Source organism: Streptomyces sp. CRCS-T-1 (genome assembly GCF_024442335.1).
Lineage (GTDB): Bacteria > Actinomycetota > Actinomycetes > Streptomycetales > Streptomycetaceae > Streptomyces > Streptomyces koelreuteriae.
The window spans coordinates 7,946,651-8,176,080 of record NZ_CP101651.1 but is presented as its reverse complement, the minus strand read 5'-3'; the positions used below and the strand labels follow the sequence as shown (position 1 = coordinate 8,176,080).

At 71.7% G+C, this 229,430-nt stretch carries 194 protein-coding genes, 1 tRNA gene and 5 pseudogenes (2 of these 200 running past the window's edge); 98 read left to right on the top strand and 102 right to left on the bottom strand.

Annotated elements, in window-relative coordinates; genetic code table 11:
• Positions 1–1,939, top strand: partial view of an MMPL family transporter gene (locus NNW99_RS36955; RefSeq protein WP_215123646.1) — the 3' portion only. 212 nt of this gene lie to the left of the window's left edge; 1,939 of the gene's 2,151 nt are visible here — the last part of the coding sequence; the start codon falls outside the window, past its left edge; the stop codon is at positions 1,937–1,939.
• Between the two features lie 395 nt (positions 1,940–2,334).
• On the opposite strand, the gene NNW99_RS36950 is transcribed toward NNW99_RS36955, so the two are convergent.
• The 3 genes from NNW99_RS36950 to NNW99_RS36940 form a co-directional block, all read right to left on the bottom strand.
• Entirely contained in the window at positions 2,335–3,786 is a 1,452-nt protein-coding gene (locus NNW99_RS36950; protein WP_215123644.1) for a HAMP domain-containing sensor histidine kinase, read from the bottom strand.
• On the bottom strand, positions 3,783–4,475 hold the full coding sequence (locus NNW99_RS36945) for a response regulator transcription factor (RefSeq protein WP_285439961.1): 693 nt from the start codon (positions 4,473–4,475) through the stop codon (positions 3,783–3,785). The genes NNW99_RS36950 and NNW99_RS36945 overlap by 4 nt, the downstream gene beginning before the upstream one ends.
• A gap of 573 nt (positions 4,476–5,048) precedes the next feature.
• Positions 5,049–5,942: a LysR family transcriptional regulator gene (locus NNW99_RS36940; RefSeq protein WP_215123641.1), complete on the bottom strand. Its 894-nt coding sequence runs from the start codon at positions 5,940–5,942 to the stop codon at positions 5,049–5,051.
• Between the two features lie 139 nt (positions 5,943–6,081).
• On the opposite strand from NNW99_RS36940, the gene NNW99_RS36935 reads away from it, so the two are divergent.
• The 4 genes from NNW99_RS36935 to NNW99_RS36920 all read left to right on the top strand — a co-directional run bounded on the left by NNW99_RS36935 (position 6,082) and on the right by NNW99_RS36920 (position 9,158).
• Positions 6,082–6,900, top strand: coding sequence for a 3'(2'),5'-bisphosphate nucleotidase CysQ (locus NNW99_RS36935; RefSeq protein WP_215123639.1), 819 nt, complete (start codon positions 6,082–6,084; stop codon positions 6,898–6,900).
• Positions 6,901–6,941: 41 nt separating this feature from the next.
• Positions 6,942–7,538: an NADPH-dependent F420 reductase gene (locus tag NNW99_RS36930; RefSeq protein WP_215123637.1), complete on the top strand. Its 597-nt coding sequence runs from the start codon at positions 6,942–6,944 to the stop codon at positions 7,536–7,538.
• A gap of 208 nt (positions 7,539–7,746) precedes the next feature.
• Positions 7,747–8,522, top strand: a protein-coding gene (locus tag NNW99_RS36925) for an IS5 family transposase (protein ID WP_370869184.1) whose coding sequence is annotated in 2 segments (ribosomal slippage) — positions 7,747–8,035 and positions 8,035–8,522 — 777 coding nt in all. Because the reading frame shifts where the segments join, the coding sequence is not laid out codon by codon here.
• A 249-nt stretch (positions 8,523–8,771) separates the two neighbouring features.
• Positions 8,772–9,158: a hypothetical protein gene (locus NNW99_RS36920; RefSeq protein ID WP_215123635.1), complete on the top strand. Its 387-nt coding sequence runs from the start codon at positions 8,772–8,774 to the stop codon at positions 9,156–9,158.
• Positions 9,159–9,214: 56 nt separating this feature from the next.
• Here the strand turns inward: NNW99_RS36920 and istB are convergent.
• The 3 genes and pseudogenes from istB to NNW99_RS36905 all read right to left on the bottom strand — a co-directional run bounded on the left by istB (position 9,215) and on the right by NNW99_RS36905 (position 10,938).
• Positions 9,215–9,987 (bottom strand): annotated as a pseudogene (gene istB, locus NNW99_RS36915) (IS21-like element helper ATPase IstB).
• Entirely contained in the window at positions 9,984–10,667 is a 684-nt protein-coding gene (locus tag NNW99_RS36910; RefSeq protein ID WP_251058035.1) for an integrase core domain protein, read from the bottom strand. The pseudogene istB and the gene NNW99_RS36910 overlap by 4 nt, the downstream one beginning before the upstream one ends.
• 133 nt (positions 10,668–10,800) lie before the next feature.
• Positions 10,801–10,938, bottom strand: a complete 138-nt coding sequence (locus tag NNW99_RS36905) for a hypothetical protein (RefSeq protein WP_215123633.1) — start codon at positions 10,936–10,938, stop codon at positions 10,801–10,803.
• 649 nt (positions 10,939–11,587) lie between these two features.
• Between NNW99_RS36905 and dhaK the strand changes: the two genes are divergently transcribed.
• The 3 genes from dhaK to NNW99_RS36890 are packed head-to-tail and all read left to right on the top strand — an operon-like array spanning position 11,588 to position 13,630.
• On the top strand, positions 11,588–12,580 hold the full coding sequence (gene dhaK / locus NNW99_RS36900) for a dihydroxyacetone kinase subunit DhaK (protein ID WP_215123631.1): 993 nt from the start codon (positions 11,588–11,590) through the stop codon (positions 12,578–12,580).
• 47 nt (positions 12,581–12,627) lie between these two features.
• Positions 12,628–13,227, top strand: coding sequence for a dihydroxyacetone kinase subunit DhaL (gene dhaL, locus NNW99_RS36895; RefSeq protein ID WP_215123630.1), 600 nt, complete (start codon positions 12,628–12,630; stop codon positions 13,225–13,227).
• Positions 13,220–13,630 carry a PTS-dependent dihydroxyacetone kinase phosphotransferase subunit DhaM gene (locus NNW99_RS36890; protein ID WP_215123628.1) on the top strand — a complete coding sequence of 137 codons (411 nt, stop codon included), beginning with the start codon at positions 13,220–13,222 and terminating at the stop codon, positions 13,628–13,630. Before dhaL ends, NNW99_RS36890 begins: the two co-directional genes overlap by 8 nt.
• Positions 13,631–13,702: 72 nt before the next feature.
• Here the strand turns inward: NNW99_RS36890 and NNW99_RS36885 are convergent, their stop codons facing one another.
• Entirely contained in the window at positions 13,703–14,443 is a 741-nt protein-coding gene (locus NNW99_RS36885; protein ID WP_215123621.1) for a glycoside hydrolase family 75 protein, read from the bottom strand.
• Positions 14,444–14,855: 412 nt separating this feature from the next.
• Between NNW99_RS36885 and NNW99_RS36880 the strand changes: the two genes are divergently transcribed.
• Together NNW99_RS36880 and NNW99_RS36875 are read left to right on the top strand one after the other, a co-directional pair.
• Positions 14,856–15,857, top strand: coding sequence for a fibronectin type III domain-containing protein (locus NNW99_RS36880; RefSeq protein ID WP_215123619.1), 1,002 nt, complete (start codon positions 14,856–14,858; stop codon positions 15,855–15,857).
• Positions 15,858–16,149: 292 nt separating this feature from the next.
• Entirely contained in the window at positions 16,150–16,695 is a 546-nt protein-coding gene (locus NNW99_RS36875; RefSeq protein ID WP_215123617.1) for a hypothetical protein, read from the top strand.
• 72 nt (positions 16,696–16,767) lie between these two features.
• Here the strand turns inward: NNW99_RS36875 and NNW99_RS36870 are convergent, their stop codons facing one another.
• From NNW99_RS36870 to NNW99_RS36860, 3 genes are all read right to left on the bottom strand, one after another.
• Positions 16,768–17,328, bottom strand: a complete 561-nt coding sequence (locus NNW99_RS36870; protein WP_215123615.1) for a PadR family transcriptional regulator — start codon at positions 17,326–17,328, stop codon at positions 16,768–16,770.
• A gap of 32 nt (positions 17,329–17,360) precedes the next feature.
• Positions 17,361–19,376, bottom strand: a complete 2,016-nt coding sequence (locus NNW99_RS36865) for an NADPH-dependent 2,4-dienoyl-CoA reductase (RefSeq protein WP_215123613.1) — start codon at positions 19,374–19,376, stop codon at positions 17,361–17,363.
• Positions 19,377–19,486: 110 nt separating this feature from the next.
• Entirely contained in the window at positions 19,487–19,855 is a 369-nt protein-coding gene (locus NNW99_RS36860) for a hypothetical protein (protein ID WP_215123612.1), read from the bottom strand.
• A 240-nt stretch (positions 19,856–20,095) separates the two neighbouring features.
• Here NNW99_RS36860 and NNW99_RS36855 point away from each other — a divergent pair, with 240 nt between their 5' ends.
• Positions 20,096–22,192, top strand: coding sequence for a SpoIIE family protein phosphatase (locus tag NNW99_RS36855; protein WP_215123610.1), 2,097 nt, complete (start codon positions 20,096–20,098; stop codon positions 22,190–22,192).
• On the opposite strand, the gene NNW99_RS36850 is transcribed toward NNW99_RS36855, so the two are convergent.
• Positions 22,182–22,985 carry a putative protein N(5)-glutamine methyltransferase gene (locus NNW99_RS36850; protein WP_215123608.1) on the bottom strand — a complete coding sequence of 268 codons (804 nt, stop codon included), beginning with the start codon at positions 22,983–22,985 and terminating at the stop codon, positions 22,182–22,184. The genes NNW99_RS36855 and NNW99_RS36850 overlap by 11 nt on opposite strands.
• A 283-nt stretch (positions 22,986–23,268) precedes the next feature.
• Here NNW99_RS36850 and NNW99_RS36845 point away from each other — a divergent pair, with 283 nt between their 5' ends.
• From NNW99_RS36845 to NNW99_RS36815, 7 genes are all read left to right on the top strand, one after another.
• Positions 23,269–23,706: a MarR family winged helix-turn-helix transcriptional regulator gene (locus NNW99_RS36845; RefSeq protein WP_251058034.1), complete on the top strand. Its 438-nt coding sequence runs from the start codon at positions 23,269–23,271 to the stop codon at positions 23,704–23,706.
• 87 nt (positions 23,707–23,793) lie between these two features.
• Positions 23,794–24,399, top strand: a complete 606-nt coding sequence (locus tag NNW99_RS36840; RefSeq protein WP_215123606.1) for a sulfite oxidase-like oxidoreductase — start codon at positions 23,794–23,796, stop codon at positions 24,397–24,399.
• Positions 24,392–25,147, top strand: a complete 756-nt coding sequence (locus NNW99_RS36835) for a ferredoxin reductase (protein WP_215123605.1) — start codon at positions 24,392–24,394, stop codon at positions 25,145–25,147. Before NNW99_RS36840 ends, NNW99_RS36835 begins: the two co-directional genes overlap by 8 nt.
• Positions 25,148–25,325: 178 nt before the next feature.
• Positions 25,326–25,910, top strand: a complete 585-nt coding sequence (locus NNW99_RS36830; RefSeq protein WP_215123603.1) for a hypothetical protein — start codon at positions 25,326–25,328, stop codon at positions 25,908–25,910.
• A gap of 92 nt (positions 25,911–26,002) precedes the next feature.
• Positions 26,003–26,971 (top strand): acetylxylan esterase, encoded by a 969-nt coding sequence (locus NNW99_RS36825; RefSeq protein WP_215123601.1) that lies wholly within the window; start codon positions 26,003–26,005, stop codon positions 26,969–26,971.
• 112 nt (positions 26,972–27,083) lie between these two features.
• Complete coding sequence (locus tag NNW99_RS36820; protein ID WP_215123599.1) at positions 27,084–28,250, top strand: serine hydrolase domain-containing protein; 1,167 nt, start codon at positions 27,084–27,086, stop codon at positions 28,248–28,250.
• Positions 28,251–28,380: 130 nt separating this feature from the next.
• Positions 28,381–29,127 (top strand): GntR family transcriptional regulator, encoded by a 747-nt coding sequence (locus NNW99_RS36815; protein WP_215123598.1) that lies wholly within the window; start codon positions 28,381–28,383, stop codon positions 29,125–29,127.
• On the opposite strand, the gene NNW99_RS36810 is transcribed toward NNW99_RS36815, so the two are convergent.
• Together NNW99_RS36810 and NNW99_RS36805 are read right to left on the bottom strand one after the other, a co-directional pair.
• A complete protein-coding gene (locus NNW99_RS36810) occupies positions 29,124–29,849 on the bottom strand; it encodes a class I SAM-dependent methyltransferase (protein WP_215123596.1) in 726 nt (241 codons plus the stop codon). The two genes, NNW99_RS36815 and NNW99_RS36810, sit on opposite strands and share 4 nt — an antisense overlap.
• Before the next feature lie 4 nt (positions 29,850–29,853).
• Positions 29,854–30,417: a PadR family transcriptional regulator gene (locus tag NNW99_RS36805; RefSeq protein ID WP_215123594.1), complete on the bottom strand. Its 564-nt coding sequence runs from the start codon at positions 30,415–30,417 to the stop codon at positions 29,854–29,856.
• Between the two features lie 69 nt (positions 30,418–30,486).
• Here NNW99_RS36805 and NNW99_RS36800 point away from each other — a divergent pair, with 69 nt between their 5' ends.
• From NNW99_RS36800 to NNW99_RS36785, 4 genes and pseudogenes are all read left to right on the top strand, one after another.
• Positions 30,487–30,885 carry a nuclear transport factor 2 family protein gene (locus tag NNW99_RS36800; RefSeq protein ID WP_215123592.1) on the top strand — a complete coding sequence of 133 codons (399 nt, stop codon included), beginning with the start codon at positions 30,487–30,489 and terminating at the stop codon, positions 30,883–30,885.
• 25 nt (positions 30,886–30,910) lie between these two features.
• Entirely contained in the window at positions 30,911–31,738 is an 828-nt protein-coding gene (locus NNW99_RS36795; protein WP_215123590.1) for a class I SAM-dependent methyltransferase, read from the top strand.
• Between the two features lie 279 nt (positions 31,739–32,017).
• Positions 32,018–33,160: a transcription termination factor Rho gene (gene rho / locus NNW99_RS36790; protein WP_215123589.1), complete on the top strand. Its 1,143-nt coding sequence runs from the start codon at positions 32,018–32,020 to the stop codon at positions 33,158–33,160.
• Positions 33,161–33,277: 117 nt separating this feature from the next.
• Positions 33,278–34,162, top strand: a pseudogene (locus NNW99_RS36785) (D-alanyl-D-alanine carboxypeptidase family protein); the annotation flags it as partial.
• Between the two features lie 35 nt (positions 34,163–34,197).
• Here the strand turns inward: NNW99_RS36785 and NNW99_RS39260 are convergent.
• From NNW99_RS39260 to NNW99_RS36715, 14 genes are all read right to left on the bottom strand, one after another.
• The gene (locus NNW99_RS39260; protein ID WP_321170481.1) at positions 34,198–35,568 is read right to left on the bottom strand and encodes a glycosyltransferase 87 family protein; all 1,371 of its coding nucleotides are present in this window, start codon (positions 35,566–35,568) and stop codon (positions 34,198–34,200) included.
• Positions 35,565–36,959: a polyprenol phosphomannose-dependent alpha 1,6 mannosyltransferase MptB gene (mptB, locus tag NNW99_RS36775; protein WP_215123585.1), complete on the bottom strand. Its 1,395-nt coding sequence runs from the start codon at positions 36,957–36,959 to the stop codon at positions 35,565–35,567. The genes NNW99_RS39260 and mptB overlap by 4 nt, the downstream gene beginning before the upstream one ends.
• A 103-nt stretch (positions 36,960–37,062) precedes the next feature.
• The gene (locus tag NNW99_RS36770; RefSeq protein ID WP_215123583.1) at positions 37,063–37,995 is read right to left on the bottom strand and encodes a glutaminase; all 933 of its coding nucleotides are present in this window, start codon (positions 37,993–37,995) and stop codon (positions 37,063–37,065) included.
• 43 nt (positions 37,996–38,038) lie between these two features.
• Complete coding sequence (aspA, locus tag NNW99_RS36765; RefSeq protein WP_215123581.1) at positions 38,039–39,451, bottom strand: aspartate ammonia-lyase; 1,413 nt, start codon at positions 39,449–39,451, stop codon at positions 38,039–38,041.
• A gap of 123 nt (positions 39,452–39,574) precedes the next feature.
• The gene (locus NNW99_RS36760) at positions 39,575–40,591 is read right to left on the bottom strand and encodes an asparaginase (protein WP_215124589.1); all 1,017 of its coding nucleotides are present in this window, start codon (positions 40,589–40,591) and stop codon (positions 39,575–39,577) included.
• A gap of 32 nt (positions 40,592–40,623) precedes the next feature.
• On the bottom strand, positions 40,624–42,066 hold the full coding sequence (locus NNW99_RS36755) for an amino acid permease (protein ID WP_215123580.1): 1,443 nt from the start codon (positions 42,064–42,066) through the stop codon (positions 40,624–40,626).
• Positions 42,063–42,740 carry a FadR/GntR family transcriptional regulator gene (locus tag NNW99_RS36750; RefSeq protein ID WP_215123578.1) on the bottom strand — a complete coding sequence of 226 codons (678 nt, stop codon included), beginning with the start codon at positions 42,738–42,740 and terminating at the stop codon, positions 42,063–42,065. The genes NNW99_RS36755 and NNW99_RS36750 overlap by 4 nt, the downstream gene beginning before the upstream one ends.
• Before the next feature lie 185 nt (positions 42,741–42,925).
• Entirely contained in the window at positions 42,926–43,762 is an 837-nt protein-coding gene (locus tag NNW99_RS36745; RefSeq protein ID WP_215123577.1) for an undecaprenyl-diphosphate phosphatase, read from the bottom strand.
• 97 nt (positions 43,763–43,859) lie between these two features.
• Positions 43,860–44,207 carry a fluoride efflux transporter CrcB gene (crcB, locus tag NNW99_RS36740; RefSeq protein ID WP_215123575.1) on the bottom strand — a complete coding sequence of 116 codons (348 nt, stop codon included), beginning with the start codon at positions 44,205–44,207 and terminating at the stop codon, positions 43,860–43,862.
• The gene (crcB, locus tag NNW99_RS36735; protein ID WP_215123573.1) at positions 44,204–44,698 is read right to left on the bottom strand and encodes a fluoride efflux transporter CrcB; all 495 of its coding nucleotides are present in this window, start codon (positions 44,696–44,698) and stop codon (positions 44,204–44,206) included. The genes crcB (NNW99_RS36740) and crcB (NNW99_RS36735) overlap by 4 nt, the downstream gene beginning before the upstream one ends.
• A 185-nt stretch (positions 44,699–44,883) precedes the next feature.
• Entirely contained in the window at positions 44,884–45,843 is a 960-nt protein-coding gene (locus NNW99_RS36730; RefSeq protein WP_215123571.1) for an SMP-30/gluconolactonase/LRE family protein, read from the bottom strand.
• A 47-nt stretch (positions 45,844–45,890) separates the two neighbouring features.
• Positions 45,891–46,148, bottom strand: a complete 258-nt coding sequence (locus NNW99_RS36725; RefSeq protein WP_215123569.1) for a helix-turn-helix transcriptional regulator — start codon at positions 46,146–46,148, stop codon at positions 45,891–45,893.
• A gap of 167 nt (positions 46,149–46,315) precedes the next feature.
• On the bottom strand, positions 46,316–47,875 hold the full coding sequence (locus NNW99_RS36720; protein WP_215123567.1) for an arabinogalactan endo-1,4-beta-galactosidase: 1,560 nt from the start codon (positions 47,873–47,875) through the stop codon (positions 46,316–46,318).
• Positions 47,876–47,987: 112 nt separating this feature from the next.
• Positions 47,988–50,009: a beta-galactosidase gene (locus NNW99_RS36715; protein WP_215123566.1), complete on the bottom strand. Its 2,022-nt coding sequence runs from the start codon at positions 50,007–50,009 to the stop codon at positions 47,988–47,990.
• A gap of 184 nt (positions 50,010–50,193) precedes the next feature.
• Here NNW99_RS36715 and NNW99_RS36710 point away from each other — a divergent pair, with 184 nt between their 5' ends.
• The 5 genes from NNW99_RS36710 to NNW99_RS36690 all read left to right on the top strand — a co-directional run bounded on the left by NNW99_RS36710 (position 50,194) and on the right by NNW99_RS36690 (position 54,851).
• Positions 50,194–51,513 carry an ABC transporter substrate-binding protein gene (locus tag NNW99_RS36710; RefSeq protein WP_215123564.1) on the top strand — a complete coding sequence of 440 codons (1,320 nt, stop codon included), beginning with the start codon at positions 50,194–50,196 and terminating at the stop codon, positions 51,511–51,513.
• Positions 51,510–52,436 (top strand): carbohydrate ABC transporter permease, encoded by a 927-nt coding sequence (locus NNW99_RS36705; RefSeq protein ID WP_215123562.1) that lies wholly within the window; start codon positions 51,510–51,512, stop codon positions 52,434–52,436. The genes NNW99_RS36710 and NNW99_RS36705 overlap by 4 nt, the downstream gene beginning before the upstream one ends.
• Positions 52,433–53,341 carry a carbohydrate ABC transporter permease gene (locus tag NNW99_RS36700; RefSeq protein ID WP_215123560.1) on the top strand — a complete coding sequence of 303 codons (909 nt, stop codon included), beginning with the start codon at positions 52,433–52,435 and terminating at the stop codon, positions 53,339–53,341. Before NNW99_RS36705 ends, NNW99_RS36700 begins: the two co-directional genes overlap by 4 nt.
• Complete coding sequence (locus NNW99_RS36695; protein WP_215123558.1) at positions 53,338–54,369, top strand: LacI family DNA-binding transcriptional regulator; 1,032 nt, start codon at positions 53,338–53,340, stop codon at positions 54,367–54,369. Before NNW99_RS36700 ends, NNW99_RS36695 begins: the two co-directional genes overlap by 4 nt.
• Before the next feature lie 92 nt (positions 54,370–54,461).
• Positions 54,462–54,851 carry a MarR family winged helix-turn-helix transcriptional regulator gene (locus NNW99_RS36690; protein WP_215123556.1) on the top strand — a complete coding sequence of 130 codons (390 nt, stop codon included), beginning with the start codon at positions 54,462–54,464 and terminating at the stop codon, positions 54,849–54,851.
• Between the two features lie 33 nt (positions 54,852–54,884).
• On the opposite strand, the gene NNW99_RS36685 is transcribed toward NNW99_RS36690, so the two are convergent.
• From NNW99_RS36685 to NNW99_RS36675, 3 genes are all read right to left on the bottom strand, one after another.
• Entirely contained in the window at positions 54,885–55,286 is a 402-nt protein-coding gene (locus tag NNW99_RS36685) for an SseB family protein (protein WP_184595591.1), read from the bottom strand.
• Between the two features lie 106 nt (positions 55,287–55,392).
• Positions 55,393–55,863 carry a Type 1 glutamine amidotransferase-like domain-containing protein gene (locus tag NNW99_RS36680; protein ID WP_215123554.1) on the bottom strand — a complete coding sequence of 157 codons (471 nt, stop codon included), beginning with the start codon at positions 55,861–55,863 and terminating at the stop codon, positions 55,393–55,395.
• Positions 55,864–55,880: 17 nt separating this feature from the next.
• Complete coding sequence (locus tag NNW99_RS36675; RefSeq protein ID WP_215124588.1) at positions 55,881–56,540, bottom strand: 1,4-alpha-glucan branching protein; 660 nt, start codon at positions 56,538–56,540, stop codon at positions 55,881–55,883.
• A gap of 110 nt (positions 56,541–56,650) precedes the next feature.
• Between NNW99_RS36675 and NNW99_RS36670 the strand changes: the two genes are divergently transcribed.
• The 4 genes from NNW99_RS36670 to NNW99_RS36655 all read left to right on the top strand — a co-directional run bounded on the left by NNW99_RS36670 (position 56,651) and on the right by NNW99_RS36655 (position 63,190).
• On the top strand, positions 56,651–57,847 hold the full coding sequence (locus NNW99_RS36670; RefSeq protein ID WP_251058033.1) for a sugar MFS transporter: 1,197 nt from the start codon (positions 56,651–56,653) through the stop codon (positions 57,845–57,847).
• Positions 57,848–57,884: 37 nt separating this feature from the next.
• The gene (locus NNW99_RS36665; protein ID WP_215123552.1) at positions 57,885–59,651 is read left to right on the top strand and encodes a beta-galactosidase; all 1,767 of its coding nucleotides are present in this window, start codon (positions 57,885–57,887) and stop codon (positions 59,649–59,651) included.
• Positions 59,645–62,035, top strand: coding sequence for a beta-galactosidase (locus NNW99_RS36660; protein ID WP_215124586.1), 2,391 nt, complete (start codon positions 59,645–59,647; stop codon positions 62,033–62,035). Before NNW99_RS36665 ends, NNW99_RS36660 begins: the two co-directional genes overlap by 7 nt.
• A gap of 87 nt (positions 62,036–62,122) precedes the next feature.
• On the top strand, positions 62,123–63,190 hold the full coding sequence (locus tag NNW99_RS36655; protein WP_215123550.1) for a LacI family DNA-binding transcriptional regulator: 1,068 nt from the start codon (positions 62,123–62,125) through the stop codon (positions 63,188–63,190).
• A gap of 5 nt (positions 63,191–63,195) precedes the next feature.
• On the opposite strand, the gene NNW99_RS36650 is transcribed toward NNW99_RS36655, so the two are convergent.
• The 13 genes from NNW99_RS36650 to solA all read right to left on the bottom strand — a co-directional run bounded on the left by NNW99_RS36650 (position 63,196) and on the right by solA (position 78,387).
• Entirely contained in the window at positions 63,196–65,163 is a 1,968-nt protein-coding gene (locus tag NNW99_RS36650; protein WP_215123548.1) for a heavy metal translocating P-type ATPase, read from the bottom strand.
• 105 nt (positions 65,164–65,268) lie between these two features.
• Entirely contained in the window at positions 65,269–66,552 is a 1,284-nt protein-coding gene (locus NNW99_RS36645) for an FAD-binding oxidoreductase (protein WP_215123546.1), read from the bottom strand.
• Between the two features lie 29 nt (positions 66,553–66,581).
• Positions 66,582–67,247 (bottom strand): haloacid dehalogenase type II, encoded by a 666-nt coding sequence (locus NNW99_RS36640; protein WP_193478777.1) that lies wholly within the window; start codon positions 67,245–67,247, stop codon positions 66,582–66,584.
• Positions 67,248–67,292: 45 nt separating this feature from the next.
• On the bottom strand, positions 67,293–68,231 hold the full coding sequence (locus NNW99_RS36635) for an aldo/keto reductase (RefSeq protein ID WP_215123544.1): 939 nt from the start codon (positions 68,229–68,231) through the stop codon (positions 67,293–67,295).
• Positions 68,228–69,682: an aldehyde dehydrogenase gene (locus NNW99_RS36630; RefSeq protein WP_215123542.1), complete on the bottom strand. Its 1,455-nt coding sequence runs from the start codon at positions 69,680–69,682 to the stop codon at positions 68,228–68,230. Before NNW99_RS36630 ends, NNW99_RS36635 begins: the two co-directional genes overlap by 4 nt.
• The gene (locus NNW99_RS36625) at positions 69,679–70,632 is read right to left on the bottom strand and encodes a succinylglutamate desuccinylase/aspartoacylase family protein (RefSeq protein WP_215123540.1); all 954 of its coding nucleotides are present in this window, start codon (positions 70,630–70,632) and stop codon (positions 69,679–69,681) included. Before NNW99_RS36625 ends, NNW99_RS36630 begins: the two co-directional genes overlap by 4 nt.
• Before the next feature lie 34 nt (positions 70,633–70,666).
• Complete coding sequence (locus NNW99_RS36620) at positions 70,667–72,085, bottom strand: aminotransferase class III-fold pyridoxal phosphate-dependent enzyme (protein WP_215123538.1); 1,419 nt, start codon at positions 72,083–72,085, stop codon at positions 70,667–70,669.
• Positions 72,082–72,948, bottom strand: coding sequence for an ABC transporter permease (locus tag NNW99_RS36615; protein ID WP_215123536.1), 867 nt, complete (start codon positions 72,946–72,948; stop codon positions 72,082–72,084). The genes NNW99_RS36620 and NNW99_RS36615 overlap by 4 nt, the downstream gene beginning before the upstream one ends.
• A complete protein-coding gene (locus NNW99_RS36610) occupies positions 72,945–73,865 on the bottom strand; it encodes an ABC transporter permease (RefSeq protein ID WP_251058032.1) in 921 nt (306 codons plus the stop codon). Before NNW99_RS36610 ends, NNW99_RS36615 begins: the two co-directional genes overlap by 4 nt.
• A gap of 4 nt (positions 73,866–73,869) precedes the next feature.
• Complete coding sequence (locus tag NNW99_RS36605; RefSeq protein WP_215123534.1) at positions 73,870–75,009, bottom strand: ABC transporter ATP-binding protein; 1,140 nt, start codon at positions 75,007–75,009, stop codon at positions 73,870–73,872.
• Positions 75,002–76,129: an ABC transporter substrate-binding protein gene (locus NNW99_RS36600; RefSeq protein WP_251058031.1), complete on the bottom strand. Its 1,128-nt coding sequence runs from the start codon at positions 76,127–76,129 to the stop codon at positions 75,002–75,004. The genes NNW99_RS36605 and NNW99_RS36600 overlap by 8 nt, the downstream gene beginning before the upstream one ends.
• Positions 76,130–76,249: 120 nt before the next feature.
• The gene (locus NNW99_RS36595) at positions 76,250–77,248 is read right to left on the bottom strand and encodes a succinylglutamate desuccinylase/aspartoacylase family protein (protein WP_251058163.1); all 999 of its coding nucleotides are present in this window, start codon (positions 77,246–77,248) and stop codon (positions 76,250–76,252) included.
• A 5-nt stretch (positions 77,249–77,253) separates the two neighbouring features.
• Positions 77,254–78,387 carry an N-methyl-L-tryptophan oxidase gene (gene solA, locus NNW99_RS36590; protein WP_215123533.1) on the bottom strand — a complete coding sequence of 378 codons (1,134 nt, stop codon included), beginning with the start codon at positions 78,385–78,387 and terminating at the stop codon, positions 77,254–77,256.
• Between the two features lie 271 nt (positions 78,388–78,658).
• On the opposite strand from solA, the gene NNW99_RS36585 reads away from it, so the two are divergent.
• Positions 78,659–79,405 (top strand): IclR family transcriptional regulator, encoded by a 747-nt coding sequence (locus NNW99_RS36585; RefSeq protein ID WP_215124582.1) that lies wholly within the window; start codon positions 78,659–78,661, stop codon positions 79,403–79,405.
• A gap of 107 nt (positions 79,406–79,512) precedes the next feature.
• Here the strand turns inward: NNW99_RS36585 and NNW99_RS36580 are convergent, their stop codons facing one another.
• Genes NNW99_RS36580 through NNW99_RS36570 form a run of 3 tightly spaced genes read right to left on the bottom strand, consistent with a single transcriptional unit; the run spans position 79,513 to position 85,093 of the window.
• Positions 79,513–80,952: an NAD-dependent succinate-semialdehyde dehydrogenase gene (locus tag NNW99_RS36580; protein ID WP_215123531.1), complete on the bottom strand. Its 1,440-nt coding sequence runs from the start codon at positions 80,950–80,952 to the stop codon at positions 79,513–79,515.
• Positions 80,949–83,828, bottom strand: a complete 2,880-nt coding sequence (locus NNW99_RS36575) for an FAD-binding and (Fe-S)-binding domain-containing protein (protein ID WP_215123529.1) — start codon at positions 83,826–83,828, stop codon at positions 80,949–80,951. The genes NNW99_RS36580 and NNW99_RS36575 overlap by 4 nt, the downstream gene beginning before the upstream one ends.
• Positions 83,825–85,093: an aspartate aminotransferase family protein gene (locus tag NNW99_RS36570; protein ID WP_215123527.1), complete on the bottom strand. Its 1,269-nt coding sequence runs from the start codon at positions 85,091–85,093 to the stop codon at positions 83,825–83,827. Before NNW99_RS36570 ends, NNW99_RS36575 begins: the two co-directional genes overlap by 4 nt.
• Positions 85,094–85,331: 238 nt before the next feature.
• Between NNW99_RS36570 and NNW99_RS36565 the strand changes: the two genes are divergently transcribed.
• Both NNW99_RS36565 and NNW99_RS36560 read left to right on the top strand, forming a co-directional pair.
• The gene (locus NNW99_RS36565; RefSeq protein ID WP_251058030.1) at positions 85,332–86,933 is read left to right on the top strand and encodes a PucR family transcriptional regulator ligand-binding domain-containing protein; all 1,602 of its coding nucleotides are present in this window, start codon (positions 85,332–85,334) and stop codon (positions 86,931–86,933) included.
• Between the two features lie 80 nt (positions 86,934–87,013).
• The gene (locus tag NNW99_RS36560) at positions 87,014–87,316 is read left to right on the top strand and encodes a hypothetical protein (RefSeq protein ID WP_215123524.1); all 303 of its coding nucleotides are present in this window, start codon (positions 87,014–87,016) and stop codon (positions 87,314–87,316) included.
• Between the two features lie 33 nt (positions 87,317–87,349).
• Here the strand turns inward: NNW99_RS36560 and paaE are convergent, their stop codons facing one another.
• The 5 genes from paaE to paaA are packed head-to-tail and all read right to left on the bottom strand — an operon-like array spanning position 87,350 to position 91,091.
• Positions 87,350–88,465, bottom strand: coding sequence for a 1,2-phenylacetyl-CoA epoxidase subunit PaaE (gene paaE, locus NNW99_RS36555; protein ID WP_251058029.1), 1,116 nt, complete (start codon positions 88,463–88,465; stop codon positions 87,350–87,352).
• Positions 88,465–88,980 carry a 1,2-phenylacetyl-CoA epoxidase subunit PaaD gene (gene paaD, locus NNW99_RS36550; protein ID WP_215123522.1) on the bottom strand — a complete coding sequence of 172 codons (516 nt, stop codon included), beginning with the start codon at positions 88,978–88,980 and terminating at the stop codon, positions 88,465–88,467. Before paaD ends, paaE begins: the two co-directional genes overlap by 1 nt.
• On the bottom strand, positions 88,974–89,801 hold the full coding sequence (gene paaC, locus NNW99_RS36545; protein ID WP_215123520.1) for a 1,2-phenylacetyl-CoA epoxidase subunit PaaC: 828 nt from the start codon (positions 89,799–89,801) through the stop codon (positions 88,974–88,976). The genes paaD and paaC overlap by 7 nt, the downstream gene beginning before the upstream one ends.
• A gap of 10 nt (positions 89,802–89,811) precedes the next feature.
• Positions 89,812–90,108, bottom strand: coding sequence for a 1,2-phenylacetyl-CoA epoxidase subunit PaaB (gene paaB / locus NNW99_RS36540; RefSeq protein WP_215123518.1), 297 nt, complete (start codon positions 90,106–90,108; stop codon positions 89,812–89,814).
• Positions 90,105–91,091: a 1,2-phenylacetyl-CoA epoxidase subunit PaaA gene (paaA, locus tag NNW99_RS36535; RefSeq protein ID WP_215123516.1), complete on the bottom strand. Its 987-nt coding sequence runs from the start codon at positions 91,089–91,091 to the stop codon at positions 90,105–90,107. Before paaA ends, paaB begins: the two co-directional genes overlap by 4 nt.
• A gap of 198 nt (positions 91,092–91,289) precedes the next feature.
• Here paaA and paaI point away from each other — a divergent pair, with 198 nt between their 5' ends.
• Together paaI and paaK are read left to right on the top strand one after the other, a co-directional pair.
• On the top strand, positions 91,290–91,727 hold the full coding sequence (gene paaI, locus NNW99_RS36530; protein WP_215124580.1) for a hydroxyphenylacetyl-CoA thioesterase PaaI: 438 nt from the start codon (positions 91,290–91,292) through the stop codon (positions 91,725–91,727).
• Positions 91,724–93,025, top strand: coding sequence for a phenylacetate--CoA ligase PaaK (gene paaK, locus NNW99_RS36525; protein WP_215123514.1), 1,302 nt, complete (start codon positions 91,724–91,726; stop codon positions 93,023–93,025). Before paaI ends, paaK begins: the two co-directional genes overlap by 4 nt.
• A gap of 4 nt (positions 93,026–93,029) precedes the next feature.
• On the opposite strand, the gene NNW99_RS36520 is transcribed toward paaK, so the two are convergent.
• Positions 93,030–96,737: a helix-turn-helix domain-containing protein gene (locus NNW99_RS36520; RefSeq protein WP_215123512.1), complete on the bottom strand. Its 3,708-nt coding sequence runs from the start codon at positions 96,735–96,737 to the stop codon at positions 93,030–93,032.
• An 83-nt stretch (positions 96,738–96,820) separates the two neighbouring features.
• On the opposite strand from NNW99_RS36520, the gene NNW99_RS36515 reads away from it, so the two are divergent.
• Positions 96,821–98,083 (top strand): acyltransferase, encoded by a 1,263-nt coding sequence (locus NNW99_RS36515; RefSeq protein ID WP_215123510.1) that lies wholly within the window; start codon positions 96,821–96,823, stop codon positions 98,081–98,083.
• Here NNW99_RS36515 and NNW99_RS36510 read toward each other — a convergent pair.
• Together NNW99_RS36510 and NNW99_RS36505 are read right to left on the bottom strand one after the other, a co-directional pair.
• Positions 98,050–99,264 (bottom strand): PP2C family protein-serine/threonine phosphatase, encoded by a 1,215-nt coding sequence (locus NNW99_RS36510; RefSeq protein ID WP_215123508.1) that lies wholly within the window; start codon positions 99,262–99,264, stop codon positions 98,050–98,052. The genes NNW99_RS36515 and NNW99_RS36510 overlap by 34 nt on opposite strands.
• A gap of 115 nt (positions 99,265–99,379) precedes the next feature.
• Entirely contained in the window at positions 99,380–100,138 is a 759-nt protein-coding gene (locus NNW99_RS36505; RefSeq protein ID WP_215123506.1) for an IclR family transcriptional regulator, read from the bottom strand.
• Positions 100,139–100,374: 236 nt separating this feature from the next.
• Here NNW99_RS36505 and NNW99_RS36500 point away from each other — a divergent pair, with 236 nt between their 5' ends.
• The 6 genes from NNW99_RS36500 to NNW99_RS36475 are packed head-to-tail and all read left to right on the top strand — an operon-like array spanning position 100,375 to position 108,214.
• Entirely contained in the window at positions 100,375–101,958 is a 1,584-nt protein-coding gene (locus NNW99_RS36500) for an ABC transporter substrate-binding protein (protein ID WP_215123504.1), read from the top strand.
• A gap of 2 nt (positions 101,959–101,960) precedes the next feature.
• Positions 101,961–102,917, top strand: coding sequence for an ABC transporter permease (locus tag NNW99_RS36495; RefSeq protein ID WP_215123502.1), 957 nt, complete (start codon positions 101,961–101,963; stop codon positions 102,915–102,917).
• Positions 102,914–103,798, top strand: a complete 885-nt coding sequence (locus tag NNW99_RS36490) for an ABC transporter permease (RefSeq protein WP_215123500.1) — start codon at positions 102,914–102,916, stop codon at positions 103,796–103,798. Before NNW99_RS36495 ends, NNW99_RS36490 begins: the two co-directional genes overlap by 4 nt.
• A complete protein-coding gene (locus NNW99_RS36485) occupies positions 103,798–105,546 on the top strand; it encodes an ABC transporter ATP-binding protein (protein WP_215123498.1) in 1,749 nt (582 codons plus the stop codon). The genes NNW99_RS36490 and NNW99_RS36485 overlap by 1 nt, the downstream gene beginning before the upstream one ends.
• Positions 105,543–107,549, top strand: coding sequence for a CocE/NonD family hydrolase (locus NNW99_RS36480; RefSeq protein WP_215123496.1), 2,007 nt, complete (start codon positions 105,543–105,545; stop codon positions 107,547–107,549). The genes NNW99_RS36485 and NNW99_RS36480 overlap by 4 nt, the downstream gene beginning before the upstream one ends.
• Positions 107,516–108,214, top strand: coding sequence for a TetR/AcrR family transcriptional regulator (locus tag NNW99_RS36475; RefSeq protein WP_215123494.1), 699 nt, complete (start codon positions 107,516–107,518; stop codon positions 108,212–108,214). Before NNW99_RS36480 ends, NNW99_RS36475 begins: the two co-directional genes overlap by 34 nt.
• Here NNW99_RS36475 and NNW99_RS36470 read toward each other — a convergent pair.
• Entirely contained in the window at positions 108,177–109,802 is a 1,626-nt protein-coding gene (locus NNW99_RS36470) for a family 43 glycosylhydrolase (protein ID WP_215123492.1), read from the bottom strand. The two genes, NNW99_RS36475 and NNW99_RS36470, sit on opposite strands and share 38 nt — an antisense overlap.
• A gap of 209 nt (positions 109,803–110,011) precedes the next feature.
• Between NNW99_RS36470 and NNW99_RS36465 the strand changes: the two genes are divergently transcribed.
• From NNW99_RS36465 to hypE, 9 genes are all read left to right on the top strand, one after another.
• A complete protein-coding gene (locus tag NNW99_RS36465; RefSeq protein WP_215123490.1) occupies positions 110,012–113,272 on the top strand; it encodes a discoidin domain-containing protein in 3,261 nt (1,086 codons plus the stop codon).
• Positions 113,269–114,765, top strand: coding sequence for a family 43 glycosylhydrolase (locus NNW99_RS36460; RefSeq protein ID WP_215123488.1), 1,497 nt, complete (start codon positions 113,269–113,271; stop codon positions 114,763–114,765). The genes NNW99_RS36465 and NNW99_RS36460 overlap by 4 nt, the downstream gene beginning before the upstream one ends.
• 77 nt (positions 114,766–114,842) lie before the next feature.
• Positions 114,843–116,579 carry an enoyl-CoA hydratase-related protein gene (locus NNW99_RS36455; RefSeq protein ID WP_215123486.1) on the top strand — a complete coding sequence of 579 codons (1,737 nt, stop codon included), beginning with the start codon at positions 114,843–114,845 and terminating at the stop codon, positions 116,577–116,579.
• Positions 116,576–117,163, top strand: a complete 588-nt coding sequence (locus NNW99_RS36450; RefSeq protein ID WP_215123484.1) for a hydrogenase maturation protease — start codon at positions 116,576–116,578, stop codon at positions 117,161–117,163. The genes NNW99_RS36455 and NNW99_RS36450 overlap by 4 nt, the downstream gene beginning before the upstream one ends.
• 49 nt (positions 117,164–117,212) lie before the next feature.
• Positions 117,213–117,980 carry a hydrogenase nickel incorporation protein HypB gene (gene hypB / locus NNW99_RS36445; protein WP_215123482.1) on the top strand — a complete coding sequence of 256 codons (768 nt, stop codon included), beginning with the start codon at positions 117,213–117,215 and terminating at the stop codon, positions 117,978–117,980.
• The gene (gene hypF, locus NNW99_RS36440) at positions 117,977–120,301 is read left to right on the top strand and encodes a carbamoyltransferase HypF (RefSeq protein ID WP_215123480.1); all 2,325 of its coding nucleotides are present in this window, start codon (positions 117,977–117,979) and stop codon (positions 120,299–120,301) included. Before hypB ends, hypF begins: the two co-directional genes overlap by 4 nt.
• 3 nt (positions 120,302–120,304) lie before the next feature.
• Positions 120,305–120,586 (top strand): HypC/HybG/HupF family hydrogenase formation chaperone, encoded by a 282-nt coding sequence (locus NNW99_RS36435; protein WP_215123478.1) that lies wholly within the window; start codon positions 120,305–120,307, stop codon positions 120,584–120,586.
• Positions 120,583–121,725: a hydrogenase formation protein HypD gene (gene hypD, locus NNW99_RS36430; RefSeq protein ID WP_215123477.1), complete on the top strand. Its 1,143-nt coding sequence runs from the start codon at positions 120,583–120,585 to the stop codon at positions 121,723–121,725. The genes NNW99_RS36435 and hypD overlap by 4 nt, the downstream gene beginning before the upstream one ends.
• Entirely contained in the window at positions 121,718–122,788 is a 1,071-nt protein-coding gene (hypE, locus tag NNW99_RS36425; protein ID WP_285439960.1) for a hydrogenase expression/formation protein HypE, read from the top strand. The genes hypD and hypE overlap by 8 nt, the downstream gene beginning before the upstream one ends.
• 50 nt (positions 122,789–122,838) lie before the next feature.
• On the opposite strand, the gene hypA is transcribed toward hypE, so the two are convergent.
• From hypA to NNW99_RS36385, 8 genes are all read right to left on the bottom strand, one after another.
• Positions 122,839–123,195 (bottom strand): hydrogenase maturation nickel metallochaperone HypA, encoded by a 357-nt coding sequence (gene hypA / locus NNW99_RS36420; protein WP_215123475.1) that lies wholly within the window; start codon positions 123,193–123,195, stop codon positions 122,839–122,841.
• 7 nt (positions 123,196–123,202) lie between these two features.
• A complete protein-coding gene (locus NNW99_RS36415; RefSeq protein ID WP_215124632.1) occupies positions 123,203–123,400 on the bottom strand; it encodes a hypothetical protein in 198 nt (65 codons plus the stop codon).
• Between the two features lie 34 nt (positions 123,401–123,434).
• Positions 123,435–123,641 carry a hypothetical protein gene (locus NNW99_RS36410; RefSeq protein WP_215123473.1) on the bottom strand — a complete coding sequence of 69 codons (207 nt, stop codon included), beginning with the start codon at positions 123,639–123,641 and terminating at the stop codon, positions 123,435–123,437.
• A 42-nt stretch (positions 123,642–123,683) separates the two neighbouring features.
• Complete coding sequence (locus NNW99_RS36405; protein ID WP_215123472.1) at positions 123,684–124,280, bottom strand: DUF5947 family protein; 597 nt, start codon at positions 124,278–124,280, stop codon at positions 123,684–123,686.
• Complete coding sequence (locus NNW99_RS36400; protein ID WP_215123470.1) at positions 124,277–124,828, bottom strand: NifU family protein; 552 nt, start codon at positions 124,826–124,828, stop codon at positions 124,277–124,279. Before NNW99_RS36400 ends, NNW99_RS36405 begins: the two co-directional genes overlap by 4 nt.
• Positions 124,821–126,614: a nickel-dependent hydrogenase large subunit gene (locus tag NNW99_RS36395; RefSeq protein ID WP_215123468.1), complete on the bottom strand. Its 1,794-nt coding sequence runs from the start codon at positions 126,612–126,614 to the stop codon at positions 124,821–124,823. The genes NNW99_RS36400 and NNW99_RS36395 overlap by 8 nt, the downstream gene beginning before the upstream one ends.
• A gap of 61 nt (positions 126,615–126,675) precedes the next feature.
• On the bottom strand, positions 126,676–127,767 hold the full coding sequence (locus NNW99_RS36390) for a hydrogenase expression protein HypE (protein ID WP_215123466.1): 1,092 nt from the start codon (positions 127,765–127,767) through the stop codon (positions 126,676–126,678).
• 1 nt (position 127,768) lies between these two features.
• A complete protein-coding gene (locus NNW99_RS36385) occupies positions 127,769–129,373 on the bottom strand; it encodes a hypothetical protein (protein ID WP_215123464.1) in 1,605 nt (534 codons plus the stop codon).
• Positions 129,374–129,492: 119 nt separating this feature from the next.
• Here NNW99_RS36385 and NNW99_RS36380 point away from each other — a divergent pair, with 119 nt between their 5' ends.
• The gene (locus tag NNW99_RS36380; RefSeq protein ID WP_215123463.1) at positions 129,493–131,172 is read left to right on the top strand and encodes an NAD-dependent malic enzyme; all 1,680 of its coding nucleotides are present in this window, start codon (positions 129,493–129,495) and stop codon (positions 131,170–131,172) included.
• 70 nt (positions 131,173–131,242) lie between these two features.
• Positions 131,243–132,154, top strand: a complete 912-nt coding sequence (locus tag NNW99_RS36375; protein ID WP_215123461.1) for an RNA polymerase sigma-70 factor — start codon at positions 131,243–131,245, stop codon at positions 132,152–132,154.
• Positions 132,155–132,166: 12 nt separating this feature from the next.
• On the opposite strand, the gene NNW99_RS36370 is transcribed toward NNW99_RS36375, so the two are convergent.
• From NNW99_RS36370 to NNW99_RS36330, 9 genes are all read right to left on the bottom strand, one after another.
• Positions 132,167–132,904, bottom strand: coding sequence for an SDR family oxidoreductase (locus NNW99_RS36370; RefSeq protein WP_215123459.1), 738 nt, complete (start codon positions 132,902–132,904; stop codon positions 132,167–132,169).
• Positions 132,905–132,982: 78 nt separating this feature from the next.
• Positions 132,983–133,594, bottom strand: coding sequence for a TetR/AcrR family transcriptional regulator (locus NNW99_RS36365; RefSeq protein ID WP_215123458.1), 612 nt, complete (start codon positions 133,592–133,594; stop codon positions 132,983–132,985).
• A gap of 47 nt (positions 133,595–133,641) precedes the next feature.
• Positions 133,642–134,544, bottom strand: coding sequence for a 3-hydroxybutyryl-CoA dehydrogenase (locus NNW99_RS36360; RefSeq protein WP_215123456.1), 903 nt, complete (start codon positions 134,542–134,544; stop codon positions 133,642–133,644).
• Between the two features lie 34 nt (positions 134,545–134,578).
• The gene (locus NNW99_RS36355; RefSeq protein ID WP_215123454.1) at positions 134,579–135,751 is read right to left on the bottom strand and encodes an acyl-CoA dehydrogenase family protein; all 1,173 of its coding nucleotides are present in this window, start codon (positions 135,749–135,751) and stop codon (positions 134,579–134,581) included.
• 29 nt (positions 135,752–135,780) lie between these two features.
• Complete coding sequence (locus NNW99_RS36350; protein ID WP_215123452.1) at positions 135,781–136,953, bottom strand: acyl-CoA dehydrogenase family protein; 1,173 nt, start codon at positions 136,951–136,953, stop codon at positions 135,781–135,783.
• Between the two features lie 20 nt (positions 136,954–136,973).
• On the bottom strand, positions 136,974–139,028 hold the full coding sequence (locus NNW99_RS36345) for an acetate--CoA ligase family protein (protein ID WP_215123450.1): 2,055 nt from the start codon (positions 139,026–139,028) through the stop codon (positions 136,974–136,976).
• A gap of 1 nt (position 139,029) precedes the next feature.
• Positions 139,030–139,221 (bottom strand): ferredoxin, encoded by a 192-nt coding sequence (locus tag NNW99_RS36340; protein ID WP_215123448.1) that lies wholly within the window; start codon positions 139,219–139,221, stop codon positions 139,030–139,032.
• A 58-nt stretch (positions 139,222–139,279) separates the two neighbouring features.
• Entirely contained in the window at positions 139,280–140,503 is a 1,224-nt protein-coding gene (locus tag NNW99_RS36335) for an NADH-ubiquinone oxidoreductase-F iron-sulfur binding region domain-containing protein (RefSeq protein WP_215123447.1), read from the bottom strand.
• Complete coding sequence (locus tag NNW99_RS36330; protein WP_215123445.1) at positions 140,500–140,916, bottom strand: hypothetical protein; 417 nt, start codon at positions 140,914–140,916, stop codon at positions 140,500–140,502. The genes NNW99_RS36335 and NNW99_RS36330 overlap by 4 nt, the downstream gene beginning before the upstream one ends.
• Before the next feature lie 328 nt (positions 140,917–141,244).
• Between NNW99_RS36330 and NNW99_RS36325 the strand changes: the two genes are divergently transcribed.
• The 7 genes from NNW99_RS36325 to NNW99_RS36295 all read left to right on the top strand — a co-directional run bounded on the left by NNW99_RS36325 (position 141,245) and on the right by NNW99_RS36295 (position 149,366).
• Positions 141,245–142,420: an aromatic ring-hydroxylating dioxygenase subunit alpha gene (locus NNW99_RS36325; RefSeq protein ID WP_215123444.1), complete on the top strand. Its 1,176-nt coding sequence runs from the start codon at positions 141,245–141,247 to the stop codon at positions 142,418–142,420.
• Positions 142,421–142,615: 195 nt separating this feature from the next.
• Entirely contained in the window at positions 142,616–143,740 is a 1,125-nt protein-coding gene (locus NNW99_RS36320; protein ID WP_215123442.1) for a spermidine/putrescine ABC transporter substrate-binding protein, read from the top strand.
• 3 nt (positions 143,741–143,743) lie between these two features.
• On the top strand, positions 143,744–144,637 hold the full coding sequence (locus NNW99_RS36315) for an ABC transporter permease (protein WP_215123440.1): 894 nt from the start codon (positions 143,744–143,746) through the stop codon (positions 144,635–144,637).
• Positions 144,634–145,515 (top strand): ABC transporter permease, encoded by an 882-nt coding sequence (locus NNW99_RS36310; RefSeq protein WP_251058028.1) that lies wholly within the window; start codon positions 144,634–144,636, stop codon positions 145,513–145,515. The genes NNW99_RS36315 and NNW99_RS36310 overlap by 4 nt, the downstream gene beginning before the upstream one ends.
• 3 nt (positions 145,516–145,518) lie before the next feature.
• A complete protein-coding gene (locus tag NNW99_RS36305; RefSeq protein ID WP_215123438.1) occupies positions 145,519–146,589 on the top strand; it encodes an ABC transporter ATP-binding protein in 1,071 nt (356 codons plus the stop codon).
• Positions 146,590–146,620: 31 nt separating this feature from the next.
• On the top strand, positions 146,621–147,940 hold the full coding sequence (locus tag NNW99_RS36300) for an NAD(P)/FAD-dependent oxidoreductase (RefSeq protein ID WP_215123436.1): 1,320 nt from the start codon (positions 146,621–146,623) through the stop codon (positions 147,938–147,940).
• A complete protein-coding gene (locus NNW99_RS36295) occupies positions 147,933–149,366 on the top strand; it encodes an aminobutyraldehyde dehydrogenase (protein WP_251058027.1) in 1,434 nt (477 codons plus the stop codon). The genes NNW99_RS36300 and NNW99_RS36295 overlap by 8 nt, the downstream gene beginning before the upstream one ends.
• Here NNW99_RS36295 and NNW99_RS36290 read toward each other — a convergent pair.
• A complete protein-coding gene (locus NNW99_RS36290) occupies positions 149,347–150,354 on the bottom strand; it encodes an Lrp/AsnC family transcriptional regulator (RefSeq protein WP_215123432.1) in 1,008 nt (335 codons plus the stop codon). The genes NNW99_RS36295 and NNW99_RS36290 overlap by 20 nt on opposite strands.
• A 109-nt stretch (positions 150,355–150,463) precedes the next feature.
• Here NNW99_RS36290 and NNW99_RS36285 point away from each other — a divergent pair, with 109 nt between their 5' ends.
• Both NNW99_RS36285 and NNW99_RS36280 read left to right on the top strand, forming a co-directional pair.
• Entirely contained in the window at positions 150,464–151,771 is a 1,308-nt protein-coding gene (locus NNW99_RS36285) for an Nramp family divalent metal transporter (protein WP_251058026.1), read from the top strand.
• A complete protein-coding gene (locus NNW99_RS36280; RefSeq protein ID WP_215123430.1) occupies positions 151,768–153,216 on the top strand; it encodes an amidase in 1,449 nt (482 codons plus the stop codon). The genes NNW99_RS36285 and NNW99_RS36280 overlap by 4 nt, the downstream gene beginning before the upstream one ends.
• A 621-nt stretch (positions 153,217–153,837) precedes the next feature.
• Here the strand turns inward: NNW99_RS36280 and NNW99_RS36275 are convergent.
• The gene (locus NNW99_RS36275; protein WP_215123428.1) at positions 153,838–154,251 is read right to left on the bottom strand and encodes a cytidine deaminase; all 414 of its coding nucleotides are present in this window, start codon (positions 154,249–154,251) and stop codon (positions 153,838–153,840) included.
• Positions 154,252–154,290: 39 nt separating this feature from the next.
• On the bottom strand, positions 154,291–155,448 hold the full coding sequence (locus NNW99_RS36270) for a nuclear transport factor 2 family protein (protein ID WP_215123427.1): 1,158 nt from the start codon (positions 155,446–155,448) through the stop codon (positions 154,291–154,293).
• A gap of 95 nt (positions 155,449–155,543) precedes the next feature.
• Here NNW99_RS36270 and NNW99_RS36265 point away from each other — a divergent pair, with 95 nt between their 5' ends.
• Positions 155,544–156,503: a LysR family transcriptional regulator gene (locus NNW99_RS36265; RefSeq protein WP_215123425.1), complete on the top strand. Its 960-nt coding sequence runs from the start codon at positions 155,544–155,546 to the stop codon at positions 156,501–156,503.
• Here the strand turns inward: NNW99_RS36265 and NNW99_RS36260 are convergent.
• Both NNW99_RS36260 and NNW99_RS36255 read right to left on the bottom strand, forming a co-directional pair.
• The gene (locus NNW99_RS36260) at positions 156,457–156,990 is read right to left on the bottom strand and encodes an AAA family ATPase (protein ID WP_215124577.1); all 534 of its coding nucleotides are present in this window, start codon (positions 156,988–156,990) and stop codon (positions 156,457–156,459) included. The genes NNW99_RS36265 and NNW99_RS36260 overlap by 47 nt on opposite strands.
• 29 nt (positions 156,991–157,019) lie before the next feature.
• Positions 157,020–158,414, bottom strand: coding sequence for a short-chain fatty acyl-CoA regulator family protein (locus NNW99_RS36255; RefSeq protein ID WP_215123423.1), 1,395 nt, complete (start codon positions 158,412–158,414; stop codon positions 157,020–157,022).
• Between the two features lie 377 nt (positions 158,415–158,791).
• Here NNW99_RS36255 and aceA point away from each other — a divergent pair, with 377 nt between their 5' ends.
• From aceA to NNW99_RS36240, 3 genes are all read left to right on the top strand, one after another.
• Entirely contained in the window at positions 158,792–160,075 is a 1,284-nt protein-coding gene (gene aceA / locus NNW99_RS36250; RefSeq protein WP_215123422.1) for an isocitrate lyase, read from the top strand.
• A 99-nt stretch (positions 160,076–160,174) separates the two neighbouring features.
• Positions 160,175–161,773, top strand: coding sequence for a malate synthase A (gene aceB / locus NNW99_RS36245; protein ID WP_215123420.1), 1,599 nt, complete (start codon positions 160,175–160,177; stop codon positions 161,771–161,773).
• Positions 161,770–162,639, top strand: coding sequence for a 3-hydroxybutyryl-CoA dehydrogenase (locus NNW99_RS36240; RefSeq protein WP_215123418.1), 870 nt, complete (start codon positions 161,770–161,772; stop codon positions 162,637–162,639). Before aceB ends, NNW99_RS36240 begins: the two co-directional genes overlap by 4 nt.
• 99 nt (positions 162,640–162,738) lie before the next feature.
• Here NNW99_RS36240 and NNW99_RS36235 read toward each other — a convergent pair whose 3' ends face one another.
• Positions 162,739–163,410 (bottom strand): TetR/AcrR family transcriptional regulator, encoded by a 672-nt coding sequence (locus NNW99_RS36235; RefSeq protein ID WP_215123417.1) that lies wholly within the window; start codon positions 163,408–163,410, stop codon positions 162,739–162,741.
• 231 nt (positions 163,411–163,641) lie between these two features.
• Here NNW99_RS36235 and NNW99_RS36230 point away from each other — a divergent pair, with 231 nt between their 5' ends.
• From NNW99_RS36230 to NNW99_RS36220, 3 genes and pseudogenes are all read left to right on the top strand, one after another.
• Positions 163,642–165,150 (top strand): MFS transporter, encoded by a 1,509-nt coding sequence (locus NNW99_RS36230; RefSeq protein WP_215123415.1) that lies wholly within the window; start codon positions 163,642–163,644, stop codon positions 165,148–165,150.
• A gap of 105 nt (positions 165,151–165,255) precedes the next feature.
• On the top strand, positions 165,256–166,476 hold the full coding sequence (locus tag NNW99_RS36225; RefSeq protein WP_215123413.1) for a serpin family protein: 1,221 nt from the start codon (positions 165,256–165,258) through the stop codon (positions 166,474–166,476).
• A gap of 33 nt (positions 166,477–166,509) precedes the next feature.
• Positions 166,510–166,662, top strand: a pseudogene (locus NNW99_RS36220) (DUF5958 family protein); the annotation flags it as partial.
• A gap of 47 nt (positions 166,663–166,709) precedes the next feature.
• Here the strand turns inward: NNW99_RS36220 and NNW99_RS36215 are convergent.
• The 6 genes from NNW99_RS36215 to NNW99_RS36190 form a co-directional block, all read right to left on the bottom strand.
• On the bottom strand, positions 166,710–167,135 hold the full coding sequence (locus tag NNW99_RS36215) for a hypothetical protein (RefSeq protein ID WP_215123411.1): 426 nt from the start codon (positions 167,133–167,135) through the stop codon (positions 166,710–166,712).
• A gap of 194 nt (positions 167,136–167,329) precedes the next feature.
• Complete coding sequence (locus NNW99_RS36210; protein WP_215123409.1) at positions 167,330–168,709, bottom strand: NtaA/DmoA family FMN-dependent monooxygenase; 1,380 nt, start codon at positions 168,707–168,709, stop codon at positions 167,330–167,332.
• Between the two features lie 21 nt (positions 168,710–168,730).
• Complete coding sequence (locus tag NNW99_RS36205) at positions 168,731–169,933, bottom strand: LLM class flavin-dependent oxidoreductase (protein WP_215123407.1); 1,203 nt, start codon at positions 169,931–169,933, stop codon at positions 168,731–168,733.
• 103 nt (positions 169,934–170,036) lie between these two features.
• Positions 170,037–170,984, bottom strand: coding sequence for a glutathione S-transferase C-terminal domain-containing protein (locus tag NNW99_RS36200; protein WP_215123405.1), 948 nt, complete (start codon positions 170,982–170,984; stop codon positions 170,037–170,039).
• 129 nt (positions 170,985–171,113) lie between these two features.
• Positions 171,114–171,239: a hypothetical protein gene (locus NNW99_RS36195; RefSeq protein WP_255961325.1), complete on the bottom strand. Its 126-nt coding sequence runs from the start codon at positions 171,237–171,239 to the stop codon at positions 171,114–171,116.
• 101 nt (positions 171,240–171,340) lie between these two features.
• Positions 171,341–172,258, bottom strand: coding sequence for an LLM class F420-dependent oxidoreductase (locus tag NNW99_RS36190; RefSeq protein ID WP_215123403.1), 918 nt, complete (start codon positions 172,256–172,258; stop codon positions 171,341–171,343).
• A gap of 286 nt (positions 172,259–172,544) precedes the next feature.
• Here NNW99_RS36190 and NNW99_RS39255 point away from each other — a divergent pair, with 286 nt between their 5' ends.
• From NNW99_RS39255 to NNW99_RS39250, 5 genes and pseudogenes are all read left to right on the top strand, one after another.
• The gene (locus tag NNW99_RS39255) at positions 172,545–173,090 is read left to right on the top strand and encodes a hypothetical protein (protein ID WP_370869183.1); all 546 of its coding nucleotides are present in this window, start codon (positions 172,545–172,547) and stop codon (positions 173,088–173,090) included.
• Positions 173,091–173,104: 14 nt separating this feature from the next.
• Positions 173,105–174,484, top strand: coding sequence for an LLM class flavin-dependent oxidoreductase (locus tag NNW99_RS36180; RefSeq protein ID WP_215123401.1), 1,380 nt, complete (start codon positions 173,105–173,107; stop codon positions 174,482–174,484).
• 99 nt (positions 174,485–174,583) lie between these two features.
• Positions 174,584–175,105 (top strand): annotated as a pseudogene (locus NNW99_RS36175) (FAD-dependent monooxygenase); the annotation flags it as partial.
• A gap of 121 nt (positions 175,106–175,226) precedes the next feature.
• Positions 175,227–175,736 (top strand): DinB family protein, encoded by a 510-nt coding sequence (locus NNW99_RS36170; protein ID WP_215123400.1) that lies wholly within the window; start codon positions 175,227–175,229, stop codon positions 175,734–175,736.
• Between the two features lie 83 nt (positions 175,737–175,819).
• Positions 175,820–177,589: pseudogene (locus NNW99_RS39250) on the top strand (AMP-binding protein); the annotation flags it as partial.
• A 439-nt stretch (positions 177,590–178,028) separates the two neighbouring features.
• On the opposite strand, the gene NNW99_RS36155 reads toward NNW99_RS39250, so the two are convergent.
• Positions 178,029–178,129 (bottom strand) — tRNA-OTHER (locus NNW99_RS36155).
• On the opposite strand from NNW99_RS36155, the gene NNW99_RS36150 reads away from it, so the two are divergent.
• The 4 genes from NNW99_RS36150 (at position 178,094) to NNW99_RS36130 (ending at position 188,086) form a co-directional block, all read left to right on the top strand.
• Positions 178,094–183,892 carry a type I polyketide synthase gene (locus tag NNW99_RS36150; RefSeq protein WP_285439969.1) on the top strand — a complete coding sequence of 1,933 codons (5,799 nt, stop codon included), beginning with the start codon at positions 178,094–178,096 and terminating at the stop codon, positions 183,890–183,892. The genes NNW99_RS36155 and NNW99_RS36150 overlap by 36 nt on opposite strands.
• Positions 183,889–185,382: a tryptophan 7-halogenase gene (locus NNW99_RS36140; protein ID WP_215123398.1), complete on the top strand. Its 1,494-nt coding sequence runs from the start codon at positions 183,889–183,891 to the stop codon at positions 185,380–185,382. The genes NNW99_RS36150 and NNW99_RS36140 overlap by 4 nt, the downstream gene beginning before the upstream one ends.
• 125 nt (positions 185,383–185,507) lie before the next feature.
• Entirely contained in the window at positions 185,508–187,016 is a 1,509-nt protein-coding gene (locus tag NNW99_RS36135) for an aromatic amino acid ammonia-lyase (protein WP_215124576.1), read from the top strand.
• On the top strand, positions 187,013–188,086 hold the full coding sequence (locus NNW99_RS36130) for an ABC transporter substrate-binding protein (RefSeq protein ID WP_251058023.1): 1,074 nt from the start codon (positions 187,013–187,015) through the stop codon (positions 188,084–188,086). The genes NNW99_RS36135 and NNW99_RS36130 overlap by 4 nt, the downstream gene beginning before the upstream one ends.
• On the opposite strand, the gene NNW99_RS36125 is transcribed toward NNW99_RS36130, so the two are convergent.
• Positions 188,074–188,982, bottom strand: coding sequence for an endonuclease/exonuclease/phosphatase family protein (locus NNW99_RS36125; protein ID WP_215123397.1), 909 nt, complete (start codon positions 188,980–188,982; stop codon positions 188,074–188,076). The two genes, NNW99_RS36130 and NNW99_RS36125, sit on opposite strands and share 13 nt — an antisense overlap.
• Positions 188,983–189,299: 317 nt before the next feature.
• Between NNW99_RS36125 and NNW99_RS36120 the strand changes: the two genes are divergently transcribed.
• The 4 genes from NNW99_RS36120 to NNW99_RS36105 all read left to right on the top strand — a co-directional run bounded on the left by NNW99_RS36120 (position 189,300) and on the right by NNW99_RS36105 (position 193,612).
• Positions 189,300–190,280 carry an aldo/keto reductase gene (locus NNW99_RS36120; RefSeq protein ID WP_215123396.1) on the top strand — a complete coding sequence of 327 codons (981 nt, stop codon included), beginning with the start codon at positions 189,300–189,302 and terminating at the stop codon, positions 190,278–190,280.
• A 35-nt stretch (positions 190,281–190,315) separates the two neighbouring features.
• On the top strand, positions 190,316–191,101 hold the full coding sequence (locus tag NNW99_RS36115) for an HpcH/HpaI aldolase/citrate lyase family protein (protein WP_215123395.1): 786 nt from the start codon (positions 190,316–190,318) through the stop codon (positions 191,099–191,101).
• Complete coding sequence (locus tag NNW99_RS36110; protein ID WP_215123394.1) at positions 191,101–192,054, top strand: phosphoglycerate dehydrogenase; 954 nt, start codon at positions 191,101–191,103, stop codon at positions 192,052–192,054. Before NNW99_RS36115 ends, NNW99_RS36110 begins: the two co-directional genes overlap by 1 nt.
• A gap of 127 nt (positions 192,055–192,181) precedes the next feature.
• Positions 192,182–193,612 carry an Nramp family divalent metal transporter gene (locus NNW99_RS36105; RefSeq protein WP_215123393.1) on the top strand — a complete coding sequence of 477 codons (1,431 nt, stop codon included), beginning with the start codon at positions 192,182–192,184 and terminating at the stop codon, positions 193,610–193,612.
• 128 nt (positions 193,613–193,740) lie between these two features.
• Here the strand turns inward: NNW99_RS36105 and NNW99_RS36100 are convergent, their stop codons facing one another.
• Complete coding sequence (locus tag NNW99_RS36100) at positions 193,741–194,646, bottom strand: serine protease (protein WP_215123391.1); 906 nt, start codon at positions 194,644–194,646, stop codon at positions 193,741–193,743.
• A gap of 119 nt (positions 194,647–194,765) precedes the next feature.
• Here NNW99_RS36100 and NNW99_RS36095 point away from each other — a divergent pair, with 119 nt between their 5' ends.
• Positions 194,766–195,149, top strand: coding sequence for a VOC family protein (locus NNW99_RS36095; protein WP_215123390.1), 384 nt, complete (start codon positions 194,766–194,768; stop codon positions 195,147–195,149).
• A 46-nt stretch (positions 195,150–195,195) separates the two neighbouring features.
• On the opposite strand, the gene NNW99_RS36090 is transcribed toward NNW99_RS36095, so the two are convergent.
• On the bottom strand, positions 195,196–195,642 hold the full coding sequence (locus NNW99_RS36090; RefSeq protein ID WP_215123389.1) for a hypothetical protein: 447 nt from the start codon (positions 195,640–195,642) through the stop codon (positions 195,196–195,198).
• A gap of 79 nt (positions 195,643–195,721) precedes the next feature.
• Between NNW99_RS36090 and NNW99_RS36085 the strand changes: the two genes are divergently transcribed.
• Positions 195,722–196,228 (top strand): GNAT family N-acetyltransferase, encoded by a 507-nt coding sequence (locus NNW99_RS36085; protein WP_251058022.1) that lies wholly within the window; start codon positions 195,722–195,724, stop codon positions 196,226–196,228.
• On the opposite strand, the gene NNW99_RS36080 is transcribed toward NNW99_RS36085, so the two are convergent.
• Positions 196,182–196,682, bottom strand: coding sequence for a GNAT family N-acetyltransferase (locus NNW99_RS36080; protein ID WP_215123387.1), 501 nt, complete (start codon positions 196,680–196,682; stop codon positions 196,182–196,184). The genes NNW99_RS36085 and NNW99_RS36080 overlap by 47 nt on opposite strands.
• A 194-nt stretch (positions 196,683–196,876) precedes the next feature.
• Between NNW99_RS36080 and NNW99_RS36075 the strand changes: the two genes are divergently transcribed.
• Together NNW99_RS36075 and NNW99_RS36070 are read left to right on the top strand one after the other, a co-directional pair.
• On the top strand, positions 196,877–197,968 hold the full coding sequence (locus tag NNW99_RS36075; RefSeq protein ID WP_215123386.1) for an ABC transporter substrate-binding protein: 1,092 nt from the start codon (positions 196,877–196,879) through the stop codon (positions 197,966–197,968).
• Between the two features lie 252 nt (positions 197,969–198,220).
• Positions 198,221–200,860, top strand: a complete 2,640-nt coding sequence (locus tag NNW99_RS36070) for a SpoIIE family protein phosphatase (protein WP_251058160.1) — start codon at positions 198,221–198,223, stop codon at positions 200,858–200,860.
• A gap of 25 nt (positions 200,861–200,885) precedes the next feature.
• Here NNW99_RS36070 and NNW99_RS36065 read toward each other — a convergent pair whose 3' ends face one another.
• Both NNW99_RS36065 and NNW99_RS36060 read right to left on the bottom strand, forming a co-directional pair.
• A complete protein-coding gene (locus NNW99_RS36065; protein WP_215123384.1) occupies positions 200,886–201,593 on the bottom strand; it encodes a GNAT family N-acetyltransferase in 708 nt (235 codons plus the stop codon).
• A gap of 156 nt (positions 201,594–201,749) precedes the next feature.
• Positions 201,750–202,889: a CdaR family transcriptional regulator gene (locus NNW99_RS36060; RefSeq protein ID WP_215123383.1), complete on the bottom strand. Its 1,140-nt coding sequence runs from the start codon at positions 202,887–202,889 to the stop codon at positions 201,750–201,752.
• Between the two features lie 86 nt (positions 202,890–202,975).
• Between NNW99_RS36060 and NNW99_RS36055 the strand changes: the two genes are divergently transcribed.
• Together NNW99_RS36055 and NNW99_RS36050 are read left to right on the top strand one after the other, a co-directional pair.
• Positions 202,976–204,031, top strand: coding sequence for a ferredoxin reductase (locus NNW99_RS36055; RefSeq protein WP_215123382.1), 1,056 nt, complete (start codon positions 202,976–202,978; stop codon positions 204,029–204,031).
• Between the two features lie 7 nt (positions 204,032–204,038).
• The gene (locus NNW99_RS36050; protein WP_215123381.1) at positions 204,039–205,157 is read left to right on the top strand and encodes an acyl-CoA desaturase; all 1,119 of its coding nucleotides are present in this window, start codon (positions 204,039–204,041) and stop codon (positions 205,155–205,157) included.
• A gap of 14 nt (positions 205,158–205,171) precedes the next feature.
• Here the strand turns inward: NNW99_RS36050 and NNW99_RS36045 are convergent, their stop codons facing one another.
• Together NNW99_RS36045 and NNW99_RS36040 are read right to left on the bottom strand one after the other, a co-directional pair.
• Positions 205,172–205,660, bottom strand: a complete 489-nt coding sequence (locus tag NNW99_RS36045) for a GNAT family N-acetyltransferase (protein WP_215123380.1) — start codon at positions 205,658–205,660, stop codon at positions 205,172–205,174.
• Positions 205,661–205,670: 10 nt separating this feature from the next.
• Positions 205,671–206,798, bottom strand: a complete 1,128-nt coding sequence (locus tag NNW99_RS36040) for a PP2C family protein-serine/threonine phosphatase (RefSeq protein WP_251058021.1) — start codon at positions 206,796–206,798, stop codon at positions 205,671–205,673.
• A gap of 109 nt (positions 206,799–206,907) precedes the next feature.
• On the opposite strand from NNW99_RS36040, the gene NNW99_RS36035 reads away from it, so the two are divergent.
• Complete coding sequence (locus tag NNW99_RS36035; protein ID WP_215123378.1) at positions 206,908–209,610, top strand: SpoIIE family protein phosphatase/ATP-binding protein; 2,703 nt, start codon at positions 206,908–206,910, stop codon at positions 209,608–209,610.
• Between the two features lie 44 nt (positions 209,611–209,654).
• Here the strand turns inward: NNW99_RS36035 and NNW99_RS36030 are convergent, their stop codons facing one another.
• Positions 209,655–210,875, bottom strand: coding sequence for a CdaR family transcriptional regulator (locus NNW99_RS36030; RefSeq protein ID WP_215123376.1), 1,221 nt, complete (start codon positions 210,873–210,875; stop codon positions 209,655–209,657).
• A gap of 260 nt (positions 210,876–211,135) precedes the next feature.
• Here NNW99_RS36030 and NNW99_RS36025 point away from each other — a divergent pair, with 260 nt between their 5' ends.
• A complete protein-coding gene (locus tag NNW99_RS36025; protein ID WP_215124574.1) occupies positions 211,136–211,984 on the top strand; it encodes a DUF4394 domain-containing protein in 849 nt (282 codons plus the stop codon).
• 180 nt (positions 211,985–212,164) lie between these two features.
• The gene (locus NNW99_RS36020) at positions 212,165–213,553 is read left to right on the top strand and encodes an MFS transporter (RefSeq protein WP_215123374.1); all 1,389 of its coding nucleotides are present in this window, start codon (positions 212,165–212,167) and stop codon (positions 213,551–213,553) included.
• Positions 213,554–213,609: 56 nt separating this feature from the next.
• On the opposite strand, the gene NNW99_RS36015 is transcribed toward NNW99_RS36020, so the two are convergent.
• The 4 genes from NNW99_RS36015 to lnt all read right to left on the bottom strand — a co-directional run bounded on the left by NNW99_RS36015 (position 213,610) and on the right by lnt (position 218,711).
• On the bottom strand, positions 213,610–215,622 hold the full coding sequence (locus NNW99_RS36015) for a GAF domain-containing protein (RefSeq protein WP_215123372.1): 2,013 nt from the start codon (positions 215,620–215,622) through the stop codon (positions 213,610–213,612).
• A 79-nt stretch (positions 215,623–215,701) separates the two neighbouring features.
• On the bottom strand, positions 215,702–216,502 hold the full coding sequence (locus NNW99_RS36010; RefSeq protein ID WP_215123371.1) for a 3-hydroxybutyrate dehydrogenase: 801 nt from the start codon (positions 216,500–216,502) through the stop codon (positions 215,702–215,704).
• Between the two features lie 54 nt (positions 216,503–216,556).
• Entirely contained in the window at positions 216,557–217,036 is a 480-nt protein-coding gene (locus tag NNW99_RS36005) for an NUDIX domain-containing protein (protein WP_215123370.1), read from the bottom strand.
• A gap of 67 nt (positions 217,037–217,103) precedes the next feature.
• Positions 217,104–218,711 (bottom strand): apolipoprotein N-acyltransferase, encoded by a 1,608-nt coding sequence (lnt, locus tag NNW99_RS36000; RefSeq protein WP_215123369.1) that lies wholly within the window; start codon positions 218,709–218,711, stop codon positions 217,104–217,106.
• Between the two features lie 336 nt (positions 218,712–219,047).
• Here lnt and NNW99_RS35995 point away from each other — a divergent pair, with 336 nt between their 5' ends.
• Complete coding sequence (locus NNW99_RS35995) at positions 219,048–220,055, top strand: O-antigen ligase (protein WP_251058020.1); 1,008 nt, start codon at positions 219,048–219,050, stop codon at positions 220,053–220,055.
• 37 nt (positions 220,056–220,092) lie between these two features.
• On the opposite strand, the gene NNW99_RS35990 is transcribed toward NNW99_RS35995, so the two are convergent.
• The gene (locus NNW99_RS35990) at positions 220,093–220,644 is read right to left on the bottom strand and encodes a hypothetical protein (RefSeq protein ID WP_215123366.1); all 552 of its coding nucleotides are present in this window, start codon (positions 220,642–220,644) and stop codon (positions 220,093–220,095) included.
• A gap of 110 nt (positions 220,645–220,754) precedes the next feature.
• Entirely contained in the window at positions 220,755–221,540 is a 786-nt protein-coding gene (locus NNW99_RS35985; RefSeq protein ID WP_215123364.1) for a glutamate racemase, read from the bottom strand.
• Between the two features lie 39 nt (positions 221,541–221,579).
• Between NNW99_RS35985 and NNW99_RS35980 the strand changes: the two genes are divergently transcribed.
• The gene (locus NNW99_RS35980) at positions 221,580–222,773 is read left to right on the top strand and encodes a glycosyltransferase (protein ID WP_215123363.1); all 1,194 of its coding nucleotides are present in this window, start codon (positions 221,580–221,582) and stop codon (positions 222,771–222,773) included.
• A gap of 22 nt (positions 222,774–222,795) precedes the next feature.
• Here the strand turns inward: NNW99_RS35980 and NNW99_RS35975 are convergent, their stop codons facing one another.
• The gene (locus tag NNW99_RS35975; protein WP_215123362.1) at positions 222,796–224,013 is read right to left on the bottom strand and encodes a TerD family protein; all 1,218 of its coding nucleotides are present in this window, start codon (positions 224,011–224,013) and stop codon (positions 222,796–222,798) included.
• A 296-nt stretch (positions 224,014–224,309) separates the two neighbouring features.
• Between NNW99_RS35975 and NNW99_RS35970 the strand changes: the two genes are divergently transcribed.
• The 4 genes from NNW99_RS35970 to NNW99_RS35955 all read left to right on the top strand — a co-directional run bounded on the left by NNW99_RS35970 (position 224,310) and on the right by NNW99_RS35955 (position 229,054).
• Positions 224,310–224,738 carry a DUF6643 family protein gene (locus NNW99_RS35970; protein ID WP_215123360.1) on the top strand — a complete coding sequence of 143 codons (429 nt, stop codon included), beginning with the start codon at positions 224,310–224,312 and terminating at the stop codon, positions 224,736–224,738.
• Between the two features lie 42 nt (positions 224,739–224,780).
• Positions 224,781–225,674, top strand: coding sequence for an MOSC domain-containing protein (locus tag NNW99_RS35965; RefSeq protein WP_215123359.1), 894 nt, complete (start codon positions 224,781–224,783; stop codon positions 225,672–225,674).
• Positions 225,675–225,781: 107 nt separating this feature from the next.
• Entirely contained in the window at positions 225,782–226,387 is a 606-nt protein-coding gene (locus NNW99_RS35960) for a hypothetical protein (protein ID WP_215123357.1), read from the top strand.
• Positions 226,388–226,618: 231 nt separating this feature from the next.
• The gene (locus NNW99_RS35955) at positions 226,619–229,054 is read left to right on the top strand and encodes a right-handed parallel beta-helix repeat-containing protein (RefSeq protein ID WP_215123356.1); all 2,436 of its coding nucleotides are present in this window, start codon (positions 226,619–226,621) and stop codon (positions 229,052–229,054) included.
• Here the strand turns inward: NNW99_RS35955 and NNW99_RS35950 are convergent.
• Positions 229,024–229,430, bottom strand: the 3' end of a protein-coding gene (locus tag NNW99_RS35950; protein ID WP_215123355.1) for a hypothetical protein. Its footprint extends 1,981 nt past the window's final position; only the last 407 of its 2,388 coding nucleotides appear in the window; the start codon falls outside the window, past its right edge; the stop codon is at positions 229,024–229,026. The two genes, NNW99_RS35955 and NNW99_RS35950, sit on opposite strands and share 31 nt — an antisense overlap.

Sequence of the window (229,430 nt, the reverse complement as noted above, 5' to 3'; positions counted from 1 at the left end):
CCCCGACGGTGAGAGCAACACGTTCGTCTTCGTGTACCACCGCGCCGGCGGCATGACCGACGCCGACCGCGCGACGGTCGAGCGCCACTACGAAACCCTTGCCAAGCGGTACCCGCCGAAGGCGACGGCGGCGGCCGGCGAGGACGACGAGGGCTCACCGACGAGCCCCTCCACCGACCGCGAGGCGATGATGTTCACCCTCGAGGTGAGCACGACCCACGGCGAACCGGAGGCCATCGTCGGCCCGTTGCGTAACGCCGCGAAGGACCGCCCCTTGGGCCTGGAACTCGACGTGACCGGCCCGGGCGCGATCGACGGCGACATGGACGCCGTCTTCGACGGCATCGACGAGCAGGTCCTCCTCACCACCATCGCCGTCGTCACGCTCCTGCTCATTCTCACCTACCGCAGCCCGGTGTTGTGGATCATCCCGCTGGTGGCCGTGGGCGCGGCCGCACTGACCTCGATGGGGACCGTCTACCTGCTCGTCAAGGGCTTCGGCATCGTGGTCAACGACCAGAACTCGGCGCTGCTGACGATCCTGGTATTCGGCGTCGGCACGGACTACGCGCTGCTGCTCATCGCTCGATATCGGGAGACACTGCACCATCATGAGAACGTCCGGGTCGCGATGGTCCACGCGCTCCGCGGGGCGGCGCCGGCCATCGTCGCGTCCGCGGCCACCGTGGTCGCCGGCCTGCTCTGCCTGCTCGTCGCGGACCTGAACAGCACCAGCGGGTTGGGCCCGATCGGCGCGGCCGGCATCCTGTGCGCGCTGGTGGCCATGCTGACGCTGTTCCCGGCAGTGCTCGTGGTGCTCGGCAGGCGGATCTTCTGGCCGGCCATCCCGCGGTTCAGCACGGCCGTGGAGGAGAAGCCGGGGCTGTGGGGACGGCTCGGCACGGCCATCAGCCGCCGCCGGTGGGTGGCGACGCTCGGCTCGCTCGGAGTCCTCGGCGTGCTCGCCCTCGGACTGGCGGGCAACACCGGCGCCCTGCGGGAGCAGGACCAGTTCCTGTCCGCGCCGGAGTCGGTCACCGGCTTCACCGTTCTCCGCCAGCACTTCCCGGAGCTCGGCGGCCAGCCGATGACGGTCCTCACGCGACCGGCGCAGCAAGAGCGGGTGCTCGACATCGTCAAGGACACTCGCGGTGTGGCCCTGGCCGTCCCGGAGCAGACCAGCGGTGGCTGGGCCAACATCTCCGTGTTCCCGAAGGACGCGCCGGACACCGTCGCGGAGTACGACACGATCAAGAGGGTGCGCACCGCCGTGCACGCGGTGAGCGGGGCGGAGGCGATCGTCGGCGGGCCGAGTGCGGAGAACCTCGACACCGAGGTGACCACCAAGCGCGACGAGAAGCTGGTGATCCCGCTGGTGCTCGCCGTCGTCCTGATCGTCCTCGGGCTGCTGCTGCGCGCGATCCTGGCCCCGCTGGTCCTGATGGCCACCGTGATCGTCTCATTCGCCGCGGCCTTCGGCGGCAGCGTATTCGTCTTCGACACGATCCTCGGGTTCAAGGGGATCGACTATTCGGTGCCGCTGCTGGCATTCCTGTTCCTGGTGGCGCTCGGCGTCGACTACAACATCTTCCTGGCCAGCCGGGCCCGGGAGGAGACCGTGCGTCTCGGCACCAGAGAGGGCATGCTCAAAGCCCTCTCGGCCACCGGTGGCGTCATCACCTCGGCAGGCCTGGTCCTGGCGGCCACGTTCGCGGTCCTCGTCACACTTCCGCTGGTGATGCTGGTGGAGGTCGGGTTCCTGGTCGCCTTCGGCGTGCTGCTCGACGCCCTGCTGGTGCGGTCGGTCCTGGTGCCCGCCCTCACCTTGCTGATCGACCGGCGGATGTGGTGGCCGAGCCGGCTGTCCCGGCCGGCGGCGGAGCTGCCGGACGGTCAACAGCCGCTCGCCGACGACGAGGAGCCCGCGCTGCAACGGTGAGCGCGGCGGCACGAACGAGATCCGGGACGGGCCCCAGGCCCGTCCCGGATCTTTCTCATGGGCCCGACGGCCGCCGCCCTTTGGTCTCCTGCGCCACGCGGCCGGGCCGTGCGGCCGGGGCTGGGGTCGGGCCGTGCGGCCGGGGCTGGGGTCGGGCCGTGCGGCCGGGGCTGAGGTCGGGCCGTGCGGCCGGGGCTGAGGTCGGGCCGTGCGGCCGGGGCTGAGGTCGGGCCGTGCGGCCGGGGCTGAGGTCGGGCCGTGCGGCCGGGGCTGAGGTCGGGCCGTGCGGCCGGGGCTGAGGTCGGCGCACCGCGGTGTCCTGCCCTGCCGGTGAGCCGCGCGGGGCCATGCCGAGGGCCGCCGTCCCTTGTTCTGCGCCGCGCCGCCGGGGCGGGTCAGCGAACCGCGGTGTCATCCCCGGTGGTGAGCCGATCGATCGGGGCGGGCGGGGCCGCGGCCGGGAGGTCGACCCGAAGGAGCGCGCCACCGCGTGCGGAGCGGGCGACGGTGGCCCGGCCGCCGTGGGCGTCGACGACCCGCTGCACGATCGACAGCCCCAGACCGGATCCCGGCAACGCCCGGGCGCTGTCGGCACGGTAGAACCGGTCGAACACCCGCGGTACGTCGGCGGCGTCGATGCCCGGCCCGGCGTCGTCGACCTCGAGCACCGCCGACGTGCCCTCGGCACTCAGCCGGACCTGGACCGGCTGGTCCGCGGGAGACCACTTGCCGGCGTTGTCGATGAGGTTGAGCACCGCCCGCTCGAGCGCAGCGGGACGCCCGCTCACCCACACAGAGGTCACATCGAGCGCGACCTCGATGTCGGGCATGCGGGAACGCGCCCGGGTCGCGGCGGCCACCACCACGTCGGCGAGGTCGAGCAGCTCGGTGCTCTCGTCGCTGATGTCACCGCGCGCCAGGTCGGTCAGCTCGGCGACAAGGGTGCTCAACTCGGCCACCTGGGCGCCGAGATCGTTGAGCAGCCGGGTCCGGCTCTCCGCCGGCAGTGCGCTGTCCAGGGTGCCGCGCTGATCGAGCCGGATCAGCAGCTCGACGTTGAGGCGCAGGCTGGTGAGCGGGGTCTTGAGCTCGTGGGCGGCGTCCTCGGCGAGCAGCCGCTGGGCCCGCCGGGAGTCCCGGAGCGCGGCGAGCATGTCGTTGATCGACTGGATCAGCCGCCGGATCTCCCCACCGCCCTCATCCGGGATGTCGGCGTCGAGCTCCCGGGTGTGCGCGACACGTACCGCGGCGGCGGTCAGCCGGTCGATCGGTGCCAGCCCGGTCCGCGCCACGGTCCGCCCGACAAGGGCGCCACCGACCACGCAGAGCAGCCCGATCAGCAGCATGCCGAACCCGAACTGGTTGATCGGGCTGTCGTCGGCGACGTGGGCCACCTGGACCGCGCCGTCGCCCGCCCGCAGCGTGTAGATGAGGTAGCCGTCGTCGTCGCTGTCGTTCGACTCCATCAGGTCGGCCGACGCGCCCTGCGCCACGCGCCCGGCGTGCTCGCTGACCGGGGGCAGCGCGGGTTGGCCGGCCGGCGTCCGGGTCGAGCCGTCGGGCAGGATGACCCGCACCAGCCGACCGGCTCCGGGATACGGCGGTAGCTGGACCCGCGCCAGACCGGCGCGCTCCGCGGTCGTCGCCAGGACGCGGGAGTCGGCGCGCAGCTGATTCTCGGCGGTGTCCTGCAGCTCCCAGCCCAGTAGCTCGCTGGCCACCTGGAAGGCCACGAACACGCTGACCGCGATGGCCGTCGCCGCGATCACCGTCAGCCTGGTCCGCAGGGACCGCCGGCGCCACCATCGGGTCAGCCGGCGCGGTTCCCGGGCGGCGGGCCTGCTCACGGAGGAGTCTCCCGCAACGTGTATCCCAGGCCGCGCAGCGTGTAGATCAATCGCGGCTCACCCTCGGCCTCCAACTTGCGACGCAGGTAGCTCACGTACACCTGGAGGTTGTTGGCGGTGGAACTCATGCCGAAGCCCCAGATCGCCTCGAACAGCGCGTCGCGGGTCACGACCCGGGTCGCGTTGCACATGAGGACCTGCAGGAGGGAGAACTCGGTCCGGGTCAGGTGCAGCGGCCGCCCGCCCCGCCACGCCTCGAACCTGTCGGGGTCGAGCCGGACGTCGGCGAACGACAGGATCTGCGACTCCTCGTCGGTCGGCGTGCGCCGGCGCAGCAGGGCCCGCACCCGGGCCAGTAACTCCTCGGTGGCGAACGGCTTGGGCAGGTAGTCGTCGGCGCCCGCGTCCAGCCCCGCGACCCGGTCGGAGACCTGGTCACGGGCGGTCAGCATCAGCACCGGCAGATCCTGACCCGCGGCCCGCAACCGCCGGCAGGTCTCCAACCCGCCGAGGCGGGGCATCATCACGTCGAGGAGCAGCAGATCCAGCGTGTCACCGCCGGCCCCACCGACCCCGTCGAGCACGGCGAAACCGTTGGCGACGGTGCTGGTGTCGTAACCCTCGACCTGGAGCACCCGCTCCAGCGACTCACGGATGGACACGTCATCATCCGCGATCATGATCCGCACGCCGGCCCGCCCCCTTCCAGTCGATGCTTTTTCCGCTCATTGTCCCCGATCAACCTGAGGCGAGGATTAGAGCGTCGCTGGGGACCGCGCTCTTACGGATACCTAAGAAATGGAACCTGCCTTGGCTCTTGAGCAGGGGAGGACCAGATGACCAGCATCGCACCCGGCAATCAGAGGACGTCGGCGCCGGCCGCCCTGGGCTGAAGGCACGGTTGCACGGCATGACGAACACCGAGCCGCCGCACGAATGGGACCGGACGCTCATGGACGCTGGCTTCACCGTGGACGCGCGCGGGGCCCTTCGAGATCCGCCTCACCGCCTCCCAGGCCGGTCCGGCGTTGGGCCGCTACGCGCAGATCTGTCTGACCATGCTGCGCTCCCACGCCGACGACACGTTGGAAGCGGATGACCTGGCCGCCCTCGACCCTCTTGAACGAGACCCACCCGCTCGGCATCGTGCGCCGTGGTGACCTGAGCATCCGCACGACACGCACCACCCGGTTTCTCCGATGCCGAGTCCCGCTCTTGGGGCTCGCCCATGGCCTGAGGCTGCTGTGGCAGCGCGACGCTCCTCACATGGCCAGCGCGGTGCGCGCCAGCCCGCGCAGCCAGGCGTGGGCGTGATCGGTGTCGTAGCGCTGATGCCACGACAGATATATCGGTGCCGACGGCAATTCGAGCGGGAGGGGGAGCACGACCAGGCCGAGGTCGGCGACCGCTGACCTCGTGGTGGCTTCGGGGACGCTGACCAGGAGATCGGAGCCGCGCGCGAACTCCAGCGCGGCCGCTTCCGTGGGCGCGGTCGCCACCACGCGGCGGGTGAGATCGAGTCGCACGAGGGCGTCGTCGAGGGCGTTGCTGAGGTTTCCACGGCGCGAAACGGTGACGTGCTCGGCGGCGGCGTACCGCTTCGCGGTGACGGTCCTGACGCGGGTGAGGGGGTGCCCCTGCCTCACGACGATGACAAGGCTGGTCTCGCCCACCTTCTCGGCACGGATGTCCGGTGCGCTCGGGCGGTTGGCGTTCGCCTCCAGGTCGACCTCGCCGCGCCGCAACTCGGGGGTGTCGATGCTCGATTCCGCGACGAAGCGCAATCGCACGCCCGGCGCCTGTCCACGCACGGCCGCGAGCAGTGCGGGGCCGCTCAAGGCGACCAGGGAATCGTGCCAGCGGAGGGTGAAAGTGCGCTCCAACGTCGCCAGATCGAGTTCACGGCTCGGTGCCAGCACCCCCTGGACCTGGTGCAGCAGCTCGTGCACCTGCTCCCGGACGGCGATCGCGTACGGCGTCGGGGTCATCGTGCGGCCGGTGCGCACCAGGATCTGATCCCCGGTCGTGCGCCGGATTCGGCCCAGACTCCGGCTCATCGCGGGGGCGGTGACGTGCAGGCGCGCGGCCGCCCCGCCCACACTTCCCTCCTCCAGCAGCGCGTCGAGCGCGGCGAGGAGATTCAAATCCAATTGCATACGAGTAATCCTAGCCGTGCTTTACATGCATTTGAAGTTAATGATTGCGCTCTATACCTTCGAGACGAAAGCGCAAGAAGCAAGGCGCAGTTCGGGCCGCGACCGGCCCCATCACCCCTCCTCACACAGGAGCACCACCATGTCCGAAACGCTTCAGACCACTGACCTCCCCGCCACCGACGCCGACCTGCTCGCCCAGACCGCGATCGCCGTCCGCGCGGCCGGTGCAGCGCTGCGCGAGCGCTTCGGCGAGATGGTCCGCTACCAGACCCGCGAAGAGCTGATGCGCGCGCTCGCCGCCAACGACGACACGGCCCTCGACATCCTGCGCCCCCGCCTCACGCGCCTGCGTCCGGACGCCGGCTGGGTGGAGGACGAGCTGGACGGCGGGGCGCTGCCGCCCGGCGAATGGTGGGTCGTGGATCCGGCCGAAGGCAACGTCAACCACCTGCACGCCCTGCCGGACTGGGCGGTGACCGCCACCCTCGTGCGTGAGAACCAGCCGGTGCTCACCGCCGTCCACCTGCCGTTGACCGGCGAGACCTACACCGCGCTCACCGGCGCGGGCGCCCACCTCGACGGCCGGCCGCTGCACGTCTCCCGGACCGCGGACCTCGGCCTGAGCATCGTGGCCACCAGCCAGGCCCGGCCGGACGAGGACGAGAAGGTTGTGCGGCGCGTCGGTTCCTCGATCACCGCGATGCTCTTCGACGCGCTCGTCGTCCGCACCTCCGTGCCCGCGACCCTGCACCTGCTGAACGTGGCCGCCGGCCGGATCGACGCCTTCTGGCAGTTCGCCGGCGCCCGCGCGGACCTGCTGCCCGGGGCGCTGCTCGTCACCGAGGCCGGCGGACGGATCTCCGACACCGAGGGCCGCCCCTGGACCCCGCAGAGCGAGAGCTTCCTGGCCACCGCACCCGGCGTCCACGCCGAGGCCGTCGCCACGCTCTCACGCTGACCGCGCACCACAACCTGCACCTCAGGAAGGACCAGATCACCATGACCACGATCGCAGTTCTCGGAAACGGCCGCGTCGGCGGCAACCTGGCCACAGCCCTCACCCGGGCAGGGCATGAGGTGACCGTGGCGGACCGCACGCCGGGCGCCGCCGCCGACGCCGCCCGGACAGCCCAGATCGTCATCAACGCCACCCCGGGCGCCGGCTCGCTGGACCGGCTCGTCGCCCTGCGCGAGGAACTGCGCGACAAGATCCTCGTCGACGTCTCCAACGCCACCGTCGACGGACCGGACGGACTGCCCGTCGACCTGATCTACCGCGGCTCCAGCCTCGCCGAGCAACTCCAGGAAGCGCTCCCCGAATCGCGCGTCGTCAAGACCCTCAACACCATGCTCTTCCCGGTGATGACCGCACCGGCCACGCTCACCCAGGCGCCCGATGCCTTCCTCTCCGGCGAGGACCCGCAGGCCAAGCAGACCGTCCGCCACCTGCTCATCGAGCTCGGCTGGCGCAAGGAGTGGATCACCGACCTCGGCGGGATCCAGACCGCCCGCGCCACGGAGGCCGCCATACTGTTCGTACCGCACGTGATCCGCTCCAGCGGATTCACGCCCTTCGCGATCTCGATCGCCCGCTGATCCGCACACAGTGCACCCCCGGCGGGCCCGCATCCAGAACGGATACGACAGCTCAGCCAGGGCCGGCGATTCAGCGCCGGACGGCGACCCATGGCTCCCTTCCGGCAGTCGGCCTCGCACAGAGAAATCGGCCCATCTCACGGCGGACGCGCTTGCGAAGCTAAATCCAACAAGCCATCTCATTTGGCGGGGCGGGTAGCCTTCCGGTGTGGGAATTGTTGAGCGGCTCGTGCCGGATGAGCTGTGGAAGTTGTTCCAGCGGGTGGTGCCGGAGGCGCCGACTCGTGTTCGTCGCGTCGTCGGGCTGCACGTGGCAGCAGTTGCCGTCCGGCTCGTTCGGGCCGTCGGGGCAACCGCTCACCGGCGATTCACTGAGTGGTCGAAGGCTCGGGTGTGGGCTAAGCTCCACCGCCTGGTTCTCGACGAGCTCGGGTTCCGTCGCGAGCTGGACTGGTCCCGCTGTGCGATCGACTCGGTGAATATGCGGGCTCTGAAAAGGGGGAGGTGACAGGCCCGAATCCTGTGGACCGAGGCAAGTACGGCTCGAAGATCCACTTGATCACTGAGCGGACCGGTCTGCCTCTGTCCGTCGGTATTTCCGGTGCAAATCTGCACGACAGTCAAGCCCTCGTCCCGCTGGTTCAGGGCATACCACCGATCCGGTCTCGGCGCGGCCGACGACGACGTCGTCCAGGCAAGCTGCACGGTAACAAGGGCTGCGACTACAACCATCTGCGGCGATGGTTACGCAGTCGCGGGATCACGCCCCGGCTCGCCCGCAAGGGAAAGGACTCCAGCCAGCGGCTGGGCCAGCACCGCTGGGCCATCGAACGCACCATGGCCTGGCTCGGCGGGTGCCGGCGCCCGCACCGGCGCTACGAACGCAAGGCCAGCCACTTCCTGGCCTCCGTCAGCATCGCCTGCACCCTCATCTGCTACCGCAGACTCACCAGCACGGACGATCTTCAGGACGCGTCGGCGTAGGCGAGGTGGGCTCCGCAGACGGTGCAGCGGAAGAGCATGGCGGTTGCCCCTTCGCCCAAGCTGGTCAGGAAGCGCTCAAGTCGGCTTTCGTCGTGCCAGCTGTCGGCGTACTCCTCTGAGTGCGCCACGGAGTACGGAGATATCTGCACCAGTGTCTGCGAGTCAGGCCAGCGTGATGGGACCTTGGGATATCCGATTGCCACTGATACCCGCGGTGCCGATCATGTGCACTGAAGAGGAGGGGGTGCCGTGGGACTGTGCCTGTTCGCTGGTGATGAGGACGTCAACGGACCGGATGCTTGCTTCTCGTATGGAGGCTTCGCCCAGTTCCGTCGCCGTCTGGCTCTCGAGGAGGGGTTTGTCCTCGACGAGATGATCGGCTTCGGCGGGGACCGGCCGTGGACAGATCTCTCAACCCCTCTGGAGCCGTTTCTCAACCACCCAGATGATCACAGTGAGGACTTGTCAGTAGAGGACTGCTTTGCGGTCCTGCCGCGGCTGGAGGCCATCCTCGAACACTGGTCGAGCGAGGAGCCTCCCGATCAGGGCATGGAAAGACACATCGAGGACGCCCAGCGCCTAACAGCCGTGCTGCGCATCTGTATTGAGAAGAACGTCGATCTCTTCTTCGGATGACGAGGATCCCCACGGGGCGTCCGACCGCAGGCAGACGGAGTCGACCGGCTACTCGCTCAGGCCGCGTCATCCCGTTCGCGTTCGATGGCTGCGAGTCGGTTCTTGAGGCGGTAGCTTGGGCCGTTGATGGAGATGACTCCGCAGTGGTGGAGGAGCCGGTCGAGGATGGCGGTGGCGAGGACTTCGTCGCCGAACACCTGTCCCCATTCGCTGAATGTCTTGTTCGAAGTCAGGATGATAGAGCCTTTTTCGTATCGCTTTGAGATCACCTGGAAGACCAGGTTCGCCTCAGCGCGAGCGAGCGGCTGGTAGCCAACCTCGTCCAGAACGAGAACAGCGGGCCGCAGGTAGCTGCCGAGTTTGCTGGTCAGGCGCCCGGCCGCTTCGGCGGCGGTGAGGTTGCGGACCATGTCATCGAGGCTGGTGAAGTAGATCGAGTAGCCGGCCCGGCAGGCCGCGACTGCCAGAGCGACGGCGATGTGCGTCTTGCCCACCCCCGGCGGCCCCAGCAGGGCAGCGTTGGCCTTGGCCTCGACGAACGAGAGGGTGGCGAGGTCTTTGACCTTGCGGGGTCGAGCTCGGGCTGGAACGAGAAATCGTAGTCATCGAGCGTCTTGTGGTGCGGCAGCTTCGACAGCCGCAGGCCCTGGCGGAAGCGACGGTCGTCACGAACAGCGAGTTCTTCGGAGAGGACCAGGTCGATGAAGTCGAGGTAGCCCATCTTGGCCTCGTCGGCCCGCTGTGCGTACTGGGCCAGGGCCTCGGCCAGGTGGGGCAGACCCAGCTTGGCGGCCGTGTTGCGGATGCGGGTGGAGACCAGCTCGCTCAAGACGATTCCTTCGTGCTCGGGTGGGTGGTGAAGGGGCGGGTGCCGGTCAGCTCGTCATAGACCGACAATGGCCTTCGTCCGACCTCGACCTGGGTGGCCGCGGCCCGGTTCAGCAGGGCCAGCAGCGATCCCGCCTCGGATCCGCCGTTCTGCTGGCGCGGTGCGGGCAGATCTCCGCCGGCCGTGACGCGGCGGCCGGCTCCGGTGGGCAGACCGTCCCAGTGCCGTTCGTCCACGACCCGAGCCCCGCGGCCAGCCGCCCGCGGATGTGTGGCAAGCAGGGTCTCTCCCCGGCGGTCAGGTGTGGTGGCATGCAGGATGACCTGGGACTTCGTGGCTCTGATCTCGACCAGCTGCCGCGGCCGGATGCGTAGAGCCGGCACCGAGTAGAGGTTCGCTTCGAAGGCGACGAGACAGTCCTTGCCGACGTAGCGAAGGTGCCTCTGGGTGACCACGTATGGAGTGGCGGGCAGTGGGCGGAGGGCCATGTGATCACGGACCGCCCGCAGTCCGATGACCTCACCGTGGGTGCCGTGGACCTTGGCCCGCCGCAGCGGAACCCAGGCCGTGAACGCGGCGTTCAGTTCCTCGACGGAGGAGAAGGCGCGGCCGGCCAGGACGTGGTCGCGGACGATCAGGACCTGGCGCTCGACCCTGCCCTTCTTCACGGTTACGGACATCGGTTTTCTCCTGCGTCGTCGGGGTGGAAACGGCGTTGCCCCCGCCTGCCGGTGGTGCCGGCGGGCGGGGGCTGCGGGGGGAACGGCTAGAAGCGGAAGTACTGGTCGCCGTGGTGGAGGTCCCGGAGACGCCCTAGCGGTCCCCGTTGACGGTGACAGTGGTGCTTGAGTTGCTGTCGCGCGAGGTGGTCGTCGTGGTGGGGGCCTGGCCGTTGCCGTACCGGGGGACGTCGGGCTGCGTCGCCTCGCGGAGCGCGTCGGCTACTTGCATGGTGCCGTTGCATACGAGCGCAGGAATAGACCGCCATTACCCAGTGGCTGCGGCGCAGTAAGCCGCGACGCCTTCCTTTGGGTGCCGAGCTGTTCCGTGATCGCCTCTTCGTGGTTCGAATTCTGAGCAACGGCCAGGGTGATCGGGCTTCTTGTCATCCTGATCGAGCAGTAGAAGACACATGCAGAGACCTAATCTGCGGTCCATCACACGGCTTTCGCTCCGAGTTCAGCCATACAAGGCGGTTGCGCCCTGAACCTTCTCTCTGTGATCCACTGCTGGCAACGATCAGAGCAGCCGCGCGTTTTCCCGGATCGTCAGATCCGACTTTCCGATCCGAAGAGCACCTCAGATGCTGAAAGGTGGGGCAACGCACCACCCTCTTCACTCCCCCCCCCGAGCACCAGAAGTGTGACCTTCGCTCCTGCAAGGTCGATACTGCCGACGACAGGATCGCCAGCCGGCTCGCCCCGGTCACCCATCCATACCTGACACCCCGTCACCGAAGTCGGCATGAGGTCAGCATGAGTACTGCCACGACGCGCCACGGAGGGCCAGAGACCACCAAGATCGAAAACTGGTCAAACACAAGCTGGCCTGCGAAGCTGGAGTTCGAGGGCTCATCTACTAGTTTCCCTAGGAGGTACCCGTGAAGATGCTGATCAACGTCCCGGAGACCGTGGTCGCGGACGCGCTGCGTGGTCTGGCGGCTGCCCACCCGGAGCTGACCGTGGACGTGGAGAACCGGGTGATCGTGCGGCGGGACGCTCCCGTGGCCGGAAAAGTGGGGCTGGTCTCGGGCGGAGGCTCGGGGCACGAGCCGTTGCACGGGGGTTTCGTGGGTCCCGGCATGCTGTCGGCGGCCTGTCCGGGCGAGGTGTTCACCTCCCCCGTTCCCGACCAGATGCTGCGCGCGGCCGCCGCCGTGGACAGCGGGGCCGGGGTGCTGTTCATCGTGAAGAACTACACCGGCGACGTGCTCAACTTCGACATGGCCGCCGAGCTGGCCGAGGACGAGGGCATCCAGGTCGCGAAGGTGCTGGTCAACGATGACGTGGCGGTGACCGACAGTCTCTACACGGCCGGCCGGCGTGGCACCGGTGCGACCCTGTTCGTGGAGAAGATCGCCGGTGCCGCCGCCGACGAGGGCATGCCGCTGGAGCGGGTGGAGGCCATCGCCCGGCAGGTCAACGAGAACTCGCGCAGTTTCGGTATCGCGCTGAGCGCCTGCAGCACACCGGCCAAGGGCAGCCCCACCTTCGATCTGCCGACCGGTGAGCTGGAGTTGGGCATCGGCATCCACGGCGAGCCCGGCCGGGAGCGGCGCGCGATGATGACCTCCGGCGAGATCGCCGAGGCCGCCGTCGAGGCCGTGGTGGAGGACCTCCAGCCGCGCAATCCTGTGCTGGTCCTCGTCAACGGCATGGGGGCGACGCCCCTGCTCGAGCTGTACGGCTTCAACGCCGAGGTGCACCGGGTGCTCGCCCAGCGCGGTGTACCCGTGGCCCGGGTCCTCGTGGGCAACTACGTCACCTCCCTCGACATGGCGGGCGCCTCGCTCACCCTGTGCCAGGTCGACGAGGAGCTGCTGCGGCTGTGGGACGCGCCGGTGAAGACGGCGGGTCTGCGCTGGGGCATGTGACACAGGGGGTAGAGGATCACCCCGTATCTACCAGGCAAGGAGATCCAGTGCTCGATGCCGCTTTCTTCCGCCGTTGGATGACGGCGACCGCCGCGTCCGTCGACCGTGAGGCGGAACGGCTCACCGCCCTCGACTCCCCCATCGGGGACGCCGACCACGGCAGCAACCTCCAGCGCGGGTTCACGGCCGTGGCGGCCGCCCTGGAGAAGGAGGCCCCCGACACGCCCGGCGGGGTTCTCACGCTGGCCGGACGCCAGCTCATCTCGACGGTCGGCGGTGCCTCGGGGCCGCTCTACGGCACGCTGCTGCGCCGTGCCGGCAAGGCGCTCGGGGATGCCTCCGAGGTCAGTGCGGAGCAGCTGGCCGAGGCGCTGCGGACCGGGGTGGACGCGGTCATGACGCTCGGCGGTGCCGCTCCCGGCGACAAGACCATGATCGACGCGTTGGTACCGGCGGTGGACGCGCTCGGTGACTCGTTCGCGGCGTCGCGGACCGCCGCGGAGGAGGGCGCCGTGGCGACGACGCCCTTGCAGGCGCGCAAGGGCCGGGCCAGCTATCTGGGTGAGCGCAGCATCGGACACCAGGACCCGGGCGCCACCTCGGCGGCGCTGCTCGTCGCCGCGCTCGCGGAGGCCGCCGATGAGTGACGAGCGGCTTGTGGGAATCGTGCTGGTGTCGCACAGCGCGGAGGTGGCCGCGTCGGTCGCCGCGCTGGCGAAGGGGCTCGCAGGCGGCGGCCCGGCGGTACCCGTCGCCCCGGCGGGCGGTACCGAGGGCGGTGGGATCGGCACCAGCGCCGAACTGATCGCCGCGGCGGCCGCGTCCGTCGATCGCGGTGCGGGCGTCGCCGTCCTCACCGATCTGGGCAGCGCGGTGCTCACCGTGAAGGCGCTGCTCGCGGAGGGCGACGAACTCCCGGAGCAGACGCGGCTGGTGGACGCGCCGTTCGTGGAGGGGGCCGTGGCCGCCGTCGTCACGGCGGGCACCGGGGCGGATCTGGCGGCGGTGGAGTCGGCCGCCGCGGAGGCGTACACGTACCGGAAGGTGTGAGACCGGACCCGGGCACGCCGGTCGACGGTGTGCCCGGCCGGCCTGAACGGCAGCTGATGCGCCGTCACTCGCTCAGCTCCCGTCGACGAATCGCCTCGCCGCCCGCTCCCCCGCCGTCACGGCCGCCTCGTGGTCCTCGATGGGTGACACCCGGGTGTCCTTGAAGACGATGTAGGTGACACCCGAGGCGGTGCCGCCCCGGAGCGGGTGGGGGCGGATACCGAGGGCCTCGGCCGTGGCGTAGGACGCCTCCCCGATGACACCCCGCGGGCCCGTGTCACCGACGACCGCGTACTGCACCTGGTCGCGGTAGACGACGGCCACGATCGAACCACCGCCCACACCGTGGTCCCGGTAGTCCCAGATGCGGCTCGGGGCGGGCACCACGACGAAGGGGAGACGTTCGGCGCTCAAGGGGCGGCCGTCGGACTGGGAGTAGGCCGTACTGGCGGCGAAATAGGGGTCGGTGCGGTGGTTGCAGCGGGGGCCGGGGCGGCCGTCGCAGTCGATGTCCATGTCCGCCTTCCAGAAGACGGCGTCGCGGGTACCGCAGACCGGGATCTTCGCGGAGCCGCCGCTGTCCTTGCGGTACCGGCCGCGGGAGACGGGGGCGCAGTCCCGTGCCCTGGCCAGCAGGTCGGCGGCGCTGACGGAGGCCTCGCGCCCTACGGCCGGACGCCCCACCACGGGACGCCCCACCACCGGGCGCCCCACCACCGGCTGGGTACGCGGCTGTGCCGGCGTGGCGGGCGGTGTCGTCGGGACGAGCAGGGCGGCACTGGCCGCGGCCAGTGTGAGCGACTGGACACGCACGATGGGAGCCTCTCCTGAGGGGACCTGACGGACAATCAGCCCCATCTGTTCCCCCGGGGTGTTCATCCGGTCACCCTCGAAGGGCCGGACGGCTCACTCCCCCAACCACCGACAGGGGCCGGGGGCCTGAGTCCGTGTGGGACCCGGGCACCCCGGCCACCTGCGCCGACGCGGGATCTGCGACGACAGCGGTCCGCGCGACAGGCTCGAACTCCCTGGTGTTCGCCAGGAGTTCGGCCATGAGGAACCTCAGCATACGTAACCCTTCCGGGTGGCCACTAACCGCGGGGGTGACGTGCGACCGCCATGGCGATCCGTGTCACCCTCCACCACCCGCCCCCTTGATGTGGCCGCGTCAGCCGCGTCATATTGGTCCGGACCATTCCCGAGTCCCGTCCCGGGAGGCAGTGTCGTGCGACGCGTTCTCGTCCCGTTCCCCGCTCCCGCCCCGCTCCTGTGGCGCGTCGCGCTCTGCGGGGCCCTCGCCCTGCTCGCCGCCTGCGGCTGGACCGGAGCGGAGGACAAGGACGTCGGTGGTGAGCCCGGGGCGCCGACGGGCGTCACCGCACAGGCGGGCAGCGCGACGAGCGTGCACGTCATGTGGAACGTGACCGCGCGGGCCGATGTCTACGAGGTGTATCGCGGCACCACGAAGGTCAGGGAAGTGCCGGGTCCGACGCACATGGTGGACGTCACCAGGCTCCGGCCGTCCACGCTGTACGTCTTCACCGTACGGGCGAGGGACGCCGACGGTCGGCTCGGCCCGCCCAGCCGTCAGGTCCGGGCGCGGACCCCCGCGGCCGTGGCGGACGACCGCTCGGCGCCGACCCGCCCCTCGGCGCCCGGCGGACGCGCGGCCGGAAGCCGGGCGGTCCAGCTGTCCTGGTCCGCATCGACGGACGACCGGGACGTGGTGTCCTACGACATCCACCAGGGGGCCGCGAAGATCCACAGCGTGAGCGGGGACCAGACGGCCGCCGTCGTCACGGGGCTGCGGCCAGGCACGTCCTACGCGTTCACCGTCCGGGCCAGGGACGCCGCGGGCAACGTCTCCCCCGCCAGCACCGCCGTCCGCCTCACCACCCCGGGCACGGACGACGGCCGCGCCACGGCCCCCACCGGCTTCCGGGCGACGACCCACCGCGAGGACGGGGCGTACCACGTCGATCTGAGCTGGGTGCCGCCGCGTGTGGACGGCGAGATCACCGAGTACCAGATCCAGCTCGACGGCCGCCCGGCCACATCCCTCGTGTACGGCGGGAGCGCCCCGCGCGAGCGGGCGACGCACAGTTTCTACGTCGGGCAGGACGCCGGTATCACCCACCGCGTCCGCCTCCGGGCGATGCTGCCGGACGGCACCTGGGGCGGCTTCTCGGCCGAGCGGAAGGTGACCACGGGCACGCGGCGGCAGTAGCGACGGGCGCGTGGCGATAGCGACAGGCGCGTGGCGGCAACGCGGGAGCACGCCGGCCCTCGGCGATGCGGCGATGCGGCGATGACACAGACACCACCGCGTCGCCGCCACCCCTACGGCGACGCCGCAACCGCGCCGGCCGGCCACTGACCGCCGTCACCTGCACGGCGGCACCCGGCGTGCGGCCCGGGCCCCGGGAGCTTTGGCTGGCCCCTGAGGCAGCACGGGCGATTCCCGACCCTCGGCGGCGCTAGGGATGTACCGCCAACCGTGCCGCCGGAGGGCAGTCCACATGCGCAAATCATCGTCAGTTCTCCGCTCCGGCCTGACCGTGGCAGCCGCCGCTCTGCCCCTCGCCCTGGCCGCGGTCCCCGCAGCGGCGGGCCCGGGCATCTCCGTGAGCACCACGGGCAACACGGTGTCGGTCACGACCAGCGCGTGCACCCAGATCAACGGCAGTTGGGGCACCGCCTCGCTGCTAACCAGCAGCCAGGGCAGCTTCGCCCAAGGGCGCCAGGTGACCCTGTCGGGGACGTCCACAAGTCAGTCCGCCGCCTGGTCGAGTGTCAGCGCGGGGACGTACACCGTCATCGTGATCTGCTCGGACGGCACGACCGCCGGGACCCAGTCCGTCGTCGTCTCCCCGACCCCCTCCCCCTCGAGGTCCGCGTCCCCGTCGGCGTCGGCGTCGCCCTCTCGCGGCGTGATGGGCGGTAGCGGCGGAAGCGCCACGGACTACGGGACCGTCACGCTGGTCGCGGGCGGCACGCTGGTCGGGGCCGGGCTGCTCGGGACTGCCTGGTACCTGCGCCGGCGCAACAAGCCGTACCGGTTCTGACCCGGTACGGACGGCGGCCCGCCCTCCCGAAGCGCTCCGGCCGGGCGGGCCACCGTCACATCCCGGTCCCGGTCAGGCCGGGCTGGTCGGCTCGCCGTCCGGGAGTTCGGCGAATTCCGCCACGGCACGGCTGAGCCACTGGGTCCAGAAGGTCTCCAGGTCGATACCGGCCCGCAGCACCAGATGCCGCAACCGGTCCTCGGTGCCGTCCCGGCCGGGCGGGAAGTCGCGCTCCTCGATCTCCCGGTACTCCGCCAACTGCCGCTCGTGCAGCCGCAGATGGCGTCGCAGATCCGCCTCCAAGCCCGCCGTGCCGACCACGGCCGCCGCCCTCAGCCGCAGCAACAGCGTGTCGCGGTGCGGCTTGGGGTCCTGGGAGGCGGCGGTCCAGCGGGCCAGTTCGGCGCGGCCCGCGGTCAGGACCTCGTAGCTCTTCTTCTGCCCGCGCGCCGGCTGCTCGGACGGCAGGGCCCGGATCAGGCCGTCGGCCTCCAGTTTTCCCAGCTCGCGATAGATCTGCTGGTGCGTCGCGGACCAGAAGTACCCGATCGACCGGTCGAACCGGCGGGTCAGCTCCAGGCCCGACGACGGCTTCTCGAGCAGGGCAGTGAGGATCGCGTGCGGGAGTGACATACCAGCCATCCTAGGGACGGACGGCAGGCCCCCTACAGCGCCGCCGCCAGCTCGGTGCCCTGCTTGATGGCGCGCTTGGCGTCCAGCTCCGCGGCCACGTCGGCGCCGCCGATCAGGTGCGTGCTGCGCCCGGCGGCGACCAGTTCCTCGTACAGACCCCGGCGCGGCTCCTGGCCGGTGCACAGCACGATCGTGTCGACCTCCAGCACCGTGCTGGCGCCGTCGACCGTGACATGCAGTCCGGCGTCGTCGATCCGGTCGTACTGAACACCCGGGACCATGGTGACGCCGCGGTGCTTGAGTTCGGCGCGGTGGATCCAGCCGGTGGTCTTGCCGAGTCCGGCGCCGACCTTGGAGGTCTTGCGCTGGAGCAGGTGGACGGTGCGCGGCGGGGCGGGCCGCTCGGGCGCGGCGAGGCCGCCGGGGGCGCGGTAGTCGAGGTCGACGCCCCACTGGCGGAAGTACGTCGCCGGGTTCTCGTGGGCCTTGTCGCCGGAGTCCGTGAGGTACTCGGCGACGTCGAAGCCGATGCCGCCCGCGCCGAGGATCGCGACCCGGTCGCCGACGGGGGCGCCGTCGCGCAGGACGTCGAGGTAGCCGAGGACGCTCGGGTGGTCGACGCCGGGGATGTCGGGGGTGCGCGGGCTGACGCCGGTGGCGACGACGACCTCGTCGAAGCCGTCGACGTCGGCGACCGTCACGGGGGTGTTCAGCCGTACATCGACGCCGTGCCAGTCGAGCTGGGTGCGGAAGTAGCGGAGCGTCTCGTCGAACTCCTGCTTGCCGGGGACCTTGCGGGCGACGTTGAGCTGCCCGCCGATCTCGCTCGCGGCGTCGAAGAGGGTGACGTCGTGGCCGCGCTCGGCCGCCGAGACCGCGCAGGCGAGGCCGGCCGGTCCGGCGCCGACGACGGCGACGCGTTTGCGCAGCCGGGTCGGGGAGAGCACGAGTTCCGTCTCGTGGCAGGCGCGCGGGTTGACCAGGCAGGAGGTGATCAGGCCGCTGAAGGTGTGGTCGAGGCAGGCCTGGTTGCAGCCGATGCAGGTGTTGATCGCCTCGGGCCGGCCGGCCTCCGCCTTGATGACGAAGTCCGGGTCGGCGAGCATCGGGCGGGCCATCGACACCATGTCGGCCGCGCCCTCGGCGAGCAGTTCCTCGGCGAGTTCGGGGGTGTTGATGCGGTTGGTGGTGACGAGCGGGACGGACACCTCGCCCATGAGCCGCTTGGTCACCCAGGTGTAGGCGCCGCGCGGCACGGAGGTGGCGATGGTGGGGATGCGGGCCTCGTGCCAGCCGATGCCGGTGTTGATGATCGTCGCCCCGGCGGCCTCGACGGCCTTGGCCAGGGTGATCACCTCGTCGAGCGTCGAGCCGCCCGGGACGAGGTCGAGCATGGAGAGCCGGTAGACGACGATGAAGTCCTCGCCGACCGCCTCGCGCACCCGGCGCACGATCTCGAGCGGGAAGCGGGTGCGGTTCTCGTACGAGCCGCCCCAGCGGTCGGTGCGCTGGTTGGTGTGCCGGGCGATGAACTCGTTGATGAGGTAGCCCTCGGAGCCCATGATCTCCACGCCGTCGTAGCCGGCGTGCCGGGCCAGGCGGGCGGCGCGGACGTAGTCGTCGATGGTCCGCTCGATGTCGGCGTCGCTCAGTTCGCGGGGCGGGAAGGGGCTGATCGGCGCCTGGATCGGGCTGGGCGCGACGAGGTCCTGGTGGTAGGCGTAGCGGCCGAAGTGCAGGATCTGCATCGCGATCCGGCCGCCCGCGTGGTGCACGGCGTCGGTGATGACCCGGTGCCGCTCGGCCTCCTCCTCGGTGGTGAGCTTCGCACCGCCCTCGTAGGGACGTCCCTCGTCGTTGGGTGCGATGCCGCCGGTGACGATCAGGCCCACTCCCCCGCGGGCGCGGGCGGCGTAGAAGGCGGCCATGCGCTCGAAACCGCCGTCGGCCTCCTCCAGGCCGACGTGCATGGAGCCCATGAGGACCCGGTTGGGAAGGGTCGTGAAGCCCAGGTCGAGGGGGGTCAGCAGGTGCGGGTAATGGCTCATCGGGGGCCCTCCGTGCGCGGTGTCGTCCCCGTAGTTGTAGAGGCTACCGACGCTTTATGCAACTAGTTGCATAAGGTGATGGAGGGCACAGCAGGGCTACGACCTGGGGATCACCGGCTCTCGAGGCGTACGTGCAGTTCCTTCTCCTGGTCGCCGGGGACCGTGGTCAGGTCCTGCACGGCGAACAGGGAGTCCAGCCTCATGCGGAACTGTTCGATCGCCCAGTAACCGCCGTGCAGATCGGCGTCGACGGAGGACGACAGCCGGGCCGGCCGGGCGCCCTCGTGTGTGTCGGCGACGTCGAAGGTGCCGAGCCACACGGTCGGACGGGTCTCGTGCAGTTCCTCGGGCACGTCGTCGGCGCACCGGTCCGACTCGAAGCAGGCGCACAGCGTGTCGAACACGATCCGTGCGTCGTGCTTGCTGCATCCGCTGATCTCCACCGACACGGAGTGGGGGTGCGGTCGCTCAAGGTCCATCGTGACCCTCCTCTGTAGGCCCCGCTGCCGAATCCACCCCTACCCCAGCAAAGCACCACCTTCCGGCGAGCACTACCGGCGGGAGCTCCGGTTGTGGTGACCGGTTTGCGGGGCGGTGCGCGCCGTGTTGGGAGATGGTGGAAGGTGACGGAAGGGGCCTCGAGAAACGGCTCCGCGCGGTAGAACATGGGGTGTCGGCACCATGGCGTGCCGCGAGGATCGGCGAAGGCGGGGCATGGGATGAGTGCAGCCGGGTCTCCCGTGGCCGAGGGCGACGAGCCCCCGCGCGGGTCGGCGCGACCGAGCGGGCTGCTCGACGTCCTGCGCGTGGCCTCGGTGGTCCTCGACTCCGAGGGCCGCATCGTGCTGTGGAGCCCGCAGGCCGAGGAGCTGTTCGGGTACGACGCGCGCGAGGCGCTCGGCGAGTACGCCGCCCGGATCATGGTCCACGAGGAGCACGTCGACCTCGTGGTCAAACTGTTCGCGGACGTCATGAGCACCGGGCAGAGCTGGGCCGGGGCCTTCCCCATCCGCCGCAAGGACGGCGGCACCCGGCTCGTGGAGTTCCGCAACATGCGGCTGCTGGACGACGAGGGCGATGTCTACGCGCTCGGTCTGTGCGCCGACCAGACGACCGTGCACCGGCTGGAGCGGGAGGTGGCGCTGTCCACCCGGATGATCGCGCAGTCCCCGATCGGGCTGGCCGTGCTGGACACCGGGCTGCGGTACGTCTCGGTCAACGCGGCGCTGGAGGAGATCAACGGCGTACCGACCGAGGAGCACCTGGGCCGCACGGTCCACGAGGTGGTGCCGCAGATGGACGTCGAGGCCCTGGAGGCCGCGGCGCGCCGGGTCCTGGAGACCGGCACGCCGGTCGTCGACCAGTCCACGATCGGCCGCACCCCGGCCGACCCGGACCAGGACCACGCCTGGTCGATCTCGCTGTACCGGCTGGAGAACGCCTTCGGGACCGTGCTGGGCGTGGCCGTCTCGATCGTCGACGTCACCGAGCAGTACCGGGCGGGCATCGAGGCCGAGGCCGCGCGGCGGCGTCTGGCCCTGATCGCGGACGCCTCCGGACGGATCGGCACCTCGCTGGACCTGGACCGCACGGCCCACGAGCTCGCCGAGGTGGCCGTGCCGGAACTCGCCGACATCGCGGCCGTCGACCTGCTGGACGCGGTGGTGCGGGGCCGGCGCACCAGCCTCGGCCCCGCCGAGTCGGCCGTGATCCGCGCGCTGGCGGTCCAGGGGTACGAGTCGGCCGAGGCCCTGGAGGCGGCCGACCCGCCGGGGCAGGTGGCCCGGTACGGGCCCGACCGGCTGGTCACCGAATGCGTGCGTACGGCCCGTCCCGTGATGCTGCCGCAGGTCAAGGACACGGATCTGCCGCGGATCGCCCGTTCCCCGCAGGCCGCGGAGCTGCTGGGCCGGGCCGGGGTGCACTCCTATCTGGCGGTGCCGCTGATCGCGCGCGGTGAGGTGCTGGGCGCGCTGGATCTCAAGCGCACCCGCAATCCGCTGCCGTTCTCCGAGGACGACCTGCTGCTGGCGCGCGAGCTGGCCGCCCGGGCGGCGGTGCAGATCGACAACGCCCGCTGGTACCAGAGCGCCCGCGACACCGCGCTCACCCTCCAGCGCAGCCTGCTGCCCAGCCATCCGCCGGTGACGGGCGGTCTCGAGGTCGCCTCCCGCTACCAGCCGGCCGGGGCCACGAGCGAGGTCGGCGGCGACTGGTTCGACGTCATCCCGCTGGACGGCGGCAAGACCGCGCTCGTCGTGGGCGACGTGATGGGCAGCGGCATCCCCGCGGCTGCGACCATGGGCCGGCTGCGTACGGCGACCAACACGCTGGCCTCCCTCGACCTCGACCCGGCCCGGCTCCTGGAACACCTCGACAAGATCACCGAAGGGCTGGAGCAGGCCATCGCCACCTGCGTCTACGCCGTCCACGACCCGCATCTGCGGCAGTGCCGGATCGCCAACGCCGGACATCTGCCCCCGGTACGCGTCCGGGCCGGCCGGCCTCCCGAACTGCTCGACCTGCCGACCGGGGTGCCGCTCGGCGTGGGCGGCGTGCCCTTCTCGACGACCACGGTCGACCTCGAGCCGGGCGACCGCCTGGTCTTCTACACGGACGGCCTGGTCGAGACCCGCCGCGACCCGCTCGACGACCGCCTCGACACCCTCCTGTCCCTCCTCGACAGCCCCGACCGCCCCCTGGAGGAGGTCTGCGACCTGCTCCTGCGCACCCTCCACGAGCCGGACAACTTCGACGACGTGGCCCTGCTCATCGCACGGGCCACGGACCCGGACCGATCGGCACCTACCGCCTGACCCCGATCACCACGTGCGCGTACAGCTCCTCGGAGACGGCCAGGCGGGCCGTCAGACCGCTGCGTTCGAAGGCGGTGACCGCGGCCGGTGCCTGGTGGCGGCTGGTCTCCACCAGGACGCAGCCGCCGGGGGCGAGCCAGCGGGAGGCCTCGGCGGCGACCCTGCGCAGGACGTCGAGGCCGTCCGCGCCGCCGTCGAGGGCGACCAGGGGCTCGTGGTCACGGGCCTCCAGGGGCAGCAGGCCTATCTCGTCGCTGGGCACGTACGGCACGTTGGCCGCGAGGATGCCGACGCGGCCGAGCAGCTCAGCTGGCAGCGCCTCGAACAGGTCGCCCTGGTGGACGTGACCACCGGCGGCGGCGACATTGCCGCGGGCGCAGCGCACGGCGACGGGATCGATGTCGGCGGCATGCAGCTCGACGCGGCCCAGCCCGGCGGCGAGCGCCGCACCGACGGCACCCGAGCCGCAGCACAGGTCCACGACGACGGCGGCGCCGGGCGCCTGGGCAAGGGCCTGTTCCACCAGGAACTCAGTGCGGCGGCGCGGAACGAAGACACCGGGGGCGACGGTGACACGCAGGCCCCAAAACCCTGCCCAGCCGACGACGAGTTCGAGGGGCAGCCCCTCCACCCGGCGCTCGACCATGACGGCGGCTTCGGCCGGGGTGCGCGCGGCGGAGAGGATCAACTCGGCCTCGTCCTCGGCGAAGACGCACCCGGCGGTGCGCAGGGCGTCGGCCATCGAGTCACGGGACAACGGCGCGGAGGGCGGGACAGAAGACACAGACGGCATGGAAGCCAAGAGCCTTTCGAGAGCCGAAGGGCGCTCCGGCGGCCGCCTACAGGCGGCGATCCGCGCGACATCGAGGAGTGAGCACCCGAGCTGACACAGCGGTAATGGGTCTCACCTCCTCGTCTTCCGACGGCCGGGATGGTCCACAGCCGGACGGCAACACTACCCGACGGACCGGCCGCCCGGTACGGGACCGGGACCGGCCCCCACGGGCAATGGTTGGCCCATGCAACCATGGATGGTGAGCAGCAGCGCAGTGCGGCAGGACCGCGAAGGAGGCCTGGTGGACGCAGCGGACGCCGTGGAGACCATCCAGCGGGAGATGACGGCCTTCGCCCGCCGTGCCCGTGCCGCCGCGGGTCGGATGCACCCCGAGCTGTCGCTGGTGTCGTACACGCTGCTCGGGCATCTGGAGGAGAGCGGCGGCTGCCGTGCCACCGACCTGGCCGCCCACTACGCCCTGGACAAGTCCACCGTCAGCCGCCAGGTGGCCGCCCTGGAACGGGCCGGTCTCATCGCGCGCCGCCCCGACGCGGAGGACCAGCGCGTCCTGGAGCTGCATCTGACGGTCGCCGGCCGGCGCATCCTGGCCCAGGTCACCGAGAGCCGCCGGAGAGCCTTCCGGGAGCGGCTGGCGGACTGGCCGGCCGAGGATCTGACGCGGTTCGCCGAGTGCCTCGTGCGCTACAACGCGGACTCCGGGCCCGGCCGGAAGGGCTAGGGCGCACCGCGCGTACGGTTGAATGCGCAATCACTGATCACCCCGGCCCGGCGGGGCACCGTCGGCCCGGTCCGGAGGCAGCCACCCATGCACATCACCAGAGGCTTCACCGGGCGACCGCGCGTCGACGACCCCGGTCTGCCGCCCGGCCAGTACGACGCGGGCGACGACTGGCCCGTCCTGTCCGCCGAGGTCACCCCCGACCTGGCACCCGCCGACTGGACGTTCCGCGTCGACGGCCTGGTGGACGCGCCCCGCACCTGGGACTGGGAGGAGGCGCACCGGCTGCCGCCGTCGGCGTACGAGGGCGCCGTCCACTGCGTGACGAGCTGGTCGAAGTTCGGGGTGCGGTTCTCGGGTGTGTCCCTGGACGCCTTCCTCGATGTGGTCAGGCCCCATGGGTCGGCGACCCATGCCGTCGCCTACTCGCACACCGGCTACACCACGAACCTCCCGCTCGCCGACCTGACCGGCGGGCGGGCCTGGATCGCCTGGGAGTACGACGGCAGGCCGCTCGCCCCCGAGCACGGCGGTCCGGCGCGACTGCTGGTGCCGCATCTGTACTTCTGGAAGAGCGCCAAGTGGATCGCGGGCCTGCGGCTCCTCGACCATGAGGAGCCGGGTTTCTGGGAGCAGAACGGCTATCACGGGCGGGGCAACCCCTGGGAGGAGCAGAGGTACTCCGGTGACTGACACCTTTGTGCCGCCCACGCGGTTCGCCGTGCCCGGGCGCATCGCCGTGGGCGAGCAGGCCGCCGCCGTGTGGCAGACCGCCACGCTGACCGAGATCCGCCGCGAGACCCCGCGCGCCGCCACCTTCCGCCTCGCCGTGCCCGGCTGGCCGGGGCACCTGCCCGGCCAGCACCTGATGGTGCGGCTGACCGCCGAGGACGGCTACGCGGCCCAGCGCCACTACTCGATCGCGTCCGCCCCGGACGACTCCGGGCACATCGAGCTGACCTTGGACCATGTCGAGGGCGGCGAGGTCTCGGGCTGGTTCCACACCGTCGCCCGGGTCGGCGACCGGGTCGAGGTGCGGGGCCCGGTGAGCGGCTTCTTCGCCTGGCCCGGCGACCGGCCCGCGCTGCTCATCGGCGCCGGTTCCGGTGTCGTACCGCTGATGTCGATGGTCCGGCACCACCGGGCGCGCAACCTGACCGTGCCGCTGCGGCTGGTGGTGTCCGCGCGCAGCCCCGAGGAGCTGATCTACGCCCGGGAGTTCGGCGCGGAGACGACGCCCGTCTTCACCCGCGCCGCGCCGGAGGGTGTGCCGGTGGGACGTATGGCCGCGGCACATGTGGCGCCGCTCCTGGCCGAGCGGCCACCGGGTGGGTGGGAGGCCTATGTGTGCGGCTCCAACTCCTTCGCCGAGCATGCCTCCCGGCTGCTGGTGACGGCCGGTCAGCCCGTGGATCGCGTTCGGATCGAGCGTTTCGGCTGATCTCCGGGATCGGACCGACGGCCCGGCGCCCCGTACCGGAGCCACGACGAGCGATCGATGCGCGTCGGAGGGGGTACCCGACTCCTGCGGGCACTCGCTCGCGTGGCATGACGCGGAGGGAGCGGCACCGCCACCGCACGGCCGGTCCTGCGGCCGCGGTGACGGCGAGGAGGTCGACATGCGAACCCGGGTGCGCGGCTGGCGCCTGCGGAGCAGTCCGCTGCGGCGCCGGTCCGATGTCGTCGAGGCGTGGACGGTGCTGGTGGTCGCCGTCCTGCTGCTTGTGGGCGCGCCGCTGGCGGGCGTGGCGGCGGCCTGGTGGGCCCATGACGAGGCGGTGTCGGTCTCGGCGGAGCAGCGCGCCGAGCGGCACCGTGTCCGGGCCGAGGTCGTCGGCGGGAAGGACGACTCGCTGCCGTCGGCAGAGGCCGGCGGGCAGCACGCGTTCCGCGCGACCGTGCGCTGGACGGAGCCGGGCGAGGGGACCCGCACCGCGACGGCACGGGTCGCGGCGGGCACCCGGCAGGGTGAGGTCGTGGACGTCTGGTTCGACTCCCGGGGGCGGAACGTGCCCCCGCCGGTGGACGGCACCGAGGTCTGGCAGCACACCCTCACCATCGGCACGTGTGCCGCGGGCGGTGCGGTGCTCGTGGTGCTTCTCGGCCATGTCGCCGTGCGCCGGGTGGCGCTACGCCGCAGGCTCGCCGAGTGGGACCGCGCGTGGGCCCGGACGGAACCGGAGTGGACGCACCGCGGCGCATGACGCACAAAAGGCCTGGCGAGTCCTCCGACCGCCCCCATAGTGTGATCATCCGCTCTGTCTCCTCAGCTGTTCCTCACCCAAGGCGGTCCTGCATGGCCCTGTTCGACCTTCCTCTCGATGAACTCCGCGAGTACCGCAGCGCGTCCCCCGAGCCCGAGGACTTCGACGCGTTCTGGTCCAAGACGCTCCAGGAGGCCCGTCAGCACGATCTGGACGCCCGCTTCGAACCGGTCGACACGGGCCTGTCCACCGTGCAGGTGTTTGACGTGACGTTCGCCGGCTTCGGTGGTCATCCGGTCAAGGGCTGGCTGACGCTGCCGGCCGGGGCGGACGGGCCGCTGCCGCTGGTCGTGGAGTTCATCGGCTACGGCGGAGGGCGCGGACTGCCGCACGAGCATCTGCTGTGGGCGTCCTCGGGTCGGGCGCACTTCGTGATGGACACCCGGGGTCAGGGCAGCGCCTGGGGCGCGGGCGGCGGTACGGCGGACCCGGTGGGCGGCGCGCCGGCCTTCCCGGGCTTCATGACGCGCGGTATCGACGCGCCGGAGAACTACTACTACCGCCGGGTGTTCACGGACGCCGTGCGGGCCGTGGAAGCGGCCCGTTCGCACCCCCTCACCGACGCCACGCGCACGGTGGCCGTCGGCGCGAGCCAGGGCGGCGGCATCACGATCGCGGTCGGCGGCCTGGTCCCCGACCTGGCGGCCATCGCGCCGGACGTGCCCTTCCTGTGCGACTACCCGCGCGCGGCGACACTCACGGACCGTCACCCGTACCGGGAGATCGGCCTGTATCTCAAGACGCACCGCGGTCGCGCCGCGGACGCCCTGCGCACGCTCTCCTACTTCGACGCCGTCCACTTCGCCGCCCGCGGCAACGCCCCCGCGCTCTTCTCGGCGGCCCTGGAGGACCAGACCTGCCCGCCCTCGACGGTCTTCGCGGCATTCAACGCCTGGAGCCACGAGGACAAGGAGATCGAGGTGTACGACTTCAACGACCACGAGGGCGGCGGCCCCTTCCAGGAGGCGGCCAAGCTGCGCTGGATGCGCTCGTACATCTGATCCGGCCGTTCACCGCGGGCGGGCTTTCGCACGGTCCCGACCAGTCGGTACGTTCTTCGCGGCCGGGCCTCTCCATGGCGGCCCGGCCCCGAGACGGTCGGCGGAGGGGCTCATGTCCGAGAACGAGACACAGGTGCGCGGGCACTGCGACGCGCGGTTCACGGCGGTACGCAGGGCGTTCGAGGAGAACTTCCGGGAGCGGGGCGAGCTGGGCGCCGCGGTGGCCGTCACCGTCGGCGGGGCGACGGTGGTGGAGCTGTGGGGCGGCTGGGCCGACGCGGAGCGCTCCCGGCCGTGGGAGCGGGACACGCTGGTCAACGTGTGGTCCACGACCAAGGGCCCGGTGGCGCTGTGCGCGCACATCCTCGCCGACCGGGGACTGCTGGACCTCGACGCGCCGGTCGCCGAGTACTGGCCCGAGTTCGCGGCGGCGGGCAAGGAGAAGGTCCTCGTACGGCATCTGCTGTCCCACCGGGCCGGTCTGGCCGGGCTGCGCGAACCGCACTCGCTGGAGCAGCTCTGCGACTGGGAGCTGACGACGCAGCGGCTCGCGGCGACACAGCCCTGGTGGGAACCGGGGACCCGGTCGGGCTATCACGCGCTGACCTACGGCCATCTGGTCGGCGAGGTCGTACGGCGGGTCTCGGGGCTGCGCCCCGGGGCCTTCCTGGAGCGGGAGGTGGCCGCGCCGCTCGGGATCGACTTCCGCATCGGACTGCCGGAGAAGGACTTCGGCCGGGTGGCCGAGCTGGTCCAGCCGCCGGTGGCGGCGAGCAGTGAACAGGCCGCCGTCTTCGCCCAGTTGGCCCCGGCGGCGGTCGCGGCGCTGACGAACCCGCCGGTGTCCGCCGCCGGGGCCGGGACCCACGGGTGGCGGACCGCCGAGATTCCCGCGGCGAACGGGCACGGCACCGCGCTCGCGGTCGCCGAGCTCTACGGCGTCTTCGCGGGGCGCGGGTCGTACGGAGACCACCGCGTCCTGTCCCCCGAGGCGGCCGAGCGGGCGCGCGAGGGGCAGGGAAGCTGCCGGGACCTGGTGCTCGGCGCCGGGTTCGAGCACGAGACGGAGGCGGGGCTCGGGCTGTGGCTCAGCGGTGCCAACGGCTCCTACGGACCCAACCCGCGCGCTTTCGGTCATGACGGCTTCGGCGGCTCCTGTGGGCTCGCCGACCCGGAGGCGGAGGTGTCCCTGGGGTATGTGATGAACCGTATGGGGCCTCATATCGCGGACGACCCGCGGAAGACGGCACTGGTCGACGCCCTGTACAGCGTGCTGTGACGGCGGGCCCGGGCGGTCCGGTTTCGGCCGAACCGCCCGGCCACCCTTCCGGTCTGGTTTAGACCAATGCTAGATCTGGTGGCGCACCGAGTCCGTACCACTACCGCACGTCACCACCAGGAGGCGCGGCATGGCCCGCACCACCCCGCACGACCACCCTCCGGCCGAGGAAGAGCCCCTGTACCGGCGGATCGCGACCCAGTTGCTCGGCGAGCTGCGCGAGGGCCGCATCCCGCCCGGTGAACGGCTGCCGGGCGAACGGCGCCTCGCCGAGCACTTCGGGGTCAGCCGGGAGACCGTACGGCAGGCGCTGGAGCTGCTGCGCCGAGACGGTCTGGTCGCCACCGACCGGCGCGGCAGCCATGCCACGCTGTCCGGGCTGCCCGTGGAGGCCCCGGCTTCGCTCGCCTTCCCGGTCGGAGCGGCGGCAGCGGCGCCGGGCACGGTGGCGCGCGCCACCGTCACCTGGGAGCCGCCCCCGCCGGACCACGCCGAGGTGCTGGGGCTGGCCCCGGGCCGGCCCACCCTCGTCCACACCTACCGGTACGCGACCGCCGACGGACGCGGACTGCGGACCGCCGTGACGTCCTTCTCGGCCGTGGCCCTGGCCGAGGTCGAGGAGCTGGCCCGCTACCGCGACCGCGCCGACGGCACGGCGACGGCCCATCTGCGGCGGGCCTACGACTGGATGCGCCGGGCCGGTCTGACCCTGCATCACCGCGACGCCATCACCCGTCTCGCGAGCACGCCGTCGGTGCGGGTGACCCGGCAGGTGCACGACCAGTACGCGCGCCCGCTGGAGATCACCGACCTCGTCGTGGACGCCCAGAAGGACGCGCTGGTCTACGAGTTCACCCTGCCGGGCCGGGCCGACTAGACCGGCAGCCGGGCCACGACGAGCCGTACCCGCGGGCTGCCGTCGCGTCGCGGGCCGAACTCCGGCAGGGCGTGGAGGTCCACCCGGAATCCTGCGCGGGCCAGCTCGCGCTGTACGTCCCCGAAGCGGAACGCGCGGTAGTACATGACGAACGGAGGCCGCCACAGCGCGTTCCGCACCCGCATCACCGTGTCGAAGCCGAGCAGCATCCAGTAGCCGAGCGAGCCCGGGCGGGGCGGGGCGACCAGCGGGAACGCGAAGCTGCCGCCCGGTCGCAGCACCGAGCGGACCTGCGCGAACAGGGCGGGCAGTTCACGGGGCAGGAAGTGTCCGAAGGCGCCGAAGCTGACCACCAGGTCGAAGGCGGGCGCGAAGGGCAGGGCGCGGGCGTCCGCCCGGACCCAGGAGACCGGCGGCCCCGCCGGGCGGACCCGCTCCCGGGCGATGTCGAGCATGCCCGCGCTGAAGTCGACGCCGGTGACCCGCTCCCGGCACACCCCCGCCAGCACGCCGACGCCCGCGCCGGTGCCGCAGCACAGGTCGAGGCCGGTGCCGAAGGGTCCCAGGCGCCGCAGTGCCGATCCGACGGCGTCGAGGACCGCGTCGGGTGTCCGGAAGGGCGTGTGGTCGAACTTCGGCGCGAGGAGGTCGTAGCCGCGCTCGACGGAGGACAGAGCCTGGACGGCGAGCTCGCGCAGGGTGGGACCTTCGGGGCTGAACATCGGCTCAGCCTAGGGGAGCCCGCTGCTTGAGGACCGTGAGTACGCGCTCGCACCAGCGGAGGTTCTCCTCCTCGAAGCCGATGCCTCCCATCAGGGTGAGGTACGGGCCGACGCGGTCGGTCTCCCGCAGGTACTCCTCCTCACTGCGGCCTGCCAGCAGGCGTTCGCGGACGCGCCGGTAGCGGGCGAGCTTGCCACGGGACCAGGTCTCGCGCTCCTGGACCAGCGCGCGGGTGGCCTCGGGGTCCACGCCGTCCATGGCCTGGATCTTGATGAGGAGTTCGTCCCGGATGGCGGTGGGCCGCCGGGGCGGTGTGGCGGCGAACGCGCCCAGATCAGCCCGGCCCGCCTCGGTGAGCGTGAACATCCGCTTGTCGGGCCGCCGTTCCTGGCGTACGACCCTGGCCTCGATCAGTCCGTCCCCCGCGAGGCGCTCCAGCTCCCGGTAGAGCTGCTGCGGCGTCGAGGCCCAGAAGTTCGCGAGCGACACGTCGAACACCTTGGAGAGCTCGTAGCCCGAGGCCTCTCCCTCCAGGAGAGCGGCCAGGACGGCGTACTTCAGCGACATATGGACACGGTAACAGCGGTTGACTAATCTCATCCGCACCTACTCAATAAATTGACTAAGGCAGGTTCGATGCGTGCATTCCGTGAGGCCATCGAGGCGGACGACCTCGACGCCGCCGAGGCGCTTCTGGCGCCGGACGTCGTGTTCACCAGCCCGGTCGTGTTCAAGCCGTACGCCGGGAAGGCGATCACGGCGGCGATCCTGCGCGCCGTCGCCGGTGTCTTCGAGGACTTCCGCTACGTGCGCGAGATCAACGACGCGGACGGCCGTGACCACGCCCTCGTGTTCACCGCGCGGGTGGGCGACCGGGAGATCAACGGCTGCGACTTCATCCATGTCGACGACAACGGGCTGATCGACGAATTCACCGTGATGGTGCGCCCGTTGTCGGGGGCGCAGGCGCTCGCGGCGGCCATGGGCGCGCAGTTCGAGCGGATCGCCGAGGAGGCACGAGCCCGCTCGGTGTGAGCGACGCGTCTGGTTGGATGACCCCATGACGTCCGCCGAGCACGACGCGCTGATGCGGGCCAACCAGGCCAACTGGGACGCCCGCACACCCGTCCATCTCGCCAGCCGCTTCTACGGCCTCGACCAGGACCTCGACCCCGAGCGCTGGTTCGCCTCCTTCGAGTGGGAGGACCTCGGCGAGCTGACCGGGCGTGACGTGCTGCATCTGCAGTGCCATCTCGGCACCGAGACCATCGCCTTGGCCCGGCGCGGGGCCCGTGCCGTCGGCCTCGACTTCTCCGAGGCGTCGATCGCGGCCGCGACCGGCATCGCCGCGAAGGCCGGGACGGACGTGACCTACGTACAGGCGAACGTGTACGACGCCGCCGAGGCCCTGGACGGGCGGCAGTTCGACGTCGTCTACACCGGCAAGGGCGCCCTGTGTTATCTGCCCGACCTGGACCGATGGGCGGAGGTCGTCGGCCGACTCCTGCGGCCGGGCGGCCGGTTGTACGTCGTCGAGTTCCACCCCCTCCTCAACTCCCTCGGCCCGAAACCGGCTCCGGGCGAAGGCCCCGAGCTGCTGCTGCGCCATGACTACCTGAGCGGTGGCGGTCCGGTACGCCGGGACGCGACCCGCACCTACACGGACGGCCCGGCCGTCGAGGGCGCCACGGACAGTTACGAGTGGATGCACGGAATAGGAGAGGTCGTCAACGCGTTGACCGGAGCGGGACTCACCGTGCGGCGGCTGCGGGAAGGCGACGAACTTCCCTGGCCGCGCTGGCCGCAGATGGTCCGTACGGAGTCCGGCTGGTGGCGGCTGCCCGAACCGCGGATCCCCCTGCTGTACGGGCTGTTGGCCGGCCGCTGAGGCTTCTGAGGCACAGGTCACTCCCCCGGCACCTCGCGCCGTGGTACAGTCCGAACAGCACTCGTGCACGCCCCGGTTTTGGGCGCCGGTGCCAGTTCATTTCTTTCTTTCTCTCTTCATTTCCAGCACCACCTCGCTGAGCAGGACGTTCTTCGTCGTAGCCACGGTGCTGTGCTGTTCCCGCCGCCCGGAGGCGTGCCCCAGGCCCCTCCCCTCGCGGCTCTCTCCCCCTCCCCTTCGCATGTCTCATGCCGTCCGTCCGTGAAAGGACACACCACCATGACCACCACACTCGAAAACCCACCCGTCCAGCAGCAGGCCCAGGCCCAGACCGCGACCGGCGTCCTCGACATCGACGCGGCCGGGAAGGGGCATCTGCGCGAGGCGGGCCTCCTGCCCACGCCCGCCGACCTCGCGGTCTCCCCCGCGCTGATCCGCCGGTACGGCCTGCGCAAGGGCGACCTCGTCGAGGGCGTGCGCGGCGACCGGCGCGGCCTGACCGACGTCGTGCGGGTCGACGGCCGTGAGCCGGGCGAAGTGCGCGGCCGGCGACACTTCCGGGACCTGACACCGCTGCATCCGCACGAGCGGCTGCGTCTGGAGCACCCGGCCGCCGGACCGACCGGACGGGTCGTCGACCTGATCTCACCGGTCGGCAAGGGCCAGCGCGGACTCCTCGTGGCCCCGCCCAAGACCGGCAAGACCGTCATCCTGCAGCAGCTCGCGGCCGCCGTCGCCGGCAACCATCCCGAGAGCCGGCTGATGGTGCTGCTGCTCGACGAGCGGCCCGAGGAGGTCACCGACATGCGGCGCGGTGTGCGGGGCGAGGTCTACGCCTCGACCTTCGACCGCAGCGCCAAGCAGCACATCGCGCTCGCCGAGCTCGTGATCGAACGGGCCAAGCGGCGCGTCGAGGCCGGTGAGGACGTCGTCGTCCTCCTCGACTCGCTGACCCGGCTGTGCCGGGCGCACAACAACGCGGCCGCGTCCGGTGGCCGCATCATGACCGGGGGCGTCGACGCGTCCGCCCTGATCGGCCCCAAGCGGTTCTTCGGCGCCGCCCGGGCCGCCGAGGAGGGCGGCTCTCTCACGATCCTCGCCACCGCCCTGGTGGAGACCGGCTCCCGGGCCGACGACTTCTACTTCGAGGAGCTGAAGAGCACCGGCAACATGGAGCTGCGTCTGAGCCGCGACCCGGCGTCCCGCCGCGTGTTCCCGGCCGTCGACATCACACCCTCCGGCACCCGCCGTGAGGAACTCCTGCTGCCCCCGGCCGAGTTGGCGGCCGTGCACGGCCTGCGGCGCGTGTTGCAGGGCCGGGACGGCCAGGGTGGTCTGGAGACCCTTCTGGAGCGGCTGCGCGAGACACCGGACAACGCGACGTTCCTGCGGCGCATCCAGCCGACCCTGCCCTCGGGCTGACGGACCTGCCCCGGCCTCCCCGTGCCGGGGCGCCGCCGGTGTGGCATCCGGGTGCTCGCGGACGCTGTTCGGCCCGGTCATCGCCGTGCGGAGCGCATCCGTTTCTACGTTAATCATATGATCCTCGGATTTTCTTTCCGGATGGCCGTATCGGCCGGTGTGCTCTGTGCCGTGGGGCTCCTGGCGGTGGTGCCCGCCGCGGCGGACGTCTCCGGCAGGGCGGAGCCCAGTGCGCCGGCCGGGCCGAGGGCGGCGGCCCCGCACCCCTCGCTGCTGTACCGGCCCGGTACCCATGTCCGCCCGCTTGCCGCGGTGCCCCGTCTCCCGGAGGTCTCCGCCCTGTCGTGGCTGGTGGCCGACGCCCGCAGCGGCGAGGTGCTCGCCGCCCACAACGCGCACCGCAGACTGCCCCCGGCCAGCACCCTGAAGACCCTGTTCGCCCTCACGGTGCTGCCCGCGCTGCCGTCGAGCGGCCGGCACACGGTCCGCGCGGAGGAGCTCCGGGGCGTCGGCGCCGGCAGCAGCCTGGTCGGGGTCGCGGAGGGCCGCACCTACCGGGTCGCCGACCTCTGGCGCGGTGTCTTCCTCAACTCCGGCAACGACGCCGTGCACGTCCTGGCCGAACTGAACGGCGGCTGGCGGGCCACGGCCCGGCGGATGCAGGCCGAGGCCCGCTCCCTGGGCGCCCACGACACGCGCGTGCTGTCGCCGGACGGCTACGACACGCCGGGCCAGGTGTCGTCGGCGTTCGACCTGGCGATCTTCGGCCGGGTGGGGCTGCGCAACCCGGACTTCGCCCGGTACTGCGCCACGGTCGAGGCCAGATTCCCGGGCGGGGGCGGCTGGTCGTACGCCATCCGCAACACCAACCGGCTGCTGAGCGGCACCCGTGGTGTGAAGCCGTACCGGGGACTGATCGGCATCAAGAACGGCTACACCAGCAAGGCGGGCAGCACGCTCGTCGCGGCGGCGCGCCGGGGCGAGCGCACCCTCGTCGTGACGGTGATGAACCCTCAGGCGGGCGGCGGGGCCGCCGTCTACGAGGAAGCGCGCTCGCTGCTCGACTGGGGGTTCCGGTCGGCCGGGAGGGTCGAACCGGTGGGCTCGCTCGAGACCCGGCGGGCACCCGCGCGGCCGGGAGCGACGACGCTGCCCGCGGCCGCCGCCGCGGCCGTGCCGGAGGAAGCCGCCTCCGCCTGGACCGAGGCGGGGCTGATCGTGGGCGCCGTCGGACTCGGCGCGGCGGTCGTGGTGCTGGTACTGCGCGTGCCGGTCCGCCGGTCCGAAGGGAGTTGACCGGCCGGCAGCCACAGCAGCAGGCCCAGGGTGATCCAGGCGTAGATGTTGCTGCCCAGGAACCCGTCGACGCCGGACGCGTCGTCGAACCACAGCCACACCACGCTGGTGCACAGCACCGCGTACAGGGCGCCCGCGACGCGCGGGTGCCCTGTACGGACCAGCACGGCGAAGGACGGCAGCAGCCACACCAGATGGTGCACCCAGGTGATCGGGCTGACGAGACAGGCGGCGAGGCCGGTCAGGGCGAACGCGGCCGTCCAGTCCCCCGCGCCGACCGCCCGTCGCACCCGCACGGCCCACACGCCGAGGATCAGCAGGACCGCCACCGCCCACACCGCCCGGTCCGGTTCGCCGAGCCGGGCCAGGATGCCCTGCACCGACTGGTTCGAGACGTAGCCGAGGCGCCCGATGCGGCTGGTGTCCCACAGCGCGTCGGTCCAGTAGAAGCGCGAGGCGTCCACGTCGACCCAGGCCGCGAGGCCCGTGGCCCCAAGGGCGACGGCCGTGGCGAGAGCCGCCGCGCGCCACCGCCGGGCGACCAGCAGGAGTCCGATGAACAGCGCCGGGGTGAGCTTGATCGCGGCCGCGAGCCCGATGCCGATGCCCGCCCAGCGTCCGCACCGACGTCCGGTGGCGAGCAGCGCCGCGTCGGTGAGCACGAGAGCCAGCAGCAGCAGATTGACCTGACCGAAGCTGAGGGTGTCGCGGAGCGGTTCGAACAGTGCGAGCAGGCAGGCGATCAGGGCCCAGCCGTACCAGCCGTGGCGGCGCCGTTCGGGGCCGGTGAGCAGGCGCAGGATCACGGCCAGGGCCGCCAGGTTGAGCAGCAGGGCGGCGGCGATCGCGGTGCGCAGGTCCAGCAGGGCCATCGGCAGCATGGCGACCGCGGCGAACGGCGGGTAGGTGAAGCCGTACGTCGTGCCGGGCACCCGGTAGTCGTAGATCCGGCCCCCGTGATGGACCCAGGTGTCGATGCTGCCGTAGTAGACGCGCAGGTCGAACCAGTCGCGCAGCAGGGGCACGGTGGCGGTGAAGACGGTCACCACCGTGGCGAGGGCGAGCAGGAGCAGCAGTCGTCCGCGGTCGGTGCGCGGCAGGCCCGGGGTCATGCCGCGCGTCCCAGCGCCGGGGCGAGTTCGGCCTGGCGGGCCTGCCACAGGACGACGACCGCGAGCACGCCGCCGGAGACGGCGAGGACGAGTTGCCCCGTGTCCGCCGCGCCGCCGCTGGGCAGGACGCAGAGCGCGAGCACACCGGTCACGGCCGCCGTGCGGTGGCGTACGGAGGTGCTGGGCGTGGCGGCGGCGATGAGGAACAGGCCCCACAGGGCGTACCAGGGTCGGATCGCCGGGCCGAGGGCGGCCACCGCGGCGAGGCTCAGGCCCAGGGCGTAGACCGGCCGTGGGCGCAGCCGGAGCCATATCAGCACGATCGCGACCACGGCCGCCGCGATGCCGAGCGCGTGCCAGGCGGGGATCGCCAGGGGCGCGAGGTCGCTGCCGAGGTGTTCCAGCAGGGCCCGGGTGGCGCGGCCGAGCAGGGTGGTCAGGGCCCAGTTCTGGGGTGAGACGGGGGTGTTCAGGGCGCCTATCCAGCCGTATCCGGTGCCGGCCACGGCCGTGGCGGCGACGGTGGTCCCGGCGGCCGCGACGGTGGTGGTCAGGACCGCCTTCGCGGGACCGCGGCCCGCGCGGACCTGGAGGACGACGACGGCGGCGAGTCCGAGGACGGCGGGCGCCTTGACCAGGGCGGCGAGCGTGACGAGGACGGCGCCGAGGACCGGCCACCGGCCGAGCGCCGCCACCAGGCCGACGCCGAGCAGGCCGAGCATGACGGCGTCGTTGTGGGCGCCCGCCACCAGGTGCAGCAGGACGAGCGGGTTGAGGGCGCCCAGCCACAGCGCGGCGGACGGGTCGGCGCCGCTGTGCCGGGCGAGCCGGGGCAGTGCGGCCGCCATCAGGGCCACGCCGGCGAGCGCGACGAGCCGCATCCCGAACAGCCCGGCGGGCAGTTCCCCCCGGGTCAGAGCGGACAGGGCCGCCGCGACGGCGAGGAACACCGGGCCGTACGGGGCTCCGGTGTGCCGCCAGAGCGGGGCGACCTCGTCGGCGAGCGGGCCGCCGAGCCGGGCCGGTCCGTGCGCGTAGACGTCCATGTGCGCCTCGATCATCGCCCCCTGGGCGAGGTAGCTGTAGACGTCCCGGCTGAACAGCGGCGGGGCGAGCAGCAACGGCGCCGCCCAGACGGCGAGGACGAGCAGCAGGGCACGGGGAGTGGGCGGCCTCGGCCCGCGCACCAGGCGGCCCAGCAGTGCCCAGGCCGCGATCAGCAGGACGACGCCGAAGTACACACCGACCAGTCCGAGGGCCGCGCCGGCGGAGGACGGGTGGAGGAGGTCCCGTACGGGCAGGGCGCCGGCCGTCTCACCGCCCGCCGCGAGGAAGGCGGTTCCGGCCAGACCGAGTATCTGGCAGCGGCGGAGATCGACGGGGAAAGCCATGGCCAACACTCAGTCAGGGTGTCGAGGTTGTGTGGCCGGAAGCTTTCGGGGTCTGTTCCGGGAGGAAGCGGCAGTGTGACCGGCCGGTGATCAGGTGCCGGCTTCAGAAGACGGAGAGGCCGGTCAGCGTCGTGAACCGGTCGAGGGCCGCCACTCCCGCCACCGAATTGCCGCGTTCGTCCAGGCCCGGGCTCCATACGCACAGGGTGCAGCGGCCCGGGACGACGGCGATGATGCCGCCGCCCACGCCGCTCTTGCCGGGCAGTCCGACGCGGTAGGCGAAGTCGCCCGCCGCGTCGTACGTGCCGCAGGTCAGCATGATCGCGTTGATCTGCTTGGCCTGGCTGCGGGTCAGCAGCCGGGTGCCGTCGGCGCGGAGACCGTGGCGGGCCAGGAAGGTCGTGGCGAGGGCGAGGTCGGCGCAGGACGCGGTGAGCGAGCACTGCCGGAAGTACTCGTCGAGCAGGACCGGCACCGGGTTGTCGATGTTGCCGTAGGCCGCCATGAAGTGGCCGAGGGCGGCGTTGCGATCGCCGTGCGCCGTCTCGGAGGCGGCGACCTCCTCGTCGAAGTCCAGGCCGGGGTTGCCGCTCTCCGCCCGCAGGAACGCCAGCAGCTCGCCGGAGGCGTCGCCGGTACGGGTGTGCAGCCGGTCGGTGACGACGAGGGCGCCCGCGTTGATGAACGGGTTGCGCGGGATGCCGTTCTCGTACTCCAGCTGGACGAGGGAGTTGAAGGGGTTGCCGGAGGGCTCGCGGCCGACGTGCTCCCACAGGGCGTCGCCCTCGCGGGCCAGGTCGAGGGCGAGGGTGAAGACCTTGGTGAGGGACTGCGCGGAGAACGGCTCCCGCCAGTCCCCCACGCCGTACACCGTGCCGTCGGGCTCGGCGACGGCCATGCCGAACCGGCGCGGGTCGCGGGCCGCGAGCGCCGGGATGTAGTCGGCGGGCCGGCCTCGGCCGGGGGTCCGCTCGATCTCCTCGGCGATGCGCTCCAGGACCGGCTGGAAGGTCGTCGACGATGTCATGATCACCATTGTCCCTCGGTGCCGGTCCCGGTGCGCTCGGCAGGGCCCCGGGTCAGGCCGTCGGAGCCGGGCCGCTGCCCGCCAGGACCTCCGGGCGCAGCAGGCCGGCGAGGGTCTCGGCGGGTAGCAGGCCCTTCTCCAGGACGAGTTCGGCGACGCCCCGGCCGGAGACGAGGGCCTCCTTGGCGATGTCGGTGGCCGCCGTGTAGCCGATGTGCGGGTTGAGGGCGGTGACCAGGCCGATGGAGTTCTCGACGGTGGCGCGCAGCGCCTCGGTGTTGGCGGTGATGCCGGCCACGCAGCGCTCGGCGAGGGTGAGGCAGGCCGCGCGCAGATGGGTGATGGACTCCGACAGGGAGTGCAGGATGATCGGCTCGAACGCGTTGAGCTGGAGCTGTCCGGCCTCGGCGGCCATGGTGATGGTGACGTCGTTGCCGATCACCTCGAAGGCGACCTGGTTGACGACCTCGGGGATCACCGGGTTGACCTTGCCGGGCATGATGGACGAGCCGGCCTGCACCGGCGGCAGGTTGATCTCGTTGAGGCCGGCGCGCGGGCCGGAGGACAGCAGCCGCAGGTCGTTGCAGCTCTTGGAGAGCTTGACCGCGATGCGCTTGAGCACGCCCGACATCTGGACGAAGGCACCGCAGTCCTGGGTCGCCTCGACCAGGTTGGCCGCGGTCACCAAGGGCAGGCCCGTGAGGGCGGCCAGGTGGCGGCGGGCCGACTCCGCGTATCCGGCGGGGGCGTTGAGGCCGGTGCCGATCGCCGTGGCACCCAGGTTGATCTCATGGATCAACTCGACGGCCTCGGCAAGACGGGACCGGTCCTCGTCAATCATGACCGCGTATGCGGAGAACTCCTGCCCGAGGGTCATCGGGACCGCGTCCTGCAACTGTGTACGGCCCATCTTGAGCACATCGTGGAACTCGACGGCCTTGCCGGCGAACGTGTCCTGCAGGACGGACATCGCCGAGAGCAGCCCACGCACCGCGAACACCGTCGCGATCTTGACCGCGGTCGGGTAGACGTCATTGGTGGACTGGCCGAGGTTGACGTCCTCGTTCGGGTGCAAGTACCGGTACTCGCCCTTGGCGTGGCCCAGCAGTTCCAGCGCCCGGTTGGCCACGACCTCGTTGGCGTTCATGTTGGTGGACGTGCCGGCGCCGCCCTGGACGACGTCGACCACGAACTGGTCGTGCAGCTTGCCGTCGCGTATCTCGCGGCAGGCGGCGACGATGGCTGCGGCCTTCTTCGGCTCCAGCAGCCCGAGTTCCTCGTTGGCGAGGGCGGCGGCCTCCTTGACGGCGGCCAGGGCCTCGATCAGGTGGGGGTAGGAGGAGATGGGCATGCCCGTGATGGGGAAGTTCTCCGTGGCCCGCAGGGTGTGGACACCCCAGTAGGCGTCGGCGGGAACGTCACGGTCGCCGAGCAGATCGTGTTCGGAGCGGGTGGCGGCGGTCATGAGAGTTCTTTCTGAGGTGAGGGGTGGGTGAGCGCCCATTCAGGGGCGCGAGGAACTGCGCGATCAGCCACAACCAGCCCGCGGACCGGCTACCACCCGCAGTCCCCCATCGGTTCGGCGCGGTTAGACGCACGCCGTGGACGGAACCGGATCCAGCGCACGCACCGGCCGCACACAGCCCACCGGTTCGCCACCCCCGAGCAGCGGCTCACCCGCGAACTCTGTGAGCAGTTCCGGGTTGACGCCCGCACGGGCCAACGCGGCGGCGGTGACCGGGACACGAGCCCGATTCGCACCGTCGGCGATCTTCACCGCCACGGCCCGCCCGTCCGCCAGCGCGGCGACCTGCACGCCCTCGAAGCCGTCCTTGCTGAGCAGCCCGGGAACGGCCCGCATCAGCGCCGCGACGTCCCGGCCCGAGCCGGACGCCATCTCGGCGTGCTCACGCATCGCGTCGGCCACCCTCGCCTCGGGCGTGCCCGGCACCGCGGTGGTGATGCGGGCGGTGGCGCGGGCGAGACCGTGCAGGGAGATGGAGAACAGGGGCGCGCCGCAGCCGTCGACGGTCACCCGGGCGACGCGCTGCCCGGTGAGGTCCTCGACGATCTCGGCGACGGCCTGCTGGAGCGGGTGGCCCGGGTCGAGGTAGTCCTCCAGGGACCAGCCGTTGAGCATGCAGGTGTAGAGCATGGCGGCGTGCTTGCCGGAGCAGTTCTGGGCGAGCCGGGAGGGCATCCGGCCCTCACGCACCCAGGCGTCCCGGACGACCGGGTCGTAGGGCAGGTCCGGCACGTTGCGCAGATGGCCCTCGGTGAGCCCGGCGAGTTCGAGGATGCGCCGGGAGCCGGCGAGGTGGCGTTCCTCGCCGGAGTGGCTGGCCGCGGTCAGCGACAGCAGCTCGCCGTCGAGCGGGAGCCCGGCCCGGACCATGGCCACGGCCTGGAGGGGCTTGAGCGCGGAGCGCGGGTAGAAGGCGGCCTCGATGTCGCCGAGCTGGAGCTGTACCTCCTGGTCGGCGCCGAGGACGACGACGGAGCCGTAGTGGATGCCTTCGACGATGCCACCGCGGATGAGGTGGGCGACGGGGGCGTGGACGGGTTCACGGACAAGGGGTGCGTCCGCCGGGGAACTGCTGTACATCACTGCCTGCTTCTCGGGGAGCGGCGCGTCGGTCACGCGTCGGCTCCGGTGGTGGACTTGGCGGCGACACGGCCTCGGATGGCGAACCATCCGACGACCAGTGCCCCGACGATCAGCGGCAGGCACAGCACGGTGGTGCGTCCCGCGCCGCCGTCGGCGTACATGAGGACCAGGACGGAGGCGAGGAACGCCAGCGTCACGATCTCGGTCCAGGGGGAGCCCGGAAGCCGGTAGTCCGGGCGGGTCAGCTCGCCCTTCTGGGTCTTCTGCCAGAAGAGGAGGTGACAGATCATGATCAGGCCCCAGGTGGCGAGGATGCCGATCGCGGCGAAGTTCAGCACGATCTCGAACGCCTCGGCGGGCACGACGAAGTTGAGACCGACGCCCAGGACGCAGATGCCGCTGGTGAGCAGGATGCCGCCGTAGGGGACCTGGCTGCGGCTCATCACGGCGGTGAACCTGGGCGCGGATCCGGCCATGGCCATGGAGCGCAGGATGCGGCCGGTGGAGTAGAGGCCGGAGTTGAGGGAGGACATCGCGGCGGTGAGGACGACGAGGTTCATCACGTCACCGGCCGCCGGGATGCCGATGTTGCCCAGCACGGTCACGAAGGGGCTCTCGCCGGCGGTGTACTTGTTCCACGGCAGCAGCATCGACAGCAGGACGACCGAGCCGACGTAGAACAGGCCGACGCGCCACATGATCGAGTTGATCGCCTTGGGCATGATCTTCTCGGGGTTCTCGGTCTCACCGGCGGCGACGCCGACCAGCTCGACGGAGGCGTAGGCGAAGACGACGCCCTGGATGATCAGCAGCATGGGAAGCAGGCCGTTCGGGAAGACGCCGCCGCTGTCGCTGATGAGGGACGGGCCGGGGCTGTGGCCGTCGACGGGGTGCTGCGTGACCAGCAGGAAGATGCCGATGCACATGAAGAGGACGAGCGCGCCGACCTTGATGATCGCGAACCAGAACTCCAGCTCGCCGAAGATCTTCACCGAGATCAGGTTGACGGTGAGGACGACGGCCAGCGCGATGAGGGCGATCACCCACTGCGGTATGTCGGAGAACATGCCCCAGTAGTGGGTGTAGGTGGCGACGGCGGTGATGTCGGCGATGCCGGTGGTCGCCCAGTTGAGGAAGTACATCCAGCCCGCGGTGTAGGCGCCCTTCTCCCCCATGAACTCACGGGCGTACGACACGAAGGCGCCGGAGGAGGGCCGGTACAGCACGAGTTCGCCGAGGGCGCGTACGACGAGGAAGGCGAAGATGCCGCAGACCGCGTAGGCGATGAAGAGGGACGGGCCCGCGTCGGCGAGGCGGCCGCCGGCGCCGAGGAAGAGGCCGGTGCCGATGGCTCCGCCGATGGCGATCATGTTGACGTGCCGGGACTTCAGGGACTTGCTGTAGCCCGCGTCTCCGGCGTCGACATGGCCGGAACGTTTCTGCACGCCTTCGTGCAGGGATTGCTCACTCACGCCTCGGTTCCGCCTTCCGTGGGGGTGTGCGTGCGCGCGGAACGCACGATGTCGGTGAGGGTGGTCTCGACGCGGTCGAGGTGGTGGGCCATGGCCTCCACCGCGTCGTTCTCGGAACCGTCGATCAGCGCCTCGACGATCGCGCGGTGCTCGCGATTGGACTGCTCGCGGCGGCCGCCCAGCTCGTTGAGGAAGGCGGACTGGCGGGCCAGGGCGTCCCGGATCTCCTCGATGACCCGGCGGAAGACCGGGTTCTGGGCGGCCTCGGCCACGGCGAGATGGAACAGCGTGTCCATGGCGACCCACGCGGTGGTGTCCGTCTCCTTCTCCATCCGGTCCAGGATGTGGGCCAGGTGGTCGAGGTTCTCCGGGGTGCGGCGCCGGGCCGCGTAGCCCGCGACCGGGATCTCGACGTGGCGGCGCACCTCCAGCAGGTCGCTCGCCGAGTAGTCGCCGAAGGTGGGGTCCTCGACGGTACTGGCGACGACGAAGGTGCCCTTGCCGGTCCTGGACACGGTCAGGCCCATGGTCTGCAGGGCCCGCAGGGCCTCGCGCAGCACGGGCCGGGAGACCTCCAGGGTGCGGCACAGCTCCGCCTCGGAGGGGAGCTTGTCGCCGATGGCGTACTCGCCCCGCTCGATGGCGCCGCGCAGATGCGCCAGCACCGCTTCCATGGCACTGACGCGACGCACAGGCTGTCCGGCTGTCCGGCTGTCTGACAGGTTCACGGGAGAGATACTCCGGGCGACGGCGGATGCTGTCAAGGGCGAGGAAGACCGCGCCCCCAAGGGGCGCGGGGAACAGCGCAACCGGCCACGACGCTGTCGCGGACCGACCACGGTGCTTCCCGGCGGAGGGCTCAGCTGCTGATCACACCCGCTCCGAGCAGGCCGAACAGCAGCACCCCCACCACGATCCGGTAGATCACGAACGCGTTGAAGGAGTGCTTGGCGACGAACTTCAGCAGCCAGGCGATGGAGGCGTACGCCACGACGAACGACACGAGTGTGCCGGCCGCGAGCGGGGCCGCGCCCACCCCGACGCCCAGGGCGTCCTTGAGCTCGTAGAGGCCGGCGCCGGTCAGGGCGGGGATGCCGAGGAAGAAGGAGAGCCGGGTGGCCGCCACGCGGTCCAGGTCGAGGAGCAGCGCGGTGGACATGGTGGCGCCGGATCGGGAGAAGCCGGGGAAGAGCAGGGCGAGGATCTGGGAGCTGCCGACCAGCATGGCGTCCTTGAACGAGGTGTCGTCCTCGCCGCGCTTGTGCCGGCCGAGCTGGTCCGCCGCCCACATCACCCCGCTGCCGGCGATCAGCGAGCCGGCCACCACCCACAGTGAGGCGAGGGGGCCCTGGATGAGCGGCTTGGCGGCGAGTCCGACGAGGACGATCGGGATGGTCGCGTAGATGACCCACCAGGCGAATTTGTAGTCGTGGTGGTACCGCTCCTCGCGGTCGCGCAGTCCCCTCCCCCAGGCGGAGAGGATCCGCACGATGTCCTTGAAGAAGTACACGAGCACCGCGGCGATCGCACCGACCTGGATGACCGCCGAGAACCCGACCACGGCGTGGTCGTCGACGGGGATGCCCATGAGCCCCTCGACGATCTTCAGATGGCCGGTGGAGGAGACGGGCAGGAACTCGGTCACCCCCTCGACGGCTCCGAGGACGATGGCCTGACCGACGCTGATGACGCTCATGGGATCCAGTTCTGCTCGGGGGGCGGGAGCGGAGAGGACCGTCTTACTACAGGCGGGCGTGAACGGATCTCATCCACGCGGCTCGGCCGCGCGCGGTTCACACACGCGCGAGCGCGACGCCCGCGAACGCCGCCCCGAGACCGGCCGCCACACTCACCGCCACATTGACGGCGGCCTGGAGGCGGGCCCCCGTCTCCGCCAGCCGCAGCGTCTCGTAGGAGAACGTCGAGTACGTCGTCAGGGCCCCGCACAGACCGGTGCCGAGCAGCAGCTGGAGCTGCGAGGCCGCGCCGGTGAGCAGGCCGAGGACCAGGCAGCCGGTGACGTTCACCGTGAGAGTGCCCCAGGGGAAGGCCGAGCCGTGCCGGGACTGGACCGCCCGGTCGGTGAGGTAGCGCAGCGGGGCGCCGACGATCGCGCCGCCGATGACCAGCAGCCAGTTCACAACGACTCCTTACCCACGGTGTCCGCTCGGCCCGCTCTGCCCGCTCCGCTGCCCAGGAGCCGGCGGGTCGACCGGGCCCCGAGCCAGACCGCCGCGAGAGCCGCGAGCGGGGTCGCCGCGAGGTAGGCCAGGCCGGTGCCGACATGGCGGCCTTCGAGCAGCTTCTGGAGGTCGACGGCGTACGTCGAGAAGGTGGTGAAGCCGCCGAGGACGCCGGTGCCGAAGAAGGGCCGGACGAGGGGGTGGGCGGTCCGGATCTCGGTGACGGCCACCATGAGCACACCGATCACGGCACAGCCGGCGATGTTGACCCAGAGGGTCGTCCAGGGGAAACCGCCCGGAGCGGTGGGCCACCACAGCGCGGCCGCGTACCGGGCGGCCGCACCCGCTCCCCCGCCGAGCGCCACCGCGGTCACGACGGGCACCTGGGCGCGCCAGGAGGGCGGACGTGGGGTGGGGGCCTGAACGCGCAGGTCCTCGGGGGCTGTCATGGGGGTACGTCTCCTACTCGCCGGGGCCCGGGTCGTGCGGGCGCGTGCCGTCGCAAGTAGGGACCGTTGGCGGCGTCCTCGCCGCGGTTCGGGTACGGCGGGCCCCACCGCCGCGCCGCGAGCGGTGTCGCGGCCGGGGTTCAGACTAACCCCGGGTTCGGGGCGGGGTCATTTTCCAGGCGGGGTCACTTCGGGGCGGGCGGCTCGCAGATCGCCACGCCGGGCTCCCAGAGGCTGCCCAGCACGAGGTGGCCGTCCGCTTCGCACACGCTGGTGACCATGCGGTAGCCGGAGCGGCGGCGGGTGAGGTGGTGGAGGACGCGGCCCTCGTCGTCGAAGGCCAGCACGGCGATCGTGCCGGTGGGGCGGAACGGGGCGTGCATGGCCACGCGGGCGGCGGCGCGGCGGACCGGGGGTGCGCTGCGGTGGAGGAGGTCGAGGGGCGGGACGCGGGGTCCGGCCAGCGCGACCCAGACCGGTCCGTCCGGGGCGCCGCGCCAGAGGTTGTCGGGCATGCCCGGGAGGTTCTCGGCGAAGGGTTCGCTGCGTCCGGCCTCGGGCCCGGTGAGCCAGTGGCGGACGAGCCGGCAGGCTCCGGTCTCGGCGACGACGAGGAAGGACTCGGCGGCGCCGACGGCGAGGCCGTTGGCGAACTGAAGCCCGTCCAGCACCACCTCGGGAGTGTCGTCGCCCGGCGCCAGCCGCAGCAGCCGTCCCGTTCCGATGTGCTCGACGATGTCGCCGATCCAGTGCTCCAGGGGATGGCGGCGGCTGGAGACGGTGAAGTAGACGGTGCCGTCGGAGAGGGACACGACGTTGCTGCAGAACCGCAGCGGCTCCCCCGCCACCGAGTCGGCGAGGATACGGACTGTGCCGTCGCCGGTGTCGACGCGCAGCAGGCCGCGTTCGGCGTCGCACACCAACAGGTCGCCGTCCGGGAGGAGTTCGAGGCCCAGCGGCCTGCCGCCGGTCTCGGCGATCACCTCGGTGCGGGCCGTGACGGGGTCCGCCAGACCGTCCAGGCGCAGGATGCGGCCGTCCGCCACGCCGGCCAGCACACGGCCGCGCGGGTCGGCGACCACGTCCTCGGGGCCGTGGCCCAACGCGATGTAGTGGCGTGGGACCAGTGCCGTGGGACGGTTCATGGTGTGCGTGTCCTTCACCGTAGGGGGATACCGCCGGACCGGGTCGCCTACCAGCCCTTCTCAAACATGCGGGCGACCTCGGCGATCCGTACTTCGTCGCGGTGGTAGCGCACGCGGCCCGCGGACCGGCTGGTGCGCAGCATGCCGGTGGCTTCGAGCAGCCGGAGGTGGGTCACGGCGACCGGGCGGGCCAGCGAGAATCTCTCGGCGACGGCGTCCGCGGTGACCCCGCCCTCGGCGGGGCCGGTTTCCTTCAGCCAGGCCAGGATGCGCAGCCGTGTCTCGTCCGTGGGAGTCCTCAGCATGTCGTGCCCCTGCCTCGCGGCTCTCGCCCTCTCACCGCGTTCTTCCCACTGTCTCGCAGCCCAAGCCGCCGCGTACGGCAGTCGGCATCGTTGACCGATACCGAACTGCCGTACGTCTTGGCGAAGTTGGAGGCCCGGCTCCTGGGGCGTCGCCCTGCCCCGTGTGGTCAGCGGTGGCGGAACCAGGACATCGACGAGAGTGCCCGGTCGTCGTAGCCGAACAGCGCCTGGTTCTCCCAGCCGTTGCCGGAGGAGGCGTCGGTCGGGTCCCAGCCGTTGCCTCCCACCGCGGTCCAGGTGGCCTCCCAGTAGAAGATGCCGAGGCCCCGGCCGTTCGGGACGGCCTCCACGATGCTCGCCACGTCGTTCATCCACCGGGTCTGGCCGGCCACGCTCGCCGGATAGCCGGGGACCAGCTCGCCGGTGAGGTCGATGATGTTCTCGTGCGCGTCCTCGCTGTCCAGGCGGAACGGGTAGGCGGTCTCGGCGACGTACACCGGCTTGCCGTAGCGGGAGGCCGCGTCGTCGAGGGTGGTCTGGAAGTCGGCCAGTGTGCCGTGCCAGTAGCCGTAGTACGACAGGCCGATCACGTCGAACCTCACGCCGTTGGACCGCGCGCTGTCGAACCACCAGCGGGTGCCCTCCAGATCACCGCCCTCGGCGAGGTGCAGGGCGACGGTGGTGGACGAGTCGACCGCCTTGACGGCGTCGTAGCCGGAGTTGAGCAGGCCGGCCAGTTGTGTCCAGTTGGAGGTGGATCCCTCGGTCCACAGCATGCCGCCGTTGATCTCATTGCCCACCTGGACCATGTCGGCGGTGGTGCCCTGAGCCTTCAAGGCGTTCAACACGTCGTGCGTGTGGTTGTACACGTCCGTCCTGAGTTGACTGTACGAGTGTCCGGCCCAGGCGGCGGGCTTGTCCTGGCGGCCGGGGTCGGCCCAGAAGTCCGAGTAGTGGAAGTCGACCAGCAGCTTCATGCCCTGCGCCTTGACGCGCTTGGCCATGGCCAGGACGCGTGCCTTGTTGTTGTAGCCGTCGGCCGGGTTCACCCACACCTTGAGGCGCGCGTAGTTCATGCCGGACGACTTGAGGACGGCCAGGGCGTCGCCGGCCGTTCCGGAACTGTTGCGGTAGACGCCGCCCTTGGCCTCGCTCTTGGCCAGGGAGGAGATGTCGGCGCCCTTGATCGACGTACCGGACGTGCCCGACGTGAAGGTCAGGTCGTCAACATTGATCCAGTTGCCGGCATTCGCGTCACTGTTGATGCTGATGGTGCATTGGTTGCCGGTCACATGGACCGGCACGACGATCCGGATCCACCCACTGGACGAGACCGGCAGATCGGTGCGCTGCTCGGCGCCGCCGCAGTTCTTCAGCGCTATGTACGCGGACTTCTGCCCGCCGCCGGAGCGCACCCAGGCGGTGAGCTTGTACTGGCCGTTGGTGAGTCCGGACAGGTACTGCCAGGTCTCCGTCTTGTAGGCGGTGGAGGCCCAGTGGCTCAGGCGGTGGCTCCCGCCGTGGCCGCCGGACTCGACGAACGAGGCGCCGGTGGCGCCGGACTCGGACCAACCGCTCGGCGTGGCCGCGCCCGAACCGTCGGTCTCGAAGCCTCCGTTGGTGAGGGTGCTCGCGGCCTGGGCGGTCTGCGCGGGCAGAGCGGTGAGGGCGAGCCCCGCTGCGAGCGGCAGCAGCAGGGCTCTGAGCGTGCGTCTGGGATGGAACATCGTCGTCCGTCGTCCCTTCGACGTCGGGGATGGGGGCGCCCCTCACCAGGGGGACAGTGAGGGGCCCCTCCGCCCGCGGCTCGTGCGGCTCGCACGGGCGGAGGGAGTCGGTTCAGCCGTCGAGCCGGACGACCCGGACGGCTCCGGCCGGGACCACCAGGCGGCCCGCGGCGCGTTCTCCGGTCAGCAGCTCGGTGCCCGGGGTCTCCAGGGGCACCTTGGCGTCCGCGCCGGTGTGGTTGACGGCGAACAGGTAGGTGCCCGACTCACCGGTGCGGCGTACGACTTCGACGTCCCTGGGCAGGTCGGCGCGCGGGGCGAGGCGCGCGTCCTCGATCGCCAGGCCAAGCAGCGTGTCGAGGCCGTCGGTGCCGAGCCGGGTGGAGACGTACCAGGCGGTGCCCTCGCCGAGGCTGTGCCGGGTGATGGCCGGGTGGCCCGCGGTGAGGCCGTCGGCGTAGGTGCAGACGGTCTCGGCGCCGCGCGGCATCACGAACTCGGTCCATACGTCGGCGCCCAGTTCGGATCCGTCGGGTCCGGTGACACGGACCCGTTCGCCGGGCAGCAGCGGCGAGAACTCCTCGACGGTGAGGCCGAGGACGTCCCGCAGCGGGCCCGGGTAGGCGCCCTCGTGGACGGCGTCGTGCTCGTCGACGATCCCCGAGAAGTACGAGACGACCAGCGTGCCGCCGTTCTCCACGTAGGCCTTGAGGTTGTTCCCGGCCGTCTGCGTCATCAGGTAGAGGGCCGGTACGACGACAAGGGGATACCTCGACAAGTCGGCTTCCGGGTGGGCGAAGTCGACCGTGAGGTGGCGGTCGTAGAGGGCCTCGTAGAAGGCGTCGGCGCGTTCGCGGGCGTCATGGTCCTCGCTGGGACGCCAGTCGAGGTTCTGTGCCCACCAGGAGTGCCAGTCCCACAGCACGGCCACGTCGGCGACGGTGCGGGTGCCCCGTATGGCGGCCAACGCGTCGACGGCCGAACCGAGTTCGGTGACCTCGCGCCAGACGCGGGTGCCGGTGCCGCCGTGCGGGAGCATCGCCGAGTGGAACTTCTCGGCGCCGCGCCGGGACTGGCGCCACTGGAAGAACAGGGCGCCCTCGGAGCCGCGCGCCACATGGGCGAGGGAGTTGCGGGCCATCTGGCCGGGGGCCTTGGCGGGGTTGCGGGGCTGCCAGTTGACGCCCGAGGTGGAGTGCTCCAGGAGCAGCCAGGGGGCACCGCCCGCCACCGAGCGGGTGAGGTCGGCGGCCATCGCGAGGTTGACGTGGGTGCGGCGGCCGTCGGTGATCAGATAGTGGTCGTTGGTGACGATGTCGACCTCGCGGCCCCAGGCCCAGTAGTCGACGGAGTCGCACTGGCTCAGGGCCGTCATGAAGTTGGTGGTGACCGGGACGCCCGGTGAGAGGCGGTGCAGAATGTCCCGCTCCGCCACGAAGTTCTCGCGCATGGTGGCGTCGGCGAACCGCTTGTAGTCCAGCGCCTGGCCCGGGTTCACCGATGTCGGGGTGAGCCGGGGCGGGTTGATCTGCTCGAGGTCCGTGTAGCGCTGGCCCCAGAAGGCCGTGCCCCAGGCCGCGTTGACGGCGTCGACCGTGCCGTAGGTCGTCGCGAGCCAGCGACGGAAGTGCGCGGCGCAGGAGTCGCAGTAGCAGGCCGAGACGGGGACGCCGTACTCGTTGTGCACGTGCCACATCGCCAGGGCCGGGTGGTCGCCGTAGTGCTCGGCAAGCTTGGTGGTGATGGCCGCCGCGGCCGAGCGGTAGTCGGTGTTGCTGTGGCAGATCGCGGCGCGGGAGCCGAACTCGTGGCGCACGCCCTCCGGTGTCACCGGCAGGGCCTCGGGGTGGGCGCGGTAGAACCAGACCGGCGGGCAGACGGTGGGCGTGCCGAGGTCGACGCGGATGCCGTTCTCGTGCAGCAGGTCGAGCACGCGGTCGAGCCAGCCGAAGTCGTAGACGCCGGGCGACGGCTCCAGCAGTGCCCAGGAGAAGATCCCGACGCTCACCATCGTGACGCCGGCCTCCCGCATCAGCCGGACGTCCTCCTGCCAGACGCTCTCCGGCCACTGCTCGGGGTTGTAGTCCCCGCCGAAGGCGAGCCTGGTGAGGCCCCTGGGGGTGGTCTCCGGCATGGATGGTCTCCCGGTCGATCGATCAATTGGGAACGTGCACACACCTCAGCGCGGTGCGGAGGCCAACATAACCGCACAGCAACAACCATTGACAAGTGTCCGGGATGTTTCTCTACTGTGAACGCTCACAGAAGCATGGCAGGTCTTCGCAGCAGGCGAGGACCCCAGGTCAGGGGAGAGATCCATGCCGTACACGAAGCGCCGCCGCCTCGTGAGAACCGCCGTCGCCGTCGCGCTCGGCGCCACCACACTCGCCGCCTGCGGGACGGAGTCCGCGGACAGCGAGACCGAGTCGGGCCCGGCGTCGCTGACGTACTGGACCTGGACACCCGGCATGGACAAGGTCGTGGACCTGTGGAACAAGGGCCCGGGCAAGAAGGACCGGATCACCGTCACGGTGAAGAAGCAGGCGTCCGGCGACACGCTGGTCACCAAGATCCTCACCGCGCACAAGGCGGGCAAGGCGCCCGACCTGGTGCAGGCGGAGTACCAGGCGCTGCCCACCCTGGTCAGCAATGACGCGCTGGCGGACATATCGAAGAGCGTGGGCGAGGCGAAGGGCAGCTTCGCCGACGGCGTCTGGCAGCAGACGACGCTGGGCACGGACGCGGTCTACGCGGTCCCGCAGGACATCGGGCCGATGATGTTCTACTACCGCGAGGACCTGTTCAAGGAGTACGGCCTGACGGTGCCGACGACCTGGGACGAGTTCGCCGAGACCGCCCGCAAGCTCAAGAAGGCGGCGCCCGACAAGGACCTGACCACCTTCTCCGCCAACGACTCCGGCCTCTTCGCGGGCCTCGCCCAGCAGGCGGGCGCCAAGTGGTGGACGACCTCCGGCGACCAGTGGAAGGTCGCCATCGACGACGCGGCGACGCAGAAGGTCGCGAAGTTCTGGGGCGGCCTGGTCGAGGAGGGCGCCGTCGACAACCAGCCGATGTACACGCCGGCCTGGAACAAGGCGATCAACACCGGCAAGCAGATCGCCTGGGTCAGCGCCGTGTGGGCTCCCGGCACCCTGACCACCGCCGCCCCCGACACCAAGGGCAAGTGGGCCATGGCCCCACTCCCCCAGTGGTCCGCGAGCGAGACCCGCACCGGCAGCTGGGGCGGCTCCTCCACCGCCGTCACCACGGACTCCAAGCACCAGGGCGCCGCCGCGAAGTTCGCCGCCTGGCTGAACACCGACAGCGAGGCCCTCAACGCGCTGGCGAAGGAGAGCGGCATCTACCCGGCCGCCACGAACGCCCAGACCAGCGGGGCCTTCCTCAAGCCGCCGGCCTACTTCTCGAACCAGGCCGACTTCTACACCAAGGCCGCCGACATCGCGGAGACCACGGCACCGTCCGCCTGGGGCCCCAACGTGAACGTCGCCTACACCACGTTCAAGGACGCCTTCGGCGCCGCCGCGAAGAACAAGTCCGACTTCGGCGCGGCCCTGAAGAAGATGCAGGACGACACCGTCGCCGACATGAAGAAGCAGGGCTTCGGGGTCGCTCGGTGAAAAGCACGGCACGCCGGCAGGCGTACGGGGTCAAGGGCGCCCCGTACGCCTTCCTCCTCCCCGCGACGATCCTGTTCGCGCTGTTCTTCGCACTCCCCATCGGCTACGCGATCTGGCTCAGCTTCCACAAGGTGAAGGTCTCCGGCCTGGGTCTCGGCTCAGGGGCCCGCAAGGAGGTCTGGGCCGGTCTGGAGAACTACACCGACGCCCTCACCGACAGCGAGCTCCTGCACGGGACGCTGCGCGTACTGGGCTACGGCTGCGTCGTGGTACCCGTCATGCTCGGCCTCGCCCTGCTGTTCGCGCTGATGCTGGACTCCGAGAAGGTGCGGCTGGCACCCTTCACCCGGCTCGCGATCTTCCTGCCGTACGCCATCCCCGGCGTGGTGGCGGCGCTGCTGTGGGGCTTCCTGTACCTGCCGGACGTGAGCCCCTTCTACTTCGTGCTCGACAAGCTGGGCATGCCGCAGCCGGATCTGCTGGACGGCGGGCCGCTGTACCTCGCCCTCTCCAACATCGCGGTGTGGGGCGGCACCGGATTCAACATGATCGTCATCTACACCTCGCTCCAGGCGATCCCGGCGGAGGTGTACGAGGCGGCGAAGCTGGACGGCGCGACGCCCACACAGATCGCGCTGCGGATCAAGATCCCGATGGTGGCGCCCTCGCTGGTGCTGACCTTCTTCTTCTCGATCATCGCCACGCTCCAGGTGTTCAACGAGCCGACCACCCTCAAGCCGCTCACCAACTCCGTGTCCACGACGTGGAGTCCGCTGATGAAGGTGTACCGGGACGCGTTCGGCGAGGGCGACATCCACAGCGCCGCCGCGCAGGCCGTGATCATCGCCTTCGCCACACTCCTGCTGTCCTTCGGCTTCCTGCGAGCCGCGAACCGTCGTCAGAAGCAGGAGGCCACTCGATGAGTTCCCTTGCCGTCCCGAAGGCCGAGCCCGTGGCCGGCAGCACGCCCACCGCCGACCAGGGCCGCCCGCCGCTGCGCCGCCGGATCGCCCTGATCCCGACGGTCACCCTGCTCCTGGGCGCGGTCTACTGTCTGCTGCCGGTGGCCTGGGTGGTCATCGCGGCCACCAAGTCCGGACGTGAGCTGTTCTCCACGTTCACCTTCCTGCCGGGCTCGGGATTCGCCGAGAACTTCCGGGACCTCAGCGCCTACCGCGACGGCGTGTACTGGGCGTGGATGGGCAACTCCGCCCTGTACGCCGGCCTGGGTGCCCTGCTGTCGACCTGCGTCTCGGCGATCAGCGGCTACGCGCTGGCGACGTACCGCTTCCGGGGCCGCGAGACGATCTTCAACGTGCTGCTCGCGGGCGTGCTGATGCCGCCGGTGATCCTGGCCGTCCCCCAGTACCTGCTGCTGGCCGAGGTCGACCTCACCGACTCCTACCTGTCCGTACTGCTGCCGCAGATCCTCTTCCCGTACGGCGTCTATCTCGCGCGGATCTACGCCGCAGCGGCGGTGCCCGCCGACGTGGTCGAGGCCGGGCGGATGGACGGGGCGAGCGAGTGGCGGATCTTCACGCGGATCGCGCTGCCGATGATGATCCCCGGCATGGTGACGGTGTTCCTGTTCCAGTTCGTGGCGATCTGGAACAACTTCCTGCTGCCGTACATCATGCTCAGCGACGACGAGAAGTTCCCGATCACGCTCGGTCTGTTCACCTTGCTGGAGCAGGGGGCCAACACCCCGGCGCTGTACACGCTGGTGATCACGGGCGCGTTCCTCGCGGTGCTCCCGCTGGTCGCCCTGTTCCTGGTCATCCAGCGCTTCTGGAGTCTGGATCTGCTGTCCGGAGCCGTAAAGTCATGACCATGAACGCTGCGGGAGGCAGGCGCAGGCCGCCCACGATCCACGATGTGGCGCGCGAGGCGGGGGTCTCGCGCGGCACCGTCTCTCGGGTGCTCAACGGCGGCCACTACGTCAGCCCGGCCGCCCAGGAGGCGGTCAACGCGGCCATCCGCAGGACGGGTTACGTCGTCAACCGGCACGCCCGCTCCCTGATCACCGGGCGGTCCGACTCGATCGGCTTCCTGCTCACGGAGCCGCAGGAGCGGTTCTTCGAGGACCCCAACTTCAATGTCCTGCTGCGCGGCTGCACCCAGGCGCTCGCCGCGCACGACATCCCGCTGCTGCTGATGCTGGCGGGAACCGAGGACGAACGCCGGCGCATCACGCGGTACATCACCGCCGGGCATGTCGACGGGGTGCTGCTGGTCTCCAGCCACTCCGGTGATCCCGTCGCCGAGGAGCTGCGCGGGGCGGGGGTGCCGCTGGTGGCGTGCGGGAAGCCGATCGGGCTGGCCTCCAAGGTGAGCTACGTGGCCGCCGACGACCGCGACGGTGCCCGCGACATGGTGCGTCATCTGCTGTCGCTCGGGCGGCGGCGGGTGGGCATGGTGACCGGCCCGCTGGACACGCCGGGCGGTGTGGAGCGCCTGGCCGGCTACAAGGAGGTGCTGGCGGAGGCGGGCCTGGAGTTCGACGAGCGGCTCGTCGTCTCCGGCGACTACAGCCGGGCCAGCGGCGAGGCGGGGGCCGAGCGGCTGCTGGGGCAGGCCCCGGACATGGACGCGGTCTTCGTCGCCTCGGACCTGATGGCCCAGGGGGTGCTGGCGGCGCTGCAGCGGGCGGGCAGGCGGGTGCCGCAGGACGTCGCGGTGGGCGGCTTCGACGACTCACCGGCCGCGCTGGCCGCCAGCCCCGAGCTGACGACCATCCGGCAGCCGTGGGACCGCATCAGCACCGAGATGGTGCGGGTGCTGCTCGCGCAGATCGGGGGCGAGGATCCGGCGGCGGTGATCCTGCCGACGGAGTTGGTGAAGCGGGAGTCGACGTAGGTCCCTGCCCGGTGCCGACCCCTGAGGGAAGCGCTCGGGAGAGGCCACTTCATGCACAGTCATTGAAGCTCTGACCGGTGTACCGTTCGCTTATGGCGGCGAAAACGGCTGGTGCGCGGCTCGAGGAACGGTGGCGGGACATCCTGTCGGCGCACGCGCGCACGATGTGCGAGATCGACCGGGCGCTGCATCCGCACGGTCTCGGTGCCTCCGATTTCGAGGTCCTGGACATGCTGGCGACCGCCGCGCCCGAGGAGGGCGAGCAGTGCCGGGTGCAGAATCTGGTCGGGCGGGTCCATCTGAGCCAGAGCGCGCTGTCGCGGCTGATCGCCCGGCTGGAGAAGGACGGTCTGGTGACACGTTCGGTGTGCGTGGAGGACCGGCGCGGCGTGTGGGTCTCCCTGACCTCCAGGGGCCGTGACCTGCACGCCGAGGTGCTGCCGCTGCAGCGGGCGGCGCTGGCCCGGACGCTGGGCGCGTAAGCCGCTGCCCAGGCCCGGACCGGGCCGATCGCCCTACGGACGTGCCAGCAGGGTGCGGACTCCCTCCGAGGTGAGCGTCAGGCGGTGCTCCGAGCTGCCGTCGATGGTGAGCGACAGGTCGTCGGCCGGCCACTGCGCGGCGAGGGCGCCGAGCGGCACCATGCGGTAGCGGGAGACGAACGGCAGCAGCCCGGCCATCTCCACCTCGGAGGTGAACACGGGCACCACCGGTTCGCCGCCGGGCTGCTCCAGCACCGGCAGCGCCACCGCGGAGGGGTTGGCGGCGTCGGCGTCGTTCGCGTCGTCGGGCACGGGGATGAGCACGTCGCTGTCGGCGAGCGCGTTCAGAGCCGCCGCGTCCTCGGTGTTCTCGGCGAGGACGTCCAGAGCCCGCTGGGCGGGCGTGGGCGTGGGGTTGTTTGCGGGTGTCTCCATGGCAGATTCCCTGATAGCGGCGGTCTTGCGGCCCACCCGGGACATGATCCGCCCCGGGCGCGGTCCTGCTCGCGTACCCGATCGTGCCCGGGACAATCCTGGTGGATCACATCCATACGCGGTGCCGATCACTGCTCGGTGCGCGGACGGGGGCGGACGGCGTGAGAACCCGGCAGCGCAGCCCCTGCTCACGCACCCCGCCGCTCCCGTCCGGCTCCACGCGGTACACCTCTGCTCCGGGCACCCGGGTGACGGCCTCCGTCGGCACCCCCTGGGTGAAGAGCACTCCGGCCCCGTCCTCCACCGCCCACCCCGCCGGCAGCCGCCCCGCCGCTACGGCTGCCCGGTACGACGGCCGCCGGCCCGGTTCACTGTCGTAGTGCGGGCAGACGGATCGGAACGCCGTCCGGAACTGTTCGACGTAGGCCGGTGCGTCTCCGCTGGCCGTGGGAACGAAGCACACCTTGGGGCGGGGCACGCGCGCCCGGGCCAGGACCCAGTCGTCCAGGAGACCGTCGTCGTCGGTGGAGAATCCGCCGCCGAGGAGGGCTAGACGCTGCGGGGGTTGTACGGCCATGGCGGTTCCTGTGGAGGCTAGGTACGGGGACCAGCGTGCAGAACGGCCAGGACACCCCGGGCACGCGTACCGTCCGGCAGTTGCCAGCAGCCGGTGACGTGGCCGGTCGCTCCCCGGGCGGGGGTCAACGGGCCGTCCGGGGCGGGCTGGAGGACCCGGTGCAGGTGGAGGGTCGTGCCCTGGGGCGTGGTCAGCAGGGTGCCGTCGTGATCGTCGCCGGCGGTGAAGTCCGTGGGGAGGGGCCCCGCCCCGGTGTAGGAGGTGGTGACCTCCCGGTCTGGGACGTCGCTGATGTTCTGGTCCTGGGCCTGCACCCGTCCCTCGATCAAGGCCGCCAACTGGCCGACCATCACGGGGTCGTGGCAGCCGTCGTAGGCCCAGCGCTTCCCGAGCACACCGTGCTCCATGGTGCCGACGAGGGCGCTCTCCACACCGTCGAGCGGGGCGCCGCGGTACGTGAGCGGCACCAGGTAGCCGGTCGGGCGGTTGCCAGACGTGTCGGTGACGACCAGGAACTCGATCCCGACCTCGCCCTGCGGATCGTCCAGCCGGAACCCGCCGGCCTTGACCAGCTCCGGCTCGGCCGGGCCAGCGCGGTACCAGGGGCGGGACGGGAGCCAGGAGGCGAGCAGTTCCACCTTGGACGGTGTCAGCGTGGTGTGGTGGATGACGGCCATGCCGGTCCCCTCCCCGAACGGGTCGATGCGAGCCGAGAGAACACGCAGCATACGTTCGAGAAGATCCGGGGGATGTTGACCCGCCGCATGTTACCGGTAACATCAGCCGCGTGACCGACCAGCCGATCGCGCAGCTCGACTCTCACCCCTCCCTCACCTCGCCCGCCCCGGTCTTCAGCGGGGCCGCTGTCGTGGCGTCCTGTGCCGGCTTTGTTCTCATCGGGGCGTTGCAGGCGCTGTACGGGCCCGCGATCCCGGCGTTTCGTGGGGAGTTCGGGCTGTCGCCGTCTGCTGCGGGGCTGGGGCTGAGTGCGCATTTCGTCGGTGGTGTGGTCGGGGTGCTGCTGTTCGACCGGCTCTTCGGCCGGGTCGGGAACCGGCTCGTCCTCGGCAGTTCGTACGCGCTGATGGCCGTCGGCGCGGCGGGGTTCGCGCTGGCGCCCGAGTGGTCCGCCGCCCTCGCGGCGGCCCTGCTCGCGGGGGTCGGTTTCGGTGGCGTCGACTACGGTCTCAACCAGCTGTTCGCCGTGGGCTTCGGTCACCGTTCGACCGCGATGCTGAACATCCTCAACGCCCACTTCGGCATCGGCGCCATCCTCGGCCCCGCACTGATCGGCGTGGTCGGCTCGGAGCACTACCCGGCCGTCTTTCTCTGCTTCGCCCTCGCCAATCTGCCCTTGCTGCTGTGTCTGAGGGGAGTCCGGAACGAGGTGCCCCTGCCGGGCGGAGGCGAGGGCGGCGGACGTGGGCAGGTTCTGGGCCGGAGTCTCCGTTGCGTGCTCGGCGTCTTCGTCGCGCTCTACGTCCTGCATGTCGCCGTCGAGGCCGGTGTCGGCGGCTGGGAGCCGACCCATCTGGAGACCGTCGGCTACGGCGCGGGCGTCGCGGCCACCGCGACCTCGGTGTACTGGCTGATGATGACCGTCGGGCGCTTCCTGGTCGCCCCGCTCGCGTTGCGGTTCTCCGCGCAGGCCATCATCACCGTCTCGTGCGCGGGCATGACGGTGTGTCTGCTGGCCGCGTCCGTGCCGGCGCTGGCTCCGTACGCGTACGCCGGTGTCGGTCTGTTCATCGCGCCGATCTTCCCCACCGGGCTGCCCTGGCTGAACCGGGCCGCGCCGCGCGCCCGGCGGGCCGGTGCCGTGGTCATCGCGGCCTCCATGGTCGGCGGTGTCGCCGCGGGGCCGGCGCTGGGCAAGGCCATCGAGTGGTCCGGGATCCGTGCGGTGCCGCTTCTGCTGTGCGGAGTCTCCGCGCTGTGCCTCGCCGCCACGCTCTGGCTCATCCGCGCCACCCGATCTCAGTGACTGCCCCTGCCTCGAATACTTCGAAGGGAAGCCTCGCATGCCCGCTCTGACGACGACGTCCGACGGATTCCTGCTGCACGGCGAGCCGTTCCGGATCCTCTCCGGCGCGCTGCACTACTTCCGTGTCCACCCCGACCTGTGGGCCGACCGGTTGCGCAAGGCCCGGCTGATGGGCCTCAACACGGTGGAGACGTACCTTCCGTGGAACCACCACCAGCCGGATCCCGACGGGCCCCTCGTGCTCGACGGCTTCCTCGACCTGCCCCGGTTCCTGCGGCTCGCCCGGGACGAGGGGCTGCGTGTGCTGCTGCGTCCGGGTCCGTTCATCTGCGCCGAATGGGACGGGGGCGGCCTGCCCGACTGGCTGACCTCGGACCCGGACATCCGGCTGCGGACCAGCGATCCGCGCTTCACCGGGGCCGTCGACCGCTATCTCGACCTGCTGCTGCCCGCGCTCCGCCCCTACATGGCGGCGGCGGGCGGTCCCGTCATCGCGGTGCAGGTGGAGAACGAGTACGGGGCCTACGGCGACGACAGCGCGTATCTGAAGCACCTGGCCGACGCGTTCCGCTCCCGAGGGGTGGAGGAACTGCTCTTCACCTGCGACCAGGCCGACCCAGAGCACTTGGCCACCGGAACCCTGCCCGGCGTCCTGGCCGCCAGCACCTTCGGCAGCCGTGTCGAGCAGTCCCTCGGGCGGCTGCGCGAGCACCGGAGTGAAGGGCCCCTGTTCTGCGCGGAGTTCTGGATCGGCTGGTTCGACCACTGGGGCGGTCCGCACCATGTGCGGGACGCGGCCGACGCCGCCGCGGACCTGGACCGGCTGCTGTCCGCCGGGGCGTCCGTGAACATCTACATGTTCCACGGCGGCACCAACTTCGGCTTCGCCAACGGGGCCAACCACAAGCACGCCTACACCCCGACCATCACGTCCTACGACTACGACGCCGCGCTCACCGAGTGCGGCGACCCGGGGCCGAAGTACCACGCCTTCCGCGAGGTCATCGCCCGCCATGCCGGCGTTCCCGACGAGCCCTTCCCGGACCCGGGACCCAAACTCCCGCCCACCGATGTGAAGTTGGCTGGCCGGGCGCCCCTGCTGCCGCTCGCCGATACGCTCGCCCCACCCGTGCACGCCGACGACCCCGTGACCATGGACGAGCTCGGGCAGCGCACCGGCTACGCGCTCTACCGCACCACCCTTCCCACTGCCGGTGACGGTCTGCTGCACTTCTCCGGCGGTGTCGGCGACCGCGCCCAGGTCTTCGTCGACGGCGCCCCGGTCGGTGTACTGGAGCGCGAACGCCACGACGAGACACTGCCCGTGCGCGTCCCCCGCTCCGGCGCGACGCTGGAGGTCCTCGTCGAGAACCTGGGCGGCGTCAACTACGGGCCTCGTATCGGCGCGCCCAAGGGCCTGCTCGGGCCCGTCTCCTTCAGCGGCGCCGCCCTGCGGGGCTGGGACTGCCGCCCGCTGCCGCTGGACGACGTGGAGGGGCTGCCGTTCGTACCGGCCGACGGGTCCACGGTCACCGTGCCGGCCTTCCATCGCGGCACCTTCGCGGTGGACACGCCCGCCGACGCCTTCCTCGCCCTGCCCGGCTGGACGAAGGGCCAGGCGTGGGTCAACGGCTTCCACCTCGGCCGCTACTGGAACCGGGGCCCGCAGCACACCCTGTACCTCCCCGCACCGGTTCTGCGGCCGGGCGCCAACGAGCTGGTCCTGCTGGAGCTGCACGGCACGACCGTCACCCGCGCCCAACTCACCGACACCCCCGACCTCGGCCCGGAGAACACCTGGTGACCCCGCACCGACTGCGCGTTCCCACGCCCTCCGCTCCCCCGCTGACCGGCCATCTGCCCTTCGCGGACGCGCCGGGCGTGCCCGACCCGATCGAGGTCACGAGCCGCTGGCTCACCCGTGGCGGCCGCCCCTGGTTCCCGGTCTCCGGCGAGTTCCACTACTCCCGCTACCCGCACGGGGAGTGGGAGGAGGAGTTGCTGAAGATGAAGGCGGGCGGGGTGACCGCCGTCGCCTCCTATGTGATCTGGATCCACCACGAGGAGATCGAGGGCCGGGTCCGCTTCGACGGCGACCGCGACCTCCGGCGCTTCGCCGGGCTGTGCGCCCGCCACGGCCTGGACTTCGTCCCGCGCATCGGCCCCTGGTCGCACGCGGAGGTGCGCAACGGCGGCCTGCCCGACTGGCTGCTCGCCCGCGCCTGCACGCCGCGTACCGACGACCCGGCGTACTTGGAGCCCGTACGCGCCTGGTTCCAGGCCGTCGCGGAGCAACTGCGCGGTCTGGACCGGGCGCACGGCGGGCCGATCGTCGCGATCCAGATCGAGAACGAGTTGTATGACCAGCCCGGCCATCTGCGCACGCTCAAGCGTCTCGCTCAGGAGGTCGGGCTGAGCGCACCGTTGTGGACGTCGACCGCCTGGGGCGGGGTGCGGCTCCCGGGCGAGGAGCTGCTTCCGCTGTACGGCGGGTATCCCGAGGCGTTCTGGACGGAGGCGGACGGCGGCTGGCCCGACACCTGTCGCAAGCACTTCTTCTTCACGCACGAGCGCGACGACGAGGGCATCGGCGCCGACCTGCGGCCCACGGCCGTGCGCGGCGCCGGGCCGGCTCCGACGGATCGGTTCCCCTGGGTCACCTGTGAGTTGGGAGGGGGTATGGCGGTGGCCTATCACCGGCGGCCCCGGGTGGAGGCGGCCGACGTGGGCGCGCTCGGGCTGACCAAGATCGGCTGCGGTTCGGTGTGGCAGGGCTACTACATGTTCCACGGCGGTACGAATCCGCAGGGAGAGCTGACCACCCTTCAGGAGTCGCACGCCACCGGCTACCCCAACGACCTGCCGGTCCTGAGCTACGACTTCCAGGCCCCGCTCGGCGAGTACGGCCAGGTGCGGCCCTCGTACCACGAACTGCGGCTCCAGCACCTGCTGCTGGCCGAATTCGGGCACCGGATCGCGCCCATGGAGTCCGTGCTGCCCGAGCGGCTGCCGGCCGGGCAGCACGACCGTGACACCCTGCGCTGGGCAGTGCGCACCGACGGCACCTCGGGCTTCCTGTTCGTGACCAACCACCAGCCGCACGAGCCGCTGCCGGACCACCCGGGCACGACGTTCACGATCGACTTTCCGGGCGCGCGTGCGCTCACGCTGCCGAGCGCTCCCGTGACGGTGCCCTCCGGCGCCTTCTTCTGCTGGCCGCTGCGGTTGGACGTGGCCGGGGTGCGGCTGGAGTGGGCCTCCGCGCAGCCGGTGTGCACGGTCGAGGCGGACGGCCGTACGGTCCTGGTGCTGGCCGCGACCGACGGCATCGCGCCCGAACTCGCCCTGGACGCGGATACGGTGGCGTCCGTCGCCGTGCCGTCCGGTGACGGGGAGGTCACGCCGGTCGACGGCCGGGTCCTGGTCACCGGTCTGCGGCCGGGCACCGATGCCCTGGTCGAGGTGGACGCGGCCGACGGTTCCCGCGTCGGCCTGCTGGTCCTGGACGCGGCGACGGCCCGTACGGCCTACCGAGGTGTCGCGTGGGGAGCGGAGCGGCTGGTGCTCTGCGGGGACGGGGTCGTCTTCGACGGTGACGAGGTACGGCTGCACAGCCCGGCCGCCGAGCCGTCGTTCGCGGTGCTGCCCGCGCCCGGTTCCGCCCTGGTGGTGGAGGGGGAACGGGTGCGGGAGGAGGCGGACGGTGTGTGCACGCGCTACACCGTCGAAGCCGGGGGCGTCGGTGACACCGCCGCGCGGGTCACCCTGGTCAGGCCGGCCGGTCCGGCCCCCGAGCCCGTGACCGGTGTGCAGGGCCGGGCGAGTGTGCCGGCCGACAAGCATGTGGACGCCGCGGCCGCCGAGTACCGGGTCGACGTACCGGAGGAACTGCTGCGGGCGCCCGCCGGTGTGCTGCTGCGGCTGCACTGGACCGGTGATCTGGCACGGGCCTACGCGGGGGACGTCCTGGTCGCCGACCAGTTCTACTCGGGGCGGGTCTGGGACATCGGCCTCGACCGGATTCCGGCCGAGGAGTTGCGTGCGCGGGGGCTACGGCTGAAGGTGCTGCCGCTGGCGGCGGACGCGGCGGTGCATGTGCCGGGGCAGGTGGGTGATGCCTGGCGGGCGGCCGGGGTGGGGCGGGCCGAGTGGGTGGTCACGCGTGTGTGGACGGTCCGGACCGGCTGAGGCCGCCGCGGGCACTGCCCCGCCTATGCTGGGCTCCTGCCGGGCGGGTTCAGGACCGCCGTACCCGACGTCGAGGAATCACCCGCCATGACACCGAGCGCCACCGACGGCCCGGTTCCCAAGGGCCGCAGCAGGCGCAACTTCGCGGGGACGCGGCCGGTGATGGCCGACGTGGCCCGGCTGGCCGGCGTCTCCAAGCAGACCGTCTCCCGCGTGCTCAACGACCACCCGGCCGTCCGCCCCGAGACGCGTGAGGCGGTCCTGGAGGCGATGCGGACGCTCGGCTACCGGCCCAGCCGCAGCGCGCGGTCCCTGGCCAGCGGCAGGACCCGGATGCTCGGCGTGATCTCCTTCGACGCCGCACGGTACGGGCCCGCCTCCATCCTGACCGCGATCAACACCGCGGCGCAGGAGGCCGGTTACCTCGTCAGCTCCATCGCCCTGGACACGGCCGACCACGGGACCGTCGTCGAGGCCGTGAACCGGCTGTCGGCCGAGGGGGCGGACGGCGTCATCGCGATCGCCCCGCAGCAGTGGGTGGGCCGCGCGCTGGCGGAGACCGAGCTCGGCACTCCCCTGGTGGTGCTGGAGAGCGCCCTCGACGACAGCACTCCCCTGGTCACGGGTGATTCCCGTACCGGCGCCCGTAAGGCCACCGAGCATCTCCTCGGCCTGGGGCACGCCACCGTCTGGCACATCGCGGGTCCGACCGGCTGGACCTCCGCCGACCATCGGCTGGCGAGCTGGCAGGAGACGCTCCAGGCGGCCGGTGCCGATGTCCCGGCACCCCTCGTCGGGGACTGGGGCGCCGACTCCGGTTACGAACTGGGCCGTCGGCTGGCCCGGCGCCCGGAGGTGACGGCCGTGTTCGCCTCCAACGACCAGATGGCGCTGGGCCTGCTGCACGCCCTGCACGAATCCGGGCGGTCCGTCCCCGGGGAGGTCAGTGTCGTCGGCTACGACGACATCCCCGAGGCCGCGCATCTGCTGCCCCCGCTGACCACTGTCCGCACCGACTTCGCCGAGATCGGCACGCGGTCCCTGCGTCTTCTCCTGGACCGTATCGACGGCCCGGGCGAGCGGCCCCGTGTGGACAGCCTCGTCCCCGTGGACCTCGTCGTGCGCGCGAGCAGCGGTCCGCCGCCGGTGGGCTGACGGGCTCAGGCGCTCCCCTCGGCGGCGGCCTTCTGCCAGGCCGATTCCCTCAGCAGCCGCAGGCCGTTCAGTCCGACGAGGACCGTGGAGCCCTCGTGGCCGGCGACCCCCAGGGGCAGCGGCAGGTCGCCCGCCAGGTCCCAGACGACGAGGCCGGCGATGAACACCCCGGCGATCACGAGGTTCTGGACGACCAGTCGGCGGGCGCGACGGGAGAGGGCGACGGTGGCGGGGACGGCGGCGAGTTCGTCGCGCACGATCACGGCGTCTGCGGTCTCCAGGGCGAGGTCGGAGCCCGCCCGGCCCATGGCGATTCCGGTGTGGGCGGCGGCCAGGGCGGGTGCGTCGTTGACGCCGTCCCCGACGACCAGCACCTTGCGGCCCGCGCTCGCCATCTCCTGGACGGCGGCCAGCTTGTCCTGCGGCAGCAGCCCGGCGCGCACGTCGTCGATGCCGGTCTCGGCGGCGAGGTGCGCGGCGGCCCGGGGGTTGTCGCCGGTGAGAAGGGTCGGGGCGGCGCCGGTGAGCGTGGTGAGGGCGGCGACCGTGGCGGCGGCGTCCGGGCGCGGCCGGTCGGCGATGCCGAGCAGTCCGGCGGGGGTGCCGTCGACGACGACCAGGACGGCGGTACGGCCGGACTCCTCCAGTTCCGCGACCCCGTCGAGGGCGTCGTCCGTCAGCCGGGCCGGGGCACCCACCGCGACCGCACGGCCGTCGACGACGGCGGTCACTCCCACGCCCGGCGCGGAGGTGAAGTCCTGCGCTTCGGGCAGGTCGAGGCCCTGCTCGCGGGCCGCGTCGACGATCGCCCGGGCCAGCGGGTGCTCGCTGGGCCGCTCGGCGGCTGCCGCCAGGGTCAGCAACTCGCCCTCGTCCAGCCGTGATCCGGGCAGCGGACGGACGTCGGTGACGCGCGGGCTGCCTTCGGTCAGGGTGCCGGTCTTGTCCAGTGCGACCGCGTCCACCTGGCCGATCCGCTCCATCACCACGGCCGACTTCACCAGCACACCGTGCCGCCCGGCGTTGGCGATGGCCGACAGCAGGGGCGGCATGGTGGCCAGCACGACCGCGCACGGCGAGGCCACGATCATGAAGGTCATGGCCCGCAGCAGCGCGTCGTTGAGCTGTTCGCCGAAGGCCAGCGGCACCAGGAAGACGGCCAGGGTCGCGGCCACCATGCCCAGCGAATAGCGCTGCTCGACCTTCTCGATGAACAGTTGCGTGGGCGCCTTGGTCTCGGACGCCTCCTGCACCATCCGGACGATCCGGGCGATCACCGAGTCGGACGCGTCGCGCTCGACCCGGACCCGCAGGGCGCCGGTGCCGTTGAGTGTGCCCGCGAAGACCTCGTCGCCCCGCTCCTTCGGCACGGGGAGCGGCTCGCCGGTGATGGTCGCCTGGTCCACCTCGCTCGCCCCGTCCAGCACCCGGCCGTCGGCGCCGACGCGCTCCCCGGGGCGGACGAGGACGGTGTCGCCGACCGTCAGCTCCTCGACGGGGACGACCTGTTCCCCGCCGTCGGGAGAGAGCCGGGTGGCCGTGGCGGGGGCCAGGTCGAGCAGGCCGCGGACGGAGTCGGCGGTGCGGGCCGTGGCCAGCGCCTCCAAGGCGCCGGAGGTGGCGAAGATGACGATGAGCAGGGCGCCGTCCATGACCTGCCCGATCGCGGCCGCGCCCAGTGCGGCGACCACCATCAGCAGGTCGACGTCGAGGGTGCGGTCCTTGAGCGCCTTCAGCCCCTCCCAGCCCGGCTCCCAGCCGCCCGTGGCGTACGCCGCCGCGTACAGCGGGCCCCAGGTCCAGGCGGGGGCGCCGGTCAGCTGGAGCGGCAGCGCGAGCAGGAAGCAGGCGGTGGCCGCCGCGGCCCAGCGCGCCTCGGGAAGCGCGAGGACACGGGTGCGCCGCCGCGGCACGGTCCCGGGGCGTGCGGGCTCCGCCTCCTGGACCGGCCGCGGCGTGAGGGTGGAAGTCAAGGGGGGGGTCCTTCTGGCGGGGGCGCGTGAACGCGCCTCACCATACAGGAACACATGAAGACTCATTCATTTCTTCATGTACCCCGCTGCGGCCCGGAAGGGGCGTCAGCGCAGCTTGTCCTTGGCCTTGTAGTAGGCGCCGCCGAACGGCAGGAACCAGGGGGTGCCGTTGTAGAAGGGCACCGGGACCTTCGGGAAGCCGAGGCCGCGCAGCGGGTTGGCCTCCGGGCGGCCGTCCATCATCTCGGCGACCGCGCGGCCCATGTAGGTGGCCATCTGGACCCCGTGGCCGCAGTACCCCATCGAGTAGTACAGGCCGTCGGTCTCGCCCGCGTGCGGGAGGCGGTCCCAGGAGAAGCCGACCATGCCGCCCCACACGTAGTCGATCCGCACCCCGGCGAGCTGCGGGAAGATCTCGGTCATCTCCCGCTTCAGGATGTCGCCGCTCTTGACGTCGGAGGCCGGGTTGGACGGGGCGAAGCGGGCCCGGCCGCCGAAGGCGAGGCGGTGGTCCGGGGTGAGGCGGATGTAGTGGCCGATGTTCTTGGAGTCCACCACCAGACGGCCGTTCGGGATGAGTGACTTGGCACGCTCCTCGCCCAGCGGCTCGGTGACGACGATGAAGCTGCCGACGTTGATGAGCCGCTTGCGGAACCACGGCATCGCCTTGTCGGTGTAGGCGTCGGTCGCCGCCATCACCTGCTTGGCGCGGATGGTGCCGTGGAGCGTCTCGACCACGAAGCCGCCGCCGGGGAGGCGGGTGAGGCCGGTGGCGGCGTTGCGTTCGTGGATCTCCGCGCCGGCCCGTTCGGCGGCCTCGGCGAGTCCGTGGACGTACTTGCCGACGTGCAGGGCGGCGCTGAGCGGGTCGAGCAGGGCGCCGTGGTAGTAGTCCGAGTTCAGTTCCGACTTCAGCTCGGCGCGGGTCAGGAGCCGGGTCTCGTGGCCGAAGTTGTCGGCCAGGTCGCGCTGGGTGGCCCGCATGCCCTCGAAGTGCTGCGGTTTGAAGGCGACTCCGAGGCGGCCGGCGCGGTGGAAGTCGCAGTCGATCCGCTCGGTCCGGGTGATCTCCTCGACCACGTCGACCGCCTCGCGGAAGGCGTCGTACAGCTCCCGGGCGCGCTCCTGGCCGTAGCGTTTGCGGGCCTCGCCGACGCCGATGGTGAGGCCCTGGGTACACATGCTGCCGTTGCGTCCGGAGGCGCCCGAGCCGACCTTGTCCTTCTCTACGAGGACGACCCGGGCGCCCTTGCGGGCGGCGTGGTAGGCGGTGGACAGGCCGGTGAGGCCGCCGCCGATCACGACCACGTCCGCCTCGTCGGGCAGGTCCTTTCCGGAGCGGTCGGGCAGGGCGGGGGCGGTGTCGAGCCAGTAGGGGATCTGCTTCATGGCGTGCGTCCTCACATCCGTCCGTCGGGTCAGCAGCCGAGCAGCTTCGGCAGGCCCGTCATGTCGCGCAGCTCGTCGTAGGGCTGGTAGTCGGCGCTGCCGGGGCGGCCGAAGCGGTTGATCCATACCCGGCGCTTCAGGCCGAGGTCGCGGGTCGGGATGTGGTCGTACTCCCAGCCCTGGGCGGTGTGGATGACCTGGGAGGGTTCGACGCCCATGGTCTTGAAGGCGTGCTCGAAGGTCTGCCGGTCCGGCTTGTAGGCGCCGGCCTGCTGGGCGGTGATGACGTGGTCGAACTCGACGCCGATGTTCTCGACGTTCCGCGCGATCAGGTTGTCGTCGGTGTTGGAGATGATGGCGATCTCGTACCTGGTCTTCAGGGCGCGCAGGGCGTCCGGGACCTCCGGGAACGGGCCGAAGGTGGGGACGGCCTCCACGAGGGCGTCGCCGTCGGAGGTGCGGTACTCCAGGCCGTGCAACCGCATGGCGTTGCGCAGGCTGGAGTGCAGGACCTCGTGGTAGGGGCGGTAGGCCTCCAGGACGGCCTGGAAGCGCATGACGCGGAAGTCGTCGAGGAACTCGTCGACGTCCAGGTTGTCCAGGTCGAGACGGTCCTCAAGGACCTTCAGGGTGGTGGGGCCGAGCTGGAAGTCGACCAGGGTGCCGTAGGCGTCGAAGGTGACGATCTCTCGCATGGTGTTCAGCCTCGTTTCGCGGGGTTCGGTAAGTGGGGGCGGTCGTCAGACGACGCGTTCGCCGGGCGTGACGATCGCGTCGAGTGCGGCCAGGTCGGCGGGGTCGGGGACCCAGTCGGCCGCCGCCGCGTTGGCGGTGACCTGCGCGGGGGTCATGGCGCCGCAGATGACCGAGCCGACCGCGGGCAGTGCGGCCAGTGCGCCCACGGCGACCTGAAGCAGGGTCAGGCCGCGCTCGGCGCCGTACGCGGTGAGTGCCTCGACGCGGTCGAGGGCGGCGTCGGTGAGCCAGCCCTGCCGCCAGGACAGCCGGCTGCCGGGCGGGGGCTCCTCGCCGCGCCGGTACTTGCCGCTGAGCAGGCCGTTGGCCAGCGGGTAGTACGGCAGCAGCCCCAGGCCGTGGCGCAGACAGGCGGGGACGAGGTCGGCCTCCGCGCTCCGGTCGAGCAGGTGGTAGCGGGCCTGTGTCGACACGAACGCGTCGGTGAGCTCCTCCGCCGGGAGGTTGGAGCAGCCGAGGTACCGGATCTTGCCCTCGTCCACGAGTTCGGTCAGGGCGGCGACGGTCTCCTCCAGCGGGGTGAGGCCGTCGGGCTCGTGGTACTGGTACAGGTCGATCCGGTCGGTGCCGAGCCGGCGCAGGGAGGACTCGACGGCGTACCGGATGTAGGGGCCGGCGCCGCGTCTGCCGTACAGGTCGGCGTCGGGGCCCATCTCCATGCCGAACTTGGTGGCGAGGACGACGTCGTCGCGGCGGCCCTTGAGGGCGGCGCCGAGGAGGCGTTCGCCGTCGCCGCGCTCCCCGCCGCGCTCACCGAACCCGCCGTACATGTCGGCGGTGTCGAACAGGGTGATCCCGGCGTCGAGGGCGGCGTGGACGACCCCGTTCGTGCCCTCCTCGTCGAGGCGGGAGCCGAAGTTGTTGCCGCCGACACCGACCGCCGAGACGACCGGGCCGTGTTCACCGAGCGTGCGATACCTCATGACCGGTCCCCGAATCCGATGCAGACGTTCTTCGTCTGGGTGTAGCTCGCCAGCGCCTCAAGGCCCTTCTCCCGGCCCCAGCCGCTGTGCTTGTAGCCGCCGAAGGGAAGCTCGATGCCGCTGCCGGCGCTGGTGACGTTGACGTAGACCTGGCCGGCCCGGATGCCTTCGGCGAGGCGCATAGCCCGGTCGAGGTCGCGGCTCCAGACGTAGGAGGACAGGCCGTACGGGCTGTCGTTGGCGATCCGCAGGGCCTCGTCGGCGTCGTCGAAGTCGATGACGGTGACGACGGGGCCGAAGATCTCCTCGCGGGCGCACCGGGCCTCATTGGTCAGGCCGGTGAGGACGGTCGGCTCGATGTAGTAGCCGTCGGCGAGTTCCGGGGCGGTGGGGGCGCCGCCGCCGACCCGGGCCACGGCGCCTTCCTGCCGGGCCAGTTCCAGGTAGCCGAGGACACGGTCGCGCTGCCGGGCGGCGACCAGCGGGCCGATGTCCGGGTCAGTGAGGCCGGGTCCGACGCGCAGGGCGGCGATCTTCTCGACCAGCCGGTCCAGGAACTCCTCGGCGCCGCGCTGGAGCAGCAGCCGGGTGCCGGCCGAGCACATCTGGCCGGCGTTGCTGAACGACCAGCCGAGGATCGCGCTCAGCGCCAGGTCGAAGTCGGCGTCGGCGAAGACGATGAACGGCGACTTGCCGCCCAGTTCGGTGACGGAGGGCACCACGTTGGCGGCGGCGGCCTGCGCGACCTTGATGCCGGTGGGGACCGAGCCGGTGAAGGTGACCTGGTCGATGCCCGGGTGCCCGGCGAGGGCCGCGCCGGTCTCGGCGTCGCCGGGTACGACGTTCAGCACGCCCGGCGGCAGCCCGCACTCCAGCGCGATCCGGCCGATCTCCAGCGGGGTGAGGGGCGCCTCCGGGGAGGGCTTGAGCACCACCGTGCAGCCTGCCGCGAGGGCCGGGGCGGAACCGCGGGCGGTGTTCTGGAGGGGGTAGTTGAACGGGATGATCTGGCCGGAGACGCCGATGGGTTCACGGACGGTGTAGTCGATCAGGCCGGGCCCGAGGGGGATCGTGGAGCCGCCGAGCTTGTCGGCGATGCCCGCGTAGAACTCGAAGTAGCGGGCGGCGGACTCGACGTCGGCCCTGGCCTGGCGGAGCGGCTTGCCGACGTCCTGGCACTCCAGGCGCGCCAGCCGCTCGCCCTCGCCGCGTATCGCGTCCGCGATGCGGGTCAGCAGCCTGCCCCGGTCGGCGGCGCGCATCCGGGCCCACTCGGGCGCGGTGAAGGCCGCGCGGGCCGCCGCCACGGCCTGGTCCACGTCCGCCGGTCCGGCCAGCGCCACCTGGGTGAGGGCCGTGCCGTCCGCCGGGTCGAGGACAGTGAAGGTACGTCCGTCGGCGGCGGGGATCCGCTTGCCGTCGACGAGCAGCAGCTCGGGCTCGCCGCTCATGGCTGGATCTCTCCCTGCACCTCGCCGAAGATGACGACCTCGTCGCCGGGCCGGACGGTGCGGATCCGGCGCACCCAGAGCACGATGCCGTCCTGCGGGGCGCGGACCTCCTCCAGCGTGTTGCCGTAGTGGTCGACGATGTGGGCGATCAGGTCGCCTTGCTTGCACGTCTCGCCCGGTGCGGCGTGGCCGAGGAAGAAGCCGCCGGCGGCGGAGCGGGCGAAGGTGCCGGAGACGGCGATGTAGTCGTCCCGCAGTTCGGCACCGCCGTCGGTCATGTTCAGCTGCCGCATGATGTTGAGGACGGAGTCGATGTGCAGTCGGACGTTCTCCTCGCGGTAGGTGCCGCCGCCCGCCTCGATGGTGATGGCCGGCTTGCCCGCAGCCAGGGTGGGGTGGCGGACCGTGCCGCCCCACTTGCCGCCCTTCCAGATCAGCCGGTGCCCGGCGGCCAGGCCGATGCCGGTGGCCAGGTCCTCGTAGCCGCCCTGGACGATGGTGAGCGGGGCGATCTCGCCGAAGGTGCCGCCGGTGTGCAGGTCGACCAGGGCGTCGATGGCCGGGACGACCTGCTCGACGAAGGTGGCGGCCAGGCGCAGCGAGTAGGAGCCGTCCGCGTCGCCCGGGAAGATCCGGTTGAGGTTCAGGTGATCGAGGCCGCTGGTGCGGGCCGCCGCCTCGAAGGCGGGGGTGTTCATGCAGGGGATGCCGACGAGCGTGCCGCGCAGGCCCACCGGGTCGACCTCGGCGAGCACGCGGCGGATGGCCTCCTGGCCGTCGTACTCGTCGCCGTGCACACCGGCGTCCACACACAGGACCGGGCCGTCCTCGGTTCCGTTGACGACGATCAGCGGGATGCCGAGCTCCACGCCGTAGGTGCTGGTGCCGACGGGGATCAGACCCTGCGCGCGCTCGCCGGGGGCGACGGTCAGGGGGCCGATGGAGTACATGGGGTTCCTTTCCAGGACGGGTGTGAGGCGGGTGTCAGAGGCGGGCGGAGGCCTCGTCGAGGGTGGCCGCGATGATGTCGCCGATACGGTCGAGGAGTTCGCGGTCGCTGATCAGCGGCGGCGCGATCTGGACCAGTGGGGCGGCGCGGTTGTAGACGCGGGCGAGCAGCCCTGCCTCGCGCAGCCGGCGCGGGATCAGGTCGGCGACGAGCGCGGTGCGGGCTGTGTCGCCGAAGCCGCCGTCGTCGAGGTCTCCGGTGAGTTCGACGGCGTAGAAGAAGCCGGCGCCGCGGACGTCTCCGACGATCGGCAGGTCGGTCAGGGCGTCCATGCGCCGGGCCAGATGCGCCTGGTGGCCGCGGACGTTGTCCAGGATCCGGTCCCGCTCCATGATGTCCAGGCTGCGCAGGGCGATGGCGGCGCTGAGCGGGTGGCCGGCGAAGGTGTAGCCGTGGTTGAGGACGGCGCCGGGCCGGTTGATGACCTCGGTGACGCGGTCGCTGACGAGCGTCGCTCCCATGGGGGCGTAGCCGGCGGTGATGCCCTTGGCGACGGTGACGATGTCGGGGCGGGCCCCGTACAGGTCGCCGCCGAACCACTCCCCCAGCCGTCCGAAGGCCGTGATGACCTCGTCGGTGACGAGCAGGAAGCCGTACCGGTCGGCCAGGGCGCGCAGGCCCGGCCAGTAGCCCTCGGGCGGGGTGATGCAGCCGCCCCGGTTCTGCACCGGCTCGGCGATCAGCATCGCGACGGTGTCCGGGCCCTCGGCCAGGATCGCGGCCTCCAGCTCGGCGAGCAGGTGGGAGGTGAACGTCTCGTCGTCCATGCGCTCGGGGGCCTCGGGAGCCCCGGGTGCCTCGGGGGCGAGGCCGAAGCGGTTGGTGTTGGAGACGAACCGGGTCTCGATCGCGCCCGGTCCGTACGGTTCGCGCAGCCCGGGGTCGTCGGTGAGGGAGAGGGCGCCGAGGGTCAGGCCGTGGTAGGCGCCGCGGCGGGCGATGGCCTTGGTGCGGCCCGCTTCGCCACGCAGGGCGTGGTAGCGGCGGGCGATCTTCCAGGCGGTCTCGACGGCTTCGGCGCCGCCGCCGGAGAAGAAGGTGTGCTCGATGTCGACGGGGGCGATGCGCGCAAGGCGCTCCGACAGCTCGATGGCCGTGGGGTGCGCGGAGGAGGACCACAGGGGGCTGAAGCACAGCTCGCGCAGCTGGCGGTCGGCGGCCTCGGCGAACTCGGGGGCGTAGGAGTAGCCGAGCTGGCAGCAGTACAGGCCGGAGAGGCCGTCGATGTAGCGCTTGCCGTCCGCGTCGTCGACGTACGGTCCCTCGCCGCGCCGGACGACGAAGAGGTTCTCGCCGGAGCGGCCGAGCGAGCCGTTGGGGGTCATGTTGAGGAGCAGGTGTCTGGCCGCGGTGGCGGAGAGTTCACCGGCCGGGGCCTGGGTGCTGATGGTCATCGGGTCTCACTTCCGGCGGGGAGGCTCACGGCGGATTCCGTGGGCAGCAGGCCCGCCTGCTTGCCCGGGCCGCCCAGTCGGCGCACGGCGACGACCAGGGCGAGGGCGACGACGGCGACCGCGATGAGGATCGCGCTGACGGCGGTCACCGACGGATCGACGTTGTACTGGAGGACGTTGAACACCTGGACGGGCAGCGTCACGGTGTCCACGGAGGACAGGAACTGCGAGATGAAGAACTCGTCGAAGCTGGTGATGAAGGAGAAGATCGCGGCGGCGATCATGCCCGGCGCGGCGAGGGGGAAGGTGATGCGTCGCCAGACGGTCAGGCGGCTGGCGCCCATGCTGGCGGCCGCGTCCTCCAGGCGTTCGTCGATGCCCTTCAGCGTGGCCATGAGGATCATGACCGCGATGGGCGAGGCCAGCACGGTGTGGCCGAAGGCGATGGCGATGGGGCTGCCGAGCATCGCGGCCGGTTCGAAGAGCAGGAACAGGCCGAGGGCGATGACGACCTGAGGGATCACCAGCGGGGCGAGGACCAGGCCGTAGACCGCGGAGCGCAGGGGCAGGTCGCTGCGGACCAGTGCCGTGGCCGCCGTGATGCCGAGGACGAGGGAGAAGACGGTGGTCAGGGAGGCGACCAGCACGCTCAACGAGAGCGCGGCCGGCCATTTGCTGCCGTCGGCGAACAACTGCTCGTACCAGCCGAGCGTCCAGGCCTCCGGAGGGAACGAGCCGAAGGCGTCCTTGCCGAAGGAGGTGACCACGATGACGATGATCGGCATCGCCAGGAACAGCAGGATCAGGGTGGACAGGACGGCCAGGGCGATGCGTCCGGCCAGGGTGGCACGCAGCTCGATCATGACGCCGTCCCCCGGTTCCGGTAGGCCTCGCCCGCCGACTTCAGCAGCCGCAGCAGGATCAGCCCGGCGAAGGTGAAGAGCAGCAGGATGATGCCGAGCGCCGAGGCGCCGTTCCACTGGTTCTGCTTCATGACCTGTTCGTCGATGAGCGAGGCGACCATGGTCTGCTTCTCGCCGCCCATCAGGGCGGGTGTGAGGTAGTAGCCGAGGCAGAGGATGAAGCACAGGACACCGGCGTTGACCAGGCCGGGTGCCACCAGGGGAACGTAGACACGGCGGAAGATGGTGATCTTTCCGGCGCCCATGCTGGCCGCGGCGGCCAGGAGCCGTCGGTCGATGCCCTTCATGACGGCGTACAGCAGCAGCACGGTGTACGGCAGCATCACGGCGGTGGTGCCGATGACGACGCCGATCTCGTTGTAGAGCAGTTGGAAGGGTGCGCCGGGGAAGCGCGAGTCGGTGAGGGCGTTGTTCACCACGCCGTTGTCACCGAGCAGGATGATCCAGCCGTAGGTGCGCACCAGGGCGCTGATGAAGTGCGGGACGACCACCACGAGCATCGCGAGGCCCGCCCACAGGGGCTTGAGCCGGCAGATCGCGGAGGCCAGCACGAAACCGACGACCAGGCTGATCAGTGAGGTCTCGGCGGAGATCCGCAGGGTGGTGAGCAGGATCTCCAGGTTGGCGCCGCGGAAGGCGTCGGCGTACCAGTGGAGGGTGAAGCCGCCGGCCTGGTCCTTGAGGCTCAGCATCAGGGTGCTGAAGATCGGATAGACGAAGAGGATCAGCAGATAGAGGACGACGGGCGCGGCGTTGAGCAGTCCGAAGCGGGTGCGGCGGTCGGAGAGCAGGCGGGCCTGTCGTTTCCTGCGGGGCACCGGGGCGGCGGGCCGGGATGCCGGAGCGAGTACGGCCACGTCGTCACCCCCCGTTTTCCGTGTCGGGGAAGACGCTGACGTTCGCGGGGTCCGCGGTGAGGCCGACGCGCTCGCCGAAGGAGGGGGCGCGTCCGGCGGGCAGTTCGAGCCGTACGGGTTCGGTGTCGGCGCCGCCCAGGGGACGGACGGTGACGCGTACGAGGGTCCCGACGTAGGTGACCGTCTCGACGGTCCCGGTACAGAAGCCCTGGTCGGGCGGGCACAGGACGAGCCGGCCGGGCTGGACCGCAGCGCGCACCCGCGCTCCGTCCGGGACGGCCTGCGGACGGGCCGTGATCAGGCCGCCCGAGTCGAGCCGGACGGTGGTGATCTCCCCCGTGTGCGCTTCCAGGCGGCCCGGGAGGAAGTTGGCGGCGCCGAGGAAGTCGGCCACGAACGGGGTGCGCGGGCGTTCGAAGAGTTCCTGCGGGGTGTCGAACTGGTCGATCCGCCCGTCCCGCATGACCGCGATGCGGTCGGAGAGGACCAGGGCCTCTTCCTGGTCGTGCGTCACATAGATGACGGTCAGGCCGAGTTCCTGCTGGATGCGCTTGATCTCGGTCTGGAGCTGGTCGCGCAGCTTCTTGTCGAGGGCGCCCAGCGGTTCGTCCATCAGGATGACCGGGGGCCGGTAGACCAGGGCCCGGCACAGCGCGACGCGCTGCTGCTGGCCGCCGGAGAGTTCGCGTGGCCGGCGGCGGGCCATGGCCGACAGTCCGGCCATCTCCAGGGTCTCGCCGACCCGGCGGCGCTGGTCCGCCTTGGACACACCGCGCAGGGTCAGCGGGAAGGCGACGTTGTCCCACACCGTCATGTGCGGGAAGAGCAGGTACTGCTGGAAGACGAAGCCCAGTCCGCGTTTCTGCGGGGCGAGGCGGGTGACGTCACGGCCGCCGACGACGATGCTGCCGGAGTCGGGCTCGCAGAACCCGGCGATCATCATCAGGGTGGTGGTCTTGCCGGAGCCGGACGCTCCGAGGAAGGTGACGAACTCGCCCGCCGCGATCTCCATGGAGACCTCGTCGACGGCGGTGACGCCCCCGTAGGTCTTGCGAAGTCGCGTGACGGACAGGGGTTTTCCGGTGCCGGTCGGCATCGACGGGACGGTGAGCGAGGGGTCGGGCATCACGTTCAGGTCAGGCATGCGTCCACTCCTGCCAGCGCTTGGACACGGCGTCCTGGTTCTTGATCCACCACTCGACGTCCAGGTCGAAGCCGCTCTTCAGGTGCTCGGGCGAGCTGCCCAGGTTGGCGGCGGTGGCGGGCTTGAGCCTCTTGTAGGCGGCGGGCACCGAGGGGGCCATGGGGTAGATCTCGGCGTAGGCGGCCTGTACTTCGGGGCGCAGCGAGAAGTCGACGAGTCGGTAGGCGGCGTCGAGGTTGGCGGCTCCCTTGGGGATGCCGAGCCCGTTGCTCTGGCGGCGGGCGCCGTTCCACTGGTAGGCGAGGGGTGCGCCGCCCTTGATCAGGGCGTCCAGGCGGCCGTGCCAGACGCTGGAGGCGTCGACCTCCTTGCGGCCCAGCAGCACGCCGGGCAGGGCGCCGGTGTCCCAGAACTTCCGGACGTGGGGCTTGATCTCGCCGAGGACCTTGAAGGCACGGTCGACGTCGAGGGGGTAGAGCTTGTCGAGGGGCACGCCGTCGGCGAGGAGGGCGAACTCCAGCTCGGGCAGGTCGGCGTCCAGGGCCTGGAGGGCGCGGTTGCCTGGGAAGGCCTTGGTGTCCCAGAAGTCGGCCCAGGAGGAGGGCTTGCTCTTGCCGAAGGAGTCCGTGCGGTACGCCATCACGCTGGCCCAGTAGTTCTTGCCGACGGCGTTGGAGGTGACGAGGTTCTTGGCGACGCCGGCCTTCTTGAAGTTCTTCAGCCGGTCGTAGTCCAGGGCCTCGGTGGCGTCCTCCTGCTGGAAGAGCACGAAGTCGGCCATCGAGTCGTCGATGACGTCGAACTCGGGGCGGCCCTGCTTGATCTGGGCGAGCATCTGGGCGTACTCGATGTTCACCACCTTGACCTGGATGCCGGTCTCCTTGGTGAACGGCTCGTAGATCGCCTGCTGGTTGGCGTCGCCGTAGGAGCCGCCGCTGTTGCGGACGACGAGCGTCTTGGAGCTCTTGGAGCCGCTGCCGACGGAGCGGCTGGTGCCGGTGCCGCAGGCGCTGAGCGTGCCGGCGGCGGCGATGCCTGCGGCAACCGAGCCGACGCCGCGCAGGAACACTCTGCGGTCGATCCGGGTGCCACGCGGCGGAGCCGCGAATCGATGCGTCACGGGGGCCTCCTGGATGTGCTGTGCGGAAAGGGGGAGCGTGGGGTGGGGCGTGTAGCGGGGTCTCGATCTGTGGGGTGCGGGCTGTGGGGGGAGCTGCGGGCGTACGTCAGGGGGGTGGGGTCAGGGGGCCGGTTCCCGGGGAGCGGGTGCGGCGATGGCGGCGAGTTCGGTGCCGGGGGCGACGGTCAGTCCGTGCATCCCGTAGAAGACGCGTCCGGAGGCGGGGGTGTGGATCTTGTGCTCCCGGCCGTCGGCGGGGTCGATGACACGGCCGATGACCTGGCCCTCGGTCACGTCGTCGCCGAGGGAGAACTCGGGGTACCAGAGGCCGGTGGCGTCGGAGGTGACGCCCGCGACCCAGACCCACTCGCGGACGGCGGTGCTGTTCCGGGTCTCCGACTCCAGGACACCGAGCCGGGCCAGCACTCCGTACAGGCCGTCGACCAAGCGGCGGGCGATGGCCGGGTCCCGCTCGCCGAGGTCGCCCGTCTCGACGAGGATCGCCGGGATGCCCTGGCGGGCGGCGGCAGCGTGGCTGTTGCCGCCCTCGGCGTTCAGACCGAGGATGACGTCCTCGATGCCGACCGAGTGGGCCATGTCGGCGGTCCTGGCGTCGAGTTCGGGGTTGCCGGTGAGGCGGTAGCCGACGAAGTCGCGCAGGACCTCGTCGATGCCGCCGGAGTGCAGGTCGATGTAGGCCTCGGCGCCGTCCAGCAGGTGTGTGAAGAGCCAGGCGGCGAGCCGCTCGGTGGGGCCGCCCTCGGGGTCGCCGGGGAAGACGCGGTTGATGTTGACGCCGTCGACCGGGGAGACACCGAGTCGGCCCTGGTAGACGGCAGGGGGGTTGGCGACCGGGCAGAGGACGATCTGGCCGCGCACCTCGCCGGGTTCCAGCAGGGCCGCGAGCCGGGTGGCGGCGTCGATGCCGGTGAACTCGCCGCCGTGCACGCCCGCCGTGATGACGACGCGGGGGCCGGGCCGGGCGCCGTTGACCAGGGTCAGCGGGATGTCGACGGTGAGGGTGCCGAGGTCGGCGGGGACGGTGCCGCGGGTCTTGGTGCCGGGCTCGGCGCTCAGGGTCCCGACGGTCAGCGTGCCCAGGGTCAGCTTCTCGGTCATGGTCGTCACGCCTCCGCGCGGTCCTGGGTGGAGAGGAAGTCGATGGGCTGCGCCGAGGTGCCGTCCAGCGCCAGGTCCGCCGCGATGTCGCCGAAGGCGGGCGAGAGCTTGAAGCCGTGGCCGGAAAAGCCGGCGAGCAGGACGACATCGCTGGTGCCCGGCAGGGGGCCGACGAGCGGGCGGCTGCTCTCGGTGTAGCCCTCCATGTAGACGGAGAGGCGGACCGGGTCGGGGTTCAGATCCGGCATGTAGCGGCCCATCAGCTCCGTGAAGATCTCCAGCTCTTCGGGCGCCACCGTGCGGTCGAGGCGGTTCGGGTCGCCGGCGGGGCGGTGCAGGGCGCGGGACAGGCCGAGCTTCACGGAGACGCCGTCCGGGGAGGGCAGTCCGTAGCAGTGGGTGGGGGCGGTGCGGATGAACGCCGGGCGCTCCTCGCCGAACCAGGCGTCGCTGGTGGGCACGTACCAGGCGCTGAGCAGGCGGCGGATGTCCACCTCCCACGGCAGGTCGGGCAGCAGGTCGTTCACCCACGGGCCGGGGCTGACCACGGCCGCGTCGAACCGCTCGCTCCCGGCGTCGGTGCGGATCTCCACGCCGCTGCCGGTGGGCACGATCTCGCGGACGGTGGTGTAGCGGTGGATGCGGGCGCCGAGTTCCTCGGCGCGGCGGGCGGCGGTCTGGATGGTCAGTTCGGGCCGGATGAAGCCCGCGCGCCGGTCGAGCACGGCGGCGTCGCCGTCCTCGATCCGGAACTGCGGGAAACGCTTGGCGAGCGCCTCGGTGTCGAGCACCTCGTGGTCGAGGCCGTGCTCGGCGATCGACTGCAGGACGGTGGCCATCTGGTGGTGGGCGGTGGGCCCCATCAGCAGGCATCCGGTCAACCGGCGCAGCTCGCGGCCGGTCTCCCGCTGGAGCGTCTCCCACAGGGTGTCGGCGTGCTGGAGCAGCGGCACATAGCGGGAGTCCTCGAAGTGGGCGCTGCGGAAGATCCGGGTCTCGCCGCCGGCGGCACTGCGGTCGTGGCCCGGGGCGAAACGGTCGTAGCCGACGACCTCGGCTCCGCGGGCGGCCAGGCGCCAGGCGGCCTGAGCGCCCATCGTTCCGACGCCGACGACGGCGACGCGCTTCTTGGCAGACACGAGGGGGTTCCTTTCGTCTCCCGGAGCGCGGATGCTGTACGCCCGGTATGCGGACTCTGGAATTCCGGAAGGGACGGCGTAGGCGATGGGCCGAGGGCCATGGCTCGCACTGTCCGGGGGGAGGGGGCTCAGGCTGTTCTCTTCGTCAGCCTGCTGTGCCACATTGTGGAACGGTGTGCTAGAATCTGGCACGAGAATGGCAGTGGCGAGGAGGGGAGTCAAGGGGTGTACGCAAGGGATTCCGCGAGTTAACGGGGGAAATCAGATGGAAATGAAGAGCGTGACCAGGTCGTTGCGGATCCTGGAAGCGGTCGCGCAGCACCAGCCGGTCACGGTGGGGGAACTGACCAAGCTGTTCGGGCTGCCCAAGTCGACCGTGCAGCGCACGCTGGTCACTCTGAACGAGGCCGGGTGGCTGCGGGCGAACCGCAAGGACACCACGCGCTGGGAGATCGGCGCGCGCGTGCTCGCCGTACGGCCGGCGGCGCTTCAGGGATCGAGTCTGTTCGCGGCCGCGCGGGAGCCCATGATCCGGCTGCGGGACGCGCTGAACGAGACGATCCACCTGTCGGTGCCGGACGCGCTGCAGTGCATGGTCGTCGTGGACCGGGTGGACTGCCACCACGCGGTGCGCACGTTCCACGCGATCGGCGACACCTCGCCGCTGCACGCCACCGCGACGGGACGCACGGTCCTGGCCCATCTGCCGTCCGCCGACGTCGAGGAGCTGGTGGAGCGCGGGCTGGAGAGCTACAGCGACGCCACACTCGTCGATCCGGGCGAGCTGCGCGCCGAGCTGAAGCGGGTGCGCACCGACGGCTACGCGCTCAACCGCAACCAGTACCGCCCGGACGTCTGCGCGATCGCCGCGCCCGTCCTCGACGAGGACGGCACACCGCTCGCCTCCGTGGCCGTCTCGCTGCCCGACTCGCGCTACGACGAGGCGCGGCTGCCCGAGTGGGGCCGTCTGGTCGCCGACACGGCGAAGGAGATCACCGACCGCCGCCTGGGCGCGTGACGGACCGGCACGCGTGACGGGCCCCCTGGTGACGACCGGCACCAGGGGGCGTGGCATGTCACGGGGTCAGGCGCTCGCGCGCCCGGACGTGTCGGAGGATGCGGCTGTCATCGGACGGGCACCGCGATGTACTGGTACTCCAGGAACTCGTCGATCCCGACCCGGCCGCCCTCACGGCCGAGCCCGGACTGCTTGACCCCGCCGAAGGGCGCGGCCGGATTGGAGACCAGGCCGGTGTTCAGGCCCACCATGCCCACCTCCAGGCCCTCGCTGACGCGCAGGCCGCGGTCGAGCCCCTCGGTGAAGACGTAGCCGACGAGACCCCAGGGCGTGTCGTTGGCCCGGCGCAGGACCTCGTCCTCGTCGTCGAAGGTGAGGATCGCGGCGACCGGGCCGAAGATCTCCGTGTCCATGAGGCGGCTCTCGGGGGAGACCTCCGCGAGCACGGTCGGCGGGTAGAAACAGCCGGGCCCTTCTGGCGTCTGGCCGCCGACCAGCACCTCGGCGCCGCGCTCCACCGCGTCGGCGACCAGCTCCTCGACCTTGGCGCGCCCGACGATGTCGATCAGCGGGCCGACGTCCACACCGTCCCGGGTACCGGGGCCGACCTCGAGCGCGCCCATCCGCTCGGCGAGCCGCCGTCCGAACTCCTCGGCGACCGACCGGTGGACGAAGAAACGGTTCGCGGCGGTGCAGGCCTCGCCCATGTTGCGCATCTTGGCGACCATCGCGCCGTCCACGGCCACGTCCAGGTCGGCGTCGTCGAAGACGATGAACGGCGCGTTGCCGCCCAGCTCCATCGACGTCCGTACGACGGCGTCGGCGCACTGCGCGAGCAGCAGCCGGCCGACGGCCGTGGAGCCGGTGAAGGACAGCTTGCGGATCCGGCCGCCGCGCAGCAGGGGTTCGCAGACCTCTCCGGCGCGGGAGGTGGTGACGACGTTCAGCACGCCGTCGGGCAGCCCGGCCTCCTTCAGGATCCCGGCCAGGGCGAGGCTGGACAGCGGGGTCTGCGGGGCCGGCTTGAGGATCATCGTGCAGCCCGCTGCGATCGCCGGGCCGATCTTGCGGGTGCCCATGGCCAGCGGGAAGTTCCACGGCGTGATCAACAGACAGGGGCCCACCGGGCGGCGGGAGAGGAACATGCGGTTGCGGCCGTCGGGCAGCGTGCCGCACCCCCCGTCGATCCGCACGGCCTCCTCGGAGAACCAGCGGAAGAACTCGGCGGCGTACGCCACCTCTCCCCTGGCCTCGGCGAGCGGCTTGCCCATCTCGGAGGTCATGAGGCGGGCGAGTTCGTCGGTGCGTTCGAGGATGATCTCGTGCGCGCGGCGCAGGATCTCGCTGCGCGCCCGGGGTGCCGTACGGGCCCACTCGGCCTGGGCCTGGACGGCCGCCTCCTCCGCGAGCCTGGCGTCCTTGGCACCGGCGTCGGCGACCTGGCTGAGGATCTCGCCGGTGGCGGGATCGTCGACGGGCATGGTGGCGCCGTCCGCGGCGTCCACCCAGGCACCGCCGATGAACAGCTGGTTCAGTACCTCGGTCATGATGTCTCTCCTGGTCGGTCGGCGCAGGGGTCGAGGAGCTCCGCGAGGTGCAGGGCGCGGATGCCCCGGTCACCGGCGAGGTGGTCGATCTGGGTGGCACAGCTGAAGCCGTCGGCGACGACGGGTCGTCCGTCGAGGGCGTCGAGGCGCGGTGTGAGAGCCAGGTCCGCGACGGCCATCGAGGTGTCGTAGTGCTCCGCCTCGAAACCGAAGTTCCCGGCGAGTCCGCAGCAGCCCTCGGCCTCGTCCACCGTACCGACGCCGAGGCGGCGCAGCAGGTCGGCGGGGCGGCGGCCCTTGAAGGTGGCGTACTCGTGACAGTGGGTCTGCAGGACGACGTCCTGCGGCAGCGGTGGCGGGGTCCAGCCCTGGTCGGCGAGGTCGGTGAGGGCCCCGGTGAAGGTGTGGACGCGGTCCGCGACGCGCTGTGCGGCCTCGGTGCCGAGCAGTTCGGGCACGTCGCGTTTGAGGGCTGCGGCGCAGCTCGGCTCGGCCACGATGATCGGCCGGTCGTCGCCGTCGTCGAGGGCGGCGACCGTACGGGCCATGATCCTGCGGGCCACGGACAGCTGGCCGGTGCTGACCCAGGTCAGTCCGCAGCACAGGCCCTCGCGCGGGGTGCAGGGAACACCGGCTTCGGCGAGGACCCGGCTCGCCGCCCCCGCGACCTGAGGGCGGAAGGCCCGGGTGAAGCTGTCGACGAAGAGCAGGGCCTTCGCCGGCCCCGGAGCCGCGCTCAGGGTCTTCGCCGCGCGCAGGGTCTTCCGCAGGGCGCGCCGGGAGGCGAAGGCGGGGATCCTGCGCTCGGTGGTCACGCCGCCGAGGCGGGCGAGGAGCCTGCCGAGCGGTCCGCGCAGCAGGGCGTTGACCGGTCGGGCCGCGTATCCGGCGAGTGCGGAGGTCCTGGGCAGCCAGCCGAGCGAGTAGTGGGAGCGGGGCCTCAAGCGGCCCTTGTAGTGCTGGTGCAGGAACTCCGCCTTGTACGTCGCCATGTCGACGCCCACCGGGCAGTCGCTGGAGCAGGCCTTGCAGGACAGGCACAGATCGAGGGCGTCCTTGACCTCGGTCGAGCGCCAGCCGTCCTGGACGGCCTCGCCGCGCACCATCTCCTGGAGCATGCGGGCCCGGCCGCGGGTGGAGTCGTTCTCCTCCCCCGTGGCCCGGTAGCTCGGGCACATCACGCCGCCGGAGTCGCTGCGGCAGCGGCCGATGCCGACACAGCGGCGCACCGCGCCCGTGAAACCGTCGGTGTCGTGCGGGAAGGTGAACGACGTGTCCACGAGCGGGAGTTCACGCAGGGCGAGGTCGGCGTCCAGGGGTGCCGGCTCGACGATGACCCCGGGGTTGAGCAGTCCGTCCGGGTCGAAGATCCGCTTGAAGGCGGCGAAGGCGCTGATCATGCGGTGGCTGTACATGACCTCCAGCAGTTCGCTGCGGGCCCGGCCGTCGCCGTGCTCGCCCGAGAGGGTGCCGCCGTGCGAGACGACGAGCGTGGCCGCCTCGGAGAGGAACCGCCGCATGACGGCCCGGCCGGTGTCCGTGGCCTGGTCGAAGTCGATCCGCACGTGGACGCAGCCCGCGCCGAAGTGCCCGTACAGCACACCGGTCAGCGCGTGCGCGGCCAGCAGCTCGCGGAAGTCGCGCAGATAGGCGGCGAGGTTCTCGGGGGCGACGGCCGCGTCCTCCCAGCCGGGCCAGGACTCCCCGCCGTCCACCAGCCGGGCGGCCAGCCCCGCCCCGTCCTCCCGGACCCGCCACAGCGAGCGCCGCTCGGCCGGGCTCTCGACGACCCGTCCGCCGGTCAGCCGGCCCTGTGCCTTCAGCACGTCGAGCAGTTCGGCGGCACGGCCGTCGACCGCGGCCTGGTCCTCGCCCTCGAGTTCGACGTAGAGCCAGGCGCGGCCCTCGGGCAGGCCGGTGACGGAGTCCGGGCCGCGGCGGACGCGCATGGTGGCGACGATCGCCTCGTCCATGCCCTCCACGGCGCTCGGCGAGAAGCGCAGGATCTCCGGCACGTCCTCGGCCGCGTCGACGACGTCGTCGTAGCCGAGGGTCAGCAGCGCCGAGGCCTGTGCGGTCGCCACCAGGCGGACCGTCGCGGCGGTGACGACCGCACAGGTGCCTTCGGTGCCCACGAGCGCGCGGGCCATGTCGAAGCCGTTCTCCGGCAGCAGGCGGTGCAGCTGGTAGCCGGAGACCTGGCGCGGGATCCGGCCCAGTTCGGTGCGGATCGGCGCCAGGTTGTCCTCGATCAGCTTCCGGAGGTCGGATTCGAGCCGGGCGACGACTCCGGCGTCGCGGGGCTCGGCCGGGTGCAGGCCGGTGCGGTCGGCGACGGCCCGCACGCCGTCGGCCGTGACGATCTCCAGGGCCTCGACATGGCCGCTGGTCCGCCCGTCGCGCACCGACCGGTTGCCGCACGCGTCGTTGCCGATCATGCCGCCGAGGGTGCAGCGGCTGTGCGAGGACGGGTCGGGGCCGAAGTCGAGCCCGTGCGGGGCGGTCGCGGCGCGCAGCGCGTCGAGGACGACACCGGCCTCGACGCGTGCGGTGCGGGTCTCGGGGTCGATGTCCAGGATCCGGTTCATGTACCGGGAGAAGTCCAGGACGACCCCGAGTCCGACGGCGTTGCCCGCCATGCTGGTGCCGCCGCCCCGGGCCGTGACCGGGACGCCGGTCTCCCGGCAGGCCCGCAGCACCGCGACCACGTCGTCGGCGGTGCGCGGGAAGGCCACGGCCCAGGGCAGCACCCGGTAGTTGGAGGCGTCGTAGGCGTAGGGGCCCGTCGCCCCCGGGCCGGTCTCCACCCGCAGACCGGGCGCGGTCTCGGCGATCCGGGCCGTCAGACCGGCCAGGTCGCGGGTGGCGGTGGTCATCGGTCCCCGGCTCCCGACGTGCCGGCCTCGACCGCCTTCGCCCAGGCCCGCAGGCCCTCGTCCACGCCCGCCTCGTCGATGACGAGCGCCGGGATCATCCGGACCACCTGGTTCCAGGCGCCGCACAGCAGCAGGAGCAGACCCTCGTCGACGGCGGCGCGCTGCACGCGGGCGGCGGTCTCGGGGTCGGGGCTGCCGTCCTCGGTGACGAACTCGCTGGCGAGCATGAGGCCGAGGCCGCGGACGTCGCCGATGCCCGGGGTGCGGTCGGCCACCGCCTCCAGGCCCTGGCGCAGCCGCTGGCCCATCGTCTCGGCGTTCTCGACGAGCTTCTCGTCGCGTACGACGTCGAGGGTGGCGCAGGCCGCGGCGCAGGCGACGGCGTTGGCGCCGTAGGTGCCGCCCTGCGAGCCGGGCCAGGCCTTGGTCATCAGTTCCTCGGAGGCGGCGATGCCGGAGATGGGGAAGCCGCTGGCGATTCCCTTGGCGGTGACGAGGATGTCGGGGGTGACGCCGAAGTGGTCGTGGCCCCAGAAGCGGCCGGTGCGGCCGACGCCGGTCTGCACCTCGTCGAGGATCAGCAGGAAGCCGTGCCGGTCCGCCCGCTCCCGCAGCCCTTCGAGGAAGGCGCGGTTCGCGGGCACGTACCCGCCCTCGCCGAGCACCGGCTCGACGATGATCGCGGCCGTGTCGGCGGGCGAGGAGATCGTCTGGAGGGTGTAGTCGAGTTCCTTCAGGGCGAAGCGGGTGGCGGCTTCTTCGTCCCAGCCGTACCGGTAGGCCGTCGGGAACGGTATGACGACCACACCGCTCATCAGCGGGGAGAAGCCGGACCGGAAGCGGATCCCGGAGGTCGTCATGGAGGCGGCGGCGACCGTACGGCCGTGGAAGCCGCCGTGACAGACCAGGACGTTGGGCCGGCCGGTGGCCTGGCGGGCCAGCCGCAGCGCCGACTCGACGGCCTCGCTGCCGGAGTTGGTGAAGAACAGGCTGTCCAGGCCGGCCGGCAGCACCTCGCCGAGCTTCTCCACGAGGCGGCGCAGCGGCTGGTGCATGACGGTCGTGTACTGGCCGTGGATGAGCGTGCCCACCTGCTCCTGTGCCGCCGCCACGACCTTGGGGTGGCAGTGCCCGGTGCTGGTGACGCCGATGCCGGCGGTGAAGTCGAGGTAGCGGCGGCCGTCCTCACCGTAGAGATGGACGCCCTCGCCCCGGGCGGCCACCACGGGCGTGGCCTGGCGAAGGTGCGGCGACAGTGCGGTCATGTTCGTCTCCCGGCCGTACGTCGAGGTCTGCTTGCGGTGATCCGCGGTACTGGTCCGACAACCCCGAGCATCCGGGCCGTCGCGGGGCGCGACAACGCGTGATCTGTCCAGCCGGAACGCGTTGTTCGGACGTTGTGTCAACCACCGGACCCCCCTGACACCCCCTGTCCCTCCCATGGACAGCTCTTGCGCAGGTCAGTGCGGCTTGTCAGAGTGACCAGGCATGCAGGGAGCCATCGTGAACCCACACCCGCCGAGCGTCGCCGACATCCTGGCCCTGCCCGTCCTGGCCGCCGGGCAGCCCCAGGTCGTCACCGGGCCGGCCGGGCTGGACCGGCCGGTGCGCTGGGTGCACATCACCGAGCTGACGGACCCGGCGTCCTTCCTCAAGGGCGGCGAGCTGGTCCTGACCACGGGCATGCCCCTGCCCGACGACACGGCGGGGGTGCGCCGGTACGTCGACGAACTCACGGATGTGGGCGCGGCCGCCCTGGTCATCGAGCTGGTACGGCGCTACCACCGGCCGCCCGACGCCCTGGTCCAGGCGTGCCGGGCGCGGGGGCTGCCGCTGGTCACCCTCGCGCGGGACGTCAACTTCCTGGAGGTCACGCAGGTCGTCCACGCCCTCATTCTCGGCAGCCAGGCCGACGCGATGCGCCGAACGCAGCGGATCCACGAGGCGTTCACCGGGCTGACGCTGCGCGGCGCGGGCCCTGAGGACGTGGTGCGCGCGGCGGCGGAGATGAGCGGCCGCACGGTCGTCCTGGAGAATCTGGTGCACCAGGCGCTGATCTGCGAACCGTCGGGGAGCACGGTGGAGGAGGCGCTCGGCGACTGGGAACAGCGCTCCCGGGCCACCGAACCCGGCGACCACACCGGGGCGAGCGGCCCGGAGGGCTGGCTGACGGCGCCCGTCTCCTACCAGGGCGAACAGTGGGGCCGCCTGGCCATGCTCCGGGGGGCCGCCGACGGCGGCCCGGCGTTCGGGCCGGAGCATGTCACCGTCCTGGAGCGGACGGCGATGGCCCTGACCGTCGCCCGGCTGATCCACTCCACGCCCTGGGAGCACACGGCCCATCGCTCCGCCCTGCGGGAGCTGGCGGAGCAGCGCCACCACTCCCCCGAGGATGCCCGCGCCCGCTGTGCCGCGCTGGGCCTGCCCACGGAGGGCGTCGGCTATCTGGCGATCCTCCTCGACCTGGGCCCGGGTGCCGAGGGAGGCGAGCTGGAGACCCGGCTGCACGGCGAACTCCGGTCGGCGGGGATCCCGGCCCTCGTCGGCGAACTCGCCCCCGGGCGCCTCGGCATCCTGCCCGCCCTGCGCCCCGACCGGCCCTGGCGCCCCGTGGCGGAACGGCTGTCCGGCACCGCGCTGGGTCTGGTCCCCGGGGCGATCGTCGGCGTCGGCTCGGAGGTGACCGACCTCGCCGACACGGCACGCTCCTTCCGGGAGGCGGCCAGGGTCATAGAGGCCACCCCGCCCGGCCAGCCCCTCCCCCCGGACCGCTCCTTCCACGAACTGCCGGACATCGACCTGCGCCGTCTGCTGTACGCCCTGCGCGAGGACACGCGCGTCCAGGACTACACCGAGCGCCGCCTCGGCCGGCTCATCGACCACGACACCAAGCACGGCACCGACCTGCTCACGACACTGGGCCACTACCTCGACGCCGCCGGCAACAAGACGACAGCGGCCCGTCGCGGCGGCTTGTCCCGGGAGACCATGTACCAGCGCCTGCGCACCATCGAGCGACTCCTCGAGTCCGACCTGGAATCCGGGGAGCGGCGCACCGAACTCCATGTGGCACTCACGGCGTTGCGCGTGCTGCGCGCCGGGTGAAGGATGCCTCAGTGCCGAGGCGTCGGCACCATCTCTTGAGGGGGTTCGATGAAGGTCGAGCACGATGGAAGGGGCGGCACTTGAGTACCCGTCGGCGGATCGTCGTCGTCTGGGCGGGGGCGTGCCTGGCCGGGCTCGCCGCCACCTCCACGCTCAACTCCGGTTCCTATACGGACGATTCAAACACTCCGGCCCAAGAAGCCACACCGACCGGCACGTACGACTGCCAGGAGATCTACGACTCCATCGAGCAGGCCCGGGCCGAGGCCAGGCGCGAGCAGCAGGACATGATCGACGCCTCGCCGGACGTCGCGTACCAGTCGGTCATCGTGGGGGACGTGGCCGTGCCGGAGGAGTGTCTCGGCGAAGCGAAGTCCCCCTGAGAAACACCCACTTGCGAGAAGGCGACCGGCACCTCAGGTGTCGAAATCCACCGTCAGCGCGTCGGAGACCGGGAACGACTGGCAGGTGAGGACGTAGCCGGCGTCGACCTCGGCCGGTTCGAGGGCGAAGTTGCGGCGCATGTCGGCCTTGCCGTCGGTGACCAGGGCGCGGCAGGTGCCGCAGACGCCGCCCTTGCAGGCGAACGGCAGGTCCGGGCGGGTCTGCTGGGCGCCTTCGAGGATGCTCCGTTCCCGGGGGAGGGCGGAGGTGGTGGAGCGGCCGTCGAGGGTGACGGTGACCTGGCTGACCGGGCCGGTCGGGCCGGTGTCAGCGTGGTGGACCTCGCGCACGGGCTCGTCGTCGGCGTAGAACAGCTCTTGGTGGACGCGGTCGGCGGGCACGCCGAGGCCGGTCAGGACCTGCTGGGCGGCTCGGACCATGCCGTGCGGGCCGCACAGCCACCAGTGGTCGGCGGAGTCCACGTCCACCAGCGCGTCGACGAGGGCCGACAGCCGGTCGGCGTCGAGGCGGCCGGAGAGCACCTCGGCCTCGCGGGGCTCGCGGGAGAGGACATGGGCGAGCTGGAAGCGCGTCGGGTGGAGGTCCTTCAGGTCGGCGAGCTCGTCGGCGAACATCACGGTGCCGGTGCGGCGGTTGCCGTAGAGGAGGGTGACCGTCGAGCGGGAGTCGGCGGCCAGGACGGACTCGGCGATGGAGACCATCGGCGTGATTCCGGAGCCGGCGGCGATCAGGACGTGGTGGCCGGGGGCGGTGAGGTCGGGTGTGAAGGCGCCGGTGGGGGCCATCACCTCGACGGTGTCGCCGGGGCGTACGTCGCGCACCAGCCAGGAGGAGAACAGGCCGCCCGGTACGACCCGGACGCCGATGCGCGGGGCGGTGCCGGCGGGTGAGCAGATCGAGTAGGAGCGGCGCTCGTCGCGGCCGTCGATGTCGCGTCGCAGGGTGAGCGACTGGCCGGGCTCGAAGGTGAACTCTTCGGCGAGTTCGGCCGGGATGTCGAAGCTGACGGCGGCCGCGTCCTCGCACAGCGGCCGCACGGCGGCGACCCGCAGGGGGTGGAAGACCGGACGTCGGCGGGCACGCGCGCGTGCCGCCGGGGCGGGGGCGGGCTCCATCAGGTCGTCCATCAGATCTCCTTGACGTACTCGAACGGCTCGCGGCAGGCGAGGCAGCGCCACAGGGACTTGCAGGACGTGGCGGCGAAGCGGGAGGTCTCCTCGGTGTCGTGGAAACCGCAGCGCGGGCAGGGCACCGAGCGGCGGGTCGGTGACAGCACGAGCGGTACTGGGCCGGGGTTACGCGCGGGCGCGGCCCCGGGCGGGGCGATGCCGTGCTCGGCGAGCTTGCGCCGGCCGTCCGGGGTGATCCAGTCGCTGGTCCAGGGCGGGTCGAGGACGGTGCGGATCTCCACACGCGCGTAGCCCGCGTCCCTCAGCCGGGCGGCGACCCCGGCGCGCATCTCCGCCATCGCCGGGCAGCCCGAGTAGGTCGGGGTGAGGCTCGCGACCACCGTCCCGTCCGGGGTCAGGGACACGTCGCGCAGCACTCCGAGGTCGGCCAGGGTGAGCATGGGCAGCTCGGGGTCGGGCACCTGCTCGGCGATGCGCCGGGCCCGCCGCTCGTCCAGGAGTGTCGTCACCATGTCGCCTCCGGGTGGGCGCGGGCGATGCCCTGCAACTCGGCCAGCAGCGGGGCGAGATGCTCGGTGTGCTCGCCGGTGCGGCCCGAGCCGGGCAGCGGCCGGTAGACGGGCATGGGCAGTCCGGCCGCCTCGGTGACCTGGCGCAGGACGGCGACGACCTCGTCCCGTACGTCGTACGCCGTGAACAGCTCGCCCAGATACGGTGCCACCTGTTCCAGCGCCGCGCGCGTCCGGCTGTGCGACTCCTCGGTGCCGTCGCCGAGGCGGACCACCCACTCGGCCGCGTACTGCCGGTGGTACGCCAGCTCCTTCACGCCCTTGGCGGCGATCGCCGCAAGCACCGGGTCCCGGTGGGCGGTGAGCCGCTCGAAGTACGCCAGGCGCCAGCTCGCGAACACCAGGAGCCGTACGGTCGAGAACGCGAAGTCGCCGTTGGGCAGTTCGGCCAGGCGTACGTTGTGGAAGTCGCCGGCGTCCCGGAAGTAGGCGTAGGCGTCCTCGCCGCGGCCGGTGCCGTCGACCTGGCCGGCGCGGGCGTAGAGCAGACGGGCCTGGCCGAGCAGATCGAGTCCGATGTTGGCCAGGGCCACCTCCTCCTCCAGCTCGGGGGCCCGGGTGGTCCACTCGGCGAGCCGCTGCGCCGAGACCAAGGCGTCGTCGGCCAGGGTGACGCAGAGGGCGGCCAGTTCACCGGCGTCGACACCGTCGGGCACGGTCGTGTCCACGCCGTGCAGCGGGTCCTCGAAGCCGGTGCCGTAGGCCCAGCGGGTGTCGTCCTCGTGTCCCTCGGCGAGGGTCATGTAGACGTGGTCGTCGCTCATGCCCTCTCCTTCAGATGTGCGGGACGTCGTCGGGGATGTCGTAGAAGGTCGGGTGCCGGTAGACCTTGTCGGCGCTGGGCTCGAAGAACGGGTCCTTCTCGTCGCGGGTGGAGGCGGTGATGTGCCCGGAGAGCACCACCCAGATGCTCACGCCCTCGTTGCGCCGCGTGTAGAGGTCGCGGGCGTGGGTGAGGGCCATGCGGTCGTCGGCGGCGTGCAGCGAGCCCACGTGGACGTGGTTCAGGCCGCGCTTGCCGCGCACGAACACCTCGTACAGCGGCCAGTCCTTCTTGTCGGCGGCGCTCATGCCACCGCTCCCTTCTGTGCGCGGGCCGCCTGTTTGGCGGCGTGGGCGGTGGCCGCCTCGCGCACCCAGGTGCCCTCCTCGTGGGCCGTGCGGCGCCGCTCCGTCCGCTGGTCGTTGCACGGGCCGTCGCCCTTGATGACCCGCATCAGCTCGTCCCAGTCGGGGGTGCCGAAGTCGTGGTGTTCCCGCTCTTCGTTCCAGCGGAGCTCCGGGTCCGGGAGCGTGACGCCGAGCTTGTCGGCCTGCGGGACGGTCATGTCGACGAAACGCTGCCGCAGTTCGTCGTTGCTGTGCCGCTTGATCTTCCAGGCCATCGACTGCGCGGAGTTGGGCGAGGCGTCGTCGGGCGGGCCGAACATCATCAGGGACGGCCACCACCAGCGGTCCACCGCGTCCTGCACCATCTCCCGCTGTGCCGCGGTGCCGCGCATCATCGTCATCAGCAGCTCGTAGCCCTGCCGCTGGTGGAACGACTCCTCCTTGCAGATCCGCACCATCGCGCGGGCGTACGGCCCGTACGAGGACCTGCACAGCGGCACCTGGTTGCAGATCGCGGCGCCGTCCACGAACCAGCCGATCACCCCGACGTCCGCGAAGCTCAGCGTGGGGTAGTTGAAGATCGACGAGTACTTCTGGCGGCCCTCGATGAGCCGCTCCGTGAGATCCGCGCGGTCCGCGCCGAGCGTCTCCGCCGCCGAGTACAGATACAGCCCGTGCCCGGCCTCGTCCTGGACCTTGGCGAACAGAATGGCCTTGCGGCGCAGCGACGGCGCGCGCGTGATCCACTCGCCCTCCGGCTGCATGCCGATGATCTCCGAGTGAGCATGCTGCGCGATCTGACGGATCAGTGTCTTCCGGTAGCCCTCCGGCATCCAGTCGCGCGGTTCGATCCGCTGGTCCCGCGCGATCGTCGCGTCGAAGTGCTGCTGGAGAACCGGCTCGGAGCCGTCCGTCCCCGCGGGGCTGGAGCGTGTCGTATCCATCCGTCCCACTTCCCAACCGACCATTCGTTCGGTCCATGATAGGACAGGCCAGGCCCCCTTGGTAAGCCCCCGACCCTTGACATGCGCGGAGCCGATGGGATTACTTGGCAACGCCGAAGCTAACCGAATGTTCGGTCGGTAGACAAGGTGGTGCGAGAGGTGACCCATACCGCTGACGCGAGGCCGGCCGCGGAGGCGATGTTCGCCGCGGACCGGGCCTCACACGGGCTCGGTGTCGAGCTGCTGGAGCAGGGCGAGGGGACCGCCGTGCTCCGGATGACCGTGACCCCGGCCATGGTGAACGGACACGGGATCGCCCACGGGGGCTACGTCTTCCTCCTCGCCGACAGCGCCTTCGCCTGCGCTTGCAACAGCCACGGCCCGGTGACCGTAGCGGCCGGGGCCGACGTCACCTTCGTGGCCCCGGCGTACGAGGGAGACGTGCTCGTGGCGCGGGCCGAGGAACGCACCCGGTTCGGCCGCAGCGGCCTCTACGACGTGAGCGTGCTGCGGGGCGAGGAGGTCATCGCGGAGTTCCGGGGGCGCAGCCGCACCATCGGGAGCATGAGTGCGAGTACGGCAGCGAGTACGGCAGCGAGCACTCCCGCGCGTACGACGTCGAAGGAGTCGCGATGACCGGTGAGCCGCTCCCCCACGACCTGCTGGACGACGCCGAGCGCCTCACTCGCGAGCAGCTGCGCGAGCTCCAGCTCGACCGGCTGCGCCGGAGCCTGCGGCATGCCTACGACAACGTGGAGACGTACCGGAAGAAGTTCGACGCCGCCGGGGTCACACCCGAGGACTGCCGGTCGCTGGAGGACCTGGCCCGGTTCCCCTTCACGACCAAGGCCGATCTGCGCGACACCTACCCCTTCGGCATGTTCGCCGTCCCCATGGACCAGGTCAGCCGCGTCCACGCCTCCAGCGGCACCACGGGCCGCCCCACGGTCGTCGGCTACACGGAGAACGACATCTCGATGTGGGCGGACCTCGTCGCCCGCTCGATCCGCGCCGCCGGCGGACGCCCGGGCCACAAGGTGCACATCTCCTACGGATACGGCCTGTTCACCGGGGGCCTCGGTGCGCACTACGGCGCCGAACGCGCCGGGTGTCTGGTGATCCCGGCCTCCGGGGGCATGACCGCACGCCAGGTGCAGATCATCCAGGACTTCGAGCCCGAGATCATCATGGTCACGCCGTCCTACATGCTGACGCTCCTCGACGAGTTCGAGCGCCAGGGCGTCGACCCGCGCTCCACGTCCCTGCGGGTGGGCATCTTCGGCGCCGAGCCCTGGACGGAGGAGATGCGCCGCGAGATCGAGGAGCGCATGGACCTCCACGCCGTCGACATATACGGGCTGTCCGAGGTGATCGGGCCGGGTGTCGCGCAGGAGTGTGTGGAGACCAAGGACGGGCTGCACGTGTGGGAGGACCACTTCTACCCGGAGGTCGTCGACCCGATCACGGGTGAGGTGCTGCCCGAGGGCGAGGAGGGCGAGCTGGTCTTCACGTCCCTGACCAAGGAGGCGCTGCCGGTCGTCCGCTACCGCACCCGCGACCTGACCCGCCTGCTGCCCGGCACAGCCCGGCCCGCCTTCCGCCGCATCCAGAAGATCACCGGCCGCTGCGACGACATGATCATCCTGCGCGGGGTGAACGTCTTCCCCAGCCAGATCGAGGAGATCGTCCTGCGCACGCCGGGTGTCGCCCCGCACTTCCAGATCCAGCTGACCCGGCGCGGTCGCATGGACCACATGACCGTCCATGTCGAGAGCCGCCCCGGCGCAGCTGCTGAGCAGCGCGAGGCCGCCGCCCGTGCGATCGCGCAGGACGTCAAGGATGGCGTCGGTGTCACCGTCGACGTGGAGGTCGTGGAACCGGAGACGCTGGAGCGGTCGGTGGGCAAGCTCCGGCGGGTGAAGGATCTGCGGTGACGGCCTATCGCCCGGCCGGGCAGCCGGTTTCAGCGGACTGGTCGGGCAGGTAGCGGGACCGTTCCAGCGGGGTGAGCGTGGTGTCGATGGCCCCGCAGATGTCGCGGATCGCGCGGGCCGGGTCGGGGAGGTCGACGTTCCACAGCTCGACGGAGGTGCCCGCGCTGATGGCCAGGGTGTGACCGTCCCGGCTGAACGTCACGGCTTCTGCGGGCGAGCGGGTCGGCAGGGTGCTTCTGATCTGGCTGGTGGAGAGGTCCCAGAGGTGGACTCCTCGTTCGTTGCTCGCCGCCAGGGTGCGGCTATCGGAGCTGAAGGCCAGCGCCGCTACCTCACCGCTGACACTGAAGCTGTCCTGGAGCTGACCGGTGCGTGCGTTCCACGTCTTCACGGTTCCCTTGGCGCTGCTCGCGGTGGCCAGGGTGTGGCCGTTCGGGCTGAAGGCGAGGGACAGCACCATTCGGGAGCTCGGCTTGATGATGCGCTGGGTCCGGCCATTGGCTGCGTCGAGCAGCTTGACCTGTTCGTGGCCTGCCCGGACGTGCGCGACGGCGAGTGTACGGCCGTCCGGGGTGAACGCCAGCGTCCTGACGGGTTCGCCGTGGCCCGGGTCTACGGTGCGTAGTGCGCCGGTCGAAAGGTGCCAGATCCGAACGGATCCGTCATGGCCGATGAGCGCGAGCCGTGTTCCGTCGGGGCTGAAGACCGCCTCGCCGGTGTCGCCCCGGGCACGGCTTTGGCGAAGGCGGCCCGTGGCGACCTCCCGGACCTCGATCACGCCGTTCTCGGTGGCCCGGACGGCCAGGGCGCGCCCGGTCGGGCCGAACCCTGCGGCTTTGAGGCGAGAAGTCGCGATCAGCAGTCGGTTTCCCCGGCGCACCGGGCCGGTGTCGAGCGTCAGTGTGGCTTCGCGATCGCCGGTCCTGGCATCCCAAAGCTGTACCGAGCCACGGCCGGGCCGCTCTTGGCGAACCGCGGCAACCGTGCGTCCATCCGGACCCAATGCCAGGCCCGCGATGTACGCGCCCTCGTGGCCTCGCAGAGTGGTACGCGGGTGATACGCAGTCAGACGGTGGACGCGAATGGTGGGGTCTGAGTTGCCGCTGGTGACCAGATTGCGGCCGTCCGCACTGAGGGCCACCGTCGTGAGTCCGCGCCCATGGCGACCGGCGGTCACGGTGCCTCGGGCCGCGCCGGAGGCGGTGTCCCACAGGTGCACCGTGTCCCCATGGTCCGGGATGGCGAGGGTCCGCCCGTCCGGGGTGAAGGCCAGTCCGTCCAAGTTCATGGGAAGACCGTCACTGATGGTGCGCCGGAGGGCGCCGGTGTCCACCTCCCGCAGTTGCACCGAACCGTCGGTGCGGACAAACACGTATGTCCGGCCGTCAGGGCTGATGGCCACGGCACGGCCCTCGATGTGGCTGTCGTGGGTGATCCGGGTGCGGCCGGTGGCAACGTCCCACACCCGCACCAGTCCGTTGAAGCCTACGGCGGCGACGGTACGTCCGTCCGAGCCGAAGGAGACGGCTTCCGGATCGGGGAGACTGGTGAAGCTGTGCCTCGTGCGGCCGGTGGCCACGTCCCACACTCGTACAGCGGCCGGGGAGGTGGCGGCCACGGTACGACCGTCAGCGCTGAAGGCCAACCCGCCTACCGCACCGTCTGGGATGGCGAGGGTCCCGAGTTTCCTGCCGGTGACCGGATCCCACATACCTATCTCCGTGCCGGATTCACGGGCCATAGCGACAGCGAGGGTGCGTCCGTCGGGGCTGAACGCCGCGACTTGGTCAGTGTCGTGGCCGGTGAACGTCTGTCGGAGTCGGCCTCCGGGCAGATCCCAGATCCGAACTTTGCCATCTCTGCTGTGTGTGGCGACGGTGCGTCCGTCCGGGCTGAGGGCGATGGAACCCACGGGCTCGGTGCCGCTGACCAGACGCTCACTCAGCGGTAACGCCGCAGCGGCATACAGCGCCGCGGCGGCCTCACGCGTCGGACTGATGCGGTACGCATGCACAGCGAGCAACGAAGCCAGATCAGGTTCAGAATCCAGCAGCGCCCCGGACTGAGCCGCCAACTGCCGTGACTGGGCCACATGCTGGGCACTCACCGCGCTCTGCCACTGCCCCACAGCGAGACCGGCGGCGACAAGCGCGAGGCACAGCGCGGCGGTGACCGCCGTGAGCACCAGCCGGTACCGGCGACGGCCCCTCCGCTCGTGGCCACCACTCGCGTCGAGGAAGGCACGCTCCAGGTCGGTCAGCTCCTCGCGCGGTGCGTCACCGAAGTGCTCGCGGGCGGCGGCGAGCCGACTCCCCCGGTACAACGCGCCCTCCTCACGACCCAGTTCCTGCCAGGCGTGGGCCGCTTCGGTGAGGTCCCGGTGCGCACGCAGGCGTTCGCGGTCGTCCTCGATCCACCGCCGCAGCCGGGGCCAGGCCGTGATCAGGGCCTCGTGGGCCATCTCGACCGTGTCACCGTCCAGGGTGAGCAGCCGAGCCCCGGCAAGTGCGTCGACCACCTGGGCGGTGCCCGGCAGTTCCGCGCGGTCGACGGGACGGCGAGTGTCGGGGGTGCCGTCGCCGGGGGCCACCAGGCGGAGCAACACGCGGCGGGCGGCGGTCGCCTGTTCGTCGGTGAACCGGCCGTAGGCCTCCTCGGCGGTCCGGGCGATCGCACCGTCCAGGCATCCGGCCGCCTCGTACCCCGCCAGAGTCAGTGTCTTGCCGCGGCGGCGGCGCCAGGTCTCCAGCAGCGCGTGGGACAGCAGCGGCAGTCCGCCCGGCGCGTCGGCGACCTCCTCGACCAGCCGGCCGGTGAGGGCGCGTTCCACGGTCAGTCCGGCGGCCTGGGCAGGTTTGACGACGGCGGCCCGCAGTTCGGCCCGGCTCATCGCTCCGGCCAGGAGGTTGGCGTCGCGCAGTGCGTCGGCCAGGTCGCGGGCCTCGGCGCAGCGGCCGTAGAAGTCGCCGCGTACCGCCAGCAGCACCCGCAGGCGGCTCTCCGGCTGCCGGGCCCTCAGCAACAGGTCGATGAAGCGGGCGCGTTCGGCCGGGTCGTGGCAGAGCGTGAAGACCTCCTCGAACTGGTCGACCATGAGGAAGGTGTCCGCTCCGGCGCTGCCGTCGGGGGGTGTCGCGGGGATCAACAGGGATGCGTGGTTGCGGGCGGGGCGTTCGCCCGGTGTGAGGATCCGGATCGCGGCCGGGCGCAGGTCCGGCTCCTGGGCGTGCCGGAGCACGGGTATCAGGCCGGCCCGTAACAGGGAGGACTTGCCGCTGCCGGAGGGTCCGAAGACCGCGGCGAACCGCCGTCGGCGCAACAGCTCGACCAGGTCGTCGGTGAGCTGCTCCCGGCCGAAGAACAGCCCGCTGTCCCCGGTCTCGAACCGTGCCAGCCCCCGGTACGGCGGGAGGGATCCGTCGTCGCCCCGGGAGCCGTCACCGGCGGACTCCTCCACCGCCTCCTTCCACCGGGCCTCCCACTCGGCCGGGTCCCCGCCGCACGCCTCCGCGTAGGCGAGGGCCACCGGCAGCGTCGGCAACCGCTCGCCACCCGCCGCCTGGGACAGCGTGGTCACCGAGTAGCCCGCCCGCCGGGCCAGCGCCCGGTAGGTGATCCCGTCCGCCTCCGCCCGAAGCTTGCGCAACTCGAACGCGAACCGCTGCACCGGACCCGCCGCCGGATCCACCGGCACCTCATGCCGCCCCGCCACGCCCGCACCCCCTCCGGCCCGCCCATTGTCAGGCCGCCAGAACGGTACTGCCGAACAATGATCCGGCCGCTGAACTCGGCCGCATGGAATCCCCACCCCTCGTCCCCGCCGCCCCGACGCATCTCTCGCGGTTGGGCTGGCTGGACGCGTTGCGCGGCATCGCCGCACTCGTCGTGGTGTTCGACCACTCGTCGTACACCTTCATGCCGGAACTCAGGCGGGAGCTGATGCCCGAGTTCAACACCAGCCGCTACGGGATCATGGTGTTCTTCCTGGTGAGCGGCTACATCATCCCCGCCTCGCTGGAACGCCGGGGCTGCGTCCGGACGTTCTGGATCGGGCGGATCTTCCGCGTGTATCCGCTGTGGGCGGCCGTCGTCGCCGTGCTGTGCGCCCTCGGCCTCATAGGCGTCGCGGAGTTGCGTGACTTCGGTGGGCTGGGCGTCGTCACCGTGGCGGTCGCCCACGCCACGATGCTCCAGGAGTTACTGGGGACACCCAATCTCCTGCTCGTCCTGTGGACGCTCTCGTACGAGATGTCCTTCTACCTGCTGGTCGTCGCCCTGTTCACGGTCCGTCTGCACCAGCGGTCCTCGGCGGTCTCGGTCGTCCTGGCCGGGCTCGCCGCCGTGAGCGTGGCGGCAGGGGTGGTGCTGCCGGTCTCCGCTCTGTCCGGGCTGGTCGGCACCGGCCCGCTGGTCGCGTGCGCCTCGATCGCCATGATGGTCGCCATCGGCTGCGCGAGTTCCGGCTCACCCGCGCTGCGGGTGTTCGGAGGTGTGCTGGGCGGGGTCCTGGCGTTCGTCCTGGTCCTGTTCAACGGCACGGTCCCAGTGTGGGAGGGTCTGGTGATTCTCGCCGTGATGTTCCTCGGCACCGCCGTCCACCGTGCCGAGCACGGTCGGAGCACCTGGCGCGCCACGGCTGTCACTGCCCTCTTGGTGGTCGTCTGTGCCGTGGGGAGTGCCTACCGGTACGGCGACGGTGACCACTTCACTCGGCGCGGCTGGATCGTCGCGTTCCTGCTGGCCGTGCTCACCTTCGGCGCCGGACTGTGGTTCCGCCGCCGACGCGCACCCCGGATGCTGACCGTCTTGGGAACGATCAGCTACTCGGTCTATCTGGTGCACCCCGTGCTGCTGGCGGTGATCGACGGCACGATGGGCCGACGGCGGCAGGACAGTCTCGCGCTGGAAGTGGCGTTCTTCGCCGTGCTGTTGCCCCTGTGCCTGCTGACCCACCGTCGCGTCGAAATGCCCGGCCAGACCTGGGGCCACCGGCTCACCCACCGCCTGCGGCCACGCGACGAGCGTCAGCGGCACCCCGCCTCGCACACCGGAACCTGAGCCGGGCTGCCCGGATCGATCGCCGCCGCGACGTCCGCCTCGGACGCGGCGGGCTTGCGGATCAGGAGCAGGGCCGCGTCGTCGTGCAGCCGTCCTCCGACGTGGGCCAGCAGTTCGTCGTGGAGTGCGCCGAGGGTGCGGGCCGGCTCGTGGGAGACATGGCGCTCCAGGCCTTCGGCGAGCGGGTAGAAGGTCCGGCCGTGGTCGCGGGCCTCGGTGACACCGTCGGTGTAGAGCAGGAGCTGGTCGCCGTCGGCGAACGGGATGGCCTGGAGGCCGGGCGCGTGACCGGCCAGGGCGCGCAGGCCGAGGGGCGGGGACGGCAGGTCGGGCTCGACCGGGGTGACGCGCCCCGAGGCGCTGACCAGCAGCGGAGGCGTGTGCCCGCAGTTCACCACCTCCAGATGCCCGCCCGACGGATATCCGGCGACTATGGCGGTCACGAAGTCGTCGTGGCCGAGGTTGCGCGTCAGGCTGCGCTCGATCCTCTCGACCACGGCGAGCAGGTCGGGCTCGTCATGGGCGGCCTCGCGGAAGACACCCAGCACCAGCGCGGCCGTCCCCACGGCGGGCAGGCCCTTGCCGCGTACGTCGCCGACGATCAGCCGTACCCCGTGCCGGGTGGGTATCAGGGCATAGAGGTCGCCGCCGATGCGGGCCTCGGCGGCCGCGGCGCTGTAGCGGACGGCCACCTGGAAGGGACCGACGTTCGCCGGTACGGGCCTGAGCAGCGCGTGCTGGGCGGTCTCCGCGACCGAGCGGACTGCTGCGAGCACCCGTTCGCGGCGCCCGCGCAGGACACTGGCCAGGCCGCTCGCGAGCGTGACGGCCAGCAGGGCCGTCAGTACCGCGGCCAGTTCACGGCTCGGAACGCCGTCCCGGACCCCGAGCAGCGCGCCGAGCACCGCGGCGAGGAGACCCACGCAGACGACACCGCGCGGCCCGTTGGTCGTGGCCGCGAGGGCGGGGCCGGCGGCGAGCAGGGGCAGCCAGATCATCCCCGCGCCGTCGGCGAGATCGGCGAGCAGGACGGCTGTGACGACCAGGACGGGCAGGACGGGCATACCGGCGGCCAGCTGCGCGAAGGCGCGCCTGCGGGCCGAATCCCCGGCACCGGCCACTCGACTGCTGGACGGCCCCGCAGGCCGGTGGTCGGCACCGAGGTCACGCGCATGGCTCATGTTGGTATCCGGGTCCCTCACCTGTGCGCGGGGCGCGACTCTGGAAGCACACCCCTGAAATGTCTGTTTCATCCAGATAAAGGGGTGACCTGGGGCACCGGCAAGGAGCGGATTTTCAGATAGTGAGCGAGAGGCTGCGGGTGACCCGGCTCGCGGTCGGGAGCAGCCGCTCGCGGACCTCCTGCAGCCGGGAGAACCGGTTCACCGGCAGGGAGACGCCGAGGGACCCGAGCGTGTCCCCGCTGTAGACGGGGACGGCGACGCAGACGGTGCCGAGGGCGTACTCCTCCAGGTCCGTGACGGCCGGGGCCATGGGCTCGGCCTCCAGTCGGCGCAGCAGCTCCGGCAGGCTGGTGATCGTCCGCGGGGTGAGGTCGGCGAGCTGGTGGCGGGAGAGGTAGTCCTTGCGGGCCTCTTCGTCCAGTTCCCGCAGCACGGTCTTGCCCAGTGCGGTCGCGTGCCCCGCGTCCTCGAAGCCCACCCAGAGATCGACGCGGGGTGTCCCGGGGCCGTCGACGATCTCGGCGACCCGGATCTCGCCGTCCTCGTAGAAGGTGAGGTAGGCGGCCGACGCGAGCTCGTCCCGGAGCGCGCCGAGCGTGGGGCGGACGCGGCTGAGCAGCGCCTGCGCCCGGCCGGTGGTCTTGAGCGTCTGCAGCTTGTCGCCGAGGACGAAGCCGCCGTCGTCCAGCTTCCGCACGTATCCGTCGTGGACCAGGGTCCGCAGCAGGTGATAGGCGGTGGCCAGGGGCAGGCCCGTCTCGCGTGCCAGTTGCTTCGCCGGCGCGCCGTTCTCGTGCGCGCTGACCGCCTCCAGCAGGCGCATGGCCCGCTGGACGGACGTGATCAGCGTAGGCCCGGCTTGCTCAGCCATAGGACCAGCCTGCGTCAGCCGTACGGAGGGGGCAAGGCGGCCGGTCATCCGGCCCGGCCCACCCTCCGGCCTGGAGGCCGGCACCGACTCGGCTCCCCCTCGCCCCCGGAGCCGCCGTTGCGTTTGTGACGACTTCTTCACAGCCGGAAGGGTTGGCTGGAAACCGCCTGCTCGCTATCGTTCACGGACTTCACTCAATCGTTCAGTGAACGAATAGCGACAGGGAAGGTCGGTTCATGTCCGGCATGCACCACCCGGGGCGCCGCTCGGTGCTCGCCGCGGGCACCGCCTGTGCGGCCTCGCTCGGCGCGTCCTGGCTGCTGTCCGGCTGTTCGGGCGCCACCGCCGCACCCGTCCTGCCGGCCGCCGCCCAGCGCGGCGCGCCCGACCGTGGCGGGACCCTGCGGATCGCGCGTCCACCGGCCTCAGACGCCGAGACCCTCGACCCGGCGAGCTCCCTGTCCGCCTACGAGTACCTGGGCGCCCTCTACAACCGGCTGGTCCGCATCGGCGCGGACGGCGAAGTGGCTCCCGATCTCGCCGAGTCCTGGGAGCCGGACGGCGCGGCCCGCACCTGGACCTTCCGGCTGCGCAAGGGCGTCACCTTCCACGACGGCCGGGCCTTCACCTCCGCCGACGCCGCCTACACGCTGCGGCACATCCTGGACAAGGCGACGGCGTCCCCGCAGGCCGGCGTCCTCGCCCCGCTCGTCGACCCGCGGCGGCTGCGCACACCCGACGCGCACACCCTCGTGGTGCCGCTGAAGTCGCCGAACGCCGAGTTCCCGAGCCTGCTCACGCACTACAACTGCTACGTCGTCCCCGAGGGCAGCGGGAAGTCGATCGGCCGCACCGGCATAGGCACCGGCCCGTTCCGGCTGGAGTCCTTCGCACCGGCGGGCCCCGGCCGCGTCACCGCGTACAAGGACCACTGGGCGGGCCGCCCCGTGCTCGACGCGATCGCCTTCTACTCGGTCGCGGACATGTCGGCCCGCTCGAACGCCCTGCTCGCCGGGCAGGTCGACCTGCTGTCGCAGACCAACCTGGACTTCGCCACCGCCCGCGTCGTGGCCGCCTCCGACCTCGCCACCATCGCCCGGGTGAAGAACGCCCAGTGGTACGTGCTGCCGATGCTCACCACCGACAAGCCCTTCACCGATGTCCGGGTCCGCCGGGCCATGAAGCTCGCCTACGACCCCGAGCACATCGTGAAGGCCGCGCTGCAGGGCGCGGGCAGGCCCGGCTGGGACAACCCGGTGCCCCCCGACGACCCGGCACACATCTCCGCGCACCCCGAGCACGATCCCGAGCAGGCGCGGTACCTGCTGAGGAAAGCGGGCCACGAGGACCTGGCCGTCGACCTGTACACCTCCGCGTACGACCCCCTCTTCACACCCATGGCGCTCGCCTACCAGGAGTCGGCGAAGCGGGCGGGCGTCCGGATCCGCGTCAAGACGGCGTCGGCGGACTCGTACTACACACAGATCTGGATGAAGCAGCCGCTGATGGCCACCTACTGGTACACCGGCCGGCCCGTGGACCAGCTCTTCAACCAGGTCTTCCGCAGCGGCTCCTCGTACAACGAGACCGCCTGGTCCGACGAGGGCTTCGACGCGCTGCTCGACCGGGCCCGTGCCGAGACCGACGACGCGAGGCGCCGTGACCTCTACGGCGAGGCGCAGACCTGGGTGATCGACAAGGGCGGCGCGATGACCCCGATGTTCGCCGACCGGCTCGTGGGCATCTCGCGCAAGGTGCGCGGTTACGCCGAGCACGGCTTCGAGTTCGACTACCTCGGCATCGGCCTGAAGGGGGCCTGAGCATGCTCTCCTTCACAGCCCGCCGGATCGCGGCAGCGCTCGGCACGCTGCTGCTCTCCTCGCTGCTGGTCTTCCTCGCCGTCCAGGCACTGCCCGGGGACGTCGCCACCCAGGTCCTCGGCAAGGACGCGACCCCGCAGGCGGTCGCCGAGCTGCGCGGCAGCCTCGGCCTGGACCGGCCCGCCGTCGAACGCTACGGCGACTGGATGTGGGGCGCCCTGCACGGCGACTTCGGCACGTCCCTGGTCTCCGGGACGGCGGTCGGCGGTGAGGTCACCCAGTACCTGGGCAACTCCATGCTCATCGCGGCCCTCACCATCCTGTTCGCGGTGACCGGCTCGCTGCTGCTGGGCATCCTCGCCGGGCTCTACCGCGACCGCTGGCCCGACCACCTCATCTCGACGGTCAGTCTCGTCGGCATGAGCGTCCCCGAGTTCGTCGTGGCCACCGTCCTCGTGCTGTGCTTCTCGGTCGCGCTGCCCTGGTTCCCCGCGGTCGTCCTCTACGGCCCCGACGCCACCGTGGGCCAGCTCCTGCCCGCCGTGTGGCTCCCGGCGCTCGCCCTCGCGGTGGTGATGGCCGCCTACATCGTCCGTATGGCCCGCACCTCGGTGATCGACGTGATGGCCAGCGAGTACGTCACCACCGCCCGCCTCAAGGGCCTGTCCACCTGGCGGGTCGTCACCCGGCACGCCCTGCCCAGCGCCCTGCTGCCCGTGCTGCATGTGATCGCGCTCAACGTGGCCTGGCTGCTGGGCGGTGTCGCCGTCGTCGAGAACGTCTTCAACTACCCGGGCATCGGCAAGCTGATGCTCTCCTCGGTGCAGAACCGGGACCTGCCCGTCATCCAGGCCATCGCCCTGATCAGCGCCGTCGTCTACGTCGTGTGCAATCTCGCCGCCGACCTCGGCGCCATGGCCCTCAACCCCAGGCTCCGCACCCGAGGGAGGACCCGATGACCACGCTCGACACCGTCCGGGCCGACGCCCCGGCCTCGCGCGCCGCCCGTGTGTGGCGCACCCTGCGCTCCTCGCGCGCGGCCGTCGTGGGGCTGGCGATCGTCGGCGTCCATGTCGTGATCGCGCTGCTGGCCCCTCTGCTCACCTCCTACGATCCGATCGCGGGCGACGCCTCGCAGGCCCTGCTCGGTCCGGGCGGGGAGCACTGGGCGGGCACCGACCAGTACGGCCGCGATGTCCTCGCGCGTGTGCTGTACGGCGGCCGGTACGCGCTCGGGGTGTCCGTCGCCGCCACCGTCGTGAGCGTCGCCCTCGGCACGGTCATCGGCTGTGCGACCGCCCTGCGCGGCGGCTGGTTCGACGACCTGATCGGGCGGGTGCTGGACGCCGTGCTGGCCATTCCGGCGGTGCTGGCGCTGCTCGTGGTCGTGACCGCCCTCGGCACCGGACCGGCGGTCATCGTCCTCGCCGTCGCCGTCGTGTTCGTGCCCCAGGTGGTGCGGGTGGTGCGTGGCGCCGCCCTGGCGGTGGTGCCCGCCGACTATGTGACCGCCGCCCGGGCGCGCGGGGAGGGCACCTGGCCGATCCTGCGGCGGGAGGTCCTGCCGAACATCGTCGACGTGGTGTGCGTCGAGTTCGCGATGCGTGCCTCCTGGGTCGTGCTGCTGATCTCCTCGCTGTCCTTCCTGGGCTTCGGCGCCGACCCGCCGACGCCGGACTGGGGCCTGATGGTCGCCGAGAACCGCACCGCCATCACCGTCGTGCCGATGGCGAGCGTCGCGCCGATCATCGCCCTGGCCACGCTCGTGATCGGACTCAATCTCGCGGCCGACGGCCTCTCCAAGGCCTGGGGCGTCGACCGGATCAGGGAGGGCCTGTGATGACCCCGCTCGTCTCCGTCGACTCCCTGTCCGTGGCGTACCGCTCCGGCGGCCGTCGGATCCCCGTGGTGCACGAGGTGTCCGTCGAGGCCGCCGCGGGCAGCACGCTCGCGCTGGTCGGCGAGTCCGGCAGCGGCAAGTCGACCCTCGCCGCCGCCCTGCTCGGGCATCTGCGGCACGGCTCCCAGGTCACCGGCGGTTCGGTGACGGTGGACGGCCGGGACGTCTTCGCCCTGTCCGCGCCCGAGCTGCGGCGGCTGCGCGGCCGGACGGTCGCCATGGTCGCCCAGAACGCGGGCCAGGCGCTCACGCCCTCGATGCGCGTCGGCCGGCAGATAGCGGAGGCGGGCGGCGACATCCCCGTCACCGATCTGCTGGACCAGGTCCGGCTGCCGCGTCCCGCCGAGCTGGCCCGCCGCTATCCGCACGAGCTGTCCGGCGGCCAGCAGCAGCGCGTCGCCCTCGCCATGGCCATCGCGGCCCGCCCCAAGGTGCTGGTCCTCGACGAGCCGACGACCGGCCTGGACGTCGTCACCCAGCGGGGTGTGCTGGACCTGATCGCCGCCCTGCGCGACGAACTGGGTCTGGCGGCCGTGCTGGTGAGCCATGATCTGGGCGTCGTCGCGCACCTGGCCGACGAGGTGTGTGTGCTGAAGTCGGGCCGTGTGGTGGAGTCGGCGCCCACGCGGCAGGTGTTCGCGACGCCCCGGGAGCCGTACACGAAGCGGCTGCTGGCGAGCGTGCCCCGTCTGGACGACGCCGGTCTGGCTCTCGTACGGGAGTCGGGCGAGCGCGAGATACGGCCCCGGGCCGTGGTGCCCGAGGACGCGCCGGTCGCCGTCTCGGCCCGTGACGTCACCGTCGACTACGGCAGCTCCCGTGCCGTGGACGGGGTCTCCTTCGAGGTCCGGCGCGGCGAGGTCCTGGCCCTGGTCGGCGAGTCGGGCAGCGGCAAGTCCACGCTGGCCTGGACTCTCGCGGGGCTGCGCACCCCGTCCGGCGGCACCATGACACACGAGTCGGGCGATCTGGCGCGGCCCGCGCAGCGGCGGCCGATGTCCCTGCGGCGGCGGGTGCAGCTGGTCTTCCAGAACGCGGACACCTCGCTCAACCCCCGGCGCTCGGTGAGCGACGCCATCCGGCGTCCGCTGCGGTTCTTCGGCACGGCCGGCGGCCGGGCGGAGTCGGCCGAGCGCGCCCGGCGGCTCATCGCGGACGTACGTCTGGACCCGGCCTTCGCCGACCGGCTGCCCGCGCAGCTCTCCGGCGGCCAGCGGCAGCGCATCGGCATCGCACGGGCGCTGGCGGGCGAGCCGGACGTCCTCATCGCCGACGAGATCACCACCGCGCTGGACGTCTCCGTCCAGGCCGATGTGCTGCACCTCGTCGACGATCTGCGCCGGGAACGCGACCTGGCCTGTCTGTTCATCAGCCATGACCTGGCCGTGGTCCGGGGCATCGCGGACCGTGTCGTCGTCCTGCGGGGCGGTGTCGTGGTCGAGGAGGGTCCGACGGAAGCCGTCTTCTCGGATCCCCGGCACCCCTACACGCGGCAGTTGATGGCGGCCGCCCTCGAACCGGACCCCGACGCCCAGCCGCCGGTGGAGGCGGCCCCCGACTGGGCTGACGCCGCCCGGGAGGGCGAGGTGTGGACCGACCACGGCGACGGCCACCGCGTGCGCCGCTGGCGGCCCGCCGGCACCCCCGACGACACCCCGACCTCTCCCGTCGCAGAAGGAGTTTCGTGAAGTACCGCGACCGGTTCGAACGCCAGGTCGTCCGCGAGGACGTGTGGATCCCCACCCGGGACGGCGACACCCGCCTGCACGCCCGGATCTGGCGCCCGGCCGACGCCGAGTCGGACCCCGTCCCCGCGCTGCTGGAATACCTGCCGTACCGCAAGAGCGACTGGACCGCCCCGCGCGACGCCCAGCGCCATCCCTGGTACGCCGGGCACGGCTACGCCTCCGTCCGGGTCGATGTCCGAGGCCACGGCGACAGCGAGGGCACGCCGGGCGACGAGTACGACGCCCAGGAACTCGCGGACGGCGTGGACGTCGTCAACTGGCTCGCCGCGCAGCCCTGGTGCACCGGCAAGGTCGGCATGTTCGGCATCTCCTGGGGCGGCTTCAACTCCCTCCAGATCGCCGCCCTCGCCCCCGAGCCGCTCAAGGCGGTCGTGACGGTCTGCTCCACCGACGATCGCTACGACAACGATGTGCACTACACGGGCGGTGCCGTCCTCGGTATCGACATGCTCGCGTGGGCCGGCACCATGCTGGCCTTCGCCGCACGCCCGCCGGACCCCGCGAGCGTGGGCGCGGACCGCTGGCTGCCGATGTGGCGCGAGCGCCTGGACGCGCTGGAACCCTTCCTGCACACCTGGCTGGAGCATCAGCAGCGGGACGACTACTGGCGGCACGGCAGCGTCTGCGAGGACTACACGGCGATCGACGCGGCCGTCCTCGCGGTCGGCGGCTGGAACGACCCGTACCGGGACACCGTGCTGCGGCTCGTGGAGCACCTCCCCGGCGATCAGGTGCGGGGCATCGTCGGGCCGTGGTCGCATCAGTACCCCGACCGGGGGCTGCCGCCCGGACCGGCGATCGGGTTCCTCCAGGAGACCCTGCGCTGGTGGGACCAGCATCTCAAGGGCGTCGACACGGGCGTCATGGCTGAGCCGCTGCTGCGCTCCTGGCTGAACGACCCCGTACCGCCCTCCCCGTCGCACGAGGAGATGCCCGGCCGCTGGGTGACCGACGCCGAGTGGCCGAGCCCCGACGTCACCTGGGACACCCGGCCGCTGGGCGAGGGCCGCGACCCGGTCGTGGTGCGCTCTCCGCTGCACACCGGGCTCGACGCCGGACGCTTCTTCCCGTTCGGCAACGCCGCCGACCTGCCGCCCGACCAGCGCGAGGAGGACGGCCGGTCCGTCTGCTTCGACTCCGCGCCCCTGGAGCAGCGCGTGGAGATCCTCGGCCGGCCGCGTGTCCGGCTCCGCCTCGACAGCGACACACCGCGGGCCCATGTCATCGCCCGCGTGTGCGATGTCGCTCCCGACGGCTCGTCCACACTCGTCACCCGGGGCGTGCTCAACCTGCTCAGCAGGAAGGGCCGCGAACACGCCGTCGAGTGGACTCCGGGGACGTACGAGGACGTCGAGTTCGAGCTCAACGGCATCGGCTACGCCTTCCCGCCCGGCCACCGCGTCCGTGTCGCCGTCTCCGACGCGTACTGGCCCTGGGTCTGGCCGCACGGCGAACGCGGGGCGCTGCACGTCGTCCCGGCCGACAGCGCGGTCCTGCTGCCGGTGCGCGAGGCCGCCGACGAGGCCGCCGTCCGCTTCGAGGAACCGGAGCAGGCGGTACCGATGCCGGTCACCTACGACACTCCCCCGGACCCCCGCCCCGAGCGGCTGGTCACACACGACGTCGCCAAGGGCGAGTGGACCCTGGACGTCGACCCCGGATACGGGGGGTCGCGGACGTACCCGGACGGGCTGCGCTACGAGGAGAGCGCCCGCGAGACGTACACCATCCGCACCGACGATCCGCTGTCGGCGCGGGCCGTCTCCGAGTGGCGCATCCGGCTGCGGCGCGGCGATGACTGGGACGCTGAGATCATGGCCCGGACGGAGCTGCGCGCCACGGCCGCGGAGTTCATCATGGACAGCCGTATCGAGGCACGGGGGAACGGAGAGACAGTGGCCGAGCGCGCATGGCACCGCACCACCCCGAGGACATCGGGATGACCGCCGCCGAGCAGCCGCGGCAGGGCGGGAAGGGCCCGCGCCGTGCCGTCGCGGCCCGGGACCGGACCCGGCAGCCCACCGAGGTGCGGCGGCGTCTCATCGTCGACGCGGCCGTGCCGCTGATCGCGGAGCGCGGCTACAAGTCGGTCGGCGTGCGCGACGTGGCAGCGGCGGCCGGAGTGTCCGTCGGCACGGTCACGTACCACTTCGACAGTGTGCAGGAAGTCCTCTCCGAGGCCATGGTGCTGCACATCGAGCAGTACTACGCGGCGCTCAGCGAGGCCGCCGAGCACGCGACCAGCGGGGCCGAGGCGCTCAGGCTGCTCGTCGACGCACTGTTCACGGAGGACACCGACCGGCACTGGCGGATGTGGTTCGACTTCTGGCACGCGGGCGAGCAGAGCACGGACGAGACCTTCGCCCGGGGGCAGGCCGACCGGTACGCGGCCTGGCACCGGCAGATCCGCGCCCTGGCCGAACGGGGCGTCGCAGACGGCGAGTTCATCGGCGACGACCTCGACGGCTTCACGGCCCGCTTCGCCGCCCTCGCCGACGGCCTCGCCCTGCAACGCCTGCGCCAGGCACCTCCCCTGACCACTCAGCAGGCACGGCACCACCTCAACCGATTCATCGAACGGGAGCTTGTTCCCCAGCCCGGTAGGTGACCTCGTCGAAGTCGGCAGGGTGCCCGCCCCCGCCGAGGTCCCAGGCCCACAGGCCGACGAACGCGCCGGTGAAGCCGAGGGAGCGGATCTGTCCGTCCTCGATGTGCTCGGCGTGCTCGTCGGAGAGGACGGTGGCGTCCAGGACGGCACCGAAGGGCTCCCAGCCCCGGCCGGTGTCGTACCGGAAGCGCAGGTCGGCCCCGTCGAAGTCGAGGCCGAGCCGCAGTCGTGCGGCGGGGCCGAGCTGCGCCTGGCCGGTTTCGTCGACGCTGAGCACGCCCCGGTCGCAGCTCGCGACGCGCAGGACGGGCTGACCCTCGTCGTCCACGGTGACGTACAGGTAGTACCAGTTGCGGGTGTTGTAGTACGCGGTGATCCCGGCCAGGTGCTGGAACGCCTCCGGCCGGTACTCCATCGTCGCCTCGAACGAGCAGCGCGCCCCGGTCACGCGGCGGGCCACCAGGCTGGGTTCGACCAGGCTCTGCGGTGACCGGCCGCCCCGGAGCCGCAGATGGGACGGGCGTTCGGTGAGCGAGACCCAGTCGGGGGTCGGAGGTCGGCGCAGGGTCGACCACTGGGGGCCCAGGGCCGGGCCGTCGAATCCGTCGGTGTCCTCCGCGTCCGTGTGGTCCTCGCCCGCCCTGGAGATGCCGGCCGGAACTTCCAGCGCGGGCAGGCCGGTCTCGACACGGGGCCATTCGTCGGCGGTCCAGATCACGGGTGCCAGTGCCGTCTCCCGGCCCAGGACGCACGGTCCTCGCCGCCCGAGGGGCCGGGCCACGAGGTAGGCCAGGTACCAGTCGCCGTCGCCGGTCTCCACCAGGCTGCCGTGCCCGGCCTTCTGCAGCGGTAGGTCGGGATGGTCGCGGGCGGTGAGGAGCGGGCCGTCGGGGTCGCGAGTGTAGGGGCCCGTCAGGGTGCGCGAGCGGGAGACGGTGACCTGGTGGTCGTAGCCCGTGCCGCCGTCCGCGGTGAGCAGGTAGTACCAGTCGCCCCGGCGGTAGAGGTTCGGGCCTTCGATCCAGCCGGACTGCGGCGGCAGCCCGATCCGCACGGGGTCGCCGACGAGGCGGCGTGCGGCACGGTCGTAGCGCCGGGCCTCCAGGCCCGCCGAGCCGCCGTGGCCGGGGCGCCAGTCGTGGACCAGGTTCAGCAGCCGGCTGTCGGAGCCGTCGTGGAAGAGGGAGGCGTCGAAGCCCCGGGCGTGCAGGGGTACCGGATCCGACCAGGGGCCCTCGATGGAGGGAGCGGTGATCAGGTAGTTGGGGCAGTCGGTGAAGCCGCCGACGTAGGTGGAGACGTTGCTGTAGACGAGGTGGAACAGGCCGTCGGCGTGGGTGAGGCTGGGCGCCCAGACGCCGCCCGAGTCCGGGCAGCCGGTCAGGTCGAGCAGGCGGGTGTGGTCGAGGGCGCCGCCGAGGGGGCGCCAGTGCACCAGGTCCGTGGAGTGGTGCAGGCGCACGCCCGGATACCACTCGAACGTCGAGGTGGCCAGGTAGAAGTCCGGCCCCACCCGCAGGATCGACGGGTCCGGGTGGGACCCGGGCAGCACCGGGTTGCGGATGACGCCGGCCGACCGGTTTCGCATGCGATGTCCCCTCGTGACGCCCGCTCCGGCGTACGCCGGGCGATCACCGCAGGACCGTAACGTCGAATACGTTCGCGAGCAACGCCCACCTGAAAGGTTTTCCAACTCAGGGCGCTCCCAATACTCTTGACACTTCATCAGCTCACTTCTACGTTGCGAAAACCTTTTAGGTCGTTTCCGTGCTCTGCAGGTCCGGACAGGGAGCTCCGATGAGAAGACCGCAGACCCTCCTGGCCGCACTGGTACTCGCCGTCTGTTGCGTGGTCCCCGCCACCCCGGCCGCGGCGGCGCAGACCATCGGTTTCCCCAGTTTCAGCGGCCCCGCGATCCCCGCCCCGCCCGTCGCCCACACCTCGGGCGACATGATGCGGGCGATCTACGACGCGGAGAGTTCGGGGACCGACTTCTGGATGGACCGGCTGCTCGCCCGCTCAGGCAACGATCCGGCCGGGCCCTGGCTGATGAGCCGGGGACGCGCACTGTTCATGAAGGAGCACGACCCGGCCCGGTTCGGTTTCGGCGGCAAGGTCGCCTACTGGGAGAACATCAACGGCAACAGCGCCTACACCGTCGCGGTCACCCCGGGGACCTTCACCGAGCAGGTCGCGCAGCGCCGGCAGACGCCCAGCCACTGGAAGAGCGTGCACACCAGCGGCTCGGTCACGGTCGACCAGACGAAGTTCATCACGGACAGCAACGTGGCCGTGACGAACCTGTCGATCAAGAACAACGGCTCGTCCGCCACCACTCTCCAGTTGCGGGCGACCTCGCCCTACACCACCTCGGGCAGCGGCAGCGAGCTGACCGGGCAGGTCAACGCCTACAACAACCTCACGACGCTGCGCCCCCGGCTGACCGGTGACGGGTTCGCCGTCTCCAGCGGCGGCCTCAACCGGTCCGTGACGGTCGCGGCCGGTGCCACGGTGACCGCGAAGGTCGTGATGGGTTTCGTCACCGACGAGATCCCCGAGTCGCGGAGCGAGTACGACGCCTACGCGGGCTACTCGGCGGCCACCGCGTTCGCCACCCATGTCCGGGCCTACAACCGGTGGTGGGCGCAGAACGTGCCGTACATCGACGTGCCCGAGCCCGCGATCAAGAAGAACATCTACTACCGCTGGTGGCTGATGCGCTTCAACCACCTGGACGCCGACATCCCCGGGCAGACCTTCCAGTTCCCGACCTCGACCGAGGGCGTCCTCGGCTACAACAACGCCATCGCGCTCACCCAGCCGATGCACATCGACGATCTGAAGTATCTGCGCGATCCGTCGTACGCCTACGGGGACTGGCTGAGCGTCGGCCAGACCTCCAAGGGCGGCCGGTTCCTGGACAACCCGGGGGACCCGGAGAACTGGTCCAACAGCTACACCCAGTACATCGCAGAGGCGGCGTGGAAGAGCTACCAGATCCACGGCGGCCAGCCGGGCATCGCCGCGAGCCTCGCCCGCTACGCGGAGGGCGATGTCAAGGGCCAGCTCGCGCACTACGACCGTGACAACAACAAGCTCATCGAGTACGACTGGGGCGCTCTGACGGGCAATGACGCCGACGCCGTCTCCTTCCACTGGAAGCCCGGCACCATGGACCGCGCCGAGTCCGCCTACCAGTACAGCGGGGCGCTGGCCGCCGCGCAGGCCTACGAGGCGACCGGCAACACGGCCAAGGCGAGCGAGATGCGCACCCTCGCCAACCAGATCAAGGACGCCATCGTCAACGTGCTCTGGAACCCCAACCGGCAGCTGTTCGAGCACCGGCTGAAGTCGACCAACGAGTGGGTGCCCTGGAAGGAGATCAACAACTACTACCCGTTCTCGGTCGGCGCCGTCCCCGACACGGCGACGTACAAGCAGGCCCTGCGGCTGTTCGACGACCCGGCCCAGTACCCGATCTTCCCGTTCTACACGGCCAACCAGGTCGACAAGAAGGCGGCGGCCGAGGCCGGGGAGCCGGGCTCCAACAACTTCTCCACCATCAACTCCACCGTCCAGTTCCGGCTGTACTCCTCGGTGCTGCGCAACTACTCCAACTCCTGGATGAGCGCCACCGACTACAAGAAGCTCCTCTACTGGAACACCTGGGCGCAGTACGTCGGCGGCAACACCCAGTGGCCGGACGCGAACGAGTTCTGGGCCGACTGGAACGGCAGCTCCGTCAACTACCGCTCGTGGATCCACCACAACATCCTCGGCAGCAGCAACTGGACGGTGATCGAGGACGTGGCGGGGCTGCGGCCGCGCAGCGACGCGAAGGTGGAGCTCTCCCCCATCGACATCGGCTGGTCCCACTTCACGGTCAACAACCTGCGCTACCGGGGCGCCGACCTGTCCGTCGTCTGGGACGACCCGGCCGACGGCGTGGTGCGCTACCCCGGTATCCCGGAGGGCTACTCGATCTACGTCAACGGCACCCGGGCCGCCACCGTCAGCTCCCTGGTGCCCTTCACCTGGGACCCGGCCAGCGGCGAGGTCACTACGAAGGGCACGGTCACCCACCGCACGGCCGTCTCCGGGCTGAAGGCCCCCCACCAGGTCGTGCAGGACAGTCCCCGCATGGTCGACATGCTCGCCAAGGCCGGTGTCGACCTGACCGGCGACCCGGCCAACCTCGCCTCCGGCGCGACCGCGTCCGCCTCCCACACCGGGTCGGGCAGCGCCGTCTCGGGCGCGGTCGACGGGCTTCCCACCAATGAGCCGTTCTGGGGCGCGGGCGGCTCCTCGAACAGCCAGGACTGGTACGAGCTGAACTTCGGCACCGCCCGGACGCTCAACGAGGTGCGCCTGTACTTCAAGGACAGCCGCCCCGCCAGTACGACCTACCGGGCGCCGTCCTCGTACACGATCCAGTACCACAACGGCACGTCCTGGGTGAACGCCGACGGCCAGACCAAGAGCCCGGCCGCGCCCCGCGCCAACTACAACCTGGTGCGGTTCCCGGCGATCAGCGCCCAGCGCATCAGGGTCCTGGCCACCAACGCCTCCGGCGCGAAGACGGGCCTCACCGAGATCAAGGTCCACAACCGGGGCGGCGCCCAGCCACCCGCCAACCTGGCGACGTCCGCGACGGCGTCCGCCTCGTACACCTCCTCCTGGGAGAGCGTCACCGCGATCAACGACGGGGTCGATCCGCCCTCGTCCAACGACACCGTCAACACCCGCTGGGGCACCTGGCCGGAGAGCGGGCAGCAGTGGGCCGAGCTGACCTGGCCGTCGGCAAAGACGGTGAACAAGGCCGAGGTGTACTTCTTCGACGACGACCAGGGCATCGACATGCCCGCCTCGTGGAAGCTCCAGTACTGGAACGGCAGCGCCTATGTCGACGTGCCCGGCGCGAGCGGCTACCCGGTGGCGAAGAACCAGTACAACGCGGTCACGTTCACCGCGACGAACACCACACGACTGCGTGTGCAGCTCACCAGCAACGGCAACAACTCCGTCGGCCTCCTCGAAGCGAAGGTGTACGGCCCGTGACCCGTTTCAGATGTCTGTCCGCGCTCCTCGGCGTCCTCACCATGATGGTCGCCTTCCTTGCGGCACCGCAGCCCGCTGCCGCCGCCGTCGCGTTCACGTCGACGGGGGTGAACCAGAACGGCGGCAACTGCCTTGATCTGCCGGGTGGTTCGTCGACGAACGGGACGCAGTTGCGTGCGTTCGCGTGCGGTTCCGGCGCCAACCAGAGTTTCCGCTTCGCGCCGGTCTCGGGGTCCGGTTCGGGTGACACGTACACCATCACCACGCAGTCCGGGCAGTGCGTCGACGTGTCGGGCGCGTCCACCGCGGACAACGCCACGGTCATCCAGTGGCCCTGCCACGGTGGCACCAACCAGCAGTGGCGGCTGGTGCCGGTGAGCGGCGCCGACAAGGCCTTCAACCTGGTCTCCACGGCCTCGGGCAAGTGCGTGACGCCGAGCGGGGGTTCGTCGGCGTCGAACACCGGCCTGGTGCAGCTGCCGTGCTCCGCCGCGAACGGCAGGGTGTGGCGTCTGGCCGGCTTCACCGGCGGCGGCACGAGCCCGGGCACCTTCACCAACCCGATCGCCCAGCGCGGCCCCGACCCCTGGCTGACCTACCACGACGGTTACTACTACCTCGCCACCACGACGTGGAACTCGACGGTCACCATGCGCAAGTCCCGCACGCTGGGCGGCCTCGCCACGGCCACGGAACAGGTGATCTTCAATCTGACCAGGCCGAACGGGGCGGGCACGATGTGGGCCCCGGAGTTCCATCTGCTCGACGGCCCGAACGGCAAGCGGTGGTACTTCTACTACACGGCCGGGCGGGAGCCCTTCGATCTGGGCACCCAGCGGATCCATGTCCTGGAGAGCGCGGGACTCGACCCGATGGGCCCCTACACCTTCAAGGCCGATCTGCTCGACCCGTCCCAGGACAACACCTGGGAGCTGGACCCGGGCATCCTCCAGCTCAACGGCAAGCTGTATCTGCTCGGTACCTTCTACAACGGCTCGCAGCCGATGTTCATCCGGCCGCTGTCCAACCCGTGGACCGCGAGCGGCACACGCCGGATCCTCTCCACCCCCACATACGGCTGGGAGACGGTGGGCGGCGCGGTCAACGAGGGCGCCGAGGTGCTGCAGCGGAACGGGAAGACCTTCATCGTCTACTCCGCCAGCCACTGCTCCACACCCGACTACAAGCTGGGCATGCTCACCTACAACGGCGGCGACCCGCTCAGCTCCTCCTCCTGGGTCAAGTCACCGAACCCGGTGTTCCAGCGGTCCAACGCCACCGGGGTGTACGGCCCCGGCCACAACGGCTTCTTCAAGTCGCCGGACGGCACAGAGGACTGGATGGTGTACCACGCCAACAGCTCCGCGGGCGGCGGCTGCGACATGAACCGCTCGACCAGGGCACAGAAATTCACCTGGAACGCCGACGGGACACCGAACTTCGGCACCCCGGTCGGCCTGGGGGTTCCGCTGACCGCACCGTCGGGAGAGTAGCCCGGAAGCGGGCGAGGGCCGCGAAACGCCGCGGTGGTCCTTCTCGGCCCTCGTCCGAACGGCGAGCATGCCATGTCATGGACATCTTGCTTGTCGCCAGCGCGTTCAACAGCCTGTCCCAGCGTGTGTACGCGGAACTGTCGGACGAGGGACACCGGGTGGACGTCGTCCTCGCCTCGCACGGCGCCGACGCGGTCCGGGCCGCCGTACAGGAGGTGCGTCCGGACCTGGTCGTCGCCCCGATGCTGAAGACGGCCCTGCCGGAGGACGTGTGGCAGCAGCACACCTGCCTGATCGTGCACCCGGGGCCACCCGGCGACCGGGGGCCGTCCTCCCTGGACTGGGCGATCGCCCAGGAGGCGCCCGAGTGGGGTGTGACGGTGCTTCAGGCCGAGGCGGCGATGGACGCGGGCGACGTGTGGGCGGACGGGTCCTTCACCGTGCCGCCGGCGGGCAAGAGCAGCATGTACGGGGGCGAGGTCGCCGACGCCGCGACCGCCGCGGTCCTCCAGGCCGTGCGGCGCTACGCCGACGGCTCGTACAAGCCGCGTCCGCAGAGCGAGCCCGGGGTCGACGTGGTGTGGCGGGACTTCTTCCGCCAGGAGCGGCGGCGGATCGACTGGGAGCGGGACACCACCCGGACGGTGCTGCGCAAGCTCCGCGGGGCCGACTCGCAGCCCGGCGTCCGGGACGAGATCTGCGGCCGGGAGGTGTTCCTGCACGGCGGGCATCCCGAGGACCGGCTGCGGGGTGAGCCCGGGGAACTGCTCGCGACCCGGTCCGGCGCGGTCTGCCGGGCCACCCGGGACGGCGCGGTGTGGATCCCGGAGCTGCGCCCCCTCAAGAGCTCCGGCGACCCGGCGCCGTTCCGCCGCCCGGCGGCCTCCGTCCTGGCCGGTTTCCCGGCCCCGCCCGGATCCCACGGCATGCCGATCTCGAGCGACCGCCCGCACTGGCTGCCCGAGATCGCCGCGCCGCTCGAGCTGCCCCCGGACCGCAGCACCTGGACCGACATCCGCTACCGGCAGCAGGGCGAGGTCGGCTTCGTGAGCTTCTCGTTCCCCGGCGGGGCGATGAGCACCACCCACTGCCGCAGGCTGCTGGCCGCCTACCGGTACGCGCTCAGCCGCCCCACCTCGGTGCTGGTGCTCGGCGGCGCCCGCGACTTCTTCTCCAACGGCATCCATCTCAACGTCATCGAGGCGTCGAGCGACCCGGCGGGCGAGTCCTGGTCCAACCTCAACGCCATGAACGACCTGGTCGAGGCCGTGCTGCGCACCACCGACCGGCTGGTGGTCTCGGCCCTCGGCGGCAACGCGGCGGCCGGCGGCGTCATGCTCGCCCTGGCCGCGGACGAGGTGTGGTGCCGCACGGGCAGCGTCCTCAATCCGCACTACCGGAACATGGGCCTGTACGGCTCGGAGTTCTGGACGTACTCCCTGCCGCGCCGTGTGGGAGCCGAGACGGCCGAGCGGCTGACCAGCGAGGCGCTGCCGGTGAGCGCGGCGACGGCCGCGCGGATCGGGCTGGTGGATCGTCTGGTGCCCGCCCGGCCGGACGAGTTCACGCCCGAGGTCGAGCGGCTGGCCGCCGCGCTCGCCGACGACCCGGATCTCGCCGGCCGGATCACCGCGAAGACCACGGCTCGGCACTCGGACGAGCTGCAGCGCCCGCTGGCCGAGTACCGGCGGACCGAACTCGCCCGCATGCGCACGATCCTCTTCGACCGCCAGGCCCCGTATCACGCGCTGCGGTCGGCCTTCGTCCGCAAGCTTCCGACCGGCTCCCCGCGGCCCCTGGGAGGTGCGCGATGAGTGCGCGGCTGCTCGTCGCCGGGGTCGGCAACATCTTCCTCGCGGACGACGCCTTCGGCCCCGAGGTGATCCGCGCCCTGGAGCGGAACCCGCTGCCGCCCGAGGTGCGGGTGCGGGACTTCGGCATCCGCGGGATGGATCTGGCGTACGAACTGCTCGACGGCTACGACACGGCCGTCCTGGTCGACGCGGCGGTACGGGGACACGCGCCGGGCACCCTGTCGCTGGTCGAGCCGGACCTGCCCGACGGTGCCTCGGGGGGCGCCCCGCCCGAGGCGCACGGCATGGACCCGGCGAAGGTCCTCGCCCTGGCCGCCCACCTGGGCGACGAGCCGCTGCCGCGTGTCCTCGTCCTGGCCTGCGAGCCCGAGCTGCGGGCACCCGCCGACGAGGACATCGCGCCGGGCATCAGCGCGACGGTGCGCGAAGCGGTCGGGCGGGCCGTCGCGGCGCTGCACACCATGGTCCCGGAGCTGCTCACGGACCCGGCTGCCACGCCCACGTTGAGCCGCCCGGAGGAATCCGCCGCCCTGTCGTCGGCCGGGCTGCCGGGCACGGTGAGCGGTGGCGCGGAGGATCGGTAGCGGACTGATTTCCCTACCGATGTGCTTACCGACCGCGAGGAGCGGCTCCATGTGCGATTCCGTGGACGAGGTCACCCAGGCCGTCCTGGCGAAGAACGACTCCCTGGCCGCGGGGCTGCGCGAGGAGCTGGCCCGGCGGGGCGTGAGCGTGGTCAACCTGCTGTCCAGCCCGGGCAGCGGCAAGACGGAGCTGCTCGGGCGGGTGCTGGCCAGGGCGGTGGAGCGGGGGCTTCCGGTGGCCGCGCTCACCGCCGACCTGGCCACCGAGAACGACGCGCACCGGCTCGCCCGCTCGGGGGCCCCGGTGAAGCAGCTGCTGACGGACGGGCTGTGCCATCTGGAGGCGCGGCAGCTGCGCGGCCATGTGGAGAGCTGGCTGCCCGAGGGCACCTCGCTGCTGTTCGTCGAGAACGTCGGCAACCTCGTCTGTCCGGCCTCCTACGATCTCGGCGAGCGCCTGCGCATCGTGCTGATGGCGGTGACGGAGGGCGAGGACAAGCCGCTGAAGTACCCCACGGCCTTCGGGTCCGCCCATCTGGTGGTGCTCACCAAGGTCGATCTGGCCGGGCCCGCCGATTTCGACCAGGCGGCCTTCGCCGCCAATGTCCAGCGGGTCAACCCCGGGGTGGAGCTGCTGTTCTCCTGCGCCCGGACCGACGACGGTGTCGACACGCTGCTGGAGCGGGTGCTCGCCGTACGGGACGGGGCCCCTGTGCACCGGCCTCCTCTGGCGCCCCGCCCGCACTCCCACTCGCACTCCGACTCCCACTCCCACTCCCACTCCCACGAGGGCACCGAAGCCGGCCTCGTCTCGTGACGGCGCCCGCCGCTCAGGCGGTGCGCCGTCGCGTCACCGTGCGCGGCACGGTGCAGGGCGTGGGGTTCCGCCCCTTTGTGCACCGCCTGGCCACCGATCTCGCGCTCGCCGGGTTCGTGAGCAACACGGCGAGCGGTGTCCTCATCGAGGTGGAGGGACCGCCGGAGGGCGTCGCCGACTTCTGCGACCGGCTGGCCCAGGAGCCGCCGCCGTTGGCCACGGTCACCGGCGTCGGGTTCGAGGACCTGCCCGTCAGCGGCGCCGACGACGCCTTCGGCATCCGTTCCACCGACCGCTCCCCCGGCCGCACCCTCCTCCCGCCCGACACGGCGACCTGCCCCGACTGCCTGCGGGACCTGGCCGATCCGGCCGACCGCCGTCACCGGCACCCGTTCGTCACCTGCACCCACTGCGGGCCCCGCTTCACCATCGCCACGGGCATGCCGTACGACCGGGCGGTCACGACCATGGCCGGCTTCCCGATGTGTACCGGCTGCGCCCGGGAGTACGGCGATCCCGGCGACCGGCGCTTCCACGCCCAGCCCGTGGCCTGCCCCGACTGCGGCCCCCGGCTGCGCCTGCTGCCCGCCTCCGGCAGCGACATCCGCCCGGCGCGGGACGCCGACGCCCTGGCCGGGGCGCGGGCGCTGCTGGCCGCCGGGCGGATCGTCGCCGTCAAGGGCCTCGGCGGCTACCACCTGGCGTGTGACGCCGCCGACGCACGGGCCGTCGAGACGCTGCGCGCCCGCAAGGCGCGCGGCGGCAAGCCGTTCGCGGTGATGTGCGCGGACCTCGACGCCGTACGGCGGATCGCCGACCCCAGTACGACTGAACTGGCCGCCCTCACCAGCGCCCGGCGCCCCATCGTCCTGCTGCGGCGGCGAGCGGAGCGGGCGGGCCTCGCGCCGGGTGTCTGTCCCGGCAGCCCGCACCTCGGCGTCATGCTGCCCTACACGCCCGTGCACACCCTGCTGTTCGGCCTGCCCGGTGATCCGCCGGGCCCGCGCGTGCTGGTGATGACGAGCGGCAACCGCTCCGGCGAACCGATCGTCACGGACGACGACGAGGCACTGACCCGGCTGGCCGGTCTGGCCGACGCCTGGCTCGCCCATGACCGGCCGATCTCCTCGCCCTGCGACGACTCGCTGCTGCGGGTACGCCCCGACGGCACCGAGCAGGTGCTGCGCCGCTCCCGGGGGTATGTGCCCCGACCGCTGCGGCTGCCGGTCCCGGTGCGGCCGACGCTCGCCGTGGGCGGGGATCTGAAGAACGCCCTGTGCCTCGGCGAGGGCGACCACGCCTGGTTCGGGCCGCACATCGGGGACATGGGCGAGCTGACCACCCTGGAGGCGGCCCGGCGGGCCGAGGCGCACCTGCGGTCGCTGACCGGCATCACCCCCGAACTCGTCGCCGCCGACCGGCATCCCGGATACCACTCCGCGCGGTGGGCACGGAGGCGAGCCCACCGGCTGGCGCCCGTCTTCGTCCAGCACCATCACGCGCACATCGCCTCGACGATGGCCCAGCACGGCCTCGACGGCACCGCGCCCGTGATCGGTGTCGCCTTCGACGGCACCGGCTACGGCGACGACGGCACGGTCTGGGGCGGCGAGATCCTGCTCGCCGACTACACCGGCTACCGGCGCCTCGCCCGTCTGGCCCCCGCCCCGCTGCCCGGCGGCGACGCGGGCGTGGCCAACCCCTGCCGCCTGGCCCTGGCCCGGCTGTGGTCGGCGGGCCTGGCGTGGGACGCGGATCTGCCCAGTGCGGCCGCCTGTTCGTCCGAGGAACTGGCCGTTCTGCACCGTCAGTTGACGCGCGGGGTGGCCTGTGTCGCGACCTCCAGCATGGGCCGGCTCTTCGACGCCGTGTCGTCCCTGGTCGGCGTGTGCCATCGCGCGGGGTACGAGGCCCAGGCCGCCCTGGAGCTGGAGGCCGCCGCCGCTTCGGCCTGGGGCGAGGGCACCTCGGCCTACGACTTCGGCTTCACCGCCGGTGCGTACGACCCGGCGCCCGTGCTGAGCGCCCTCGTCGCCGATCTGCGGCGCGGCACCCCGGCCCCCGTGCTCGCCGCCCGCTTCCACCGTGCGGTGGCGAGGGCCGTCGCGGAGGTCTGCCGGCGTGCGCGTCAGGACACCGGCCTGGCGACCGTCGCCCTCAGCGGCGGGGTCTTCGCCAACGCGCTGCTGGAGGAGGAGTGCGCGCGGCTGCTGGCCGAAGCCGGCTTCGCGGTGCTCCGCCACGGCGAAGTCCCGCCGAACGACGGCGGGCTGGCCCTCGGCCAGCTGGTGGTCGCGGCGCACCTACGACAGGAGGAGTGACCCATGTGTTTGGCAGTGCCCGGCAAGGTCGTGTCCATCGACGACAGTTCGGAACCGCTCACCGGGCTGATCGACTTCGGCGGAGTGCAGAAGCAGGCGTGCCTGGAGTACGTGTCCGATGTGCGGGTGGGTGAGTACGTCATCGTGCACGTCGGTTTCGCGCTCCAGCGGCTGGACGAGGAGTCGGCCCTGGCCTCGCTGAAGCTCTTCGAGGAACTGGGTCTGCTGGAGGAGGAGTTCGGGGACGCCTGGGAGCAGGCGGCGAAGGAGGCGGGAACGGCGTGAAGTACATCGACGAGTTCAACGACCCCGGGCTGGCCCGGCGCCTGCTGGACGAGATCCGCGCCACCGCCACCCGGCCGTGGGCCCTGATGGAGGTGTGCGGCGGGCAGACCCACTCGATCATCCGGCACGGCATCGACCAACTGCTGCCCGAGCAGGTGGAGTTGATCCACGGCCCCGGCTGCCCCGTCTGTGTCACGCCCCTCGACGTCATCGACCAGGCGCTGGAGATCGCCTCGCGGCCCGGCGTGATCTTCTGCTCCTTCGGCGACATGCTCCGCGTGCCGGGCACCGACCGCGACCTGTTCCGGGTCAAGGGCGAGGGCGGCGACGTACGGGTGGTGTACTCGCCGCTCGACGCCCTGGAACTGGCCCGCCGCCACCCGGACCGGGAGGTGGTGTTCTTCGCGATCGGCTTCGAGACCACGGCCCCCGCCAACGCGATGGCCGTGCACCAGGCGCGGCGTCTCGGGCTGAACAACTTCAGCCTGCTGGTGTCGCATGTGCGGGTGCCCCCGGCCATCGAGGCGATCATGACGGCGCCCGCCTGCCGGGTGCAGGGCTTTCTGGCCGCCGGGCATGTGTGCAGCGTGATGGGCATGGCGGAGTACCCCGAACTGGCCGCGCGGTTCCGGGTGCCGATGGTGGTGACCGGCTTCGAGCCGCTGGACATCCTGGAGGGCATCCGCCTGGCGGTCCGGCAGCTGGAGCGCGGTGAGCACCGGGTGGAGAACGCCTACCCGCGTGCCGTGCGCGAGGAGGGCAATCCGGCGGCGGTGCGCATGATCGAGGAGGTGTTCGAGGTCACCGACCGGAACTGGCGTGGCATCGGGCCGATCCCGCTGAGCGGCTGGCGGCTGACCGACGCCTTCCGGGCGTACGACGCCGAGCACCGCTTCGACGTCACCGGGATCCGCACCGAGGAGCCCGCCGAGTGCCGCAGCGGCGAAGTGCTCCAAGGGCTGATCAAGCCCACCGAGTGCGAGGCGTTCGGCACCACCTGCACCCCGCGCACCCCGCTCGGCGCCACCATGGTCTCCAGCGAGGGCGCCTGCGCGGCCTACTACCTGTACCGCCGGATGAACGCCGCGACACCGCAGGCCGAGCGGGCCGCGCGGGAGGAGATGAACCCCGTTGCCTGAACAACTCGCGGACACCGTCGACCCGGCGAACTGGACCTGCCCCGCTCCCCTGCGCGACCAGCCGGTGGTGGTGATGGGCCACGGCGGCGGAGGCGCGCTGTCGGCGGAGCTGATGGAGCAGGTCTTCGTCCCCGCCTACGGCAACGCCACGCTGGCTGCTCTCGCCGACTCCGCCGTCCTCGAACTGGGCGGCGCGCGGCTGGCGTTCTCCACCGACTCCTACGTGGTCAGGCCGCTGTTCTTCCCGGGCGGCAGCCTGGGTGACCTCGCGGTCAACGGCACGGTCAACGATCTCGCGATGAGCGGCGCCCGGCCGGCCTACCTCTCCGCAGCCTTCGTGCTGGAGGAGGGCGTGGAGCTGAGCGTCGTCGGACGGATCGCGCGCGCCATGGGGGCTGCGGCCGAGGCTGCCGGGGTCACCATCGCCACCGGTGACACCAAGGTCGTCGAGTCCGGGCACGGCGACGGGGTGTATGTGACCACGGCCGGGGTGGGGCTCGTGCCCGACGGGGTGGACATCCGGCCGCAGCGCGCGCGGCCCGGTGATGCCGTGATCGTCAGCGGGCCGATCGGTCTGCACGGGGTGGCGATCATGAGTGTGCGGGAGGGGCTGGAGTTCGGGGTCGAGATCGCCAGCGACACCGCGCCGCTGGCGGATCTGGTGGCGGCGATGCTGGCCGTCACCCCGGACATCCATGTGCTGCGCGACCCCACCCGGGGTGGCCTCGCGGCGTCCCTCAACGAGATCGCCCGCGCCTCCGGGACCGGGGTCCGGCTCCAGGAGCGGGCCGTTCCGGTGCCGGACGCCGTGGCGAACGCCTGCGGCTTCCTCGGGCTTGATCCCCTGTACGTCGCCAACGAGGGCCGGCTGGTCGCCTTCGTGCCACCGTCGTCGGCGGACGAGGTGCTCGCGACGATGCGGGCCCATCCGCAGGGCGCCGGGGCCACGGTCATCGGCGAGTGCGTCGCCGAGCACCCCGGGATGGTGGTGGTCGCCACCGGTCTGGGCGGGACACGGGTGGTGGATCTGCCGCTCGGCGAGCAGTTGCCGCGCATCTGCTGACCGGGCATGCGCGTGGGCCCCGCCGAAGGTCTCGGCGGGGCCCACGCGCGCTATGCCGAGGCCGGTGCGGGCTCGATGCCCGTGATCTCCAGTTCCCGGCCGCTGCGCAGGTCGCTGGAGGGCTGGTCGCAGCGCGGGCACCAGAAGAACGGGGGCATGCCCACCGGGAACTCCTCGGCGCACGGGCCGCACCAGGCCTGCCCGGGGACCTGCTCGACGACGAGCCGGGCCCCCGCGAGGGCGGTGCCGTCGCGGGCCACCTCGAAGGCGAAACCGAGGGCGTCGGGGACGACGCCCGCCAGCTCGCCGACCCGGACGGTCACGGTCGAGACGGCGTCCGTCCCGTCCGCCCGGGCCAGCTCGTCGGCCCGCTCGATGATCGCGGTCGCGATCGACAGCTCGTGCACGGCCGGCTCACGGATACCGTTTGCCCGCGCGGAGCCCGCCGGACATCCGCCAGATCCGGGCCTCCCGCCTCAGGCTGGGCCACTCCCAGCACAGCAGGGCCAGCACCGCACCGCCCACCAGGACGGCCTCGGCCTTCAGCACCCGCTGTCCGCTCATCCCGTCGCGTCTGCGGGCGACGGGTCTGCGTGCTCGTTTGACCTTCATTGCGACGACTCCCTGCTCCGTCCGGGAACGGCTCTCATCCCGGCGAGATGTTCGGCATGCTCTCCACGAGGGCGTCATGCCGCTTCCAGTGGATCCCCGTGGAGCGGCGCGCGTCGGCGGTGCCGTCCTCGTGGTGGCCCTTCTGCTCCGCGTACCGTCCCTTGTTGCCCTGGTGCAGTCCGGCGACATGCCCGGGGGTGTCGGGCTTCGCCTGGGGCCGGCCCACTCTGATGCTGCCCATGGGGTGTTCTCCTTCCTCGCCTCCGACCTTCGGAGTGCGTGCTCATGGCCGCTCGGTGAGGTCCTCGAAGAACTGCTCGACGACCGGCCAGATCCGGCCTCCGCCGGACAGGCCGCGCCACTCCCGTCGTACGACGGCGACCATCCGGTAGCAGTCGTCGACCGGCACGATCCAGTGGTGGTCGAGACCGTGGACGGTGTTGACCAGCAGGGCCTCCACCTCGGGTTCCACGGTGGCGAGCTCCGGAACCGTCCCGGCCAGTTCCCGCCAGGCCGCCGCGTCCACCTCCCAGCGCATGGCCCCCGCCGGGCTCGGGCCCTGCGCGGTGACGGTGCCGTCCGCCCGGGGGACGAAGAAGACCAGACCGACCGGTACGCCCAGGACCGCCGTGTCGACATGCGGCAGCCGGATTCGGCGCCGGGGCACGAGCCGGTACTGGCCGTCGCCCGCCCCGGCCTCGGCGAACAGCACCGAGCAGGGCCGGCAGGCGCAGCGCACCTCATCCTGCCCGGCGTCGTGCAGATGGGCGTGCTCGTCGGCGAGGGGCGCGGCGCACAGGTCGCACACCTCCTCCGCGGCCGCCGCCGTGCGGTCGGCCGAGGAGCGGATGAGGCGGGCCAGTGCCCCGTCGGTGGTCACCGCGCGTCCCGGGTCGTCAGGGTGGTCAGCGGTACGAACGCGGGGGCCGGCGTGCTCGGCAGTGGTTCCACCGCCGTCAGCTCGGGAGCCACGGCGAGGACCGCGGCCCGGACCGCGTCGGTGACCTCGGATCCTCCGCCGCCGCAGCCGGAGCCGCATCCGCCGCCCGACGTCAGGCGCACCCGGCCGACCCGCCCCTCCACCCCGGCCCACTCCACGTCGCCGCCGCGCTCCTGGACGGCGGGCCGCAGCCGCTCTACGGCACGGGCCGCCCGGCGCTCGGCGGGCTCGGGGTGGATGTCGTGCAGGACCAGCAGATGGCCCAGCAGTTCGTCTCCGGCCAGGTTCCCGGCCAGCGTCCCGTCCGCGTGGTCCATGACGCGGGCCAGTGCCTCGCCGTAGACCTCGGTCAGGAGCGCTACCGCCTCGGTGGCGGAGCGGGTGGTGGGGCCGGGCGCGGACTCCAGGCCTTCCAGCAGGTCGTCGAGCCGGGCGAGCCGGGCCTCCACCTCCGGGTCGGCCAGCCGCGCTCCGGCGGCCTCAGCCATGGTTCGCCCCGTAGGTCGGCGAGTGCAGGGTGGTCAGCGTCTTGCCCTTGCCGACGTACATGTGCACACCGCACGGCAGACAGGGGTCGAAGCTGCGGACGGTGCGCATGATGTCGACGCCCTTGAACTCGTCCGGCCCGTTCTCCTCGAAGATGGGCTGGCCCTGGACGGCGTCCTCGTACGGCCCGGGGGTGCCGTAGATGTCGCGGGGGCTGGCGTTCCACGGGGTGGGCGGGTAGGGGTGGTAGTTGGCGATCTTCTTGTCCTTGATCACCAGGTGGTGGGAGAGGACGCCGCGCACCGCCTCGTGGAAGCCGCAGCCGATCGCCTCGTCGGGCACCTCGTAGTTCTCGAACACCTTGGTCTCGCCCGCGCGCACCATCCCCATGGCCTCCTCCAGGAACTGGAGGGCCATCGCGGCCGCGTACGCGACGAAGTACGGCCGGGCGCGGTCGCGCTCGATGGTGTTGCTCCACTTCGGGATGCGCCACTCCAGAGTGGTCTCCGGCAGCGACTCGCCCTTGGGCAGCGAGATGCGCACGCTGTGGCCGGTGGACTTGACGTACGGGGTGTCGACGATGCCGCTCAGCGCGGTCGACCACAGGCGGGCGAGCGGGCCGCCGCCGGTGTCGAGGGCGAGGTGCGCGTCGGTCCGCTTGTCGTACCAGCGCGGGCTCATGACCCAGCTGTACTTGTCGTCGAAGTCGCGCTTCTGCGGCACCGGGACGGTCGTCTGGTTCCACGGGTGGCGCATGTCGACGGGGTTGCCGAGCGGGTCGTGCGTGACGAAGGGCGATTCGTTGACCCAGTCCTCGTAGTACGAGCTGCCCAGCATGATGCGCAGGCCGAGGTTGATGTCGACGAGGTTGTTGGTGACCAGTTCGCCGTCGACGATGATGCCGGGGGTGACGTACATGTCCTTGCCCCAGGAGTTCATCGTCTCGTAGCGGTAGTCGACGGTCGCGGGGTTCTGGAAGGCGCCCCAGCAGCCCAGCAGGGTGCGGCGGCGGCCGACCTCCTCGTAGCCGGGCATCGCCTCGTAGAAGAAGTCGAAGACGTCGTCGTTCATGGCGACGGACTTCTTCACGAAGTCGATGACCCGCATGAGCCGGCTGAGGTAGTCGGTGAAGGCGGTCGGCTGCGGCATCGTGCCGACACCGCCCGGGTACAGCGTGGAGGGGTGGACGTGCCGCCCCTCCATGAGACAGAACATCTCGCGGGTGATCCGGCTGACCTTCAGGGCCTCCTTGTAGACCTCGCCCTCGAAGGGGTTGAAGGCGCGCATGATGTCGGCGATCGTGCGGTAGCCGTGGGTCTCGCCGCGGGGCGCCTCGGTGCGTTCGGCGCGGGCCAGCACACTGGGGGTGGTGGCCTTGACCATCGCCTCGCAGAAGTCCACGAAGACCAGGTTGTCCTGGAAGATCGTGTGATCGAAGATGTACTCCGCCGCTTCGCCGAGGTTGACGATGTGCTCGGCGAGCGGGGGCGGTTTCACGCCGTAGGCCATCTGCTGGGCGTAGTCGGAGCAGGTGGTGTGGTTGTCGCCGCAGATGCCGCAGATCCGGGACGTGATGAAGCCCGCGTCGCGCGGGTCCTTGCCCTTCATGAACACCGAGTAGCCGCGGAACAGCGACGAGGTGCTGTGGCATTCCACGACTTCCCGGTTGGCGAAGTCGATCTTCGTGTAGATGCCCAGGTTCCCGATGATCCGGGTGATCGGATCCCAGGACATGTCCACGAGTTGGGGCGGCTTGCGCTCCGTGGGCCGGGCCTCGGTGGTCGTCATCTGTGGTACTGCCCCTCGCTGTCGGTGGTGTGGGGGTGGGTGGTGCGGTGGGTGCCGGGCGTCACGAGGACCGCCAGTGCGGGTCGTAGCCGCTGGTCAGCTTGCGCTTGTTGTGGCGCCATCTGGGCTCGTGGTTGACGAGCTCGTTGGTCACGCCGCGCAGCCGGCGGATGACGGATCCGTAGGGCTTGATGACCATGGACGACAGGGTGCTGCCCGGAGGCTCGTCCATGAACGGCATGAACGCGTCGGGGAAGCCGGGCATCGTGCATCCGATGCAGATGCCGCCGACGTTCGGGCAGCCGCCGATGCCGGCCATCCAGCCGCGCTTGGGCACGTTGCAGTTGACGACCGGCCCCCAACAGCCCGTTTTGACCAGGCACTTGGGCGAGTTGTAGTCCTTGGCGAAGCTGGCCTGCTCGTAGTACGAGCCGCGGTCGCAGCCCTCGTGGACCGTCTTCCCGAAGAGCCACTGCGGGCGCAGCATGTGGTCCAGCGGCGGCGGGGGTGCGGAACCGGCCGCGTGGTAGAGGACCCAGACCAGGGTCTCCATGAAGTTCTCGGGCTGGATCGGGCAGCCGGGCACGTTGACGATGGGCAGCCCGCCCTGCGAGGTGTAGTCCCAGCCCAGGTAGTCGGCGAGGCCCATGCAGCCGGTGGGGTTGCCGGACATGGCGTGGATGCCGCCGAAGGTGGCGCAGGTGCCGGCGGCCACCACGGCCCAGGCCTTGGGGGCCAGTTGGTCGATCCACCAGTTCAGGGGCTGCGGCTCGCCGGTCTCCGGGTCGTTGCCGAAGGACGTCCAGTAGCCGTCGCCCTCGATGATGTTCTGGTTGGGGACCGAGCCCTCGATGACGAGGATGAACGGGGCGAGTTCGCCGCGTACGGCGGCCCGGTAGGGGGCGAGGAAGTCCTCGCCGCCCAGGCTCGGGGAGAGCACCTTGTTGACCAGGTTCACCTTCGGCAGGCCCGGGATCAGGCCGAGCACCAGGTCCTCGATGGAGGGCTGGTCGGCGGCGGTCAGCGAGACGGTGTCGCCGTCGCAGCTCATGCCTTCGGAGATCCAGAGGATGGTGATCTCGTCGATGCCCTGACGGTCCTCGGCGCGATCGGGTTCCTTGCTGACCTCGGCTGTACCGCTGTTCGTTGTCATGTCAGTCGGCCTCCGCTGCGGGGGTCTCGGAGTCGGTCGTGTGCCGCGCTGGTGCCGCGGCGGGAGCCGGTGCCGACGGCTCGTCCGGGGTTCCGGCGGGCGCGAGCGGTTCGAGCTCGTCGGGCCGGAAGTAGTGGAAGCGGCCGTACCAGGTGTGCAGTTCGGCCGCGGGGTCGTCGTCGAGGGTGACGGCGAGGTGCACGCTGCCGTCCACGTCGTGGAAGACGGCGGCGACCTCGGCGGTCCGGCCGGCCAGGAACATGTCCTGCGCGTCGGCGCCCCGTACGCGGGGGCGGAGCCGGACGCGGCTGCCGCCGCCGAGGGGCACGCCGTCGACGAGCACGGTGTCGGTGGTCGGCGAGAGACCGTCGTCGGCGCCCTCCTGCCACCAGGCGGGGCGTTCGGCGGCCGCGGCTGCGGCCGCCGCAGGGGCGACCGGTGCCGGGGCGGCCAGTGCCGGGGCGGCGACCGGTGCCAGGGAGCGGACGGCGCCGTGCAGCCGTTCGAAGACCTCCTGCGGCATGGTGTCGACCCGGTCGAGGATCGCGGCCGCCCTGGGATCGGTGGCCCGCGCCTCGCGCTTCTCCTCGTCGGTCAGCAGCATGGTGCGCAGGGTGAGGATCTCGTCGATCTCCGCGGCGTCGTGCAGATCGCCCGGGCTCTCGGGGGCGACCTGGGGGTGGTCGGGCAGGATGATCGGCGCGGACAGCAGGAGGTGCCCGTGCCCGGCGTCCTCGACTGCCCCGTCCTCGGCTCCGCCGTCCTCGGCCGTGCCGCCGAGGACGGGGAAGGTGAACTCGTTGCGGCACGCGCGCGCGGGTGCCGCCAGGTCCGCCGGGGGGTCGATCAGCGAGACGAACTCCACCCCGTCACCGCCGATGAGGGTGTGGGTGGCGATGAGGGCGCGTCGCAAGGCCTCGTCACGTGCGACCCGTCCCTCCGGCGCGGTCCCGGTGTTGGCCGTCCGGACGCGCAGCCGGCAGAGGTCGTCGGTGAGTCGCTCGGCGGTGACGGTGGCCTCGGCCCGCACCTCGTCGCGGTGCCGCACCACCCGCCCGGCGCCCGCGGGCAGCAGCTCGACGTCCACGCCGGCCGCGGCGCCCACGGGAACGGTGCGTCCCGTGCCGAGGAGCTCGTCGAGGGGGACCACGACCTCGCACTCGCGCGGTACCGCCTCGTCGAAGGTCAGATGCACCGTGCCGTCGTCGGTGCGCAGCGACGCGACGGGGTGCCGGCCGCTGTCCTCCACCTGCTTGCGCTGCGTCTGGAGGTAGCGGATCCGCACGCGGACGGAGGCGTCGCCGGGCCGCCGGACGCGCATGAGGCACTCGGTCTGCTGGTACCAGGAGTCGGCGGAGCCCGACACGCCGGGGACGACGGGGCCGTCCGCCTCCACCCAGTCCCGGGGGAAGAGCACCCCGAACTGCCATCGGACGCGGTTCTTGGCCGAGGACCGGCGGTAGGGGTAGAGGAGGTAGCCCTCGTAGAGGACGGCGTCGGCGACGGCGCCGAGCCGCTCGAGGACGCCCCGGGACCGTTCCGGCGGCTGTTGCGCGCCGCCCGTCGTGGCAGCGCTTGCCCTGCCGCCCTCGACCAGTCCCGCCATCGTGCCTCCTCGTCCGTGTACGCAGGCGCGTCCCTTCCACCACGGTCACACCGCTCCCCCGCCCTTGCCTCCTCCGGAGCGTTCGGTTGGGCCGTTCGGGGCGGGGAAGTCGTCACGTCATGGACCAGCCCATGAATCACCACCCCCGCACCACCACGAGCCCCGCCGTCACGACCCTGGCCGACCCGCTGGTCAACAAGGGCACCGCCTTCAGCCGGGAGGAGCGTGCGCGGCTCGGGCTCGACGGGCTGCTGCCGCCCGCCGTGGAGACCCTGGACGAGCAGGTCGCCCGCGCCTACGAGGCGTTCCGCGGCTACGACAAGCCCCTCAACCGGCACATCTATCTGCGGCAGCTGCAGGACACCAACGAGGTGCTCTTCTACCGTCTGGTCACCGAGTACCTGGAGGAGCTGCTGCCCGTCGTCTACACGCCGACGGTGGGTGAGGCCTGTCAGCGGTTCAGCGAGATCTACCGGCGGCCGCGCGGGCTGTTCCTGAGCTGGGAGGACCGGCACCGCTTCCAGGACATCCTGCGCAACCGGCCCTACCCGGACCACGACGTGGACGTCATCGTCGTCACCGACGGGCAGCGCATCCTGGGGCTCGGCGACCAGGGCGTGGGCGGCATGGGCATCCCGATCGGCAAGCTCAGCCTCTACACGGCGATCGGCGGCATCCACCCCGCCCGTACGCTGCCGGTCCTGCTGGACGTCGGCACGGACAACGAGGCCCTGCTGGACAACCCGCGCTACCTGGGCCGGCGTGACCGCAGGCTGACCGGTGCCGAGTACGACGAGATGATCGAGGCCTTCGTGTCGGCGGTCGAGGCGGAGCTGCCCGGGACGCTGCTCCAGTGGGAGGACTTCGCCACCGCCCACGCCCATCCGATCCTGGCCCGCTACCGCGACCGGCTGCTCACGTTCAACGACGACATCCAGGGCACGGCTGCCGTCGCGCTCGGCGCCCTGTCCACCGCGGCGGACGTGGCGGGCACTCCGCTGCCCGACCAGCGGCTGGTGATCCTCGGCGCGGGGTCGGCGGCCATCGGTGTCGCCGACATGATCCGTACGGCGATGGTCGACGAGGGGCTGTCGGAGGACGAGGCCACGGCGCGGTTCTGGATCCTCGACGTCGACGGCCTGCTGGTGCGCTCCCGCGACGAACTGACTCCGCAGCAGCGGGTGTTCGCGCGCGACGACAGCGAGGTGACCGACTGGGACGGCACGGGCCTCGCCGAGGTGGTGCGCCGCGTCGAGCCGACGGCGCTGATCGGGCTGTCGACGGCTCACGGCGCGTTCACCGAGGAGATCGTGCGGCAGATGGCCTCGACATGCGAGCGGCCGGTCGTCTTCCCGCTCTCCAACCCGACCTCCCACTCCGAGGCCGAGCCCGCCGACCTCACCCGCTGGACCGACGGCCGGGCGCTGATCGCCACCGGCTCGCCCTTCCCGCCGCTGACGGTGGACGGGCACGAGGTGCCGGTGGCGCAGTCCAACAACGTGTACGTCTTCCCGGCCATGGGGCTCGCGGTGACCGCGAGCCGTGCCACCCGCGTCACCGACCGCATGCTCGTGGCCGCCGCCCGTGCCGTCGCCGAATGCGCGGTCCAGGCGGCGGACGGCGTGGACGGGCCCGTGCCGCTGCTGCCGCCCCTGACCGGGATGCGGGACTCCGCCCGCGAGATCGCCCTGGCCGCGGCCCTCGCCGCCGTCGAGGACGGGGTGGCCCCGCACGCGACGGAGGAGGAGCTGCGCAAGGCGGTCGCGCAGGCGCAGTGGACACCCCGCTACGAGGTCTAGGAACCCGTCCGAGCACTCCGGGGGACGTACTGTCGGAGCCACGACGGTCGACCCCGGAGGCATCGGCAGCATGGACCAGCGGCAGCCCCTCGACGACGCGCTGGACGCGGCGGCGGACGCCTTCGAGCGCTTGCGTCCCCGGCTGTTCGGCATCGCCTACCGCGTCCTGGGCAGCGTGTCCGAGGCCGAGGACGTGGTGCAGGACGTGTGGCTGCGCTGGCAGGGCGCCGACCGGAGCGCCGTGCGGGATCACGGGGCGTTCCTGGCGAAGATCACCACCCGGCTGGCGATCAACGTGGCCCAGTCGGCGCGGGTGCGCCGCGAGGCCTATGTCGGGCCGTGGCTGCCGGAGCCCGTGGACACGAGCGTCGATCCGCAGGTCGGCGCGGAACGCGGCGAGGCGCTGGAGCTGGCCGTGCTGCTGGTCCTGGAGCGACTGAATCCGGTGGAGCGGGCGGCGTACGTGCTGCGCGAGGCGTTCGACTACGCGTACGACGAGATCGCGGGCATGCTGGAGCTGAGCCAGGCCAACACCCGGCAGATCGTCAGCCGGGCCCGTAAGCGGCTGTCCGCCGAGCGGCGGGAACCGGTCGACACGGCGCAGCACCGGCGCCTGCTCGACGCCTTCGTGGCCGCCGCGCGGCACGGTGACGTCGCCGCGCTGGAGACCGTGCTGTCGGCCGATGTCGTCGCGTACGCGGACGGCAACGGCATGCGAGGTGTGGCGCGGCTGGAGATCGTGGGGGCCGGGCGCGTGGCCAGGGTGACGGCCTTCGCCCAGAAGTTCTTCCCCGGGGCCGACTACGGCATGGTCCAGGCCAACGGACAGCCCTGCCTGCTGCTCGCCCGGGACGGGGTCGCCGTCGCCCTGGTGAGCGCCACCGTGGGCCCGGACGGCATCGACGGGCTCTACTGGGTGCTGACGCCGGACAAGCTGAGGGCGTACGAGCGGTCGGCCCGCAGGCTCACCGACCGCCCGTAGCCCCTGGCTTCATCAGTGCTGCTGGAGCCACTCCTCGTAGCGGACGGCCGAGAGGTGCGCACTCTCGTCGCCGGTGAGCACGTCGGGCATGCCGGCGAACAGACTGGCGGTCTCGTCCGTGACGACGGTGCGGCCGTCCGGCTTCGCCGCCAGGGTGAGTTCGCCGAACCAGTCCAGGCCGTGGGTCTCGGGTCCGGCGATGTTGCGGATGCCGTTCGACGGTTCGCCCTGCGCCGCCTCGGCGACGGCGGCGGCCACCTCGGCGGAGGCGATCGGACGCAGCCGCAGGGACGGCAGGCGCACCTCGCCGCCCTCGGTGGACATGTCCATCACCGGGGCGATGAACTCGAAGAACTGGGTGGCACGCACGAGGCTGTAGGGCACGCCGCTGCCGCGCACGGCGTTCTCCTGGGCGACCTTGGCCTCGTAGTAGCCGTAGCCGGGCACCTGGTCGACACCCACGATGGACAGTCCGACATGGTGCCGGACGCCCGCCTCCTTCTCGGCGGCGAACAGGTTCCGCGCCGAGCGGGTGAAGAAGTCCAGGGCCGGTTCGGTGTCGAAGGACGGCGAGTTCGACACGTCCACGACCACGTCCGCGCCCTTGAGGACCTCGGCAAGTCCCTCGCCGGTGAGGGTGTCGACGCCCGTGGTGGGGGCGGCGGCCACGGCCTCGTGTCCCTTGTCACGCAGCAGCGTGACCACCTGCGAGCCGATGAGGCCCGTACCGCCGACGACCACGATCTTCATCACTGTCTCCGTTCACTGGTTGACTGACTCACCAGAGAGACAGGGCGGCGTCCGGGTCTGTGACAGCCGGCGGCGATCTCACTCCGTCGGGACGGTGTCCGGCAGGCCGAGTGCGGTAGAGACATGGCGCCATACGGCGGTGAGGGCCGTGTCGAGGGTGACCGTCGGGTCGCGCAGCATGAGGCGGATGCCGTAGCCGTCGCTCAGGGACAGCACGAGCGTGCTGAGGTCGTCGACGTCGGTCGGCGTGAACTCGCCGGAGTCGATACCGCGCCGTACCGCGTCCCCCACCCAGGCGTGCAACTGCGCGTAGAGGTCCACGGCGAAGACCCGGGTGGTCTCGTCGCGCAGCGCCCTGACCCAGAGTTCCTGCCAGAGCCGCCAGTCCTGGTGGAGCTGGGGATCGGTGGGCAGCAGGTTGCGCAGGATGCGGGCCAGGATGACCGCCGCCGGGGCCGTCTCCGCGTCGTGTTCGAGGTCGACGGCGGTGTGGGCGAAGGAGTGGGTCATCGCCTCGGTGAACAGCTTCTCGCGGGTGTCGAAGTGGTAGTGGAGCAGCGCCGTCGACACTCCGGCGCGCTCGGCGACCATGCGCATGCGGATCTTCTCGAACCCGATGTCGGCGATGACCTCGCACGCCGCGGTCAGGATGCGCTCGCGCGTGTCTGCCGTGCGCACCTTGGTGGACACCCTGCGGCTCCCCTCGTTCGGTGGTCGTACGCCATGACCATCTTCCCTCACGGCCGCCTCGCCGGTACGGGGGCCTCGTGCCGCGGCTCTTCGTCGTACGTGTGGAAGCCCCGCCCGGACTTCCGCCCCAGCAGACCGGCCTCCACCATCCGGGACAGCAGCGGGGGCGGCGAGTACTGGGGCTCGCGGAACTCGGCGTACAGCGACTCGGCGATGGCGCGTGTGGTGTCGAGGCCGATGAGGTCCGTCAGGGCCAGCGGGCCCAGCGGATGCGCGCAGCCGAGGACCATGCCCCGGTCGACGTCCTCGACGGTCGCGCTGCCCGACTCCACCATGCGGACGGCCGCCAGCAGATACGGCACGAGCAGCGCGTTGACGACGAACCCGGCCTTGTCGCGGGTCCGGACCACCTCCTTGCCGAGAGTACCGGTGACGAACTCCTCGGCCCGTGCCGCCGTGACGGGCGAGGTGAGCAGCGAGGGCACGAGTTCGACGAGGCGCAGGACCGGTACGGGGTTGAAGAAGTGCACCCCGACGACCCGGTCGGGCCGGGTCGTCGCGGCGGCGAGCCTGATGACCGGGATGGAGGAGGTGTTGGTCGCCAGAATGGTGTGGTCGCCGGTGAGCACGGAGTCGAGGCGGGTGAAGACGTCGACCTTGAGGGCCTCGTCCTCGGCGACCGCTTCGATGACCAGGTCGTGGTCGTGCAGTGCCTCGAGTTCATGCACGACGGTGATCAAGGCGTCGGCGGCCTCCCGTCGTTCGTCGCTCAGTCTGCCGTGTGCGGTGGCCCGGTCGAGCGAGCGGGTGATGCGGAGGCGGCCGGCCCGGGCCGCCTCCGCGTCGCGCTCCACGACCGTGACCGGTACGTCGGCCCGTGCGCAGACCTCGGCGATGCCGGCGCCCATCAGCCCGCAGCCGACGACTCCCACGCGCTTGATGTCGGTCATCCGTCTTCCTCTCTCCGGTCTGCGACGATGCGGCTCAGGCGGCGGGCAGGTCCAGGACGCCCGTGCCGCGCTTGACGAGTTCGTTGGCGATGATCAGCCGCTGGATCTCGGAGGTGCCCTCCCAGATGCGGTCCACGCGCAGCTCGCGATAGAGCCGTTCGACGGCGTAGGAGCGGTCGTAGCCGCGCCCGCCGTGGATCTGGAGGCAGCGGTCGATCACGCGCCCCGAGGCCTCGCTCGCCGAGAGCTTGGCGATGGCCGCCTTGGCGTGCAGGGTCTTGCGGTCCTCCGCCGTGGCCTGGTCGATCTCCCAGGCGACCTGGTGGGTGTAGGCGCGGTTGACGGCGATGTCCACGGCGCAGTCGGCGAGCATGCCCTGGATCAGCTGGTACGAGGAGATCGGCGCCCCGAACTGCTCCCGCTCCACGGCCCAGTCACGGGAGAGTTCCAGCGCCCGCTCGGCCGCGCCGATGGTACGGGCGGCGATCATCAGGCGCTCCTCGGTGAACCAGGAGCGCGTGATGTCGTAGCCCTCGCCGATGCCGCCGAGGACGGCGTCATCGCCGACCTGGACGTCGGTGAAGGTGAACTCGGGGTGCTCGTAGACGAAGGTGTGCATCCAGCGCGGGACCCGGGTCATCTCGATGCCGGGGGTGTCCTTGTCGACCAGGAAGAGGGTCGGTGCGCGCTCCGGGCCCGCCGCCGCGAGGACGATCATGAAGTCGGCGTGGTCGCCGACGGTGACGAACCACTTCTCGCCGTTGAGCACCCAGCCCTGGTCGTTCCGGGTGGCGGTGGTGGCGAGGTTCTGCGGGTCGGACCCGGCGCCGGGCTCGGTGACGGCGTAGCAGTCGCGCCGCTCGCCGTTGATCACCGGGATGAGGAACCGCTCGCGCTGCTCGGGGGTGCAGAAGCGGAGCGCGTTGGCGGGCCGCCACACCATGTCCCACAGGGCGCCGGTGAGCCGCCCCAGCTCCTCCTGCACGGTGGCCTGTTCGGCGATGGTGAGTCCGGCGCCGCCCCACTCGGCGGGCATGTTGACGGCCTGGAGTCCGGCGTCGAGGACGGCGTCACGGACCTTGGCGTGGGCGTCGGCGGGCAGGCCGTTGTCCTCCTCGCACTGGGTCTCGTAGGTGGCGATGAAGTCGGTGAGGGCGCGCGCCTCGGCCTTGAGCTGTGCCTGGCGCGGGGTGAGACGGAAGTCCATGGAAGTCCTCGCTGGTGAAGGATGGGGAGTCAGTGCGTGGGCAGGGCGAGGGCGCGGGTGCCGCGCTTGATGAGCTCGTTGGCGATGATCAGCCGCTGGATCTCGGAGGTGCCCTCCCAGATCCGGTCGACGCGCAGTTCGCGGTACATGCGCTCGACGGGGTAGGTGCGGTCGTAGCCCCGGCCGCCGAAGATCTGCAGACAGCGGTCGGCGACCCGGCCGGCGGCCTCGCTGGCGGCGAGTTTGGCGGTGGAGGCCTTGGCGTGCAGCGTCTTGCGGTCGGTGCCGGGCTGGTCGGCCTCCCAGGCGACCTGGTGGGTGTAGGCGCGGTTGACGGCGATGTCCACGGCGCAGTCCGCGAGCATGCCCTGGATCAGCTGGTACGAGGCGATGGGCGCCCCGAACTGCTCGCGCTCCACGGCCCAGTCACGGGCGAGTCGCAGGGCACGCTCGGCCGCGCCGACGGTCCGGGCCGCGATCATCAGGCGTTCGTCGGTGAACCATTCCTTGGTCAGCTCGTAGCCGTTGCCGACGCCGCCGAGCACGTCCTCGTCGGCCACGAAGACGTCGGTGAAGGTGAACTCGGGGTGCCCGTTGACGGCGGAGTGCATGAAGTGCGGCACCCGGGTCATCTCGACGCCGGGCGCGGCCCGGTCCACGAAGAACAGGGTGGGCTGCCGCTCGGGTCCGGCGTCCGCCTGCACCAGCAGGAAGTCGGCGATGTCGCCGCAGGTGACGAACCACTTCTCGCCGTTGAGCACCCAGCCGCCGTCGGTGCGGTCGGCCGTGGAGGTGCCGGAGGACGGGTCGGATCCCGCGCCCGGCTCGGTCACCGCGAACGCGTCGAACTTCTCCGCGCGGATCACGGGCAGCAGGTACTTCTCGCGCTGCCGCTCGTCGCCGTAGGCCAGGACGTTGGCGGGCCGCCAGGGGATGTCCCACAGGCAGTTGGTGACCTTGCCGAACTCCTCCTCGACGATGACCTGGTCGAGCAGGCTGAGCCCGGCGCCGCCCCATTCGGCGGGCATGTTGATGGCGTAGACGCCGGCGTCCATGGCGGCCCGGGTCAGTTCGGTCACGAGCTGCTGCGGCAGCGGGCCGCCCGCCTGCTCGGACTGGTCCTCGTAGCGCATGAGCAGCCGTGCGTAGTCGGCGGCGCGACGCTTCAGATCGGTCTGCTCGGGGGTGTAGCGCAGGTCCATGGGGGCCTCTTCCAGTGGGGTCAGGCGAGTACGGCTCGGGAGTCGAGGGCGAGCACGCCGTCGGGGCGTACGAGCAGGGGGTTGACCTCGATCTCGGCGATCTCCGGGTGGGCGGCGGCAAACGCCGTGATCGTCTCGACGGCCTTCGCGGCGGCGACGACGTCGACGGGTGGCTTGCCCCGCACCCCGTCGAGCAGAGCGGCGGTGCGCAGTCCGCGCAGCAGGGTCTCGGCCCGGTCGGCGGAGACGGGGGCGAGGGTGAAGGCGACGTCGTGCAGAGCCTCCGCCAGCACACCGCCCAGGCCCACCATGGCGACGGGGCCGAAGCGGGGGTCCCGGTTGACGCCCACGATCAGCTCGATGCCGTCGGTCAGGTCGGCCATGGCCTCCACGGAGTAGGAGGAGGCACCGAGCCGGGCACGCATCTCGCGGAAGGCGGCGAGCAGTTCGCCGGGCCCGGCCAGGCCGAGTGCCACTCCCCCGGCGTCGGACTTGTGCAGGAGGTGGAGGGCCTTGAGGACGTACGGCCCTCCGAACTCCTCTGTGACTGCGTGGAGTTCGGCCTCGTCGTGGACCTCGCGGGCGGCGGGGAAGGCGAGTCCGGCTTCCTCCAGGGCTCTGCGGGTCTCCAGGTAGCCGCTCTCGCGCAGCGGGGACGCCGGCCGGGGCAGCGGTGTGACCCCGGTGCGGCGGCCGACGGGAGCGGTCGCGGCGAGGGCGCGGGCCGCGTCCTCGGTGGCGGCGAAGACCGGTATGCCGGCGGCGGCGAGCGTGCGGCAGCTCGGGGACTCGGGGTACATCGACTGCACCACGATGGGTTTGGCGGTGGCCCGGTGCCGGGCGGCGATGAGGCGCGCGGCGTCCTGTTCCCCGGCCGCGAGCGCCGCACCGCCACCGCCGAGACCGCCTCCGGCGGCCGCGTAGCCGCCGAAGTAGCCGGTCATCAGCACGGCGTCGACCTCCTCGGCCGCCAGGAGGGCATCGACGGTCTCGGCGTACGAGCCGGGGTCCTGCTCGCCCATCCCGGCGAGGTCCACCGGGTTGACGACGGCCGACGGCTCCCAGAGGGCTTCGCGGAGCTGTCGCCTGGTCGGCTCCCGGAGTTCGGGCACGGCCAGCCCGGCCGCCTCCACGGCGTCGGCGGCGACGACGCCGTGCCCGCCGCCGTCCGTGAGTACGGCCACCCGGTCTCCGGCCGCCCGGCGTCCACCGCCCAACGCGGCCAACGCGACGGTGAGTTCACGCGGGGTGGCGACCAGTTCCACACCGGCGTCCCGGCAGGCCGCGCTCACCACATCGGCCGAGGTGGTGAGCGCGCCGGTGTGCGACTGCGCGCTGCGCGCGGAGGCGTCCCCGCGCCCGGCGGTGAGGAGCACCACCGGCTTTCCGGCGTCGGCGGCGGCCTCGGCGAAGGCGCGTCCGTCGCCGAAGTCCTCGGCGTAGACCGCGATGGCCCGGGTGCCCTCGTGGCGGGCGCAGTCGGCGAGCAGGTCGACGAGGGTGACGTCGGCCTGGTTGCCGAGCGACACGAACCGGGAGAAGCCGAGGCCGTGCGGGCGGAAGCGGAGCTGGAGTTCGAGGGCGAGGTTGCCGCTCTGGCTGAGCAGCGCGACACCGCCCGGGGTGAAGGTGTCGGAGGCCAGGAAGAGGTCGGTGGTGTTGTCGGCGATCCCCAGGCAGTTGGGGCCGACCATCACGGCACCGGCGGCGCGGACGCGTTCGGCGACGGCCTGCTGCCGTGTCCGGCCCGCCTCGCCGGTCTCGGCGAAGCCGGCGGTGATCGCGACGATCGCCCGGGCCCCGCACCGCAGGGCCTCGTCGACGGCGTCCTCGAAACCGGCGGCGGGCACGGAGACCACCGCCAGGTCGACGGGTTCGCCGATGGCGCTGAGGCTGGGGGCGACGGTGCGGCCGAGCACCGTGCCGCCACGGCGGTTGACCATGTGCACGGGGCGCCGGCCGCCTGCACGGACGGCCTGGGCGGCGATGGCGTGGCCGTACTTGGCCGGGTCGTCGCTGGCTCCGACGACGGCGACGGAGACGGGGTCGAAGAGGGCGGAGAGGTCGCGTCCCATGTCACTTCTCCAGTCGCAGCGCGGAGTTGGGGCAGGCGGCGACGGCGGCCTCGGCGGCGTCCTCGTCGCCGTGCGACACCTCGGCCGGGCGGACCTGCGCGTAGCCCCACTCGTCGAGCTCGATCAGCTCGGGTGCGGGTTCCTGGCAGAGGCCGTAGCCATGGCAGCGGGTCGAGTCCAGCAGGAGTTTCACGGCGGGTCCTTTCGGAGCGGCGGGGGCCGGGGGACGTAAGGGAAGAGCGGGGTATGGCTCAGGGCACCGGCACGGTGAAGCGGCGCCCGTCCTCGGGTGCGGCGCCCGCGCAGGCGGGGCAGCCGGGGCGGTGGTGGGTGTCGATCCGGTCCGGGAAGTGGGTGAGGAGGGTGCCCGCGATCCGGGCGGCGGCGTCGAGCAGCCCGCAGGCCCCGCGGCCGGGCAGTTGCTCCGACCAGCGGCGCAGCTTGCCGACCGCGTCATCGCCGGCCTCGCCGCGTGCGACCGCCGCGAGGGTGTCGGCCAGCGCCCCGGTGCCGGAGACGCACACCCCGCACTGCCGGGCGCTCTGGGCCGCGAGATAGGAGACGGCCTCCACGGCCACGGCGAGCGGGCAGTCGCGCGGACCGGTGAAGTACAGCGCTCCGCACCCGAGCGCACCCCCGGCCGCGCGCATCTGGTCGTGATCGAGCGGCAGGTCCGTCCAGCCCTCGCCGTACAGACCGCCGAACAGGCCGCCCAGCAGGACCGCTTCCGCCCTGCCGTATCCGCGGAGGTCGGCGAGGACCTTCAGATGCGTACCGGCGGGCACCTCGACGAGCGCGGCGTCCCCGGCACCCGAGAGGGTCACCAGCTGTGCACCGGCGACGAGGTCCGTGGCGTCGGGCCGCGCGTGGATCAGCGCGATACGGGCCAGGGTCTCCACATTGGCGACGAGGGTGGGCGCACCGCCGACCCCGCTTTCGAACGGGCGCGGTGGTTTCGCGGTGGGCAGGGCAGGACCGCCGTCGATCCGTCGTACGACCGCCGTCTCCTCCCCCGCCACGTAGGTGTGCTCCGTCCGTACGACGTCCACGGGCAGGTCGGAGGGCCGCTCGGCGAGCGCGCGCCGGACCGCCTGCTCGGCCGGGTCGTCGGAGAGGTACACACAGCCGCGTCCCGCCCGGGTGACGGCGGCGGCCAGCCGCAGTCCGTCCAGGACCGCGTGCGGCCGGTGGCGCAGCAGCCAGCGGTCCTTGACAGAGCCTGGTTCGCCCTCTTCGCCGTTGGCGACGACGACGTGCGGGCCCGGTGCGTCACGGACGGCGCGGAGCTTGACGGCGGCGGGGAATCCGGCGCCGCCCCGGCCGCGCAGTCCCGCCGCGCCGATCAGGTCGAGCAACCGGTCGGGCTCGGGCACCGGCGCGTAGCCGCCCCCGGCGAGATACCGGGAGAGGCCCTCGGCGCCGGTGGACGGCGGGATCAGGACGTGTTCGGGGAGGAGGGAGATCACGCCGGTCACAGGGTGCTCCCGAGCTCGGAGTGTCCCAGGGGTTCGCGAGACCTCAGCCGGACCAGCGCCCCCTCCAGCTCTCGCCGCTGTACGGCGGTGCGCTCGTAGCCGGCGCCGGGCAGGCCGATCAGCATGCGGTGGTGGTCGAGGACGACCTCTCCGGCCAGCACGGCCGCCCCCGGGTCGGCGGTCCGGGATCCCGCCGCCTCGACGACCAGATCCGTGACTTCGCGCAGGTAGCGCAGCCAGCCACGCTGTGTGCCGCGCAGCACCAGCCGCTCGACCCGCTGTCGCTCGGCGGCGACGAGGGGCGACGGCGGGCGGCCGTCCGCCCGGGCCCGCAAGGCGGCCACCGCGGTGGGCAGCTCCTGTTCGGGCTCGGGCGTGAGGCCGAGCCAAACCAGACTTCGGCGATCGCTCATGCGTGCCTCCGGGGTCGCGCCGTCTCCGGGTGGTCCGCAGACGGGGGTGGCGCGGCGATGACGGGAGTGGGGATGCTCCGGCGCCGTGAGGAGAGGGGCGGGGAAGCTGTACGGGGGCGGGGTATGCCTGGGCATCCGTCGTCGGATCCCGGCCAGCCGCCTGCCACGAGACTAACTAACCAATTAGTCAGCCCACAAGTCTTGACTTGCCTCCGCGGTGGTCCCAGTCTGACTAACCAATCAGTCAGCCGATCGCGGCAGCTCCTGGCGCCGCACCGGCCACAGCCTCACCGCCCATCGCCGCCGCAGCGGCGCGGAGGAGGACCCCATGCACCCCTCGACCACCCGGGCAGAGAGCCTCGCCTCGTCCCCACCGGAGTCGCCGCTCGAGCACCCCGGGGAAGCGCTGCCCGCCCGCTACTACACCGATCCGGCCGTCGCCGAGGCCGAGACCGAGCGGATCTTCGCCAAGTCCTGGCAGCTCGTCTGCCACGAGTCCGACCTGCCGGGGCCGGGCGCCCGGCTCACCGCCACCGCCGCCGGCCGGGAGGTGCTGGTCGTCCGGACCGAGGACGGCGGCCTCGCGGCCCACCTCAATGTCTGCCGGCACCGCGGCACCCGCCTGGTCTCCGCCCCCGAGCCGTCGGGCAAGGCGATCCGCTGCCCGTACCACGGCTGGACCTACAAACTGGACGGACGGCTGGTCGGCGCCCCCGAGGCCCGCCGGATCCCCTGCCTGGACAAGCCCAAGCTGGGCCTGCATCCGGTCAATGTCGAGTCCTTCCTCGGCTTCGTCTTCGTCAACCTCGACCTGGAGGCGACACCGCTCTCCGAGTCCTGCGCCGGGCTCGCCGAGGCCGTCGGCCGCTACGCGGGGCCCGGTCTGGTACCCGTCGGCAAGCACCGCATCCACGATCTGACCGGCGGCGAGGAGCAGAACGCCAACTGGAAGGTGATCGTCGACAACTATCTGGAGGGCTACCACGTCCCCGTGGCCCACCCCTCCCTCATGCGACTGCTCGACTACCAGGCGTACACGGTGGACGTGCGGGAGAACTACGTTCTGTTCGAGTCCCCGCTGCGCGACAAGCCGTCCTCGAACTGGACCGAGCGGCTCTACCAGCGGCTGGCGACCCCCATGCCGGGGCTGGCCGAGGCCGACCGGCGGGTGTGGCGGTACGCCGTGATCTACCCCAATACGCTCATCGACTTCTACCCTGACCACGTGCTCGCGTGGACCGCCCTGCCCACCGCCCAGGACCGGGCGGCGATCCCCGGCGCCTTCTACACCAAGCACGGCGAGGACGTCCGCACCCGGCTGGCCCGGCGGCTCAACATCCACATCGGCTGGGTCACCAACGACGAGGACGCCGAGCTGGTGGAGCGGGTGCAGGCCGGGATGGGCACCCCCGGTTTCGAGCCGGGCCCGCTCTCGCAGCGCGAGGCCGCCGTCGGCTGGTTCGCGCGCCGGGTCCGGGAGGACCTGGAGGGGATCACCGAGTGAGGCCCTTCGGAGCAGCCGACTCACCGCATCCGCGCGACGCCGCCGTGCGGCTCCTGTCGTCCTTACCGCGCGCCTTCTGAGCCGCGCGTACGCACCCTCCCCAGACCGGTCATCACTGCGGAATCAGGGCCTGAAGTGAGCCGACCAGCCGGTCCCGCCCTGGAGTTGTGCCGTTCCTCGACGGAGAGGACGTTCATGTCCCCCGAGGTAATACCGCCGTCCCGTCGCGCCGTGCTGCGGGCGGGCGCCTGCGGCCTGCTGGGCGCCGCGGCCGGCGGCTGCGGGTTCATGCCCGCGAAGAAACCCGACGCCGACCGGCTCGCTCCGGTCGAGCCGCGCGTCGACGGCGATCTCGTCTACTTCAACTGGGCCGACTACGTCGACCCGGCCGTGTTCAGGGGCTTCGAGAAGGAGTACGGCGTCAAGGTCGTCCAGTCGAACTTCGACTCGATGGAAGGCATGGTCGCCAAGCTCAACGCCGGCAACCGCTACGACGTCGTCTTCCCCTCGGCCAAATGGGCCCAGCGCCTGGTCCGCGGCGGCCGGCTGCGCCGTATCGACCACTCCCGGCTCACCAACGCCCGCGCCGTGTTCGGCACCTACGACTACTTCGCCGACCCCTGGTACGACCCCGGCTCGGCGCACACGGTGCCCTTCACGGCGTACAAGACCGGTATCGGCTGGCGTCGCGACCGGATCGGTGAACTCGCCGACAGCTGGAAGGACCTGTGGAGCGACAGGGGCAAGGGCAAGGTCTTCCTGCTGGACGACCGCGACGAGGTGCTCGGCATGGGCGCCCTCGCGCTCGGCCTCGACGTCAGTTCCGGTGACACCGGCGACCTCGACCGGATCACCTCCCTGCTGGGCACCCTGCGACCGCGGCTGCGCGGCTTCTCCAGCGACAGCTACAACAACCTCCTCAACGGCAACGCGCTGATCCAGCAGGCCTGGAGCGGCGACATGGCCGCCATGCTCAACCAGGCCGAGGACCCGTCGGTGTTCGGCTTCCAGGCCCCCAAGGAGGGCTCGCCGATCAACTCCGACTGCTACGCCATCCCCTGGAACGCGCCCCACCCCGGCACCGCGATGCTGTTCATCGACTACATGCTGCGGCCGGAGAACGTGAAGCGGAACATCGAGTACATCGGCTACCCGATGCCGGTCGCGGGCGCCGAGAAGGTCTACGCCGACCTGGTCGAGCCCTTCCCCGAGTGCCTCGTCACCGAGGCCGATCTGAAGGCCGACCTGTTCTTCCGCAACGGCGGCCGCGCGGCGGAGGACGCCCGCGACGCCGCCTGGACCCATGTGAAGGCGGGCTGAGACATGGCACCGCTCCGCCCCTCCTCCCGCCCCCGCCGCCGGGATACCGACGGCACCCGCGTCTGGACCTGGCTCATGCTGCCCGGCACCATCTGGATGACCGGCTTCCTGATCGCCTCACTGGTCCTCGTCGGCGTCCTCGCGGTCGGCACCACCGACGAGCTGGGCAACCCGCGCTTCGGCTTCGACCTCGCCGGTGTGCGCGCCCTCGCGGACCCCGCCTACACCGAGGTCCTGGCCCGCTCCCTCGGCTACGCGCTGCTGACCTGCGTGGTCTGTCTGCTGATCGCCTATCCGGTGGCGTACACCATCGCCCTGCACGGCGGGCGGTACAAGCACGCGCTGATCGCCGCGATCGTGGTGCCGTTCTTCGCCAACTACCTGGTGCGGATGTACGGCTGGTCGGTGGTCCTCTCCGACGACGGGCCCGTGCTGCGCACGCTGCGCGCGGTGGGTATCGCCGACGCCGGCACGAAGATCCTCCACAGCGGCTTCGGCGTGGTCGCGGGGCTCGTGTACGGCTTCGTCGTCTTCATGATCATCCCGCTGTACGCGGCGCTGGAACGCCTCGACGTCTCCCTCATCGAGGCCGGCCGCGATCTGTACGGCGGCCCGGTCCGCACCTTCTTCTTCGTCACCCTGCCCGCCACCCGGCAGGGCGCGGCGGCCGGGCTCGTCCTGGTCTTCCTGCCCGCGATGGGTGACTTCGTCAGCGCACAGCTCATGGGAGGCCCGGACCAGATCATGATCGGCAACCTCATCCAGGACAAGTTCTTCCAGGGCCAGAACTGGCCGCTCGGCTCCGCCCTCACCATGCTGCTGATGCTGGTCCTGCTGATCGGGATGCTCGGCTATCTGCGGCGGACCCGCAAGGACGAGGCGGAGGCCCGCCGATGACCCTGCTCCGGCTCCCCTCCCCCACCGCCCCGGCCCGTCCGGCCGCCCGGACCCCCGCACGGCGCGGCCGGGCCCACCGCAGGCCCCGCGTCCTCATCGCGGTCACCGGTCTGTTCTTCGCGCTGCTCTATCTGCCCATCGCCGTGGTGGCGCTGTTCTCCTTCAACTCCCAGAAGTCGCTGACGGTGTTCGACGGTTTCAGCCTGCGCTGGTACCGCGCCTTCGCCCACGACGAGGTCCTCCTCGCCTCCCTGGGCACCAGCCTGCGGATCTCCCTGGTGGCGATGGCCGGTTCGCTGCTCCTCGGGGTGGCGCTCGCGCTCGGCCTGGTCCGGTGCCGCACCCGGCTGGGCTCGCTGGCCGGCCTGGTCATGCTGGTGCCGCTGATCACGCCGGAGATCGTCACGGGCGTGGCGTCGATGCTGCTCTTCAAGGGCCTGGGTGTGCCGCTGTCCACGGGCACGGTGATGCTCGCCGAGATCACCTTCTCCATCTCCTACGTCACGGTCGTCCTGCGCTCACGGGTCGCCGCGCTCAACCCGGAGGTGGAGGAGGCCGCGATGGACCTCGGCGCCACACGGTGGCAGGCGGTCCGGCTGGTGACGCTTCCGGCGCTCCTGCCCGCGGTGCTGGCGAGTGCCGTGCTGATCTTCGCGCTGGTCTTCGACGACTTCGTGCTCGCCTACTTCACCACCGGCGTCGACCCGCAGCCGCTGTCGGTGCGGATCTACTCGGCGATCCGTTTCGGGGTGCAGCCCACCATCAACGCGGTCGGCACCCTGATGCTCGCGGGATCCATCGCCCTGATCGCCCTGGCCTTGTTCATCCCGCGCCTCTTCGGCCGCCGCGGCGGCCTCGACCTCTTCTCCGGGAAGTGACCCATGGACGCGACCCCCGCCGTCCGGCTCGACGGCGTCTCCAAGCAGTTCGCCGACTCCTACGCCGTCCACCAGCTCGATCTCGACATCGAGACCGGCGCCTTCTTCTCCCTGCTGGGCCCGTCCGGCTGCGGCAAGACGACCACGCTGCGCATGATCGGCGGGTTCAGCGATCCCACCGAGGGAGCGGTGCTGCTCGGCGGCGAGGACGTGACGGCGCTGCCGCCGAACAAGCGCAACGTCAACACGGTCTTCCAGAGCTACGCCCTCTTCGACCATCTGAGCATCGCCGACAACGTGGGCTTCGGCCTCAAGCGCAAGGGCGTCGACCGGGCGGAGATCCGGCGGCGGGTCGGGGAGATGCTGGAGCTGATCCAGCTCGCCGGGCTGGCCGACCGCAAGCCCGGGACGCTCTCCGGCGGTCAGCGGCAGCGTGTCGCGCTGGCCCGCGCGCTGGTCAACCGTCCGGCCGTCCTGCTCCTCGACGAGCCGTTGGCCGCCCTCGATCTGAAGCTGCGCCGGCAGATGCAGGTGGAGCTGAAGCAGATCCAGCGCGAGGTCGGCATCACCTTCGTCTTCGTCACCCACGACCAGGACGAGGCGCTGACCATGTCCGACCGGATCGCCGTGATGAACGGGGGCCGCATCGAGCAGTGCGGCACCCCCGAGGACATCTACGAGCATCCCGCCACCAGCTTCGTCGCCTCCTTCATGGGCACCTCCAACCTGATGACCGGCACCTACCGGGGCGGTGAGGTGACGCTGGAGAAGGGCCCGGCGCTGCCCGTCGGCTCCCGTTCCGAGATCGCGGACGGCACCGCCGTGAGCGTGTCCGTGCGCCCCGAGAAGATCTGGCTCTCGGACTTCGAGGCCGGTATGTCGATGCTGAGCGGTGTCATCCGCGAGACCGTCTACAGCGGCCCGACCACGACCTATCTGATCGAACTCGCCCCGGGCGTCACGCTGTCGGTGCTGGAGCAGAACACGGACCGGGCGCGCATGGAGGACCGCTGGTGCGGCGGCGAGACGGTGGAGTTCGGCTGGCGGCCGGAGCACTGTCTGGTGCTGGCCTGAACGCCCCGACATCTCTGAAGAAAGCGAACCCATGCATCACGACGTGATCGTGCTCGGGGCCGGACTCGCCGGGCTCGCCGCCGCCCGGGACCTGGCCGCCGCCGGCACCGACGTGCTCGTCCTGGAGGCCCGCGACCGGGTCGGCGGCCGGGTGGAGCAGACCCGTACGTCCGACGGCCGTACCGTCCAGCTGGGCGGTGAGGTCGTCGGCCGCGGGCACACCGCCTATCTCCGGCTCGCCGAGGAACTCGGGCTGAGGCTGGTCCCCAGCTATGTCGCCGAACCCGGCCGCATGACCCGGGCCACCCCGGAGGGCAGCTCGGCGGGCGACCCGCCGCACTGGTTCGGCCCCGGCGACCCGGCCCTGCACGAGCGCATGGGCGCCGAGTTCACGGCTCTCTCCGCCACCGTCGACCCGGACGACCCGTGGTCGCATCCGGAGGCGACCGCCCTGGACCGGCTGTCGGTGGCCGACTGGCTGCGCTCCCGGCAGGCCACACCCGCCGTGGTACGTCTGTGGGACATCGGCCAACTCGCCCTGGCCGGCGGCTCCTACGAGCGGGTCTCCCTGCTGGCGGCGCTGCGCAAGAGCGCGGCGGTCCCCGGGTCGGGCACGGGCGACTACGACTACGAGGACTGGGAGGGGCTGCGCCTGGCCGACGGCTCGGCCACGCTCGCGGAGGTCATGGGTCGCGAACTCGGTCCGCGTATCCGGCTCGGCTCCCCCGTCGCCGCCCTGGACGTCCGCCCCGACCGTTGCGCCGTACGCCTGGTCACCGGCGAGGTCCTCACCGCGACGGCCGTGGTGAGCGCCCTCCCGGTGGGCCCGCTGCGGTCCGTCGCGATCAGCGGGGTGAGCGAGGCCCGGCTCGCCTCACTGCACCGCCAACGCCACGCGACGGCGGCGAAGTTCGCCGCTGTCTACGACCGTCCCTTCTGGCGGGAGGCCGATCTGAACGGCCTGTCCGAGGCCGAGGGCGTCCTGGGCAGCACCTGGCCGCAGAACGAGGGCGTCCTGTCGGCTCTGATCCCGCCCGAGCGCTACGGCGTCCTGCTCGGCACCCCGCCGCACCTGCGCACCCCCGAGCTGCTCGCCGAGATGGCGGGCATGTTCGGCGACGAGGCGCTCCGCCCGAGCGCGTGCCATCTGCGGCTGTGGGGCACCGACCCGTGGACCCAGGGCTATGTCACCCAGTGGCCGCCGGGCGAGGTCATGGCGGTCGGCCCGCTGCACGGCACCCATGAACCGCCGTTCTACGTCTGCGGCTCCGACCAGTGGGTCGCCGGATACATGGAGGGCGCCGTCCGCACCGGCCGCGCCGCCGCCGAGGAGGCACTGCGCCGTGGCTGACAACGACCGCTTCACGATCGTCCTCAACCACATCGGCGGCAAGGAGATACCGGCCGTCTCCGGCGCCACCCTGCGCCTGATCGACCCGGCCACCGGACTCGCGCACGGCACGGCCCCGCTCTCCGGCCCCGAGGACGTGGACGCGGCCTGCCGGGCGGCCGAAGAGGCCTTCCCCGGCTGGTCGGTGACGACTCCGGCGCAGCGGCAGGCAGCGCTGCTGCGGATCGCCGACGCGCTGGAGCGGGAGGCCGGTGCGGTGGCGGACGCCGAGGTGGCCGACACGGGAAAGCCGCGCGCCTTGTTCCTGGGTGACGAACTGCCCGCGATCGTGGATGTGTTGCGGTACTTCGCGGGAGCCGCCCGCAATCTGCCGGGCGCCGCGGCCGCCGAGTACACGCCAGGCCGTACCTCCGTGCTGCGGCGCGAGCCGGTCGGCGTCTGTGCCCAGATCACCCCGTGGAACTATCCGCTGATGATGGCCGTGTGGAAGATCGCCCCGGCGCTGGCCGCCGGCAACACGGTCGTCCTGAAGCCGTCCGACACCACGCCGTCCTCAGCGGTGCTCCTGGCCCGGCTGGGCGCCGAGCATCTGCCGTCAGGGGTGCTCAACGTCGTGTGCGGCGACCGCGACACCGGGCGGTCCCTCGTCGGCCATCCCGACGTCAGGCTGGTGGCCGTCACGGGCAGTGTGCGGGCGGGGCAGGAGATCGCCGCGGCGGCGGCCGGCGACCTCAAGCGGCTGCACCTGGAACTCGGCGGCAACGCGCCGGTGCTGATCCACGCGGACGCCGATCTCGACGACGCGGTGGAGCAGTTGTCGTCGCTGTCCTTCTACAACGCGGGGCAGGACTGCACGGCCGCGACCAGGATCCTGGTCGACCGTCGGATCCACGACGGCTTCCTGGCCCGCTTCGCCGACCGGGCGGCCGACCGACGGCCCGGAGCGCCGGATGACGAACAGGCGGCGTTCGGCCCGCTCGCCAATGCCGCTCAACTCACCCATGTACGCGGTCTGTTGGACCATCTTCCGGCCCACGCCGAGATCGTCACCGGCGGCACGGCTCTGTCCCGCCCCGGGTACTTCCATCAGGCCACGGTGGTCGCCGGGGCACGGCAGGAGGACGAGATCGTACGGGGCGAGGTGTTCGGCCCGGTCGTCACCGTCCAGCCCTTCGCCGACGAGTCCGAGGCCTTCCGCCTGGCCAACGGCGTGCCCCAGGGGCTCGCGGCGAGTGTCTGGACCCGCGACCACGATCGGGCCATGCGGGCGAGCCGCGCGCTGCGGACCGGCATCGTCTGGGTCAACACCCATGGCACGACGGTGTCGGAGATGCCCCACGGCGGTGTACGCCACTCCGGGTACGGCAGCGACCTGTCGCTCACCGGTCTGCTCGACTACACGCAGGTCAAGCATGTGATGCTGTGAGCCACGGTGCGAGCATCCCGCCCCGCTTCAGGGATCCGAGGACCATCGACACATCCACGGACGCCGCCTGGTCCAGCCATGGGGAGCGCGTCACGAAGTCGTGGAGGGCCGCCTCGTCCGGGAAGGCGGTGAGGGCGAGCAGTTGGCGTTCGCCGGTGACGAAGCTGACGTACCGGACGTGCGGGGACTCGGCGAGCGCCGCCGCGACCCTCTCGACCCCCGCCGGGACGGCCCGTACCCACAGCACGGCCTCCACCGGCAGCCCGAGCAGCACCGGTTCGATCACGGCCCGGACGCGGACGCGCCCCTGGCGGCGCAGGGCGCCCAGCCGGCGTCGGGCCGTGGCCTCGGACACCCCGGAGACCCGCGCCAGTTCGTCGTAGGTGCACCGCCCGTCCTCGGCCAGGGTGTTCACCAACAGACGGTCGGAGCGGGTGAGTTCGGTGCCGTCGTGGGCGGGCATGAGGTCCGCCGACGCGGCGGGGGTGCTCGCGGGCGTGCCCTCGGCCAGTGCGGCGATCTCGGTCTCGGTGAGCAGGCCGGCGTGCCACTCGCGGATCGTCCGCGCATGGCGCAGCACCGGCAGCGTCAGGGTCCGGACGACCCCCGGCAGGCCCGGAAGCTCGTCCGTCACAAGTCCCGCGAGCCGGTCGCGGGGGCACTGCACCTCCGCGACACAGTCCCAGGTCCCGGTCAGGACATGGGCGAAGACGCAGTCGGGTCGGCGTGCCAGCGCGGTGGCGACGACGCGGGCCTGGCCGGGTGCGCAGCGCACGCCGATCACAGTGCTGCGGCCGCGCACCACCATGGCGCCGATCCGTACGAGCCCGGAGTCCAGCAGGCGGGTGCCCCGGCGGACGACGGTGCGTTCCGGTTCGCCGAGGGCCGTCGCGATGCGGTGCCAGGAGGCACGGCCGTCGATCTGCAGCGCGCTGATGATGCGCCGGTCCAGCGAATCGGCCACGAATCCGGGGTGCGGTGCGTCCATCGGCCTGAGCGTATGGCCGATTCCGTCGATTTCACAGGGATCGTTGTTCCCTTCCGTCAGCCTGCCCCACTCTGCCGGGAAGCCCGGATCGCATACGGAGGTGGCCGACGTGACCGCGACTCCTGGAAGTCCCCCTCACCACGAGGCGACCGCGCCCCCGCTCGCCCCCGTCTCCCGGCGCGGGCGGCTGGCCGTCCTCGGTCCGGGTCTCGTCCTCGCCGCCACCAGTGTGGGCGCGGGCGACATGGTGACCTCGCTGGCGGGCGCGGCGGGCTACGGCATGGCCCTGCTGTGGGCGATCCTGGTGGGTGTCGTCCTCAAGTACGCGCTGACCGAGGCGGTGGGGCGCCTGTATCTGGGGAGCGGTCTGACCGTGATCGCGAGCCTGCGCGCCGCCGCCCGCTGGCTGCCGTCCGCCTTCTTCGCGTTCGTGCTGGTCATCGGGCTGCTGTACGGGGCGGCCCTGAGTTCGGTGGCCTCGCTCGCGCTGACGACACTGTTCCCCGCGCTGCCGCTGAGGCCACTGGCCGTGGTGATCGCGCTGGCGTCGGCCGGGCTCGTGTACGTGGGCCGGTACGCGCTGTTCGAACGGGTGATGAGCGGGTTCATGCTGGCCAAGTTCGTCGGCATGGTCGTCCTGGCCGTGGTCACGCTCGTCACCCTGGACGACCCGTCCGCCCTGATGTCCTCGCTGCGGCCGCGGCTGCCGGAGGGCGATGTGGTCACCGTGCTGGCCCTGGTCGGCGGGGTGGGCGGCACGGCCGGGGTCGCCTCGTACAGCTACTGGCTGCGGGAGAAGGGCTGGCAGCACCGGAGCTGGCTGCCCGTCATGCGGGCGGACACGGCGGTGAGTTACGGGGTCACGTTCCTGTTCGTGGTGTGCACCTCGATCGTGGGGACCGGACTGCTGTACGGCAGCGGCCGGACGATCACCGGCAACGACGGGCTGGCCGCGCTGGCCGAACCGCTCGGCGCGGACCTCGGGTCGGTGGCACGGGTGCTGTTCCTGGGCACCTTCTTCCTCGTGACCCTGAGCGCCCTGGTCGGCGGCTTCAACGCCCTGTGCTATCTGCTGGCCGATTCGCTGCGCACCCTGCGCGGGATGCCGGACACCGAGGCCGAGCGGCACATGGGCCAGCGTAGCCGTCCGTTCCGCCTGTTCGTCCTGTACTGCGCGGTCACGTCCGTGGCGGTGACCTTCGTGGGCAAGCCGGTCCCGCTGGTGCTCGCCTACGCGGCCGTGGGCTCCCTCGTCCTGCCGCTGCTGTCCGGGGCGCTGCTGGTACTGCTCAACAAGCGCGGCCTGCGCCAGCCGTACCGCAACAAGACCGTCTCCAACGTGCTGCTGTCGAGCTCCTTCGTGCTGTTCGGGGTGCTCGCCGCGGTCCAGATCAAGCAAACCCTGGGAGGACTGTGAACCCCGCCGACCTGTGCTTCACCACCGCGACCGACCTCGCCGACGCCCTGCGCCGCCGCGAGGTGTCCGCGCGTGAGGTCGTCACCGCCCACCTCGAACGCGTCGACCGGGTCAATCCGTCGGTGAACGCGATCGTCACGCTCGTCGCCGACCGGGCGCTGGAGGAGGCGGCGGAGGCGGACGAGCGGCTCGCCTCGGGGGCGGAGGTCGGACCTCTGCACGGGCTGCCCGTCGCGCACAAGGACCTCCACGACACGGCGGGCATCCGCACGACGTACGGCTCACCCGTCTTCGCCGACCACGTCCCCACCCGGGACCATCTGGTCGTCGAACGCCTCAAGGGTGCCGGGGCCATCACACTCGGCAAGACCAATGTGCCCGAACTCGGCATGGGTTCCCACACCGTCAACCCGGTCTTCGGCGCGACCCGCAACCCCTACGACCTCTCGCGCAGCGCGGGCGGCAGCAGCGGCGGCGCCGGGGCCGCCCTGGCCTGCGGCATGCAGCCGCTCGCCGACGGCAGCGACACCGGGGGCTCCCTGCGCAACCCCGCGTCCTTCAACAACGTGGTCGGGCTGCGGCCCTCCCCCGGCCGGGTCCCGTCCTGGCCCGACAAGGCGCCCTGGGGGCAGCTGTCGGTGAAGGGCCCCATGGCGCGCACGGTGCGGGACGTCGCGCTGATGCTGTCCGTCCTCGCCGGACCGGACCCGCGCAGCCCACTCGCCCTCGACACACCGGGTTCCGCCTTCGCGGGCCCGCTCGACGGCGACATCCGTGGCCTGCGGGTCGCCTGGTCGCCCGACCTCGGCGGGAGCGTGCCCGTCGACCCGGAGGTGCGGGACGTGGTGCGGGGCGCGGTGGAGGTGTTCGGCGCGCTGGGCTGCGAGGTCGAGGATGCCTGCCCCGACCTGTCCGGTGCCGACGAGGCCTTTCTCGTCCAGCGCGCCTGGCAGATGGAGCTCGCCTACGGGCCCCTGCTGGGCGAGCACCGGCACCGCATGGCCCCGGACGTGGTGTGGAACATCGAGGAGGGCCGCAAGCTGACGGGCCCGGACCTGGGCCGCGCCGAGCTGCTGCGGGCCGCGCTCTTCCACCGGGTGCGTGAGTTCTTCGCGTCGTACGACGTCCTGCTGCTGCCGGTCAGCCAGGTCGCGCCCTTCGACGTCGAGCTGTCCTACCCCGCCTCCGTGGACGGCACGGCGATGGAGACCTATCTGGACTGGATGCGCTCGGCCTACCTGATCACGATGACCGGCTGCCCGGCCCTGTCGGTCCCGGCCGGTTTCACCCCTTCCGGGCTGCCGGTCGGGCTCCAGGTGGTGGGGCCGCACCGGGGCGACGCCGCCGTGCTGAGGGCGGGGCACGCCTTCGAGCAGGCGACGCGGGTGGGGGAACGGCGGCCGGGGGTCGTCGCCGGGGGCCCGGCGGACGGCGGCGGGCCATGAGGGGCGTGGTCAGCCGAGCGGGACGCCTGTGAGGCGCTCCAGGGTCTCGATGAGGCGGGCCTGGAACGCTTCGTCCCGCGCGGCGGGGTGGGGTGTCTATACCCGCTGGTGGTACCAGTAGCCGCCGGTGCTCGGGGTCGTGTCGGAGTGCGTGGCGAGCCACACCTGGGTCTGATGCCCGGCGGTCAGGTCGTCCGGGGCGCCGCGACCGCCCATCCGGGTGGGGACCCACCCGGGGTCGACCGCGTGGCTGGACGTTCCTTCCCAGCGGGACGCGACAGCGAGCGCGAGGGCGGTGACCCACAGCTTGGTGTCGTCGTAGGAGGCGGAGCCGGAGGTCCGCCGGGCGACAGGCCCTTGGACGCCAGCACCCGCATCGCCTCGCGGACCACGGTCTTGCTGACGCCGAGTTCCGTCTCGAACCTGACCGGGTCGACCACGGAGCCCGGGGGGAGTCGCCGCGGATGATGCGCCGGCCCAGCTCCTCCACGGCTTGGCCGTGCAGCCCCCTAGCGGGATGGGTCACCACGTTCTCCGCTTCCGTTCAGGCCCGGAACCGGGCCTCCATGGACCACGAGGCCCGGGTGGTGAGACCCGCGTCGACTCCCGCCGAGGGGCGATCTACTCGGCGTCGATCTGGTGGTCGGCCCAGACATAGCTCTCGGGGAGCAGGTCGGTGATGCGGACGGTTCGGGCGCGGTCGCCCTCGCCGACAATGACCCCGATGGCGGGAAAGTAGTCGAGAAGGACCTGACGGCACCGGCCGCACGGCGGGACGACGCCCCGGTCCCGGTCTCCCACGGCGACGATGGTGTCCAGGTCGTGGATGCCCTGCGTGGCCGCCACGCCGATGAGGGTGAGTTCGGCGCAGGGGCCTCCGGTGAAGTGGTAGACGTTCACCGCCGTGACGATCCGCCCGTCCTGGGCACGGGCAGCGGCCGCCATGGTGTGCTGGTCGCCCCGGCAGCGCGTGCGGGCGATGTGCGCCGCCGCCTCGATGAGTTCGTGGTCGACGTGGTGCGTCTGCGTGGTCATCGTCTCTGCTTTCGTGAGGTCCGCTGCCGCGAAGGATCCTCACGAGTGTCGGTGATAGGCCTTGTTGGCGATGCGCCAGCCCTCGTCGGCACGGACCAGCAGGAAGATGTCGGTGAAGAGGTCGGCGCCGTGCCGCAGCGTCATGGTGGCGGTCGCGACCGTGCCGTGGACGTCGACGGCGTCGATACGGCGGGAGCGGGCCGGTTCGTCCGGGGCCGGGCGGCCCGGGAAGAGAGCGCAGTACTCGTCCAGGCGCCAGGAGACGAACGCCCGGTCGCGGATTCCCTCGATGTGCGCGGTGGGCAGGAACGCCTCACGGAAGTGGGCGGGGTCGCCGGTGGCGTGTCCGCGTATGTAGGCGCGCAGTGGTTCGAGCACGGTGTCCGCCACGGCGGGAGCAACGGCGGCGACGGCGATGTCGGCCTCGGGGTCGGCGGGGGTGTCGGCCAGGCCGGCTGCGCCGCCCAGCGGGGTCTTCGACGCGGCGGCCAGCAGGGCCATGTCCTTGGCCAGCGCGCCGATCGTGAACTCGGCGGCGCCGACGGCCGATTCACCGGCGAGGAAGGCTTTCTTGGCGGTCACGAGTCCGCCGAGCCGGCCGAGTTCGAGGACGTCCAGCACCCGGGCGCGGGGCAGACCGAGGGCGTCGGCCTGCCGCAGCGAGTCGCGCAGCGCGAGGACCGCCCCGGCGAGACCGCTGTTGGTGATCAGCTTGAGGGCGGCGGCGGTGGAGGCGTCGTCCACGCGGCGCACGGTGCCCAGCGAGTCCAGCACCGGCCGGGCGCGGCCGACCGCGTCGTGATCACCGGCAGCGAGCAGGTGCAAGGCGCCCGCGGCGGCCGCCCGCACGGATCCGAGCACGGGCGTGTGGACGTAGGCGGGGCCGAGTCGCCGGGCCAGGTCCGACGCTTCGGTGGGGGCGACGGTGCTGGTGTTGAGCACGATCGCGTCCGGGCACAGCGCGTCATGGACCTCGTCGAGGACCTGGCGGCAGGCCGAGCCGTCGAACAGCGCCAGGAGCACGAGATCGGCCCTGGCCACGGCCTCGTTCGGATCTGCGGTCGTCTCGACGGTGCCTGCCGTGCGCCCTGAGCGGGTCCAGCCGACGACGTGCCGGCCCTGGGCCGACAGGCGGGTGGCCATCGCGTCGCCCATGCGCCCCAGGCCGAGGACGGCGATCGTGTGTGGTGTGGTCATGCGCGCCAGATTCGTGCACCGTGTCGGCTGCGACAAGCGCAGATCTCGCAGCCCCGCCATGCGGAACTCGCATACCTCCTGGGCATACTGACGGCATGGAGCTGACGGTGTGGCGAACCTTCGTGACCGTGTGCCGCCTGGGTTCGCTGTCGGCGGCGGCCGCCGAACTCCATCACACGCAGTCGGCCGTGTCCCGGCAGATCGCCGGACTGGAGCGGCAGCTCGGTGTACCGCTGATGGAACGTCATGCGCGCGGTGTCCGTCCGACGCCCGCCGGGGAGGTGTTCCGGCGCCACGCGCTGACCACGCTGACCGAGGCCGACCGGGCCGTGCGCGCCGCGCGGGACACTCATGACGGGGCGTCCGGCCGGACGCTGGCCGTGGGTGCGACGCCTTCTCTGGCCACCGGGATCGTGCCCGAAGCCGTCCGGACGTTGTTGCGGCAGGCCGGATCCGTGCGGTGGAGCCTGCTCCCCGCCCTGAGCCCGGAACTGCATCAGCGCGTGCTCGACGGTGCTCTCGACATCGCCGTCGTCACCGACGCGCCGCCGGGGCTGCCCCATGACCAGCGGGTCGAGCGGCGTTTCCTCGGGCTGGACGAGATGGTCGTCGCGCTGCCCGTCGACCATCCGCGGGCCGGGCGCGGCCCGGTGCACATCCACGCCCTGGCCGACCAGATCTGGGCCGAGGACAACGACGGCTCGGCGGCGCTCCTGCTCCAGCACGCCGAGCGCGCCGGGGTCGGCGCCCGTATCGACCTCGTCGCGGCCGATCTGCCCGGCAAGCTGGCCCTGGTCGCGACCGGTCACGCCATCGCGCTCATACCCGGCGTGCTGACACGCGCCCTGCGAACCGACGTCACCACGGTCGGTCTGGTCGACCCTCCGGCCCGGGGCCTCTACACGATCACCCCTCGCCACGATCCGCACCCCTGCGCGGCGCCCCTGCTCGACCACCTCGCCACGGCGTTCACCTCGATCCGCCCGGGGGCGGCCCAGGCCACGCCGCTCAGCGATCCAGCGCGGGCAGCCGGTCCAGGCCGGTCTCGAGCATGATGCGGTCGACGGTCTCGTGCAGGGCGCTGTCGGCGCCGATGACGCTCTCGATCCCGCCGGGCAGCAGATCGAGCGGCCGGTGCCAGTCGCGCAACTGTGCCTCGCCGACCTCGTCGGCGATCGGTTTGCCGGCGTGCCGGGCCAGGGTCTCGGCGAACGGTACGTCCAGGTAGTAGCCGTGGGTCGGGCCGCGGTGCTCGGCGCGCAGCCGGGCCAGCATGTAGCCGTAGCGGTCGGCGTAGAGGATGCCTTCGACGACGACGTGGAATCCGGCGTCCAGGGCGTAGCGGGCCGTCAGGTCGATGAGGCCGATGTTCGCGGCACCGGGCCGGTCGCGCTCGCGCAGGACGATGCGGCGGAGGTTGTCCTGGCCGACCAGGGCCAGGCCGCGGCCGAACCTCTCGCGGAGCGCGGCCGCGACGGACGACTTGCCCGAGGCGCTGTTGCCGCGCAGGACGACCAGCCGGGTTTCTTCTGTGCCCACCATCACGGCGGTCACGTTACCGACGGCGAGCGTCACCTCGTCGGGTCCGCCACCGGATAGGGCACGAACGTGCTGCTGTTCTGGTCGATCCGCAGTGCGCGGCCGAGGGGTGGCACCGCGCGTTGGGGGCATTCGAGGCGTTCGCAGACGCGGCAGCCCATGCCGATGGGGGTGGCGGCCGAGGCGTTGGCGAGGTCGAGGCCGTCGGAATAGACGACCCGGTGGGCGTGGCGGATCTCGCAGCCGAGGCCGATGGCGAAGGTCTTGCCGGGTTCGCCCCAGCCGCCGCGGTGCCGGGTGACCGCCCGGGCGGTCCACAAGTACCGCTGCCCGTCGGGCATTTCGGCGATCTGGACGTGGATGCGGCCGGGGGCGGCGAACGCCTCGTAGACGTTCCACAGCGGGCAGGTGCCCCCGGCCCGGGAGAAGTGGAACCCGGTCGCGGACTGCCGCTTGGACATGTTGCCGGCCCGGTCGACGCGGACGAACGAGAAGGGCACACCGCGCAGCCGGGGGCGTTGCAGAGTGCTCAGCCGGTGGCAGACCGTCTCGTAGCCGAGGCCGTAGCGGTCGGTGAGGCGTTCGATGTCGTAGCGGAACTCCTCGGCCGCCGTGTGGAAGGCGGTGTACGGGAGGATCAGGGCGGCGGCGAAGTAGTTGGCGATGCCGATCCGGGCCAGGGCGTGGGTGGGGGAATCGGCGGGGAAGTCGTCGGCGGCCTGGCGGTCGAGTTCGTCGCCGTATTCGAGCAGGGCGAGTTGGATGGCCATCCGGAACGCCCGCTGTCCCGGGCGGAGTCGGGCCGACAGATGGAGGGTGCGGGCCGCTTCGTCGTAGTGGTGCAGCCGGTCGCCGGTGGTGGCGGCGAGGCGGACGCCGTGGCTGTCGGCGAGTCGGGCGGTGAGGGCGCGGACGACCTCGCCGGGCCGGATGCTGATCTCCCCGGCGAGTTGTTCGGCCGCGAGGTCGGTCTCGTGCAGGTAGTTCTGGCGGCGGTAGAAGAAGTCCCGGATCTCCTCGTGGGGTGAGGACGCCACGCCCTGGCCGTCGGCGGCTCCGACGAGCCGCTCGGACAACCGCTGGTTGCGGCGGCCGAGGTCGAGCAGGACCTGGGCGACCTCCGGCATCCGGGAGGCCAGTTCGGCGAGGTCGTTCGGGGACACCCGGGCCTCGGCGATCTCGCCCGACAGCGTCTCGCGCAGATCCGCCATCAGCCGGCTCGTGTCGCGCTCGGAGAAGAAGCCCGGGTCGACGCCGAAGGCCTCGGTCAGCTTCAGCAGGACCGGGACGGTGAGCGGCCGGGAGTCGTGCTCCATCTGGTTCAGATAGCTGGGCGAGATCGCCAGCACACGGGCCAGCTCCGCCTGGCTCATCCGGCGCTCCTCGCGCAGCCGCCGCAGCCGCGGGCCCGCGTAGATCTTGCTCACCCTGCTCCAACCTCCCCTGAGACGTCCGTCAGCGTACGCGACGCAGAGCCGCCGCGACCCTTCGCAAACTTGGCAAATGCAGCCGTGAAGATTCGCAGAAGTTGGCAGACGTCCACCCTTGATGGCACTGAGTGCCACTGCGAGAGTCTGAGTGCGGCCCGCCGGACCTCCGGCAGCGCAGGCCCTGCACCGGGCACGATTCATGCCCTGACGTCGGATACCCCGGCAGCAGGCAGCGCTTCCGGGCAAGCATTGCTCAGCTCCGCCCTACGGCAGGCGGGCGGGCCGCACTCCAGTAAGAGACACACAGTGCCACCCCTCACAGCGACGAGGTGGGGATTGGCACCCCTTTACATACCGAGGAGACGGTGACAGTCATGGCAGAGGCGAGGACGCAGGCAGCCGAGGAACTCGCGCGGCGCTGGGCCACCGATCCCCGGTGGCAGGGCATCGAGCGCACCTACACCGCCGAGGACGTGGTGCGGCTCTCCGGCAGTGTCCGTGAGGAGCAGACCCTGGCCCGGCGCGGCGCCGAGCGGCTGTGGCGCCAGCTGCACGAGCTCGACTACGTCCACGCCCTGGGCGCGCTCACCGGCGGCCAGGCCGTGCAGCAGGTCAAGGCCGGGCTCCAGGCCATCTACCTCTCCGGCTGGCAGGTCGCGGCCGACGCCAACCAGGCCGGCCACACCTACCCCGACCAGAGCCTGTACCCGGCCAACTCCGTGCCCCAGGTGGTGCGCCGGATCAACAACGCGCTGCTGCGCGCCGACCAGATCGCCACCGCCGAGGGCGCCGGCGACACCACCGACTGGCTCGCCCCGATCGTCGCCGACGCGGAGGCCGGGTTCGGCGGCCCGCTGAACGCCTTCGAGCTGACCAAGGGCATGATCGCGGCGGGCGCGGCCGGCATCCACTACGAGGACCAGCTCGCCTCGGAGAAGAAGTGCGGTCACCTCGGCGGCAAGGTCCTGGTGCCGACCTCCCAGCACGTCCGCACCCTGAACGCGGCCCGGCTCGCCGCCGACCTCTCCGACACGCCCACGGTGATCATCGCCCGCACCGACGCGCTCGCCGCGAACCTGATCACCAGCGATGTCGACGAGCGTGACGCCGAGTTCGTGACCGGTGAGCGCACGGCGGAGGGCTTCTACCGGGTCCGCAACGGCATGGCGTCGGTCATTGCCCGCGGCCTGGCCTACGCCCCCTACGCCGACCTCATCTGGGTCGAGACCGGCACCCCGGACCTCGCGCAGGCCCGTGAGTTCGCCGAGGCGATCCACGCCCAGTACCCGGACAAGATGCTGGCGTACAACTGCTCGCCGTCCTTCAACTGGAAGGCCGCGCTGGACGACGACCAGATCGCCAAGTTCCAGCGCGAACTGGGCGCCATGGGCTACAAGTTCCAGTTCATCACCCTGGCCGGCTTCCACTCCCTCAACCACGGCATGTTCGACCTCGCCCGCGGCTACGCCGAGCACGGCATGACCGCCTATGTCGACCTCCAGGAGCGGGAGTTCGCCGCGCAGGCGCAGGGCTTCACCGCCGTCAAGCACCAGCGCGAGGTCGGCACCGGCTACTTCGACCTGGTCTCCACCGCCGTCAACCCCACCTCCTCCACGACCGCGCTCTCCGGTTCCACGGAGGAGGAGCAGTTCCACTAGGCCGTCCCCGAGGACGCCGCCCGGTCCGCCCCGGCCGAGCGGGGGTCGTACCACCGTCCCGGTACGGCCCCCGCTCTCCTCCCTCCCTCAGGAGCACCCATGTCCACCAGCGCACTGACCCACCACGTCCGCGTCCTCGCGGCTCCGGGCGACCGGCACGACGAGATCCTCACGCCCGCCGCCCTCGACTTCGTCGGCCACCTGGCCGCGGCCTTCGGCGAGCGCCGGCAGTCGCTGCTGAAGGAGCGCCGCCGGCAGGCCCTGCGCCTGGCGAGCGGCTCCCCGCTCGAGTTCCCGCTGGTCACCTCCACCGTCCGCGCGGACCGGTCCTGGCGCGTCGCACCGCCCGCGCCCGGTCTGACCGACCGGCGGGTGGAGATCACCGGCCCGCCCGAGCGCCGTATGACCGTCAATGCCCTGAACTCGGGTGCCAAGGTCTGGCTGGCGGACTTCGAGGACGCCACCTCGCCCACGTGGGACAACATCGTCGGCGGCCAGCTCAATCTGCTCGACGCCATCGAGCGCCGGATCGACTTCACCACGCCCGAGGGCAAGGAGTACCGCCTCAAGGGCCGCGAGCAGCTCGCCACCATCGTCGTCCGCCCCCGTGGCTGGCACCTCGACGAGGAGCACCTGGAGTTCGACGGCCGGCCGGTGCCCGCCGCGCTCGTGGACTTCGGGCTGTACTTCTTCCACTGCGCCCAGCGGCAGATCGACGCCGGCCACGGCCCGTACTTCTACCTGCCCAAGCTTGAGAACCGCTACGAGGCCCGCCTCTGGAACGACATCTTCGTCACCGCCCAGGAGTTGCTCGGCATCCCCCGGGGCACCGTCCGCGCCACCGTTCTCATCGAGACGATCACCGCCGCCTTCGAGATGGAGGAGATCCTCCACGAACTGCGCGAGCACAGCGCGGGGCTGAACGCGGGCCGCTGGGACTACCTGTTCAGCCTGATCAAGACCTTCGGCCACCGTACCGACTTCCTGCTGCCGGACCGGGCCAAGGTCACCATGACCGCGCCCTTCATGCGGGCCTACACCGAGCTGCTCGTGCGCACCTGCCACCGGCGTGGCGCCCATGCGATCGGCGGCATGTCCGCCCAGATCCCCGGCAAGGAACCGGCCGCGCACGAGGCCGCCCTCGCGAAGGTCCGCCTCGACAAGGAACGCGAGGCGGAGGACGGCTTCGACGGCTCCTGGGTCGCCCACCCCGGGCTGATCCCCGTCTGCCGGGAGGTCTTCGACGGTGTCCTCGGCGAACGCCCCCACCAGCTCGACCGCACCCGGGACGACGTGGAGGTCACTCCGGCGGACCTGCTGTCGGTGCGCCGGATCAGCGGACCGCCGACCGCCGAGGGCGTCCGCACCAACATCGCCGTCACGCTGCGCTACTTCGCCGCCTGGCTGCGCGGACAGGGTGCCGTCGCGCTGTACGGCCTGATGGAGGACGCGGCGACCGCCGAGATCGCCCGGGTGCAGATCTGGCAGTGGCTGCGGCACCGCGTCATCGACCGGGAGTCGGTGCTGCGACTGCTCGACGACGAGGTGGACGCGCTGGGCGCCGAGTACCCGTGGGCACCCGTGGACGACATCCGCGCCCTCTTCGAACGGACCGCGCTGACCGGCGAGTTGCCGCTGTTCTTCACCCCGGACGCGTACGCGCGGCACCTGGTGCGGCGGACGGAGGCCGGGGCGTGAGCGGCGGGATCCGGCGTGTCGGAGTGGTCGGCGGCGGACAGATGGGCGCGGGCATCGCCGAGGTGTGCGCCCGGGCCGGCCTCGACACCACGGTCTGCGAAGTGGACGCGATGGCGGCCCGCGCCGCCCGGGAACGGGTGACGGCGTCGCTCGACCGGGCGGTCCGGCGCGGCAAGCTGGAGGAACCGGCAGCCCGGGACGCGCTCGCCCGTCTGACGTTCACCGGCAGCCTGGAGGATCTCGCCGACCGGCAGCTGGTCGTCGAGGCCGTCGTGGAGAACCCCGACGCCAAGACCGAGATCTTCGGCGCCCTCGACAAGATCGTGGAGGATCCGGAGGCGGTGCTGGCCACCAACACCTCCTCCCTCCCGATCATGCGGCTCGGCATGGCGACCGGCAGCGCGGACCGGGTCGTGGGCCTGCACTTCTTCAACCCGGTGCCCGTGCTGCCGCTGGTCGAGGTCGTGACCTCCCTGCACACCTCGCCCCGCACGGTGGCCGTCGTACAGGACTTCGCGACCGGGGCGCTCGGCAAGACGGTCATCCACTCCCGGGACAGGGCCGGGTTCGTCGTCAACGCCCTGCTGATCCCGTATCTGCTCTCGGCCGTCCGCATGGCGGAGTCCGGCTTCGCCACGGCCGCCGACATCGACACCGGCATGGAACTGGGCTGCGCCCACCCGATGGGCCCGCTGAGGCTCGCGGACCTGATCGGCCTCGACACGGTCGCGTCGATCGCCGAGTCGCTCTACGACGAATTCAGGGATCCCCTCTACGCCCCTCCCCCGCTGCTCCAGCGGATGGTGGAGGCGGGACTGCTCGGCAGGAAGACCGGGCGGGGGTTCCACACCTACGACCAGGACTGAGGGCCTGGTACGACGCGGGCTGAGGGGCCCGCGGGGTGTCACAGGGAAGGGCGGGAAGCGCGAGTACGGCGCTTCCCGCCCCGGCATGTCGGCGTCAGGTCACGTCGCCGATCCCGATGCCAGCAGTCCGTTGACCACCAGCGTCGCCAGGGTCTCCGCCGTGGCCGTGAGCTGTTCCGGCGAGGCGTCGTCGGGCCGGCCGAGGCGGCGGGCCAGCGGGACCTCCACCATGCCCGAGACGGGCGGGATGACCGCGAAGAACAGCACGTCCCTCGGGACGGGCGCCATGCGCCCGGCCGCCACGAGCCGCTCGATGCCGGGCTCCATGCGCTGCAGGGTCGGCGCGATGTAGTGCTCGTAGAGGTAGTCCAGCCGCTCGGTGTCCCGGGTGAACTCGTTGACGAAGAGCCGCCCGATCAACGGCTCGTCCACGGCGGTCAGATAGAAGCCGGTGATGATCCGCCGCAGGGCGTCGGCGTCGTCGAGCGTGTCATCCACCTGCGGCAGACGCGCCAGCTGCGCTCCGAGGGCGTGGTCCACCACCGCGCGCCAGAAGGCCGCCTTGGAGCCGTACCGGTCGTTGATGAAGTTGTGGCTGACACCCAGGCGGCGGGCCAGCTCTCGCGCTGAGGCGTGGTCGTAGCCCAGCTCGGCGAAGGCCTCCAGCCCGCGCCGCAGGATGCTCTCCTCGGCGGGAACCGCGGGAGTGTCCGCGCCGGGGCGCCCCGGCCGTCGAGCGGATTCGGCTCTTGCTCCCACGACTGCCTCCATACGTGCGTCCTGCGCCGCTTGTGCTCCGGGCCATCCTAGGGACCCTTCTCCAGCTTACTTGACACCTGTCAGATTCAAACTAATCTGACAGGTGTCAGGCAGTTCGGTGGGTCAGGCAGTCCGCGAGACCACTCAGCCGGATCACGTGACGAGCTCCGTCGACGCAGCCGTCCCGCACCGCATCACCACCGGACATCCGATCCCCTGCCCCGCTTCCTCTGGAGTTCCGTCATGTCCAAGACCTCCACCGACACGGCCGCCACGGCCACCGTGTCCTCACTCCCGACGGCCGGCGCGCCATCGCCGCATCGCTGGTGGATCCTCGCCGTCATCGGACTGGCCCAGCTCATGGTGGTGCTGGACAGCACGATCGTGAACATCGCGCTTCCCTCGGCCCAGAAGGATCTGGGCTTCTCCGACGGGGACCGGCAGTGGGTCGTCACCGCCTACGCGCTCGCCTTCGGCAGCCTGCTGCTGCTCGGCGGCCGCATAGCCGACCTGTTCGGACGGAAGATGACCTTCCTGGTCGGGCTGGTCGGCTTCGCCGGGGCCTCCGCGCTGGGAGGCGCCGCGGGCAGCTTCGAGGTGCTCATCGTCGCGCGGGCCGCGCAGGGTCTGTTCGGCGCCCTGCTCGCCCCGGCCGCCCTGTCCCTGCTGACCACGACCTTCACCGACGCCAAGGAACGCGCCAAGGCCTTCGGCGTGTACGGCGCCATCGCCGGCGCGGGCGGCGCCATCGGCCTGCTCCTCGGCGGCTTCCTGACCGAGCACCTCGACTGGCGGTGGACCCTCTACGTCAACCTGGTCTTCGCCGCGGTCGCCCTCGTCGGCGGCGCCCTCCTGCTCCAGCGCACCACCCGCGACAAGAGCGCCCGCATCGACATCCCCGGCGCCGTCCTCGTCTCCGGCGGCCTGTTCTGCCTGGTCTACGGCTTCTCCAACGCCGAGAGCCACGACTGGAGCTCCGTGCAGACCTGGGGCTTCCTGGTCGCCGGCGCCGTCCTGCTCGCCGCGTTCACCTGGTGGCAGACCCGCGCCGCCCACCCCCTGCTGCCCCTGCGTGTCCTGCTCGACCGCAACCGCGGCGCCTCCTTCGTCTCCATCCTGATCACCGGCGCCGGCATGTTCGGTGTCTTCCTCTTCCTCACCTACTACCTGCAGCAGAGCCTGGGCTACACCCCTATCAAGACCGGGCTGGCCTTCCTACCGATGGTCGCCGCGCTCATGCTGTCCTCCACGCTCGCTTCCACGGTGCTGATCCCCCGCTTCGGCCCCAAGGCCATCGTCCCGCTGGGCATGGGCCTCGCCGCGGCCGGCATGGCGTGGCTGACCGGCCTCGGCCTCGACAGCGGCTACACCACCGACATCCTGCCCCCGCTGATCGTGGCGGGACTCGGCCTCGGCCTGGTGATGGCCCCGGCCATGAGTCTGGCCACGGCCGGGGTGAAGGCCGAGGACGCCGGTGTCGCCTCCGCCGCCGTCAACACCATGCAGCAGGTCGGCGGCTCCCTCGGCACGGCCCTGCTCAACACCCTCTCCACCAGCGCCGTCACCGACTACCTCTCCGGCCGCAACCCCAAGGACCTCACCGTCCTCGCCCAGGCAGGCCTGGAGGGCTACTCCACCGCCTACTGGTGGTCCGCCGCCTTCTTCGCCGCCGGCCTGCTCATCAGCGTCCTCCTCTACCGGCGCGGCACGCCTGCCCACGACCCCGACGCGGCGCCGGTGGTGCACATGTGAGGTCGGGGCGGGGCGTTCCCGGAAGGGGTGAAGGCGCCGACGCCGCCCATCGACACGGGTACGGTACGGCCGGGCGCATCACGAGCAGCGGGCAACGGGAGCGAAATGCGGGCGACGGACACGGCGATACGGACGGTGAACGGCCTGACGGCCCGCTGGGCGTCGGCAGTCCGCGAGGGCACGGTGTTCTCGGCGGCGGGAATCTGGCCGCTGCTCGCCCTCCTCGCGGACGGGGCGACAGAGGAGGTGCGCGAGGAACTGGCGGAGGCGCTGGGCCTACCGTCCGACCGGGCGGGGGCGGAGGGCCGCGAGTTGCTCGCGCTGCTGGCCGGGATCGACGGGCTGGAGTCCGCACTCGGGCTGTGGACCGCACGGACTGTGGAACTGCGCGAAGAATGGGCGACAGCGCTGCCCGTCGAGGCGCACGGCGTGCTCACGGGGGATCCGCAGCGCGACAAGCGGGCCCTGGACGCGTGGGCCGCCCGGCGGACGGGTGGAGCGATCGAACGGATACCTGCGGACCTGAGGCCGGACACGTCCCTGGTACTGACGACCGCGCTGGTCCTGCGGACCGAATGGGAGGTCCCGTTCAAGGGCGACCTCATGCCGTGGCGCGGCCACGACCGGGCCGGCCTCACCCGCACTCACGCCGGCCTGGACGCCGTGGCCGTCGCGCGGACGCCATGCGGTGCTGTGACCGTGGCCACCGTACGCGGCACGAACGGCATCGACGTCCTTCTCCTGCTGGGCGACGAGGAGTTGGCACCCCAGGAGGTCATCGACGCGGGTGTCGGCGTGGTCTCAGGGACCCTGCCGGCCGTTCCCGGGGAGCGGCTGCCGTACGGTCAGGCAGGGCCCGGGCTGCGGCTGGAGCGCGTGAGCACCCTGCGTCCTGAGCCGCCGTCCCTGACGCTCAGAACCGTCGAGTTCACCCTCACCGCCGGTCATGACCTGCTGGCCCAAGCCGAGTTGTTCGGCCTGGCCACGGCCGCCGACGGCTCCCCGGGCCACTTCCCGGGCATCAGTGCCGCACCGCTCGCCTTGGCCTCCGGCCGGCAGTCGGCCACGGCGACCTTCAGCGCCGAGGGGTTCCGGGCAGCGGCCGTGACCCTGATGGAGGCAGTGTGGCTGGGCTGGGAGGACCGGCCCGAGCCGCAGTACGAGACGACCCGGGCCCACGCCGTCTTCGACCGCCCCTTCGGCTTCCTCGCCGTCGATCGAGCGACGGACCTCGTGCTCGCGGCGGGCTGGGTCACCGATCCGAAGCTTTTCCCGGAGGACGAGGACGCCTACGTACTGGACACATCAGGTGGGGCGGATGAATGAACGCTCTGTGCACGCGCCACCGGCGAGGACGCCTTGGAGTGCATTCGGCGGGCTGGGCTCAGACCGACCCACACCCCGGCGGCGCCGCTGTACGAACGAGTCAGGGCGTTTCGTTTGCTGGTCCAGGTCCTGGGACTCGCGGACGCGCGGCGGCGACAGCGCCATTGTGCCAACGGATGCCGGCATGAATGGCACCAGTTGGGACACGGCCGCGATGAGGTTCCCGCCCGGGGTCACGACCCGAAGAAGGGGTTCGCGGCGACATACCCGGTCTCGCACTCGTCGGCGGTTCCGGGCGCGCTGCGGCACACGGTCAGCGTGAGGCTTCTGATGCCGGTCGGGTCGGTGGCGGTGATGTTCTGGAAGTCGGCGGTGGTGTCACAGCCGTCGGTGTTGTGGTTGTCGCCCAGCGGGCGGGCGGCGCCGGATCCGGTCTGGACGGTGAGGGTGGCGTGGACGGACCGGTCGTCGCAGGTCTGGTCGGTGACGGCGAGGACGCCGTCGTGGAAGGAGTTCCGGTCGACCCAGGTCACCTGGACGCGCGCCCGGTCTCCCCAGCTGGTCGTGATGTCGCCACTGGTGGTGTCCGCCCAGCCCTGGCCGGCGGTCCCCAGCGTGAGCGCGGTCGTGGCGGCGACGACGAACCCTGCACGGCGCATGTACATGCCTCCTCCGGCGTGGCGGCCGGCTGTCCTGCCGCACATGTCGCGTCAATCCTCGACCGCTCCCGGCCGTCACTTCTCGCGAAGGACCGCCAAACGCGTGAGCTGCCGGGGAGGAGTGCCGGCTGCGGAGACCGTCGCTGCCGGCGTCGAGGCCTTCCGAGTCTCCTCGGACCGCCGCTGCACCGTCCTCACCCGAGGCCGCGGACCTGCGCCTCCGCCTCCGGTTCCGCCCGGGTGTCGGGGTGGGGCAGGCCGAGGTGGTCGCGGAGGGTGGTGCCCGTGTAGTCGTGGCGGAATACGCCGCGTTCCTGGAGCAGCGGGACGACGGTGTCGGCGAAGTCGTCCAGGCCGCTCGGGGTGATGTGGGGGACGAGGATGAAGCCGTCGGCGGCGTCCGTCTGGACGTAGGTGTTGATGGTCTCGGCGACGGTGGCCGGGGAGCCGATGAACGACTGGCGGCCGGTGGTCTCGATGACCAGGTCGCGGATCGAGAGGTTCTCCGCCTCGGCGCGCTCGCGCCATTGCCGGGCGACGGCGACCGGGTCGCGGAACATGCGGACGCTGGCACGGCCGCGGGCGATGGTGTGCTCGCCGGGGTCCGGGTCGATGTCGGGGAGCGGGCCGTCGGGGTCGTAGCCGGAGAGGTCGCGGTTCCAGACGTGTTCGAGGTACTTGATCGCGGTCTGGCCGCTGACCTGTTGCCGTCGTACCTCGTGCGCCAGCTCCTGGGCCTCGGCGTCGGTGTCGCCGAGTACGAAGGTCGCCGCGGGGAGGATCAGCAACTGGTCGTGGGTACGGCCGTGGTGGGCCAGTCGCCGCTTGACGTCGGTGTAGAACTCCCGGCCCGCCTCCAGGGTGCTGTGCCGGCTGAAGATGGCGTCGGCGCTCGAGGCGGCGAACTCGCGGCCCTCGTCGGAGTCGCCCGCCTGGAAGACGACCGGGCGGCCCTGCGGGCTGCGCGGGACGTTGAAACGGCCCGCGATGTCGAAGTGCTGTCCGCGGTGGACGAAGGCTCCGGCTTGCGCGTCCTTCAGGAAGATGCCGGATTCCTGGTCGGCGACGATCTCGTCGCCGTGCCAGGAGTCGAACAGCTCGGTGGCGGTGGCCAGGAACTCCTTGGCCCTGGAGTAGCGCTCCTCCTGGGGGAGGAAGCCGCCGCGCCGGAAGTTCTCGCCGGTGAAGGCGTCCCAGGAGGTGACGACGTTCCAGGCGGCGCGTCCGGCCGAGAGGTGGTCCAGGCTGGCGAACTGGCGGGCCACCTCGTAGGGCTCGTTGAAGGTGGAGTTGATGGTGCCGGTGAGGCCGATGCGTTCGGTGACGGCCGCGAGGGCGGTCAGGACGGTGAAGGTGTCGGGGCGGCCCACCACGTCCAAGTCGTAGATCTCGCCGCCCTGTTCGCGCAGTCGCAGCCCCTCGGCGAGGAACAGGAAGTCGAACTTGGCGCGTTCGGCGGTGCGGGCGAAGTGCGCGAACGAGCTGAACTCGATGTGGCTGCCCGCGCGTGGGTCGCTCCACACGGTGGTGTTGTTGACGCCGGGGAAGTGGGCCGCGAGATGGATCTGCTTCATGGTCGTTGGACTCCTCCGGCTTCAGACGGCGGCGTAGCGGTTGGCGGGGCGGGCGAGCCCGAGCAGCCCGCGCAGGGTGTCCGCCTCGTAGGCGTGCCGGAAGGCGCCTCGGCGTTGGAGTTCGGGAACCAGGCCACGGGTGATCCGCTCCAGGTCGTGGCCGATCGCTCCGGGGCGCAGCCGGAAGCCGCTCAGGCCGGCCCGGCGGCGCTCCAGCAGCAGGTCCGCCAACTGCCCGGGCGTGCCGGTGAAGATCTGGGCGTCGCTGGTGTACGGGTAGCCGGCCAGGCCGTCCAGTCGGGCCTTGCGGTCCGCAGCCGCTGTGGGATCGTCGTCCAGGAACACGACCAGGTCACCGAAGATGTGCAGTGGTTCCTCCGCCCGGCCTGAATCGGCCCGCGCGGCACGGATCTCGGCGACGACGGCCCGGGCCTCGTCGGTGTCGTGCGGGGTGACGTACCCGATGTCGGCGGAACGGCCCACGAGTTGATACGGCACGCTCTGGTGCGCGAGCGCGCTGACGACGGGCTGTCCCTGCGGCGGCCGAGGGGTGATCGAGGGTCCCTTGACGCTGAAGTGCCTGCCCTCGAAGTCGATGTAGTGCAGCTTGTCGCGGTCGACGAAGCGCCCGGTGACGACGTCGCGGATCTCCGCGTCGTCCTCCCAACTGTCCCACAGGCGGCGTACCACCTCGATGTGGTCGGCGGCCTCCTCGAAGAGCTCGGCGATCAGCTCCCGGCCGGCCGGGGTGTCCCGGTCCTCGGCGCGCAGGGACGGGAAGGTGCGACGGCCGAAGTGCGCGGCCTCGTTCTGGCGTGCCGACACCTGGACGCGCAGGCCGGCGCGGCCGGTGCTGACGTAGTCCAGGGTGGCGATCGCCTTGGAGATGTGGAACGGCTCGGTGTGGGTGGCGACCACGGTCGGCACCAGCCCGATGTGCCGGGTCAGCGGTGCGACCCGGGCGGCGATCAGTACGGCGTCCAGCCGGCCCCGCACCTGGTCGGTGCGCTCGTCCGGCTCTGTGACGTGCGAGGACTGCGGCCCGAAGGCGTCCTCGAAGGTCACGAAGTCGAGCAGGCCGCGTTCGGCCTCCGCCACGAGACCGGCCCAGTATCCGGCGGTGAACACATCGTCGGGACGGGCGCCCGGCTCACGCCATGCCGCCGGGTGCCAGCCCGTGCCGTCCAGCGCCACGGCAAGGTGAAGAGGGGAGGGTGCGGACACGGAGAGGGTGCCTTCCAGGTCGGCCGTACGGGATCACCAGCCCTCCCGAGGAGGGCACGGGGCCCGCCATGTTCCGGTATGGCGGGCCCCATGTCGTCGGAGATTAGGCGGAGTCGGGTCGGCGAAGGTGGAGGGCGTATTGCGGTTCCATGAAGCCGTCCGGGCCCTGCCGGGCGGGCCCGTCCGCGATGTGTTCGGCCCAGTCGAGGATCTGTACCGCCGCCCCCGCGGCCTCCAGCCCCTGGCACCGGTCGTGGTGCCTCATGGCGATGCCGTCCAGGTCGAGATGGCGGCCGAACGCGGGGTGGGCGGCGAGCCGTCGGGCGTAGGTCCACAGGTGCGGATGGTCGGCGATGCGGTGGACCGCGGCGGCGTCCAGATGCAGCCGGTGCACGGTGTCGAGCTGGACCAGGGCCACCCACAACCGTACGTCGGCGGCGGTCAGTTCCTCGCCGAGGACGAAGCCCTGACCGGCGAGACGCCACTCCAGTGAGCCGAGGACCCTCAGGAGAGAACTGAGGGCCGTGTGGCGTGCGGTGGCGTCGGTGTCGGCCTGTCCGGCGCGCTGTGCGGCGTCGTTGATCCGGTCGTCACAGAGGCGTTCGACGGCCTCTATCTCCTCCTCCGCGCCGTGCGGGTAGAGCACGGGCCGGTCGGTGCCGTCGTCGCCGAAGCACCGGGCCAGGTCCCGGAGGATGTGCGAGGAGTGCGTGGTGACGATCCGCCCGGTCCAGGTGTCGCTCAGCACCGGTGCGAGGGCCGGACCTGGATGACGGTGCGAGCTGGCCTCGTACAAGGGGCTCAGCGCGGAGTGTCCGCCGTCGGGCCGGTCGGGGAGGGCCGGCAGCAGCACGACCGGGAGGGTGTCCTCCAGGCCGAGCAGGCTGTGGGTGATGGCGATGCGCAGACAGTTGGGGCACGACAGCGAGAGGTGGAGGCGGTAGCGGCGCGGGGCGGCGTAGTAGCCGCTGCCGGCGTCACAGCCGATCCTGCCCCGGAACGGCGGCGGTGAGGGGAGGGACGGGACGGTGGTCAGGGGTGCGGCGGGCATGTGTCTCCCTGGGTCCGGGTCCGGCTTCTGGGGGTGCGGCGGGCAGGCGCACGCGGGGGGACGGGTGCGCGGCGGCGTCGGCGCATACCCGTGCGCGGCGGGGCGCGGCGCCCGACGGGCGCCGACGGTTCAGCTCTGGGGGTTCGCCGCGCTGCAGACGCGCAGGAGATCGATGTGCCGGCGGGAGGTGAGGAGCAGGGACCAGCGGCCCGCGCGCAACGCGCGGTCGGCGGGCGGCTCCAGTCGCTCCATCATTTCCTACCGATGCACTAGGAATCTCTGCTCTGGAGTGTCAGGCGGCTTTCCCGCCACGTCAAGAGGGCCCGCGCAGGCACGGGCCGCCCTCTGCCGGTGCATCAGTCGTTCGCCAGTTCTCCGAGCAGCTTCCAGGTGCGGCGTCGGTCGGCCTCGCCGCCCAGGTCCGTCATGGTGAGGACCACCTCCGTCGCCCCGGCGTCCCGGTATCGCGCGACCTCGGCGGCGACGGCCTCCTCGTCCCCGATCACGGCCTGGTCGACGGCCCGGGTGCCGCCGGACAGCCCGATGACGCGCTGGTAGGAAGGGAACCGCTCGTAGAACGCGAGCGCCTCGGTCGCCTTCTCCCGCACGCTCTCGGCGTCGGCGGTGACCACGCCGGGGACGAACGCCACGATGCGGGGCGCGGGCCGGCCGGCCGCCTCGGCCGCGGCGGTGACGGCGGGGACGATGTGGTCGGCGAGGGCGCGCGGGCCGGCGAGGTACGGCAGGATGCCGTCGGCGAGTTCGCCGGAGGCGCGCAGTGCCTGCGGTGCCATGGCCGCGACCAGCAGCGGCACGGGCGGTGCGGCACCCGGCACCGCGCCCGGCAGCGGGGTGGTGGCGGTCAGCAGCTCTCCGTGGAAGTCGGCGCTGCCCGTCTCGACGAGTTGGCGCAGGGCGGTGAGGAACTCCCGGAGCAGGCGGATGGGGCGCTCGTGCGGGATTCCGAAGCCGGTCTCCGTCAGGTACTTGGTGCCGAGCGCGAGCCCGAGGTGGTAGCGGCCGCCGGTCGCCGCCTGGGCGGTCTGGGCCTGGCTGGAGATGAGGAGCGGATGGCGGCCGAAGACGGGGATCGCGGAGGTCCCGACCTGCAGCCCTGGTACCTCGCGGCCGACGATCGCGGCGAGCGTGGGTGAGTCGTAGGCGAAGGTCTGCCCGAACCAGGCGGAACGCAATCCGGCTTCGTGGGCTTCCCGTGCCAGCCGCACCGTGCCGTCGATCTCATGGTCAAGGGGAAGCGCTACTCCGATGGTCATGCCCAGGGCAACCGGCCTGCTCTCGACCGGCATTCCTGCTCACGCATGACAAGCTCATGACCGCCTTGTAACGGGGATTTTCTCCTCCGGGCGGCTCGGCTACTTTTCGGGCCATGCAGCGATCCGCACACCTGACGACGCGAGGTCATGTCGACCTGAAGCGTGTGTGCTCCGCGGCGTGTCAGCGGGCCTGAGCGCTTCCTGCCCACCGGGTTCGCGACCTGGGCAGATGCACGCACCGCCAGCACCCGCCCGCCGCCGCTGCCACCGAGCCTGGAAGACAGCCGTGAAGAGTCTCTCCGCGTACCCCCGACGTGCCCCCGCCTCGCTGCGCCGCTCGGACATCCCCGCCCCCGGACCGGCCCGCCGTGTCACGGGTGCGGCATCCGTTCTGAGCGCAGTACTCGACCACGGCCCGGTCGCCCGCTCGACCGTCGCCCGGCTGACGGGCCTCTCCCCCGCGTCCGTGTCCGGCCACTCCGGCCGACTGCTGTCCCGCGGCCTCGTCCGCGAGAGCGCGGAGGCCACCGGACCGACGGGGCTGGGGCGTCCGCACATACCGTTGGACATCGACACCCGGATCAAGATGCACGGACTGCTGCGCGAGCTGTACGAGCGCCATCGCCCTGCCGTGCTGCTGGTCACCCATGACGTGGACGAGGCCGTGGAACTCGCCGACCGGGTGCTGGTCCTGGAGGACGGCCGTATCTCCGTGGACCTCGCCGTCGATCTGCCCACTCCGCGTTCCCCGCGGGACCCGCGCTTCCAGGAACACCGCGACACGCTGCTCGCCGCCCTCGGGGTGGCGCGGCACCGGCCCAGCACCTCTTGAGGAGACGACACCCCATGTCCCGTACGACCGGCGGCCGTGAGCCGCTGCACCTGAACGCGTTCCTCATGTCCACCGGGCACCACGAGGCCTCCTGGCGGCTCCCGGAGAGCCCGGCGGAGGCGAACGCGGACATCGAGCACTACAAGAATCTGGCGCGGATCGCCGAACGCGGCAAGCTGGACTCGCTGTTCCTCGCGGACAGCCCGGTGCTGATGGGCGACCCGGGCAGAAGGCCGGCGGCCAAGCTGGAACCGACCGTCCTGCTGACGGCGCTGGCCGGGGCCACCCGGCACATCGGCCTTATCGCCACCGCCTCCACCAGTTACAACGAGCCGTACAACCTGGCCCGCCGGTTCGCCTCGCTGGACCATGTCTCCGGTGGCCGGGCCGGCTGGAACATCGTCACCACCGCGGGCGCCGACGCGGCACGCAACTTCGGCCTCGACGACACGCCGCTGCACAGGGTCCGCTACCGGCGGGCCGCGGAGTTCGTCGAGGTCTCCACCAAGCTGTGGGACAGCTGGGCGGACGACGCGGTGGTCGCCGACAAGGAGCGCGGCGTGCACGCCCTGACCGAGCGGGTGCGCCGTATCGATCACGTGGGTGAGTTCTTCCGGGTCGAGGGGCCGCTGAACGTCCAGCGCCCGCCGCAGGGTTACCCGTTGCTCGTCCAGGCCGGCTCCAGCGAGGACGGCAAGGACTTCGCCGCCCGGTACGCGGAGGCGGTGTTCACCGCGCAGCAGACCTTGGAAGAGGGCATCGCCTTCTACAAGGACGTCAAGCAGCGGGCGCGACTACTCGGCCGCGACCCGGACGGCGTCAAGATCCTGCCCGGCATCGTCCCCGTCATCGGCGACACCGAGACGGAGGCACTGGAGCTGGACGCGGAGCTGGACCGGCTCATCGTCCCCGAGTACGCCAAACGGCAGCTCGCCCAAACGCTGAAGCTCGCCCCCGAGGCACTGGACCTCGACGCGGAACTCCCCGCGGACCTGCCCGGCGAGGACGAGATCGAGGGCGCCAAGAGCCGCTACACGCTCGTCGTCGAACTCGCGCGGCGCGATCGGTTGACGGTACGTCAGCTCATCGGGCGGCTCGGCGGCGGCCGCGGCCATCGCACCTTCGCCGGTACGGCGGAGCAGGTCGCCGACACCATCGAGCACTGGTACGACAGCGGAGCCGCCGACGGCTTCAACATCATGCCCGCCGTACTCCCCTCAGGCCTGGAGGTCTTCGTGGACCGGGTGGTGCCGATCCTCCAGGAACGGGGCCTGTTCCGCACCGAGTACACGGGCTCCACCCTGCGCGCCCACTACGGCCTCCCGCGCCCCGCCAATCGGCTGTTCGACACCGTCGGCTCGGCCGAGGGACACATCGGCGTCGCCCTCGCGTAGCCGCATGCGGCGCTTCACCCCAGCGCCGTCATCACCAGCCCGCGAATCTCCCGTTCCGACACGCTTCCACCGCTCACGAGCCGGTCGAAGACCAGCCCGTCCACACGGCATCCGGACGCCCTGTCCGCGATGCGCCGGCGCTTCGGCGACTGGCACGATCCGATCCCCGCGCTGCTCGACGCCACCCGGCCGGACGCCGTCCTGCACCACGACATCCACGAACTGGCAACGCCCCTGCCGGCGTTCGCCGATGGCCGGGTGGTTCTCCTCGGCGACGCGGCTCACGCCATGACGCCGAACCTCGGCCAGGGCGCCTGCCAGGCCCTGGAGGACACGGCCGCGCTGGCCGCCGCGCTCGCTACCGAGCCCACGGTCGATGCGGCACTGACCCGGTACGACGCCGAGCGCCGCCCGCGCAGCCAGTCCGTAGCCCGCGCCGCCCGCCAGGCCGGTCGGCTGGGCCAGCGACTGACCCACCCCCTGGCCGTCGCCCTGCGCAACACGGCCCTCCGCCTGACCCCCTCCCGCGCGACCGTCCACGCCATCCTGCGCCATGCCGACTGGACCCCACACAGCCTGGAACGGCCCGGCCCGACCGGGGACACACGCCCCGAGACCTGAAACCGCGTCGTGCCCGTCCGCCGCGACCCGGCTTCCACGTGTGCACTCTGCTCGGCTCCGGGTCGGCGGCGATGCCCTGCCGGGGCCTTCGGGAAAAGCCGAGCGGCCTATCGTTGCGGTCATGGTCTTCGAGTCAACGACAGAGCCCGCCGTCTTCCACGCCTCGTTCCGCGATCAGTTCGAGGTCTTCCTCGACGAGCATCGGTCCGCGCTGCACCACAGTCTCGACGGGCTGACCGAGGAGCAGGCGCGCCGGTCGCTGGTCGCGTCCAAGACCACCCTGCTCGGCCTGCTCAAGCACGCCACGTTCGTCGAGAAGGTCTGGTTCGACGAGGCGGTCACCTGCCGTACCCGGAGCGAGATCGGCATTCCGGACACGCCCGACGAGTCGTTCGACCTCCATGACGACGACACGATCGCCTCGGTCCAGAGCGCCCATCAGCAGGCGTGCGCGGCGTCCCGCCAAGCCACGGAGAAGCTGACGCTGGACGACGTCCTCCAGGGCAACCGCCGGGGCCCCCTGCCGCTGCGCTGGATCTACCTCCACACGCTGCGCGAGCTGGCCCAGCACTGCGGCCACGCCGAGATCCTCCGCGAGCAGATCCTCGACGACACGATGCGCCACAGCTAGTCCGGAGCGCCGACCTGGGCGCCGCCGCCACGTCCCGTAGGGTCAACATCGTTGCACCGCGTGGGACTTGGGAGGGCGCAGACATGGGGCGGGACGAGCTGATCCGGCCAGTGCCGGAGCTGTTGCGGCGGCACGCCGAGACGGCCGGGCAGCGGATCGCCTACGCCGATTCCGCGCGCGGCGTCACCTACGCCGAACTGGAGCGCCGCACCCGCTCGCTGGCCTCGTACCTGAGAACCCGGACAGCGCTGCGCGGCGGCGACCGTGTCGCGATCTGCCTCGGCAACTGCGTGGAGTCGGTGGAGAGTTGCCTCGCCGCGCTGCGCGCGGGGATGGTCGGCGTACCGCTCGATCCGCGGTCCTCCGACGCCGAGCTGGCCCACTTCCTCGCGGACAGCGGCGCCGGGTTCGTCATCACCGACGCCGCGCATGCCGCCCGACTGCGCCGCCTGGGGCCGCCGTACGACCGTCTGGGCGTCCTGGTCACCGGGGCCGGCCCGGCTCCGGACGGCGCCGAGTTGTTCCTGAGCGCGGTCGAGAGCGACGCGTCCGCGGAGATCGATCTGCTCGGGCTCGACGATCCGGCCTGGATGCTCTACACCTCCGGCACCACGCACCGGCCCAAGGGCGTGCTGTCCACGCAGCGGGCCGCGTTGTGGTCCGTGGCCGCCTGCTACGCCCCGATCTTCGGCCTCTCGCCCGACGACCGGCTGCTCTGGCCGCTTCCGCTGTTCCACAGCTTCAGCCACTCGCTGGCGATCCTGGGCGTGACCGCTGTGGGCGCGAGCGCCCGGATCGCCGGTGAGCTGCTGCCGCCGGGCGGACTGAGGCAGGAACTGCTCACGGGGTACGAGGGGCTCGGCGGGCCCTTCACCATGCTGGCCGGCGTGCCGACGACGTATCGCCGGCTGGTCGACTCGCCGGGTGAACTCCCCCAGGCGCTGCGGATGTGCGTCGTGGCCGGTGCGCCGAGCGGACCCGCTCTGCGCGCGGCCGTGGAGGAGACTCTCGGTGCGCCGCTGCTCGACGCGTACGGCAGTACCGAGACCTGCGGCATGATCGCGGTGAACCGCCCCGACGGGCCCAGAGTCGACGGCTCCTGCGGGGCGCCCGTCCCCGGCACGGACGTACGCCTGGTCGACCCGCGCGGCGGCGAGGACGTCCCGGACGGGGCCGAGGGCGAGGTCTGGGTGCGGGGGCCGGGCCTGATGACCGGGTACCACGGGCAGCCCGAGGCGACCGCGGCCGCGCTGCGGGACGGCTGGTACCGCACCGGCGACCTCGGACGCCGCGTCGAACACGGCCACCTCCGGCTCACGGGCCGGGTCAGCGAGTTGATCATCCGGGGTGGCGAGAACATCCACCCGACGGAGATCGAGCAGGCCCTGTCGCGGTGCCCGGGCGTGTCCGAGGCCGTCGTCGTGGGTGTGCCGCACGCCGTGCTCGGCGAGGTGCCGGTCGCCTTCGTCGTACCGGGTCCGGAGGGGATGGACGCACGGCGGGTGCTCGCCGAATGCCGCACCAGGCTGGCCGACTTCAAGGTCCCGGCCGAGATCCACGAGATCGCCGCCGTCCCGCGCACCGCGTCCGGCAAGATCGCCCGGCACGCGCTGGCCGTCCCGGCCCCGCCCACGGTCGACACCGCGCCCACCGCCCTGCGCGAGCGGCTCCTGCCCCTCTCACCCGAGGACCAGGAACGCGCGCTCCGCGAAACGGTGCTTGCCGAAACGGCCGGGATCTGCCGTCACACGCCCGGCGAACTGCCCGACGCGGCCGTCCCCTTCACCGAACTCGGCATGACGTCCGTCGGCGCCGTGGAGCTGGTGGACCGGCTCGGCGGGCTGACCGGGCTGGACCTGCCGTCGACGCTGGTCTTCGACCACCCCACACCGGCCGAGGTCGCCCGCCACCTGCGCGTGGCGCTCTTCGAGAGCGCACCTGAGGACCACCCGCGTACGCCCGGTGCACGGGAGTCGTCCTCCGACGACGATCCCGTCGTGATCGTCGCCATGGGCTGCCGGTATCCCGGTGACGTCAACTCCCCCGACGATCTGTGGGAGTTGGTGACTCAGGGGCGGGACGCCGTCTCTGAGTTCCCGACCGACCGCGGCTGGGACCTGGACGCCCTGTACGACCCCGATCCCGACCGGATCGGCACGTCGTACACGCGGCACGGCGGATTCCTGCACCGGGCGGCGGACTTCGACGCCGGGCTGTTCGGCATCTCCCCGCGCGAGGCACTCGCGATGGATCCGCAGCAGCGGCTGCTCCTGGAGACGTCCTGGGAGGTGTGGGAGCGGGCCGGAATCGATCCGGCGTCGGTGCGTGAGAGCGACACCGGCGTGTTCGTGGGCGTGATGTACGCCGACTACTCCGCCCGCCTCAACCGCTCCCACGAGCTGGAGGCCCACCTGGGGCTGGGCTCGGCGGGCAGCGTGGCCTCGGGGAGGATCTCGTACGTCTACGGTCTGCGCGGACCGGCGATCACGGTCGACACCGCGTGCTCGTCCTCGCTGGTGACGCTGCACTGGGCGGCGCGGGCGCTGCGCTCGGGCGAATGCTCGATGGCGCTGGCCGGCGGGGTCACTTTGATGGCGACGCCCAAGCCGTTCCTCGCGTTCAGCCGGCAGCGCGGGCTGTCGCCGGACGGGCGCTGCAAGTCGTTCTCGGCGGCGGCCGACGGCACGGCCTGGGGCGAGGGCGTGGGCCTCGTCCTGCTGGAGCGGTTGTCCGACGCGCGGCGGGGCGGCCATCCGGTCCTGGCCGTGCTGCGCGGCTCCGCCGTGAACTCCGACGGCGCCTCCAACGGGCTCGCCGCGCCCCACGGGCCGGCCCAGCGGCGGCTCATCACCCGGGCGCTCACGGACGCGGGCCTGCGCGCCGGGGACGTGGACGCGGTGGAGGCCCACGGCACCGGCACCAGGCTGGGCGACCCCATCGAGGCACAGGCCCTGCTGGCCACGTACGGACAGGGCCGCGAGCAGCCGCTGTGGCTCGGCTCGGTGAAGTCCAACCTCGGGCACACGCAGGCGGCGGCCGGAGTCGCCGGTGTCATCAAGATGGTGCAGGCCCTGCGCCACGGCGAGTTGCCCCGGACCCTGCACGCCGAATCGCCTTCGCCTCATGTGGACTGGTCGTCCGGCCGCGTGGAACTGCTCACCGACGCCCGGCCCTGGCCGGCTTCGGACCGGCCGCGGCGTGCGGGGGTGTCGGCCTTCGGGATCGGCGGGACCAACGCGCATGTGATTCTGGAGGAGGCGCCGGAGACGAAGACAGCGGCCTCTACCGAGACGATGGCGGCACCGCCCGTGCGGTGGCCGCTCTCCGCCCACGTTCCGTGGCTGCTCTCGGCCGCCGACGAACCCGCCCTGCGCACCCAGGCCGGCCGGCTCGCGGCCGAGGTGGCGAAACGGCCCGGCCTGTCGCCCGCCGACATCGCCTTCTCGCTGGCGGTGTCGCGCTCCGCCCTCCCCCATCGCGCACTCGTGCCGGCCGGTGACCGGGCCCGGACACTGGACGCGCTCAGCGTGTTCGCCCAGGGCGGGGAGGTCCCGGGAGTCGTACGAGGACTGGCGGACCCGGAGATCCGTACGGCCTTCCTGTTCACCGGGCAAGGCGCCCAGCGCCCCCGGATGGGCGCGGAACTGCGCGCCGCCTTCCCCGTGTTCGCCGACGCCTTCGACGAGGTCTGCCGGTACCTGGACGACCGTCTCCCCCGGCCACTCAGCGCGGTGCTGTCCGCCGAACCCGGCTCGCCGGAGGCGGCTCTGGTGGACCGTACGGACTTCGCCCAGGCCGGACTGTTCGCCTTCGAGGTGGCGCTGTTCCGGCTGCTCGAGTCGTGGGGCGTGCGTGCCGACGGCCTGGTGGGCCATTCCGTCGGCGAGCTGGCGGCCGCGCATGTCGCCGGGGTTCTCGATCTGCCCGACGCCGCGAGGCTCGTCGCCGCTCGCGGCCGCCTGATGGGGGCACTGCCCGACGGCGGCGCGATGGTGGCGCTGGACGCGACCGAGGAAGAAGCCGTGGCAGCGGTCGCGGAGTTCGGGGCGCGGGCAGCCGTCGCGTCGGTCAACGGGCCCCGTTCCGTGGTGATCTCGGGCGCGCGGGACGCGGTGCTCGCCGTCGCGGCCGGCTTCGAGGCGCGGGGCCGCAGGGCCGTACGGCTGCGGGTGAGCCACGCCTTCCACTCGCCCCTGGTCGAGCCGATGCTCGACGACTTCCTGCGGGTGGCCGAGGAGTTGACCTTCCGGCCGCCACGCATCCCGATCGTCTCCACCGTGACCGGCCTGCCCGCCGACCCCGCGGAACTGTGCTCGCCCGAGTACTGGGCGCGGCACGCCCGACTGCCCGTGCGCTTCGCCGACGCCGTGCGCCGGCTCGCGGACGACGGCATCTCCGTCTACCTGGAACTCGGCCCCGGGCCCGTCCTCACCGCGGCGGCCACGGAGTGTCTGCCCGACGCGCTCACGACCGGCTCCGTTCTCACCGTGGCGACACGCGGCGGCGCCTACGAACCGGAGACGCTGGTGTCGGCCGTGGCCCGGCTGCATGTGGCCGGGGCCGCTGTCGACTGGGCGGCGGTGTACGCGAGTTCCGGGGCGCGCCGCGTAGATCTGCCGACGTACGCCTTCCAACGGCAGCGGTACTGGCTGGACGCGCCCCGCCCGGGAGCGGCCGACGGCGGGACGGCCCTGCTCAGCCCGGCGTTCCCGGTTCCGGAGACCGGGCGGACGGTGCTCACCGGGCTGCTGTCCCTCACGACCCACCCGTGGCTCGCGGATCATGTCGTCGCCGGGAGGGTCATCGTGCCGGCGACGGTGTTCGTGGAGATGGCCGTACGGGCGGGAGACGAGGTGGGCTGCGGCGCCGTCGACGAACTCGTGCTGCTGTCGCCACTCGCCCTGCCCGGTTCCGCTGGGGTGCGGATCCAGGTCGTGGTGGGCGCGCCGGACGACTCGGGCCGGCGCACCGTCGACATCTACTCCCGGCCGGAGGAGTCCGCCGAGGACGCCTCATGGACCAGGAATGTCACGGGACAGCTGGGCCGGGGTCGCGCCGCGCGGGACGAACTGACCCAGTGGCCGCCCCAGGGCGCCGAGGCGGTGGACCTCACCGGCGCGTACGGCGCCCTCGCCGACGCCGGGCTCGGCTACGGGCCCGCCTTCCAGGGGGTCGGCGCGCTCTGGCGGCGCGGCGACGACGTCTTCGCGGAGGTCGCGCTCCCTCCGTCGCACCGGTCGGAAGCGGACCGCTTCGGACTCCACCCGGCGCTGTTCGACGCCGCGCTGCACGCGCCGCTGCTGGCCGCTCCCGCCGGCACGGGCACGGGCACGGTCCGCGTGCCGTTCGCCTGGAGCGGGGTGAGCCTGCACGCCTCGGGAGCCACGGAGCTGCGGGTCAGGGTGACGTCGACCAGCCCGGACACGGTCTCGCTGACCCTGACCGACCCGTCCGGGGCGCTCGTGGCACGCGTGGACGCACTGACCACCAGGGAACTCCCGCCCGACCAGGCCGACATGGCAGACATGGCTGGCGACACGGCCGACGACATCGTACGAAGGGCTCTGCTGCGTCCCGAGTGGGCCGCCCTCGATGTCTCCGGCGCCACCGATGAGGGCGCCGCCTGGGAGGTACGCGGGCCCGACGAGCTGCACCTCGCCGAGTTCCTGCCCGGCACCGTGAACCCCGACGTCGTCGCGGTCACCGCCCTCGCCCGTGCGACCGGCACCGGCACTGATCCGCTCGCCGCCGTACACGAGCTGACCGGCCGCGTACTCGAAGTGCTCCAGGACTGGCAGAGCGATCCGGGTACGGCGGGCTCCCGGCTGGTGGTGGTGACGCGGGATGCCACCGGGCCGGTGCCGGACCTGGCCGGTGCGGCGGTCTGGGGGCTGGTGCGTGCGGCACAGGCGGAGCTGCCCGGTCGTGTGGTCCTGGTCGATGTGGACGGTCGGCCCGAGTCGCTGCGGAGGCTGCCGTCGGCGGTCGCCACGGGTGAGACACAACTCCGGTTGCGGGACGGGCAGGTGACGGTTCCACGACTGACGGCGGCCACTGCTGCCCCCGACGACGTGACTCCCTTCGACCCGGACGGCACGGTGCTGATCACCGGAGGCACCGGCGCGCTCGGCGCGGAGCTGGCACGCCACCTGGTCGCCGAGCACGGCGTACGGCATCTGCTGCTGACCGGACGCCGTGGGCCGCAGGCGCCCGGAGCCCGGGAACTGCGCAGCGCGCTGGAGGAGTCGGGAGCGCGGGTCACCATCGCCGCCTGCGACGCGGCCGACCGTGCCGCCCTGGCCGAGGTGGTCGAGCGCTGCGATCCGCCGTTGACCGCGGTGGTGCACGCCGCCGGGGTCCTCGACGACGGCGTGCTGGACTCGCTGACCCCCGAGCGGATGGCCGCCGTACTGCGGCCGAAGGCCGATGCGGCCTGGCATCTGCACGAACTGACCCGGGACATGGACCTCTCGGCGTTCGTCGTGTTCTCCTCCGTCTCCGGTCTGCTGGGCCGGGCGGGCCAGGGCAACTACGCGGCGGCGAACGCGTTCCTCGATGCCCTCGTTCAGCGCCGCGTCTCCGAGGGACTCCCGGCGGTGTCGCTGGCGTGGGGCCCTTGGGAGCACACCGACGGCATGGCGGCGGGACTCCCCTCGCCGCGCTCGCAGGCAAGTGACGTGCTCGTGCCGCTGTCGACACGGCAGGGCTTGACCCTGTTCGACGCCGCGCTGCGCTCGACGGAACCGGTCCTGGCGCCGATCCTGCTGGACCGGTCGACGCTTCGGTCCGGGGCGGAGCACCTGCCACCGCCGTTGCGCGGGCTCGTCCGCCAGAACCGGCCGACCGCCGCGGGGACGTCCCCCGGGTCCGCCGGGTCGTCCGGGTCGTCCGGCTCTTCCGGCCAGATGCTGGAGCCGGGAGCCTGGCGGAAGCGGCTGGACCCCGTACCCCCGGGTGAGCGGGAGGCGGCGCTGACGGAACTGCTGCGGGCCGACGTCGCCGCGGTGCTCGGCTACCCGCACGCCGACGCGCTCCCGGTCGGCAAGTCCCTCGCCGACCTGGGGTTCGACTCCCTCACCGCCGTGCAGATCCGCAACCGGCTCAGCATCGCGCTGAAGCTCCGGCTGTCGGCCGCGGTGGTGTTCGAGCACCGTACGGCCGAGGAACTGGCACGCCATCTGCTCGGCCTGCTGGACGACGAACCGACCACGGCGGCGGCCCCCGAGACCACACCACCCGAGCCACAGGCGTACACCCTCTCCTCCCTGTTCCGGACGGTCAGCGCCGCCGGCCAGCCGGTGGCGGCGATGCACCTGCTCGTCACCGCGTCCTGGGCGCTGCCCACCTTCCCGGCCGCACAGGGCCGCGCGCACACGCTGCCCCCGATCCGCCGCTCCCACGGCCGATCCGGGTCCGGCTCCGCGTCCGGATCCGGATCCGGCTCCGGCTCCGGCTCCGGAAGGCCGACGGTCGTCTACTTCCCGGCTTACCACCCCTCGCCCGCATCGGACGGCGGAGACTTCCCCCGCTTCCACAGCGCGTTCCAGGACGACCTGGATGTCCTGGAGTTCCCGCACCCCGGGATCGGCGCCGGTACCGCAGTACCGGAGGACCGTGGCGCGCTGGCGCGTACGCAGGCCGAGAACGTGCTGCGGCACGTCGGGGACGGGCCCTTCGTGGTCGTGGGACGGTCGGCGGGCGGCAATGTGGCGCACCTGGTCGCCCACCAGTTGGAGCGGATGGGCCGGGCCCCGACCGGTCTGGTGCTGCTGGACACGTACCACATCACGCCGGACAACAGCGGCAAGGACTGGCTGCTGTCCCTGGGCGCCCCACCGCCGCAGGACACCGGACGGCCCCTCTTCACCGGGGACGACGACAGCGCCCTGGCAGCGATCGGCGCCTACAACCGGATCTTCCTCGACTGGGATCCGGAGCCGATCGCCACGCCCACGCTCCTGGTGCGCGCGCTGCGGCCCACGCCCGCCATGGCGGCCTCCGCCGACGCCGACCACTGGCGGACGTCCTGGCCGACGGCACACGAGGTCGCGGACGTCCCCGGCGACCATCTGACGATGATGCGGGAACACGCGGAGACCACCGCATCGGCGATCCGTGCCTGGATCGACGCGCGTACGACGAAGGGAGACCAGTGAGTCAGGCCCGTCCTCCGCAGGACTTCGACGTCATCGTGGTCGGTGGCGGCCCGGCCGGGTCGACGGTCTCGGCGGCCGTCGCCCTGCACGGCCATCGCGTCCTCCTCCTCGAGAAGGAGACCTTCCCGCGCTACCAGATCGGCGAGTCGCTGCTCCCCTCCACCGTGCACGGCGTGTGCCGGATCCTCGGTGTCGAGGACGAGATGGCGCGGGCGGGCTTCAAGCCGAAGCGCGGCGGCACGTTCCGCTGGGGCCGCAACCGGGACCCCTGGCAGTTCTCCTTCGCGCTGTCGCCCCGGCTCGCCGACCCGACCTCGTTCGCCTACCAGGTCGAGCGGTCCCGCTTCGACGCGATCCTCCTGGACAACGCCCGCCGGGTCGGGGTCGACGTGCGGGAGGGCTGCCGTGTGACCGGCGTGCTCGCAGACGAGGAGCGGGTCCGGGGGGTGCGCTGGACCGGCCCCGACGGTGAGATCCGCGAGGCCCGCGCCCGCTACGTCGTGGACGCCTCCGGCAACGGCAGCAGGATCCACCCGCACGTCGGCGGAAAGCGGGTCTACTCCGACTTCTTCCGCAACATCGCGGTGTTCGGCTACTTCGCCGGCGGCGCGCGGCTCCCGGCGCCGAACGACGGCAACATCTTCTGCGCCGCCTTCGAGGAGGGCTGGATCTGGTACATCCCGCTCCGGGACGACCTCACCAGCGTCGGTGCCGTGGTCTCCCACGAGAACGCCGAGGCCGTCCAGGGTGATCCGGCGGCCGCGTGGCGCCGGCTGATCGACGCCTGCCCGGAGATACGCGACCTCCTCGACGGCGTCCCGCAGGCCACGGAGGCGCCCTACGACCAGGTCCGCGTCCGCAAGGACTGGTCGTACTGGAAGTCTCAGCTCTGGCGGCCCGGCATGGCGCTCGTCGGAGACGCCGCGTGCTTCGTCGACCCGGTGCTCTCCAGCGGGGTGCATCTGGCGACCTACGGCGGACTGCTCGCCGCCCGGTCCCTCAACGGCTGCCTCGCCGGAACCCTGGACGAGGACCGGCTGTTCGCCGAGTTCGAGGCCCGCTACCGGCACGAGTACGGCCTGTTCCACGAGTTCCTGGTCTCCTTCTACGACATGCACCAGGACGAACGGTCGTACTTCTGGAAGGCGCGCAAGGTCACCAGTATCGGTACGACGGAGCTGGAGGCGTTCGTCGAGCTGGTGGGCGGGCTGGCGTCCGGCGACGCGTCCCTCACCGGGGCCGGACCGGCCGGCGAACGGCTGACCGCGGTCGCCGACGACTTCGAGCGAGCCGTGCGCCGCCTTCCCGAAGCCGATGACCTGCGCAATCCGCTCTACGAGTCCCAGACCTTCCGGCAGGTCTTCCAGGAGGGGACCGTCCTGCAGGAACGCGGGTTGTTCGGCGGCCCGCTGGAGGACGAGGCGCCGCTGCGCCCGGGCGGACTGGTGGCGTCGGAGGACGGGCTGTCCTGGGTCGAACCCGCGCCGTAGGAATCCCGTGGTCGCCGCCGTGAGACACCCCTTGCCCGGATGTATGGCCTCATGCAGAGTTCTCTGTGCGTGAATAGTGGTCAACTGCCTGGATCGAGGGGTGTTTGCGCTTGATCTCGTCTCAGATGGTGAACACTCCGGACACTCCGAAGGGTGTCGGCCACGGCTCGGCTCTCATCGCTCTCGACGGCACCGGTCTCGGTGTGGCGGACGTCGCGCGGCTCGCCTCCGGGATCGCGCGGCCGACTCCCCGGAGCGAGGCGATGCGGCGCATGGAGGAGTCCTGGAACGCCGCCCGGCAGATCGCCGCGACCGGCCGCGTCTACGGCCGTTCCACCGGCGTCGGCGCCCAACGTACGGAGGACGTGCCCACCGGGGCGGACGCCGCCCACGGTCTGCGCCTGCTGCGCAGCCACGCCGGCGCCATCGGTGAGGAACTCCCCGCCCGTCAGGTACGCGCGATGCTCGCCGTACGGGCCAACCAGCTGCTGGCCGGAGGCGCAGGGCTGCGGCCCACCGTCGTGACGGCCCTGTGCGAGGCGCTGGAGAGCGGGGCGTACCCGGTCGTCAACGAGTTCGGCTCCGTCGGCACCGGCGACATCGCGGCCCTGGCACAGGCGGGGCTGGCTCTGGCCGGTGAGCACCCCTGGCGCGGGGGCACCCCGCCGGAGTCCCTGCCGCTCGACAACAACGACGCGCTGGCCTTCATCAGCAGCAACGCCCTCACCCTCGGCCAGTCGGCCCTCGCCCTGCACGAGCTGCGCGGGCTGCTGGAGGCCACCCAGGTCGTCGCCGCGCTGTCGCTGCTGGCCACCGACGGCTCCCACGAGGCCTACGCCGCCCCCGTGCACGCCGCCCGTCCGCACCGCGGCTGCGCCGACGTCGCCCGCCGTATGCGGGAGTTGATCGGCGCCGCCGATCGCCCGACCCCACCGCTGGACCGTCTCCAGGACCCGTACGGCTTCCGCTGTCTGCCCCAGATCCACGGCCCGGCCCACGACGCGGCGGACGCCCTGGAGGAGGTCGTCGCCGTCGAGATCAACGCGGCCGCCGAGAACCCGCTGATCTTTCCCGAGGACATGGCCGCCTACCACCACGGCGGCTTCTACCAGGCCCAACTCGGCCTCGCCCTGGACCACTTCCGGCTGTCGCTGACGCAGGTGGCACGCCTGTCGACCTCCCGCCTCGCGACCCTGAACGAGCCCGCCTACACCCGTCTGCGCCCCTTCCTCTCCGACCAGGAGCCGGCCTCCTCCGGCGTGATGATCCTGGAGTACGCCGCCGGGGCCGCGCTCGGTGATCTGCGGGCGTTCTCCGCGCCCGCGTCGCTCGGCCACGCCGTGCTCTCACGCGGTGTCGAGGAACAGGCCAGCTTCGCCTGCCTGGCCGCACGCCAGACACTGCGCGCCTGCGGCGCGTACCGGCTCGTCGTCGGCTGTGAACTCGTCGCCGCCGTACGGGCATTGCGCCAGCGGGGCCTGCGGCCCGAGCGGGGGCTTCCGGTGGCCCACGCGCTGGAGCTCGCCGTATCGGTGCTCGATGAGGACCATGCCGACCGGCCGCTCACCGACGATGTGACGGCGGCGGCCGCACTGCTCGACCGGTTCACCGACATCTGGAGGAAGACCGCGTGACGTCACCCGTACGGATCGGCGCACTCGTTCCGCTGACCCGGCCCGGCTGGACCGAGGCGGGCCGACATCTGCTCGCCGGCCTCGAGTTGGGCGTATCCGAAGTCAATGACGCCGGCGGAATCGCCGGGAGACCGCTCGAACTGGTGGTTCGGGACACGGCCGCCGATCCCCAGAAGGCCGTCGCGGCCGTGGACGAGTTCGCCGGCCTGGGCGTGGCGGCCGTGGCAGGGGAGTATCACAGCGTCGTCGCTCGCGCGGCCGCCTCCAGGGCCGACGCCGTCGGTCTGCCGTTCCTCTGCTCGTCGGCGGTTCTCGACGCGCTCACCGAACAGCCGACGGAATGGGTCGCGCGCCTCGCCCCGCCGCAGTCCCACGGCTGGCGGGTCTACGCGGACTTCCTCCTCGGCGCGGGCCACACCCGTATCGCCGTAGCGACCCAGCCGAGTGTCTACTGGGCGTCCGGGACGCGCATCCTGCGGGACCGCCTGGCTCCACACGGCGGCACCGTCACCGAACTCGACATGAGCGCGCTCACCCCGGCGGCCGTGTGCGACGCACTCGTCGGCCATCGCGTGTCGGCCCTCCTGCTGCTGGTCGGCCACCCGGAGCCGGCCGTGCCGATCGTCCGGTCCGTCCGGGGAGACCGGCGCCTCGCGTCGCTCTTGATCGGTGCTCCGGCCGGGCAACCGGAGTTCGCCACATGGGCGGAGCTGCTGGGCGACGACGGCGCCGGGATCCCGTTCCTGCGCTATCTGCCCGAGCACCTCGGCCCCCTCGGCGCACGAGTCGGGACGACCCTGCGCGAGCGGCTGACCGAAGCGCCCTCCTTCGTCGCCTTCGAGGGCTACGACACGATCGTCGTCCTGGCCGATGTCCTGCGGTCGCACGGCACCGACCGGGGGCGCGTCGCCGCATCCTGGCCGCGCGTCGAGGTCGAAGGCACCCGCGGGCAGATCCGGTTCACGCGCACACCGGGCATCAGCGTCTGGCAGTGGGCCGGGCCGCCGATCCAGGTCGTCGACCGGGATCCGGCCGCACCCGACCGCTTCCGGATCCTTCACACCGGCTGAGCCGGGCCCTCACTGAAGGCCGGATCCACGTCGGTGTACAGCAGGTCGTGGTCGGAGTACGGGGTGGTCTGCACCCGGTGCTTGAGCGGGGCGATGCCACGCAGGAAGACGTAGTCGAACTTGCTGCGCCAGTCGGTGGTCGGCTCGCAGACCCCGAAGGACGAGGGACGGCACTCGGGGTCCGTATCGGCGGCCAGTGCCCAGATCGGGGCGAGTTCGGGAGCGTCCGGCACGGCGTTGAAGTCGCCGAGAGCGATCGCACGGTCGTGCCGGGCGACCTCCTCGGCGAGTACGCGGGTCTGGCCCGCCCGGACCGTTTCCTGACGCCGTTGGGCGAGGTGGGTGTTGAAGACCCGGACGGGCTGGCCGCCCACCATGGTGGTGACGGCCATGTACCCGCGGTCCTCGGATCCTCCGTCGGGGTATTCCACCTCGACGGAGTCCGTCATCGGCGCGGCAGAGAGCACCGCCTGCCCGAAGGCTCCGGGATTCCACGGCGCTCCCCCGCAGCGGCCCCAGTCCTGGAGAACCGACCCGTACTCGACGTGGTACTCCAGCCCGTGAAGGCTCTTCAGATACTCCCGGATCCTCTCGACGTCACTCACGCACGCTTCCTGCATGCCGATGACCTGAGGCGCATACGTGGCGATCTCCGCCGCGCGGCCGACGTTGCTCGCATCGCAGGGGTTGCAGATGTTCCACGTCATGACCCGGTTCGGTACGACATCCCTGACGGCGTCGACCGGCACGGACCTGCCGAAGAGCGCACCACTCGGCGCACTGGGCCCCACCAGCACCATGCAGGCCACGACCACGGCGCCCGCGAGCAACCGCGTACCCCTGACGAGCACCATCGCCTCCTCCGCGTAAGGACATGTGGCGCCTGACGTCTCCATGTCCAAGCACGAGGTTATGGGACGGGGCTGTCGGCGACACATGCTTCTGATCCTTCGGCGCTGCCCCGCCAGCTCGTGGATCATGACATGCAGTGCGCGAAGTGCGCGAGACCTCTTGCGCGATTCGCGCAGCCATGCGAGCGTTCTGCTGGCGCCGACGCCTGTCACCCTCGGACGGCGACGCCACCTGCGCATTCCGCGCACCAGGCGCACTCCCGACGCACATCCGGCGTCGACAGCCGCCCATCAGCCACCGAAACGGCCCGCCGCCCCTGGACCGATCGCCCCGCCCGTCCCCTGCCCCGGAAGGAAACGCCGTGACTGTCGGCATCGAACTCCCGCACGTTCCTGTGCCACTGTCCCGTCTCGTCCTGGGCACGATGACCTTCGGCGACACGGTGGACCGTTCGTCGGCGGCGTTGATGCTGGATGCCGCTTTGGATGCGGGTGTTACGGGCGTGGACACCGCGAACGGCTATGCCGGTGGTGAGAGTGAGCGGCTGTTGGGGGAGTTGCTTGCGGGGCGTCGGGAGCGGGTGGTGTTGGCGACCAAGGCGGGGATTGCGCATCCGGACCAGGGGGATCATGCGCCGTTGTCGCGGTCCGGGTTGCGGGCCGCGCTGGAGGGCAGTCTGAAGCGGCTGGGGACCGATCGTGTCGATCTGTTCTATCTGCATCAGCCCGACCGTGCGACGCCGCTGGTCGAGACTCTGGCGGCGGTGGCCGAGTTCGTGGCCGAGGGGAAGGTCGGGGCGCTGGGGGTGTCCAACTTCGCGGCCTGGCAGATCGCCGAACTCGCCCGGGTGGCGGAGGAGGTGGGGGCTCCGCGGCCGGTGGTCGCGCAGCAGTTGCACAATCTGCTGGCGCGGCGTCTGGAGGAGGAGTACGTCGAGTACGCGGCCGTGTCCGGTCTTGCCACGATGGTCTACAACCCCCTCGGCGGCGGTCTCCTCACCGGCCGGCACTCCTTCGGGCAGGCCCCGGAGGGTGGCCGTTTCGGTGATTCGAAGCTGGCCGTCATGTACCGGCAGCGCTACTGGAACGAGGACCTCTTCCGCGCGGTGGGCGACTTGACGCGTATCGCCTCCGAGGCGGGTCTGGCGCTGACTGATCTGGCGCTGCGGTGGCTGCTGTCCCGTCCCTCTACCGATGCGCTGCTGCTGGGCGGTTCGAGGGTGGAGCACCTCCTCGCCAACATTGCCGCTTCTGCGGCGGGTCCGTTGCCGGCTGATGTCACCGCGGCCTGCGACGAGGTCGGTGCCCGGCTGCGCGGCCCGATGCCCGCCTACAACCGCTGACCCCCACCACCCCGGACCGTTACGGAGAATCCTTCATGGCAACCGGCCGCACCCCAGCCGAGTTCACCACCGCGCTGCGTGCCCGCGAGCAGCTGATCGGCTACTGGTCCCTGCTCGACTCACCCATCGCCGCCGAACGTCTGGCCCGCCTCGGCTACGACTACCTCGCCTTCGACGCCCAGCACGGCCTCTTCGGCTACCAGGGCATGCTCCACAACCTCCTGGCCACCGACACCAAAGGCTCCACCGCCGTCGGCATCGTGCGCGTGGAGGCCAACGACCCCACCTACATCGGCAAAGCCCTCGACGCGGGCGCCACCGCCGTCATCGTCCCGTTGATCGACACCGCGCAGGACGCCGCCGATGCGGTCGCCGCCGTGCGCTACCCCCCGCTCGGCCGCCGCTCCTACGGGCCGATGCGTGCCCAGCTCCGTATCGGACCCAACCCGGCCGACACCCACGCGCAGACGGCTGTCCTGGCGATGATCGAGACGGCCGACGGCCTCGCCAACGTCGAGGAGATCTGCGCCACGGACGGTCTCGACGGCATCTACGTCGGCCCCTCCGACCTGCGCCTGGCCATCGGCGGCACCACCTCTACCGACCCCTCCGTACAAGAAGACTTCGAACAGGCCCTGACCCGCATCAGGAAGGCAGCCGAGGCTGCGGGCATCGCGGCCGGCATCCACAACGCCGACGGCGCGAGCGCCGCACGCCGCCTCGCCGAGGGCTGGACCTACGTCTCCATCGCCGCCGACGTCGTCCACCTCCAACAGATCGCCACGACCCACCTCGACGCCGCACGCGGCGGAGCGCGCTGATGCCGACGACGCTCATCACGACCCCGACCTTCGCGCGTCATTCGGCACTCCCCTGGCAGATCCTCGAGGAGAACGGGGCAGGACCGCTCCGCCCGTGCGCCGACGCGGCCCTGCCCACCGCCGAACTCCTCGTCCACGCCGCTGAAGCGGACGCCTTGATCGTCGGCATGGATCTCATCACCGCCGAGGTACTGGACGCCGCTCCCCGCCTCCAGGTGATCGCCAAACACGGCGTCGGCGTGGACACCATCGACCTGGCCGCCGCCCAGGCCCGGGGCATCCCGGTCGTCTGCGCGCCGGGCAGCAACTCCCGTGCGGTGGCCGAGTACAGCTTCGGCCTGCTCCTGTCGGCGGCGCGCTCCCTCACCGCCTCGCACACCGCGGTGGCGGCGGGCGGCTGGCCGAAGCTGTTCGGCCCCGAACTGCACGGCAAGACGCTCGGCATCGTCGGCTTCGGCCGTATCGGGCGGCTGCTCGCCGGCTACGCCCAGGCCTTCGGGATGCGCGTGCTCGCCCACGACCCGTACGTCCCCGACGACGACATCCGCGCGCACGACGCCGAACCGGCCGCCCTCGACGACCTGCTGGCCCGCGCCGACGCCGTCAGCCTGCACACCCCGCCCGACCCCTCCGGCACACCGCTGCTGGACAGCGCCCGTCTCGCGGCGATGCGGCCGGGCGCGATCCTGGTCAACGCGGCGCGCGGCGGCCTCGTCGACGAGCGTGCGCTCGCCGCCCTGCTGTGCTCCGGGCACCTCGGGGCTGCGGCTCTCGACGCCTTCGCCACCGAGCCCCTGCCCGCCGACCACCCCCTGCGTGAAGCCCCTCGCACTCTCCTCACCTCGCACATGGCCGCCTGCACGCCGGAGGCCAACCAGGCCATGGGCGCGATGGTGGCCGAGGACGTCGTACGCGTACTGGCGGGCGAGGCGCCACACCACCAGGCCCGTTGAGCCCAGCTACCACCAGGCCGTTTGAGCCCAGCCACCAGCAGGGCCGGCCGCCCCCGAGTCCCCTCCCCCACACCTGTCCCCGTACCGGATACCGGCGACGACGCCGGAAGATCCCCTAGGACCTGACATGGCCATCACCTCGACCGACGGCGCTGCCGCTGCGCCGCCCCCCGCGCAGCCCGACCCGTACGCGCTGCGCGCCGAAGACGCCCGCCCGGCTCCCGAGACCTTCCGCGGCCGTCTGCGCCACCTCGGCCCCGGGCTCATCCTGTCCGCCGCGGTCGTGGGTTCCGGTGAACTGATCACCACCACCTCGCTCGGCGCGAAGGCGGGCTTCGCCCTGCTGTGGCTGGTGATCATCTCCACCGCGGTCAAGGTCTGGGTACAGATGGAACTGGCCCGCTGGACGATCCTCAACGGCCGTCCCGCCCTGGACGGCTTCCGCGACGTCGGACCCCGCATCGGCCGGCTCAGCTGGATCAACTGGCTGTGGATCGGCATGGACTTCGCCAAAATGTTCCAGCGCGGCGGCATCATCGGCGGGACCGCGGCCGCCTGTTCGATCCTCTTCCCGATCCATGGCGGGTCGCTGAGCGCCTCGTCCCTCACGATCTGGGCCGTGATCGTCACCGCGGCCGCCGTCCTCATCCTCCAGACGGGCAAGTATCACGTCGTCGAGCGGGTCGAGGTCATCGGCATCACGCTCAAGACGGTGATCACCGTCGGCCTGGCCCTCGCCCTGCCGCTCACCGCCTTCGGGTACGGCACCGAGCAGCTCGCCGGCGGGCTCAGCTTCCAGATCCCGGCCGGCACGGTCGGTATCGCCCTCGCGATGTTCGGCATCACGGGCGTCGGCGCCGACGAGATGACGACGTACACGTACTGGTGTCTGGAGAAGGGCTACGCCCGCTGGACCGGCCCCGACGACGGGACCGAGCAGCGCGCCCGGCGTGCCGAGGGCTGGCTCAAGGTCATGCGGCTCGATGTGGGCGTCGCCTGGTTCGTGTGCACGATCTGCACCTTGTCCTTCTACGTCATCGGCGCCTCCGTGCTGCATCCGCAGGGTCTGGTGCCCGAGGGCAACGAGATGATCACCACGCTGTCGCACAGCTACACCGACACGCTCGGGCCCTGGGCGGAGTACCTCTTCCTGGCCGGCGCGATCTCCGTGCTCTTCTCGGTCACCGTCGCCTCGTCGGCCAGCGTTCCGCGGCTGTGGACCAACACCCTCGGTCTGCTCGGCGTGATCGACTGGAAGGACATGCGCGTCCGCACCCGCACCATCCGGATCCTCACCTGGTGCCTGCCGCCGGTGTGGATGAGCTTCTTCCTGTGGGTCCAGTCCCCGGTCCTGATGGTGCAGATCGGCGGCATCGGAGGCGGCATCTTCCTCCTCGCCGTGGTGATCGCGGTCTGGCGCCTGCGCTACACCGGCGTCCCGCCCCGCTTCCGCGCCAACCCCTGGATGACCGCCGCCCTCGTCCTCAGCAGCGCGGCGATCCTCTTCCTCGGGGTGTACGGGGTGCTCGACACGCTGGGCCTCACGCCGGGCGACTGAACCAGCCCCGCGCCTCCCCCGCCGTTCAGGTAGGCCTGAGCGGCGGGGCGCTCACGGGGGAGCGCTCCGATCGGCCGAAGCGGCGAGCATTGGCGGGCGCGCGCTCCGATCCGTCGAAGCCCCGATGCTCAGCCGCGCCCGGCGGCGTCGTAGACGGCCCTCGCGGTCTTGTCGAGCGTCGGCCCGTACATCGGGGAGCCGCCGTTGCCCTCGCCGTGGCTGTTGACCGAGACCACGGTGCCCTTGCCGGTGGCGGAGTCGAAGCCCGCGAGCCAGGGGCCGCCGCTCGCGCCACCCCCGAGGTCGCACGGGACGCGCTGCTCGCCCTCGGGGGCGCGCTGGGAGGTACCGGCGCAGTGCAGCAGTTCCTCGCCCCGCTGGGGAGTGGTCCCGGGATAGCCGAAGGCGGTGACCCGCTCACCGGCCGGACGGCCGAAGGCGATCTTCTGCGCCCCCACCGCGTCGGTGAGCCGCTTCCCGCCTGCCGGGGTGGCGACGACCATGGCCGCGATGTCGTTGACGGTTTCCTCGGCCCAGGAACGCGGCGTCATGGTCGCCTTGACGGCATAACGGCCGTGCGGTGCCTTGCCCTTGGCGTAGCCGGGGACGAAGACGATGTCGCTGTAGGTGTTCACGGGCGAGGAACCGAGGCGCGCGCAATGGGCGGCGGTCATGATCACCGAGCGGTTGGCGCTGGTGACGGCGCTGGCCGTGCACCAGGTGTCCTGCCCCCGCGAGTTGACGAAGAAGAGCCGGCCGATGCTGGGGACTGCCTTGCCCGTCCAGGGCTTGCTGAGCGGTCCGGTCGCCCCCAGATCGACGGTGCGGCCGACCTGCTTCATACGGGCGGGCGTCCAGTGCGAGAGGGCGGCGGCCTGCTCCGCCGCCGTGTAGGTCACCGTGCCGACCTCTCCATTTCCGGCCGCGGCCGCCGTTGGTACGACCGGGGCCGCCAGAGGACCGGCCAGGGCCAGCAGGGCGGTGGCGAGACCGGAGACGGTGCGGCGCGCGCCTCGGGACGGGCTGTGCGACATGGGTGTCCTCTCGGATGATCGGGATCGGGCGACCACCCGGAAGGACGAGGTTTCGGCGGGAGGGGTGCATCCGCCGTCTGATCTTTCCTTCAGGCGATGCTTCGGGCAGGCTCTCCTGCATGGTCTCGGTATTGCAGAACGTGGCGATCGACTGTGCGAACGCCTATGAACTGGCGCGGTTCTGGAGCGAGGTGCTCGGTTGTCCCCTGCACGAGGACGACAAGCCAGGCGCCCCCGAAACCGAGGTGATGCTGCCGGAGGGCCCGCTGCTGTACTTCAATCAGGTGCCGGAACCGAAGACCATCAAGAACCGCCTCCACCTGTGCCTGCGCCCGACGACCACACGCGAGGAGGAGGTCGACCGACTCCTGAACCTCGGCGCCACCCTCATCGACGACCGCCGCGAGCCCGAAGGCCCCGGCTGGGCCGTCCTCGCCGACCCCGAGGGCAACGAATTCTGCGTCCTGCGCAGCGAGTCCGACCGCGCGGCAACGCCTTCCTGAGCCTCACTCACGCCATCACGCCACGGCATTGCCGGTGCGGACGCGGTCAGTTCGAGGCTCCGACGCTACTGACCCAGACGCGGAAGGGCGGGCTCTCCAGGTCGTCCGGGTCCGGCCAAGCGAGAAGGCCCGGCTCGTTGTCGGCCAGAAATCCCTCGACGATCGGACCAAGGTCGCCGGACGCCGCGTACGGACCGCTGAACGGCAACGCGTCCGCGGACACGGAACCGGTCGAGCACCGGAGCTGCCCGGCCTGTTCGTCGTGCCACACATAGAACGTCGCCACCGCGGGAAACCCCAGATCGCGAATGCGCCCCCGGATGGCAGCAGCGGTCCGCTCGAAGGCAGCCACCACCTCGGCGGCAGCCAACGCCCCCCTGTCCTCCTCTGTCGCACCCAGCGACCAGGTATTGGTCTCCCACTCCACGGACCGGTCAGCCGGCTCCAGCACCAGGGGCTCGTCGGCCACCTCGGCGATCCACTTCAACAGCACCCCGGCAGTATCCCCGCACAACGCGATGCACGTGGCGAGGCCTCGGCCATGGCGCATCGGGGGGGCTAGGATCACGGCCGTGTCGACCGCACAACACCTCCCCGTGATCCGGCCCGCGACCGGGGCTGACCTTGATGACCTCCAGGCGCTCGCGCGGCGCACGATCGACGCCCGCTACCGCGCGTTCCTCGGTGACGAGGCAGTGGACTGGTTCATCGGCAGTGGGGCTTCGGACGCTCACGTCGAGAGTCATCTGGAGAAGGGTGCTGTGCACTGCCTCAGCCAGGAGGGCGGGATCCTCGGCTTCTCCATCCTCGACGGCCCGACGATCGACTTGATGATGATCGACCCGGATCATCACCGTCGAGGGCTCGGCCGTCTGCTGCTCCATCACGCGGAGGAAACGCTCCTGGCCCGGCATTCGACCATCCGGCTGGAGAGCTTCGCGGACAACACCGCGGCCAACTCGTTCTACGAGGCGTGCGGATGGCGCCCCGGGGACCTGCTCGAGGGCGAAGGGCCAGCCAAGGTCGAGTACCTCAAGACCGGTCGAGACCAGCCGGGGCCTCGGCCGCGAGTTCGCTGAGAGGCTCGCCGCTCAGTCGGCACACCCTCCACTCGTCGAGGAAGTCCACGCCGAGCGACTTGTAGAAGTCGATCGTCGACTGGTTCCAGGCCAGGACCCACCACTCGAAGCGCTCGTAGCCTCTCTGCTCGCAGATCGCGGCCAGGGAGGCGAGCAGGGCCTTGCCGTGGCCGCCGCCCCGGGCCCGCGGCCGTACGTAGAGGTCCTCCAGGTGCATGCCGCGCGTGCCGGTCCAGGACGAGAAATGGGGGAACCACAGGGCATAGCCCATCGTCTCGCCCGTCTCGTCGTCCTCGGCGATCAGTGCGGAGACAGCGGGATGCTCTCCGAACATCGCCTCGCGAAGCTGCTCCTCGGTCGCCCGGGCCTGCTCGGCAGAGCGTTCGTACTCGGCGAGTTCGCGGATCATCGCGCGGATCTCCGCGACGTCGTTCACAGTGGCGGCACGGATCATGCCGGAGATCATCGGCCACGGAACCGTGCCGCGTCCATCGAATTCCGGGCGCCGAGGCAAGCACCCACCCCCACGCCCGCAAAGAAGGTACTTTTCCTGATATGAAATGACCCGACTACGAGCAGGGCCTGCCAAGGAATCACCCTCCGTCACGGATCATCCAGAAGGCTCCAGAGGACACGGTGGAGGCAGCGGTGGGAGACGTCTCCGGGATCGACCGCAGGGCCTTCCTGAGTGGAGTCGGCGGAATCGCCGCCGGTGTGGCCGCCGCGACGCTCAGCGCCTGCGACAGCCGTACCGACAGGAGTTCCACCAAGAGCAGCAAGCTCCTCGTGGTCCGTGATTTCGGCGGCGCGTACGGCGAGGCGAATCGCAAGGCGATCTACGACCCGTTCACCAAGGAAACCGGCATCCGGATCAACGTGGTGAACTTTTCCCACACCCAGATCCTCGCCCAGATCAAGGAAGGCCGGCCGCGTTTCGACGTCATGGACATCGACATGTCCAACCTGGTGCGCTTCGAGCACGAGGGCGCCTCCGAGGAACTGGACTACGGCCGATTGAAGAACGCCAGAAACGCGGGAATCGCCGAGTCCCTGCTCACCCCCAACGGCGTGGGCAAGAGTTACTGGGCCAGCGTTCTCGCCTACGGCGCGGACGCCTTCGGCGGGAGGAAGCCCGAGTCGTGGGCGGACTTCTGGGACCTCGGCACCTTCCCGGGCAGCCGGGCGCTTCAGGGCGCGGTGGACTGGCCGGAACTGGAGTTCGCCCTGCTCGCCGACGGCGTGCCCCTCGACCGGCTCTACCCGCTCGACGTGAACCGTGCCTTCAAGGTCCTCGACGAGATCAAGGGCTCGGTGCGGACGTTCTGGGAGTACGGCGCCGAACCGGGTGAGCTGCTGGACCGCAATAGGGTCGTGGCCTCCAGCAGCTGGGCCGGACGCGTCCAGAGCCTGATCAAGAACGGCTCTCCGCTGGCGTACGAATGGAACGGCGCCCGCAGACAGAGCAACGGCTACGGAATTCCCAAGGGCGCCGCCCATCCCGACGCCGCATACCGGCTCATCGATTTCGCGCTGCGACCCGAGGTGCAGGCCTATTCGGCCCGGATCTACCCCGAAGGGCCCGTGGTGCCGGCCGCCTACGGATTCCTCACCGAATCCACCGCCGTGAACCTGGCGAGCACGCCCGGGCACCTTCTGACGGGCTTCGACCTGGACATCGCGTGGTGGCTGGAGAACGGGGATTCCGTGACCAGGCGCTGGCAGGAGTGGATACGCGGCTGACCGACCGAACCCAACCATATGGCCGTATATGACTGTGCATGGTAAAGAGTCGGTATGGCCAGGCACCTTGGTCGACTAGCGGCCTTCCGGCCCCACGCGCACCGCGGAGGGCGCCCTCGGCGGGCCTCACCAGGGGCCGAGGAGCCCGATCCGCAGCCGGAGCCTGACACCCGGCCGCCCAAGCGACGGCGGCCGGGCCTGCCCAGGGTGCGCAGCGTCGCCGGCCGGGTGTTCCTGCTCCAGCTCGTGATCATGGTGCTGTTCGCCGCCGCCGCGGGAGGGGCTCTCGTGGTGCAGGCCCGGGAATCCAACATGCAGGAGGCCCGGCAGTTGTCGATGGGCGTCGCACAGTCCTTCGCACGCGCCCCGGGAACGCTGGACGCCATGAAGACCGGCCGGCCCACCGAACTGCTGCAGCCGCGCGCGGAGGACACCCGCAGGAACACCGGGGTCGACTACGTGGTCGCGTTCGACCCTCAGGGCTTCCGCTGGACCCACCCCGACCCGAAGCTGATCGGCAAGCACATCTTCGCCCTGCGCGAGGGCGGCGCCGCCGACCGGCCCTTCACCAAGACCTTCGAGGGCAGCCTGGGTCTGGCCGTGGACACGACCGTCCCTGTCTACGACACCAACAGGACCACCGTCGCCGGCTTCGTTTCGGTCGGGGTCACCGTCGCCAGTGTGGACGACGTCGTACAGGACCAGCTGCCGCAGCTGCTGGGGTTCGCCGGCGCGGCACTCGCGGTGGCCGCGGTCGGCACGGCGATCGTCTCCTGGCGGCTGCGACGGCAGACCCGCGCCCTGGATCCGTCCGAGATGACCCGGATGTACGAGCACCATGACGCGGTGCTGCACGCGGTGCGGGAAGGCGTGGTGATCATCGGCGACGACGGACGGCTGCTGCTCGCCAACGACGAGGCGCGGCGGCTGCTGGACCTGCCCGCCGACGCCGAGGAACGCCGTGTCAGCGAGCTCGGTCTGGCGGCGGACACCACCGCGTTGCTGGGCTCGGGCCGGACGGTGACGGACGTGGTGCATCTGGCGGGCGACCGGCTGCTGGCGGTCAACCTTCGGCCGGTCGATCCCGGCAGCCGCCCCGCGGGCAGCGTCGTCACGTTGCGCGACACGACAGAGCTGCGTGCGCTGGCGGGCCGTGCGGAGGTGGCCCGGGAGCGGCTGGGGCTGCTGTACGAGGCGGGGATCCGGATCGGGACCACGCTGGACGTGGTGCGCACCGCGCAGGAGCTGGCCGAGGTGGCGGTCCCCCGGTTCGCCGACGCGGCGACGGTCGATCTGCTGGATCCGATCCTGCGGGGTGCCGTCTCGGCCGGTCCCGGGCCGGAGATGCGCCGGGTGGCGGTGCACGGCGTCGACGGTGCCCGGTCTCTCTACCCGGTCGGAGAGCTGATCCGCTTCGTCCCCACCTCGCCCGTGGCCGTCGGTGCCGAGCGCGGCCGTGCGGTCCTGGACGCCGACCTGACCTCGTCCAGCGAGTGGATGAACGCCCAGGACCCCGTACGCGCCCGGCATCTGCTGGACCTCGGCTTCCACTCGCTGATCACCGTGCCGCTCCAGGCCCGCGGGGTGGTGCTGGGCATGGCGAGTTTCTGGCGCTCGGACGCGGTTCCCTTCGGCGAGGAGGATCTGGCCTTCGCCGAGGAACTGGCCGCCCGGGCCGCGGTCGCCGTCGACAACGCCCGCCGCTACACCCGCGAGCACACGCTGGCCGAGACCCTCCAGCGGAGCCTGCTGCCCAGCTCCCTGCCCGACCACTCGGCCGTGGAAGTGGCCCACCGCTATCTGCCCGCCCTGGAGGGCGTCGGGGGCGACTGGTTCGATGTGATCCCCCTGCCCGGCGCCCGGATCGCCCTGGTGGTCGGCGATGTGGTGGGGCACGGCCTGCACGCCGCTGCCACCATGGGCCAGCTGCGCACCGCGGTGCACAACTTCTCCGCCCTGGACCTGCCCCCGGACGAACTCCTCGGGCATCTGGACGAACTGGTCGCCCGGATCGACAGCGACGAGAACGTCGAGCGGGACAACGAGAGCGTTTCCGGAGCCACCTGCCTCTACGCGATCTACGACCCGGCATCCGGAAAGTGCGCCCTGGCCCGGTCCGGGCACCCCGAGCCGGCCCTGGTACACCCCGACGGCACCGTGGAGTACCTGCCGGTGCCCGGTTCACCGCCGCTCGGCCTGGGCGGCGGCCTGCCCTTCGAGACCGCCGAACTCACCCTCCCCGAGGGCTCCCGTCTGGTCCTCTACACGGACGGCCTCATCGAGGACCGGGAACACGGCCCCGACACCGGCCTCGAAGCACTCCGCCTGGCCCTGGCGCACCCGGACCGGACACCCGAGGAGACCTGCCAGGACGTCCTCGACGCGGTGCTGCCCGCTCGGTCGAGCGACGACATCGCCCTGCTCGTCGCCCGCACCCGTCTGCTGGACCCCTCCCAGGTGGCCGAATGGGACGTGCCCGGCGATCCGGCGATCGTCGCCGGCATCCGCTCGGATGCCACGCGCCGCCTGGAGACCTGGGGCCTGGCGGAGATGGCCTTCACGACCGAGCTGATCATCAGCGAGCTGGTCACCAACGCCATCCGCTACGGCACAGAACCGATCCGGCTGCGGTTGGTGCACGACCACGACAGCCTGATCTGCGAGGTCGCCGACGGCAGCAGCACCTCACCACATCTGCGCCGGGCCGCGACCACCGACGAGGGCGGACGAGGACTGTTCCTCGTGGCCCAGTTCGCACAGCGCTGGGGGACCCGCTACACGGCCCGGGGCAAGGTGATCTGGACCGAACAGTCCACCCAGAGCCCGGCGGACGACACCGACGACATGTCGGCCGACGCCCTGCTGGACCAATGGGAGGACGCGTCCTGGTGAGCCGGGCCAGCGAGGGCCGCATGTCTCACGGAGTGCGGAACCCGCGAAACGTCACATGCTTCCGGGTCTCGAACCCGAGCCGCTCGTAGAGCGCGATCGCGCCGGTGTTCGCCTCGGCCACGTGCAGGAAGGGACGTTCGCCCCGGCTCACGATGCGGGCGATCAGGGCCCGTATCAGACGGGCGGCGTGGCCGTGTCCGCGTGCCTCGGGAGCGGTGCAGACAGCGCTGATCTCGGTCCATCCCGGAGGCCGGAGCCGCTCCCCCACCATCGCCACCAACGCGTCACCGTCGCGGACGCCGAGATAGGTGCCGAGTTCATGCGTGCGCGGCCAGAACGGCCCCGGCCGGGTCCGCTCGACGAGGCCGAGCATCCCGGGCACGCTCTCCTCGCCCAACTGGACGACATCGGGGTCCGGTTCGGCACGAGAGGCATTCGGGCCGCGGTCGCCGGTCCAGATCATCTGGCGGCCTTCCAGCACGAAGACCGGCTCCCAGTCCGACGGCGGCAGCGCCGGGCAGCTGAACATGTCGGCGAACTCGCCCCGCCCCAGCAGTTCGGCGAGATCACCCCACCCCTCCGGGTCCGCCTCCACGGGCACCGCGGAAAAGGTCGCGACGCCCGGAAGGTAGGTGACGGCCTTGCCCAGACGGCGAGCGAGATGCCCGTGGTGACCGCGGAGCGATTCCCCCACCGGGTCGTCGAGTACGACGTCGTCGCGGAGACCAATCATCCTGCTGTGCGCTCCTGAAACCTCTGCCGACGTCGGTCGCCCCTGACCGACACGGTGTCATCGGGTGCCGGCGGACTATCGTAGTCACCTCCCGGCGATCGCCCCCGACGGGCCCGGACCGCTCGCGGACGCGGTCATGGACGGTCGGCGTACGCGTCAGCCGCCCCGAAGACCGACCGCCAGGGTCAGTTCAAGGACCCGCTGTGGTGATGCGAGATCCGGGAACAGCTCCCGCAGCTGCGACATCCGGTACCGGACGGTTTGGGGATGGACGAACAACGCCGCCGCCACCTCGTCCCGTCTGCCCTGGTGCAGCAGCCACTCCCGCAACGTCTCCTCCAGCCGCCGTGCGGTCGCGTCAGGCAAGGTCCGCAACGGTGCGAGGGCTCGGGCACGCAGATCCGCGAACGCGTCCGCGTCGGCGCTCAGCACCAGCTCGGGCAGGTGGTCCTCGGTGTCGCGAATATCGAAGGAGAGCAAGCGCGCGCGTATGGCTCGTGCGTACGAGGCGGTCGCGCGAGTCCACGGCCGGGCCGGGCCGGCCACGGCGGTGCGGTCGGTCAGCTGCCGCAGGAGATGTGATCGGTCGGCATCGGGGACGAGCAGCACACCCGTGGCGTCCGGCAGATCGTCGAGGACGAGGGTGCTCGGGTCGAGCACACGGTAGGCAGGCCGGGCCTGGGCGGCTGGCAGCAGGACCGCGGTCAGTGAAACCGGAGGCTGCCACCCGGCCCGTTGAGCGGAGGCCAGCAGCACGTCCGGGCTCGCGCCGGCGAGGAGGTCGCGGGCCAGGTGCTCCAGGTGGCGTTCGTGGGCCCGGCCCCGGGCGGCCAGCTCGTCGGCGTGGCCCGCGGCGCTCGCGGCGGAGAGCTCGTCGATGTAGGCGAAGGTCAGTTCGGCGAACTTGGCGACCTCGGCGGCGGGCAGTCCCGCCGGTACGGCGCCCGCCGCCAGGCACCGCCAGGCCACACGGGCGCCGACGCGGTAGGCGCTGAGCAGGGCGTCCATCGAACGGCCGTCGCGCACCTCGCCGCGGCCCAGCTCGTAGGCCGCGTCGCCGCCGTCGCCGCCCGTGGCGTTCCCGCTCGCGAGGTCCAGGTAGTGCCCCAGAGCGGTGCGCACGGCGCGGCGGATGGTGGCGCCCATGTGGCCCGAAAGGGCGTTGGCGTAGGAAGGGACCTCGTCGATGATCGCCTGGACGACCTCGTCGGCGGTGCTCTTCAGCGCGGCCCGAAGTACGGTGACCGTCGTCTCATCCAGGGCCAGTTCGCTGGCCCTCCGGGTTACATGGCTCACTTTTTGTTCCCTGCGAACAATTCAGCCGACCAGATTCACGTCCTGCGGTCAGGACTTTACGCCCTGAGGCACAGCAAGCTGAAGTCATGACGAGTACAGCCCTCCGCAGCAGGGCGTGGAAACTACTGGAGATGGTCACGACGCCGCTGCTGCCGTCGGACTACCTCGACCTGGTCAGCCCGCTGCGCGCGGGCGCTGACCTGCGGGGGCGCATCGAGGCCGTGCACCCCGAGACGGGTGACGCCGCGACCATCGTGATCAGGCCGGGACGGGGCTGGCGCGGCCACACGGCCGGTCAGTACGTGCGGATCGGGATCGACGTCGACGGGGTGCGCCTGTGGCGTGCCTACTCCCTCACCTCGCCGACAGACCGCCAGGACGGCCGCGTCACGATCACCGTGAAGGCGATCCCGGACGGCAAGGTCAGCAACCACCTGGTCCGCAGGGCCAAACCGGGCACGCTGATCCAGCTCGACCAGCCGACCGGTGACTTCGTGCTGCCGCGTGCCAGGCCCGCCAAGGTGCTCTACCTGACGGCCGGCAGCGGCATCACGCCCGTGATGGGCATGCTGCGCGACACCGAGTTCGAGGACGTCGTCATGGTCCACTGCGCGCCGCGGCCGCAGGACGTGATCTTCCGTAGTGAACTGCACGACCTGGTCGCGGACAAGAAGCTGCGGCTCACCGAGGTGCACACCGACACGGACGGCAAGCTCGACGTCGCCCGTCTCGACGAACTCGTGCCCGACTGGGCCGAGCGCGAGACCTGGGCCTGCGGGCCCACGGGCCTGCTCGACGCCGCCGAAGAGCACTGGAGCGAGCGCGGCGTATCGGAGCGCCTGCACACCGAACGCTTCCGCCCCAGCATCGTCGTAGCGGGCGACGGCGGCGAGGTCACGTTCAGCACCACCGGCAAGACCGTCGACGCGGACGGCGCCACGCCATTGCTGGACGTCGGCGAGGAGGCCGGTGTGCTCATGCCCTCCGGGTGCCGCATGGGCATCTGCTTCGGCTGCGTCACGCCGCTCAAGACGGGCGCCGTCCGCGACCTGCGCACCGGCGAGATCACCGAGGCCGAACCGGGCGTCCTCATCCAGACCTGCGTGTCCGCCGCCGCGGGCCCCTGCGACATCGAACGGTAGGAACAGCTTGACCGCCATCGACCCCACCGCCCACCTGACCGCCGAGCAGATCGAGGAGCTCGGCCGCGAGCTGGACGCGATCCGCGACGAAGTGATCGCCGACCGCGGCGAGAAAGACGCCGCCTACATCCGCAAGGTGATCTCGGCGCAGCGCAAGCTCGAGCTGGCCAGCAGGGGTGTCCTGCTGTTCTCGTTCTTCCCGCCCGCGTGGCTGATCGGCACCGCCGGGCTGTCCGTGGCGAAGATCATGGACAACATGGAGATCGGCCACAACATCCTGCACGGCCAGTGGGACTGGATGCGGGACCCGAAGATCCACTCCACCACCTGGGACTGGGATCACGTCTCGCCGGCCGACCAGTGGAAGCACTCGCACAACGAGCTGCACCACACGTACACCAACGTGATCGGCAAGGACAACGACCTCGGCTACGGCATCATGCGCGTCGACGAGGACCAGAAGTGGCACCCGTTCCACCTCGGCCAGCCGCTGTGGAACTTCATCAACGCCTGCTTCTTCGAGTACGGCATCGCGGCGTACGACCTGGAACTCGGCAAGAACCTGCACAAGCGCCGCCGCAAGAACCCGGAGTTCCGCGCGCGTGCCAAGGACGTGGGCCGCAAGATCCGCAAGCAGGTGCTCAAGGACTACGTGATCCACCCGCTGCTGTCGGGCCCGTCGTTCCTCACCACGCTCGCCGCCACGTTCACCGCCAACCTGGTCCGCAACCTCTGGACCCACTCGGTGATCATGTGCGGGCACTTCCCCGAAGGCGTGCAGGTCTTCGAGCGCCGGTCGATCAAGGGCGAGACGCGCGGCCAGTGGTACCTGCGCCAGATGATGGGCTCGGCCAACATCAGCGGCAGCAAGGCCATGCACTTCATGACCGGCAACCTCTCGCACCAGATCGAGCACCACCTCTTCCCGGACCTGCCGAGCAACCGGTACGCCGAGGTCGCGGTGAAGGTGCGCGCGCTGTTCGAGAAGTACGAGCTGGAGTACGTCACCGGGCCGCTGCCCAAGCAGGTGTTCTCCGCGTGGCGCAAGGTCTTCCGGCTCTCACTGCCGAACAAGAAGCCCAAGCTCAAGACGCCGGACCGCGAGCAGGAGCTCATCGCGGCCTGATTCCCGGCACCGCCTCATTCCGAAGGAATGCGGAACTCGAATTCGGGACGGTCCCAGGGCACGGCGGGCGGGTTCGCGAACGCGGTCCCCGTCCGCACCGCTCCGGCGCGGTGGTAGAAGCCCGCGGCGGGAAGATGCGACACGACCTTGACACGGTCGATCCCGGCGGCACGCGCCTCGGACCGCATGTGCGCGACGAGGCGTCGTCCGATGCCTCGTCCTTGCGCCTCGTCGGCGACGAACATCAGATCGAGCTCCGGTGGCGCGAGGACGAGCGAGTAGAACCCGAGGACCCGGCCGTCCTGCTCGTCGGCGCCCACGGCCACGAAGACGCGGTGGGCCTCGATGTAGTCAGGACCGACCCGGTAGCCCGCGACCGCGGACGCGTACATCCCCTCGTAGGCGCCCGAGCCACGCACGATGCGCGTGAGCCGCTTGGCATCCCGCTCGACGGCCCTGCGTATCGTGATCGGCCGGCTGACCGGGGAAGTGCGTGACCTCATCGGAAGAGTATTACGCGACGCCTCCCCGGCCCTGCGCGGTGGTGCGCCTCAGCGCGAGGGCCGCGATGTCGTCACCGAGCCTTCCGCCGCTGTGCCGGAGCAGATCCTGGTGCAGGTGGTCGAGCAGCTCGCGAGGGTGCTCCGTATCCGGCCGGCGCATCCAGTCCGGCAACGGGAAGAACCGGCCGGTGTGGTCCCGGGCCTCGGATACGCCGTCCGTGTAGAAGAGCAACTGCTCGCCCGGGGCGAAGTCGACGGTGTCGACCCAGTAGCGGTCACCGATGAGTGCCGCGAGGTTGAGGGGCGGCGAGGGGAAGGTGGGCACCAGGACCCGGACCTTCCCGCAATGAGCGATCAGCGGCGGGGGATGTCCGCAGTTGAGAAGTCGTAGCCCGTCGCCATCCTGCGGGATCTCGGCGAGGAGAGCGGTGGCGAAGTGCTCGGGCTGGTCCTGGACGGGAAACGCGGCGCTGTGGCGCGTGACGGTGGCCTCCAGGCGGCGGACGATGCCCCGCAGGTCGGGCTCGTCGTAGGCGGCCTCCCTGAAACAGCTGATCACCGCCGAGGCCGCCCCCACCGCGGACAGTCCCTTGCCCCGTACATCGCCGATGAGCAGCCGGACCCCGTGCGGTGTACCGATCGCCTCGTAGAAGTCGCCGCCGATCCGGGCCTGCTCCTGGGCTGCCAGATAGAGCGACTCGATCTCGACGCCCTCGATGCGGCCCGGCAGGGGGCGTAGCAGCACCTTCTGGGCCGCGTCGGCGACGAGACGGACCTGGAAGAGCATCTCCTCCCGCTGAAGTCGGACATGACTGCCGTACGCGGCCGCCAAGGTGACCGCGATGATCGCGGCCAATGTGTACGGCGTCCCCAGATCGGTGTGGAAGAAGCTGAGGACGACCATGAGCAGGAGGCAGAACGCCCCCAGCGCCATTGTGGGGAGCACGGGCCACATCGCTGCCGCGAGAGCGGGCGCGGCGGGCAGAAGGCGACTGAAGGCGATCTCCCGGGGTGTGGAGAACGCCAGTGCGGCGATGAGAACGGTCAGGACCAGGGGCGACAGCCTGGCAGCTTCCCATCGGCCGCCGGAGGCGGGGCGACGGCGCCACAGCCGTTCAGGCGTGATCACAAAAAGCATCATATCGACCTAATCGGACGTGAAGTGATCCGAACGCGCGTTCGAGGTCGGCCGGGCAAGGATGAGGCGTGCCCTGGCCACTTGGGATCACCGGTGCTAAAAAGGTCGCATGGCGAGTCTTTTCGCCCGTTTTCAACGCCTGTCGGTCAAGCGCCTGATCAGCAAGAACGCGCGGAGCGTGGCCGGGCAGGTGTTGATCTTCCAGGTGGCTCTGGTGGTGCTGCTCGTGGCCTGCGGTGTGTTCGCTCTCATTCTGCAGTCGGAGCGGGACACCAGTGCCGAGGCAAGACGCCGCTCCACGGCCGTGGCACAGACCTTCGCGCACTCGCCGGGTGTCCTGGCGGCACTGCGGACCCCGGACCCCAGCAAGATCCTCCAGCCGCTCACCGAAGCGGCACGCCGGGCCGCCGACGTCGACTTCATCGTGGTCATGGACACCGAGGGCATCCGGTACACGCACCCCTTGCCCGACCGCATCGGAAAGCGGTTCGTGGGCGAGATCGGACCCTCGCTGGAGGGGAAGCTCTACGTGGAGAGCGTCGACGGCCCGCTCGGTCGCGAGGTGCAGGCCACGGTACCGATCAAGAACGCCGACAGGGAGGTCGTGGGGATCGTCTCGGCCGGGATGAAGGTCGAGAACGTCCAGAGTCAGTTGACCCGGCAACTACCGATCATCCTGGGCGCGGGGGCCGGAGCGCTCCTGTTGTCCATCGGCGCGACGGCACTGCTGGGCAGGCGGCTGCGACGGCAGACGCACAGCCTGGCCCCGGACGAGATGGCCCTGATGTACGAGCACCACGACACCGTGCTCCACTCCGTGCGGGAAGGGGTGCTGATCGTGGCCGCCGACGGGCGGCTGATGCTGGTCAACGACGAGGCCAGACGACTGCTGGAGCTGCCCTCGGAGATCGAGGGGCGGCTCGTCTCGGAACTGCCGGGACTCGATCCCGAGACGAAGGCGCTGCTCACCTCCGGGCGCGAGGCCACCGACGAGGTGCACCTCGCGGGAGAGCGGCTGATCGCGGTCAACCAGCGGCCCACCGGGCGCGAGGGCGGCCCCAGGGAAACGGTGGTGACACTGCGCGACTCCACCGAGCTGCAGGCGGTGACGGGCAGGGCGGAGGTGGCGCGGGAGCGGCTCAGGCTGCTGTACGACGCCGGACTCCACATCGGTACCACCCTGGACGTGCTGCGCACCGCCGACGAGCTGGCGCGGGTCCCCATTCCCCGCTTCGCGGACTTCGTGACCGTGGACCTGGCCGACGCGGTCCTGCACGGCGAGGAGCCGGCCCCCACGGGGACGGACATGCGACGCGCGGCCGTGTCCGGCATCGTGGACAACCATCCGCTCACCGAACAGGGCCGGCTTTTCGACTATCTCCCCTACACACCGCAGGCGCGCGGCTACGGCAGCGGCCGCTCCCAGCTGGTGAGCGATCTGCCGACCGCCACGGACTGGCGTGTGCAGGACCCGGAGCGGGCCAAGGCGATCATCGACTGCGGCATCCACTCCCTGATCACCGCCCCCATCCAGGCCCGCGGCGTCGTGCTGGGCATGGCCACCTTCTGGCGCACGCGACAGCATGAGCGCTTCAACGAAGAGGACGTGTCGCTGGCGGAGGAGCTGGTGGCCCGTGCCGCGATCAGCATCGACAACGCCCGCCGCTACACCCGCGAGCACGCCCTGGCGGTCACCCTCCAGCGCAGCCTGCTGCCGCAGGCCATGCCCGAGCAGAACGCCCTCGACATCGCCTACCGCTACCTCCCCGCCCAGTCGGGCGTGGGCGGAGACTGGTTCGACGTGATTCCCATGCCGGGCAGCCGGGTGGCACTGGCCGTCGGCGATGTGGTCGGCCACGGCCTCCACGCCGCCGCCACGATGGGACGGCTGCGCACCGCGGTGCACAACTTCTCCGCCCTCGATCTGCCACCCGACGAGCTGCTGAGCCATCTGGACGACCTGGTCGGAAGCATCGACCAGAACGAGACGGCGCAGAGCGCGGCGGGCGTGGTGGGCGCCACCTGCCTGTACGGGATCTACGACCCCGTGACGCGCCGCTACGTCATGGCGCGGGCGGGGCATCTGGCGCCCGCGCTGGTCCGGCCCGATGGGACCGTCACGTTCCCGGACGTGCCCGCGGGTCCGCCCCTGGGCCTCGGCGGCATGCCGTTCCAGACCGCGGAGCTGTGCCTCGCCGAGGGGACCCAGCTCGTCCTGTACACCGACGGCCTCATCGAGGATCGCAGGCGCGACCTGGACGTGGGGCTGGGGCTGCTGCGCGATGCGCTCACCGGCCACCCCGGCCGGCCGCCCGAGGAGACCTGCCAGGACGTGCTGGACAGGGTGCTGCCCGGGCGCCCCAAGGACGACGTCGCCCTGCTCGTCGCCCGCACGCGGCAACTGCCGCCCGACCGGATCGCCGACTGGGACGTACCACCGGATCCCGCCGCCGTCGCGGGTATGCGCGACGCCGTGTCCCAACGGCTCGAAGCGTGGGACCTCTCGGAGCTCGCCTTCACCATGGAGCTCATCCTGAGCGAGCTCATCACCAACGCCATTCGCTACGGCTCCGGACCGATCCATGTGCGGCTGATCCGCGACCGTACGCTGATCTGCGAAGTGGCCGACGGCAGCAGCACCTCACCGCATCTGAGGTACGCCGCGTCGACAGACGAGGGCGGCCGGGGCCTGTTCCTGGTGTCGCAGATGGCCGAGCGCTGGGGCACCCGGTACACCCCGCAGGGAAAGGTGATCTGGGCCGAGCAGGCCCTGCCCGAGGCCGTACAGCGGCCTGCCCCGGCAGGCCCGTGACGCGGATCGTCGCGCTGTCACCGGTCGGGCGCGCCCGACGCGTTTCATCGCCATGCTCCCGACAGGCGCCGGGTGACCACGGCACTGAAGGTGCGTACGCCTCGTGTCGATCCAGGGTCGATGCCCGTGAGCTCACGGACCCGGCGCAGGCGGTAGTCCAGGGTGCGGGTGTGGACGTTGAGCGAGGTCGCCGTGGCACCGCGGTGCATGTCGTGGCGGTAGTACGCGTCGAGGGTGGTGAGGAGGTCGGGGCCACTCTCCAGGCGGCGGGCCAGGGTGCGGAGCCAGTCGTCGACGAGTGGCACGTCCGCGACGGCGAGTTCGACGAAGACATCGGCCAAGGTGTGCGGCCGCAGCCGGACGGATGACCGGCGCAGCGGGGCCGCCCGGCTGACCCGGCGAGCGCGGTCCAGAGCGTCGGCCAGCTCCGGCAGCGGTGCGACGGACGCGCCGACGGCGCAGGGGCGGCCGAGGGCCTGGGCGACGTCCTGTACGAGGTCCGGCAGGTGGTCGGGAGCAGCGTGCGGTGGTGCGCTTTGCGCTGCCTCGGGGCCGGAGAACAGGGGAAGCAGGGTGATCAGCTCACCGCTCCCGTCGCCGCCCTCCGGTCCCCACATGATCGGCGCACGGTGGCTCTTCACGAGCGCCCGGATCTCGCTTTCCAGGAAACGATCGATGGCGGGCCGGTCCGGAATACGGAAAACCGTCACCGCGTAGCGGTCCGGGAGTTCCATTTCGACTGCTGCGGCGAGTTCCGCAGAAATCGGATCTCCGTTCAGCAATGACCGGGCCAGCAGGGCGACCTGCTCGGTGTACGGCATTCGTCGGCGCAGTACGCGCACGAATCCCTGGCGGTAGGAGGCGATACCTCGTTCACCCTGGGGGGCGAACCAGGCCATCATGCGCATGATTTCTTCGACACCGCCGCCGCGCTGAGCCTCGGTCGCCTCGTTGATCTCCCGCAGCATGAGGGCGGTGTGCACGCGCAGCAACCGCTGCCGCGCGTCGGGCGACATGCCGGCACCTGCCCGCAGCTCCCCCATCGAGGCGATGTAGCCGAGATCCTCTTCGCTCAACTCGCTGTTGTCCGGAGCGAGTTCAACGGTACGACACCGGAGCCACATCGCGTGTTCCAGCGTCTCGGCCCGCGCCCGGGAGTCCTTGTCCAGGAACCCGAACTCCGGGATCTCACGTGTGTATGTCTCGACCTCACGACGGGCGTTGGTCGACGCCTGCCGGGCCAGCTCGGCGAAGAGGCTCCCCATGAACGCGAGCATGCCATTCAGGACGAGCGGGCCGACAGGAGGGATCCGGACGGCGTTCATCACTCCGCACAAAACGGTGGCAGGTGTATCGACAGGGCTTTTATCACAGTGCGCAAAATTCCCGGATCGGGGTGTTTCCGTCAACCTTTTCGCTTGTGGAGGAACTGTGAAGCGGCCTTAATGAGAACCGCCTTCGGCACGATCCGGTGATCAATAACGGGAGGGAAACTCCGATGACAGCAGACACAAGAAAGAGAATCATGGCGGCGGTCGCGGTCATGGTCACATCGACGGCGCTCATGCTCGGCGCGCCCGGCACCGGCTCGGCCGCCCCCGCCGCCACGCCCAGCCTGCGCGCCTTCGGGATCAGCGGCGACGGCACCCTGATGGCCACGTTCACGACCGACCGGCCGCAGGTCCTCGACTGGGTCAGGGCCGTCACCGGCCTCAGCGGCGACACAGGCCTGATCGGGATCGACTTCCGCGTGCAGGACGGCCTCATGTACGGCGTCGGCAACAAGGGCGGCATCTACACGATCAAGACCCCGCCGGCCACCACGGACGTGGTGGTCACCAAGGTGTCCCAACTGCAGTACGCGCTGCACGGCGCGAACTTCGGCGTCGACTTCAACCCCGCCGCCGACCGCCTGCGCGTGATCAGCGACAACGGCCAGAACCTGCGGCACAACCTGGGCGACCACAGCACCATCCAGGATCTGAACCTCACCACCCCGCCGACCGAGGGCACGACCAAGGGTGTCTCGGCCGCCGCCTACACGAACAACGACCTCAACGCGGCCACCGCGACCACGCTCGTCGACATCAACACGACCACGGACCAGGTCGTCCTCCAGTCCCCGGCGAACAACGGCACGCTCGCCCCGACCGGCAGCCTCGGCATCGACGCCGGAATCAACGCCGGCATGGACATCTACAGCACCCTGTCCGGCGGGAAGACGGTCGACAACGCCGCGTTCGCCTCCCTCACCCCGTACGGCGCCAACACCCCCTCGCTGTACAGCGTCAACGTCTTCACCGGCCAGGCCACCTCCATCGGCCAGTTCCCGCTGAACATCACGGACCTGGCCGTCTCCCTCACCGGATCCTGACCCCCTGCCCTCGCCGCGGCCCGGCCACCGCCGGCCCGCGGCGAACCGGCGCCGGCATGGTGCCCCCACGCACTCCCGCCCCCAGAACTATGGTGTCCCACCACATACGCCACTGACCTGCGGATTCCTACGGTATGGCGACACACAACCGTCCCCGCCAACCGCCTGGAAGTGGTGCCGATGACCTCCCCCGCGACCGCTCCCCCACCCCCCGCCAACCTCAAGCGCATCGTCACGGCCAGCCTCATCGGCACCACCATCGAGTGGTACGACTTCTTCCTCTACGGCTCCGCGGCCGCCCTTGTGTTCAACAAGCTGTTCTTCCCGGACTCCGACCCGCTCGTCGGCACACTGCTGTCGTTCCTGACGTACGCGGTCGGATTCGCGGCCAGGCCCCTCGGCGCGCTGGTGTTCGGGCACTACGGCGACCGGATCGGGCGCAAGAAGCTGCTGGTGCTGAGTCTGCTGTTGATGGGCGGGGCGACGTTCGCGATCGGGCTGCTGCCGACGCACGCCACGATCGGGACGGCCGCGCCGGTCCTGCTCACCGTGCTCCGGCTGGTCCAGGGGTTCGCGCTCGGCGGTGAGTGGGGCGGTGCCGTGCTGCTGGTGTCGGAGCACGGGGACGCGCGGCGGCGGGGATTCTGGGCCTCGTGGCCGCAGACCGGCGCGCCGGCGGGGCAGTTGCTCGCGACCGGTGTCCTCTCCCTGCTGACGACCCTCCTGTCGGACGCCGCGTTCGGAAGCTGGGGCTGGCGGATCCCGTTCCTGCTCTCCGGGGTGCTGGTGATCGTCGGTTTGTGGATTCGTCTGTCTGTCGACGAATCGCCGGTCTTCAAGCAGGCGTTGGCGCAGGCCGAGGCCCGCAAGGCGGACCGGGCCGCGGAGGCGGAGAAGCTGCCGCTCGTCGCCGTGCTGCGGCACCACTGGCGTGACGTCCTGATCGCGATGGGCGCGCGCATGGCGGAGAACATCAGCTACTACGTGATCACCGCGTTCATCCTCGTCTACGCCACCACCTCGGCCGGTGTCTCCAAGCAGACCGCGCTCAACGCGGTGCTGATCGCCTCGGCCGTGCACTTCGTGGTCATCCCGGCGTGGGGCGCGCTCTCCGACCGGATCGGTCGCCGGCCCGTCTATGTGATGGGGGCCGTGGGGGTCGGGCTGTGGATGTTCCCCTTCTTCTCGCTGATCGACACCGGCGGCTTCGGCAACCTGATCCTCGCCGTCACGGTGGGCCTGGTGCTGCACGGGGCGATGTACGCCCCGCAGGCCGCGTTCTTCTCCGAGATGTTCGCGACGCGCATGCGCTACTCCGGAGCGTCCATCGGCGCGCAGTTCGCCTCGGTCGCGGCGGGCGCGCCCGCACCGCTGATCGCGACCGCGCTGCTGGCCGACTACGGCAGCTCCACGCCGATCGCCCTGTACGTCATCGCCGCCGTCGTGCTCACGGTCGTCGCGGTGGTGGCTGCCAAGGAGACCCGCCACCGGGACCTGGCCGATGTCGCCCCTGACGCGGACGCGGACCGGACGGCGGCCGCTCCGGCTGCGGACGCCCGGACCAGCTGACCCTCCGGGGTCTGTCGGCCCAGCCCCCGTACGTCCGTGCCGGTCACGTACGGGGGTCAGTGCCGTCCGGGCTCCGACAACCGGTGCAGACGCAGGGCTAGCTGGATCTCCAGGGCGCGGGCCGGGGTCTGCCAGTCGTCGCCGAGGAGGCGGCCGACCCGCTCCAGGCGCTGGGCGACCGTGTTCACATGGACGTGCAGTTCGTCCTTGGTGCGGGCGGGGCTCATACCGCAGGCGAAGTACGCGTCGAGGGTGCGCAGCAGTTCGGTGCCGCGTCGTCGGTCGTAGGTGACGACCTGGCCGATGGTGCGGTCGACGAAGCCGGGTATGTCCCGGTCGCCGGCCAGGAGCAGCCCCAGGAAGCCGAAGTCCTCGGCGGCGGCCCCGTCCCCGGAGCGGCCGAGCAGCCGCAGGGCGTCGAGGCAGCGCCGGGCCTCCGCGTAGGCCGTCGCCACGCCGTCGGTGCGGGTGGCGAGGTCCTCGGCGGGTGCGGAGGCTCCGACGGTGACCGGCGTGTGGACCGCCGTGCCCAGGTGGCGGGCGGCGCGGCGGGCCAGGTCGGTGGCGCTGTCGCCGGGACCGAGGGGCAGCAGCAGGACGGTGCCTCCGTCGCGCGCGGCGGCCAGGCCGTGCCGGGTGGCGGCGAGGTGGGACGCCGCGGCCGCCAGGCGTCTGCGGGAGTCCGCCTCCTGGTCGGCGTCGGCCGCGCCGCCTTCGAGACGCGCGGCCAGCACCACGTGGACGGCGTCGAGGTCGGCGTGCAGTCGGGCCGCGCGCTCCCGCAGCAGGCGCGGATCGCGGTCGCGGGCGTCCAGCAGGTCGTCGAGCAGTTCGCCGCGTACGCGCTGTTCGGCCTCGGCGGCGGACCGGCGGGCGAGGAGCAGCAGGGAGGTGACCATGGCGGCGCGCTCCAGGGTGCGCTGGTCGACGGGGTCGAGCCCCGGGTGGCCCCGCAGCACCAGGGCGCCGAGCAGTTCCCCACCTGCTGCGACAGCGGCGATCCAGTCGTCCTCGAACCGCACGGCGTGCCCGTCCGCGCGGGACGATTCCAGGGCCTCGGCCGGTGCGGCGGCGGCCTCGGCGAAGACGACCGTGCCGTCGAGGACCTCGGAGACCGCGGCGGCCACGTCGTGCACCCCGCCGCCCCGCAGGACCAGCTCGGCGAGCCGGTCGTGCACATCGGAGGCCCGCTCGATGACGCCGCTGCGGTCCCGGATGATCTCGTTGGCGAGCTCCAGATCGGCGAGGGCCGACCGGGTCTCGGCGAGCAGGTTGGCCGTGTCGATGGCGGCCGCGGCGAGGGCGGCGAAGGAGCCGAGCAGGGCGATCTGCTCCCGCTCGAAGACCCGGGCCCGGCGGTCCGCGGCGAAGAGCACGCCGATGACGTGGTGCCCGAGCATCAGCGGCACGCCGAGGATGGCCACGAGCCCCTCGTCCCGCACGCCCGCGTCGATGGTGCGGGTGTGCTGGAAGCGGTCGTCCTTGAAGTAGTCGTCGGTGACGTACGGGCGGGCGGTCTGCGCGACCAGACCGCCGAGGCCCTCCCCCATGCCGAGCCGCAACTGCTGGAAACGAGCCGCGACCGAGCCCTCGGTGACCCGCATATGGGTGTCGCCTCTCGCCGGGTCGTTCAGGCTGAGATAGGCGACGTCCGTGCCCAGCAGCGAACGGGCTCGCTGCACGATCGCCTGGAGCACGGCGTCGAGGTCGCGCAGCCCGGCGAGGTCGTGGGCGGTCTCGAACAGGGCGGACAGCTCGGCCTCGCGACGGCGCCGTCCCTCCAGCTCGGAGCGCACGCGCAGCGCGAGCGGCTTGGCCCGCTGGAGCGCGGCGATCCACTCCGCGGACCGGCCTTCGGCGCGCGCGAGCAGCACCGGCTGCTCGTAGGCGTCGGCGGAGGCGCCCCGGGCCAGCAGCTCGAGGAAGGGCGTCTCGGCATCGGCCGGAGGCATCCCGGCGTCGGCCCGAGGCATCTCGGCGTCCGCCGGAGGCACCTCGGCCTCGGCCGCCGGCGCTTCGACGGCACCGGCGGCGGAGCGCTCGGCTGACTGCACGTGATCGCTGGACATGCTCACAGGATTCACCATGACCCGGCCGTCCCGTCAGCCCTGTGGATAACCCGGGAACCGACACTGCCGGGCCAGGAGATCAATGGGCGGTCCAGCCGCCGTCGAGCGCGAGCGACGTGCCGGTCACGAAGGACGCGTGCGGGCCGCACAGATACACCACGGCCTCGGCGACCTCCTCCGGTTCGATGAGCCGCTTGAGGGAGCTGTCCTGCAGCAGCACCTCGGACAGGACGCGCTCCTCGGGGATGCCGTGCGCCTGCGCCTGGTCGGCGAGCTGCTTTTCCACCAGGGGTGTGCGCACATAGGCGGGGTTCACACAGTTCGAGGTGACTCCGTGGGGTGCGCCTTCCAGGGCGGCGGTCTTGGAGAGTCCCTCCAGGCCGTGTTTGGCGGCCACATAGGCCGACTTGTAGGCCGAGGCACGCAGCCCGTGGACGGACGACACATTCACGATGCGGCCCCACCCCTGGCCGTACATGTGGGGCAACGCACCGCGGATGAGCCGGAACGGTGCCTCCAGCATCACCGTGAGCACCAGGTGGAAGGCGTCGGGCGGGAACTCCTCGATGGGGCGCACCAGCTGGAGCCCGGCGTTGTTGACGAGCACGTCGGTGCCCGCGGCGGCCTCTTCGGCGGCGTCCAGATCGGTGAGGTCGAGGACGTGCGGTTCCACCGTGCCCGCGAGGCCGTGGCCCTGTTCGGCGAGCGTCTCCAGGCCCGCGGCGTCCCGGTCGACGGCTCTCACCTTCGCCCCGGCAGCCGCGAGCCGCAGCGCGCAGGCGCGGCCGATGCCGCCGGCGGCGCCGGTGACGAGCGCGGTGCGGCCGCCGAGGTCGAGCGAGGAGGCGTGGGGGGCCGGGGAGACACGGGGCGCGGTCATGCGTCGACCTTAGAAAGCGCCCCTGCCCGGCCCCATGTGGTCACGCCCCATAGTTCAGCTGGGGGCAGTGGGGTCGAACCATGTGGGGGTGTCCGACACAGCCTGCTTGATCCGGAGCAGGCCGAACTCGTTCAGTTCGGGCAGGGCGTCGATGTCGAACCAGCCCACGTCCAGCGACTCGTCGTCGTTGACCCGTGCCTCGCCGCCGACGGCCCGGCAGCGCAGGGTGATGTCCATGTACTGGCAGGTGTCACCGTTGTCGTAGGTGACGGGGCTGAGCGCCTGGACGAGGACGACCCGCTCGGCGACGCAGTGCACGGCCGTCTCCTCGTGGACCTCCCGTACGGCGCAGGCCGCGGGCTCCTCCCCCGGGTCCGGGATGCCGCCGATCACGGACCACTTGCCGGTGTCGGACCGGCGGTTGAGCAGCACTCTGCCCTGGTCGTCGAAGACGATGGCGGTGACTCCGGGGAGCCAGAGCAGCTGATGGCCGGCCGATGCGCGGAGGGTCCGGATGAAGTCAGGAGTAGCCATGCCCACGACCCTAATCGGCCGGTCGCGGTGTCTCGCGCGATTCAGGCAGCGTGCGACGGGCGTACGGCTATACGTCACCAGCGCGTCGTCCGCGCAGACCGGCGCCGACGGCCCAGCCCAGTCCGCCGGCCGCGACCAGCACGAGGGCGATCTCCGGCAGGATGCCGAGCCGCGTGGCGGGGGTCTGGGAGGACCGCAGCGGCACCTTCTGAACGAGTGAGTCGGCGACGAACATGCCGGTCTTCTGCGTGATCTTGCCGTCCGGCATGATCATCGCGCTGACTCCGCTGGTCACCGGCACCGTCACGGTCCTGCTGTGCTCGACCGCGCGGACCCGGGACATGGCGAGCTGCTGGTAGGTCATCTCGCTGCGGTCGAAGGTGGCGTTGTTGCTCGGCACGGAGATCATCTGGGCGCCGTCGGTGACCTCGGAGCGCACGGTCCAGTCGAAGGCGGCCTCGTAGCAGGTGACGAGGCCGACCTTGGCGCCGTCCATGGTGAACACGCCCGGCTCGGTGCCCCGGCTGAAGTCCTGGCGGACCATCGCCGTCCAGTTCTTGTTGATCGCGCCGATGAACGAGCGCAGCGGCAGGTACTCGCCGAACGGCTGGATCTGACGCTTGTCGTAGGTGTCGACGGGGCCCTTGGCCGGGTCCCAGAGGATCTGCTCGTTGTACAGCTTGCCGTCGCGCTCGACGACGCCGCCGACCGAGATGGGCACGCCGATGGCCCTGGCCGCCTTGTCGATCACGGCGCGGGCGTCGGGGTTGGCGAAGGGGTCGATGTCGGAGGAGTTCTCCGGCCACAGGACGAAGTCGGGACGGGCGACCTTGCCGGCCTTGACCTGGGCGGCCAGGCGTTCCGTCTCGCGCGCGTGGTAGTCGAGCACGGCCCGGCGCTGGGAGTTGAAGTCGAGGCCCGCGCGGGGCACATTGCCCTGGATCGCCGCGACGGTCACGCTGCCGTCCTCGGCCTTGTCGCTGACCAGCGGCCGTGCGGCCACGGCGCCCACGACGGGGACGGCCACGCTCAGCAGGCCCACGGCCGCGGCGGCCCGTCGTACCGTCCCGGTCCGCCGGGTCTCCACGGCCAGGCGGACGACCTCGTACAGTCCGAAGCCGCACAGGACCACGGCGAAGCCGAGCACCGGGGTACCGCCCACGGCCGCGAGCGGCAGGAACACCCCGTCGGCCTGACCGAACGCGACCTTCCCCCAGGGGAAGCCCTCGAACGGCACACGCGCGCGTGCCGCCTCTCCGGCGATCCACACGGCGGCCGCCCACAGCGGCCAGGCGGGCAGCTTCGACACCGCCGCGACGCCCGCGCCGACCAGGGCGACGAAGACCGCCTCGATGACCACCAGGGCGAGCCAGGGGCCCGGCCCGACCTCCACTCCGGTCCACACCAGCAGCGGCAGCAGAAAGCCGAGGCCGAAGAGGTAGCCGAGGCCCAGTCCCGCCTTCCAGCTCCGGCCGCGCAGCACCCAGCCGAAGACGGCGAAGGCCGGCAGGGCCAGCCACCAGAGGGTGCGGGGCGGGAAGCTGACGTACAGGAGCAGGCCGGAGAGCGCGGCTGCGGCGGCCGGAAGCAGACGCCGGGCCCACGTCCGCGCCCGGGGCGCGTTCCGCGGCTCCAACTGGTCCGACTCGCCGACGGAGGTTGCGGTGACGGTCACTCCCGGAGTCTAAGGCGCGTGACCTTGAGGCCGACAGCGCGGTCCGAGGGTCGACGGCAGCACACCGTACGGGGGTCCACGCGCGGCGTGGCCCCGCCCCCGCAGCATCGTTCCTGCTCATTTCGTCACGACACATCCACAAACCGTCCACCAGCGGCTACGGTGTGCCGAAGTTTCAGTCGTGCGGCCGGTTACGGCCGGTGCGGCCGGGGGTCTTCACAGGTCGGGGGCGACGTGGTGCGGGGGCGGGGCGGGGTGGGTTCACGTGGGCTGACGTCCGCGTCCGGACTGGACGCGGACGGCGAGAGAAGAATCGTTTCCGATGCGGCGGGCGTCGTGGTGCTGGGAGCGTGCGCGGGCTGGTCCCTGCTCACGGCCGCGGTGCACGAGGGCCGGCCCGAGGGGGTGCTCCTCGCGGTGCTGGCCGTGGCGGCCGGCTACGCGGCCGGGCGGATCGGCGGGGCGCTGCTGCCGGTCGGCACGCCCTGCGCCGGTGCGCTGGCGGGTGTCGCGCTGACCGTGGCCGTTCCGCATCTTGCTCCGGGCCCGCAGATCACCGCGCCCCTGGGACATGCCGGGGCCACGGCGGCCGTGCTGACGCTGTCCGCCGGTGCCGCGTGCTGCGCGGCCTGGGCCGCCGCCGCTCCGGCCGCCCGGATCGCCCTGCGCCTGCTGGCCGCCGGGACCGCGGTACTGGCGGCCGTGCTCGGCTCGACCACCGGCTGCGTCACCTGCCTCGCGGTGCTGTTGTGCTCGCTCGCCGCGGGCCGCACCCGCCGTCGCGGCGCCGGCCTGGTCCTCCTGGCCGCGGTCGCCGCCCTGGTGACCTGTCTGGCCTGGGCGGTTGCCGCGCGGGCCGTACCGGGCGGGCTGGTGGCCGCCCTCGAAGGGCGGCTGACTCCGCACCGCGTACGACTCTGGGAGGACGCGTGGCAGCTGCTGCGCGAGGACGCCGTGCTGGGGGTCGGCCCGGGCCGCTTCGGGGAGCTGAGCACGACCTCCGCCCAGTCGCTGCTGTCCGACGGCAAGCCCCACTCGGCGCCTCTGCAGCAGGCGGCCGAGCAGGGCCTCGTGGGCGTGGCCCTGATGGCGGCGGCGTTCGGCTGGGTGTTGTACGCGCTGTGGCGCGGTCCGCGCCCGACGCCGGTGGTGCTCACCGCGGGCGCGACCCTGACGGCCCTCGCCGCCATCGCCGCGATGGGCAACGCGCTGAGCTTCACCGCGGTGTCGGTCGGTGCGGGTCTGCTGGCGGGGACGGCCACGGCACGCCCCTGGGCCGACGAGCAGGCGACCCGCGCCCCGGACACCCACCCGCGCGGCGCCGGACGTACGCCTGCCTGGTGAGGCCGCCCCGGTGATCACGGCCGGCGATCCACCGCGCTCAGTGCGCGGGAGCCTCCGGCTTGGTGGGCCGCAGCCGTGCCTTGATCACCTGCACGGCCGCCTCCGCGTCGTCCACGGTGACCGTGAAGGTGTGGCCGTCCCACAGCTCCAGCACGACGCCCTCACCCCGGCGGACGACCACCGCGGTGCCCTTCTCGGGCCGCCAGCGGTAGCCCCAGCCGCCCCAGTGCCGGGGGGTGACATACGGCAGGTACGTCGCGCCCGCCACATGGGAGAGCGGGATACGACGGCGGGGCAGCCCGATGTGGCCGCAGCGCACCTCGAGGTGCTCGTCGTCGACCCGGAGCGCGACGTGCACGAAGGCGAGCGTTCCGAAGAGGACCAGCAGCCCGGCGGCGATGCACCCGACGACGGCCATGACGAGCGCGGCGCCGGACCTCCACGCCGAGTCGACGGCCAGCTCGATGCCCAGCGCCAGGCAGGCGGCACCGACCAGCGCCAGCAGCCACTGGACCCGATTGGTGGCACGGCCGGTCCAGACATCGGGGTGCGAGTGGGAGGTGTTCTCGCCGTGGGGGTGGTCCCTCATGCATATGAGGTTACTCAGGTTTCGCTCCGCCGGTACCTCGTGGCGGAGCGTGACTGCGCCGACCGGCGGAGGCCCGTCCGGAACGGGCTACGGCCGGTGACAGGTGCCGGTCAGCGTGCGGGGGTGACCGCCTGGAGCAGTCGCCCTTCGTCGTACGCCAGGGCGGGCGCGGGCAGCGTGCCCTCGCGTCCGCTCAGCAGCACGGTCAGGGTGCCGTGGGGCGGGGCTCCCGGTGCGGGCTGCTCGCCGAGCCGGCGCAGGGCCTGGGCGGCGACGGCGCCCGCGGAGCCGTGCAGCACGAGGGGCGGGCGGCCGGGGCGCTGGACGGCGGCCCGGATGCGCTCGGCGACCAGTTCGTAGTGGGTGCAGCCCAGGACGACGGTCGTCACCTCGTCGGGGGTCAGCGCGGCGGCCGCGGCCACGGTGGCGTCGATCGCCGCCTCGTCCGCGTGTTCCACGGCCTCGGCGAGGCCCCAGCAGGGCACCTCGGCGACGGGCACTCCGCCGGCGAAGTCACGGATCAGGGCCTTCTGGTACGGGCTGCCGGTGGTGGCCGGGGTGGCCCAGATGGCTATGGGCCCGCCGCCGGCCGCGGCGGGCTTGATCGCCGGGACGGTGCCGACGACCGGGAGTCCCGGTTCGAGGCGGGCGCGCAGGGCGGTGAGCGCGTGCACGGTCGCGGTGTTGCAGCCGACGATCAGGGCGTCGGGGCGGCGCTCGGCGGCCGCCTCGGCGACGGCCAGGGCACGCTGGGTCAGGTCCTCCGGGGTCCTCGGTCCCCACGGCATGCCGTCGGGGTCGAGGGAGAGCACGAGATCGGCGTCGGGGCGCAGACGCCTCATCGCGGCGGTGGCCGCCAGCAGACCGATTCCGGAGTCCATGAGCGCGATCTTCACCCGATCACGATAGACGATGAGCCTTCCCGGGCAGGCCCGGTGGGGCAGACTGCGCGCGTGAGCGCCGTTGTGTGGACCGCCGCTGGATCACTTCTCGCCTGGCTGTGGCTGCTGCTCTGCCAGGGCTTCTTCTGGCGCACAGACGTGCGACTGCCGCCCCGCCGGGACCCGGAGGCGTGGCCCTCCGTGTGCGTCGTCGTCCCCGCCCGCGACGAGGCGGCGATGCTGCCCGCCGCGCTGCCGTCCCTGCTCCTTCAGGACTACCCGGGGCGGGCGGAGGTCTTCTTCGTCGACGACGGCAGCTCGGACGGCACCGGTGAGCTCGCGCGGGAACTGGCGCGCCTGCACGGCGGGCTGCCGCTGACCGTGGGCTCGCCGGGCGAACCGCCCCCGGGCTGGGCCGGGAAGCTGTGGGCGGTGCGCCACGGCATCACCCTGGCACGCGCGCGTGATCCGGAGTATCTGCTCCTGACGGACGCCGACATCGCGCACGCGCCGGACAGCCTGCGGGAATTGGTGGCGGCGGCCCGCACGGGAGGATTCGACGTGGTCTCGCAGATGGCCCGGCTGCGGGTGGGGAGCGCCTGGGAGCGGCTCGTCGTGCCGGCCTTCGTCTACTTCTTCGCGCAGCTCTACCCCTTCCGGCGGATCGGCAAGGAGGGCACGCGGACGGCCGCCGCAGCCGGTGGCTGCGTACTGCTGCGTACGGAGACCGCCGAGCGGGTGCGGGTCCCGGACGCGTTCCGGCACGCCGTCATCGACGACGTGGCTCTCGCCCGGGCCGTCAAGGGCGGCGGCGGGCGCGTCTGGCTGGGGCTCGCCGACCGGGTGGACAGCGTGCGGCCGTATCCACGGCTGCACGACCTGTGGCGGATGGTGTCGCGCAGCGCGTACGCCCAGCTGCGGCACAACCCCCTGCTGCTGGCCGGCACGGTCGCCGGGCTGGCACTGGTGTACCTGGTGCCGCCGGTGGCGGTCGTGGCCGGCCTGGCCGCGGGGAGCGCGGCGGCGGCGACCACGGGCGGACTGGCGTGGCTGGTGATGACCGGGACGTACGTCCCGATGCTCCGCTACTACCGGCAGCCGCTGTGGCTCGCTCCCCTGCTGCCGTTCACCGCGTTCCTCTATCTCCTCATGACGGTCGATTCGGCGGTGCAGCACTACCGGGGACGCGGTGCGGCCTGGAAGGGCCGCACCTACGCCCGTCCGGAAGCCGTGCCCGACGAGGGCTGACGGCCGTCGGCGGGAAGGGCGGTCACTTCCTGCCGGGGGTCCAGTTCATGCCCCAGCCGTAGGCGTAGTCGACCGTGCGCTGCGGGCTGACCCCGCGCTCGGGCACCAGATAGCGCGCCTCCCGCTGGACGACCAGATCGCCGCCCGTGTTGGTGATCAGGGCGAGCGCGCACACCGGTGAGGGGACCGTGCACTCGTCGAGGGAGAACTCGATCGGGGCGCCGTACTGCGGCTGGAGCGTGACGGTGGCGTTCAGGTCGGCGAAGGAGCGGGCGCCTTCGTAGATGGTGACGAAGACGAGGAGGCGCCGGAAGGCGTTCTTGTGGTCGAGATTGACGGTGAGATTCTCACCGGCCGCCACGGCGCCGGTGCGGTCGTCGCCGTCGAGGTGGATGTACGGAGGCTGGTGCAGCGCTCCGAAGGCGTTGCCGAGGGCCTGTACGACGCCCTTGCTGCCGTCGGTGAGTTCGAACAGCGCGCACAGGTCGAGGTCGAGGTCGGAGTGCATCGCGGCCGGGCGGCCGAATTTGCCGCTCCACCCCGAGAACTGCTTGCGCACCTCCCAGTTGAGGTTCACATGGAGGGCGCCGGAGGTGCCGCCCTGCTTGGTGAGCGAGACGGAGGGGGCCGCCTTGGTGAGCGTCACCTTGGTCAGACGAACCGGCGCAGGTGCCGCCGGTGCCGCGGGCGGGGGCGCTGCCGCGGCCGGGGCCGTCCGCTGCGGTTCGTCGACCGTGATGCCGTACTCCGTGGCCAGCCCTTCGAGCCCGCTGCTGTAGCCCTGCCCGACGGCGCGGAACTTCCAGGCGCCCTGGCGGCGGTAGAACTCACCCAGCACGAAAGCGGTTTCACTCGTGGCGCCCGGGTTGTCGAAGCGGGCCATCGGAGTGCTCCGGCCGGCGTCCTGGACCTCGATGTACAGGTCCGGGACCTGCCCGAAGCTGCCGCCGTCGGCGGAGGCGGCGAGGACGACCGTCTCGATCGAGGGCTCCACGCGCGTGAGGTCGACGAGGAGCGCGTCGGTCACCCGGCCGTCGGTGTGGCGCTTGCCCTCGTGGCGGATCGCGCCGGAGGAGTGCGCGGGCTGGTTGTAAAAGACGAAGTCCGCGTCGGAACGCACCTTCCCGCTTACCAGCAGCAAAGCGGAAGCGTCCGCGTCGGGCACGCCAGGTCCGGTCCGCCAGCCCAATTCCACGCGCAGTGCCGCGGTAGGCACAGGAGTGTTTGAACCTTTCAGCATTTGCATGTCCGCCCCCATCGCGTATCACCGCGCCAGGCACATCCCGGCCGCCTGTCGAGTTCCGTGCGCACAACCTATTCCTCCGCGCGGCGAACTCCCATGCGCCGCCGCCGGAAGACCGCCGGCCAACCCCTGGTAACCGGCTCGGAACTCGGCCTTTACAGGATCAGAACCCTGTTCGGTGCCCTTTTTTGGCGAGTTCGCTCGCATTGGGGATCCCAGGTCACGGGGGACGCGGAAAACAACCCTCTTATCGGTCTCCCCAACCAGCACATCGTTGGCTTAACTTATGTGGCATGACCTCCCCCCGCTCCACCTATGGCGGCGGCTACTACTCCGCCTCCTTCCCGGACACCCCGATCTACGACAGGCTCGTCGCCGAGCGGGGCACCCCGCAGATCGCCCCGATCCGGGTCCCCGCGCAATACGACATGCCCGGCAGCAACCTGCCCGCCCTCCCGTCGGCGCTGCCCGCCCTCCCGGCAGCCCCCTCCCAGCCCGCCTATGGCTATCCGCAGGCGCAGCAGCCCGCCCCGCTCCAGCAGGCGCCCGCGGCGTACATCCCGCAGCAGGCCTCCGCACCGCGCGGCTATCCCGGCCCTCAGCCCCAGCAGCCCCGCCCGGCGGCGCCCGGCGGCTACGAGGCGATGCGCCCGGCGGCTCCCCGCCCCGCACCGGCTCCCTATCAGGACCCGTACAACAACCAGCAGTACCGCGGGTACTGAGCGGTCCCGGGGGTTGTCGGTGCCGGCTGGCACGATGACCCCATGGGGAACGCACGTCTGCACTCGATCCACGTCCATCCGGTCAAGGCGGTCCGGGGCCTGGCGCCCCGGAAGGCCGTCGTCGAGCCCTGGGGGCTGGCCGGAGACCGGCGCTGGGTGCTGATCGACGACGGGGGAAGGGTCGTCACGCAACGCCAGCAGCCGCGCCTCGCGACCGCCGCCGCGGATCTCCTCCCGGACGGCGGCGTCCGGCTGTCCGCGCCCGGCATGGAGCCGCTGACGGTGCCCGTTCCCCGGCCCCTCGGCATGGTGCCGGTGCAGATCTTCCGCGACAAGGTCGACGCGGTCCCGGCCGAGGACGAGGCCGCGCACGCCTGGTGCAGCGCCTACCTCGGCATCGACGCGCGCCTGGTGTACATGCCCGATCCGGCCACACGCCGACCCGTCGACCCCGAGTACGCGCGCCCCGGCGAGACCGTCTCCTTCGCCGACGGCTTCCCGCTGCTGCTCACGACGGCGGCCTCGCTCGACGCCCTCAACACCCTGATCGCGCAGGGCGACCACGCGGACGAGGGCCCGCTGCCCATGAACCGATTCCGGCCCAACGTGGTCGTCGCGGGCACCGACGCCTGGGCCGAGGACACCTGGTCGCGCATCGCCGTCGGGGAGGTGTCCTTCCGGGTCGCGAAGCCCTGCGGCCGGTGCGTGGTGACCACCACCGACCAGGGCTCGGGCGAGCGCGGCCGCGAGCCCCTGTACAGCCTCGGGCAGCACCGTCGGCTCGGCGGCAAGCTGGTTTTCGGGCAGAACCTGGTACCCCTCTCCGAGGGCACGATCCAGGTCGGGGACCCGGTCAGGATCCTCGAGCGGCGCGGGCGGGAGGTCCCCGACCGGGATGGGAACAGGGCCGCGGGCCCGGGCGTTGGCCTGGTGTGAGAAGTTCATGAGAGACCCGTGAGAGGTGATCTGGCTCTCTCTTCTACGGGTCCGCGCGTGGAGGGCTCCGCGGGGGGTTATCACGGAGCGGGAAGGGGGTGCGGTCGGTGCGTGCGATCAGGGGACTCTGGCGCTGGCGGCGCAATCCACTGTGCCGGGCGACCGATCTGGCCGAGGCGTGGGTGGCGCTGGCGGCCCTGCTGCTGATCCTCCTGGTCGCCCCGGTGGCCGGATCCTTCGTCGGAGTCGCCGCCCAGGACACGCTGCAGCAGTCTGTCCGGGCACAGCACGAGGCCCGGCATCAGGTGACGGCCACGGTGGTCCGCAAGCTGGACCGCTCCCCCCTCGACGCCGATCCCGAGACCTCGTCGGGCAGGGACCTGCGCAATCGCGTCCTCGCCGACTGGACCGCCCCGGACGGCACCGCGCACCAGGGCCCGGTCCTGGCGGGCCTCAAGGACCCGCAGCAGGGCGACGAGTTCCGGATATGGACCGACCGGCAGGGCCGGATGGTGGCCCGCCCGCTCGACCCCGCGACGGCGTCGACGCACGCGGTCATCGGCGGCATAGGCGCGGCCCTGGCGGCTGGCGGCCTCGTGGAGGGCGCCAGGCGGCTGATCGTCTGGCGCATGGTCCGCCGCAGGTACGCCCGTTGGGACCAGGCATGGGACAAGGCGGGCCCGGACTGGGGCAGGACGGGCACCGGCAGCTGAGACGGCCTTTCGACTCTGGTCAACCCATCACCCGCGCGCACGCTACGGTGGTCCGGCCGAGACGATCGGCACAACCCGCGCGCGAGCGAGCAGGAGGGGCGCGCCGGTGTCGCTGCCGCGTGCGCGCGCAGGCCACAGAGGCCGAGCACGGCCGCGACTCACGACACGGGCTGAAGCGCCCCGAGGGCGAACGAGCCATCAGTACGACCGAGGTGGGGGCACAGCTACACCATGGCACAGGGCACGGTCCAGGTGACGCACACCGGCACGTCGCGGTGGCGGCGCCGCACGGGTGAGTACGCATCGCTCGCCGCCGCTCTGGAGGCCGCGGCCGACGGAGACGTCCTCACCGTCGCCCCCGGCACCTACCGGGAGAACCTCGTCGTGCAGCGCTCGGTGACCCTGCGGGGGCCCGAGGGCTCCCCCGGCTCGGTGCGGATCGCGCCGCTGGACGGGGTGCCTCTGACCGTGCGCGCCTCGGCGGTGGTGCAGGACCTGCATGTGGAGGGCCAGGACTCGGCGGCCCCGGCCGTGCTGGTGGAGGAGGGCACACCGGAGCTGCGGGACGTGCGGGTCGTCACGCGCTCGGCGGCGGGCATCGAGGTCCGCGGCAACGCCCGGCCCACGGTCCGGCGCTGCGCGGTCGACAATCCGGCGGGCGTCGGCATCGCCGTACTCGACGGCGCGGGCGGGTTGTTCGAGGAGTGCGAGGTCGTCGCGGCCGGCCAGTCCGGCGTGGCCGTGCGCGGCGGCGCCCACCCCCGTCTGGAGCGCTGCCGGGTGCACCACACCTCGGGCTCGGGCCTGTCGGCGACCGGGGAGAACTCGGCGCTGGAGGCGGTGGGCTGCGAGATCTACGAGGTCCGGGGCAGCGGGGTGCAGATCACTGGCCGGGCCACCGCGCACCTCACGGACTGCGATGTGCACCGGACGACGGCCGACGGCGTCACGCTGGACACGGACGCCGTGCTGACGCTCGCCGACTGCCGTATCCACGACATCCCGGAGAACGCGGTCGATCTGCGCTCGCGTTCGGTCCTCACGCTGACGCGCACCACGGTGCGGCAGTTCGGGCGCAACGGCCTGTCGGTGTGGGACCCGGGCACGCGCGTGGACGCCAACCAGTGCGAGATCTTCGACAGCACGGGCGACTATCCGGCGGTGTGGGTGAGCGACGGCGCCACGGCGGTGCTCGACTCCTGCCGGGTGCACGACGTGCCGGACGCGCTGTTCGTCCTCGACCGCGGCTCGCGCGCGGACGTCGTGGACAGCGACCTGTCGCAGGTGCGCAACACGGCCGTGTCGGTGAGCGACGGCGCGACCGCCCAGCTCGACGACTGCCGGATCCGGGACGCGGCGACGGGCGCCTGGTTCCGCGACCACGGCAGCGGCGGCACCCTCAGCAACTGCACGCTGGACGGCACCCAGACCGGCGTCATCGTCACCAAGGGCGCCGACCCCACCGTGGAGCGCTGCACCATCGACTCCCCGGCGGAGGCCGGGGTCTATGTCTCGGCCGGAGGCCGCGGCAGCTTCCAGAACTGCCGGGTGACGGGCAGCGGCGGCTACGGCTTCCATGTGATCGACGGCAGCCGTACGACGCTCAGGAAGTGCCGCACGGAGCGGTGCACGCGCGGCGGTTACGAGTTCGCGGACAGCGGCTCGGACGCGTCGTCCGGCACGGGCCCCGTGGTGGAGGACTGCACCAGCGACGAGAGCGCGGGGCTCAGGGCGACCGCGGCGCGGGAAACGGCCGTGCAGACGGTGAGCCACTCCCCCGGTCTGCTGGGCGCCCTCCCGGGACAGCGCACCGAACCGGAGCCCCCTGCCCCGGCCGTGGAGCCCGAGGAGCCGTCCCGCACGTCCAAGGCGGTCCTCGGTGAACTGGACGCGCTGGTGGGCCTGGAGAGCGTCAAGCGCGAGGTGCGTGCCCTCACCGACATGATCGAGGTCGGCAGACGTCGGCAGCAGGCCGGCCTGAAGGCGGCGTCGGTCAAGCGGCACCTGGTCTTCACCGGCTCCCCCGGCACCGGCAAGACGACGGTCGCGCGGCTGTACGGCGAGATCCTCGCCTCCCTCGGTGTGCTGGAGAAGGGCCATCTGGTCGAGGTCTCCCGGGTCGACCTGGTCGGCGAGCACATCGGCTCGACCGCGATCCGCACCCAGGAGGCCTTCGAGAAGGCGCGCGGCGGCGTGCTGTTCATCGACGAGGCGTACGCGCTGTCCCCCGAGGACGCGGGCCGCGACTTCGGCAAGGAGGCCATCGACACGCTGGTGAAGCTGATGGAGGACCACCGGGACGCGGTCGTGGTGATCGTGGCGGGCTACACGGCCGAGATGGAGCGCTTCCTGTCGGTCAACCCGGGTGTGGCGTCCCGCTTCTCGCGGACCATCACCTTCAGCGACTACGGCCCCGAGGATCTGCTGCGGATCGTGGAGCAGCAGGCCGAGGAGCACGAGTACCGGCTGGCGCCGGGCGCCGCCGAGGCCCTGGGGAAGTACTTCACGGAGCTCCCCAAGGGCCCGGCCTTCGGCAACGGCCGTACCGCGCGGCAGACGTTCGAGGCGATGGTGGAGCGGCACGCGAGCCGCGTCGCCCAGGTCGCGGAGCCGAGCACGGACGACCTGACGCTGCTCTACGACGAGGATCTGCCCGAGCTGCTCTGAGGATCCTCCTCCGGGCCCGGGCAGGGCGCCTCGCCGGGGTGCCGCGGGGCCGGCAGACCCGGTGTCAGGCGGGCCAGCAGCTTGCGGCGTTCCTCGGCGAACGCCGGGTCGGCCTGGTAGTCGGAGTGGCCGAGGATCGGCGCGGGCAGCGGCAGCAGATCCGTACGGCCGTAGGCGAGCGGGTCCTTCAGGGGGCCGTGGTCGACCTGGTGGCCACGGTCCTCGGGCAGGCGCATCGGGCCGCCTATGGGGTCGGTGAGCCGGTAGAGGTTGCGCCAGCAGTCGACCTCCCGGTGCAGTGAGCCGAGCGCGGCGGGGCCGAAGTGCGCCGGGAACCAGCGGCCGTAGAGGCGTTCCAGCGGGGAGCCGTAGGTCA

Bases quoted from the DNA above. Each gene is read 5' to 3' on its own strand.
- NNW99_RS36940 (WP_215123641.1), bottom strand. From the start codon at position 5,942: ATGCAATTGGATTTGAATCTCCTCGCCGCGCTCGACGCGCTGCTGGAG.
- NNW99_RS36935 (WP_215123639.1), top strand. From the start codon at position 6,082: ATGTCCGAAACGCTTCAGACCACTGACCTCCCCGCCACCGACGCCGAC.
- NNW99_RS36930 (WP_215123637.1), top strand. From the start codon at position 6,942: ATGACCACGATCGCAGTTCTCGGAAACGGCCGCGTCGGCGGCAACCTG.
- NNW99_RS36910 (WP_251058035.1), bottom strand. From the start codon at position 10,667: ATGTCCGTAACCGTGAAGAAGGGCAGGGTCGAGCGCCAGGTCCTGATC.
- NNW99_RS36905 (WP_215123633.1), bottom strand. From the start codon at position 10,938: ATGCAAGTAGCCGACGCGCTCCGCGAGGCGACGCAGCCCGACGTCCCC.
- NNW99_RS36890 (WP_215123628.1), top strand. From the start codon at position 13,220: ATGAGTGACGAGCGGCTTGTGGGAATCGTGCTGGTGTCGCACAGCGCG.
- NNW99_RS36875 (WP_215123617.1), top strand. From the start codon at position 16,150: ATGCGCAAATCATCGTCAGTTCTCCGCTCCGGCCTGACCGTGGCAGCC.
- NNW99_RS36870 (WP_215123615.1), bottom strand. From the start codon at position 17,328: ATGTCACTCCCGCACGCGATCCTCACTGCCCTGCTCGAGAAGCCGTCG.
- NNW99_RS36865 (WP_215123613.1), bottom strand. From the start codon at position 19,376: ATGAGCCATTACCCGCACCTGCTGACCCCCCTCGACCTGGGCTTCACG.
- NNW99_RS36860 (WP_215123612.1), bottom strand. From the start codon at position 19,855: ATGGACCTTGAGCGACCGCACCCCCACTCCGTGTCGGTGGAGATCAGC.
- NNW99_RS36855 (WP_215123610.1), top strand. From the start codon at position 20,096: ATGAGTGCAGCCGGGTCTCCCGTGGCCGAGGGCGACGAGCCCCCGCGC.
- NNW99_RS36850 (WP_215123608.1), bottom strand. From the start codon at position 22,985: ATGCCGTCTGTGTCTTCTGTCCCGCCCTCCGCGCCGTTGTCCCGTGAC.
- NNW99_RS36840 (WP_215123606.1), top strand. From the start codon at position 23,794: ATGCACATCACCAGAGGCTTCACCGGGCGACCGCGCGTCGACGACCCC.
- NNW99_RS36830 (WP_215123603.1), top strand. From the start codon at position 25,326: ATGCGAACCCGGGTGCGCGGCTGGCGCCTGCGGAGCAGTCCGCTGCGG.
- NNW99_RS36825 (WP_215123601.1), top strand. From the start codon at position 26,003: ATGGCCCTGTTCGACCTTCCTCTCGATGAACTCCGCGAGTACCGCAGC.
- NNW99_RS36820 (WP_215123599.1), top strand. From the start codon at position 27,084: ATGTCCGAGAACGAGACACAGGTGCGCGGGCACTGCGACGCGCGGTTC.
- NNW99_RS36815 (WP_215123598.1), top strand. From the start codon at position 28,381: ATGGCCCGCACCACCCCGCACGACCACCCTCCGGCCGAGGAAGAGCCC.
- NNW99_RS36810 (WP_215123596.1), bottom strand. From the start codon at position 29,849: ATGTTCAGCCCCGAAGGTCCCACCCTGCGCGAGCTCGCCGTCCAGGCT.
- NNW99_RS36805 (WP_215123594.1), bottom strand. From the start codon at position 30,417: ATGTCGCTGAAGTACGCCGTCCTGGCCGCTCTCCTGGAGGGAGAGGCC.
- NNW99_RS36800 (WP_215123592.1), top strand. From the start codon at position 30,487: ATGCGTGCATTCCGTGAGGCCATCGAGGCGGACGACCTCGACGCCGCC.
- NNW99_RS36795 (WP_215123590.1), top strand. From the start codon at position 30,911: ATGACGTCCGCCGAGCACGACGCGCTGATGCGGGCCAACCAGGCCAAC.
- rho (WP_215123589.1), top strand. From the start codon at position 32,018: ATGACCACCACACTCGAAAACCCACCCGTCCAGCAGCAGGCCCAGGCC.
- NNW99_RS39260 (WP_321170481.1), bottom strand. From the start codon at position 35,568: ATGACCCCGGGCCTGCCGCGCACCGACCGCGGACGACTGCTGCTCCTG.
- mptB (WP_215123585.1), bottom strand. From the start codon at position 36,959: ATGGCTTTCCCCGTCGATCTCCGCCGCTGCCAGATACTCGGTCTGGCC.
- NNW99_RS36770 (WP_215123583.1), bottom strand. From the start codon at position 37,995: ATGGTGATCATGACATCGTCGACGACCTTCCAGCCGGTCCTGGAGCGC.
- aspA (WP_215123581.1), bottom strand. From the start codon at position 39,451: ATGACCGCCGCCACCCGCTCCGAACACGATCTGCTCGGCGACCGTGAC.
- NNW99_RS36760 (WP_215124589.1), bottom strand. From the start codon at position 40,591: ATGTACAGCAGTTCCCCGGCGGACGCACCCCTTGTCCGTGAACCCGTC.
- NNW99_RS36750 (WP_215123578.1), bottom strand. From the start codon at position 42,740: ATGGAAGCGGTGCTGGCGCATCTGCGCGGCGCCATCGAGCGGGGCGAG.
- NNW99_RS36745 (WP_215123577.1), bottom strand. From the start codon at position 43,762: ATGAGCGTCATCAGCGTCGGTCAGGCCATCGTCCTCGGAGCCGTCGAG.
- crcB (WP_215123573.1), bottom strand. From the start codon at position 44,698: ATGACAGCCCCCGAGGACCTGCGCGTTCAGGCCCCCACCCCACGTCCG.
- NNW99_RS36730 (WP_215123571.1), bottom strand. From the start codon at position 45,843: ATGAACCGTCCCACGGCACTGGTCCCACGCCACTACATCGCGTTGGGC.
- NNW99_RS36725 (WP_215123569.1), bottom strand. From the start codon at position 46,148: ATGCTGAGGACTCCCACGGACGAGACACGGCTGCGCATCCTGGCCTGG.
- NNW99_RS36720 (WP_215123567.1), bottom strand. From the start codon at position 47,875: ATGTTCCATCCCAGACGCACGCTCAGAGCCCTGCTGCTGCCGCTCGCA.
- NNW99_RS36715 (WP_215123566.1), bottom strand. From the start codon at position 50,009: ATGCCGGAGACCACCCCCAGGGGCCTCACCAGGCTCGCCTTCGGCGGG.
- NNW99_RS36710 (WP_215123564.1), top strand. From the start codon at position 50,194: ATGCCGTACACGAAGCGCCGCCGCCTCGTGAGAACCGCCGTCGCCGTC.
- NNW99_RS36700 (WP_215123560.1), top strand. From the start codon at position 52,433: ATGAGTTCCCTTGCCGTCCCGAAGGCCGAGCCCGTGGCCGGCAGCACG.
- NNW99_RS36695 (WP_215123558.1), top strand. From the start codon at position 53,338: ATGACCATGAACGCTGCGGGAGGCAGGCGCAGGCCGCCCACGATCCAC.
- NNW99_RS36690 (WP_215123556.1), top strand. From the start codon at position 54,462: ATGGCGGCGAAAACGGCTGGTGCGCGGCTCGAGGAACGGTGGCGGGAC.
- NNW99_RS36685 (WP_184595591.1), bottom strand. From the start codon at position 55,286: ATGGAGACACCCGCAAACAACCCCACGCCCACGCCCGCCCAGCGGGCT.
- NNW99_RS36680 (WP_215123554.1), bottom strand. From the start codon at position 55,863: ATGGCCGTACAACCCCCGCAGCGTCTAGCCCTCCTCGGCGGCGGATTC.
- NNW99_RS36675 (WP_215124588.1), bottom strand. From the start codon at position 56,540: ATGGCCGTCATCCACCACACCACGCTGACACCGTCCAAGGTGGAACTG.
- NNW99_RS36665 (WP_215123552.1), top strand. From the start codon at position 57,885: ATGCCCGCTCTGACGACGACGTCCGACGGATTCCTGCTGCACGGCGAG.
- NNW99_RS36655 (WP_215123550.1), top strand. From the start codon at position 62,123: ATGACACCGAGCGCCACCGACGGCCCGGTTCCCAAGGGCCGCAGCAGG.
- NNW99_RS36645 (WP_215123546.1), bottom strand. From the start codon at position 66,552: ATGAAGCAGATCCCCTACTGGCTCGACACCGCCCCCGCCCTGCCCGAC.
- NNW99_RS36640 (WP_193478777.1), bottom strand. From the start codon at position 67,247: ATGCGAGAGATCGTCACCTTCGACGCCTACGGCACCCTGGTCGACTTC.
- NNW99_RS36635 (WP_215123544.1), bottom strand. From the start codon at position 68,231: ATGAGGTATCGCACGCTCGGTGAACACGGCCCGGTCGTCTCGGCGGTC.
- NNW99_RS36630 (WP_215123542.1), bottom strand. From the start codon at position 69,682: ATGAGCGGCGAGCCCGAGCTGCTGCTCGTCGACGGCAAGCGGATCCCC.
- NNW99_RS36625 (WP_215123540.1), bottom strand. From the start codon at position 70,632: ATGTACTCCATCGGCCCCCTGACCGTCGCCCCCGGCGAGCGCGCGCAG.
- NNW99_RS36620 (WP_215123538.1), bottom strand. From the start codon at position 72,085: ATGACCATCAGCACCCAGGCCCCGGCCGGTGAACTCTCCGCCACCGCG.
- NNW99_RS36615 (WP_215123536.1), bottom strand. From the start codon at position 72,948: ATGATCGAGCTGCGTGCCACCCTGGCCGGACGCATCGCCCTGGCCGTC.
- NNW99_RS36605 (WP_215123534.1), bottom strand. From the start codon at position 75,009: ATGCCTGACCTGAACGTGATGCCCGACCCCTCGCTCACCGTCCCGTCG.
- NNW99_RS36595 (WP_251058163.1), bottom strand. From the start codon at position 77,248: ATGACCGAGAAGCTGACCCTGGGCACGCTGACCGTCGGGACCCTGAGC.
- NNW99_RS36585 (WP_215124582.1), top strand. From the start codon at position 78,659: ATGAAGAGCGTGACCAGGTCGTTGCGGATCCTGGAAGCGGTCGCGCAG.
- NNW99_RS36580 (WP_215123531.1), bottom strand. From the start codon at position 80,952: ATGACCGAGGTACTGAACCAGCTGTTCATCGGCGGTGCCTGGGTGGAC.
- NNW99_RS36575 (WP_215123529.1), bottom strand. From the start codon at position 83,828: ATGACCACCGCCACCCGCGACCTGGCCGGTCTGACGGCCCGGATCGCC.
- NNW99_RS36570 (WP_215123527.1), bottom strand. From the start codon at position 85,093: ATGACCGCACTGTCGCCGCACCTTCGCCAGGCCACGCCCGTGGTGGCC.
- paaE (WP_251058029.1), bottom strand. From the start codon at position 88,465: ATGGACGACCTGATGGAGCCCGCCCCCGCCCCGGCGGCACGCGCGCGT.
- paaD (WP_215123522.1), bottom strand. From the start codon at position 88,980: ATGGTGACGACACTCCTGGACGAGCGGCGGGCCCGGCGCATCGCCGAG.
- paaC (WP_215123520.1), bottom strand. From the start codon at position 89,801: ATGAGCGACGACCACGTCTACATGACCCTCGCCGAGGGACACGAGGAC.
- paaB (WP_215123518.1), bottom strand. From the start codon at position 90,108: ATGAGCGCCGCCGACAAGAAGGACTGGCCGCTGTACGAGGTGTTCGTG.
- paaA (WP_215123516.1), bottom strand. From the start codon at position 91,091: ATGGATACGACACGCTCCAGCCCCGCGGGGACGGACGGCTCCGAGCCG.
- paaI (WP_215124580.1), top strand. From the start codon at position 91,290: ATGTTCGCCGCGGACCGGGCCTCACACGGGCTCGGTGTCGAGCTGCTG.
- paaK (WP_215123514.1), top strand. From the start codon at position 91,724: ATGACCGGTGAGCCGCTCCCCCACGACCTGCTGGACGACGCCGAGCGC.
- NNW99_RS36515 (WP_215123510.1), top strand. From the start codon at position 96,821: ATGGAATCCCCACCCCTCGTCCCCGCCGCCCCGACGCATCTCTCGCGG.
- NNW99_RS36510 (WP_215123508.1), bottom strand. From the start codon at position 99,264: ATGAGCCATGCGCGTGACCTCGGTGCCGACCACCGGCCTGCGGGGCCG.
- NNW99_RS36505 (WP_215123506.1), bottom strand. From the start codon at position 100,138: ATGGCTGAGCAAGCCGGGCCTACGCTGATCACGTCCGTCCAGCGGGCC.
- NNW99_RS36500 (WP_215123504.1), top strand. From the start codon at position 100,375: ATGTCCGGCATGCACCACCCGGGGCGCCGCTCGGTGCTCGCCGCGGGC.
- NNW99_RS36495 (WP_215123502.1), top strand. From the start codon at position 101,961: ATGCTCTCCTTCACAGCCCGCCGGATCGCGGCAGCGCTCGGCACGCTG.
- NNW99_RS36490 (WP_215123500.1), top strand. From the start codon at position 102,914: ATGACCACGCTCGACACCGTCCGGGCCGACGCCCCGGCCTCGCGCGCC.
- NNW99_RS36485 (WP_215123498.1), top strand. From the start codon at position 103,798: ATGACCCCGCTCGTCTCCGTCGACTCCCTGTCCGTGGCGTACCGCTCC.
- NNW99_RS36475 (WP_215123494.1), top strand. From the start codon at position 107,516: ATGGCACCGCACCACCCCGAGGACATCGGGATGACCGCCGCCGAGCAG.
- NNW99_RS36470 (WP_215123492.1), bottom strand. From the start codon at position 109,802: ATGCGAAACCGGTCGGCCGGCGTCATCCGCAACCCGGTGCTGCCCGGG.
- NNW99_RS36465 (WP_215123490.1), top strand. From the start codon at position 110,012: ATGAGAAGACCGCAGACCCTCCTGGCCGCACTGGTACTCGCCGTCTGT.
- NNW99_RS36455 (WP_215123486.1), top strand. From the start codon at position 114,843: ATGGACATCTTGCTTGTCGCCAGCGCGTTCAACAGCCTGTCCCAGCGT.
- NNW99_RS36450 (WP_215123484.1), top strand. From the start codon at position 116,576: ATGAGTGCGCGGCTGCTCGTCGCCGGGGTCGGCAACATCTTCCTCGCG.
- hypB (WP_215123482.1), top strand. From the start codon at position 117,213: ATGTGCGATTCCGTGGACGAGGTCACCCAGGCCGTCCTGGCGAAGAAC.
- NNW99_RS36435 (WP_215123478.1), top strand. From the start codon at position 120,305: ATGTGTTTGGCAGTGCCCGGCAAGGTCGTGTCCATCGACGACAGTTCG.
- NNW99_RS36415 (WP_215124632.1), bottom strand. From the start codon at position 123,400: ATGAAGGTCAAACGAGCACGCAGACCCGTCGCCCGCAGACGCGACGGG.
- NNW99_RS36410 (WP_215123473.1), bottom strand. From the start codon at position 123,641: ATGGGCAGCATCAGAGTGGGCCGGCCCCAGGCGAAGCCCGACACCCCC.
- NNW99_RS36400 (WP_215123470.1), bottom strand. From the start codon at position 124,828: ATGGCTGAGGCCGCCGGAGCGCGGCTGGCCGACCCGGAGGTGGAGGCC.
- NNW99_RS36395 (WP_215123468.1), bottom strand. From the start codon at position 126,614: ATGACGACCACCGAGGCCCGGCCCACGGAGCGCAAGCCGCCCCAACTC.
- NNW99_RS36390 (WP_215123466.1), bottom strand. From the start codon at position 127,767: ATGACAACGAACAGCGGTACAGCCGAGGTCAGCAAGGAACCCGATCGC.
- NNW99_RS36385 (WP_215123464.1), bottom strand. From the start codon at position 129,373: ATGGCGGGACTGGTCGAGGGCGGCAGGGCAAGCGCTGCCACGACGGGC.
- NNW99_RS36380 (WP_215123463.1), top strand. From the start codon at position 129,493: ATGGACCAGCCCATGAATCACCACCCCCGCACCACCACGAGCCCCGCC.
- NNW99_RS36375 (WP_215123461.1), top strand. From the start codon at position 131,243: ATGGACCAGCGGCAGCCCCTCGACGACGCGCTGGACGCGGCGGCGGAC.
- NNW99_RS36370 (WP_215123459.1), bottom strand. From the start codon at position 132,904: ATGAAGATCGTGGTCGTCGGCGGTACGGGCCTCATCGGCTCGCAGGTG.
- NNW99_RS36360 (WP_215123456.1), bottom strand. From the start codon at position 134,544: ATGACCGACATCAAGCGCGTGGGAGTCGTCGGCTGCGGGCTGATGGGC.
- NNW99_RS36355 (WP_215123454.1), bottom strand. From the start codon at position 135,751: ATGGACTTCCGTCTCACCCCGCGCCAGGCACAGCTCAAGGCCGAGGCG.
- NNW99_RS36350 (WP_215123452.1), bottom strand. From the start codon at position 136,953: ATGGACCTGCGCTACACCCCCGAGCAGACCGATCTGAAGCGTCGCGCC.
- NNW99_RS36345 (WP_215123450.1), bottom strand. From the start codon at position 139,028: ATGGGACGCGACCTCTCCGCCCTCTTCGACCCCGTCTCCGTCGCCGTC.
- NNW99_RS36330 (WP_215123445.1), bottom strand. From the start codon at position 140,916: ATGAGCGATCGCCGAAGTCTGGTTTGGCTCGGCCTCACGCCCGAGCCC.
- NNW99_RS36325 (WP_215123444.1), top strand. From the start codon at position 141,245: ATGCACCCCTCGACCACCCGGGCAGAGAGCCTCGCCTCGTCCCCACCG.
- NNW99_RS36320 (WP_215123442.1), top strand. From the start codon at position 142,616: ATGTCCCCCGAGGTAATACCGCCGTCCCGTCGCGCCGTGCTGCGGGCG.
- NNW99_RS36315 (WP_215123440.1), top strand. From the start codon at position 143,744: ATGGCACCGCTCCGCCCCTCCTCCCGCCCCCGCCGCCGGGATACCGAC.
- NNW99_RS36310 (WP_251058028.1), top strand. From the start codon at position 144,634: ATGACCCTGCTCCGGCTCCCCTCCCCCACCGCCCCGGCCCGTCCGGCC.
- NNW99_RS36305 (WP_215123438.1), top strand. From the start codon at position 145,519: ATGGACGCGACCCCCGCCGTCCGGCTCGACGGCGTCTCCAAGCAGTTC.
- NNW99_RS36300 (WP_215123436.1), top strand. From the start codon at position 146,621: ATGCATCACGACGTGATCGTGCTCGGGGCCGGACTCGCCGGGCTCGCC.
- NNW99_RS36290 (WP_215123432.1), bottom strand. From the start codon at position 150,354: ATGGACGCACCGCACCCCGGATTCGTGGCCGATTCGCTGGACCGGCGC.
- NNW99_RS36275 (WP_215123428.1), bottom strand. From the start codon at position 154,251: ATGACCACGCAGACGCACCACGTCGACCACGAACTCATCGAGGCGGCG.
- NNW99_RS36270 (WP_215123427.1), bottom strand. From the start codon at position 155,448: ATGACCACACCACACACGATCGCCGTCCTCGGCCTGGGGCGCATGGGC.
- NNW99_RS36265 (WP_215123425.1), top strand. From the start codon at position 155,544: ATGGAGCTGACGGTGTGGCGAACCTTCGTGACCGTGTGCCGCCTGGGT.
- NNW99_RS36260 (WP_215124577.1), bottom strand. From the start codon at position 156,990: ATGGTGGGCACAGAAGAAACCCGGCTGGTCGTCCTGCGCGGCAACAGC.
- aceA (WP_215123422.1), top strand. From the start codon at position 158,792: ATGGCAGAGGCGAGGACGCAGGCAGCCGAGGAACTCGCGCGGCGCTGG.
- aceB (WP_215123420.1), top strand. From the start codon at position 160,175: ATGTCCACCAGCGCACTGACCCACCACGTCCGCGTCCTCGCGGCTCCG.
- NNW99_RS36235 (WP_215123417.1), bottom strand. From the start codon at position 163,410: ATGGAGGCAGTCGTGGGAGCAAGAGCCGAATCCGCTCGACGGCCGGGG.
- NNW99_RS36230 (WP_215123415.1), top strand. From the start codon at position 163,642: ATGTCCAAGACCTCCACCGACACGGCCGCCACGGCCACCGTGTCCTCA.
- NNW99_RS36225 (WP_215123413.1), top strand. From the start codon at position 165,256: ATGCGGGCGACGGACACGGCGATACGGACGGTGAACGGCCTGACGGCC.
- NNW99_RS36215 (WP_215123411.1), bottom strand. From the start codon at position 167,135: ATGCGCCGTGCAGGGTTCGTCGTCGCCGCCACGACCGCGCTCACGCTG.
- NNW99_RS36210 (WP_215123409.1), bottom strand. From the start codon at position 168,709: ATGAAGCAGATCCATCTCGCGGCCCACTTCCCCGGCGTCAACAACACC.
- NNW99_RS36200 (WP_215123405.1), bottom strand. From the start codon at position 170,984: ATGCCCGCCGCACCCCTGACCACCGTCCCGTCCCTCCCCTCACCGCCG.
- NNW99_RS36195 (WP_255961325.1), bottom strand. From the start codon at position 171,239: ATGATGGAGCGACTGGAGCCGCCCGCCGACCGCGCGTTGCGCGCGGGC.
- NNW99_RS36190 (WP_215123403.1), bottom strand. From the start codon at position 172,258: ATGACCATCGGAGTAGCGCTTCCCCTTGACCATGAGATCGACGGCACG.
- NNW99_RS36180 (WP_215123401.1), top strand. From the start codon at position 173,105: ATGTCCCGTACGACCGGCGGCCGTGAGCCGCTGCACCTGAACGCGTTC.
- NNW99_RS36170 (WP_215123400.1), top strand. From the start codon at position 175,227: ATGGTCTTCGAGTCAACGACAGAGCCCGCCGTCTTCCACGCCTCGTTC.
- NNW99_RS36150 (WP_285439969.1), top strand. From the start codon at position 178,094: ATGTACGCCGACTACTCCGCCCGCCTCAACCGCTCCCACGAGCTGGAG.
- NNW99_RS36135 (WP_215124576.1), top strand. From the start codon at position 185,508: ATGGTGAACACTCCGGACACTCCGAAGGGTGTCGGCCACGGCTCGGCT.
- NNW99_RS36125 (WP_215123397.1), bottom strand. From the start codon at position 188,982: ATGGAGACGTCAGGCGCCACATGTCCTTACGCGGAGGAGGCGATGGTG.
- NNW99_RS36115 (WP_215123395.1), top strand. From the start codon at position 190,316: ATGGCAACCGGCCGCACCCCAGCCGAGTTCACCACCGCGCTGCGTGCC.
- NNW99_RS36110 (WP_215123394.1), top strand. From the start codon at position 191,101: ATGCCGACGACGCTCATCACGACCCCGACCTTCGCGCGTCATTCGGCA.
- NNW99_RS36105 (WP_215123393.1), top strand. From the start codon at position 192,182: ATGGCCATCACCTCGACCGACGGCGCTGCCGCTGCGCCGCCCCCCGCG.
- NNW99_RS36100 (WP_215123391.1), bottom strand. From the start codon at position 194,646: ATGTCGCACAGCCCGTCCCGAGGCGCGCGCCGCACCGTCTCCGGTCTC.
- NNW99_RS36095 (WP_215123390.1), top strand. From the start codon at position 194,766: ATGGTCTCGGTATTGCAGAACGTGGCGATCGACTGTGCGAACGCCTAT.
- NNW99_RS36080 (WP_215123387.1), bottom strand. From the start codon at position 196,682: ATGATCCGTGCCGCCACTGTGAACGACGTCGCGGAGATCCGCGCGATG.
- NNW99_RS36070 (WP_251058160.1), top strand. From the start codon at position 198,221: ATGGTGCTGTTCGCCGCCGCCGCGGGAGGGGCTCTCGTGGTGCAGGCC.
- NNW99_RS36065 (WP_215123384.1), bottom strand. From the start codon at position 201,593: ATGATTGGTCTCCGCGACGACGTCGTACTCGACGACCCGGTGGGGGAA.
- NNW99_RS36055 (WP_215123382.1), top strand. From the start codon at position 202,976: ATGACGAGTACAGCCCTCCGCAGCAGGGCGTGGAAACTACTGGAGATG.
- NNW99_RS36045 (WP_215123380.1), bottom strand. From the start codon at position 205,660: ATGAGGTCACGCACTTCCCCGGTCAGCCGGCCGATCACGATACGCAGG.
- NNW99_RS36040 (WP_251058021.1), bottom strand. From the start codon at position 206,798: ATGCTTTTTGTGATCACGCCTGAACGGCTGTGGCGCCGTCGCCCCGCC.
- NNW99_RS36035 (WP_215123378.1), top strand. From the start codon at position 206,908: ATGGCGAGTCTTTTCGCCCGTTTTCAACGCCTGTCGGTCAAGCGCCTG.
- NNW99_RS36030 (WP_215123376.1), bottom strand. From the start codon at position 210,875: ATGGGGAGCCTCTTCGCCGAGCTGGCCCGGCAGGCGTCGACCAACGCC.
- NNW99_RS36025 (WP_215124574.1), top strand. From the start codon at position 211,136: ATGGCGGCGGTCGCGGTCATGGTCACATCGACGGCGCTCATGCTCGGC.
- NNW99_RS36020 (WP_215123374.1), top strand. From the start codon at position 212,165: ATGACCTCCCCCGCGACCGCTCCCCCACCCCCCGCCAACCTCAAGCGC.
- NNW99_RS36015 (WP_215123372.1), bottom strand. From the start codon at position 215,622: ATGTCCAGCGATCACGTGCAGTCAGCCGAGCGCTCCGCCGCCGGTGCC.
- NNW99_RS36010 (WP_215123371.1), bottom strand. From the start codon at position 216,502: ATGACCGCGCCCCGTGTCTCCCCGGCCCCCCACGCCTCCTCGCTCGAC.
- NNW99_RS36005 (WP_215123370.1), bottom strand. From the start codon at position 217,036: ATGGCTACTCCTGACTTCATCCGGACCCTCCGCGCATCGGCCGGCCAT.
- NNW99_RS35990 (WP_215123366.1), bottom strand. From the start codon at position 220,644: ATGAGGGACCACCCCCACGGCGAGAACACCTCCCACTCGCACCCCGAT.
- NNW99_RS35975 (WP_215123362.1), bottom strand. From the start codon at position 224,013: ATGCTGAAAGGTTCAAACACTCCTGTGCCTACCGCGGCACTGCGCGTG.
- NNW99_RS35970 (WP_215123360.1), top strand. From the start codon at position 224,310: ATGACCTCCCCCCGCTCCACCTATGGCGGCGGCTACTACTCCGCCTCC.
- NNW99_RS35965 (WP_215123359.1), top strand. From the start codon at position 224,781: ATGGGGAACGCACGTCTGCACTCGATCCACGTCCATCCGGTCAAGGCG.
- NNW99_RS35955 (WP_215123356.1), top strand. From the start codon at position 226,619: ATGGCACAGGGCACGGTCCAGGTGACGCACACCGGCACGTCGCGGTGG.